The organism is [Clostridium] citroniae WAL-17108 (assembly GCF_000233455.1).
In the GTDB taxonomy this organism is placed as follows: domain Bacteria; phylum Bacillota; class Clostridia; order Lachnospirales; family Lachnospiraceae; genus Enterocloster; species Enterocloster citroniae.
In genome coordinates this window covers 94,116-324,801 of record NZ_JH376420.1, presented here as the reverse complement: position 1 = coordinate 324,801, position 230,686 = coordinate 94,116, and the positions used below count along the sequence as shown (strand labels likewise).

Sequence of the window (230,686 nt, the reverse complement as noted above, 5' to 3'; positions counted from 1 at the left end):
GGGGACCAATTCCATGGAAAGCCTTGCAACTTTGATGAACGCCTTGGCTCCTTATAAAATCACAACCTTTTTCAGTTTCCGTACCGGTGAAGAGACTACGTTCAATTATATTGCAACAGAAGGAATCGGTATCTTTAAGGACAAGTGTGCGCCGCTGATGAAGCAGGAATACAGCGAGTTTGTCGTGCCCTGTATTCCAAACGCAACCATCATTCCGAAAGACAAATCCGGTTTGATTCTGGATAAACGCATGGTCATGGATGAGGACGGAAATGTTGCCTTGTCTGAGGAAAAAGAAGATATCATGAAGATGTGGCTGGAAGGCATCTATGTTAACGCGGCCTACGAGGCGGCCGGTATTGTAGCGGCATGGCAGTGCCCAGAGTATCTAAAAGAGCGGTTTAACAACACCAGCAAGGAATATCCGGGAGTACGGTTTGATGTGGAGGCAGATGACAATGCCCTCCTGGCAGCAACCAGCATGACAAAAGAAATCTCAGGATTTACCAATGCTATTAAGAATTCCATTAACCATACGGGCTTCGGGTTTGTTTTTTCTTCAGACAATGCGCAGTATAAAGGTCGGGAGATTAAGAATATTACCGTCTATAAGGCAAGAAACCTGCTGAGTAATGGCAATGAGTTTGAACCGATTTATAAGACGTTGGTTGTGACTTATATCGAACGGATGCTTCGTTTCTACAGCGGTGATTTCAAACAGGATAAAATCCTTAAATTCTTCAGCAGCAATCCAAATAGCCAGAAGAGCCGGTGGGACGCGGATCGTCAGCATGTAAATTCGATTCTGCAGGACGGAGATGAGCTGGACTTTGCAATTGATGAAAAGAATGGAATCTGCAACGTTCAGGTGACCTTTGCAAATGTGACGAAGAACTTGAAAGTACAGCTTACCAGGAAAGCGGGCGAGAAGTAAAGACGATGTATGAATTGGTGGAAACAATAACAACAGTCGCGCTATTCGTGGTAGCCGGATATGTCATATTTACAAGAGTAAAGAAGATAAAGGAACATAAGGACAAAAAAGAACAATAGGGAGGTAAAAAGAATGGGATTACGTTTAAAAATCGAAGGAAATGAGTCAATCAATCTGTTGGAAACCAGTATCATATCTGTGAAGTTTGGTGCGGATATTCCGCACGATTCTAATGCGAGATCCACAGATTTAGGCTCTACTGTGCTGATTAAAGGAAAAATATTGGCGGCAGTAGACGGTGAAACTGCGGATGATACCAGTAAGATTGCGAGATGGTCTCTTGTTCCGGCAGAGAACTCAGACTGTTACCGGAGAGTACAGATTGACGTTGTCAATGCGTCTCAGATCGTAAGACAGATTTCGATTCCGAATGCGTTCGTAATTGACTACGAAGAAGATTTTACGGATGATACTGGCGCTGGCGTCTTTACACTTTTGCTCAAACAGAAGAAAGATAAGATGGCTAATCTGAAATTTGAGGGCGGCTTCAGCGGAGAATAATGTGGGAAAGAAATACCAAATTTCGATAGAATCAGATAGATCCGCTAACCGGTGATGAAAAGAAAGGAAGGAGTATATTATGGGATTTAAGTTAAAAGTAGAAGGACCGTCAACCATTGATTTGGGAACCACAATTGTTACAGGAGTGAAGTTCAGAACAGATATTCCCCATGACAGCAACGCCCGTTCCACTGACATGGGAAGCACTGTAGAGATTACAGGGAAAATTTTAACAGCGGTGGATGGAGATCCATTTGACAGCACAAGACAGCTGGGTGTTTGGGCGCTTGTCCCGGCAGAGAAGTCTGACTGTTACCGCAAGGTCAGCATTGAAGTCATTGCGGCGTCTCAGGTGGTACGTAAGTATACATATCCAAATGCTTTCGTGGTTGACTACAAAGAAGATTATGGAGACACGGAAGGTGTGGGAACCTTTACGCTGATTATTAAACAGAAAAAGGACAAGATGGCGCAGGTTACTGTAGAAGGCGGGTACAGCGCATAAATATTGCAGGAGTTGTGCAAGCAGCTTTCGCGGACCGTTATCAAAGGGCTGCCTATTATTGAGGGCAGCCCTTTTCTTATAAGATGAACGTTCAAACGGGACAGACAGAGGGCTATGATGAAAGATTATTACAGGATACTCGGGGTATCAGAGCAGGCTGCGGAAAAGGAAATAAAAGCTGCATATCGGAAACTGGCAAAACAGTATCATCCGGATGTAGTACAGGATGACGCAGAAAAAACACAGCGCATGTATGAAATCCAGGAGGCATATGAGTGCCTTGGAGACGAGAAAAGCCGAAAGGAATATGACAAGGCCCGGATGCGGAACTGTTCTGGCTATCAAGCGGGAAAACAACGTTCAGAGAATACGAATGAGCGTGAAGAGAAGAACGGGCAGCCGGCGCCTGACATGAGCCAGTTTGAACGATTCTTCGGGTTTCAGCCGGGAAAAGGGATGGAAACATATCAGGGTAAAAAAGGTGAAGCCAGAAAACCGGATGGACCAATCAAGCCGGAGGAAATGTTTGCAGCCTTTTTTGGCAGACAAAACCATAAAGGGGACAGGCGTTAGAAGATGAAAACAAGTAAAACGGTAAAAATAGCGGCAGATATTCTCATCTTATTATGCAGCGGCATCCTGCTGCTTAGCATGTATATCGGAAATGTGGATAGAAGGTGGTTCTGGACTCTTATGTGCATCCTGCTGTTCATCATGATCGGAGCAGCAGCAGATTTAACGGCTCAGATTCGGAAGCGGGCAGGAACTAAGCACAGTTTGCCAGCGGATGATATGACCATACGGCAGCTGGTTCTTTTAGATGAGCAAAATAAACCAATTAAATCCTGGGAGTTGTCAGGAAAAATAGCGGTTATCATAGGGAAAAAGAACGAAGAGGAAGAGGTGGATGTGGATTTAGAGGATTGTGAATACAGTACATTTATTAATCCGCAGCACGCAGCACTGAACTTCTGCCAGAATTTTTGGTATGTTGAAGATTTAAACTCGCAAAATGGCGTACAGGTAAAGAAAGTGGAAGATGGTATATGTTATAAGGTGCTTAACCGTCCCTGCAGAGTTATGCCGGGAGACATCATTTATATTGCGAATACAAGGCTTCTGCTGACTTAAAATACAATTTTAGATCATCAAAGAGGGGAGATAAGAGCAGGATGAGTTTGACAAGATGCCCGATTGGACATGTATATAATGCAAGACGTTATGGGAAAATATGCCCCTATTGCAACATGAAGGTTCAGGATGAGAGCGCGGCAACCAAGCCAATGGGATTTGAACCGCCGGTGGAACTTCTTCAGGAGGAGATACGGCCGGTATGCGGGTGGATTATCTGCATTGAGGGAGCAAGGGTAGGTATGGATTATAAAATCCATGATGGAAAAAATTTTGTGGGACGTGGGGATGAGATGGATATTCAAATCCTTGGTGACAACGCAATTAATCGGAAAAACCATACAATTATAGTTTACGATTCTAAAAAAATGAATACGGTTATTCTTCCTGGTGACGCGGCCGGACTGGCCTACTTAAATGATGAGGCGGTTTATGTTCCTACGGAATTAAAACCATATGACACCATTAGTTTGGGAAACAGCAGATTTTTATTTGTGCCTTTATGTGGAACAAGTTTTAGTTGGGATGATGTGAAATGATGGGAACCGTAATGATTCAGACCGTTACTGCTGTGATTTTGGTTATTGCGATTGCAGTGCGGGTTATTCTCTGCCGGCAACAGGAAAATCAGGAAGAAACGTCCGGAGCGGGAATCAGCCAGACAAATGGACGGAAAGAAATACAGGCGGACGTTGTTCTGGCATTTACTAATGACGCGGGAACCATGGCTGTTCTGGCAGACGGGATAGGGAACCAAAATACGGGAAAGCTGTGCGCGCAGTTGGCAGCGGATACTATAATGGACCGTTATGAACCCTATCGTGTTTTAAATAACCCGGATTATTTCTTTAAAAGCACCTTTGCCGAAGCGAACCGGCGGATTCAAATGACCATAGGGGAGCGCCGGGGCGGGGCAAGCCTGGCGGCGGTTTTTATAGACAAACACCATTTATATTATGCGATTGCAGGAAATGTGCGTATTGCCTTAAAACGTGGTGAGGAATTGATTCCTTTGAGCCGTGGGCAGACAATTGACGTGCTGGCTGCAGAGGCTTATGAGAATGGTGCCATATCCAGACAAGAGGCTATCTGGAGCATGGATGAAAAGCGGGTATGGAATTACCTGGGCATGGATGGTTTCCGGGAAATTGAACGATGTGAACAGCCTATACAGCTAAAACCGGGCGATGTGATATTAATTGCCAGCAAAGGTATATTTGAAGAGCTATCCTGGGGCGAGATGGAAGATATCCTGTTAAATGGGACATCTGTACAGGAACAGGCGGATACAATGGTCCGGAAGGCAGAATCAAAATTAAACCCGGAGATGGATAACGGAAGCGTACTGCTTCTGAATGTACAAACGGAGGCAGCAGATGAGAAGGATAAACTCGGAATTTAAGACCGCCAATCTATCAGAGGAGGGGCAGGAACTTTCCAACAGGGATTATTTCGGATATGTGGAGATGGATGACTTCGCCTGTTATGTCCTGGCAGACAGCCTGGATGAAGAACCATCTGTCAATAGCGCGCAGCTGGTTGTAGAGAGTTTGATCCGAAACTTTACGGAACGGCCCGCTATGGGAAAAGGCCGACTGAAAAGCTATCTGGAGCAGGCGCATAAAGAACTGTTGAAGCAGCATGGGGGAATTCACCTCAAAGCATCCGTGGTTATAGCCGTAACGGACTATAAAAAAATACGGTACTGCTATGTGGGAAACAGCCGGTTTTATCTGATTCGGAATACAAGAATTTTAGAACGGTCGGTTGATCAGTCTTTGACCCAGAACTTGCTGGAGGAAGAAAAAATCCCGCTTGACCAGGCGGCAGCCCATGAAGCCAGGAATAATCTGTACTCATTCTTAGGAGAACGAGGAACCCCTAAAATTCAGGTTTCCAGGAAGATAAAGCTGGAGAATGGTGATATCTTTGCAGTCCTGTCGCGGGGCGTGTGGGAACGATGCAGTGACCAGGAGCTTCTTGATTTTACAAATGAAGCCAAGGAACCCCAGGAAATATTGGACCAGACAGAGGACCTGATATTAAAGGTTCAGGAAGAAACGCATATTGATAACTATACACTGGCAGTCACCTTTGTAAACAAGACCTATCAGTCACCAAGAAAGCGATGGACCGTTAAAAAAGTCCTCTTGATTGCGCTCCCGGTGCTTCTAATTGTGGGAGGAATCAGCCTTGGCCTGTATCTGCGCCACCGCAGTATACGGATTAAAAAGGAGAACCTGGCCCAGTATATGGACAGCGGGGAAACGTACTTAAGATATGACAATTATCAGAAGGCGGCCGAAGAGTACGGGGAGGCATTGAAGTTAGCAAAGAACCTGAAACGGCAGGAAGATACAGAGGAAGCTGACCAGTATAAAAAATTGGCGGAGCAGATAATCCTTTCAGATGAAGCGATGGCTGCCGGTGAATACCAGAAAGCACAGAGTCTGTACCTGACGGCCAGGGATATGTCTGTAGAGGCAGGGAATGTAGGAAAGAGCTATATTGACAGCCAGCTCAAGCTTACAAAAGATTATATTGACGTTTTTGACTTGATCGAGCTGGGAGAGCAGAAGGAAGCCAACGGTAATATGGAAGGGGCAGTTGAAACTTACAAAGAAGCCAGAGATAAAGCGGCGTCCCTTTATTACTCAGCCGGAAAAGAAGAGGCTCTTGAAAAGCAGGCGGCAGCAGAGGAAAAGTTAGATAAAGCAGAGCAGCAGGAAAAGGCTGCGAAAAAAGAAAACGAAGAATCCGCAGCGGCTGAGGCTGCAAAACAGCAGCAGGAGGAAGAGGCAAAGAAGGAACTGGAAAACCAGCAAAAAGCCAATGACCAGCAGAACGCCATTGAGCTTGAAAATAAGGGAAATGAACTGTTGGCGGAAGGCAAGTATGAGAATGCCATTACGTTTTATCAGACGGCCCAGGCAATCTATGTGCGTCTGGAACTGGCGGAGCTGGCAGATGGTATTAACGGAAAGATTGCCGCGGCAAGAGCTGGCATAGAGGCGGTAAAACAGGCAGAGGAAGAAGCGCGGAAACTGGCCCAGGAACAGGAGAATGCAAAGGCAGAAACTAAGGAGTATGGACCAGGGACAGCCGTGCAATAAAAGGTAAAGCGAGGGAGTAACATGAGCCGATATACATATACCCTGAATCAGAATCAGAAAACAGAAGAACATACAACATATAAGCGTAAAGACCTGGAGAAGATGACTTTATTCCACTTAAGAGAAATCTGCAGAAAAGAGCGGGTAGTGGTGCCGTCCGCCCAATCTGCTGACAGAGAAGGTCTGATCCGTTTGATTATGCGGTTCAGGGGACAGAAAGAGTATCGGCATATCAATACAGCTCAGGAAGGCGGCCTGGAGCGTTTACAGGAATTTGTACAGAATAATAAGGTTCATATAACGGATAAACAGCAGATTCGGATACCTGGAACAATTACATTGTATCAGGAGACCGGAATGAATGAATTAGACGGTTACAAGGTGCAGTCAGATAACAAACTTTATGAAGGAAACTTAATCCTGATTGATGAACTGTTTCAGATTTACACCTGTTTTTATATACAGGAAATAAATGGAATCCATTATCTTTTCAAAGGTAAGGGAGTGCCTGTACGACCATTGGAAAAACATCAGTATTTTATCCTTTACCTGCCAAACGAACGGGATTCTGAATTTCTCTATGATTGTTACTATGGAAATCGTGTATCGGTTCCAGGTTATGTGGAGGGAATCCGGATTCCATTGTTGGATATACAGGAAAAGGAGATTGTAAAGGCAGACCTTCCGCTTGTAATAGATTTTGGAAGTTCCAATACTACGATGGGGATTTGTCTTCCGGATGGAACTACAAAAATTGCATTAGATAAAGGTCAGACAATTATTCCCAGCATGATTGGTGTAAAAGGAGTATTAGAAGACAAAACAGAATTCGTATTTGGATATGAAGCGCTGGCTCTGACCGGAGAAAATTATCAGGATGAAGACGTTACTGTGTTTTACGATATCAAACGATGGATCAGTGACGCGGATAGAAAACAGAGTGTCACCCTGAAAAACGGATATAAATACCAGATCGACAGAAAAGAAATGCTGAGGGCGTACCTTGACTATTTGATTGACCTGGCCCGTCAGCAATTCAAATGCACATTTACATGCATCCAGCTCCTAGCACCAATACGCCAAAAGAAAAAGTTTGAAGAACTATTTACTCAAATTCTTCCGGAGTACAGTGTCAATTGCGAACTGGATGAGGGAATGGCCGTATTATTTAATAGTATCAACAGAATGATTAACCAAAACCAGTATGAGAAAGACCGGTGGTATCACGCATTGATTATTGATTGTGGTGGAGGAACTACGGATTTAACTTCCGGACTGTTCCGCATCAACAATAACCGGGTATCATATATCGTTGATTTGGAAACAAAGTATGAAAATGGTGATACTAATTTTGGAGGAAATAACCTGACATATCGGATTATGCAGCTGCTGAAAATCAGGATTGTGTTTGAACTGGGATTTATGAAAAAGGAAAATTTTATGGGTTCAGAGAATGCATTTTCATATGAAAAGCTGGAACAACTCTACCAGCAGGCCGAACACTATATTCCAACCCTTTTTAGGGATTACCGGGAACGCAGCAGAGAACAGTATTTCTTTGTGAAAAACAACTATTACTATTTATTTGAAATGGCGGAAACAATTAAAAAACAATTTTTTCAGTCTAAATTTCGATACGAGTTATATGTAAGTACTGATAAAAACAATGAGGAAGGGGCTGTTTTTCTTGATAGATGGAAACTCTCAATTATTGCAGATGGCCTCTTTGATCATATTCATGAGTCAGTAGAATTCCCACTATATTTGAATGAGATCGAAGAATTGTTAAGACCGGATATCTACCAGCTAATGGAGCATTTTCTGGATGAAAAATTCGAGCAGGGAGAGTTGCAGGATTACGAGATGATTAAGCTCACAGGACAGTCCTGTAAGTCCAGGCTGTTTACAGAGGCTCTCAAACAATATGTTCCCGGGAAACGGATTCAGAATACAAAGCATGAGAGTGATGGGACAGAACTGAAAATGTGCTGTTTAGAAGGTGCATTAGCGTATTTCTTAAACTGTAAGCGCGGATATATGAAGGTCAATCAGAGATATCAAGTGGGAACCCTGCCTTATGAAATAATGGCGCTCACTCATGAGAATAAAGAGAAAATTTTGATTAAGAGCTTAGACCGTGAGAATCATATCGGGTATATATCCCGTTTTATGATAGGAAATCAGCTTGATTTGTATTTGAATAATGAGCAGGGGGAACGGCTAAAGACCTATTACTTTAAATATGATACATCAAAATTTGAAAAAACCACCCAGGAGGAGATCGACCGCTGCTATCAGAATACAGTCATCCAGGAGGAAACAGACATCATTCTGGAGGGAGAAATGAAGTTCTTTGTATGGGTATCAAGAGAACGGTGGGGATTTGTGGTACTTCCTATTTTGAGGGAGGGAGAGCTGTTGTATAGAGGACGAGAAACATTTTTTGATTTTGAGGATGATACTTGGGAACTTAATTTCTTTGACGGGAGGAAGTAAAAATGGATCATGCCAATGATATGAGAGAAATGATTCGAACAGAAATTCGCTCTATAAATAGCCTTGAGGAACGAGTTGCTTTTAAAGAACTAATGGAAAGTGTTTTCTTGGCACTATATGAAACAAACGAAAAAATGTATCAAGATTTAGAGCATCGAATTATGGACGATTTGGCATATGATATTAATCGTTACTGCATACAGACTGGATTGGTGGAAAGAAAGTTTTTTGATAGTTCCCATCACATAATGTCTGCTATGCAAGAAGATGATTTAGTTCAGACGGCTTATGCTGTAGCAGATATAAAAGAAAAATTAGAGAAAAATGGTACTTATCGATTAACTACAGTGTTTTTAAAGTGTGATTACCTTATTTATAACGAAATATTAAAAAGATCATATGATTTTCAAGCTGTTATTGTAGCGGACAAGGAGTATCCAGTCCAAATACACTTAAAAAGTAGTAAACGCTATTTAAATCAAATTGAACATTTATATCATCTTTTTATGGCAAATGGGATTCCGTGGCAAACGGTAAATGCGCCATATTTATTTAAAATGGCTGATGTATGTATTAATGAGCTTCCTAATGAAATAGGGGATGATGCAATCATAACAGATTTGCGAATAAACTGTGGCGAATATAATAAACTTGTTTGTTATGATATGGTGCCGATTTGGAATCTCCTCCATGTTAAACTTGGTAGTATTGGTTTTCCTATTGCTTGTGGGGATCACAGAAATTATGAACATATAGTTTCGATAAGCCAATATGGAGGTGAAAATGCTTACCTTGTATCTGAAAAGTCAGGAATTCAAAATATACGTCAGACGAAAGATAAATTATTGATTACAGGTGAAATAAATACTGTGAAAAAATGGGATATTTATATCATTCGTAATGGTGAAGAATACAAAATTGACAAGTACACTTATCCGGTAATGCGAAATTTAAAAAAAGATAATTTTTCAGAACGGTTTCAACGAAAAAATCAAAGAAAAGTGAAAACAAAAGCTGAATTGGAGCGTATTATTATAAGTTTTGGTTTACAAGACTTTATTGAATATCAGGATTGCTATTTAACAAATGATTTGGTTTCGCAAGAGACGTATTCTATGAATTTCTTTATGGAAGATGAGATACGCGATGGAACTGCTGAAAAGAAGCTTGTATTTACTTTTAAGTCAAAAAAGATGGAAGAATGGCTTTTACGAGATCTCATCAGTTTTATTGTATCTGAAATTCAAGAAATATATCCGGAATATCATTGCTGTGGAATCTTAAAATAAAAGGTAATGTACTTGAAAGGAGATAGAATGAATTACTTATGGGAATGTATGCTTCAAATCATGCAACAGGAAATCCCAGAAGAAAAAATACAGTTTCAAATTGCGAAAGAATATAGTCCATATATGGAATTGTCTTTGCCATATTTAAATCAAGGTAATATCAAGGATAGAATTGTTATTGAAGTTAATCCATACTACCGTTTTTACGATATTTTTAAAAATTTATATGAACCGAATCTAACCGATTTTAAACAGCTAAGAAAGAGTTTAACGAATCTTATATTTCATAGCTTGTCACAAAGTGATTCATTGTCTGGAATGACGAGGATGGAGTACCTAAAGAAACTATTGTACCAGGATATTAAAATATCTGTGTATGGAGATTTTTATAAAAGCTCTATTTCTTATTTTACTCGTAATGAAAGAGAATTAATTCTAAGTGGAATTATTAGGCAGCAACAAATAGGAAGTTCTCTGGATATTTTTAAAAATATTGCTACAGCATTAATTAGTAATATTATTATTTATCATAATAATGATAATGCACATGAAATCCTTATCTTTATAGGACAGAAAAAAAACAATGAACTTGAGGTGAAAATGACGTTTTTAATCCGTATGTTTTTAGAAATTCAATATAAAGTGGAGCTTTATTATGAATACCATTTTGGCATAATTGGCGTAGAGGAAACGATGGTAATTGACGAAATGTCATTATGTTAGCATGCCATCGATTATTTTAAGGAGGATTTCAAATGTTTCAATATATATATCCACAGTTTCAGAGCAAACGCTTGCTAAGGGCTGAAATGTTAGAACAGCTCCGCGATTATCCCAGAACTATAGTGGAGCTGGCTTTTAACGATTTTTCAGACGGGGTTATTTCAGGGTGTGAAATCAGATGGGAAAATGAAGAGTTAATTGTAGAACGAGGCATGATTTTATATAAAAAGAAACTGTATTTTCTATCCGAACCATATGCACTGTCTTGTAAAGCCCAAGATAGAATGAGATTTTTGAAAGTAAGATTTACAGAAGAATATCAGGAAACTACAAAAATATTTGGAGTGGGTGAGATTGTTTTAGAAAATAAAGAGATCGATTTGTCCTGTGAATTGGAGCTATGCCGTTTCTATCTGCAAGAAGGTGCAAAACTTCGTACACGGTACGAAAATTTCGAGGATTATTCTACGAGATACGATACAGTGAATCTCATTAATACACCATATGCGGCTAAGGTTGAGTGTACATTATCTCCTGCGCTCTTAATACAGTATGCAACGGAATTAGTCGATACCGTAACTTCAAATAATATAGATATTAGTTTTGCTATGAACATATTGGCTCAGGGAGGAGTTGTACCAATTAGATATATTCGACTTTATCTCAAAATGCGATGTAAAAAAGAGTTTTCTAATATGAATCAGTATGAAATATATCAGGAATTATTGTCTGTTTTAAAAGAATTAAGACAGGAAAATCACGAGATAAAAAGACAGAACAAGAGAAGCAGAGAGATTCTGTTAGTATAGTGGCGAGGGAGGAGATTGTATGGAAGCACTGGATGAAAAAATTGCAATGCTGGAACGAGGGCAACGTCTTGAAAAAAGAAAATCTGAACAAGTGATTATTGAAGCTGTGGAAGAAGAGCAGTTATCAATTGATGACATAAGAGCTGGGATACAAAAAGGACATGTCGTATTTCCAGAAGATCGTGAATTGACATTTAAAACGAATTTTTTATTCTCGGAAAAAATTCCTTTGATTTATATAGATGATTTTTATACAGATTATCAGGAAACTGAGGAAATGGTTATTTATGTAAACAATAAGAGGGACATGGGGCAGACACTGGTGCATTTACCTAAGGAAATGGAGAAAATAAGTGTAGAATCCTGGGCTGAGCAGATAAAAACTGGGATGAAAGAACAGGGGCTGTATACAGATATTGTAAAGAAGAAAAAATTGGAAAATTTAGATTATATTATATACCGGACACCCTCCAAGAGGGGGTGGATTTATAATATAATCTTTCGAATTCATAAAGAAAAATGGAATATTGTGGGAGCATATAATTGCAAGGAAGATGATAAGGACACTTACGGATTACTTATGGAAGCTATGGTACTGGAAATGCAGATGCAGATAAAATAAAAGGGAGGCTCCTATGGCGAATGCAATTACATATAAAGATATTTTCTTATCATTACCTGGCGTACTACATCTTAAAAAATTAGTAATACAAGAGAACGTGGGAAATCACATTGTTATGTCTTTACAAGCAATTATGAACGCAGAATTGGATGATTATGCATTCTATGATTTGCCGGAGACCATATCCTTAAATTATTTTCAAAATAATCAAGAGAAAATTTTGTTTAAAGGAGTAATTTCCAGCGCTGTTTTAAAAAAAGATGGTGGAAACCGTATTATTGAAATAGTAGCTAGTGATGCAACGTATTGGATGGATATAGATCGAAAGACACGTTGTTTTCAGAATATAGAAAAAACAGTTTCAGAAGTGATTGCAGAAATTATGAAAGGATATGGAGAAAGTGATAGTTTATGTAACATTCCAGATAGACCGATTGGTGAATTGATTTTTCAATATGAGGAAACCGACTGGGAATTCTTAAAACGATTTTTATCTAAATATAATGAGAGTCTGTATCCAGCAGCAACTTTTGAAACGATACATTTCCAGGCCGGTATAGCAACCCAGAATGAAGATGTAAATTGGGACTACTATCCTTATCAGAAAAACAAGGACTTTAGTCGTTTGGCATATCTATCAAAGAATGGTTTTACTGAATTACTCCCAGCACAGTTTACATTTTATCGTTTAGAAAATCATGATGTTGTTGCGCTGGGAAGTCAAATCCGTTATAAAGGAAATTTGCTATATGTGTCCAGAATAAAGCGTGAACTTAATAATGGTCTTTTAGTTAATACTTATGAATTAAAGCAAAAAGAGGCGATGTTAATAGAACGGTTTTATAATTCACGGTTAACTGGAATATCACAATATGCAACTGTAGTAAACACTCAAAGAGACCGTGTACAGGTTGTAATGCAAAAAGACTTAATAGCAGAAAGCTGTTATTGGTATCCTTTTTCTTCCGTATCATCATCTTCTGATGGAAGTGGATGGTATTGTATGCCTGAAAAGGGTGAGAGTGTTAGGGTCTATTTTCCTACAGAAAATGAGAGTGAAGCGTATGTAATAACTTGTGTCAAGGGACATGTACCAGCGGGAGAGCAGGATCCAATGGGAAACCCTTCTGTTAGAAGTATATCAACGGATGCAGGGAACTTGGTTCAGTTCAATGATGATGGAATCTTAATTGAAGCAAAAACAGGGGATGCATCAATTAGTTTAAAAAATAGTGGAGAGATTATAGTATCAGGACCGCTAAAAATTGATTTATCTCCAACAACTTCCTGTAGTCTTTCAGCAAAAACGATTAATTGTGAAACGAGTGGATTAGTCAAGGTTATTGATGATTCCGGGGTAAACATTACAGCGGGAACAGCTGGTGTGTTTTTAAATGCAAAGGAAATCCATGAGAACTAGGGAGGGTTATATCATATGGCATACGATTTGTCTCAGCTTAAACTGGAAGGAATAGAGATAAAAAATATTATCAATTGTCAGATAAGTCAGATACCAGGAGAACATGGTGAATTATCTCTAACAGGATATGTTGAAAATGATAAATTTGAAGAAGCACAGAGTTTGCAGCCATTACGACTTTATTCGCTGGAAGAATCAGAAGAAAATATATTTTGTGGTGTATTAACAGCGATTAGTCAAGAGGCAAGAGGGCAGCTACTAATGTTACACATTGAGGCAAAAGGATATACCTATTTGCTTGATCTTCAAAAAAAATACAGGACTTTCCAAGACATTTCTAAAACGTATTCAGAAATACTTCATCAAATTCTGGACGAATACGAGGGTGCTGATTGTATTGTTGCTCAGGAGACTGGTGCCATTGGAAATCTTGAAATACAGTATCAGGAAACCGATTGGAATTTTTTAAAAAGGATATATTCTAAGCTATATATACCATTAGCTGGAGAAATTCGCATACCCGCCATACGTATTTATGCGGGAGTTCCTGCTCTAAATATGAACCAGCAAGACTACGAACTTACAGAAATGTCATTAGATTTTAAACTTTGTTCGTCTTTGAAAGAAATTGGATATGAACTGTCTGAATCCGATGTGCTGGACTGCCTAATAAAAACAGATAAGACATGTGGGATATTTACATCTTTTTATTTTTGTGAGCTTTTTATGGTAGTAGCAGGTGTTAAAGCCTATATGCACCAAGGTGTAATGCAGATAGAACTTAATCTGAGAAAAAAAGAAGGAATTGTTGCTGTGCCTCAATTTCCTATGGCTTTAGTAGGCCTTGCATTGGAAGGTAGTGTTTTGGAAGTAAAAGGAGAATCGGTTCGTATGCATTTCTTTATTGATGATGGATATCCAGTAGCAGATGTATATTGGTTTACTTATTCCACCCCATCGGCTTCTCCTGATGGAAGTGGTTGGTATTACATGCCAGAAATAGGAGATCGTCTCAGAGTATATTTCCCTACTAAGTATTTAAAAGATGCATTGGCAATAAGTGCGGTTAGTTCTTATAAAGGGACTGGAGAACCGGATCGGATGGCAGATCCAAGTTCTAAATATTTACGGAGTGCTTCTGGACAGGAAATGAATATGGGCGGAAATGGAATTTATCTTGCCAGTGCTGGAAAAGCTGCCAGTTTGATGATTGGAACTGATGGAGGAATTCAGGTGAAAGGTAATGTGGTTGAGATTACTGCAGATGAAAGTATTGATATAAACGCAGAAACAAATATAGAATTTCACAGTTCTACAGGAGCAATATATCGATGCGAGCAAGGGGGATGCATGGAATTGGATATCTCAGGGAATTTGAAGATTAGCGGTTCCAAGTTAAACATTGACTAAAGGAGATATGAGATGACACGGGAAGAAGCATTAAGAGTGTTTCAGCAGGAACATAGTCAGTTATTAGAACAGTGCCAACAACGTTTTATTGATGATTTTCCAAATAAAGTACAAACCTTAATGGAACGGATTAATCATGCATTTGCATCCATTCGTAAACAAGTTGAGGAGCAGGAAAAAGAAAAGGTTGTCTTTTTTCATTTTTCGTTGCTTAGGTGTGATTTGCTTGTCAGAAAATTTACAATTCTATTACAAGTTCAAGATATCAGATGGTTTCTTGACCCTATGCCGTTGGAAACCTTATTTTCCGTTGATTTTCTTTATGAAAATTTAGTACAAACGTGGGATTGGCTACTGGATGAACGCAAAAAGTATATTGGAAAAGTAAGTACCTATGATGTCGATTTTATGATGTCAGATTTAATTTTTACATGTAATCGAATAGTGGGTAATGCATTGCGTTATTTTTTTCGAGATATAGAGGATAGTACGGAATTTATGGCAATTCCCAAAGAATTTACTTGGGATATTTATTGGGGAGAATATCGTAATGAGGCTATTTTGACAGCACGAGTTGCGCGAATACCTAAAACACAAAAAGAGTGGCAGACAGCATTGCAATTAGATACTGAGGGGACAAGATTGAGTGAAAGTTACTGGTATCAGGCATCTCTTGAAACTGGGAATTGTTCTGGAAAATTACTTTGTTTTATGACCTTTGAAGACTGTCAATTAAAAAATATAAATTTCAAGACAGCTGATTTAACGGGGGCCAGATTTTGTAATTGTTTGATTGAAAACTGTGATTTTGAATCAGCAATTCTCACCACAACCTTATTCGAGAATTGCCGTTGGTTGAATACGAGTCTGTTAAACGCAGAGTTAAGACAAGCAGTTTTTACAGAAGATAGTATACCTGAAGAGGGTCTTGATGACAGACAGCTTAGTGAACTTCTGCTGAAGGGGGGGATTGAGTCATGAAACGTTTTTTTATTATGAGGCAGGACCGAAATCTTCCTGATTCTATTAGATTACGTGATTTTGATATTTGTGGAGCGCGGCATATTTTTCATAAAAGTGATGCGGAGCGATTAAATCAGACTACAGTATTGTATCAGGCAGAAAATACAGGTGAATTAGCAGGTGATTTTATTCAGAGTCCAGTTTATATGGTTTCAGGCATGGTGAAAAAGATACTGGATATGTATGAAGATGATTTGGTATTTAAAAAAGTATCTTTGATTAACAAAGAAAAAGGAACAGAGATTTTATACTATCAGGTGCTGATGGATGAAATAGAGGCATTGTCGGAATCTGTCGAACGTTATCCGGATCAGACAGAAAAGAAAATTATACTTTCCCCTAATAAAATAGGAGAACATAAAGTGTTTATGCTTGCAGACAGCAGAATGAAAGATCCTATAGTCAATCTGGACATTATTGAAAGTCTATTGAAACGTAATCCAATTGGAATTAGGTTTCAAGAAATAGAGGTGGAGAAGAATGGCTGATAAAAAAGATACTTATGTTGTTCATAATGCAGATATATGCTGCAATATGGGGCTTAGGATGAGTAAAGTAGTGCTTCGCCAGAGTCATGGGGTATTTTTGAAAAAACAAGCACAAATTACAGCAAAAGACTGTGTTGGAAAAACAAATATCATTGATTTTTGTGGCTGTATAAGTGCGGATAATCCACTGACCAAGCAAAAGGCACACGAGATATCTAAGAATGTAATGAATAATACAGGTGAAGATTTTGACAGTGAGGTTGAAGATATTTTTTGTAATGGTGAAATTGGTTCTGTAAAAACAATGAGTTGTGCAGGAGAGTGTATTCCTGATATTGTTTCCTCAGGTTGGGATGAAGTAAAAGATAATGTATTTACGGATGGACAGAAACCGGTGAGAGGCATTGCAATTTTAAAGTGTCGATGGGGAGGAGTTATCACAATCGAATTGACAGGACAGCCTGAAGGGTAAGGAGGCGACAAGATGAGGGTACCATATCATAGTATGGAAGTTAATGTCCCGTTTGATGAAATTCAGGGCATTGAATATTTTGAACTAAAAGAATCTTTAAATAATCATAGTATCGTCCGCATTAAATTTTTAATGGATGAAGATAAGATTAGAGATATTTTGATGCAAATGGATGGAACATCTGAAATTCTTATTACAGAAGAAAATGAAGTAGGTGAGGATAAAACAATTTTTTGCGGTAAGGCAGTTCGGTTCTTCTCAAAAAAAGAAAAGGGGTTATGCTATCTGTGGACAGAGTTTTCATCACATACATTGGAATGGGATTTAACATCTAAAAGTCAGAGTTTCTGTCGATTAGCCCAACCTTATAGTGAGGTTATGAATGATGTATTGGCAGAATATTCTCAAAAGGATATAAAAGATGAGATATCGAATGGCTCAGTAATTCAGGATATGTTACTCCAATACGAGGAAACCGACTGGGAATTTTTGATACGCATGGCAAGTCATTTTCATTCATTTATGGTTGTGGATAGTTCAGTTCCATATGGAAGGGCCTATTTTGGAATCCCAGACCTGAACTATGGAGTAATGTTACACTATGGTGAATACCAGATATCACGAAGTCAAAGTGAATACGATAGGATTTCGTTAAATTCAGAGGAGTATGCTGAAGCGGAAATATTACCGCAGGAACTGTCAAAGTGGAGGATTCAGTGTCGTAAGCAACTACATATTGCAGAGAGTTTATCTTTTAATGGTATTGAAGTTGTCGTAACGGACTTGAACATACATACTGAAAAGGGAGAATTAGTACGGGAGTATGAATTAAAACGTAAAAGTGGAATTCTATGTAATAAGAAGAAAAATCCAAAAATATATGGCATGAGTATTCCGGCAACTGTTAAAGAACGTAGTGGTAACCGGATTCGAGTTCAAATGGATATTAACCAAAACTATGAATCAGGAGATGATCAAAAATATTTTACCTACGCAATTGAAAGTAGTAGTATTTACTGTATGCCGGAAGAGAACAGCCGGGTTCACATTTATTTTCCAAGTCATGATGAAGCTGATGCAATAGCGGTTCATGCAATTAGTACAGGTGGGGGAGGAGGTAGAAATCCATCTGATAAGTCATTTACAACCCCAGCTGGAATGAAAATGAATATGAAACAAGACGAGTATTGTTTCGATACAGGTGCTTCCTCTCTGTCTATTGGGATTGACGGGGCTTTTAAACTTATCGGAAAATCGATACAGTTTGTTACACCTACAAAATTTTCAGTTGGAGAAGAAAATGTACCAGTTAATATAGCTGTCGAGGCAGAAACTGAATGTAATTTTTCCATAGGCGATACCAATATAAATATGACAGATGAGGCACATATTGTAGCTGCCTTTATTGCTCATGTGGCGGAAATTAAAGCAGAACCAACACCATCTGCGGCAGCTATTGAGGACGCTGTAAAAGCAAATGATAGTGCCATTATGGATGAAGTAAATGGAAATGCTGAAGCGTATTTGACTGCGTTAGGAGCAAAACGCAGTCAAGCGAAAGCACAGGTTCGTCATGGTATTTTCGATTTGATAGGAACGGCACTTGTAATAGGAGTGGTCGTCGCTACTGGTGGAATTGCTGCGGCTCCAATAGCTGCAATAGTTGCTGTTACAGCAACAAACCGTGTTATGGCGGATGTATCTGAAATTAAACAAGGTGCGACTGATTGGGAAAAAGCAAATAGAGGAGATTTATCTAGGACGGAAAATATGTTTCAGTCTGCACTCGGATTAAGTGATGAACAATACAAAACCTTTATGGCAGTAAATAACATGGTTTTTGATGTGGTAACCATGTCAGCGGCCTCAGTTAATATCTCAAATATGGCCTTTAAAGGAATTTCAAATTGTACAGTGAAAGCGCTTGCTAAGGGTGCGTCTATGATGACTGTTAACGTAGGAAAGAGCGCTATAGACCAATTTGCACAAACAGGGAAAGTGGATCCCAAAACATTGGCTATAAATGCTGGCATAGGATTTGTAGCTGGTGGGTTAGGAGGTTTGGCTGGGAATGGTTCTGTATCGCTTGCAAGATATTTTGGATTGAAAGTATCATCTGGAGGCGCCATAGCTCTTCGGGCAATTGGAAGTGGAGTTGTAGGTGGTTCAACAGACAGTATTATGCGTAGCGCCCTATTAGGGGAAGAACTCACTTGGGAATCGGTTATGCAATCAGTTGGTCTATATGGAGCAGGGTCGGCATTATCTGATGTTACAACAGATGTACTAAACAAACGTGAACCGATTAATGTTGCCTTAGGTGCTTTCCTTGTAAATGAGATAGATTTAGCAATTCCGGATATTCGAGAGCCCGTGTTGTGGGAACGTAGCTATTCTTCGGCTAACTTGTCTTCAGGAATACTTGGAAGGGGATGGAGTGTTCCATTCGAGGGAAGGCTTTATCAAGAAGAAAGTGGACGGTTACATGTAAAAATACCAAACGGTGCATTAGTTTTTTTTGAATGGAAAGGGGATGGATATCAGGAAATAGGTAAGATTAAGGGCAGATATGGGCTAAAATGTGATCCTGTAAAAATGGTATGGAGTTTAATCGATTATCATACACATCAGATAATGCAATATGATGAAAAAGGGCGGTTCTCAGCACTTTGTGATAGAAATAATCAGCAAACAATGCTATTTTATCAAAATGGACAGCTGGACCACATAACCACTTCTTTAGGACATCAGCTTCATTTTGAATTCTCAGGCAATAAGCTGATAAAAGTTTCAGACGAGACCGGCAGAACAGTCAAGTATCGTTACGATGGCGATATGCTTACAGAGGTAATTAATACAGCTGGCGGAAGGTTCTTATATGAGTATTCAGAGGCTGGAAAGCTGACAAAAGCAACAGATCCAACCGGGCTTACTTATCTAAATAATCAATATGACGACAATGGACGAGTATGCAGCCAGGTACTTTGGGATGGAGATGCATGTAGATTAGAGTATGGGGATAGCGGTGATGAAACCGCAATATATACAAAAGAAGGAACCACAATATATCAATATACGAAAGAAAAAATGCCTTTACGTATTATCTACCCAGATAACACAGATATCTGCATCCGATATAATGAAAACAATTGCTGCATCTATAGAAAAGACCGGTTGGGGAATGAACAGTATTGGGACTATGACAGTTACACACGAATTATCTTCGAGAAGAAGCCTAGTGGTCTGGAAGTGCATTACGAATACAATCCAGATGGTGATTTGGTAAAGGTATGGGATAACAGTGGAACTGAAACCGTTTATCTGTATGACGCGTGCCATCAAATGATTGAAAAACGGGAATTGCGGGATAAAGAGAAACAGCAGTGGGATGTTTGCACTTACGCATATGACAGCATGGGAAGACTTATAAAGAAGACATCACCTTCAGGAAAAAGTGTATCTTATAGCTACGAGTCTGGCTACGGGAAACCTTCCTATACCGTTTATGAAGATGGAGAATCCGTACGCCGTGAATACGATTTGATGGAACGGATGATGGTGAAGGAAGATTCCTGCGGTTCTACAGAATATGGCTACAATACCCGGGACGACATCTCTCTTATTCGCGATGGTGACGGGAATGAAACCATGCGCTTATATGACAGCGTGGGGAGATTGTTATATCTATACCCTCCTAAGGCAGACCGTCAGACTGGAGAAGGCGCGACCCGTTACCGTTATAATTTTATGCGGCATTTGGAAGATATTATCTATTCAGATGGAAGCCATGAGAAAACAGTAGTTGATTGGGAAGGAACCGTTTTAAAACGGATTCACCCAAATGCATACGATTCAGAGAAGGATGATGGAGCTGGTGAGGTTTATGATTATAACAGTGACAAAAAATTAATCCGAATTCATTATCCCGATGGCGGGACAGAGCGCTTTTTCCGCGATGCTGCCGGCAATTGCATCAAGCATGTTCTTCCGGAAGACTACGATCTTGAAAAAGATGACGGGAGAGGATACTGCTATACATATGATGCTGAGAACAGACTGACTCAGGTAACAAACCCGGATGGAATCATCGAGTTGGTGTATCATTATGATCTTCGGGGAAATGTAATATCCGAGCAATCAGCGGATGGAAGCACTGCGTATTACTGGTATGACTTACTTAACCAGATGATTCAAAAGGCTGAGGCAATCTCAGATAAACAAGGTGAAGTGTTCTATCGTCGCACCTGCTATGTTTATGACAAGGATGGAAATCGTATAAAGGAATACCGTTATGGCGGAAGCTGGCGTCTGGTTTCGGGAGAACCGGAAAATTCACTTGAGTTAGAGCAGGATGGTCAGGATTTATGTCTGGTCTATACTTATGATGCCAGAAACCGCTTAATTTGTGTAAAAGATGGCTATGGAGCGTGTATTCGCTATAGCTACGATGTACGCGGAAACCGCATTAGCGAAGAACAGAAGATAAATGAAGAGGTATCAAAGAAAATCACCTATGTCTATAACTGTGGGGACCGTTTGGTGGAAAAACGTGAGGTGATTGACAGCGGATTTGCAGATACTTCAAAGAACGGCAAAGCTACCTCCATTACCCGGTTTAAGCGTGATCCCAATGGAAATATAACAGAGATCCAGACACCGGAAGGATATCAGATACTGCGGGAATATGATGTACGGGACCGCTTAATTTGCGAACGGGTAATAGATGAAAGGAATAGCATTCATCGAAGCACATCTATTGTTTATGACAGAGCAGGAAATGTTGTATCAATCCGGCGGAAAGGGGCAGATACAGAAAACTATGAGATAGCATATGACTATGATTTAAAGGACCGTTTAATCCGTGCAAAAGATGTAGAGGGGGCGGTATTTGAGTATCTATACGATAAAAACAATCGTCTGATAAAGGAATACAGACCGTCTGCACAGGCCGGAAATAGCCTGTTACAATATACCTATGACAGTCAGGGTCGGCTTATAGAAAAGAAAAATGCATACGGTCATACAGTGGAGAAGAATTCCTATGACTCTATGGGGCGTCAGGTAATGCAAAGACTTGCAGATGGGGAAGAACTGAGCTTTCGTTACGGAATCGACGGACAAGTTGAAAACATCACAAGTGAGACAAGCCGGTGCCGGAAAAAATCTTTGCAGGAATACCGGTATAACAGCCGTGGACAAATCATTGGCCTAGTGGACGGAAATGGCTATGAAACGGGGTATGAGTTAGATGCCTGGGGAAATATCCGTAATATTAAGGCGGCAGATGGTGGCAATGAATGCTATACCTATGATTATGCCGGGAATATCACATCAACTACAGATGCCAATGGCGGAACGATCATCTACCGTTATAATAGCCAGGGAAAAGTATGCGAAGTTATCGACCAGGAAGGACATAACGAGCGGTTCCACTATGACAGAGAAGGACGGATGACGCTCTCCATAGACAGGCTTGGCAACCATGTGGAAATCGAGTATAATGTAGATGGAAATCCTGTCCGTGAGATAAGCTATGATTGTGATGGCAAACACCGTGAAGTGCGGACCTGGGAATATGACACCATAGGTCATCTGAAAAAATCAGTTGGCGGTGGATTTTGTTACCAGTATGAGTACCGCCCGGATGGAAAACTGCTGCGGAAGCTGTCTGGCGGCCGGCCGATTCTCACCTGTACCTATTATCCAGACGGCAGTCTAAAAACCATGACGGATGTTACAGGGAAGCCGTTGCTTTATCACTATGATCTGGAGGGGAACCTGTCTTCGATAGCAGATGAGTCTGGACAGGAAATCGTGTCCTACCAGCATACAGCTGGCGGGAAGCTAAAGACAATTCTACATCAGAGTGGGATTCGGACGGATTATGGATATGATATAGCAGGAAACCTGACTCACCTTAAGACCAGGACAGCAGCCGGTGGAATCCTGTGTGACCTGGAATACGAATATGACCTAAATGGAAACAGAACTGCCAAAATAGGAACCATGGCGCTGCCAGATGGTTCGGGTCAGATCAAATCCCAGCTGCGCAGTATCCGATATACCTATGACAGCATGAGCCGTTTGCTCTCCGAAACAGAGGGAGGGCGGGAAGACCGTTATAGCTATGATTTGTGCGGAAACCGCCTGGAGAAAGTAAGCGGAGGTGAAAGGGAAAGCTACGTCTATAACAGTAACAACCAACTTACCGAGCGGAGGAACGGAACCGGAAGCTGGCGTTATGTATTCGATCCACAGGGCAATCTTGTGCAGGAATTAGGGCCGAAGGAAACCCTGCGGTATGAGTACAATCCGAGGAGCCAGCAGTCAAAGGTATATTCGGGGAGTCGTTGTATTCAGGAAAATCTATACGATGGGGAGAATCTGCGTGCCGGTATAACTGAGCATGGAAAGCGGAGTACTTTCCTGTTCATGAACCGCGAGATTATAGGAGAACTGAATGCGTCGGACACACTGAAGTCCCGTTTCATCAGAGGGTATGGAGCGGCGGCATTGGAATACGCCGGGAAGCAGTATGGGATTCATCATGATGAGCAGCTAAGTACCGGTTGGATTACAGATGCCGATGGGACTGCAGAAAATGCCTATGAATATGATGCATTTGGGAACCTGCTGCGGAGCCAGGGGAATGTGCTGAACCGTCTGCTCTATGGCGGCCAGCAGTACGACCCGGAAGTGGGGCAGTATTATCTTAGAGCAAGATACTACAATCCGGTAGTGGGCCGATTCACGCAGGAAGATCCTTATCGAGGAGACGGACTGAACCTGTATGCCTACTGCGCGAATAATCCAGTCACCTATTATGACCCAAGCGGTTATGTTTGCAATTTTAATGCTCAGGCAGAAGAAAATGCGGTACGGGAAAATGCTACAGTACAAGAAACAAAAAAAGGTGGTCTACCGGATTGGTTAAAGAAATTATTTGACAAGGGAAATCAATTCAATAAAGAAAACAGAAAAAATTATCCCTACAATGAGGTGGAATTACAGGGTGATAAGAAAAATTTTGTTGTTGATTCTTATATACCGGGAAAAGAAATAGTATCAAGAAAATACACCCAATTTTCGGAAATTCAGGAAAGTACTGGGATCGGTTATGTTAATGAACTAGCGTACAAATATGCACCTGGTTCAGTGATAAGTGATAGTCCTTTCAATCCTAAGGTATTAAGAGGTTCGACTTTAACAGGGGATATGATACTAGAAGTACCAGTTCAGAATAATCCAATACCTCAAAATGTTTTAAATTCGGCGACGAGTAAAGGAATTACCATACGTGATGTACTTGGAAAGGAATATAATTAATGGAACTCTTTTATTGTAGTAGATGGTGGATTAAGAAAAAGAAAGCAGTAGATATTTTAACGGAGGAGGAGGCGAAAAGCCGGCATGATACCGGAAAGGTGTATACAGCTGTAATTACAAGTGATGATAAAATAGCTTATGTGATTGATATCTTGAAAGATTATATAATTCTCAGATATATGGATGAGAATATAAATCCCTACTTGATATATGAATTTCATAAGGTGTGCAAAAATGATATTTTTTTAAAAGGGATAACTTATTTTGGATATGAGGGAGAAGGGGAAGAATTTTATATATTTAATTTTAGTACTGATGGAACTGTATCAATGGAGAGAAAAGACAATATTAGTAATACCATGGAAGAAAGAGAAACTACATGTGATGTCTCTGAACAGTATGGAACATTTCCCAAATTCGGGCAGTATGAAGACTTATTAAAAATCAAACCAATTAATCCAATTACTGTAATAAATTAGTTATTGGAATTGAAAAGCTAACATTTGCCAAAGTATAAATTACTAATAGTGAAAAATGGCTTATATTAGATTATCTTCCCATAGCTAATATATTTTAGACATGTATTTGTTTTATTTAAAAAGAAGCCGTTGTCTTTGCTACAGCGGCTTTTTTTAAAGAGCCGCTTAATTTAATGTAAAATCGAGAGGAAAATGGTATGGTGGTTTTAACAGTAATAATAGGAATAATATTAGTAGGTACACTGATTCAAGCGCTTTTATGCTGTTTTGAGCGAAATAAGTTGAAAAACAATACATATGGACAGCTTGTACCCGTGGATGGAAAGCATATAAATGTCGAGGTTAAAGGGGATGGAAAACAGGTTATAGTCCTGCTTCCCGGCAGGGGAATTGTGAACCCCATATTAGAATTCAGGAGCCTGGCCAATATGCTGGCTCAGCACTTCACGGTAGTTACTGTTGAACCATTGGGATATGGACTAAGTGATGAGACTGGAGAAGAACGAACTATTGAAAATATTGTAAAAGAATTGCATGAATGTATAAAAAAATTGGGTTACAGCCGGTATTTCTTAATGGGGCACTCTATTTCGGGAGTTTATGCATTATATTATGCTAATTGCTATAGGGATGAGTTGGAAGGATTTATAGGAATTGACACATCGGTTCCGGGTATGGAGCAGAACATACCGGAGGTAATGCAGAAAGCAGAAGACATGCTGCCCTATATTACCCGGTTTAAGCAAAAGACAGGGATGCTTCGACTATCTCTTTGGCTAAATCAGAGAAAACAAACGAGCAATGGTACGGAAAACCAATTGACGGACTGCGAAAAAAAGATACAGAAATGGTGTATGACGTGCAGATGGTTGAATAAAACGATGATGAATGAGGTGAAAAACACATCCTATAATATGGAAAAAACCAGTGGAATGAAATTTCCTGATTGTATTCCAGTTCTGTTTTTGCTGGCAAAGAGGAATACAGAGCTAATTCCTGACTGGGAGGGGCTGCATAGGGACATTATTACAGAACAGGTTTTCAATCATATCGAAGTTTTGGATGGAGATCATTATCTTTATCACGGCAAAGGAAAAGAGATAGCAGCGACTGTCGGGGATTGGGCAGGAAGAATAAGGAGGTAAAAGAGGAAGCATGATAATACGGCATCAGGGACGTACGCTGATTGGAGATGAGCTTATTAGTGGGTATGCAGTTTGTGAAGCGGACAAATTGTATATGTACCTGGACGATGGTAAAAAGATACAGGTAAAAAGAAGTTCGGTTGTTCCTGTTTTGGCTGACCTGGAAAACTGTAAGGTGGAGCAACCACGGGAGTCATATGGACATCCGCTTTGCAGTTTAGAGGTAAGTGAATACATCCAGACCAGTTTGAGATTTAAGGGGGTGATGTGCCTTGAAGATTTAGCAAAGTGGACATATGAAGATTTTAAGCGTATAAGAGGACTGGGACCATTAAAAATAGGAAAAATATTAGAAAAATTGAAACAATATGGCATAGAAACACAGGTGGAGTCAATCTGATTCAATAGAAATACAATTATTTAGAGTTATTTAAAAATACAACTAGAGTAATAGCACACTCTTTTTAATGTTAAAATATAAGAAGAGGGTGCCTATATGGATAACAATTTAGAAAAACTGCGGAAATCCGCACATTTGACACAACATAAATTAGGAAAACAACTGGGACTGTCCCAACAGGTTATCAGCCGCATTGAGCGGGATATAAGTACGATAACTTTAGAACATCTTCTCCTTCTGGCAGATTTTTATCAGGTATCAATTGACTATCTTCTTGACCGTACAAAGGCAAAAAGAAGTTGGGAAGAACAGCAGGTTATCAGTGAGGTTCTGGAAGAACACTATGAACTGGTTCGGGCGCTGGAGATGCTTGATGAACGTGATACTGGTCTCGTATGGGCGTTAATAGAAAAGATGCTGGAAGATAATAAGGAGTGATATGATGTTGGACATTGCTATCTGCGATGATGATAACAGTTTTGCAGGCGGATTGGAAGAGACGTTATGCCGCATGGAAAAGACCTATGGACTAAAGTTTGAAATTGATGTATATCAGGATGGCTGCAGTCTGGTAAAAGAGGTTATGAGTGGGAAACGTTATGATATCATCTGCATGGATATCCAGATGAAGGAGATGGACGGGGTGGAAGCAGCCCGTCAGATTCGCAAGCTGGACCGAGTCGTGGAATTGATTTATGTAACGTCATATGACAGCTATATGAAAGAGGTGTTTGAGGTAACCCCCAGTGGGTTTATTGTGAAGCCTTTGGACCAGAAAGAATTTGAAACGACCTTTTGCCGTGTCATGCGGACAGTAATAGGGCAGGATGCGTACTATCGGTTCCGATATAAAAAAGAAGAGTATAAACTACTGATACGTAATATCCTTTACTTTACGAGTGATTTGAGAAAAACATATATTGTAGAGGAAGGCGGGCGTTACATGGAATACAGAAAATTAAATGATATCAGCAAGAACCTGGGGCAGGAAAACGGGAGGTTTGTAAGGATTCATAAGTCCTATTTGGTGAATTACCGCCATATTGTTCGATTTTCGTATGATACTGTTAAACTGAGTAATGGGGAAGTGCTTCCGGTAAGCAGTCATCGAAAGCAAGAAGTGGATGAACAACTTGCAAAGTTGATGTCATTGCTGCCAAAATAGGTATGTGTTATTTTAGCTTAATGATTCTATATATGGCAATGTCCATCTTTAGCACCTTAGTATTGAAATTATACTTAGATACATTCCTAAACAGAGTGACAGGTATCATGAGCATGGTTGGGTGGCTGCCCTTTTTTATATGGCAGTTCCTTACTGAAACAGGATATTTTCCGGAAAACATCACATTGTCTTTTACATTTTTAACTATTGTTTTAGTGGGGTTAATCGAATATATTGGTCCTCTTTGGAAACGGTGCGTGTTTCCGGTTGTTTATCTTGCAATATGGATGCTTTTAGAAGGCACAGTGGATTTTAGTGTTCGGTACTTAAGCGGCAGCGTGGAAACAGAGTTTTTGATGATTTCCGTCATTTCTAAGATACTTTTGTTTCTGCTAATTTTGGGAATTAGACAGTTCGCAAAAAAGACGGGAATCGGAAAAGAGCCATATGGTGGTGGAATGGTGTTTATGATACTGCCTATCATTGGTATGATACTGTACCATACGCTTTACCAGTTGCTGCAGGCTTTATATGTGAACCAGGCAGAGATTGGGGTATGGATGCTGTTGGCTGCAGTTGCATTAATTTGTCTAAATCTGTCTTTCTATCCTGTTTACATGCAATTGGTTAATGACTTTCATATTAAGAGGAACACACATTTTTACATAAAGCAGATGGAGCTTTTCCGACAGGAGAAAGCCATGGAAGAAGCTGCGGCTATGGAAATACGGGAATTGCGCCACGATATGAGACAGCATCTGATTTTCTTGGGTGAGCTACTTGAAAATGGAGATTTAGAGGTAGCACAGGATACTTTGACTGAACTAATTGGAGAGACAGGAAAGCGTGGTAGACTGGAATCAAGAACGGGTAATAAGGTGGTGGATTCTATGATTAACCACGTATGGAAGACCGCAGTAGAGTTGGAGATTAAATTTCATGCAGATATAGCGCCGTTACCAGAACTATCCATACAAGATGCAGATTTGTGCGTCTTGCTGGGAAATGCTTTTGATAACGCACTGGAAGCATCAAAACTTGTAGAGAATGGTAGAAAAGAGATATGGATTGCCATTCGTTATACAAAGGGGCTCCTGTTTATCCAGATTAAGAATACCTATGCAGGAGAAGTGAAATTATCAGCAGACAAGAAAATCTTAAGCTGTAAGGCGGAAAGCGGGCATGGATTTGGTCTGTTTTCTATGAAGAGGATAACAGAGAAATATCATGGCAGGCTAGACATAAAGCCGGATGATGAAATATTTATAGTGGAAATATTAATACATTGCTGAGGTCAGATAAGGCGGCCGCAAATTGGATCAATTCAGATTCAATTTGCGGCTTTTTTTGTTATTTTTTTTACATAAGAAAACCTGTTGTTTTAAAATTACATAAAAGCCGGTATTTATGACACAATACATGCTTGCGCTATGACTTGCTGTATTCTATAGCCGAACCTATCAACATATGACCGTGTGTGGGATCTAACTGGGTCGCGGATACAGTAAGGTGGGTGACGGCTTATGCAGCAGTGTATGAAAGTTTGCATATATCATTGCCGTAATCCCCCCTTCCTTATTTTCGGATGGATAAATAGTCGAAAATGAGGAGGACAATATGAACACAAATGATGAAGAGATCAAGGGCTTCTTTACTGCGTATTTAGATGTTGCATTAAAACGTGAGCGAGAAGATTACATAAACGGTAAGTCTAAGGAAGAGATTCCGATAGATATAGAGACGGTCGATGCGGAAAAACAGGTGGAATTTGAGCAGAATTATGAGGCAATGATTTTGGAGAAATTAAAGGAATTCTCTGGCACTAGGAAAGAACGTGGGAAAAATCTGTTGGATGGATATGGAGAGGAGCTTGAAAAAGCCGTGTCGTATCTGGAAGAATCAGAAAAAATGGTTATATTACTTAAGGTGTATTTAGAATTAACCTATAAGGAAATCGGAACCATCATGGGAATGAGTGACCGGAAAGCTGCTTCTATTTACCATTATGCCCGAAAAAAATTACAAAGGAGGCTGGAGAAAGAATATGGGATTTGAGGAGCTATTAATGGAAGCAAAAGCTGGGAGCAAAGCGGCGAAAGAGGAGCTATACAATATGTACCGCCCCGGGTTGATTCACAAAGCAGTGATTAATGGGAAATTTGATGAAGACTTATTTCAGGAGTTATGTAAAAAGCTGTTAATCTGCATTGAAAAATTTGATATTGACCGGGTTAAGAGTTATTTGGACAAAAAAGAGACTGATTTGAATGTTCCAATGAATTGACTTGCGATTTTACATCTTTTATAATGGTAACATCAGATTTCTGAAGAATCTGGTCAGAAGAAGAGCAGTTCGGTTTTTTGCCGGCTGCTTTTTTTCATGCCTAAATAAGGTTAGTAATTAAAATCAGGAGGTGAAATGCACATGAAAAAAGAAAATCAGAGCCAACCGGCAGAGGAGGTGCAGGAAAAAGATAACCGTAGGAGTAACCGCTCTATGGGAATCCTGACTGTGGATGCCTCCGGCGTTTTAGCGGAGCGGGATACGGGAGATACTGCCTGGCATGAGCTGGTGAATGCTTACCGGACTAAAAAAATTTTGTCCGGGGATTTAGGCGGAATTGAACGGCTGGAGGGCGGCTGGGTGGTGGCAGTTGTGTATTACAAAGGCTGTCGTATTCTGATTCCCATGGAGGAGATGATGATTAATCTGGAGGGGGATGGAAGAGAAAATTCAGACCCACTCAACCGTCAGACCCGCCTTGCCAACAATATGCTTGGAGCGCAGTTGGACTTTATGATCCGGGATATGGACGAAAAAACTCAGAGTGTGGTTGCGTCCAGAAAGGAAGCCATGCTCAGAAAAAGACAGCAGTTTTATCTGCCTCAGCAGGATTCGCCGCCCATGATTGTTCCGGGACGGACAGTGGAAGCCAGAGTGATAGCGGTGGCTCAAAAGGCGGTGCGCTTGGAGGTCTTTGGCGTGGAGTGTTCCTTGAAAGCACGGGACATGACCTGGGAGTGGCTGTCAGATGCCAATGAGAAATTTGCAACCGGTGATGTGGTGAGTGTGGTTGTGAAGAGTGTGTCTGGAGATTCTGTCGAGACCATTAAGGTTGAGGTCAGTGCGAAAGAAGCGAAAACAAATGTGAATAAGGAAAACCTTATGCGGCTGCGTCGCCAGGGGAAATATGTGGGAAAGGTAACAGATGTGTATAAGGGAACCTATTTCCTCTGTCTGAACTGTAAGGTTAATGCGGTGGCTCATTCCTGCAACACAGCAAGCCTCCCGGGGCAAGGGGACGAGGTTGGTTTTTTGGTAACCAGGATCAATGAGGAGCGGGAAGTTGCAGAGGGAATCATCACAAGAATTATTAAAAGAAGTTAAATAAAAAGGAGAGAAAACAGATGGAAATGAACGGAACAGTAAAGTGGTTTGATGTGAGAAAAGGTTTTGGATTTATCAGTGATGAAGATGGAATGGACTATTTTGTGCATTTCTCAGAGATTCGGGGCGACGGGTTTAAACGTCTGAGGGACGGTCAGTCCGTCACCTTTGAATCTGGAGAGGACGATCAGGGCAGACTGGTGGCCCGGTTGGTAGAAGTTGTGGAGGGCGTATGAACACGGTTGTCCGGATTAAAAAGCGGCACGCTCTTGTGGGATTGATGGTTGGTTGTTCCGTTGCTGGCTTCTTGTTTGGATTTACTGCTCATGCAGAAACTGTGAATGGTGACACTGCTTACCAAGTGGGGGAAAGTATCCAGGTAGAAACCGGACTGGAGGATGGATACTCCACAATGGATTTTACCTGCCTGGATACGAATTATAAGGGAGGATATCTTTTTGTGTCAGACGATGTGATTCCATATACGCTTTCCTCAAGATATGGAAGTTCAGATAACGATTATACAAATTCTGACGCTAGAATCTGGTTAAACCAGTATTTTGCCGATACGCTGTCAGTTGCCCAGGATATTCTGCCAGTTAAACTGGAGGAAACGGAGGATTCCATTTCAGATCGGGTATTCTGTCTTTCTATTGATGAGGTAAAGAAAAATTCTTATAAGGCGATTGCCCGTAAGACGTGGTCCCCCCAGCGTGGAATGCGGTATTATTGGACGCGCTCCAAACGGGAAAATACAGCGAATCAGGCGTATATGGTGCAATATAATGGGCATATCGCGTCCAGCCGAGTTTCTTTGAGTGAAGCGGGATTACGACCAGCTTTTGTTCTGGGGAGGCCTGACGAGGATGTAAGCCAAGGGAAAATCTGGTATGAGGGAGATACTCAGGAACGGGAAATTCACGGGAAAAACTATATGTTTCGCTGCATTGATCCAAATTACTGTGACGCAGGGGGAAATCGGGTAGGAGCGTTGTTTCTCTGTGATTCCATTATTGGCGGCAACGAGTGTGTTTTTGATGAGAACCATAATAATTGGGGGGCCTCTGATTTACGCAAATGGTTGAACGAGAAACTGGAAGACACGGAAGAAATCGCAGATACAGTGACAACTATAGGGTATACCTATGCAGGAAAAAGCAGTGATTATCTGGTGTCAGATCGGAAGTTTACCAAACGCAGGCAGACATCGGCTTCAGTGGAAGATAAGATGTTCTGTCTGTCTCTGGAGGAGGCATTACGGTATGCAAACCGACTCTGGAAGCTGAATGGATCAGAAAGTGATAATTTCAATCTGGCAGGAAGCCATACTATGGGATATTGGCTTCGGACGCCAGCGGCCCGAGACGGAAATTTGTGTTACGCAGTGACCTATGATGGTCGTGTGGCACCGGAGCAGGTAAACAATAACAAAATAGGAATCCGTCCGGTGTTTGTGGCAATTCAGGAGTGAAATATTTGAGAGACGATTATGAGAAATTTCACTCTGCAAGGCAATGCCAGGGGCAAGTTGGATTGCCCTTGGCGTATTGTCCGTGTGAAAATAGAAGAAAAAGGAGAATGGGATGAGAAAGATAGGAAAGAAGCAGGCAGTGGTAACAGCCTGGATGTTGATTGCAACACTTGGTATCAGTCCTATGGTTTCAGTAGCCGGAGTATCGACGGATGCAGAGAACGAGCATATGGTTTATACGGAGGTAAACAACCAGAAGAATGGGAAAATGGTACAGGAGTCCCTGGATATAGAGAACGCAAGCCCATCCGATGCAAAAGTAGGAGCGGATGAATCGGAAAACAGAGAAAACTCTTCCTTGGGGGATGACACAGAACATGAGGAGACCAGGGAGGACAAAAAAGATGGGATTGAGAATCCGGAATACGGTTTTCAAGCGGAGTCTGCGGCCAAGGCTACTCCTTCCGAGGCGATTCAGGAAGTACAGGAAGCTACTCCATCTAATGCTGTTATGATAGCGCAAAGCACTAACCTGTGGGGCGGTATGGAAATGAGTGACCATCTTGATGGGGAGGGAACAAAGGCGTCCCCGTATCAAATTAATTCCAGCAAAGATTTAAAGCTTCTTGCTTACAATGTATCCAATGAAGAGGTGGACGGCTATGCGGGCTGCTATTTCATTTTAACCAGGGATGTGTCCCTGAGTGATTCCGCTTCCTGGCTCCCTATTGGCTATTTTACCGAGGCTGATGATACGGAGCCGCATCCGTTTAAAGGAAACTTTGATGGGAACGGATACCGGATTTATAATCTGAAAATCAACGATACCACCCAAAGCTACGCTGGGCTGTTTGGCAGCGTCCATGGGGCTGTGATAGAGAATCTGACGGTGGACGGACAGGTAAACGCTGATAGTAAAGCGGCTGTTCTGGCAGGAGAAGCCAATGACAGCGAAATTAGAAATTGTTTTTCCAAAGGCCAGGTAAGAGGCGTGGGAGTCATTGGCGGTATTGTCGGCGAGGCTTATGACAGCGTAATCCTGGAATGCACCAATACGGCCGGCGTACTGGGCGGGACGGACGTGTCAGGGAACCAGGAAGCCTTTGCCGGAGGTATCTGCGGTTCTGCGCAAAGCTCCTTTATCAGTGACTGTACAAACGATACCACAGACAGTTACAGCGCTCTGTACTCCGAAGGATATGTGGGCGGAATTGCAGGAAATATTTATGAAACAGAAGTATACAACTCTTATGTAGAAGGAAAAGTGGGAAGTACATCCGCCGATTATATCGGAGGTCTGGTGGGCAGAATGCAGAGTGGCCAGGTGAAAAACGGGCGATTCGCGGGAACCATCGGCGCCTTCACCTCTGCCACGTTAAAGACGGCGGGGCTGTTTGTGGGATATATTGAGAGCGGCACGGTGGAACTGGGGGATGACCTGGCTTATCTGTATACGGACAGCGAGGATAAGTATTCTCTCAATCCATTCGGCAACAAACTGACACCGCAGATTCGTCTGGAGCACCATATCGGAGCATATTATTCCAACCAGAGAGACTACAGCCTGTACCAGCTTGGCGGCTTTACAAAACAGACCAACTGTTACTTTTATGAAGAGCTGGAGGAGGGCGTACTGGAAATCGGAAAAGAGAATGTCCATCACTATGCGCCCAGCAAGACAGGCGACCCGGTAAGAGGATATCTGGTGAACATTCCGGCCATTGACCATGGCACGCTTTCCGTACTGGAGTCTCAGAATAACTTTGCTAAAGAGATTGACTGGGCGAATCCCGGAGCGCTGGCTGCCGGAACCAAGGTGTTAGTCTATACCAGTCCGGTAAATGACACAGAGGCAGAACCACCGGTCTATTATGAGTTGGAACCGGATTCCCTGTTCTGGACTGCGGATGATTTCGCCTCCAAAGAACTGATTCAGTCAGGAGCCGGCGAAATGGCGTTTTCAATGCCGGATAAGAATATAACGCTGTCGGCTACTTACCGTGCCATGACAAATGGTGTAATTCTGGATCGGAATGAACTTACGTTTGATGTGGAGCAGATTCGCAGCGGTTCCCGTTGGAATTCGCAGATTGGGTGGAAAGTTACCGATCCGCAAAAACTGACTGCTACCATTATTCCGGATTCTGCTGCTAACAAAAATATTTACTGGAATGTGAAAGACACAGATGGTTCCAGTACAGATGTGATTCTCGTGGATGAAAATGGGGTTGTATCCGTGAATACTTCCGCAAAATGGATTCAGGACTTGATAAAGGCCGGGGTTACAAACCAGGAACTATATCCGTCCAAGAAAATTACTACAGAGGGAACTGGCTATGGAACGGTAACCGTTACTACAGAAGCAGGACAGAAACGAGCCAGCGCGTTTGTTACCGTGAATTTTAAGATAACCGATGATACTGTGGTTCCCGTATCCGGTGTAGAACTGGATCAGGCAGAGCTAGCCTTTGATGTGACGCGTACTTTAGAAGGTGATAGAAGAAATCCATCAGAAAGCTATTCCGTTACTCCCTCCAAACGTCTTTATGAGACGGTTTCACCAGAGTACGCAGATAATAAAGAAGTGACCTGGGCAGCAGGAGATATGGATATGCTCCGGGTTGATCAGGAAGGAATGGTAAGCGTCAGGGCGGATGCCAGATGGATTGCAGATTTAATCCGCACAGAGGAGGAAGCGAATAGGGAGAATCCCTATCATCAGAGAGAAGCGGGAGGCAGCCGGTCTTCCTATGTGACAGTTACCACGAAAGACGGAGACAAGCAGGCGGTCTGTGCAGTCAATGTATCCTTCCGAACTGTAGACAACACAGTGGTTCATGTGGAACATGTGTCGCTGAATCAGAGTGAAGTGAAATTTATGGTGGAAAAGCTGATGACCGGCAGCCGGACAAATCCGAAAGTGGAATACAAGGTATCACAGCCCCAGCAACTGGCGGCCACGGTTACGCCGGGGGAAGCGCAGAATAAAAAGGTAGGCTGGAGCGTGGCGGACAGCAGTATGGCTGCCATATCAGAGGAAGGTTTGGTCACGGTAAAAAGGGATGCAAAATGGATTCAGGATCTGGAGGCTGCGGACGCAGCCAATGTTGCGAAAAATCGCTATGCCCTGTCCACTGCATCGGGAACCAGAGACACCATTGTGACAGCCACAACGGAGGACGGGCAGAAGACAGCTTCCTGTAAAGTTGTGGTGGAGTTTAAGACAACCGACCAAACCACCAAACCCAGCAGTCCTTCTGGCGGCGGTGGGGGTGGATCTTCCAGTGGGGGAGGCTCATCCAGCCGCTCATCAGCAGGCAGTGCCAATGGACCGGGGAAAGAAAAGGGAGATTGGATTCAGGACACCGTGGGATGGTGGTATAAAAACCAGGACGGTACTTATCCAAAATCATGTTGGCAGCAGCTTTCTTATAATGGTATAACGGAGTGGTATCATTTTGATGAAAAAGGATATATGCAGACTGGCTGGTATACGGATACGGACGGAAAAGTTTATTTTCTCCACCCGATAGGAGACGGTACCAGAGGGCGGATGTATACGGGCTGGAATCTGATTGATGGAAAGTGGTATTACTTCAATACGATATCGGATGGTACACGAGGAGCGCTGTTTGTCAACTGTGAGACACCAGATGGCTATCGCGTTGACGCTTATGGCTGTTGGATTCCATAAAGACCAGAAAAACTGGTTGAAATTGTAAAAATGTCTGTGATTGATTTTCTTTTCAATAAAGGTTATAATGTTGATAGACAGAATAATCGGTGCTTATTTAAAGAAAGGTGAGAGCTATGGCAATCATAACACAGACAGCTGCAGAGCATACATCGGGCTATCAGGCTAAAGATGTAATGAAAGACTTACTTGGCAGACTGGATGAGGCCATTGACGATATGGAACAGGGAAGAGTTCGGACGATAGAGGAAGTATGGGTAGAGATTGACGCGATTTAGGGTGAACTATGAAGAAATATTATCGGATCCGGATTGCCGAAAAGCCTGGATACATTTCCCGATGGATATCAGCATACTGGTTTTATGGACTGGGGATATCAGATCTGCACAAAACCTCGTGATACATATCTTGTTTTTTATGTGTTGGATGAGTCAAAGCAGGTTGTGCCAGTACTTAGGATCATGCAGGACGGTATGAACTGGCAGTATATTATTGGACGCTGGATTCGTAAAAGTTAAATATAAATGAAAAGGGATGCCTCTGGGGGAATCCCTTTTCATTTAAGAAATTTCATAAATGCTCTCGACATAGAATCCGGAGATTTAGTATGCTATAGATAGAGGAGGTGCTGGAAATGAAAAAAAGAACAGGTTGGAAGCTGGCAACCGTATTCCTGGCAGTTACCCTAACCCCAATGTCGGCGTATGCGGGAACATGGGAGAATACTTCAGCCGGCTATCAATATCAGAAAGATGATGGGAACTATGCGAGGTCAGAGTGGATAACAGAGAACGGAACATCATACTATTTGAATCAAAATGGAGTCATGGCTGTAAACACCACCACACCTGACGGATACTTAGTGGCCGCGGATGGAAGCTGGGTGACAGAAACGCAGGTGTCAGGAGGTTATGTCAGGACGCCGTATGATAATCTCCCATATCGTTTCGATCCGGATTGGCAGATTTATGTTTTTGATGAAACCACTGATTATGCCTGGGTTACAGATACTATGGTACTGGCGGCTGTCAGAGGAATCATTCCGGTTTCAGATTTGTCGGAAAAGAATCAGGCTGTCTATGAGGAGGTCTGTAAATTTTTGACTGGATTTGATTATGGAGCCAGCGAATATGATAAGGCAGCCCGGGTGTACGATGAAATAACAAAAAGGGCAGTTTATAATTGGGGAGACTATACACAGGCGGATGACGAGGTTTACAGTATACTGATAAACGGAACCGGTAAATGCGTTGGATTCGCCAGAACCTATAAGCTGCTTGCAAATGCAGTAGGGCTGAAATGCGAATTCAGGGAAAATGGAGCGCATATGTGGAATGCAGTCTATGTCGATGGCGTAGCAAAAAGTATTGATACGTCAACCATTGAGGCTTCAGCGGAGTTTTATCTGAATGTGATGAAAGCACCATGCCCAGTATGCGGATATGAAAATCTATTCGGAAACAGGGAATTGGCAAGGCCATGTGGGAATTGTGGAGCACAGATCAATAATCCAAAATATAACTGAATACCATGGAATAGGGCGGATTTGTAATCGGAATCCGCTTTTTCCTTATGAAAAGAGGGGAAAATATGACACGAGCGAATCGCCTTTACCAGAGGCTGAAACGTGGGATTGCGTTTTTGTTGGCGCTAATCCTTGCGGTTCAGCCTTTTTTTAGTTTCGATATGGGACTATTCCCGACGTTTGCGGCGGAAACAGAAGGAAGAGGAAGCACATTTGCTTATTATAATTCCAGCAATCTGCTGAAACCGGGAGCCAATTTTCCATTTTACGGAAAAAATCACAACCGCGTGGGATTATGGCCTTATGGAATTACCAACGTGGAGGGCGGAAGAAGTGCTCCCGGGTATTGCCTGGAACCCAACAAATCCATGCAGAGTGGAACTGGGGGAACCATAGTTACATACGACCTTGACCAAGACGGAGATAATCTTCCGTTGGGAATCTCAAGGGAGGAGGCGGAGATCCTTTGGTATGCTCTGTCCTCATCCGGAAACTTTGAGGGCTACCAGACGGGCGTGGGGAAAGTCGGACAAGGTCATTATATACTGGGGCAGGCAGCTACCTGGGCGATTATGTCGGGAAACTGGAATGGGCTGGATGATTTCCGACAACAGATGGAAGTACTGATGGATAATTTAAACAGTCCGCAATTGGCGGCTCAGACCAGAGATGCCTTAGAACAATTTTTCAATCAGACCAATAGTGCGGTAGAAGAGACTGCGGTTCCGCCCTTTGCGTCTAAATTTAAAAACACAGCCCCTGTCCACCAAATGCAACAAGAAGGGGACGGGACTTATAGAATTACTTTGAATTATGGAGACGGTTTTGACTGGCGGCAGTCGGAGCTGGTATATGATTTGCCGGAAGGCTGGAACATGGTGAGGGAAACCAGCGGGGTGACGTTTATCTGTTCTAACGGGAATCCGGACATCGGTCTTATAAAAGGTTATTTTCCGGAAGGCTCTACGGCCGCTAAATACTGGATCAAGCCAAACACTTTTAAAGTATGGTATCCCGATGGCTGGACAGAGAGCAGCGCTGTGGAAGGCAAACAGGCAATGATTACTATGGCAGGAGAACAGGAGCCGTGGGAGGTTTGGCTTTCCTTTGGTAAAGGAACAACAGGGACAATAACCGGAAACAGTGGGGATTACGAGATCCCATATACCCAATATCTCCATGAAGAGACCTTTAAACGGGATTACAAAATTGAGCTGGAGAAACAGTGTGACGAGACGGGGAAGACCCTGGAAGGAAGTACCTTTGAAATTCTGGAGCAGTTTGATTTTTCTCAGCTTGATGGGACGAATTTAGAGGAGGAGCAGTTTCGGGAAAATCTTCCCACATCGGAGGGCGGATTTGAAAATTTAAGTGTATGTCAGAGTGAGATCACGACAGACATGAATGGTCATCTGGAACATTCAGACCATAAGACCTATGAGTATGAAAAGACATACTGCGGCGGTCATCCAGAGCCGATTATCCACTATGTAGAAGTAGGTGACGATGCCAGCGATGAAGAAAGCGACGCGGCCGACGAAGAAAATGAACGTTTGGAGCGGGAAGCTTGGGAGGCCTGGCAGGAATGTGTGGACTGGTGTGAAGAACACTGTGATTTTCATTCTATCGATGAAGGGGTTGCCAGAGATGAGATGGAAGCAGACCGAGATGAAGCATGGGAAAGCTTTATTCATCTGAAACGGATTTACACGGTCAGGGAGGTACAGGCTAGAGCCGGTTACATTCTCCATGATCTGCATGAGGATGATGAGCAGGTTGAGATTGTGGAGTTTTCCTCTTCCCAGATAGAAAGTGATGGTTTAGTGATTGGTTACTACGACGGAAACCGTAGAGAAAGGACCATAGGACAGACAGCGGTTGAACCGGAGGCGACCATCTCCGCAAGAAAGACAAATTTAGTGCAGGCAAAAGCAACGCCATCTAATGTAGAAGACGATGAAATAGCAGAGAACAAAGAAGAAAACGCTGAAACAGAAGAAAAGGTTCCGGAGAGCAGTGAAGCAGAGAGAGAACCGGAAAATGACTCTGTGCAGGTAGCAAGTAAATCGGAAGCAGAGGAAGAAATTGAGGAAGATATAGAACTGGCTACCCCGTCCAATGCCTCTAGCTATTCCCTGTATATCCCCTCTATATGTTCAGAAGATGATGGCGGAGCAGGCGGTCATTGGGAATGGGACGGGGTGCAGGAGGAAAGCGAGGTTGCCCATATCAACCAATCAAACTATCCGGCAGATTACACTGGATTCTCCTATCTGGTAAAAGACCATAGGACAGAGGGCGAGCTTCACATCAACAAGCGCGATCTGGAATTATTTGAGAAGGAGGGGGAAGACAGTTACGGAAAATCCCAGGCTGACGCCACGCTGGAAGGAGCGGTTTATGGCCTTTATGCGGCAGAGGACATCATTCATCCGGATGGGAAAACCGGCGTAGTCTTTTCTTCGGGAGAACTGATTGCCATTGCCGCCACAGATAAAAACGGGGACGCCTCGTTTCTGGTCATCACAGAGGAAACTGAGACATCAAAGAATGTTCCTAATTTGTATAAGGACAATATAGAAAGGAATGGAAACTGCTGGATTGGAAGACCCCTAATCCTGGGCAGCTATTATGTGGAGGAAATCTCACGCTCAGAGGGATATGAGCTTTCCAGAACAGGGAAAAACCATTCAGAGAGCAACCGCACTGGAATCCCGGTGGTGATCACGGAATCAGGGAGTGCCCATACGGGCGGATTTTTCCATGAAATCAATGAGTGGGATGGAAAGTCCTATGATTTTACGGTGGATTATTTTAAGACCAAAGGGTTTGACGTGGTCCTTTCCGGGCTCCCGGAGGATTCCAGGGTATATGAGGTCACCCGGACAGAGAAAACTACGAATCAGAAAGTCGTGACCGGAACAGCCCGGGTGGAGAAAAAAGACGCAGACGGAAACACGGTTTACCAGACTGCAGAAGGCAGTGAGTATAAACTGGATGCAGACGGCAACCGGATAGTAAAACTGGATGCGGATGGAAATCCGGTTGATTCCGACCAGCCCTCCAGTCAGACAGTTACCGCAGTGAACCGCTTAAATGTGTATATTCCTGCGATTGAGCGGGAAGAGCCATCCGACATGGATCTGGAAGAATCGGAAGAGATTGATGAGGACTATATTCTGTGGGAAACATCTTCTGCCCTGGCAATGTCCGGCTATAAGAACAGCCTGTCTGATGCGCCATGGAATCTTTTAAAACTGTCAGGGAATACCAATGGAGAGATAATAGACGAGATCTTGACAGCCTGTTCTTCGGACAGCTTCTGGGATGCCTATGACGTGGAGCAGATATTTGAAAAGGACGGAAGCTGGTATGCAAAAATCCGTTATGCTTACAAAGCACTGAAAAACCAGCCAGTTATTTATGAGAGAGGAAGCGGCCGCCTGGCAATCCGGAAGGAATACGAGGGCGGCTATTATTATGTCATCTATGAGGAAGGGGAGTACAAAAAGGACGGCTACCGCTTCACTGTAGAGAAGAAGGAACTGGATTTAGAGGTGTTTTCCCTTGGGGAAATTCGCTTAAAAACGGTTTATGCGCCGGTGTATGAGCGGTATGAGGCTGGGGAGCTGCTTCTTGATAACGAGGGAAATCCGATTCCGCAGATGGAGACGGTTCCGGTCTATACGAATGAGGCGGTAACAGAGTATCAGGAGACACTGACGTCTGTGACAGTAAACGTGAATCGTGACAGCGGCCGCCTTATATTTTCTGTAGATACCAGCGGAGAGGCGTTTGACAAGGATAAAGCGGAAACCAGGACGTACCGTGTGGTGACTGGACAGGACATCACTCAGTATCGGGAAGCTGCGGTCAGCGTCATTACGAAGAAACCGGAGATGGAGGACGGTTCCTATATCAAATACACTGCGTTGCTGTATCCCGGACAGTATGAGATTTATGAAGACGATGGGACAAGGGAAAAACCTCTGATTGTGCTGGAACGGGTAATCAAGCAGGCAATCAAGGTCACAAAGGATATTGCGCTGGATTCCTATGAGCACAATACTTACGAAATCCACCGTGACCCGTTTACCGTCCTGTTCGGGGGCTACAATGGTAAGCTGGAAACCAAAACCCTGCCGGGCTTTTTCTTTAAGCTGTACTTGCGTTCGAGTTTGGAGAAAACAGGGAATCTTTCCCGAAAGGAGGACGGGACTTACGATTATACAGCTTTCTTTCAGGAAAATCCGGAATACGCCGCATCTCTTGCCTTAGAGTGGGATATAGAAAAGTATGACGCAGATGGGGATATGACAACGGTACATGCCAACCGGGGCGGCGGAACCGATGATTACTGGGGACAGAGCCGTATGATGCCCTATGGTGTCTATGTACTGGTAGAGCAGCAGCCGGAGGGAATCCCGCAGAAGCATTATGCCATTGATTCTCCAAAGGAAGTGGAAATTCCATTTGTACCTCAAATAGAGGAAGACGGCACGGTACATGATAAGCTGCCTGATCCGGACTATCTTTATGATTCCCATATGACGCCGGAAACGTTGATGGAACGGTATCATATCCGGTTTAACGAGGAGACACACATCATCTATGCTCACAACAACGATGGCGATTTTGAGGTGTTTAAGTACGGGCTGGAGCCAGACAGCAGGAGGGATTGCCAGAATGATCTTGTGGCCGCCTATTATCACTATGGTTCTATCAGTGAGGACGCAGGGGTCATGGACGGCGTATATTATGAAACCTATTACGACCGGGACGGCCAGATAACGGACTATGGAGTGACCATGGATGGGGTGGATACCATGACAGGAATTTCCACCGCTGTAGACCGGAAATATGCCAAGGCGTTAGTCCCCTGGAGTGTCCTGGACCCCAGATACGGGGAAATCATCAATGACAACGGGGATATAGGAAACCGGGATTCCGGTCTGGAGGATGGCAGTTTTAACTTTGTCGCTTTTGCCAACAAAGACTTTGAAAATGAGTTCTACAGTTCCAGACTGCGGATTGAAAAACTGGATGCCGAAACCGGGGAGAATATCCTGCACGATGGAGCCTTGTTCAAGATTTATGCCGCAAAGCGCGATATTGCCGGAGACGGGGCAGCAGGAGTGACAGGCAGCGGAGATATCCTGTTTGATGAAAATGGAATCCCTCTGTATGATGAGAGCGAGCAGATTTTCATGCGGGACGATACCGGGGCGGAGGTCGGCATATTCAAAGCCTATACAACCGTCCGTGACGGCGAGGTGACGAAAGAGGACGGAAGCACACAAACGGAAAAACAGTGTGTGGGATATTTGGAGACGTATCAGCCTTTGGGAGCCGGGGCCTATGTCCTGGTGGAGGTAGAGGCTCCGGAAGGATACGTCAAATCGAAACCGATTGCCTTTACGGTTTATAGTGACAAGGTAGAGTATTATGAGGAGGGGGATGCAGGAAAAAAAGTACAGGCGGTGAAATACCAGTATATGCGGCCAGTAGGTTCTGACGGCAAGACTGTGACTGAGGACATGCACCAGATGGTTGTTAAGGATCAGCCTACTCGGATTGAAATCCATAAGGTGGAGAATCCGGAAAAAGAACTGAGCTACCGGGTGTATGGGGATGAAAAGCAGTTGAAAGCCCGTGGAGATGTGACGCTCCAGTATAAGCCAAACGGTGAGTTCGCTGGCTTTGGCTATGTGACCAAAACACTGAAACCAGGTGATGGGGAGCCGCTATATGTGGAGAATGCCACAATGACGCTGTATGAAGGGCTGGAGGTAAAACAGACCGGAGAACACGAATATGAAGGGGTTGAGGTGAAGCGCAACCTGTTTGATTCCGTGATTGGCATAATGGCTCACAATACAGGAGTGGATACAGATATCCGGGTAACGGGGACGGATTCCACTGGGAAACAAGAATGGGATATCACCCAGGAAGCCAAGCCCCCGATGGATTTGTGGTATTACGATCTGGAATATGACCCGACAGAGTTGGACACGGAAACGGGAATTTTGTATGGTCTGGATGATTGGGGAAATCGTGTCTGTATGCTGGATTCTGAAACCGGAATGGCTTATGTGACCGATGAGCATGGTGCAGTGATTGTCTGGCCTTTGGATGATAACGGCGATAAAATCATTTCACAGTCGGTTGAGGTTTACACGGATGAACATGGCAATCAGACCATTAACACGGATTTATCTCCTGTGACCGATGAAAACGGCCTGCCTATTTATTATAAAGATGGAGGTGTCACCTGGATTGAAAATGAATGGGTGACAGAGGAGAAACCTTATGAAATCGCCAGGGTCAGACAGGGAGCGTACATTCTGGAAGAAACGGCGGCTCCTCTGGCTGACGGGTATGTACAGTCTATAGCAATCGGGCTGATTGTCAGGGATACAGGCGAGGTTCAGCCTTTCTATATGGAGGACGATTACACGAAGCTGGAGGTGTCCAAGCTTGACATGACCTCCAGGGAGGAGATTGAAGGCGCTTCCCTGGCGCTTTATGAAGCATACCGCGTTTATGATGATTCAGACCGGGGCTGGCATCTGGAGATTCTCCGCGATATGGACGGCAGCCCTATCGTGGCGGAAAGCTGGGTGTCAGGCGGCGGAAAACCGCATTGGATCGACCACATCATGCCGGGAGATTACATTCTGCAGGAAACCAGGGTTCCAACGGAAGCGGGATATGTGACAGCTTCTGAAGCAGAGGTCATCATAAAGGAAACCGGCGAGGTTCAGGGTGTGGTGATGGAGGATGACCACACAGCCGTAGAATTCCTGAAAGTGGACGGTAAAACAGGAAAGCCCATGGCAAACAGCAGCAGGGCAACGCTGGCTTTGTACCATGCATTACTTAATGATGAGGGAGAGCCTCTTTATGATGAAAATGGGATCATCCGTTATGATAAAAACCAGAAGGTTTACCAGTGGCAGACCGATGACGGAAGTGAGGTGAGAAAAACCGCCCATCAGGTGCCGGTTCCGGGCGGGCACAGTTATACGGCATATGACTATGAGATAAAACCGGTGCCGGGTACCGTCCAGGCTATTTGCTATGTGACAGAAAAGGGCGCTATGCGTTTTGAATATCTGCCTGTTGGAAAGTATGTGCTGGTGGAGGAACAGGCTCCGGACGGCTATACAGTGGCTGACCCGGTTTATGTGCCGGTACTCGATGTTGGGTCAAAGGAGCGGATACAGGGATTCACAATGGTGGATGAACCCATCCAGGTGCTGCTCAGCAAAGTAAATACAGCTGGAGGCAAGGAACTGGCCGGCGCAACCGTAGCGGTTTACCGGGCAGCTTCGGACGGAAGCCTTATAAAATATCAGATGGCAGATGAGGACGGCAACTTGCTCTATGTGACGGATTTAGACGGGAACCTGCTGAAGGATGAGGCAGGCAACCTGATTCCAGCTATGGCATATGACGAGAATTACCTGGTTGAGCGATGGATTTCCGGCTCTGACGGGCGTTATACCAAAAAAGATGAGGCAGATGGGAAAATACCTGAAGGTTTTGCAGCAAGGGATTTAAAGCCCCATACTTTGAAAAATCCTCTGGCAGGCTCTTATTATTTTGTTGAGGAGCAGACACCCTTTGGATATGTCCGGGCGGTGGAACTCCCCTTTGAGATTACGGACAGCCGTGGCATACAGAGATTTGAACTGGTTGATGAACTGATTATGGGGCAGCTGGAACTGATAAAATCGGATGCCAGACAGCCAGACCGGAAGCTTGCGGGCGCCAGATTTAAGTTTACAAATCTGGATACGAATTCAGCCACAATTCTGATTACAGATGAGGACGGAAAAGCAGTCAGCAGTCCGGTTCCGATTGGTTCTGTGGGAGCGGATGGTTCTGTCAGCTTATATCATTTCAGCGTGCAGGAGGTGAAGGCTCCTGATGGGTATCTGCTTGATCCGGAGGCGGAGATGTTCCAGTTTAATGTAAGGACGGATCGGAATCCGAAGATTGTATTTACCTACGAGGCATCTAACCAGCCTACAGAAGTAATTGTCTCCAAGAAGAAGCTGACGAATAAGGAGGAGCTGCCGGGAGCCAGCCTGGAAGTACGCCCAGTGACGGTAACAATCGGGGAAGATGGAGAGATTGTCAGGACAGAAGGGGATGTTCTGGAAAGCTGGATTTCCACGGATACGCCTCACAAGATTAGAGGATTGAAGCCTGGTGAATATGTGCTGATTGAGACCAGGGCGCCGGAAGGTTATCTGGAGGCGAAAAAGGTATATTTCACCGTTCAGGGGAACATGACGGTTGGAGATACGGTATTTGTGGAAATGCTTGATGACGATACGAAAACGGAGATTATAAAGGTAGACAAGGAAACAAGAGAGCCTGTGGCCGGTGCTACCCTGCAGCTTGTGAAAGCAGATTCTATGGAACTTGTGCGGGAATGGATCACAGACGAAACCGGAAGCATTCAGATTCAGGGACTGCCGGCGGGAGAATACCTGGTGCGTGAAGTGAAAGCTCCGGATGGCTACCTGATATTAAAGGAACCTCTTAAAATAACGGTGGTTAAGGATTATAAGATCCAGACCTTTGTGGTGGAAAACCAGAAAATCCAGACGGTGATAGAAAAGACAGACACCGAGACAGGAGAACCGGTGGCAGGAGCTGTGCTGCGGCTTATAGATGAAACGGGAAATGAAGTGGCCTGGTGGGTTACAACGAAAGAGGCGCAAGTCTTGCCAGGATTAAAACCCGGATGGTATACCGTAGAAGAAGTTCAGGCACCGGGCGGTTATCTGCTGTTAAAAGAGCCGTTAAAAATCCAAATCACTAATGAGGAAGAACGCCAGGTATTTACGGTCAGAAACCAGAAATTGGAGGTGGATATTCTAAAGACCGACCAGGAAACCGGGGAGGCGCTTGCCGGAGCAATGCTGCGGCTGATACGAAATTCTGACCAGTCTGTGGTAGACGAGTGGAAGAGTACCGGGGTTGCAAAGATCATAAAAGGATTACTGCCGGGCAGTTATACCCTGGAGGAAGTATCCGCGCCGAATGGATATGCAGTAGGAAAGCCGGTTGTCTTTGAGGTGACCGGAGAGGAGGACACGTTGCAGATAACACTGGGGAACCAGAAGATACAAGCAGATTTTGAAAAGAAAGACAGTTTGAGTCAAAAGCTGGTCAGTGGCGCAGTCCTTCAGCTGATAAGGAATGCAGGAACCGGGCAGGAGGTCATTGTGAAGGAATGGATTTCCGATGAATCAATTTTCACACTTACCGGGATAGAAGCCGGATTATACATTGTGAGAGAAATTGCCGCACCGCCTGGGTATGCGCCAATGGAAGATATGGAGATTGAGATTCTTCCGGATCAGCCCCAGCAGACCTTTACCATCCTGAACCAGCCGATTCAGGTGGAAATTGAAAAGACCAGTGGGGATACAGGAAAACTTCTTGGCGGTGCAGTCCTTCAATTGGTGAGAAATAAAGACGGGGCGGTTATCCGGGAATGGACTTCCAAAGAAGGGGAAGCGGAACACTTCACAGGACTTCAGAAGGGAGCGTATACCATCCGTGAAGTGAAAGCACCATCCGGTTATAAAAAGATGGAACCGCAGGAGATTCAGATACTGGAAAAAGATGAATTGCAGGAGTTTGTAGTGAAGAACTATAAAATCGACCACTCTGGCGGCGGGGGAGGCGACACGCCGAAACCGAAAGGAGAGTACATGGAGCTGTATAAAACAGACGGTCTTACGGGAGAAAAACTGGCCGGGGCAAAGATTACGGTTTACAGACCGGACGGCAGTGTGTATTTTGAAGGCATTACAGACAAGGCGGGAAAAATACGGTTTAAGGTGCCGGAGAACGGAAACTATACCTTTAAAGAGGTATCCGCACCGGAGGGGTATTATCTCAACCCGGAGGTTTACCAGTTTACCGTGAAAGGCGGAACCATAGAAGGGGATACGGTGATTCCCGACTATAAGAAAGGAACGGTGGTGATATCCAAGGTAGATGTGACCACGGCGGAGGAACTGCCAGGGGCGCAGATTGAAATTACAGATAAAGACGGAAACCGGATTTACAGCGGGGTCAGTGATGAATATGGAAAGGTGTACTTTGAGGTGCCTGCTCCGGGAGAATACCGGTTCCGTGAAGTGGCGGCGCCCGAGGGGTATGAGCTGAATGAAACCATATTTTCCTTTACTGTGTTTGAGGATGGTTCTATTATCGGGGATTGCACCATTACGGATCAGAAGCACTATGGAACAATTACAGCTTTCTATGAGACGGATCGGAAAGGTGACGGGGGTTTGACAGTAGGAACTCTGCGCCATGCTCCGAAAACCGGAGATGAGAGCCATCTGTTTGAGAACTTTTTTATATGGCTTCTTTCAGTTGGAGGAATCTTACTGTTTGGATTCCGGCACTGGATGCGACGAAAAAAAAGAAACAATGGTATTCCACCAGCTAGACCAACGCAGAAAAGAGGCATGAAAATCAGTGCATTTTTCCTGGCCGTATGTTTGGCTGCCGGCTTCCCAGCTATGGAGGTGAAGGCTGCTGATGACGTATTGGAAAATATTTATGAGGAACACCAGTACAAAACGGAGAATCCGGATTCGGACGAAGCAGAGGGGCTGTTTGAAAAGGAACTGAAGCGGGACGGTATCACATACCGCCTTTCAGAAATCCGGACGGAGGTGATAGAAGAAAATTTGGCGGAGACAGCCGGGGATACAATCACAATCACCACGGCTCCGTTCCTGGAAGAGAAGACAGAAAGCTACCAGCCGGAGGGAACTATAGAGCGGGAAGGCATTTCCTATCAGCTAAAGGATTCCATTCTGGAAAAAGCAGATATACCGGCCCATGAGGTTCCAATTATTAAGGAGGTGGTCTATGAGGCGGTAGAGGGGAAAGATATGATTCCGTCCAGGATACCTGTTTCTGTAACCGATGATGCCACAGGGCAGCAGATGGAGGGAATTGCCGAAATTTCCGGACAGGAATTTGGTGAAGAACGCTGGGAGGAGAATTTCTCCTTCCCGGTGACCTTCCACGAATATGGTCTTGAGGGGTACTGGCTGGGAGAAACGGTCTTTAAACTGGAAGATGATAAGCCAGATTTTCATGGTTACGAGGCAGAACTTCTGGCTCTGATTGGCGTGAATAATGAGGAATATACGGTGGAGACTGTTACATGGGACGGGGAGGCATATGAAGATTCCGAGGGGATTTTGTGTCGGAATGCAGTGGCTTCCGGTAAAAAACTGGTAAGTGATTGTAAGGCCGTCTATCAGGGAACCGCTGTATTTAGGGAGGAGTCAGGTGTCCGCTACCGGCTTACCTACCTGAAAAAGGAGGCAGAGAGCAGTGGAAAGACGGTGTATACGATGAAGGCTACCGGGGTGTATGTTCCTAAAAAGAATCATGCAGCGGCAGTGGCCGCGGTGATCGGCCTGGGCAGTGCAGGAGCCGGGACGGCGGGATATGCTGTTTACCGGAAAAGAAAGCAGAGTAACATGGCATAGAACCATAAAGGGGAGGCGTTTGTAACGTCTCCCTAAAAATATTTTGAAATGCACTTGAAAAAATCAGAGCTGTTTTTCTACAATGATTATACAGACAGGAAAGAGGAGAGGAGACCGGAAGAATGAAGAACAGAAAAAAGATTGTGCGGATAAAAGACAGAAAAAACAATATACCGAAACCACCCATCTGCCCTTACTGCGGCAGACGTTCGGTGCTGCGCCCCGCAGAATATGTTTATGGGGACAATACCATATCAGCCGGAAGCTTTTTGTATGTATGCAGCGGTTATCCTGAATGTGGGACCTATGTGGGGGTTCATGAAGGAAGCCGGAAACCTAAAGGGACTCTGGCGGATTCAGAACTTAGGAATAAGAGAATCAGGGCGCACAGGGCTATGGATACCCTGGTCAGAGCCGGCTGTATGAGCCGGGACGGAGTGTATGTCTGGCTGTCCAGCCGTTTAAATCTGCCATACGAAGAAACCCATATTGGATATTTTTCTGATTATCTTTGTGAGCAGACAATTCTGGAGTGTGAACAGGTACTGGATAACTGGAAGGCGAACCATGAGAAACGAGCGGCATGAGGGAGGAGTGAGCGTAAATGCGATTGGAACCATCAGAGGAAGCCATGTACCGTAGGATGGATTTAAAAGATCATCTGTTGATAGTGATTCTTATTATGGGATTTATAGCTTCTTTGAGTTTTTTCTTACTGGCTAACCCAAATTCACAAGTAATAGGGCTAGGGGCAATTATATCTAGTTTAGCTGGTATGGGGGTCAGTGGAGGAGGTTTCCTTTGGTTGAAACAACGGATTATGCCGCTGACTGGCTGCTTTTTGGAGATACGAAGTGATAGTTTTGCAGCGGTTCAGCCATATAAAGACAACCAATATGAGTCCTGTCGGATTTATTATAAAGAAATAGAGCTATTAATTAAGGATAAGGCGGGAAGTGGATTTTATATCAGAATTCTACAGCCAGGAGAAAGTGTAATAAAGGGGAGTCAGGATAAAAGGAGAACGATGCATATCAGTCGGTTTGGGTATTCCGAGGAGGAGATTGAAACGATATATGAGGTACTTAAAGAACGTGTTTTACAGACTGCGACAGTATATGAGTATACAGAATAATCAGCCTGTCATTCCGGAGGTACTGAAAACGAGATTATGGACGGCCGCCAGCATGATTGCCTGTGTCATGGCGGTCGGCATTTTTATGGAGTACCAACTGGGAGACGGATTCCTAAAGCTGTCCTGCTTATGCAGCATATGTCTGGGGATTCGTTTTTTTGATTTGTTACTGATTATTTATGACAGGAAATACGAGGTGGTTGAGGGAGAAGTGGTCCGGATTCGGATTTGTGGAATACAAAAAAAGCATTGGGAGATTACGGTTAGAAACCAGCAGGGGGAAGAAAAAACTGTTTTTATTTCCGAGCAGAGTAATATACGGAAAGGGAGGCATTACAGGATATACTTTAAAAAAGAGGCGATTTTGGGGATAGAGGAGCAGGGGATTTAGAGGCATCATTTCGCAGGAAGTCTATGATTTTAGTTTGCGATATTGTGTCGAGAAGTTTGATTTGCTGCTTTGCAAACAATGAAAACGGGTTGTTGCCAACAAAACGGCGCTATGTCCTGGCGGGGGCATGGCGTCGTCTTGGGTTGGGGGGCGTTGCACACCCTCCTTCGCAAATTGGAATCTATCAAACAAACAGTCCAAAACACAAACGAGCCTAAGCATGCTTAAACAAAGAGAGTGTAAAATAAAGTGTGTAAGTTACCGGTAACCAAACTTACGCACTTTATTTATATTATAAAGTGCGGTACACTAAAGGAAAGGATGAAAGGATAAATGAGTACAGCACTTATGGCACCAAGGAAAAAGAACAAACGCAGCAATACCAGCATGGCGATTGCAAAAGCAATCATTGATGAATATCAGCCAAAAACTGCGGAGGAAATGCAGGATGCCTTGAAGGACATCTTCGGCCCTATGTTTGAAGCAATGCTTCAGGGCGAGATAGATACCCATCTGGGCTATGAGGCGCATAACCACGGCTATAAGGATACAGAGAACTGACGTAATGGCTACATCCACAAGAATGTAAAGACAACTTACGGGGATATTCCGGTGGACGTACCAAGAGACCGTGAATCCACCTTCGAACCACAGGCAATCCCTAAGCGCACACGTGATGTCAGTGGCATTGAGGATAAAGTGCTGGCCATGTACGCGAGAGGAATGAGCCAGCGGGATATTGCCGACACCATAGAGGATATCTATGGTTTTGAGATTTCCCATGAGGCGGTTTCAACCATCACAGACAGGGTAATAGAAACGGCGGACGAATGGCAGAACCGGCCGTTGAAGAAGTTCTACACGTTCGTTTTCGTGGATTGTCTGTACGTATCCATCCGTAAAGAGACAGAAACCAAGAGCTGTGCTGTTTATGTAGTCCTTGGATATGATGTCAATGGAATCAAGGACATCCTGGGCATCTGGATTGGAGAATCAGAAGGGAAGCATTACTGGATGCAGATTTTTGATGAAATCAAGGCGCGAGGGGTAGAGGACATCCTTTTCATCAGCATGGACGGGGTATCGGGTCTGGAAGAAGGCGCAAAATCCATCTTTAAAGATGTAGTCGTGCAACGGTGTATCGTCCATCTGATCCGCAATTCAATTAAATACATACCATCCAAGGAGTATAAGGCCTATACAGGCCAGATAAGAAAAGTATATGGTGCAGCCAGCCTGAAAGCGGCGCAGGCAGAGTTTGAGCGCTTCAGGCAGGCGTGGAGCCAATACCCAGGAGCAGTGGAAGTATGGGTCAGGAACTGGGATTACGTGGAACAGCTATTCAATTATGGAAGTGCAGTCCGCAAGGTGATGTACACGACAAATGCCATAGAGTCGGTCAATTCAAGTTTCCGTAAAGTAACGAAGAAAGGGTCCTTTCCGAACGAAAATAGCGTTATGAAAGCGTTGTATCTGCGCATCACAGAACTGTATAAAAAATGGAATGGCCGCCCTGTATCTAACTGGGCAATGGTGCGGAACCAGCTTTCCATGGATGACAAAGTCCAGGCCCGAATCATGAAATATGAGAATTACTGATTGTACACAGAAGAGAACTACCCTTTAATCAGCAAAATCGGCGGTCAAATTGACCGCCGATAAAAAACAAAAAAATTTACACACTTTACTTGACAAACCCTAAACAAATTATTTAAATCGTGGTTATATTTTATATTTCTTCTACTTTTTTCAGTTGATAATTGTGAAAAAAGATAATCCAACACCTCTTCTGTAAAAGATACCAAAATTTCAATATGATACATTTTAAAATTTGATGTGTCATTTACTAAATTTTTACCAAAATATTTCTTATCATTATGAGCATAATAAGAATCCCGTCTGCTCATGAGCGTTTTAATTGCATGTGAGATAAATACATCCTTAAGAATTCTAGTTTCATATTCATCCAATTTTGCTAAGGTATCATTTTTTGAAGGAAACAAGACAATGTTTTTTTTGCATTTCCTTATTAGGTTTTGAATTGTTTTAGCCTTTTGTGATTTGTCATATAGTTTCATAAGAACAAGCATATAACTATCTGATAATGCACATTCTACAATTAATGTGAAATTTGGAGAACATTGTAACTTTTTTGTAGAGTGATTTATATCTTCCTGTACACTAAGTAAATCTTTCAAATAAACTAATTGCATAAAATAATCATCAAGTTCTTCTAATAGATTTTTGGTCATTTCTTCTTTTTGGTTCATCATCAGCTCCATTATTTTTCAACGTTAAATCGAAATTTTCCAGGTATTTTTCTAAATTCAAAATTATCAAATTTTGCTCTTGGAGGTTTATCTTTATCAAAAAATTCTACGCTTACAGAATCGTCAAATAGTCCTTTCACAACTATTATAAAGAAATCTACTCCATCGCCGAATTTATTCAGATATTCGGCAATATCTTTAGTTATAGGTATATTATTAGAATCTAATCTGATAGTAGTATTATTTGTCGTACACATATAAGGAAACTTAAAATATTTTCTTATTTCAATTAAAAAACCAAGCTTATCTAAGTTTTTATCTTCCCTATATTCATATCTTCTAATGTAATGCTTAGTAAAAATTCTATCCCACTCTTTTATAAAGAAATTATAGTCAAACTTATTTTGAATATCTATGAGTTCATTGAAAATTTTTTCTAATTCTAAAGTAGCATCTTTTGCATCTTGTGACTCAAAGTTATTTTTTTCTGCTTTTACATGATATTTTTTATATAAAGTTTTCAAATCATTATAAGTATATCGAGCTAAACCAGTATGTTTCTTTTTATCTACATATAACATATCAATATGAAAATGTTCTATTCCTATAAAATTTTTTTTCTTTCTAATATAAAATCTGGTCTTTCTTGTAATTCATCTTCTATTAATTTGAATTTTTGGAGCCAAGGAACTTTGCTAATTGCATTATCCAAGCAAGATTTTTCCAATTCTTTTTTTTCACAAAAGATATCTACAGTTGATTGCTTTACATTTTCTTTATTCATAGGGTTTCTTACCTCTGCACAATTCCGATTTGCCAATGACTTCATTGTAACATAACAACTTTATAAAGTCCATAAAAGCGGAGGTATATGGAGGTGGGCAATTAGAGGGGAAACTCTGCATTTCAATGATTTGTAAATACAACATAAGTGATGGATTGTATTGCTTGAACCTAAAAATCCACTTTTATTTGCCGGTGTTATCTTTGGCTGCCTGTTCAATTTAGACATAATTATGGTTGTGGGTTATATCCCTGCTAGACTGTTACCTGTGTAGTCTCTTGAAAACAATAGTAAAGTAACAAACAAATCACAGACATTATTAAAATCACCATCAATACTATATATGGAATATAGAAATTGACAAACACTATATATGGTGTTAAAATATATGTGACATTGATTTATATGCGCCGTTACAGGCCATACCGCAGTGTTTGTTCCGGTCTTGACCGGGAGTTAAGTTTAAGGCTTTATGCCTATCATATGGGTAAATCAGGCGGTAACGCCTGTGTCAGTAAGACATTAGAAATTTTGAGAAATTTCTGGTGTCTTATTTTTTTGCCTGAAAATAAGAAAGGAGAGAGAAATGGACAAAGAAGCATGGGTAAGAAAGGTGGCGGAGGAATTGCACGAGCGTCTTGGATCAAGGTATCATCTGGAGCTAACAACCAGAGAAAAGGAAGATGTCATCGAAATTCAGAAAGAAGGGGATGTGACCGGTATTGTACTCAACTTAGCATGTTACGAAGAGGCGGAGTGGTCATACCGGGAAGATAACATTAAAAAAACGGCAGAAAGACTGGAGGCGGAGTACCGCCGCAGACGGGACGATCTTCAGGGTGCCCCTCTTCTAAGTGAGAGCTTTGACCAGGTAAAGCACATGGTAGTTTATGTGCTGGAGAAGCGTGCTGGAAATGAGGAGGCACTTTTGCATATCCCATATGAGGAGTTTTTTGATCTGGTTACTATTTATGAACTGCATCTTCACAAGGGATCGGAGAGCTACCGCCGCGTAATCAACAATGATGACATGAAGCAGTGGGGGATTGATAAGGAGGAGCTTTTGAAAGTAGCAAATGTGAATACGCCGCTTCTTTATCCTCCTGCTATCGGAGTGCTGGAGACAGACGGTCAGCTGGATACTGATATTTTGGAACAGGACAGGCTGAAAAAATTATTGTTTGGAATGTCGTTGTTTGGAAGGCGGCGGTTATTGGTATTGACCAGCTTAAGCAAACAGTACGGAGCTGGCTGTATATTCTATGATGGTATTCTGGAACAGATTGCCGAAGCCTGGCAGGATGATGTGGTGATTTTTGTCACCAGCTCTTTTGAAACACTGCTGTTTCCGTACCAGAATAACAGCTGGACGCTGAATGAATGGATGGAACTCAGTTCCAGCATGGAAAGTATGCGCGGGTTGGGAGATTGGACTTTTTTCAGCAGTGCCTACCGGTATAGCCGTGCGGACAAAGCGATTCAATTCATTAGAAAAGGGAAGAACCGGGTGGAGAACCTGACTTCATAAAATTTTAAATTTAAGAAAGGATGGAGACGAATGATGAGAGAAGAGAGATGGGAGAACACGGGCAGAGACAGGATTACCTTACAGGAACTAATGGAACTGAACGAAGATGGCTTTGAATTCACCTTGGCTGATGGTCATATCATATCAGTTGCTTTCAGAAACTAAACGGGAGGAAATCATGAAGTTTAGAGATGATTTTTCGGCAAGTTTTGTGAACCAAGAGACATTCATGCAATTTCTCGATCAGGTGGAAGTAAATGCACAGTGGCAGAATTACCCCACCAATACGCTTAAGGTTTTTTCCGCAGAGGAGAATCCGGAATTATGTGAGATGATTCCGGATCAGGATGACAAACTGGAAATTCTGAAGGACACGTATGCCAATGCGGACCTGCTTCTAAAAGTTGGAGAAATCTATTATCCGGTGGGTTCCACCACAATTAGGACACTGGAAAACAGGGCAAGAGTCTCCGGTAATGCGCTTCAGGATCTGGAACGGGCGAAATTTGCCAGGGTTATCAATGACTGTCTGCAGGTGACGAAAGGGCAGGCACTTATCCGGATACATGAAGGTAAGGTACGTGCGGTTCACGGAGGCGATAAGAGCGATTATGCGGTTCTTTCCATGCCGGAGCTGTTTGAGGTGGCGGCATTATATATGCGGGAGACATACGACAGAGTGCAGTTTTCTAAAGGCTATTTCAGCCATCTGCTGACCACCGCGTCCTGGGAAATCAGGGACAGGGAGCTGTTGGACTGTTATCGGGAACTGTTATTGCAGTATGGACAGCCGGTGCCGTCTGAAATCTCAGCGGTTATCCGGGTTGATTCCTCGGATGTTGCCGCCAGTGGGGCCAATATATTCTGTTCTCTGCTGGAGGGACCGGAGAAACGACCATTAGTACTGGGAAATGCCTTAAAGTTGGAACACAGCGGAGCGGCAACGATTGAAGCCTTTGCAGGAAATGTAGCCCAGATATTCGCAAGACATAGGGAGACTGTAGAAGGATTGGGAAAATTGTTCCGTGTGTATATCAATTATCCCGCGAATGTGATGGCAGGGCTTATGAACCGTGTTGGAATTGGCAAGCAGCTGACGGCCCAGACTGTGGAACAGTTTAAAGCGGGACATATGGGCGGAGGCTGCAGTGGTTATGAAGTATACTGTGGAATCTGCGAGTGTATCTTTTTAGCCCAGAGCCGAGGGATGAGCGTCAAAGGGCTGTTGGATTTGGAGGAAATGGTATCCAGAATCCTGGCTTACCGGATGCACGATTACGATATACCTGGAGTAGTCAGCTATTAACATAGTAGGAATGAAAAGTGGCGGAGGGAAGTTATAGGTTCCCTCTGCCGGAAAGGAGCAGGATTTGAGCCTGAATTTGAATTATGAGCCAGAAGTGGTCGTGGAGGACATAACGGAACTGACTGAAAAAGAATGGAGGCGATACCGCACTTTTGGCATTGGCGGAAGCGATGCTGCTGCGGTCTGTGGAATTTCCCCCTGGAAGACAGCCAGGGATTTGTATGAGGAAAAGTTAAATCATCTTTCTCCGCCGGAGGACGGCTGGGTTGCCAAGGAGATTGGAAAGCGTCTGGAGGAACTGGTGGTGCAGATATTCATGAAGCGGACAGGCTTGAAGCCGTATGCGGTGCGCAAAATGTTTCGCCACCCATTATATCCGTTTATGATGGCAAATGTAGATTTTTTTGTGGAAATAGAGGGTGGAATCTACATTATTGAGTGTAAAACCAGCTTTTCCTACCATATGGACCAGTGGGAGGATGGAAAAATTCCCCGCCATTACGAACTTCAGGGGCGTCATTATATGGCCGTGACCAATGTGCAGGGAGTGATTTTTCTATGTCTGCATGGGAACAGTGAGGACACGTTCATTGAGCGCAGACTGGATCGTGATTTGGATCAGGAAGAGGAGCTGATTGAGCAGGAAGCCTATTTCTGGAATCACTGTGTCCAGATGGGGAAGCCGCCGGCATACACGGAATCAGCCGATTTGGTGTTGAAAAGCATCCGGGAACGTTTGGAAATCCGTGAGAAGCAGCAGATTGAACTTCCTGAGCAGCTGTCCGAAAATGTAGCGGCTTTTCTGAAATTGAAGGAGAAAAAGTCTGAGCTGGATCAGCAGTCCAAACGGTTGGATGAACAGATAAAGCTGACTTATGCGCCGATTCAGGAAGCCTTAAAAGGCGCAGAGAGAGGGTTGCTTGTGGTAGATGGTACAACATACCAGGCCGGATATACAAAGAGGTCTGTCACGTCCATTAATAAGCAGGGAATGGAGGCGCTGCGTCTTCTGCATCCGGATATCTGCCAGGAGTATGCGAAAACGAATGTATCCTATAGTTTTTACATTAAACCAGCAAAGGCAGGGTGAGGAAGGAGCAAAGAGTGACAAAAGGTGAGCGGATTTTTATAGAACTGCAGCTAAAAGCTGCCTGGCGGAACTTAGGGAGGCAGAGGAGAAAAAAAGCAGCCTTAGAAAAAAGAAATCCGGTGCAGAGAGCAGTTAAGTCGCTATTAAAGGAAATTGAAGTTCTTGGAAATCAATACATCCGGGACCTCATCTGCTCTGGAATGGGAGCTTATGTCTTGGCTGCAGAAAAAGAAAAAATGTTTGATGAGATAGGTCTTGTCATGAACCGCCCGGAGATAAAAGAAAAATTCAGAGCTGCATTATACCAAAATGGAGATTTAGAGGAAATCAGAAAGCTGTCCATGGAAATCAGGGAACAGGTAAGGCAGCTGCTGAAAAAATATGAAGCACATGCAAAGTAGCAGGAAGGAGATACCATGACAATGGAAAAACGAGGAGAAACAAAGCAGTTATCCTTACAGCAGAAAGTGGTGCAAATCCGAAAGAGGATACCTGCGCTGGTGAAGAAGGCTTACAGCGAAGAGGTGAGTTATGATTTTGTCAAGATTGATGATGTGTACCGGCATTTGGCACCGGCCATGAATGACTATCAGGTGAATCTGGAGGTCATATCAGAATCGGCAACCAGGAAAGACGAACAGGGAAATCCGTTGTTTGTCCAGTATGTTCCTCAATGTCAGATGTGGATGTACGAGGCGGACTTGACGCTTCGATGGATTAATGCGGAGGAGGCGCAGGAGGCTGATACAGTAGTAATCCATGCAATCGGCTCCCATGAGTTTCCGGATAAAGCAAAGGGAAGTGCCTGGACTTATGCACTGAAATACTATCTGCTGAATAAATTCTGTATTGATCAAGGCGGGGAAGACCCGGATATGAGGGGATTAAAAACACCTGAAACGGAAGCGGAAAGAAATGGACGCCCTAATTTGGATACGCAGTTTTCGTCTGATGAGACAGAATCGTCAGATATTTCAGAATTAGAAGCACCGGAAGCAGACTCGACAGATATGTCGGAATTAGAACCGCCGGAGTCAAAGCTAATTGATAAACCAAGAGCGGAGAAGAAAGCAGCGGAAGATTCCACAAAGCCGTTCAGAAGCCAGGAACCGGAGGCATGTCCGCAGAAAAAAACAGAAGCGGCTGGAAAGCTTGGGGCAGCAGAGAAGAGGCAGTCGGCACAGGGGAGGGGCCAGAAAGAGGAGTCACTAAAACAGACGGCGGATTCACCTAAACAGCTGACCCCACCGGTTAGTTCTCATATCAAGCCGGAAAGCGGAACTATGGTACAGCTTCCGGAAAGCGCCAAAGAAGAGTTGGAAACCGGGAGCGGAATGACCATTGAGGAAGCAATGCAGATTAAATGTACTCCTGGGACATACAGTGAGCATACCCTGGGAAGCCTGGCACAGATGGGAGAGGAAGGAATCAACGCACTGATTTGGTATGCGGAAGGATACCGCGGGCGGAGGCAGGAGCTCCGGGAAGGAGCAAAACTGCTCTTAAATGCAGCAAAGGCAGCATAGCCTTGGGAGAAAGGAGCCGGCCATTTATACATACGAGCCAAAGTTTAATATATCGGATGTAGCTGATTTGCTTGGGATTCAAAAGCTGTCGGACGGTAACTCCTTTGGTGTTGTTTGTCCCTTTTGCGGAGATACACAGGGCAAAATGAATTTCCGTATCATGAAGGATAATGAGCCGTCGAATACTTACCACGGATATTGCTGCGGACAGCAGGGAAATATGCTGACACTGTACGCTGATTTGAAAGGAATCTATGGTCAGAACCGGTATAAAATCGCATATCGTGAAATCCTGGAAGCAGTAAACAGGGGAGAGGGAGAAAAGAACCAGCAGGGCTATTCCGGTAAAATAAACGGGAAAGAGGAGGAACCCGTCAGCCTCAGGCAGCGGGACAGCGTGTACCGTAGGCTCTTGGAACTGCTGGCGCTATCCGACCTCCACAGAAAGAAGCTGATGGAGCGGGGACTGACAAAGGAACAGATAGAAGTGTATCAGTTCTGCAGCACACCGGCCTACGGGACAGAGAACCTGGCAAGAAAACTGATTAAGGAGGGATATTCCCTTGCTGGTGTTCCAGGATTCTTTTTTAATGACAGGAGGAACTGGGATATTGCGTTTTACCGGGCGAACCGGGGGATTTTGTGCCCGGCTTATAGCCTGGGCGGAGAAATTGCCGGGTTTCAGATTCGTATGGACGAGCCACTGAATGACCGCAAGTATCTATGGCTTAGCAGCACCAACCGGAACCGTGGGACAGGAAGCAGGAGTCCAGTTACTTTTTTGGGAAATCCCTGGGACAAGACGATTCGGGTAACAGAGGGGATATTGAAAGCAACCATTGCCCACTCTCTGTCCGGATATAGTTTTCTTGGGACGCCGGGAGTGAGCCAGTATAAGGAACTAAGGAAAGCTTTGATGACTTTAAAGCAGAACGGTCTGGAAGAGGTTCAGGAATATTACGATATGGACAAATACTTGGATATCCGGTGCTTTGGAGATTATAAATCCTCTGTCTGTTCATGCTGCGCCCGGTATTCACCTGGCGGAGACGGTGCTGACTGTGAAAGAAAGCAGAACAAACGGGAGCAGATTAGAGACGGTTGCGGTCACCTGTACGAGATCTGTGATGAACTGGCGCTGCGCTGTGTCCGCAAAACATGGGACATGACTCCAGAGGGAATCTGGGCCGGAAAACAGAAAGGGATTGATGATTACTGGTGGGCCTGTAAAAAGAACATAAGTCTTGAACGGGGCTTGATTCGGAATGGATATGAATAAGAAGAGACGGGAGGAAGAAAGAATATGCAGAAATACGAGGACTATTTTAAGAAGCTGCAGTTTCGTCTGATAGGTGCAGACAGGAATAACGGCTGCTATCGTTTTGTCGTGGAGCCGGAGGGGCGTTTAAATGCAATGACATATGATGAACTGAAAGAACTGTGTACCTATATCCAAGGGATTTGTGTTGATGTAAGCATGGTAGGTCATGCGGCATACACCTGGTCTGCGTTTTATACCACAGTTTCCGGCAGTTAATAATAGAAAGTCGGAGGTAAAACAATAGAATGTATTTCACAGAAAATCTGCTGATAGAAGCGGTTTACCGACACGCAAGGGAAGTGATTTTGGCAGATCAAAGGAAAATGAATCCTCTAAAGCAGGCGTCTCTGCAGGCGCTTATAAGCGTAAGGCAGACTGTAACCGGATACGCAGAGGACTATTTCGCATTTTTTCTTGTTCTCTCAATCATGGAAAAGAAAAGCCGGATGATTATAACGGCGTCTACCAAAGCGGAACTGCAGGAAATTGTAAAGCCATCAGTACCCCATTGGAATTTTGGAGACTTCCGCACAGGACCGTATCATGTGCTGGAGGAAGAAGCAATTCTGTGGTCGGAGGCATCTTTAGAGGCACCCTTAAACGATGATGGGGGTAAGGCGCTATCAAGAAGTATTTTCAAAACTGTATCCTGAACAGGCAGCAGAAATTTGGAAATAGAGAAACTTAAAATTTTGTTTCAGTTTAACAACTGGAAGTACGAGCCACTCCACTAGGTTCGTGGAAGACCTCACCAAGTGGAGATGACATGTATCGCACGTAAGCGCCTATAAGACAGGCGTCAAGTGTTCATAACGAGGAGGAAAAGAATGGGACTGAATCAATGCACGTTTTTAGGAAGGCTGACAAGAGATCCGGAAATCAGGTATTCATCGGGAGCGGATCAGATACCGATAGCCCGGTTTACGCTGGCGGTTGATCGGTGGAAAAAGAAGGATGGGGAGTCGGAGGCGGATTTTTTTCCGTGTGTGGCCTTTGACAAGAAAGCAGAATTTGCAGAAAAATACCTGTATTGCGGAATCCGGGTTTTGGTAAGTGGAAGCATGAAAAATAATAACTACACGAATAAGGCCGGAGAAAAGGTATATGGTGTGGAGCTGCAGGCAAATCATATTGATTTTGCCGATGGCAAGAGAGACGAGGAGGATTTGCCAGAAGATGTTCAGGCACCTCCCACACAGAATGCGCAGGCATCAGGAAAAACGGGAGGAACAGCTTCTCCGTCAAAGACATCTGCCACAGGGAACAATGAGGGAAAGAGTTCTTCAGCCAGAGCGTCCGCGCCGAACCAGCAGGGGACTGCTCCAAGTAGGACAGCGGCGGGAAGAAGCTCAGCGGGTCGCACTTCCAGCACAAGAAGGACTGGTAACCGGTTTAGCAATATGCCGGAAAGCGTGGAGGATGCGAACAATCCATTTAACTAACCAACACAATGAATAACATGTTATGGAGGGCTGCCAGGATGAGATATGTTCCGGCAGCCCCTTCCTGATTGAGAGGAGAATGAAGATGGATATTAATAAAATAAAGAAGATTGCAGTCATATTTTTGGGCTGTACAGCCGGTAGCGTTCTGATACAGCTGGCGGCACCTATGATTCTGGCGGCGATTATCAGTGCCGCGTCCTTTGCGATTCCATTCCTGCTTTACCATCTGGTAGTGGAAAAGGGCTGGAGAATCCGCCTGGTGACCGCAAAGCAAGATAAGCAAAGGGAAGATACGGCTGCGGATGAGTATACGGGTGAGACAGGGAGTGGAGATGAGGCAGAGGACGAGTCTCCCGCACCAGAAGAAAGAGCTGATAACATACCAGCCGAACGGGAAGATGCCGTGGCTATTTGGTACAGCAGCAAAGGGAAAAACCAGCTGAATCGTATCATTGCCTCCCTGCATAGCAGAGGAATCTATGAATGTTGGATTCGGAAGGATGGAATCTGCAATTTCCGTTCAGACAGAGGTTACCGGCGCGCTGGTATCTTTCACGATTATCCGGGAACAAGTGCGGCTATGATTGCAAAACTGCTGAGAAACGAGGGACTGAACGCAGTGGATCAGGGAAAATATCTCTATATTGCCTGGGCAGAGGAATAAGCAGAAAGGGGCAGACAAAATGATATGTAAGTTTGAACACAGGCAGTATGTAAATCCATCAAATGGCTATACGGTTGCAACTTACCGGTCTGGAGAATTAAGCCAGGTTCCAGAGGCAGGGATAAAAATGGATTACGGGACAGAGGTTGTATTCACTGCGGTAGGAACGGAACTGCCTTGCCTGGAAGATGCGGAAATCCAGTTAGACGGCAGATGGGAGATATCGGCCAGGTATGGAATGCAGCTTCAGGTAGAGCAATTCCAAGTGATATTGCCAAAGAGCAAAGAGGGAATTATAGGTTATTTATCCTCTGGCTTAGTAAAAGGTATTGGACTGGTTACAGCGAGGGCAATTGTGGAGAAGTTTGGAGAAGATACGTTTCATGTGTTAGAGACGGAACCCGACAGGCTGCTGTCTATCAAGGGGATTACACAGCAGAAGCTGGAAACAATCCTGGAATCCTACAGAAACAGTGAGGAAATACGTCAGCTTATGGTAGTGCTGGCGCCGTTTAAGGTTACTCCAAAGAAAGCAGAAAAAATCTGGCAGTATTTTGGATACGAGGCAGTGGAGATTGTGAAAGAGTCTCCCTACCGTCTGTGTGAAATCAGCGGATTCGGGTTTCTCACCGTTGATCCTGTTGCCCGTGCCAGCCAGGGATTCTTACCAGATGACCCAATGCGTATTAAGGCCGCAATCCAATATGTCCTAAAGGAAGCGGAGGGAGACGGGCACCTTTATCTGGAAAGCAGGCAAATCATTGATAAAGCACATTTGCTTTTGACAAAAGGATTCCAGCCGGAAGCAGTCAGTCGCAATGACATTATCAGGGCAGGAAATGAACTGGTACTGAAGGACAAAATACTGGAAGCGGACGGCACCTCGGTTTTTCTGAAAATGAACAGGGAAGCGGAAAAAACGGCGGCCTATCACATCGTGAGGCTTTTAAAAACACAGGGCACGTGCCTTGATATTGAGAAAGAGTTGGAAGAGGCACAGGCAGAATCGGGAATTATACTTGCTCAAAAGCAAAAAGATGCGGCCAGAATGGTATTCCAGTCGCCAGTGTCCATTATTACAGGAGGACCAGGAAAGGGGAAAACGACAGTTCTGAAGGTGATACTTAATATATACGAGCGGTTGAGGCAGCAGGATTCCGTCCTGCTGTGCGCCCCTACAGGAAGAGCCAGAAAAAACCTTTCCGACAGTACAGGCGCGCCAGCGATGACGATTCACAAGGCACTGTATCTGACTGTGGACAGTGAAGATGATTTGTACGAGGATGAACTGTTGGAGGAAGACTTAATCATTGTGGATGAGTGCACCATGATGGATATGTGGCTGGCCAGTATTCTGTTTTCCCGCGTGAAAAGCGGTGCCAGATTGGTGCTGGTAGGGGATGTGGATCAGCTTCCTTCCGTAGGACCGGGAAATGTGTTTAAGGAACTGATTGATTCAGGAATTATCCCAGTGACTGTGTTGGATGTATTTTTCCGACAGGCAAAAGAGTCCAGGATTATCCTCAATGCGGAGCGGATAAATAAGAACCAGAAAAAACTATTATATGGAGATGATTTCCAGTTCCATATGGTCGGAAGCGATGAAGAGGCGGCAAAACGGATTGGAGAAATTTGCCAGGAAGAGTTGAAGCTTCATGAAGATAATCCGGATATGGTTCAGGTGTTGACACCACTGCGAGTCAACACGGAAGCGGGGGTGATTGCCTTAAATCGCCGGCTTCAAGAAATCATAAACCCGCCGGCACTTGACAAAGAGGAGTGGAAGGCGGTCGGTGCTGTTTTCCGAGTGGGAGACAAAGTCATGCAGACAAAGAACGTAGACGATATATCCAATGGCGATATAGGACGAGTCACGAAAATTATGAGAAATAGGAACGGAAGCAGAACAATGACGGTAGATTTTGGTGAAATATCAAAAGAATATGAGGAAGAGGAACTGTCAATCCTGGAGCACGCATATGCAATCAGCATTCATAAGAGCCAGGGAGGAGAATACCCGGTTGTGATTCTGCCGGTGCTTAGGTGCTTTTATCCTATGTTAAAGAGAAATGTGTATTATACGGGAATCACTAGGGCGAAAGCCAAAGTATATCTGGTGGGTTCCAAGGCAGATTTGGCGATTGCGATTGGTAATAATGATATTGGAAAGAGGAACACCATGCTGGCGGCGCGTCTGCGCAGTGAAGCACAGTTAAGAGGATATGAGCCAGGAAAATTGGCGGCATAGGAGGAGAAGAATGGGACACACAAAATTTTTTGAAACCTGGACGTTTAACCGTCCGCTCCCGGAGCCTTTTGCAAGTGAAGTGGCAAAAGCCGGTAAAAAAACCTCAATGGAGCCAGGGAGTATATCAAAGCATAACCATATGTCCAGGGGGAAACGTGCAACGCTGCATGCCCCTACCTTGCGTGCATTAATCGCAGTATCTGAAATTATAGACGGAGCTGTGACAGGAGCATTTGGTCTGCAGAGTGAAAATGGTAGGGTAAAGTGGTACTGCATGGAATGCGCGCGGACTGTGGGAACTATCAGAGAGACACGGATAATACTCTATGATCCTATCGATGGCAGGTGTAAAGGGATGATGAAGAACGGAACGGTACTCTCATCACTTCCTGTCATTAGTGATAAAGGAGGAAGTGGAAAAGAAATTCTGATGCTGTTTGCTTATGCGAGTCTAAAGCAGGGAATGTTGCATGACGTGGAATTTGCTGCGGCCTTTGAACGATTCAGTGAAGAACGAAAAAAAGGCTTTCCCAATCCGGAAAAGGTCATGACGCAGGCATTTCTTCTGTGTGACAACCTTTACCGGAGAATTGAAAACAGTGATAGTCTGGGAGTTGACGGAATTCCGTTTGACAACAGTTGTGTTTCTCTGGGAAATGTGCCGATTATTACTCAGGCCCGTTTGGGGAGCGGTTATTATGCGCCGACAGAGACCAGTTTTGGAATATTCCAGGTGCTGAAAAGCTCTGCCAGGAAGACAGGACGCACGATAGCGGATTTGAAAAATAAGTACAGGCGGAACTTCTTGCTGACGGAGGAGGAAAGGAATCTGGTCCCCAAGTTGCCGGAAAATTATGACGTTCCGGAGGAAGTTTCAGACATTCTGGAGGCTGTTTTAAACACCCCTATGCGGGTGTTTATGAGTGCCGGAGAATCAGGTACCGGTAAAACAACTAATGCCAGAATGGTGGCTCAAATGCTGGGGCTGCCTTATTATTCTTTTACGTGCGGCGAAGGTACGGACGAGGTAGACTTGGTATCTTCTATGATTCCCAATATTGGTGGAAACAAGGCGGAAGAAACGGCAGCGTTTCCTACCTATGAAGATATGATGATGGATCCGGCTTCCGCCCTGGAACGGGTAACTGGGATTTACGAGGAGGAGATCGACAAAGAGACGGCCTTCCAGGAGATTCTGTCCCGCATTTATCAGAAAGGTTATCAGAGCGGACAGGGGGGAAAGGATTATATCATGGTGGAGTCCAGTATTGTGACAGGCTGCCGTAGACCTTCCATTATAGAAATCCAGGAACCTTCCGTCATTACAAAGCCAGGAACGCTGGTACGGTTAAATGGTCTTTTAGATGATGGCGCGTCTATTACCCTTACCAGTGGGGAGGTTGTGAGGCGGAATCCGGAAACGGTCATTCTTTTGACAACCAACATGGGGTACCGGGGGTGTAAAGGATTCAATGAGTCGGTACTATCCAGAATGCGGATGATCTTATATTCCGATCCGCTGACTTCGGAGGAGATGGTTTACCGGATTCAGAAAAAGGTTACGGTACTGGAACCGGGAATGCTAAAGAAAATGGCCGATGCAGTCTGTGCGGTCCAGAAGCATTGCAGGACGGAAATGATTACCGGAGGCGTGTGCGGATACCGGGAGTATGAGGACTGGGTATGGGCTTATCTGGTGCAGAAGGATGTCCGGAAAGCTGCACTGCGCACAATTGTGGCAAAAGCCGCTCCAGAGGAAGAAGAGAGGGAGGAAATATACAAGACGCAGATACTCACACGTTTTACAGAAGAGCCGTCAGTGAAAGCGGCATAGATCAGGAGGGATAAACTTGACAGTAAAACAAATGTCAAAGAATGGTATGAGGAAACAGATTGCCAGAATACGGGACATGACCACGGATAAAGAGCTGTTTTTATCGGAATCTTACCGCACTGCTTTGTGGAAACTGGCAAAGGCGCTGGGACAGAAACGGGATGTGGAGCTCGTTATAGCGTATCAGGAAAACGAAACCAATCATGCCGCGCTTACAGATGGAAAATTCATCTATTTGAATGCTGCAAATCCGGTAACAGTTCGTTTTAACAGCCGTGAGGAAAGGGTAAGAAGCCATGAGGGGTTGATTGCTCATGAATGTGGTCATCTTAGATGTTCTGATTTCATGCGGAGAGAACGGTATGTGGGCGGATTCGTGAAAGGGCTTGTGTATCCTGTGCCGCCGGAAGTAGAAACAGCGGCAGATAAGCGGGCATGGACGGAAATGAAGGGATATTTATTGAAAGGCGATCCAATAGCCAGAGAGATTTTGAAGAAAACAGCAGCGTATTTGAATAATATACTGGAAGACGTATACATAGAAAACTTTATGTGTCTGGAATATCCGGGAAGCGTCCGTCTGGCGATTCAAAGAAATGCAGCAGCTATTATTTCAGGCATACCCTCGTTTACAGAACGGCAGGCAGCAGGTGATGGGGAACTGGCGGTCATGATGGATTTAATCTTTCGGTACGCCAGGGCAGGAAAGACAGAGGTAGAGGACGAATATTTAAAGAAATATTTAACCTGTCTGGGTTCCTGCAGAAAGATGATTGATGAGGCAGTGGACAGCTCTGACTTAGATATCCGTTTCCATGTCAGCAACCGGCTAATGATTAAGATATGGAAATATTTGAAGCAGGAAATACGGACAGCAAAGCGGGACTTAAAAGATGAGATGAAGAACTGTTCAAATGAAGAACTGAGGAAATTGATTCAGGACTATCTAAAAGAGAAGATTACCTGGATTACGATTTCAGGTGAAGCTTGTGGAGAAGAGACAGGAGCGAGCGAGAAAATTGACGGCTGGGACGGAGGTTTGGATGACGGGGCAGAGGAATTTGAGAATCAACAGGAGAATGATGTTCCGGAACCAGCGTCCCAGGAAGCGGAGGAAGAGACACTGGAAGAATTGCGCAGGGACTTGATTTTAGTGGCAGGAGCTGATGAGCAGAAGACAAAGGAAGAGACGAAAGCAGATGTCTGGGATATGGCGGGAAAGCTGTCAGATATTCTAAATGAGGCAGCCAGGGAACAGTATAGCAGACAGGAGGAAGAATGTCTGAAAGAATCCCTGAATAAAGAAGCGGACAACTTAAAACTGGAGGGGATTCATAAAAATGTACCGATAGAGATACACCGAAGCAGTGTTATTTCCGATCCACAGAGGTCTGCCTATAACAAACTTCTCCCCAAGATTAAAAAGGCGTCTTACCGGCTTCAGAAATCCGTGGAGGAGATTCTGACCCGTAAGGACGGGGGAACCTTGTCCGGCCTCTACATGGGAAAGCGCCTAAGCCGTGGGAATCTGTTCCGGCAGGATGGAAAAATATTTGAGAAAAAGGTACTGCCGGAGGAAGGATTTTCGGTTGCTATTGCAATCCTGGTGGACGAGTCAGGCTCCATGCACTGTGGAGACCGCATCGGATATGCCAGGGAAGCAGTTCAGGTGATCTATGATTTTTGCAGGAGCTTGTCTATCCCTGCGATGGTATATGGACACAGCACTCATAACAGACTGAATAAGAGCGGCAGTGGGTACGAGGAAGTAGTGGATATCTTCGCTTATGCGGATTTTGATTCCGCAGATGGAAACGATGCCATGCGTATGATGGATATGAGAGCCAGAGATACGAACCGTGACGGCGCAGCGCTCCTGTTTGCGGGAGAGCGCCTGTTAAAACGGGAGGAGGATAAAATTCTGATTCTCATTTCAGACGGAACCCCGAATGCTGAAGACTACCGAGGTGAAACCGCAAAGAAAGATTTACAGGAAATTAAGAGGAATCTGACAAAGCGGGGAGTGGCATTATTTGCCGCAGCCATTGGAGATGACAGGGAGCAGATTGAGGATATTTACCAGGACGGATTTTTAAATATTTCGGATCTGAATGCCATGCCGGCCAAATTGGCAAAGCTGCTTTTAAAGTACATCAGATAGGAGAAGCATATGGAGCAGAATGAGAAAAAAGACTGGTCGAAAGAAGAATCTTGGCAAATTGCCATTTACAAGACAGACAAGGCGTTGTTGGAGCTGTGTGATAATTTAAAACCAGCGTCCAACCTGTTCCCGGCGCATATCCATGCAGCCGGGGAGAAAGCGGAAGCAGGGAAGCGTTCCCTTATCCGGTTGAATATGCTGGATTACAGTAAAGGAAAAGGGGATAATACGGTAAGCGTATATGCCAATATTAACCCGGAGGAGGTGAAATATATCTATTCCGCCCTGTTTTCCCATTTAGTGGAGTTTGATTTTCCGCAGGAAAAGATTTTTGGAGAACCAGACAGTAACGGTTATAGTATTGTGCAGAAAATGCAGATTAACCGGTATGAAACAGACGCCCAGGGAAAAAAGCGTAACTACCCCTGGATTGTGGAGATACAGAACGGCAGAGGCATAGCCGTCAGAAACTCCAACGGTGGAAAATACTGCAAAAAGGACAGTTATATCTGTGAACGGAAAGTCCGTCTATTCCTCAATGACAAGGATATGTTCTCCTTGTTTGCCAAGGCGGAAGCTTATATCCGGGTTTTTGAACAGGAATTTACTTTCCGTAGGAACCGGATTGGGAACTTTAACAGCCTGTATCTGATGTTGAAAAAGGAAATTCAGGGTGTGGTAGACTTACTGTCACAGGGCGAGGATTCAAAAGCGGCATAAAAAATAAGGGTTCCCATTATGGCAGGTAATCTGCTATAATGGGAACATAAATAGCAGTGCAGGCGGCGGAAAATGCGTCGTTTAAACTGCTGTGAAAGTGAATCAGGAAATAATAGAGATAGAAAGAGAGGGCCAATCTATGTGTCAAATCGTTATAAAGATACCGGAAGCCGTACTATATGATACGCATATGAGTTCCGATGACGCCGCAGCATTTGCGAGAAGAACCGTTGCCATGGGCTATTATACGCAGAACAATGTTTCGATTGGCTATTGCGCAGAGATTGCGGGTATGACGGAAGAGGATTTCATCAAATTTCTGGGACAGAATAAAATCAGTATCTTCCGGTTTGATGACCAGAAAGAATTTATGGAGGAACTGAGCAATGCGTAGGGTAATTGTTAACTCTACACCGCTCATCGTCCTGTGTAATGTAGGCAGACTGGAGATACTGCGTACATTATATACGGAAATTACGATTCCGGAGGCTGTATTTGCCGAAGTGACAAAAAAAGAAGATTCCGCGTGCCAGATTGTAAAAAATTCGTTGGACTGGATACGGGTTGAGAGAATATTAAGTCCGTCTGATAAGAAAATGTACCAGGCCAAGCTGCATGACGGAGAAGTGGAAGTCATGATTCTCGCCCAGGAAGGAGTCCGGGCTGATTTGGTAATTCTGGACGATAATGCAGCGAAAAAGACTGCGAAGTATCTGGGACTTACCGTCACCGGAACGTTAGGGATTCTTCTGAAAGCAAAGAAAGCGGGCATTATCCCGGTAATCGCTCCTGTATTGGAAGAGATAAAGAAGAATGGTTTTTATATAAGCGGAACAGTAGAGCGGATAGTTTTAGATGAAGCGGGAGAATCGTAAAAGCATAATTGTATGCATACAGCGAATAACTCTGAACACCATATATAGAGCTTGCAATATTGACAAACTCTATATATGGTGTTAAAATAAAAAGCGAAAGTTGATTTATATAATCGAAAGATTATAACTGCTTTTTGTTCTGATGAAAATCAGGAGTGTGACTTTTAATCTGTATGCAGCAGATAAAGAAAAAGGTAAACAATTGCTTGTTAGAGACCCATTGTATTCAATAAAAGATTTGCGGCTGATTGCTGTGAATTGTGGAATGAGAGAGACATCAAAACATGAAATGTGTTCTGGTGTCTCTTTTTTGTTGTATGCAAAGGCTGATTGTGTAGCCCACAATCAATTGTCTGCCGAAAACTTTATCAAATTACGAAGGAAGGAGGTTTGTAAGAAAAAGGAGGTACGCCAGTGAAGCTTTATGATGAGGATGGCTGTTATTGTTTGCTGATTGCCATTTTGACAGGAGTGGATGCCAGCAGGGCTAGAAAGCTTTACCAATATGGTCCGAATCATCCAATCTGTAGGAAGTTCATGAAAAGGAGGCAAATGTCTGTAAAAAAGCACCTGGAAACTAGGTCAGAACGAATGAGAGCTATGAAAGAAATGAAAGAGAAAGGCTGCGGCATAGAGATGCTTGCAGCTGTTTTTGACTGTGATTGCTCTACAGTCAAACGAAATTTAAAAAAATTGGAGGTTAAAACAAATGATGGTATTTGAAGATTTTACGAAGGAACTTGTGAACAGGATGGAAACGCGGTTGGGAAAAGGGTATAGAATACAGGTTAAGGATACGCTTAAAAATAACTCGATTGTCGAGCATCAGCTTATGCTTCAAAAGAAAGGCAGCTCGGTTGCTCCAGCGGTTTATCTGCAGGAGCAGTATGAGTTGTATATGAAACAACCTGACGAGGAGCGACTGAACTGGATTATAGAGAATATTCTTGCTTCATATGAACAGCAGGAAAAGGAGATGGGGGAAGTATCTAAACTGTCGCACAAGCTGCTTCATTATGAGTACGTCAAGGACAATATTTTATTTAAGCTAATTAACACGGAAGATAATAAGGAACTACTGATGCAGGTTCCACATATTCCCTACCTGGATTTATCAATCGTGTTTTATGTTTCCATATCGGAAACGGAACAGGGAATTATGACTGCATTGGTTCGGAATCAGCACATGGAAGTCTGGAATGTCACAGCATATGACCTATATGAGGTGGCAAGAAAGAACACGCCTGAGAGAATGCCAGCCAGGTTCTGCAGCATGGAAGAAATGATTTTTGGACTAGAGGAGGATTTAGGAAAAAATCCGACAGATGAATGGGAAATGGATATGTTGCAGATAGAGCGGGAGGATAGTTTTCCATACCTTTATATTCTCTCTAATACACTGGGAATTAATGGCGCTGCAGCCATTCTGTATTCAGAGACTTTGAAAAAGTGTTCGGAAGCTCTGAAAAAAGATTTGTTTATTTTGCCGTCCAGCACCCATGAAGTCCTGTTGCTTCCCTATGAGGAAAAGATTGAAGCCGAAGAACTGGCCTGTATGATTAGGAATATAAACAGAGAGGACGTTCCAAGAGAGGACTGGCTTTCAGACCATGCCTACTTTTACCGCCGTGAGGACAATAAAGTAACGGCTGCATAAGAAGGAGGGCATATGCATATCCACAAGTTTGCTGATTTGGCAGTATTTGATGAGGTAGGCGTTGGAGGGACGTTCCCGGCAACGGCAGAGTACCGGGATTTTATCAAAAAACTTCATCCGGCGCAGATACTGACCGGAAGGCTGACCCCCCCCTTACTGGAAGTAACGTACTCCTATGTGACAAACAGGGGAAACTATAAGGTTGCAAAAAAATATCTTTTGCTGCGTTCCCTTCATGAGGATGTAGACATTGAAGTTGACATGGAGCTGCGTGACTGGGTGGATGCACAAAACAAAGCGTATCCATATCGGAGAATCTCCAACGTACAAATTCTGGAGATTAACCTGATTGCCTATGCAACCATATCACTTGTGGCATAAAATGTTCTATTCTCCCATTTCCCGGGGAAAACTCCGGGTTGCCGTAAGGGGTTAAGTAAATGCGTACCGAAGCCCCGAAAAAAGGAAACGGTAAGCGGCGTAAAAAGACACACCGATGAGAATGGCTTTTCCGTCAACAGCATAATACATGCGAAGGACGGGAGAGAATGGAACAATATATCCTATTTGATGAATTGGAGAAGAAAGAAGCCAGGGCAATGGCGCTGTTTCGCCTATTTGAAGACACAGCCATACGCTACCATCCGGATGGATATTATCTGGCATTTAGCGGAGGCAAGGACAGTGTTGTGATTTATGCATTGGCGAAGATGGCAGGCGTGCGGTTTAAGGCGCATTATCATATGACAACAGTAGATCCTCCGGAGCTGGTTCGGTTTATCCGCAGCAGTTTCCCGGAGGTCTCCACTGATTACCCGGAATATTCTATGTGGAACCTGATTGTGAAAAAGCAGATTCCGCCAGTCAGAACGGCCAGATACTGCTGTGAAGTGCTGAAAGAGCGGGGCGGAGAGGGATGCTTTACCGTCACCGGAGTCCGCTGGCAGGAAAGTGCAAAGCGAATGGAACGCAATTTCGTTGAGATTCTGGGGAAAAACGAAAAAAATAAAAAAATGATTTACCTAAATTGCGATAACGAGGAAGTACGACGTCAGGTAGAGGTATGCCAGCTAAAGGGAAAGCGGGTATTGAATCCCATCATTGACTGGACAGAAGATGAGGTATGGAATTTTATCCGCAAATATCATCTGCCTTACTGCTGTCTGTATGATCAAGGCTTCTGCCGGATTGGCTGTATCGGCTGTCCGCTGGCAAGTACAAAAAACCGGATTCGTGAGTTTCAGCGTTATCCCGGTTACCGCCAGGCGTATATTGCGACCTTTGACCGCATGGTGCAGGTCCGAACCGCCAGTGGAAAATCCAAGGGAAACTGGAAAGATGGAGAAAGCGTATTTAACTGGTGGCTCTATGGAGGACCTAAGTTGGAAAGACAGGTAGAGGGTCAAATGGATTTAAGTGAGTTTATTGATATGGCTGCTTAGAAAGGAAAGGGAAGCAGAATGGAAAAAGAATCGTGCAGGAACTGCCGGAATATTGATTTTAACAGGAAAGAGATATTGGAAGGCAGGCTGGCAGGAAAATACCGTTATGGGTGTAAGTTTTGTAAAAGCGGATATATCTGCGGCGTATTGTCTCATGACGAAAAGCTGGAGATGCTGGTTTGTCAGGGCTATAGTGGGAATCGCCAACAGGCAGATGATATGAAGTCGATTGCTCAAAGTTATGAGGAACGGCTCCAGGAGCTGTACGACCGCTGGAATTTGTGGAGGCAGACAGGCGCTTTGGAGGCGGAATTGTCTGACGGTATTTATTTAAACAATCTCCGTAAAGGAATTGAGGCATTTCTCAGACAGATTGAAAAAGCATTGCCGGAAGAACACTATCCGGAATGCTATTATTCTCCGCTCCCTCCGGTAATGGACGAGTCCTACATGGCAAACGAAGTCGAAATCAAGGAAGCGGCAGGAAAGGCCCTGAATGCATACAGAAAGAATCCTGATTATCAATGGCTGCAGGAACATTTCTGTGAACTGCAAAATGATGACAGGGAAACAGGGGAGGCTTACCGACTGTTTTACCATGAAGAAGTGCTGGAACAGGCAATCAGGGACGGGGATTTATTAAAAATGAAGAGAGAGAGCTGTCAGGAAGGATTGGCTGTGGCGCTGGCTTTGTGCAGAAAACGAATGGAAAAGAAGCTTCGCTCCGGTAAACGGAAACGGGGAAAGAGCGGAGAAAAGGCGCAGATTACCGGTCAGCTGGATATTGCGGAATTAAAAGTATCTTAGCGGATGATAAGGAGGATGAAAATGTATTATCAGACACTGGTGAAGAACCTGTTTAACGACATGCATCATTTCCTGAATGGGGTTCAGGCAATCAGCCTGGAGGACTTAAAGGACAACTATCAGGAAGAACCGCTGTTCCTGGCTTTCATAGGGAATCTGGATCAGGCTGCAGCTGTTGATTATAATGCGGCGATGAATGAGAGTTATGCTTTTTACAAGAAATTTTGCGGAAAGGGGCTTGCGGAAGAAGATTGGGACCTTGTTATTCTTGAAGTCCAGGAATTTAATAAGAATTGGGAGAACATCTGGTGCAAAGGATTGATTCTTGCGCTTCTGGATATTCTGGACCGGGAGGACAGAGAACTGAGAGGAGAAGGACAGGAATCGGGAGAGAGTTCAACACAGGCGGAAGCAGATGGTGACATGGAGCAGGAAGGAACAGAACTGACAGAGGATGACGGGCAGCAGGAGATGGAAGCAGCCTAAAACGGAAAGGCCGGGGAAACGATTTCTCCGGCTGTTTTTATGGAGGAGGACGCAATGGTAGAAAAGATGATTAAAAAGATGGAAAGTGTTCAGGCAGTCAATCAACTTGCGGCAAAACTAAAGCAGATGGGACTTAAGAAAGACCTGGAAGCACTTGCGGAAAAAAACAAGATAAAAAAATCTGATCTTGAGGCATTCTTGTCCGGAAAGCATTATTTTCTGGTAGACGGCGGAAACACGGTGAAAACTTATGCCAGTGCCAGAGCGAAACTTCTGGATGAAATGCTGTATTTAAAAGACCCCCATTTTGCAGATGTCATTGGAAATGCTCTGTTGAAACAGTGTAGCAATCCGGAAATGGAGTTTCAGATTCTTCAGAGCCATAAGACATTGCAGCGGTGTGTAGACTACTTAATGCAAAAAGCATGGGAACTGGTGGATGAGGAATCGAGGAATCAGCGGATTCGTGTGGGATTTGCTGTGACAAGCGATACGGTGTTTAGCTGGGTCCAGGATTATTATGCCCTTGATGACAAGGAACAGATGGAGCAGAAGGAAAAAGAAGCAGAAGAGAATTTTTTGGAAAAATTATCCACTTCCATCGAGGGTAAAAAGCCAGCAGGCAAGCAGAAAGGCAAAGGGCAGACAAAAAAAGCAAAAACAGAAGAAAAGAAAAAGCCGGATAATACGTCAGACAGGACAGAAAACAAATCGGAAGAGGAACAGATATCTTTGTTTGATGTAGGAATGACTGTGTAAGAGGAGGATATGATGGAAGCGTATTTGCAGCAAGAAAAAATAATGAATATGTTAAGACAGCCGATACCAGGAAAGCGGGTGGATTTAATTCGATTGCAGGTAGTAAGAGAAAGCACAGGTTTATATGGGATTAGCAGGTTTACAGAACCGCAGGAAGCGGCGGACATGGTGAGACCTATGATTTCTGCGGCAGACCGGGAATTATTCCTGGTGATGTCCGTCAATACACGAATGGAGCCTATGGCCGTGGAGATTGTATCGGTGGGGACACTCAACGCTTGCTTAGTCGAGATGCGGGAGGTATTTAAACATGCCATTCTGAATAATGCGGCAGGGATAGTATGTTTCCACAATCATCCGTCCGGAGACGCAGAGCCAAGCCGGGAAGACAGGCTCATGACAGAAAAGCTGGAAGCTGCGGGTGAACTGCTGGGGATTCCTCTGGTTGACCATATTATTGTGACAGAAGAGCAGTATTATAGTTTTAAGGAACAGAAAAGCGGTTCGAGGGATGAATTGGAAGAAGGGGGGCACCGGATTTATGATAATCGCTTATAAAGGGTTTGACAAGGATCTATCCTGTACAGCGTGTGGAAACCGTTTCCAGTATGAGCTGGGAACATGGAATGAGGAGACGGAAGCAAACTGCGCCAGAAACGGATTCCACTGTGCAGAAAATCCCCTAGACTGCCTATCATATTACCCGGATTGGGACAGCGCCCTGTACTATCTGGTTCTGGCAGACGGTGACATTGACGAAGACGCCAACGACAGCCGTATTTCCTGTACCAGGTTGAGGCTTGTAAAACAACTGGAATTACCGGAGTTTATCGCCCATAGCCTGCGATATATCTGTGAGTACCCATTTAGAAAAGATACAAATTTCAGAGTAGAGACAGAGCGGGGGGAAGCATATAGGGGATTTACTGTTGTACGTGGAAAAAGGCCGCTGGCAAAGGGCCGGATTGGCGATGTGCTGGGATTCTTAAAGGAGGAACCGGACAGCCAGAGAATCGCGGAAGCAGGTATCTATGTTGTGGACGGCGAAGAAATTATGCCGGATATCTGGTATGGCATTAAGGGAAGGCAGGAGGCTGCATAGAGAATGAAAAAAGAATATCTGAGAAAGACATATCAAACGGTCGCTACTGATGAAATGATGAAAATGGCGGAAAACGATCATCTGGTAAAAGAAAAGACGTGGTATGGAGCCGTTGTAGAAAATTATAAAACCGATATTTATATGCGCTGCCAGGTGATTGAAAGAATTTTGAAAGTTTCTTTTTTTCAGACACACGATATGCGTATGGGCAGCAATAAACCAGCATATGAGCTGTACATTGATAAGGATACCGGACGATTTTTTACATGGGATACTGCCCGCAGAAAGTGGAAGACAGCAATTCTTGATCATATGGATTGGATTTTTTATGACAGAATTTCTAGAAGTTATATGGCTCCGGAGGACAATCTTCTGATGAAGCAGTATCTGGATGTAGCAGAAGATGGCTATAACGGGATTTCTAATTATCAGAATGACGTGCGTGAAAGACAGCTGAAGGAACGCCACAGACGTGAAACGGAACCATGGGATTTTGTCATGTCAAGAGTACCGGCCCTGCCTAAAGACTGGGAACGCTGGGTGGACAAGCAGGCAATCCACTATAACTATATTTTCTATGATTACTCCAGAAAAAAAATACAGACTGGGTATTGTTCATGGTGTGAGAAGGAAGTTCCAATTAAAAAACCAAAACATAATAAGATGGGGAAATGCCCATGCTGTCGTCATACGATTCAGTATAAGGCCAAAGGAAGGACAGGGAGATTTGAAACGGCTGCGGAGACAGCATATCTTCTTCAGCCTTGTGGAGACGATGTAGTTCTCCGGCAATTTAAAGTTCTCCGGCATTATGCGAAAGGCGGGTATGAAACTCCAAAACTGTATATATTCGAGGAACGGCGGGTTATTTATAACAGCGCAATGGAATCATCAAGATTTTATTATGGTCTGTATAAAAATTCCTATTCCCGTTGGATAAAAGGGGAGCGGGTCAGCTACAATCCATATAGGATGTATTATTATGACAACAGAGATTATGAGGGCGCCGTATACCGTAGGAATCTGCTGTATCTCGCCCGCACAAAATTAAGCAGAACCGGTCTGAGTGAGCTGATTAGGCAATCAGACAGATTAGATCCGGAAGTTTATCTGGAAACACTGAGAGAAAAGCCTTATTTGGAGCAGTTGGCAAAAGCTGGACTGATAATGGTTGTAAAAGATATTCTTGGGGGAAAGAGGGAACTGGAGATAGACAGCTCCCATGACTTTGCAAAAGCGTTAGGGATTGATAAGAACCAGATGAGGCGTTTGAGGAAGGATAAAGGAGGCTTTCAATATCTCGCATGGCTGAAATATGAGAAACAGAATAAAAAGAATTACCCGGATCAAATGTTGAAACAGCTGGAGCAGTGGCAGGCAGAACCCTCAGATTTGGGATTTATCCTGAAAAAAATGAGTCTGGTAAGAATCTGCAATTATCTGAAAAAACAATCTGCTTTATCTGGTAGGCCGGTTAAGGAACTGATTTCAACTTGGCGGGATTACCTTTTTATGGCATCGAGGTTGAAAGCGGATACAGAGGCAGAGCTAGTTTTCAAACCAAAGGATCTGGTAGCGAAGCATGATGAGACAGTTAGCCTGTGCGGTGGAGAGGAGATAGTTAAACAGGCGGAAGAAATATTGGAACATTACCCGGATATTGACTCTATCTGTAGATCTATTCAAGAAAAATATGAATACGGGGATAAACAATACACAATCATTGTCCCCAAAACCGTCGAAGACATTCTCGTCGAAGGTGCAGTCCTCGGACACTGCCTGGATCGTACCGATATCTATTTCGGCCGAATCCAGCGGAGGGAGTCTTTCATTGTATTTTTAAGAAAGACAGAGGCTCTGGATTGCCCTTACTATACGCTGGAGATTGAGCCAGACGGAACCGCAAGGCAGAAACGAACCACGGGAGATAAGCAGAATGCAGATTTTAACAAGGCTAAGCGCTTTATTATGAAATGGCAGCGGGAAATACAGAAGCGTCTCACGGAGGAGGACTTTATTCTTGCTAAGGAGAGCATAAGGCTCAGGAAAAAGGAATTTAAGGAATTGAGAGAAACAAAGGCTAAAATCTGGCATGGTCATCTGGCTGGAAAACTCTTGGTGGATGTCCTGGAAGCGGATTTGATGGAGGCGGTATCCAGTATGGGAGAAGAATGGGAAGGTGAGAAAGCAGACCTTTCTGCCGCAGCCTGATACCACGGTCATGATTTGTGGAGAGTGAGTCAAAAAGAGAAACAAAAAGAGGCCGTGCAAAAGCATTGGCCTCTGTGTGATTACGCAGGAAGGAGGAGAACACATATGGGCAACGATCCCTGTAACAGGAAAGACTGCCCATTACACGGTGCGGCTGTTATGACGTATTTGATTTTTAAGGGAAAGGAGTAATAACAAATCCCGGTAAACCGGGTTTAACGTCAAAGGTGAGTAAGGACGTTAGAGAAAAGGCCAAATAGTTGCGTGAAAGTAAGCCCTGTATGGACATGAAAAGAGAAAACGGTTGAAAGCCCTTAGATGGACAGCAGGCGAAGTAGCAGGGGGAAGCCGATTGGCCTATCCACGATACGAAGTGATTTGTTCGTGGTGTTATGAAATATATCCTTAGCGCGGATACGCTGCGCTGCCGGCAGTCATTGCCTTTAGAGGTGAAAGTGGTAATGACAAGAAACCGGGTAAGAAGCTTTATCAACGAATATGGAACCGAAGGGGTTTACATCAGCTTTAGCGGGGGTAAAGACTCAACAATTCTCATGGATATCGTAAGAAGAGAAGACAGACGGATTCCTGCTGTTTTTGTAGATACCTGGATGGAATACCCGGGTATCCGGCAGTTTGTCAGGCGGCAGGAAAATATCACAGTGCTCAAACCTGTGATGCCGCTGAAAGAAATCATTATACGATACGGCTGGTGCTTTCCGAGTAAGGATGTGGCACAGACTATATGGTATGCAAGACAAGGAAAGCAGTGGGCGCTCAATAAGCTGAATGGTCTGGATTTGGAAGGAAAAAAATCACTCTATCGTCAGCAGTACATAAAATGGCTGCCGCTCTATGAATCAGATATTCTGATTTCGCCGTTTTGCTGTGATAAGCAGAAAGAGGAGCCTGTTGCCCTGTACGAAAAGCAGACCGGCAGGCATCCGATTCTGGCATTGATGGCGGAGGAATCTGCTAGAAGGAAAGAAGCGTATCTGAGGACGGGCTGCAACAGTTTTGAAAGCCGCCGTCCCATGAGCAGACCGATGGAATTTTGGCGGGAGCAGGATGTTCTTCAATATAAACTCCAAAATAGCATTGAATTGGCCGAACCCTATGGAGATGTTGTAGAGGCAGGACAAGTCCCAGGGCAAATGTGCTTTTTTCCATCTGGGGGAAAGCTGCAATGCACCGGGGAACAGCGAACTGGCTGTATGTTCTGCCCTGTGGGCTGCCATCTTACGGATTTTGGTAAATTCAAGAGGTTGAAAAAATTCAATCCCAGGCTGTACGATTACTGTATGGAGGAATTGGGAGAAAAGAGGCTGTTGGATTGGGTAGGAAAAAATTGTAGGAGAGAGCGAAAGTTTGCAGCTTAATGGTTCTTGATAATTAGAAAACTTCTTAGAAAACTGGAGGTACAAATTGAAAGAGAGAGTGGTTGCTTATGGGAGATTTGACTGCAAAAATGAAAAAGGGTATGCAGAACTACTGGCCGTGATTGAATATGAGAATGTCATGGGTAGTGATGCTAAAGGACAACTTATAAAAATCGGTGAGAGGGAGTATGGATGTTATGATGTCCTGAGTGAATCGGATTTTCAGAAAGGTCATTATTTCAGAAACCTGTCAGTACTGATTGATGATTCTATAACTTGTTATGGCAAATATTGTGGGTTCCGAATTTATGAGGTTCCCAGAGAAATCAGGAAGGATGGATAACAATATGAACTTTTATGAAACACAGATGGGAAAGAATTTTTTTGAGGTACAACTGCCCAGGCTGATTCAGGTTTTGGAAGATATTTCTGTATCCTTATCGCAAAAAACGGAATCAGTCACATTGCCGATAGCGATACCAGAAAATTTCCTTGAGGAATTCTATTATGGCAATTTGGAAATCGGAGCCTGTTCCGGAGAAACATGTTCAAATCATCATTTGAAAGAGATTATTTCTATACAAGATGAGTTGCAGGAACAGCTGACACCGGAGCAGTGGGCATTATTCCGAAAATGTATTACACTAATTGAAGATCAGAGCTTAGATGAGGCCAGCTATATGTTTCAGCATGGTTACCGTCTGGCCGTTAATTTAATTGTGGCTGGACTTAAGGAAACAAAGGAGAAAAATAAAGATGGAGAGACGATTTGAATTAAACAAGTACGGGAAAATTTATTCAATATCTTTGGAGGTAAATTCCTACATGGATGGAAATCTTGCCATCCAGATGTACAGTTGGGAAGACGGCTATCCGGAACCGTGGGATTTTCTTACGGTGAATCTGGAGGGGAAAAGAGAAAAAGACTGTGCATTTATTGATACCAATCATAATGGGCAGGAAATCCTTGTATGGATTATTCGTAATGGTCTTGCAGTCCCAGCTGGGAGATATGGGCGCAGCGGATATTGCAGTTATCCAGAATACCGATTTAAAGAAACTTTACTTCGGGAGATTGATCCGAAAGGGTATGAGGACTATATAGAATCGTCATCAGGAGCCGGAAAGTGAACTCAGGGAATGGAACTATGGGAAGCGGCAGAGATGCCGCTTCCTAAAATATTTTATATGACCTTGCATGCATTGAATCCGCATGTCCTATCTGATATAATAAAGATATTCTCTTAGAAGGGAGATTTGCTATGTATATTAAACGAAATGTCTATCAGCAGCTTATGGATTGGAAAAACGAATCCAGTAACAGCACTCTGGAAGTACGGGGAGCCAGACAGGTTGGTAAAACCTATATCATCAATAAGTTTGCAGACGAGAACTTCAAACATAAGATATATATTAACCTTTTTGAATTAAGTGGCAAACAGTTTTTGGAATGTTATAATCGGGCAACTGCATGGATGCCGGGAACACCCCGACCGGAGCACCCGCTTCATGATGCTTTCTGCCTTTACGATCAAAGCTTTGAAGATACTGATGATACCGTTATTATTATTGACGAAATACAGGAATCTGCTGACATATACAATCGGATAAGGGAGTTTACAAGGCAGTTTCAATGCCATTTTATTGTGACTGGCAGTTACCTTGGCCGGGTGTTGGAGCCGGAGTTCCGATTCTCCAGTGGCGATGTCACCAGCGTGACCATCTATACCCTGTCATTTGAAGAATATCTGGCAGCTGCAGACATCGAATTGTTTCGGATGTATCTTCTGATTGGCAATTCTGTGTTTGAAGATAAAAACTATTATGAGCAGTTGAAGCAGTTATACAATATTTATTGCCAGATTGGCGGTTATCCTGCCGTTGTGGAAAAATATCTTTCCAGCGGCTCGCTGGAAATTGCTACCAAAGAACTAAGGCGGATTATAGAAACTTTTTTAAATGAATCCATGCGTTATTTCACAGATATTTTGGATGTAAGTGTTTTTGCGGACATTTTTCTTAATATATGCCGGATACTTGCCAGAGAGAAAAAAGGGCTGGAACAAGATAGTATAGGGGAAGAATTACAGAAATTGGTTGTCAAAGACAGTACTAGCAATATATCCAAGGCAACAGTGGTCCGCGCCATTAATTGGTTGTATCATTCTGGCATAATCGGCTTCTGTGGTAAAATTGTAGAGCTTGATATTCTTGATTTTAAACCGGGAAGACGTTGCTATTTTATGGATTTAGGAATTGCGAATTTCTACATGACACAAGCTGGTCTTGACAAGGCTTCCATAAATGGGACGCTTAATGAAAATTATGTTTATATCAACCTGGTGAAAAGGCTGGATTTTCCACAACAGATTGCATTTGAGACACCAGCGTTTGCCACATATAAGAGTGGTGAAATCGACTTTTACGTACAAAGTCTGAAAGAGCGGACACGGTATGTTATTGAGGTAAAGTCTGGTAAGCAGACTGGAAATACAGCTAAAAAGGCGCTTTTTGACGGTAAGGCAGATTATCTTCTTTACCTGAAAGGCAATACCCATGGCGGTGTTGAGGGCAAAATAATTACCAGACCAATCTATACACTGGAACGATTTCATTTTTAACTGTAATAGGGTACATTAACACATCAATTAAATTACTTTACAAATGAACGGGTCGCCTTGAACATGCGGCCCGTTTGATATTATAGTGAACAAAACATGCGAGATGGGCAGAAGTGTATGGGACATATTAGAAAAGAAAGATTTGTGACTGACTTATCCAATGAAAACGAGGTGCTGGACTTTTGGACTCAATAAAATACTTCTTTAAAAAAATAGTTAATTATGTTAATATAGATGACAGTCCCTATTAAACAAGGACATATTTTTTGGAATTATACTACTCAAAAATGAAGCATTATACTTTTTAGAATACAATCTGATATAATACCTCAATTCTGTTTATGATAGTAATATAATATTACAGAATTGAGGTGTAGTCTACTTGCTAGATGAAAACTATGTTATAAATCGGATTGAAGAATTGTGCGAGAAACGTCAAATGACAAGATATAGGTTAGCGCAGGTATCGGGAATTGAGCAATCCACATTATCCAATCTTCTGAACAGAAAAAGTCTTCCTAACATTATTACATTATCAAAGATTTGTGATGGTTTTGGCATTACACTGTCTCAATTCTTTATGGAAGAGGATAAGATTGTAAATTTGTCAGAAGAACAGCGGCATGTGCTGGACACATGGCTTTCTTTAGCTGATGAGGAGAGGGTTCTTGTGAAAACTTATATACAGGGAATCAGACGGAAGTGAGAGGTACGGTCTAAAAAATATGGACCGACTCTCATTTTTATTGTCCTGGAGCCACTATGAAAAAGAAAATATGTTTTTTAGCCTATTTGTTAGTCTGTTGTCTGTTGTATGGCTGTCAAACAAAGGCCAGTTTATCTATAATTTCTGATGGAGAGGAATCTGCAAATGTTTCAAATGACTGTGCCTTGTGTGGAAAACGAGGGGACAGCCTTATGGGTTATTACCGACGATTTGATTCTATAGGTATAATTTGTCTCAATAAATGGGGTATCAGTGACAGCCAGGTGAGATGTTATGATGAAGATTCTGGAAAAGAAATTTTTGAACAGTCCGGCAACTCTACAATATTTACTTCTTATGGAGAAGGCGAATGTACGTTTATAATCCGAGGAATGCATGAGCGAGGGATTGCTGAAATTGATGTTAATTATGGAGAGAAAAGTGTAATTGACTGGGAGAGACTTTCAGAGCGTCTATGTTCCGAATGCCTAGAGAAGTTTGAAAATATGACAGGCAAAGAAGCTGATTTGGCAGATGGTCAATTCAAGGATGTATGTTTGGTGGACTTTAAAACTGGTGAAGTTTATTCTCTTGAAGATTGGCATACATGGTATATGATTCGGGATTACTATGTAATGATTGATTATGGGGATGATAACGCTCATATTACGATTTTTTATGCACCAGTGAGGAAAGAATAATTTTGGGTATGGTTAGAGGACATATATGTTTTATAGACACGACAAATGCTCGTATAATTAGTCTAATAGGATGAAGTATAATATTAAAAATCAGGTGCATGAATCTAGTGACGAAACGCTCTTCTTTTTGCGTGTAGCATATAGAGGTGTAGCTTATAGAGGTGTAGCTTATAGACTACAATAAGTGGTTACATTTCTTCTGAATATATGTTATAATTTGTCAAAATTGAGTCTTTGGAGAAGCGGTATGAATGAATATTTATTTAAAGATTTAACAACCGAAGAGAAGTTCAGCGTTCGTTTGAAAATTGCAACAAGAAAATACGATGTTTTTGATGGCTATATTATTGTAAGTATAAATCTGGGGGAACAAAAAGATGTGCATATTTTTGAAAAGGATATGTCAGAATTTTGTGGTGGAGAGTTTTCTGCTTGGGAACCAATTTATAAAAATATAGAGATACAGTTGCAGAGCGCTAATGATGGGCATTTCATTGAAACGTTAAAGCAATATAAGCATAATGGAGGTCAATCAGGTTCGCAATTAAAAAATAAATTATTTATTAAATATTATCACTTAGAGAAACCTGCTAATGTAGAGCGGGATGAAGTTGGAAGAAAATGGATAGATTATAATGCTCAATTAACATTAAATAATTATATTTATGATACGAGTGAGAATGGATGTGGGATTTGGGTAACAAATTCGGATTTTTTGTATAAGTCGATGGCGGCGGTTGACAGATATGGCAATAATATTATGATATTGTCTACAATAAAAGATTTAGAATATATTGTTACAGATAATGAAATTGTGGGTGATGGATTTGAAGTGAAATTTTATGGTTCACTAAATAGTGAGGATACATGGCATAATCTTTGGAAGCTGCTAGGAGATAAAATAGTTGAAGATATGCCACTAGATATTATACGTAAATTCAATGGAGCAGAAGTAATTCATGATGAATATATAACAAATAAGGAAAACATATGGATGGAAGAACGTAATAGAAACAATATGAAAAAATCAATACGTGATATCATCAAATCGCGTTTTAAATAGATTTAGTAAGGTATCTTTCGCTTTGTTGGGGAGTGGATATGAAACGATAAATTTTATTGAGCTTCCTGTAAAACGCAAGCTTAAGAAATTATAGGAAAGATGGTATATTAATGAAAAAAAGGTTTTGCAATCTTAGTTGTTATTCAAAGGTGATAATTATTCTTACCATTATATTAACAGTGGTTAATATAGTTCTTATCGTTAAAGGGAAGAGTATTGAGGCATCTTTGCAAGGGAGCACCGGCGTGGTTTTTGATCAAGCCAGTCAAACTGTTAGTGATTTTACAGACGAATATCCAACGCAAAGTAGTAGTGAGATGAAATCACTTATACCTTCGTTGAAAGATACTGCGTTTAAAATTATAACAATAGTGGTAACATTGATTCTCTTTGTAGTCGGAGGTTTAATTTGCAGATTTTTTATAGATCCAATAAAAAAGCTTGCTGTTGGTTTGTGGGAAATGGCATCAGCCGATGGCTGGGTTCCAATTCTAGCCACTATCTATGATGGCATAAGTTTATGCTTTTTAGCTAAGACTATCACGGATATATTATCAGTAATACATTAAAGAACATTCTATAGTTATCTAATTGCTCCCCGTCCAGGCTAACGTCTATAGCTTGAATGAGGGGCAATTGCAATTCTGTGATAGTTTTTAATCACGGCTGTTGCGGTTTCATATTTCATCTATTTAGTCCTATTTTTATTTCATACAATTCTAAATTCTTCCAAAATAATCCTATTTATTTAATGAAAGGCTTAAACGCCAACCGCACATTGACAACCAAATAATCAGTTGTCCTATAACGCAGGCAGGTTTTGAGCATACGAGAGATACGCCCAAACAGAAATGTTGCGAAAACTATCAAATCAAAATAGGTTCCGGCAGGAACCTGATGACTCATGGCGGCCCCATGAATCGTGCGATGATAAGACCTGTTGGAGACTTGTGGGGACTGCCGCTCACCGAATGAGGGGAGACGAGGCCGGCACGAAATATCCGGCTTGGTTTAAGCTGCTTTGCGGGCAGGTAGGGCAACTCCAGGTGCCGGGGGAGGAGAAAATACGGCACAATAAGATTTGCTTTGGAGAAAGTGATTACATTATAAATTCTAAAGAGGTGAAACTGTTGGAACAGGCGAGGAAAGACAGAAAAAAGTTTGTAAGATATCCGGAAGGAGCAGAAATATACTCCATGGGTATTCAATCCTTTATGAAAATAGCAAAAGAAGCCCATGCAGTATATAAGATTCGGAATATTGCATTAGTTAATACGGAGATTCTGGATGCTTATCTGGAAGCCTTTAGAGAATAGGGATGAAAAACGGTTATTGATGGTGATTTATAAATAATATTTAGTATAAATGCACTTGAACAATGAAGACACGAAAGACTATAATATAAGCATAGATTGTTAATCCTGATTGAGGAGGTGAGGAAAAGAAGAATATCGTAAGAAGACAGGAGATACAATCGAAAGTATGCTGAATAAAATGGAATTTTTGTCTCGTCATATGATAGTGAATAAATTGCCAGAAGTAACCTTGATTTTCCGAAAGAGGGGTATAAGCTAATGGCGAATTCGAGAAAAGATTCCAAGGGGCGCGTTTTACGTCCAGGTGAAAGTGAACGGAAAGATGGATATTATATCTATCAGTATAAAGATGTAAACAATATACGGAGGGTGATTTATAACCGTGATTTGGTAAAACTCCGTAAGCAGGAAGATAGCCTTACCAGAGATTTGCTCAATGGGATTGACATATATACAGGTGAGACTACCACGTTGAATGAGGCATTTGACCGCTATATTGCTGGAAAAAGCAATTTGAAGCAGTCTACCAGGACAAATTACAAATATATGTATGACAATTATGTAAGACCTACATTTGGAAACAGAAGGCTGGCGGATATCAAATACTCTGATGTAAAGACATTTTATCAGTATTTGATTGATAAAAAGAAATTTAAGCCTAACAGTATGGAGATAATCAATACGATTCTTCATCCTGTGTTTACAATGGCCCATAGGGATGGTATAATCAGAATCAATCCTTCAGACGGCATTATGAGTGAAATTAAAAAAAGTAATATCTGGGAAAAACCAAAAAGACATGCACTGACTTACGAGCAGCAGAAAGCGTTCATGAAGTATACAACGGAGAGTCCGATTTATAATCATTGGCTGCCACTGTTTGTCACGTTGTTGGGAACCGGCTGCCGTATTGGAGAGGTGATAGGGCTCCGGTGGGAGGATGTGGATTTTGAGGAACGTATTATTTCCATTAATCACAACCTTATCTACCGGATTCAGGATTCCGGGAAATGTGAGTTTCATATAACAACTCCGAAAACAAAGTCTGGTATTCGTACAATTCCAATGTTTGATGAAGTATATGAGGCTCTGCAGCAGGAAGAAGAGCAGCAAAAAGAAACCGGTTTTAATGAGGATGTGATTGACGGATATTCAGGCTTCATATTTACCAATCGCGAGCACCGTGTTCACAATCCCATGACAATTAACCGGGCAATCCGAAGGATTTATGAGGCTTACAATGCAGAGGAAAAGGAGCAGGCTAAAAAGGAAAAGCGGAAACCGATTCTAATTCCGCATTTTTCGTGTCACCATATGCGTCATACATTTTGCACCAGGTTCTGTGAAAATGAAACAAACATCAAAGTTATACAGGACATAATGGGGCACGCAGATGTTACTACAACGATGGACATCTACGCAGAAGCAACAGAAGTAAAAAAGCGTCAGAGTTTTAAAAATTTACAAGGTAAAGTATTAATTTCATAGGGAACAAAATGTCCATAGGATATCCTTTCAGGACATTATGATATACATCATTTCTACATCAAATTTTGCGTTTTACATCAAAATCACATCAAATTCTTGAAATGATATGTAATGGGGTGTAACGCAGAAACCTTGATTTTACAAGGAAAATCGAGCAATATGTAAGAGTGTGTAACGATGTGTAAAGGCTCAAAGTCTAATCCCCACCATGAAGACCATCGGCAACGGGGAGTCTTCCAAGAAGGCTGAAAAAACCGATGCCATTGCAGAACTGTCTGCAAAGACAGGGGAAACAGCTGCGCCCATTGATTTTTCCAAGGTTAAAATTGAGCCTCTGTTTGAGGAGATGGTGGATTTTGAAACCTTTGCAAAGTCCGATTACCGCGCTGTAAAGATCAAAGACTGTGTTGCAGTGCCTAAGAGCAAAAAGCTTCTTCAGTTTACATTGGATGACGGAAGCGGAACAGACCGCACGATCTTAAGCGGCATCCGTGAGTACTATGAGCCGGAACAGCTGATCGGAAAGACAGCCATCGCCATTGTAAATCTTCCTCCCAGGAAGATGATGGGAATTGATTCCTGCGGTATGCTCATTTCCGCAGTGCATGAGGAAGACGGACATGAGGGTCTGAATCTGCTGATGGTGGATGACCGGATACCCGCAGGCGCAAAGCTGTACTAGAGCGTGTTTGAAAATTCATTCCCGCCATCTGCCCTAAGGAATCCCCCAGGCTCTGCCCGGTACCCCTTAGGACAAAGCACGCCCCGCTTCGCGGCATACTTGGCCCCAATTCAGTCAGCGTAGCCTACTACGCCTCCTTCATCGGGGCCAAATCTCCCACAAAGTATAACGTACAGCTGTCAGACAGCAATTTTCAAACACACGCTAGTGCTCCATGGTTTCCGGTCTGATGAAGCACTAGACGTAAGAATATAGAAAACAGGTATCTGATGAAGGAGGACGGACGGTCCATCAGATGCCTGTTTTTGCGTATGCTAAAATAAAAAAAATCATCTTATTATTTACAAAATCATAAAAATTCATTTAAGGTGTCGCAAAACAGAAGAACTTGTGGTATACTAAATTGATATGTTATGAGATTCATAAGGAGTGCCTGTATGCTGAATGAAGAGAAGGTCAGATATATGACGCAGCTGGCCATATTTGAAAAAAGGGTGGGCAAAAAGATATTTCCCATTAACCGCTATTTTAAAAAGGATTATGTAGGCGGACAGATGTTCCGCTCATTTTTTGGGTATACCTTCTGTTATCTTTTGTTTCTTCTGATGTGGGTCCTCTACAAACTGGACGAGCTGCTCAATGAGATGAGCATTGATGAGATACTGGATGCCGCAAAAAAGTGGGGCGTTATCTATGCGGCGGGCCTTGTGCTTTACCTGATCGTCACCTGGATCGTGTACTCCAAGCGGTATGATTACGCGGCCCGGTCGCAGACCATGTACACCTCCAAGTTAAAGCACCTGATGAGGCGTTACGAGAAAGAAAGGCCCGAGAGAAAGAGGGATAACAGAGGAGGAAGAGCTCGATGACAAGTCTTCTGCTGTGGAAAGAGCATTTAAAAAGTTTTTACAACAGGTACAGTTACGCCGTACAGCCGGTGATCCGCTTCCTGTTCGCACTGTGTACGTTCTTAAGTCTGAATGCCAACATAGGCTATATGAATAAACTTAAGAATCCTCTGGTGGTGATCCTGGTGTGCCTGGTAAGCGCCCTGCTGCCATACGGAGCCATTGTGTTCCTGGCCGGCTGCCTGCTGGTGGCCCATGTATACGCGGTATCCCTGGAGATGGCCCTGATCACACTGGTCCTGATCCTGACGGTTGCCATTCTCTATTACGGCTTTAAGCCCGGGGACAGTTACCTGATCGTGCTTACACCCCTGGCATTTCTGTTTAAGATCCCCTATGCGGTTCCGCTGCTGGTGGGCTTGGGGGGAAGCCTGGCATCCGTCATCCCGGTTGGATGCGGCGTGTTCCTGTATTACCTTATCATGTATGTGAAACAGAACGCAGGCGTCCTGACCAATGACGCCGCGGTGGACATTGTACAAAAGTACAGTCAGATTTTAAAATCAGTGATTTTTAACCAGACCATGATGGTGATGATCGCTACCTGTGCGGTGGGCATTATCATTGTGTACCTGATCCGCAGGCTTTCCATGGACTATTCATGGATCGTGGCCATAGCAGCCGGTTCCGTTGCGGAGTTTCTGGTGATCTTTGTGGGAGATTTCGTCTTTGGGGTCACCGTTGCTGTGGGACAGCTGATTCTGGGCATACTATTGTCAGCCGTCATTGCGGCAGTATATAATTTCTTCATTTTTACAGTGGATTATACCAGGACGGAACATGTCCAGTTTGAGGACGATGATTATTATTATTATGTAAAAGCAGTGCCCAAGATGAATGTGAGCACACCTGATGTAAAGGTACAGAAAATAAGTACCAGAAAACGCAGCACAAGGGAGAGAAACGTGTATTAATGAAAAAGATTGAATGTAAGGAGGTGGGAACATGGCGGAAATGCTAGGACAGATGTCATCATGGCTGTCTTTGCTGCCAAGGATATCACTGGGAAATATACTGGAGATCGGGATTATTTCTTTTCTGGTTTACGAAATCCTGTTTTGGATTAAGAATACCAGGGCCTGGAACCTGTTAAAGGGTCTTGTGGTCATTCTGATATTTGTGGTATTTGCCGCCGTGCTGCACCTGACAACCATATTATGGATCATGGAAAATGCTGCAACCATTGCAGTCACCGCCCTGTTGGTCATCTTCCAGCCTGAGCTTAGGAAAGCCCTTGAGCAGCTGGGAAGCCACAATATTTTATCCAATATCCTGTCCTTTGATGAGGGCAAGGAAAGCCAGAACTTTAACGATAAGACCATCAACGAACTGGTAAGGGCAACCTTTGAGATGGCCAAGGTTAAGACCGGCGCCCTGATGGTGATCGAGAGAGGGTCCTCCTTAAAGGAGATCGAGAGGACGGGGATCGAGATCAACGGTCTGGTTACAAGCCAGCTTCTGATCAATATCTTCGAGCATAATACCCCGCTTCATGACGGGGCTGTTGTGATCCGCGGAAACCGTATCACTGCGGCAACCTGTTACCTGCCGCTCTCCGACAATATGACCATCAGCAAGGACCTGGGTACACGCCACAGGGCGGCGGTGGGCGTCAGCGAGGTGACGGACAGTGTGACAATCGTTGTCTCAGAGGAGACAGGAAGGGTGTCCGTGGCGGCGGAAGGTTACCTGACCAGGATCTCTGACGCGGAAGGTTTAAAAAATGTTCTTTCTTCCATCAAGGAGGAAAGTGTATCATTGAACCGTTTTAAATTATGGAAGGGAAGACTGAAGAATGGAAAAAAAGCTGTCTAATAACCTGGGGCTTAAGATACTTTCCGTTTTCCTGGCATTCTTTGTATGGCTGGCGGTGGTGAATATATCCAATCCGGAAAAACCCGGGTCTCAGGAAGTGACATTGGAAATCCTCAATGATGATGTTCTCGAAGCTAGCGGTAAGACATATGAATTGATGGGGGACAGAAGTACGGTTACCATCAGCTATAAAGTCAGGACACTGGACAGTGCCAATATAAAACCCACCGATTTCCGGGCCTACATTGACCTGGCTGATATGTATGAACCCACAGGCGCCGTACCGGTAAAAGTGGAAGTAAAGAACAATAAGGTGCAGTCGGTGGTTGCCAAGCCCAGTGTGATCAGGGTGGATACGGAGGATCTGCAGAGAAAGCCGTTTGATCTGGAGGTCAAGGTAGAGGGTGAGCCTGAAAGCGGTTATGACATCGGCATACCTACCATTTCCCCCACCTATGTGTATGTGAGCGGTCCTGTATCCGTGGTGGGCCGTATCAGTACAGTGGGAATCAGGATCAAGGCGGAAGGAGCCAACAGCGACCTTTCCGGCACGGAACAGGTGCGCTGCTTTGACGCAAACGACAATGAGCTTACCCAGTTGGACGACAGGGTCACCTTCAGCCGTTCCGAGATTGACTATACCCTGCCCATCCTTAAGAAAAAGAACCTGACCCTGATCTTTGAGACAGAGGGAAAGGTAGCCGAGGGCTATCGGTATACCGGAATTGAGAGCAGCAGTAATTCCGTGGAGGTAAATGGCCTTAAATCTGATCTGGCGGGAGCGAATTCTGTCACCATACCAAAGACAGAGCTTAATATGGACGGAGCCACAGGCGACAAGGAAGTTACGATCGACCTGAATAAGTATCTTCCGGAGGGGGTTACGCTGGCTGATCCGGACAGCAATGAGATCAAGGTTGTGATCAAGGTGGAGGCGCTGGAAAACAGAACCTATGAACTTCCTGTGAGCCAGATCCAACAGGTGGGGGCGTCCGGCCAGTATGAATATGAGTATGACAGGGATTCGGTCAATGTCATCATCCGGGGCCTGAAGGAGGACCTGGACCAGCTGACGCCTGCCGATATACAGGCAGAGATGGATGTGAGCGGCATGGAACCCGGTATCCACACAGGCGTTGTTTCCTTTGTATTGGGAGACGCCTATGAACTCATGAGCAGCAACAACATCCAGGTAACGGTCACGGAAAAGGGGCCTTCCGGGACAGGGGAAACCACCCAGGGGGAAAGCCAGCCGGAAACAGAAGATGAGGACTCCCCAAAGGAGACAACAGGGGCTTAAGACATGGGGGAAACATAGTAAGCCCATGGGCAGTATCAGAATAAAGCGGCGCTGCACAAAGAGGTGCGGCGTACAAGGAGAGAGGTAACATGGTAAGTGCATCAACAGTTATAAAGAATCCGTCCGGTCTGCATCTGAGACCGGCAGGTATCCTCTGCAAGGAGGCGCTGCTCTATAAATCAAAGATATCTTTTAAGATACGCACCACCACGGCCAATGCCAAAAGCGTCCTCAGTGTGCTTGGCGCCTGTGTGAAGTCTGGAGACGAGATCACATTCGTCTGCGAGGGACCAGATGAGAAGGAAGCATTGGCAGCCATGGTGAAGATTGTGGAGGACGGATTAGGAGAGTAAGGCGCAGCCTGAGGAAAACGACCGCTATCTGATCTTCCGAAGGCTGTGAGTATAAATGAATGTTAATAAGGAGGTACAAGAGTATGTACAAGGGAACAAGCGCTTCTGCAGGAATTGGTATTGGAAAAGCTGTAATTGTGGAAGAAGCTGAGCTGGTGATCACCAGACAGCCGGTGAGTGATGGAGAAGCTGAGGTAGAGCGTTTTAAGGGAGCGCTGGAGCAGACCATTCAGGATACGGAGCGTCTGGCTGAAGATCTGGCCACCAGAGTGGGGGAGAAGGAAGCTGAGATCATGCAGGGGCATATGATGCTGCTGGCAGATCCCATGCTTACAGGTGAGATTGAGAATTCCATTAAGAACGATGGGGTAAACAGTGAATTTGCCATTGAGAACGTGTGCAATATGTATGCGGACATGTTCGCTTCCATGGGAGATGAGCTGATGCAGCAGAGGGCAACGGACATGCGCGACATCAAGACACGTATGCAGAGGACCCTGATGGGGATCCAGTCCGTGGATATCTCCAAACTGGCAGAGGGGAGCATCATTGTTGCAAAGGATCTGACTCCCTCCATGACAGCAGGCATTAATCCGGCCAATGTGACCGGTATCGTCACAGAACTGGGGGGCAGGACCTCCCACAGCGCCATTCTTGCAAGGGCGCTGGAGATACCCGCAGTGGTAGCCGTAACAGGCTTTATGGACAGTGTTAAGGACGGGGATGCCATTGTTCTGGACGGCAGCACCGGCGAGGTACATGTAAACCCGGAAGACTCTGTTAAGAGTGAATATGAGGTTAAGCGGGAAGCGTTCCTAAAGGAGAAAAAAGAGCTGGAGCAGTATATCGGAAAGGCTTCCGTGACAAAGGACAACGTGCAGGTGGAGATCGTGGCCAATATCGGCAAGCCTGAGGATACGGACAAGGTTCTCCAGTATGACGGAGAGGGGATCGGTCTGTTCCGCACCGAGTTCCTGTTCATGGACCGGACTGCCATGCCCACAGAGGAAGAACAGTTTGAGGCATATAAACAGGTTGCTTCCGCCATGAAGGGCAAGCCGGTGATTATCCGTACCCTGGATATCGGAGGAGACAAGGAAATCCCTTACATGGGCCTGGAAAAGGACGAGAACCCATTCCTGGGCTACAGGGCGATCCGTTTCTGCCTGGACCGCAGGGAGGACATCTACAAGCCGCAGCTGCGTGCACTGCTGCGCGCCAGCGCGTTCGGCAACATCAGGATCATGGTTCCCCTGGTAACCTGCATCGAGGAGCTGCGTGAGGCAAAGGCCCTGGTGGAAGAGGTTAAGAAGGAACTGGACGGCCGGAACATTGCGTATAATAAGGACATTCAGGTAGGTATCATGGTGGAGACCGCGGCTGCATCCCTGATTGCAGATATCTTTGCAAAGGAAGCGGATTTCTTCAGCATCGGCACCAATGACCTGACCCAGTATACCATGTCTGTGGACCGGGGCAATAAGAAGGTGTCCTACCTGTATTCCACATTTAATCCGGCTGTGTTAAGAAGCATCCGCCATATCATTGCCTCCGGGCGTGAGGCCGGCATCATGGTAGGCATGTGCGGCGAGGCTGCCAGCGACCCAATGATGATTCCGCTGCTTCTGGCATTTGGATTAAATGAATTCAGTATGAGCGCATCCGCTATGCTGAAGGCCAGAAAGATGGTTACAGAATACGACACCCGGGAGCTGAAGGCAGTGGCGGACAAGGCCATGAGCTTTGACACAGCGGCTGAGGTGGAGCAGTACATGAGAGAATTTGTGGAGAATGGAACAGTATAATGCTAGTTTATTTTGTTTGTTATGTTATAAGTTTCATATTGGCCCGGCAGCATTTTTACATGCTGTCTGGGCTGGTTTTAATTACAGCAGCCCTTTGGCTGTACTACAGGGATTACGCGGCCAGCAGGAATGTCATTCATCTGCGGGGCTTGTTCTGCCTGTTTTTTGTGGGAGGACAGGGGATTTCCTGCTTTAAGCTGAGCCGCCTTCAGGGGGATTGGAGCATAGAGACCTGGATCTGTCTGGGACTGGCGGTGGCCGCGTTCTGGGCGGTGTTTGAGGTGCTTACCAGGCTGTTTGACGGCTGGAGTGCAGATGACATGGAATCCGTGTACCGCTTTTACGCCTCCGCCGAATCGCCTTTCCAGGCCAAACGGCTTTTACATTCCATGGCCGGGCTGGTAGCCGTGTCCTATGCCGCCTTTTTCTTTGAAGCCTGGAAGCTGGGATTTGTGCCCTTGTTTTCCTATGGGGTCCCCCATGCATATTCCTATTTTCATGTGAGCGGGGTCCATTACTTTACAGTGTCATGCGTGCTGGTCCCCAGCCTGTTTGTGGTGTACAGCCTTATGGTTTCCAGAAGGGGGAGAGGGCTGTCCAGGGACAGGGGCTTCTGGCTGGGAGCGGTCTGCGTGGTTCTGGCTCTGGCAGTGCCTGTGCTGTGTGTGTCCAGGTTCCAGCTGATCCTGGCAGTGGGCATGGCTGCATTTACCTATATATCCATGGCCGGAAACATCAGGCCCGGATATGTGGTGATCTTGTTTGGGTGCATGGTGCCGGCCTATCTGGCGCTCACCGTGATGCGCAGCCACAGCGTGGAATACCTCAATGGCATTTTTGAGATGAAGAACAGCCATATGCCCATCTTTGTCACCCAGCCCTATATGTATATTGCCAATAACTATGATAATTTCAACTGTCTGGTGGAGCAGCTGCCCTCCCATACCCTGGGACTGCGTATGCTGTTTCCGGTGTGGGCATTGACAGGGCTTAAATTCCTTGTGCCTTCACTGGTTAATTTTCCTTTGTTTGTAACAAAAAAGGAGTTGACCACCCTCACACTGTTTTACGATGCCTATTATGATTTCGGCGTGATTGGAATGATGCTTCTGGGAGCCCTTTTGGGAGCGGCATGTTATTACCTGGTGAAGGCCAGGAGGAACCTGCGGTGTCCGGCAGGCCATGTGTTTTATGCCCAGATCGCCATGTACATGATGCTGTCCTTTTTTACCACATGGTTTTCCAATCCGGCCACATGGTTTTATCTGGTGGTCACAGGCATTATTTACATTTATGTAAGGTCATAAAAATAACCGGACTATAAGAAGTATAAAAAATATATAAAATATTATTGACTTTTATCTTAAGATTTGTTATTATGCTGTTAGTGAAGTAAATCTTTGGAAGTCAATTGAATAATTAATAAGGATTGTTACTGTTCGGCAGGCAAAACCAGGTTTGTTAAGGGGATGATTGATATACGCATTTTTGCGGATATCTCTTTAGCAAAGTTGGTTTTTTTGTTTTAATCAGGAGCAATTATGAAAATATCGAAGATAATCAATAATAATGTTGTGAGTACCTGGGACGATGAAGGCAGGGAAATCATCGTCATGGGGAGAGGCGTTGGTTTTAAGGCCAGGGAAGGCAGTTCCATTGATGATGAAAAGGTGGAGAAGGTATTCCGCCTGGACAGCCAGAATACCATGGATAAGTTTAAGGAACTGCTCGTAAACCTGCCCATGGAACATGTACAGATATCGGCTGAGATCATCAGCTATGCAAAAGGGGTGCTGAACCGCCCCATTAATCCAAATGTGTATATCACCCTTACGGATCATATAAATTTTGCACTGGAGCGTTTTAAACAGAAGATGATGTTTACCAACCCGCTGATCAGGGAGGTGCGCAGCTTTTACCATGAGGAATACCTCATAGGCGAGTATGCCATTGCCATGATCGACCGGGATCTGGGGATTAAGCTGCCGGTGGATGAGGCGGCTTCCATTGCCCTCCACATTGTCAATGCGGAATATGATGCGCCCATGGGTGATACAATAAAGATCACCAACCTGATCCAGCAGGTATCAGAGGTGGTGGAGGAGTATTTTAATATAAAGCTGGATGAACAGTCTTTAAGTTATGAGCGGTTCATTACACACCTGCGTTTTCTGGCACAGCGGGTATTTACAGGGGAGCATATGGATCTGGATAATCTGGAGTTCCAGAAAGTGATCGACAGGTTATATCCGGAAGAATATGTCTGCAGCCAGAAGGTACGGGAGCTGATCAAGAGGCAGTATGGGCATCAGGTCACAGAGGAAGAAGTAGCGTACCTGGCCCTGCACATCAAGCGTATCAGAACAAAGTAACAGTCGGGTCCCGCCAAGCGGGGCATAAGAAAGGAGTAATAAGGATGTTTGGTTCACTTAAAAAACTGTTTGGGGGAGAAGAACAGGCGGAAAAGATCATTGCAGCGCCGGTGAGCGGAAAAGCCGTTCCCATGAGCGAGGTAAGCGATCCCACCTTCAGCCAGGAGATCCTGGGAAAAGGGGCGGCGATCATCCCTTCCGAGGGGAAAATCGTGGCGCCGGCCGATGGCCTGGTTACCATGGTATTTGATACAAAGCATGCCCTGAGCGTGCAGACGGAGAGCGGCGCTGAGCTGATCATCCATATCGGTCTGGACACGGTCCAGTTAAAGGGACAGTACTTTGAGGCACATGTAAAGGCCGGGGACAAGGTAAAAAAGGGAGACCTGCTTCTGGAATTTGACATGGATAAGATCAAAGAAGCGGGATATGATGTAATTACGCCTGTTATCGTATGCAATACTCCTGAGTTCCCAAAGATGGAATGTCTCAGCGGTATGGATGTAAAAGCAGGTGAGACCACGATCATTAAGCTGTAATTAAAGGTGGGGATGAGTTGATAGAGCGCAGCTTTATCTTAAAGGATGAGATGGGGCTTCATGCAAGGCCGGCCGCAATACTCATGATGAAAATGCTTCAGGTCCAGTCCACCGTGGAACTTTTGTGCAACGGAAACAGGGCGGACGGCAAGGACGTCATGAGTATCATGGCCATGAACACGGTGGCGGGAGATGAAGTGGTTTTCCGCATAGACGGACCGGATGAGGCCGAGGCCATGAAGGCGGTGGAATCTGTCCTGGCCGGATAAGAGCCGGGATAGGGAGAAAAATGATTTAAACCTGATTCCAGGTTTAGATAAAACAGTCATGAACAAGTAAATCAGAGTTTTCCTATAGAAATTATATGATAGGAGAGCTCAAAATAAGAAAGGGGATTTATGTTATGATGAAATGGCTACAGAAACTAGGTAAATCTTTAATGCTTCCAGTTGCCGTATTACCGGTTGCAGGCATTCTGTCCGGTATTGGTTACTGGCTCTGCCCGGCTGTTATGCAGGGCGGTGAGATTACAGGCGCAATCCCGATGATTGGATATTTTCTGACGCAGGCAGCGCTGGCTTTGATTGATGGCGCAATTATCGCGCTTTTGTTTGCAGTAGGCGTAGCGGTCGGCATGTCGGATGACCATGACGGTACAGCGGGTCTGGCCGGTCTTGTATCCTGGCTGATGATTACCCACCTGCTCTCACCGGGAGTTGTTCAGACATTGGCCGGTATTGCACCGGACAGCATTCAGGGTATGGCTTTCGCTAAGATCCAGAACGCCTTGATTGGTATCATTGCCGGTGTGATCGGCGCTACCTGCTACAATAAGTTTAAGAATACAAGGCTGCCGGACTGGCTGGCGTTCTTTTCAGGCAAGCGTTGCGTTGCAATTGTTACGGCTCTGTTTTCCGTCATCGCAGCTGCAATTTTGTTGTTTGTATGGCCAATCGTTTTCGGCGGGCTTACCACTTTGGGACAGTCAATCGCAAAAATGGGAGCAGTAGGCGCGGGTATCTATGCATTCTTAAACCGTTTGCTGATTCCGTTCGGCTTACATCACGCCTTAAACAATGTATTCTGGTTTGATACCATTGGCCTTGGCGATTTGTCCCATTTCTGGGCTGGGGATACGTCTGCTAACGTAAGCTGGAGCCTGGGCATGTATATGTCAGGATTCTTCCCATGTATGATGTTCGGTGTTCCAGGCGCCGCATTGGCGATTGTTCACTGTGCAAAAGATAATAAAAAGAAAATCGCTATCGGCCTTGTGGCTTCCGCAGCTCTCTGTGCATTTATCTGCGGCGTAACAGAACCATTTGAATTTGGATTTATGTTCCTTGCACCTGTATTGTATGTGGTATATGCTGTACTGTACGGCATTTTCACCTACATCACCGTGCTGCTTGGCTTCCGTGCCGGCTTTTCATTTTCAGCAGGCGCAACCGATCTTCTGTTCTCAGCATCGCTTCCGGCTGCTGCGAAAACCTGGTTGATCATTCCGTTAGGAATTGCTGCTTTTATCGTATTCTATGTGGTATTCCGCTTTATGATTACGAAGTTTAACTTAAAGACCCCGGGCCGTGAGGAGGATGACGATCTGGATGAGACAGTTGTAAAGCTTGCCAATAATGACTACACACAGGTGGCCAAAATTGTTCTGGAAGGTCTTGGCGGCAAAGAAAATGTTACAAGTGTGGATAACTGTATTACCAGGCTGAGGCTGGAGATCAAGGATTACACACAGGTGGATGAGAAAAAGATCAAATCCGCCGGTATTGCCGGAGTTATCCGCCCAAGCAAGACCAGCGTACAGGTGATCGTGGGTACGCAGGTACAGTTTGTGGCAGATGAGTTTAAGAAGCTGATGAAGTAACAGAGAAACGTTATCATAAAAAGTTTCCGGACAGGGGGACGGCTGAGGCCGTCCTCTTTTCTGTGTGACGGGTATACGTTCCTTATATGGCGGATTTGAATAAACTGGGATAGTGTTTTTTCGTGTGACGGAGAAATGCAAATTTCTTGTCCCCCTCCTAAAAATGTGTTATTCTATGATACAGAGCACATAAAGTGTACCCTCGGAGACTCCCGGAGTACACGAAACAATTGGGGAGGGCAGACAGCAGTGAAGCAAATGATCCGGAAACGTCTGTGTATTGTAATACTGACCGCCATGCTTATATCATTGTTTGTAAATTATTTCCAGCTGATCCATAATGCCCAGAGCGGTATGTACCGCAATTCCCAGAATAAATTCTGGCAGATCGGGCAGATTTTGAACCAGAATGAGAAGGAGACACAGAAGGCGAAAGAGAGTCTGATGGAACAGTGCTTCATGAGCGCGGAAGCCATCTCATATATGATACAGGGAAAACCGGATATTGTGGGGAATCAGCAGGAAATACAGCGGATTGCAGGCATGCTCCAGGTGGATGAGGTCCATCTGTTTGACACGGAGGGGAATCTGTATGCCGGTTCCGAACCCAGGTATTACGGGCTGAATTTTAATTCAGGGGAGCAGATGCGGTTTTTCCTGCCCATGCTTAAGGATTATGATCTTCGGCTGTGCCAGGAGATAACACCTAATACGGCGGAGCAGAAGCTGATGCAGTATGCCGCTGTGTGGAGCCGGGACCACAAAGGGATCGTCCAGGTGGGGCTGGAGCCCACCACGGTCCTGGAAGCCATGAAAAAGACGGAGCTATCCTATATCTTTTCCCTGGTCACCTCAGAAAAGGATGAGACCATCTATGCCATTGATCCTGACAGCGGCCTGATCCTTGGATCCACGGATGACGGCCTTGTAAACAGACAGATCCAGGACATTGGAATCGAGCCGGGGCATCTGGGTGTGAGGGGACGGGGGATCAGGCTGATGATCAACCAGGAAGACAGCTACGGCGTTTTTGAAACCAGCGGTTCCGTGATCCTGGGCATTACAAAGTCAACGGCAGCCCTGTATGGTGAACTGAACAGGAGCACGCTGCTGCTTGCGTTTTATCTGACCTGCATTTCGCTGATCATGATCATCTGTATCTCTGCTTACATAGACAGGTATATTGTGGACGGGATTTCCTCCATCCATGAAAAACTGGAAAGGATCACCCGGGGAAACCTGGATACAAGGGTGGAGGTGGACAGTACGCCGGAGTTTGGTGAACTCAGTTTCCAGATCAACCAGATGGTGGAAAGCCTTCTGGATACCACCAACAAGATATCCCAGATCCTGGAGATGAGTAAGGCGCCTCTGGGAGTGTATGAATATAACTGCGACATGAGAAGGGTCATGGCAACCAACCGGCTGGCGGAAATCCTCATGATCGGCAGGTCGGAGGCAGAAACCCTGTTTTCTGATTATACTCTGTTTGAGGCAGCCCTGGAACAGGTGAAAAAGCATCCGGTGGAAGGTGAAAACGGAGTTTACCGCATGGAAGGGGAGGAGGTCCGTTATATCAGGCTGGAGACATTTGCGAGAGGGCACAGTACCCTGGGGATGATCATGGATGTAACGGATGATATCCGGGAGAAAAAACGGATTGAACAGGAACGTGACGTGGATCTGCTCACAGGGCTTTACAGCAGGCGGGCGTTCTACCGGCAGACGGAGGCTCTTTTGTCCGGCAGTGAACCTTTGGGACATGGGCTTATGCTGATGGCGGATGCAGATAATCTGAAACAGGTCAATGACCAGTACGGCCACCAGAACGGAGACCGGTATCTGGCTGCTATTGGCAGGATCCTCATATCCTGCGCCTGGGAAAAGTGTGTAACTGCCCGGCTCAGCGGGGATGAGTTTGCCATGTTCCTCTATGGGGCCGGATCCAGGGAAGAACTGATGGTTCCTGTTAGGAAGATGATGAGGGATATGGAGGAGGCCGGAGTGGAGCTTGGCACCAAGGAGAGAATCCCGGTCCATTTCTCTGCCGGATATGTGTTCTACCCCGAAGACGGCTGTGATACGGCTGTTCTGCTGAAACAAGCGGATGAGGCCATGTATGATGCAAAGAAGACATTTAAGGCAGCATCGGCCCATGGAGGCGGAGAACCAGTTATTTACAGTTGACACATAAACCATGATTTGGTAGAATACATTTAGACGTTTAGATATATGTCTAAATGTATTTTTTATTTGGTGTCACAGATCCCGGAATAAGTTAACATCATTTCCTCAAAATTGAAAGGAGGATCAGATCATGCCCTTTGGCGATACCTTTAAGGCTTTGTCAGACCCCACGCGCCGGGAGATTTTGTCCCTGCTGAGACAGGGCAGCATGACGGCCGGCCAGATCGTGGAACATTTTGACACCACAGGGGCCACGATTTCCCATCACCTGAACATTCTCAGACAGGCTGGTTTGATTGAGGACCGCAAATCAGGAAAATATATTTACTACGAGCTGAACACCACCGTATTCCAGGAAGTGCTTTCCTGGCTTCAGACATTAATGGAGGAACAACATCATGAGAAAGATCAATAGAAAGCTGACGTTTTGGGATTTTCTTTATTGGGGGCTGACCCTGGTACCTTTTGTGATATCCCTTGTATTCTACAGCCGCCTTCCTGAGCAGGTGCCCACCCACTGGGGGGCGGATAATCAGATCAACGGTTATTCCAGCCGCAACATGGCAGCATTCGGCATACCGGCATTTATGCTGCTGATGACCATATTTATCAATGTCATGTATGTCATTGACCCCAAGAGGGAGAATATCAGGCATTCCAGGGAACTGGGACAGGTGATGCGCTGGTTTATCGTACTCCTCGCAGTGGCGATGCAGCTGGTCATCATATTGTCCGGTGTGGGCATGTCCATGAATGTGGGGACCGTGGTGAGCGTTCCCATCGCCGCCCTGTTTGTGGTAATGGGCAATTACCTCCCCAAGTGCAGGCAAAACTATACCATGGGAATCAAACTTCCCTGGACCCTGGCGGATGAGGATAACTGGACACGGACACACAGGCTGGCGGGATATATATGGACCGCGGGAGGGATCCTGATGATCGTTATGGGGTTTTTTAATCTTGCATCCCTGTATTTTGTGGTGTTTATGGCAATGGTACTGATACCCAGTGTGTATTCCTATTGGATCTACCGGAAGAAAATGAAACAATCCTGAGTCCTGGCCCTGAACTCTGTTCTGCCTTGCCCTTGAATATATGGAAGCTATGAAGTATAATAATCCAATAACGATTCCAAAGGAGGATATCATGGCAGTTTCAAATGTCTATTACACAAATATGAGAACCACATTACAGGAAAATCTCCTGCAGAAGCTGGAGAGGCTGGTTAAGAAGGCCGGTATGATGGATATTGATTTCAGCAATAAGTATACGGCCATAAAGATCCATTTCGGCGAACCGGGAAACCTGGCTTACCTTCGCCCCAATTATTCAAAAGTGCTGGTGGATTTGATCCGTTCGGCTAACGGCAGGGTATTTCTTACAGACTGCAACACATTGTATGTGGGGCGCAGGAAGAATGCCCTGGACCATCTGGACGCTGCTTATGAGAACGGATATAATCCCTTTACCACAGGATGTCATGTGATCATTGCCGATGGACTGAAGGGCACGGATGAGGCCCTGGTTCCCATAGACGGCGACTATGTAAAGGAGGCCAAAATAGGCCGTGCCATCATGGATGCTGATATTGTGATCTCCTTGACCCATTTTAAGGGCCATGAGGCGACCGGGTTCGGCGGTGCCTTAAAGAATCTGGGCATGGGCTGCGGTTCCAGGGCCGGCAAGATGGAGATGCACAATGCAGGAAAGCCATATGTACATACAATAACATGTATTGGCTGCGGCTCATGTAAGAAGAACTGTGCCCATGGGGCTATCTCCATTGAAAACCGCAAGGCGTCCATTGACACGGGCAAATGTGTGGGCTGCGGCCGCTGTATCGGCGCATGTCCGGTGGATGCCGTGTGCACTATGGGCGATGAGGCCAATGACATCCTGAACATGAAGATTGCCGAGTATTCCCTGGCTGTATTAAAGGACCGTCCCAATTTCCATGTGAGCCTGGTGGTGGATGTATCCCCGTTCTGCGACTGCCATGGGGAAAATGACACGCCCATTGTACCCAATGTGGGTATGTTTGCGTCCTTTGACCCGGTGGCCCTGGATGTGGCCTGTGCGGATGCGGTAAACCGTCAGCCGGTGCTTGCCGGGAGTTACCTGGCGGAGAAGGAACATACCCATCACGACCATTTCACAGACACCCATCCGGACACCAACTGGGAGACCTGCATTGACCACGCGGTCAAGCTGGGGCTTGGAAACAGGGAATATAATCTGATCACGATCTGATCCATTGTTCCTGGTCAATCCTATTACAAATCCGAATCCTGTCCGTATCGGCCGGTTAGCTCAAAGAAGCGCGGCATTGATACAGATATGGTTCGGATATTTTTATGTAGAATTAAGGTTTATGTAAAGTCTGTAAGTGGATTATCTGATAAAATAAAGTCAGAGTCTGCCTGAGGCTGTTTGAAAATTCAATCCCGTTATCTGCACGTCTGCCGGAAAGCATTTTTCAAACACACTCTGGTATGGGGAGACCAACCTGTAAACGGAGGATAAAACCTATGAGTGATGAACAAAAGATGGTAAGGGAACAAAGGTCCATTGGAAAAAGGAGCATGCTTAGAACGTGGTTTCTGTGCGTGTGGGCGTTCGTCCTGGCGGCTTTCCTGGTTTCCTGCGGGTCCCATAGCGGCAGCAGGTCCCCCATGGAAAGAGTGTCCCCGGACAGGGGATCGGAGGGGACTGATGCCGGTTTCTTGGATGGAACGGAAGGCAGCGATCCGGACGGGGAAGAGGGAGGCGTCCCGGACGGGAGGGAGGAGGGTTCTTCATCCGGACCGGTCCAGGGCGTCCAGTTTGCGGAAGGGTTTGGAATCTGCGCTCCCGGACAGCCGCCCGTTTACACCATGGAGTCCCCGCCCCCGCCTATAGAGACAGAGGGAGCCAAGGCATGGCTTCAGTCAGTGGCATACCAGAACGGGATATGGATCTACCGGGTAAAGGTGGAGGATCATTCCATTACCGTCATACCGGAGGACGAGGTTGAGGAACTCCTGAAAAAAGAAGAGGAAAACATGAAGCTTCAGGAGGAAGGGAAATATCCTCAATGGGATAACAGCTACTTTGAACTGGACCATGAGAAGGGGATCTACGGGCGGAGCTCCTTTGAGGAGAGAACGGGATTCAGGAAAACAAAGAACGGGCTGCCGGGCGAGCATTTTATAGATTCCATCCAGGGGCCGGGGGTTCCTGGGGGATCCATTTCAGCAAGAAGGCACCAGCGAAACTCCAGATATGAAGAGTATCTAACCAAGGGATATGCCGCCACCTACTGGGACTATTATGTGGATCAGATGGAGCTTACCATTCCGGAGCCGGATGGAATCTATGAACTCCACATTCCCGGCTTTTCAGAAGGATTCTTATTTTCCTTTGTAAAAGCCCATGAATATCCCAGTGCGGAGGAGATACCGGGCATGGTGTTTCACCAGGGCATGGGGATCTATGCAACGGGAAAATGGACGGAGGACGGTTTCCAGGCCGCCTATTACACCTATCCCAAGGAAGGATACGTCATGCAGCCTGTTATTGCGGAGCTGAGCTTCTGCAAGGGGGACCAAAAGGGAACCGGCCATCTTAGGGAAACGGAATTCGATCATTCACTAAATGCCCAGATGGGGTTACAGGGCATACCTGACGGAAAGCAGGGCCAGATCATAACATATGAGTTGGACCCGGAGGCCGGAGGCGGGGAGATATGGCTGAAATTTGACCGTGTGAATATGGCATATCAAAAGGAGATCCAATGGCTGACCATTCCCATTCCCGAGGAGAAAACAGAGGTGGATCAGACATTCAGCCTGGATGAGTGTACTGTGAAGGTGGTCAGCGCCCGCAGGACAGATTCGCCAGTTTATTACGGAAATATAAACGGGGTGGATGAGACAAGGCCTGCTGTATACGTGGAAACTGAGATTGAGATGAATGATGATGGAAAGGAGTTTAGCGGACTGTACGCCCTGATGGAAGAGGATATCCGCGCTCCCTATCCGGTGCTTGCAAAACCTGTGTATAAGGATGAGGAGAGGATAGAAAACCATGAAAAACCCTTGGGATATAACCTGTGCTACAGCAAAGGGGATACCCAGGTCCAGCTGGGGTTAAAAGGAGTGTATTATAATTGGCATCAGGAATTTATGGTGCCGGTACAGGTGGCCGCTGAATAAAGCGGCCCCATTTATGAAAGCGGCCCGTGAAATTATTTTGATATAATGCTTGACAAATATAACTGTATCATGTATAGTTACAGTAAGAACTGTAACAAACTCGATTACAAATAAAAAAGGAGAAGCAGCATGAAGGAGAATCTTAAAAAGTATGATGCAGTTATAATCGGTTTTGGCAAGGGCGGCAAGACCATGGCCGGGGCCCTGGGGGCGGCCGGCAAAACCGTTGCCCTGATTGAGCGTTCTTCTATGATGTATGGGGGGACCTGTATTAATGTGGGTTGTATTCCTACCAAATCACTAGTCTATCGCGCCGGACTGGCCGCAGCAGCCGGGAAAACATTTGAAGAAAGGTCCGCCGCGTACAGGGAGGCCATGGAGCAGAAGGAGGATCTGACCGGAAGACTGAGAGGGAAAAACTACCAGAAGCTGGACAGCAACCCTAATATTACGGTTATTGACGGGAATGCAAGGTTTGTATCCCCGCATATTGTGGAGGTGGCGCACAATGAGGATGTGTTCCAGGTGGAAGGGGAAATGATATTCATTAATACGGGATCCCAGGCATTTATCCCTCCCGTTGAAGGCCTGAAGGATAACCCTTATGTTTATACCAGCGAGGGGCTGCTAAGCCGCAGGGAGCTGCCTGAAAAACTGGTGATCATTGGCGGCGGATATATTGGCGTAGAATTTTCTTCCATTTATGCAAATTTTGGCTCAAAAGTGACCATACTTCAGGATGGAGATGTTTTTCTCCCAAGGGAGGATGAGGAGATCGCTGCAGCGGTAAAAGCTTCCCTTGAGAACAGGGGGATCCGTGTCCTGGCCGGAGTAAAGGTAAAGGCAGCGGAGCAGGAGGAAGACGGGGCCGTTGTGGTCATAGACACCAGGGAAGGTGAACGCAGGCTTCAGGCAGATGCGGTCCTGGTTGCCACAGGACGCAGACCCAACACGAAGGGTCTTAACCTGGAAGCGGCCGGTGTAAAGACGGATGCCAGGGGAGGCATCATTACAGATGACACCCTTGCCACCACAGCGCCCCATATCTATGCAATGGGGGATGTGCGGGGAGGACTCCAGTTTACATACATTTCACTGGATGATTTCAGGATCGTAAGATCCGCTGTCCTGGGAGATGGAAGCTATGATCTGAAAAAACGGGGGGCTGTCCCTTACAGCGTGTTCCTGGATCCGCCGTTTTCAAGGGTGGGACTCAGTGAGAAGGAGGCCGTAAAGGCCGGGTATAGGGTAAAGACAGCCAGGCTTGCGGCGGCAGCCATTCCAAAGGCCCAGGTGCTGGAGCAGCCGGCAGGACTGTTAAAAGCAGTGATCGATGAGGAGACGGGGTTGATCCTGGGAGCCCATCTGTTCTGTGAAGAGTCCTACGAGATGATAAACATGATAAAACTGGCCATGGATGCAAAGGTAAGCTACACCGTTCTCCGGGATGCGATCTATACCCATCCCACCATGAGCGAGGCTTTTAATGACCTGTTTGCAGTCTGATCATATATAATAAGCAATGAATAAGGAGAGTACTATATGGGATTTTCATTAGATGTAAGCGTACCTGTTATGACCGTTTTTCTTCAAGGGCTGGTCAGCTTTTTCTCGCCCTGCGTGCTGCCCCTGCTGCCCCTTTACATAGGGTATTTGTCAGGAGGAACCGGAAAACGGGGAGAGGACGGACGGATTCACTATGAGCGGGGAAAGGTTATGCTTCATACCATCTGCTTTGTGGTTGGGGTAAGCTTTGCGTTTTTCCTGCTGGGGTTCGGATTCTCGGCAATGGGAAACTTTTTTAAGACAAACCAGACCATGTTTGCCAGGATCGGTGGGATCCTCGTGGTGCTCTTTGGGTTTTATCAGCTGGGATTTTTCGGCACCTCCCAGGTGCTTGGCAAGGAGCGCAGGCTTCCCTTTAAGCTGGATACCCTGGCCATGTCCCCGGTAACCGCGCTGATCATGGGATTTACGTTCAGCTTTGCCTGGACGCCCTGCGTAGGTCCTGCCCTGGCAAGCGTCCTGCTCATGGCCGCATCGGCCAGCACCAAGGCAATGGCCTTTGGACTGATCGGCGTCTATACATTGGGCTTCGTGCTGCCGTTCCTGGCAGTGGGGCTGTTTACCACGTCCCTTTTGGAATTTTTTAAGACTCATGTGAATGTGGTGAAATACACGGTAAAGATCGGCGGGATCCTGATGGTATTTATGGGTGTTCTCATGTTTACCGGAAGAATGAATGCAGTGACCGGTTATCTTTCCCAGTTCCAGGCGCCCTTTGGCACTGAGGCTGGTCAGACTGCCGGGGAGAACGGCAATGAAAGCAGCCCGTCAGGGCAGGGAAATGAACCGGGCGAAGACCCCGCGGCTCCTGCAGCGGATGCCGGCCAGCCTTCAGAGGAGTCCGGGGACACGGATGGCGGTGACAAAACCCAGTCAGGCGGCCCGTCTGCGCAGACGGAAGGCCAGGCGGACGCAGTTGGACAGGAAAGTGAAAGCCCAGGGGATACAGCCAATCCTCCGGCAGTGGATTTTACCCTTACGGACCAGTATGGCAACACACATACATTGTCGGATTATAAGGGGAAGACCGTGTTCCTGAATTTCTGGGCCACATGGTGTCCTCCCTGCAGGGCCGAGATGCCTGATATCCAGAAACTGTACGAGACATATGATACGGAAGGCGATGACGCCCTTATTATCCTGGGCGTGGCCAGTCCTAATATAGGCGGCGAGAAATCAGAAGAAGGAATCAAGGAATTCCTGGATGAGAACGGATATACCTATCCTGTGCTTATGGATACCACAGGTGATGTGTTCATGTCCTACGGCGTGTTTTCCTACCCCACCACGTTCATGATCGACAGGGATGGAAATGTATTCGGATATGCCAGCGGGCAGCTGAATGAAGATATGATGGAAAATATCATTAAACAGACAATGGAAGGAAAGCGGAGATAGAACAATGAGAAAAGGCAGGGCCAGAAGGAGATACCATTACAGAAAAAATGGATATATGTGGGGCAGGATATGGTTATTGTCAGCTCTGGCAGCTGCCGCCGTGATATACGGCGTGATGGAACTCAGGTCGGTCAGGGGGCATGAGGCAGAGGGCGTCCAGGTAAGCCTGGAAACCTCCGGCTCCAGTCCTGATGCAGAAAGCCCTGATACGGCCGGTCCGGCCCCGCAGTCCAAAAAGGAAGGCCGTGAGGACCAGGAACAAACGAAAAGGGAATCCCGGAGCATTCAGGTAGTGGATGTAAAGGACGTGGTGGAAATAGAAGTCCCCGCCCAATGGGCAGAGGATCCGGATACCCATGCCATAAAGGCTGAGCTTACAAAAAAGGCAGCTGAGATTGCAGAAAAATGGGACCGTCAGCCGGTGGATTCACAGATGGAATCATTTGACAAGACAACGGGTTCCTACGGGTATTCGGAAGAATCAAACGGCCGTGCCCTGGACCAGGACCAGCTGGTCAGGGACCTGATGAAAGCCGTGGAGGGACCCCTTTTGCAGACCCAGGTCCAGGCGGTCTTTCAGACAGTTGCCCCAAAAAGGACACGGGCGCAGGCCAAGGAGCAGTACAAGGTGATCGGCACATTTGCCACAACCACCACAAACAATAAGAACAGGAACCAGAATATACGCCTGGCGGCCGAGGCCATTGACGGGATGATACTGAAACCCGGACAGGAGTTTTCATTTAACATGACCACCGGCAACCGGACCAGTGACAAGGGGTACCAGCCCGCAGGCGCGTACAGGAACGGCGTGCTGATCGAGGAACCGGGCGGAGGCGTCTGCCAGGTTTCCACCACACTGTACCATGCCATCATTAATTCGGGATTTAAGACAACGGAACGGAATTTTCACAGTTTTGCCCCCAGCTATATTGAAAAGGGGCAGGATGCCATGGTCAGTTTTGACGGCTATGCGGGACCGGATCTGCGGTTTGTGAACACAGGGGATGCCTCTGTGGGACTCAGGGCCTCCTTTAGCGGCAACCAGCTGAAGCTTTCCATTGTGGGACTTCCGGTGCTGGAGAACGGAAAGGATGTCTCACTCCGGTCCGAAAAGGTCAGGGACGTAGAGCCGCCGGAACCAATCTATGAGGAGAATCCTGAGCTGGCATATGGAGAAGAAAAGGTCATTGAACAGGCCCAGCCGGGTTCTGTCTGGAAGACCTACCGCCAGTTAAAGGAAAACGGAAAGGTTGTGGAGGAGACAGCACTGCATACCAGCACCTATAAGGCCAAACCGGCCAGGATCCAGCGAAACTCGGCTGCCCAGCCGGGCGCGAACCAGGAACAGACAGGTATGGATCAGGAACAGACAGGTACGGGTCAGGAACAGACAGGTACGGGTCAGGAACATTCAGACGCGGGCCAGGAACATTCAGACGGGAATACACCGGAGTCCGTCCAGGGGAGTGTGAGCCAGGACCAGGGGACCAGGGGGCAGGAAAGCCAGGATCAGGGAACCGCAGGCCAGAAAGTTCACAACCTGCAGGATGGCGCAGGGCAGGCGGAGCATGGGTCCGGCGGAAATGGACCAGGCACAGACGGACCGGCCGAAGGCGGGCCGGCTGCAGAAACGCCGGGAGGGAAAAACCAGGGCTCTTTTGCTCCGGAATTGGCAGCGCCGGGGCAGTAGGCCCATGAATTTAAAAAAACGCGGACAAAACCAGTGCATTTTCTGAGAAAAAATGGTATGATTTTACAGAGAATAACTCTGGCACGGGCCAGAGCGAAAGGGGAGTAATGATACAGTGACAAGCGAATTTACAATTGCAGTACATGCACTGGTCTTTCTGAATCATAAGGCAACCGTGTATTCCAGTGAAGGGCTGGCAGAGAATGTCTGTACGAATCCGGCCAGAATCCGCAAAGTCATGGCCAAGCTGAAAAAGGCCGACTTAGTAAAAACAAAGGAAGGGGTGGACGGGGGGTATCTGTTTCACCGGGACAGCAGGGAGATCAATCTGACCATGGTGGCGGATGCCCTGGAAACCCCCTTTGTGACCGTTTCATGGAAAAGCGGGAATCCACATATGAGCTGCCTGATCTCTTCCGGTATGGCAGGAGTGATGGATGGGCTCTATGATGATCTGGACCAGTGCTGCCGGGAACGGCTGACACATGTTACCATAGCTGATCTGGATAAGAAGATATTCGGGAAGGCTGCTGCAAATTGATTGGATGTTTCCAGTCAGGCCGCAGCGCCTTTTTTCGTGTTGCAATTAAAAACAAGGCATGAGATAATAGGAAAATCAAAAATCAAAAGAGGAGCATGCAAAATGAAAAAACTGCGCGGATTGTTCAGGATTATTTTTGGCAGGACTGCATTTGTGATCCTGTTTATGGCCATACAGCTGGGAATCCTGTTTGGGGTATTCCGGTGGCTGGAGGACTATGTGCACATCATATATGCTGTGTCCATCCTGCTCAGTGCTGTTGTGATCATCTATATATTTAACGAGCCCATTAATTCCAGCTTTAAGATGGCATGGATCGTGCCCGTTCTTGTAATCCCCGTGTTTGGGGTATTGCTCTATATCTTTGTACAGATGCAGTTCCAGACAAAGCTGCTGGCCAGGCGCCTTCGCACCACCATCAAGGCAACGGCCCCCTATTTGAAGCAGGATCCGTCAGTGCAGGAGAAGATCAGGAGATCCAGCCTGCGAAGCAGCCATTTGATCGACTATATGAAGGACTGCGCAGGTTATCCTGTGTATGAGAATACCTCAGTGGAATATTTTTCCCTGGGAGAGGACAAGTTTGAGGCGCTGAAACGGGAACTGAGGCAGGCGGAGCGCTTTATTTTTATGGAATATTTTATTGTTGAGCGCGGCTACATGTGGGACAGCATTCTGGAAATACTGGAGGAAAAGGTGAAGGAAGGGGTGGAAGTCCGCGTCATGTATGACGGGATGTGCTGCCTGATGCTGCTTCCCTATCATTATCCCAAAGTGCTGGAGGCCAAGGGAATCCGCTGTAAGATGTTTTCACCCATAAAGCCCACCCTGTCCACTTACCAGAATAACCGGGACCACCGCAAGATCGTTGTGATCGATGGACACACTGCCTTTACCGGAGGCGTGAACCTGGCGGATGAGTATATCAACCGCAAGGTACGGTTCGGCCACTGGAAGGACACGGCCATTATGCTGAAGGGTGATGCGGTTTTAAGTTTTACCATGATGTTCCTTCAGATGTGGAATGTGACTGAACGGCAGCAGGATGATTTCAGCCGTTATGTGCTTCCCAGGGGGACTGAAGTGGCAGGAGCAGGGGACCGGGGAGGATTTGTTCTTCCTTACGGCGACAGTCCCATGGACAGGGAGCAGGTGGGAGAGCGCGTCTACCTGGATATACTGAACCAGGCCAAGAACTATGTCCATATCATGACCCCCTACCTGATCCTGGATGATGAGATGGAGAATGCCCTGTGTTATGCTGCCAAGAGAGGCATTGACGTGACCATTATCATGCCCCATATCCCGGATAAGAAGTATGCCTACCTATTGGCCAGGACCTATTATCCGGAGCTGATCGAGGCAGGAGTCAAGATCTATGAATATACGCCGGGGTTTGTCCATGCCAAGGTATTTGTCAGCGATGACGAGAAGGCGGTGGTGGGTACCATTAACCTGGATTTCAGAAGCCTGTACCTGCATTTTGAATGCGCTTCTTATATTTACAGGAACCCGGTGGTCCTGGCTGTGGAGCAGGACTATCAGGATACCCTTAAAACATGCGCCCTTATCACTATGGAAAACTGTAAGAATTACAGCTGGGGAGGAAAGAAGCTGGGACGCCTCATGCGTCTGGTGGCGCCTCTTATGTAGGGAAAAGAGGCAGCATATATGACCAAAAGATCCTTAAAGGGCATATCATAGAGGTATGTCCTTTTTGATTTGTGGATTTTAGAAAAATCAGACAATGAACCTAAAAATATCCATTATATATCACAAAATGAACACATTATGATGGTAGAGTATGAGAGTATTAATTATGCTATTTTTCCAACCATTGATTTGAGAGGAGCAAGAGATATGAACAGACGATGCGCAGCCTGCCGGTATTTAAGCGGTTCTCTGGCAATCATCACTGGGATCACCGGGGCAGCACCTGTTACAGTGATGGCGAATACTTCATCTGCCAATTTTGATATGAGAAAACAGGTGGTAAATCTGACAGGAATTTTAAATGTGACAAACTATACGGAACAGGTTACAAGAGGGGATTTTGCAAGGATGCTGGTCAATGCCTCCAGCTACCGTGAGAATCTGCCCGCTGTCAGCGTTTCGGTTTTTGCCGATGTGCCCAGCACCAACCCCAATGCGGTATATATCAGGATCGCGGCGTCCCAGGGATGGATGAGCGGATTTCTGGGCGGCCTTTTTAAACCGGATGAGTACATAACATACAAGGATGCCGTAAAAGCATTTCTGACCATGCTGGGCTATACGGATGAGGACTTTACCGGTGATCTGGCATCCTCAAGGATCTCCAAGTTTAATTACCTGGAACTAAACGAGGAGGTAAACCGGCAGGGGGATGAGGTGCTGAACCAGACGGATTGTATGAACATGTTTTATAACCTTCTGAAAACCACTCCCAAGGACAGCAGCAGTATCTACGGCGCTGTTCTGGACTGCGAATTAAACAGCGATGGGGAAATCAACCCCATCAGTATCCTGGAGGACGAGCGCAAGGGCCCCATCCTTGTAAGAAAAGGCTTCAGCGTGGCCCAGTCTGTTCCCTTTGATACGGAGAATGCCAATGTATTCCTTAATGGGGTGGCCAGTACCCTGGAGTCTGTTAAACTGTCCCAGAAGGATGCGGGATTTGCTGTTATCTATTACAATGTAAAATCCAAGACCATCTGGGCCTATACAACCAGTGCCTGGGACCAGGACGACTCATCAGGCAACAACTCCTATGTGCTGTTAAAAGGCGAGATCAAGAATATTTACTATAAGTCCACAGATGTTATGACTCCCACTTCTGTCCGGATTGAGATTGATGAGGACAATTCAGATGATGACTTTGACACGGATGATTCCCTGGACAGTGACGGTTACCTGACAGTGGAGCTGAATTCTTCCGAACTGCAGTATCTGTTCTCCATCTACGGACAATTGGAAGTGGGTGATGAGGTGGTTCTTGTCTGCAATGAGAGCAACGGCTCTTACACGGCAGTGGATGCCATCGAATACTAATGGGACGAGGTGACTTATGGAAAAGACCAGCATAAAGGCATTATTAAAACGAAAAGAAAAACAGGCAGGGGAAACGGATAAGCCGAAGAAAAAGGGTAAAAAGAAAAACAGGCTGAAGATCATCATTGCGATGCTGGTCCTTGCCGCCGTGGTCATAGTGGTGGTGCTGCAGCGCAGGCAGGCTGCCCGAACCGCGGCTGCAGAGGCAAATGCCGTGAATACGGCTACGGTGGAGACAAGGGATATTGTTTCAGAACTGTCCTCATCAGGGACCCTGTCGGCCAAGGATTCCTACAGCATAACGGCCCTGGCGGAGGGGGAGGTCATAAGCGCTGATTTTGAGGAGGGGGACCAGGTTGAAAAAGGGCAGGTCCTCTACGAGATTGACAGGACCAGCGTGGAGTCACAGCTGAGCAATGCCAAGAATTCCCTGGAACGGTCCCAGAAGGATTATGAAAAGGCGGTACAGGAATACAATGAGGCCCTCAGCGATTACAGCGGCAATACATACAAGGCCACTGAAACAGGTTATATCAGTGAGCTGAACATCAGCGCGGGCAGCAAGGTGAGCAATAACACTACCATTGCCAAGCTTTACAGCGATGATGTGATGAAAATACGGATTCCCTTCTTATCCGGGGAGGCAGCCCTGATTGCGCCGGGAATGGGGGCGGTTCTTACACTGGTGGATACAGGGGAGCAGGTGGCGGGTACGGTGACAGCAGTAGCCAACCAGGAAGTGGCCCTTACAGGAGGACGTATGGTGCGTAATGTAACCATCCAGGCGGCAAATCCGGGCGGTCTTACCACATCCACAAGGGCAACGGCACAGATCGGTGAATTCGTGGGAAGCGAGGACAGCACTTTTATGGCCACCATAGACACCACCATGAACGCAGAGCTGTCGGCCACCGTGGAGGTGGCATCCCTTCTGGTGGATGAGGGAGATTACGTGACTGTGGGAACTCCTGTTTTCCTGATGACCACAAAGACAGCAGAGGATCTGATCGAAACCTATTCAGATGCAATGGAAAATGCGGAGGAAAAGGTGGAGAGCGCCCAGAGCAGCCTGGACAACACCCAGGACACCTATGATGACTACACCATAACCGCTCCCATATCCGGTCAGGTGATCACTAAAAGCTATAAGGTGGGCGATAATATATCAAGGAATACCAGCAGCACTACCACGGTTGCCACCATTTACGATCTTTCGGGACTTACCTTTGAAATGTCCATTGACGAACTGGATATCTTAAGCGTAAAGGTGGGACAGAAGGTGACGGTGACAGCGGATGCCCTTGAGGGGGAGACTTATACGGGCACGGTGACCAATGTAAGCCTGGAAAGCACCTACTCCAACGGAGTGACCACCTATCCGGTTACGGTGACCATGGATGAGATGGGAGATCTTCTTCCGGGAATGAATGTGGACGGAGTGATCACGTTGGATGAGGCAACAGGAGTTCTGGCAATTCCGTCAGATGCCCTGATGCGGGGTAACCAGGTCTATGTAAAGGATGACACGGTGACCCAGCAGGCAGGTCCTGTTCCGGCCGGATTCCGGGCAGTGGAAGTAGAAACCGGCCTGGTCAGCGATTCCTATGTGGAGATCAAGAGCGGACTGTCAGAGGGAGATGTGGTATATGTGGCGGAAACCAGTACATCCAACACCAGCGTCTTTATGATGGACATGGGAGGCGGTCCCGGCGGTGGCGGCGGCCAGGGCAGCAGAGGCGGCCAGGGCGGCCCAGGCGGCGGTGGCGGCCAGGGCGGCGGTCCAAGGTAATTTCGGCAATTCGGATCAGCGGCCCCTTTAGATGAAGTGAGAAAGGAAACCATATGTATGGAGATGACACAGGAGTCGGCCTCCTTGGGAGAACCGTTAATCGAACTGAATCATATCTATAAGATTTATTATCTGGGCGGTGAAGAGATACGGGCCAGCGATGATGTAAACCTTACGATCCGCCGTGGAGAGTTTGTGGCCATTGTAGGAAAGTCGGGAAGCGGTAAATCCACGCTGATGAACATTATAGGCGCTTTGGATGTGCCCACAAAAGGGGATTATTATCTGGGCGGCGAGGATGTCAGCGATATGACGGATAAGCAGCTGGCCGGAGTCAGAAACCGTATGATCGGATTTATTTTCCAGCAGTACAACCTGCTGCCCAAGCTGAATATATTGGAAAATGTGGAACTTCCCCTGTTGTATGCGGGGGCGGGGACAGCGGAGCGTAAGGAACGGGCCATGGCTTCACTGGAGCGGGTTGGCCTTGAGGACAAATGGAGGAACTTTCCCAACCAGCTGTCCGGCGGCCAGCAGCAGAGGGTATCCATAGCCAGGGCACTGGCCGGAAATCCGTCCCTGATATTGGCGGACGAACCCACCGGAGCCTTGGACTCCAGGACCAGCAGGGATGTGCTGAACTTTTTAAAGAAGCTAAACAACGAGGGCAACACCATTGTGATGATCACCCATGACAATTCCATTGCTATGGAAGCAAAACGGGTGGTGCGGATCGCAGATGGGAAGATCAATTTTGACGGAGATGTAAAAGACTATGCTTCAATCATTCAAGCTGGCTCTAAAGAGCATATGGGGCAATAAAATGCGTTCATTCCTGACCATGTTGGGAATTATCATCGGCGTTGCGGCAGTCATTATTCTGGTAAGCCTTGTAAACGGCTACATGGGCAGTGTGGTGGAGAGCTTTGCAAGTATGGGCGTAAATCAGATCAATGTAAGCGTGACCAACCTGACCTCGCGTTCCCTGGATGTAGATGAAATGTATGCGTTCTATGAGGATAATACGGATCTGTTTGCCCAACTCAGCCCCAATGTAAGCTTATCAACCACGGTAAAGCACGGTACGGATGAGATGGATTCCACCAGTGTGGGCGGCTACAGCGAACAGTATCTGGATTTAAAGGAATACACAATGGAAGCCGGACGGAATATCTCCTATGCGGATATCATGTCCAGGCAGAAGGTCTGCGTCATAGGAGCATTTGTGGCCCAAGAGCTTTACGGCAGCGCCCAAAGCGCCCTGGACCAGACCATTAAAATCGGGGGATATTCATTTAAGATCGTGGGTGTGGTGGCTCAGGAGGAGGACGACATGGATGACGGGGGCACAGATGATTTTGTCTGGCTGCCCTACAGCGTGGCTGTTAAAATGTCCAGGAACGCGGTCATAAGCAGCTATACCTTTACATCGGTGGATACTGACCTGTCAGATGACTGTGTTACGGCGATCGAAGATTTCCTCTATGAGACATTTAAGGATGATGATCTGTACCGGGTCACTGCCATGAGCGAGATGCTGGATTCCCTGAATGAACAGATTGCCATGATGAGCGCCATGTTAGGCGGGATCGCAGGCATCTCCCTGCTGGTAGCAGGTGTGGGGGTTATGAACATCATGCTGGTATCTGTCACAGAGCGCACCAGGGAGATCGGGATCAGGAAATCCCTGGGAGCCGACAAAGGGACCATCATGCGCCAGTTTGTCATAGAAGCAGCGGTAACCAGTTCCCTGGGAGGGGTTGTGGGGATCCTCATTGGCTGTATCTCCACCACACTGGTGGGAACAGCTGTTGGGATAACGGCAACGCCTACTCCTGCTGCGATCGCCATATCCTTCAGCGTGTCGGTGGGCATCGGCCTTTTGTTCGGATATATGCCGGCCAACAGGGCTGCTAATTTAAACCCCATCGATGCGCTCAGAAGTGAGTAGAGGGATGTGGGCATGCAAAATAAAACAGGCGGGGAAGCTGGATTATCCCGGTCACAGACAAGGGATTTCAGGAAAGCCACCGGTACAGACCGATCAGCACAAAGAAGGCTGCCACATAGATCAGGGCAAATACGGCGGCAGATACCTGGTCATTCCTTGACAGGGGAAGACGCCCAAGCCAAGCCATGGTCCTGGCCCTCAGAGGGAAACACAGCATCAGGAAGACGAACAGCAGCAGGAGCCCTATGCCTGCCAGGACAAAGGAACGGCTGGTCAAAAGCATGAGGATGACCGCTGCGGAAAATGCCATGGGGAACAGGATGCAGGTGAGGCAATTCAGGGTCTGCATCCTGCCTTTTGGCAGGGGAAGCCCTTCACGCAGGGCTTTTTTTATTTCCATATGGCGTTTTAGACGGCTGAAAAATACGAGGGCATCGGCACCCAGCAGGGCGGCCACATAGAGCAGGTGAGGGTAAAACGGTGTGCCGGCATCCATTCCCTCCTTTGCAATGGACACGCTTGAGGGAATAAAAAATGCAAACAGGGCGATGTTAAGCAGGAACAGGACAAAAAGCTGCCTTTCTTCCGTGCGCAGAGTGGTATCCCGCAGCAGTTCATATGCCAGCGCCCGGTCGGTCTGAAGTTCCATGGGCCGCTGGCCGGCCTCAGAGCAGAAGATCACCAGATTCTTATAATAGGTCTTCGGCGTCCATCCGCTGGTCCTGCAGGCGTCCAGGTACTCGTTAAATTCATCTGATGCCAACAGCTTTGCCGTAATCTTCTTAGGGTAGATGTCCACGCAGAAGTGGTATCTGCCGGGCGTCAGATAGCTGAAATATCCATTCTGGAAAAAGGGGGTAAATCCCTCGATCATATAGCCCTCCATGGCCTTTTCTTCTAAAAAACGTTCCAGCTTTTTGTATTCGGTCATATGGAACGGAATCTCCCACTGTGCGTCATATTGTTCATTTCCAAGACCTCTCATCGTAAAACCTCCCATCATTTGAGATGCTCGTCATCCCATATCGGTTTCAGCCGGCTGCGGCCGTCCTCCACCATGGATACCAGACGTTTATATTCGGTCATAAGAATGTGGTGACCGTGGCCGGTAAGACAATAAATCTTTTTCCGGTCCGCCACTGCGGTCTGCCGTATCATCCCCTCATCTTCAAAGCGTGCCAGAAGCGCATACAGGGTGCCGGCTCCAATCTGTACACGGTTCTGGGTAAGGGCTGCAGCCTCCTGCATGATTTCATACCCGTAATGCGGTTCCTGGAGGATCAGCAGTATATAGTACATGGGTTCCGTCAGGGTCTGAAACTGTATCCGCGGCATGTTGTCACCTGCTTTCTTAGTTGCTGGTATGATACACTATAACGATATTCGATATAATAATTATAATATCGATATTCGATATAGTCAAGTATGTTTTGTATTAGATGAGAAACATGAAAAAAAGCTCTTGATATGACCCTTGGTTACCATTTATAGTAAAGCTGTTTATAGAATTTTTATAATTATACAAAAGGGTAGGAGAAGAGTATGAAAGATTTAACCCCGCAGCTGTTTCTGTCCATGAAACAGTATTCCAAAGAACAGTTTGTCAATGACGTGGTATCGGGCATTATTGTGGCGATCATAGCCCTCCCGCTGTCCATCGCCCTGGCCCTTGCTTCGGGTGTGACGCCGGAACAGGGCCTTTACACTGCCATTGTGGCCGGCTTTGTGATCTCCTTTTTAGGGGGAAGCAAGGTGCAGATCGCAGGGCCCACCGCTGCATTTGCCACCATTGTTGCCGGTATCGTGATCAAAAATGGGACGGAGGGACTGGCGGTGGCCACGATCCTGGCCGGCATTCTGCTGATCATTATGGGCGTGCTGCGCCTGGGAAGCCTGATCCGGTTCATTCCATATACTATCACCACTGGTTTTACCACCGGTATTGCTGTCACCATATTCATTGGGCAGATCAAGGACTTTATGGGACTGACATTTGAAACATCCCCTGTGGAGACCATGGAAAAGCTTCATGAAGTCATTGCCTGTGCAGGCACCTTTAACCCCATGGCGGTAGCGGTGGGGGCGCTGTCCCTGGGAATCCTTATTATATGGCCCAGATTTTTTAAGAAGATACCCCCCTCGCTTGTGGCGGTGATCGTTTCCGCCGTGCTGGTAAAAGGCCTGGATCTGAGAGTAAATACCATTGGGGATCTGTACACCATATCCTCCAGCCTGCCCGCTTTTCACCTGCCCCAGATCTCCTTTGAACTGGTCCGCAGGGTCATGCCTGATGCTCTGACCATTGCGGTCCTGGCAGCCATTGAATCCCTTTTATCCTGTGTGGTTGCAGATGGCATGGTGGGAGGAAAGCATAATTCCAACATGGAACTGATCGCCCAGGGAGCGGGCAATGCGGCTTCCGCCCTGTTTGGCGGGATCCCGGCCACGGGAGCCATTGCCAGGACTGCGGCCAACATTAAGAACGGGGGGCGCACACCGGTGGCCGGTATGGTCCACGCCGCCGTCCTTTTGTTAGTCCTTATTTTCCTTATGCCCTATGCGGCTCTGATCCCCATGCCGGCCATTGCCGCCATCCTTTTTATGGTGGCGTATAATATGAGCGAGTGGAGGGAATTTCTGGATGTGGTAAAGACCTCTCCCAAAAGCGATACCGCAGTACTGCTGATCACATTTTTCCTCACCGTGGTGTTTGATCTGGTGATGGCCATCGGAGTGGGGCTGGTCCTGGCCTCCCTGCTGTTTATGAAACGGATGTCTGATGTTTCCGATATATATGGATGGAAGTATGAGGAGGATGACAGGGAAGGGGATGACAGGGAACGAATTGACTTAAAGCCGGTGCCAAAGCATGTGATGGTGTTTGAGGTGGACGGCCCCATGTTTTTTGGCGCAGCGGACAAGATTGCCCAGATTCCCCTTGACACAAAGAAACAGGTCCTGATCCTGCGCATGAGAAGTGTTCCAGCCATGGATGCAACTGCGTTAAACAGCCTGAAAAAGCTTCATGCCCGGTGCCGCAAAGCACACATCACAATGATCCTGTCCCATGTCAATGAGCAGCCCATGTCAGTGATGGAAAAGTCCGGTTTTGACCTGGAGATCGGCAGGGATAATATAGCTGTCTCTATTGACGCGGCCTTAAGCCGCGCTGCCATGATTGACAGAACAGCTGAATCAGTATAGACTGTGAGTGACTGAATAATTTGACGCGGTCCCGAATAGATTGAGAGTACAAAAACGGCTCCATGACAGGGAATGAGGAAGACATGCAGGGAGGGCCGGGAAAAGAGGAACAGGTATGAAGGTTGTTGATATGCATTGTGACACCATCTCAGAAATATATAAGGATCACAGGGCGGGCGGAAACGCATCGATCCTGGAGAATTCCATGATGATCGACCTTAAGAAAATGCAGGCAGGTGATTACGGGCTCCAAAACTTTGCCCTATATACCAATCTGGACCGGGCGGAGGGGAAGCCCTTTGAATACTGTATGCAGCTTCTGGATACATTCTATAATGAGATGGAAGCCCACAGGGATATGATCGGTATTGTAAAATCCTACAAAGATATTGAGGAGAACTGGAAGCAGGGAAAGATGTCGGCCCTTCTGACCATTGAGGAGGGAGGCGTTTGCCAGGGGGAACTGGGGTTTTTACGCAATTTCTACCGGCTGGGTGTCAGGATGATGACCCTGACCTGGAACTATCCAAATGAACTGGCATTTCCAAACAAAAGGGAAATGCAGGAAAATGGCCGTTCCCGTCTGGTGGCGGACACGGAAAACGGCCTGACAGAAACAGGGGTCCGGTTTGTCCGGGAAATGGAGCGCCTGGGAATGATCATCGACATTTCCCATTTAAACGATGCGGGGATCTGGGATGTGTTCCGCCATACAAAAAAACCGTTTGTGGCCAGCCATTCCAATGCAAGGGCAGTTGCCTCCCATGCCAGGAACCTTACTGATGAGATGATACGCGCCCTGGCGGAGCGGGGAGGAGTGGTGGGGATTAATTACTACTCCTGCTTTTTACACGATTTTGCAGAGGGAGAATCTGAGATCAGCCGCATTTCCCATATGGTGGATCACATGAAGCATATCCGCAACATAGGCGGAATCGGCTGTCTGGGACTGGGATCTGATTTTGACGGGATCGAATGTGAACTGGAGATGAAGGACGCATCCCAGCTGTCCCTTTTGGCAGATGCCATGAGCAGGGAAGGCTTTTCCCAGTCGGACATAGAGGCTGTTTTTTATAAAAATGTCCTGGGATTATACAGGGAAATCCTCTGATCGTAAAAAATTTACGCAGATTTTACAATTCCATGGGGCGGATTTTACTTGCATTTGGTATGCTGTTTACATATCTTCCATGCACGGCCGTGTGTATACGGATGGCAGCCTTGTACACGGATGGCAGTCTTATACGTGGAAGCTACATACTCAGAAAGGCGGAGAAGCAGAGATGGAACGGATTTATATCATAGAGGATGATGAGAATATCAGGAACCTGTTAAAGATTGCCCTGGAGGGCTTTGGCTATGATCCGGAAGGGTTTGAGACAGCCGAGGAGGGCCTGGCAAGGATGAAGGAAGAAAAGCCGGACCTTGCCATCTTTGACTGGATGCTTCCGGGGATGGACGGAATTGAGGCGATCAAGCAGGTCAGGCTTTCAGAAGGACTTAAGGATATTCCCATCATGCTTCTGACCGCCAAGGAAAAGGAACTGGACAAAGTGGTTGGACTGGACTGCGGGGCGGACGATTACATGGTTAAGCCTTTTGGGGTCCTGGAATTGTCAGCCCGTATCCGAAGCCTGCTGCGCAGGACCAGGAGGGAGGAGGAACGGGACGTACTGTCTTACCAGGGGATTTCCGTAAACCGAAAGACCAGGGAGGTTATGAGCAGCGGCCGGGTGTCGGAGCTGACCCTGAAGGAGTTTGAACTTCTGGTATATCTTTTGGAAAACCAGTCCCGGGTGGTAACAAGGGATGAACTGCTAAACCGGATATGGGGTTATGAGTATGACGGGGAGACAAGGACCTTGGATATGCATATACGTACCCTGCGCCAGAAACTGGGCGGAGAGGGGGGATCCTGTATCAAGACGGTCAGGGGAGTGGGCTACCGCATGATCAAGGCGGAAGCATAGCTCGCTGAGTATGTTGGAGTTACCTTAGGAGGAGATCATGCGTAAAGCCATATTGGAACGCTTTATTCTTGTATTGTTAGCGGCGCTGTGTATTAACAGCGTCATCTTTTATATTGCCAGCAGCAATATGATCCTGACCACGTCCAGCCGGGACATGAAATACACCATCAGGGCCATTGACAGCATACTGGATTATGACGGGGACCTGATGAGCCAGATGCACAAGCTGGAGGCATTTACAGACCAGGATTCCAGCCGGGTCACCCTGATCAGGACAGATGGAACCGTTATCACGGATTCGGATGCGGATGCGGAGTATCTGGACAATCATCTGGGCAGGGAAGAGATACGGATGGCGGTGGAAAAGGGGGAAGGGCATGCCAGAAGGTATTCCAGCACCCTGGGGAAGACCATGCTTTACGTGGCCTGCCGGTCGGACCACGCCGACATGGTCCTGCGGCTGGCCGTACCCTATTCGGGCATCAGCGAATACCTTCCCATGCTGCTGCCTGCCGCCATTGTAAGCTTTGGGGCGGCTATGCTGTGCTCCCTGATCACCACCCAGCGGTTTGTGTCCTCGGTCACCAGGCCCATGAGGGATATTTCCAGGAAAATGCTGCAGGTAAAGGGGGATTACACGGAGCTGCATTTTGACAGGTACCAGTATCCGGAGATCAATGTCATTGCCGAGACCATCACTAATATGTCCCAGAATGTGAAGGAGTATCTGAGCCAGATCGACAGGGAAAAACAGATACGCCAGGAATTTTTCAGCAATGCATCCCATGAGCTGAAGACCCCCATTACCTCGATCCAGGGATATGCGGAACTGCTGGAGAGCGGGATGATCCAGGATGAGTCCATGAAAATGGATTTTGCCAGGAGGATTAAGAAGGAGGCGGCCAATATGACAGGCCTTATCAATGATATCCTGATGATTTCCCGGCTGGAGGCAAAGGATGCGGAGGTGGTGATGACCGATGTGCGCATCAGCGTGCTGCTGGAGGAGATCATGGACAGCTTAAAGCCCCAGGCGGCATCCAGCCAGGTGTTCATGCATGTGGACTGCCAGCCCCTGTGCATAAAGGCCAATGTCCAGCAGATCAAAGAGCTTCTCACCAATCTTTTAAGCAATGCGGTAAAATATAATCACCCAGGAGGACAGGTTTGGATCAATATCCGGGAGCAGGACGACAACATGGTCATCCGGGTGCGGGACAACGGAATGGGGATCCCTGAGGAGAGCTTAGATCGCATTTTTGAGCGGTTTTACCGCGTGGATAAGGGGCGCAGCCGCAAACAGGGAGGCACGGGCCTGGGACTTTCCATTGTGAAGCATATTGTGAATTTTTATCATGGAACCATCCATGTGACCTCCAGGCTGGAACAGGGCACGGAATTTGTAGTCTCTCTCCCCTTAAACCGCTGTGAAAAATAGATTGTACGCAAAAAAATACACTTTATCGCTTTAAATTCGCAGGAATTTAAAGTAATAAAATTGACGGCGGAATTTTTTTGTAGTATGATAGAAAACATCCCTGAACGGGAGCAATCTATGGGATGAAAAGAGGAGAGAGCATTATGAAAAAAACATCAAAGATCATGTCTCTGGTGCTTGCGGGTGCCATGGTTCTGTCCATGAGCGCATGCGGCGGCAGCACGGCAGGGACAGCAGCAGACACCACGGCGGCAGATACCGCAGCGGCAACCGCTGCAGAGGCGGCTGAGACATCCAAGGAAGATGCCGGGGAAGCCAAGGAGACATCTGCACAGGCAGCGGACGGCACGGTTTATAAGATCGGCGTCCTTCAGCTGGTCCAGCACACGGCTCTGGATGCGGCAAACCAAGGTTTTATCGCAGCCCTGGATGATGCGGGAATCGCATATGAGGTGGATCAGCAGAACGCATCCGGCGACCAGTCCGCCTGCCAGACCGTTGCATCCAAATTTGCTAATGACAAAAAGGATCTGATCCTGGCCATTGCGACCCCGGCAGCACAGGCCGTGGCAGGCGCTGTTTCAGATGCACCCGTGCTTGTGACAGCAGTGACCGACCCTGCTGAGTCAGGCCTTGTGGATACCAATGAAAAGCCAGGGGGCAATGTAACAGGAACCTCTGACCTGACCCCTGTAAAGGAGCAGGTGGAGCTGCTTCAGAAGATCCTTCCCGATGCAAAAAAAGTGGGGATCCTGTACTGCTCAGCAGAGTCCAATTCCGAGATCCAGGCACAGATGGCAAAAGAAGCCATTGAGGCGGCGGGAATGACCAGCCAGGATTTCACCGTATCCAGCTCCAATGAGATCCAGACCGTTGTGCAGTCCATGGTGGGCAAGGTGGATGCCATCTACGCGCCAACGGATAACACCATTGCGGCCGGTATGACCACGGTGGGCATGGTTGCAGGGGACAACAAACTTCCTGTTATCTGCGGAGAGTCCGGAATGGTGGAGAACGGCGGTCTTGCAACTTACGGGATCGACTACTACCAGCTGGGCTACATGACCGGCCAGCAGGCAGTGAGGATCCTTACTGAGGGAGCTTCACCGGCCGATATGCCAATCGAGTACCTTCCGGCTGAAAAGTGTGAGCTGACAGTCAATGAGGAGACAGCTTCCACACTTGGAATCGATGTATCTAATCTGAAGTAATATTTTTATCAGGATGTTTCCCAAAGGCGGTGCTGCGGGGTTCCGGCGGACATGAAGATCCGCCGGAACCTGCGGCACCCCATTTTAGCGTTCAGGAGCAATCTTTTTTTGGTTAAAACTGGTTATGTGATAGATGGTTTGCTCAAGCCGGAGCGCGCTGCCATGGGAGGTTTGGGCAAGCTATTTATAGAATGATCAAAATAGCAGTACGAAAATGCACTACAAATGGAGGTTTAAAATGAATATACTAAATGCGCTGCAGGGCATGGGCCCCGCGCTGTTGGATGCAGTGGGGCAGGGTGTGCTCTGGGGGATCATGGTATTGGGCGTGTACATAACATATAAGCTGCTTGATATCGCGGATTTGACCGTGGACGGCAGCTTTGCCCTGGGCGGCTGCGTGTGCGCCATGCTGATCGTAAACAGGGGCATGGACCCGGTGGCGGCCTTGGCTCTTGCCACCCTTGCGGGCATGGCGGCAGGCTTTGTCACAGGTATCCTGCACACCGTGTTTGAAATCCCATCCATTCTGGCAGGGATCCTGACCCAGATTTCTTTGTGGTCCATCAATCTGTGGATCATGGGCAATAAGAGCAACCTTCCTCTTCTGAAGGTGGATTCCATGGTGACCCAGCTTTCAGGGGCCACGGGGCTGAACCAGGCCCAGTCCTCCCAGGTGATCGGCATTATCGCGGCGGTGATCGTTGTGGCGGTCCTGTACTGGTTCTTTGGCACGGAAATAGGAAGCGCCCTCAGGGCAACGGGCAATAATGAGGATATGATACGGGCATTGGGGGTCAATACCAGTGTTACCAAACTCCTGGCCCTGATGATCAGCAATGGTCTGGTGGGCATGTCGGGAGCACTGGTGTGCCAGAGCCAGAAATACGCAGACATACAGATGGGCACCGGAGCCATTGTGATCGGACTGGCGGCCATCGTGATCGGAGAAGTGATCTTTGGATGGTTCCGCAACTTTGCCTGCAAACTGGCGGCAGCGGTCATTGGTTCCGTTATCTATTTTGTGATCCGTGCCGTTGTGCTGCAGCTGGGGCTGAATCCAAACTATATGAAGCTGCTTTCCGCCATCATTGTGGCCCTGGCCCTGTGTATCCCGGTGGCGGCCGCAAAATGGAAAGCCTATAGGGCATATTCAGAAGGAGGGGAAAGCTGATGCTGGTACTGACTAATGTGAGAAAGACATTCAACAAGGGAACCATCAACGAAAAGAGGGCTTTAAACGGTATCGACCTTTCCCTGAAGGACGGTGATTTCGTCACTGTCATAGGAGGCAACGGCGCCGGTAAATCCACCATGCTCAACATGATAGCAGGGGTGTATCCCATTGATTCGGGAAAGATAGAGATAGACGGGATCAATATTTCCAGACAGCCGGAGCACAAGCGGGCCAAATACATCGGACGCGTGTTCCAGGATCCCATGAAGGGCACGGCCGCGGGTATGGAGATCCAGGAAAACATGGCGCTGGCTTTTAGAAGAGGGCAGAGGCGCGGTCTGGGCTGGGGGATCCGCGCCAATGAAAAAGACTATTACAGGGATATGCTCACCCGCCTGGGCCTTGGGCTTCAGACCAGGATGACCAGCAAGGTGGGACTTTTGTCCGGCGGACAGCGTCAGGCCCTGACACTTCTGATGGCAACCCTTCAGAAGCCCAGGCTCCTGCTTCTGGATGAACACACGGCCGCCCTGGATCCCCAGACTGCAAAAAAGGTTCTGGACCTGACCAATGAAATGGTAACGGAACAAAAGCTTACAGCACTTATGGTAACCCATAACATGAAGGACGCCATCCAGATCGGCAACCGTCTCATTATGATGAATGACGGCCGTATCATTTACGATATTTCCGGCGAGGCCAAGAAAAATCTTACCGTGGATGATCTTCTTAAAAAGTTCTCCGAAGCCAGCGGAGGCGAGTTTGCCAATGACAGAATGATGCTCTCCAAATAATTCCTTACGAAATTTAAGAAATATTTCACTTTTTCCCATACAATTTTGTGATATACTTTACGCTGTATGAGTTTACATGCCGAAAAACTAATTTGGAGACGAACGGAATCATGCTTGAACATAAGGATTATTTATCAAGCCTTAACAAGGCCAGAAGAAAACGTAATCAGAACATAGACCCCAGATATCTCCTGCTTTTGCTGGCAGCAGTGATCCTGGTGGGCTTAATTGTTGTGGGAATCAAGACCGTAAAGAAGCCGGCCTCCGGGCGGGTGGCGGGAAGTACGCCTTCACAGGAAGGCCAGATCGCTACCCCGGCTCAGGCACAGGCGGAAGGTTCACTGTCACCGGAGGAGGAGGCCGCCAGGAAGGAAGAGGAGGAGATTGATAAAACCATCAGCTCCTACACCAACCTGGGTATTGTGCAGGTGTCCGGATATCTGAATATCAGGGAGACACCCAGCACGGACGGTAAGATCATCGGTAAGCTGTCCGGAGACGGCGCCTGCGAGATACTGGGCACAGAGGGAGACTGGTCCCACATCACCTCAGGCGGTGTGGACGGATATATCAGCAACCAGTACCTGCTCACCGGGGAGGAAGCAAGGGCCAAGGCAAAAGAACTGGTTAAGCTGAGGGCCACGGTTACAGCGGACAACCTTAACATCCGCCAGGCACCGGAACTGGATCCCAGCAATGTGGTGGGACAGGCCTTAAAGGGCGAACGGTATGTGGTCCTGGGGCAGCAGGACGGATGGATCCAGATCGAAGAAGGCTATATATCAGCGGATTATGCGGATGTTTCCTATTCCCTGAATGAAGGACGCAAACTGGATATGAAGGCCATGGCCATCAACCAGTACGACAATCTGGTGATATCCAAGGTGAATAATTACCTGAACGTGCGGGCCGAACCCAAGCAGGACGGAAAGATCATTGGCAAGATGACAAGTAAGGCGGCAGGTGAGATCCTGGAGACCCTGGATGGATGGTACAAGATCAAATCAGGCCCCATTATCGGTTATGTATCCGCGGACCCGCAGTTTACGGCCACCGGCCAGGAGGCCAAGGATATTGCCATGCAGACAGCTGCGTTGAAGGCTGTTATCAACACGGATGTGCTCAACGTGCGCACGGAGCCCAGCACGGATTCCAAGATCTGGACCCAGATCGTAAAGGATGAGAGATATCCGGTAGTGGCCCAGCTGGACGGATGGGTAGAGATCGAGCTGGATTCTGTGGATGAGGAAGATGGAAGCACCAAGGATAAGGCGTACATTTCCACAAGGGATAACAATGTGGAGGTGCGTTATGCCCTGAATGAAGCCATCAAATTCTCGCCTCAGGAGGTTGCGGCTAATAACGCGGCATCCCGCCGTTCCCAGATTGTCAACTACGCACTGCAGTTTGTGGGAAATCCCTATGTTTGGGGCGGTACCAGCCTTACAAAGGGAGCGGACTGCTCCGGATTTACCATGAAGGTAATGGAACACTTTGGTGTTTCCCTTCCCCATTATTCCGGCTCCCAGGCCAAGATGGGCAAGGCGGTTACCTCCGGCAACATGAGGCCGGGTGATCTGATCTTCTATGCGGGCAGCGGCGGAAAGATCAACCATGTATCCATGTATATCGGCAACGGACAGGTGGTCCATGCAGCCAGCCGAAAGAGCGGCATCAAGATCTCCACCTGGAACTACAGGTCTCCGGTGGCGATCAGGAACGTACTGGGCGATTGATGAGCCGCCCTGAACTGTTGCAAAATTTCATAGATAAGTAAATGCAGCAGCCGGTCAGCGTATATTTTTGCTGGCCGGCTGTTTTTGTAACCTGGAAGCATTGTGATCCTCATATGCATATTTTGTCCCTGTTGGTGCAGACTATCCATAGACTGCGGATAGTAACGTAATACTTCATGAAAGGGAGGTCCGGTCATGGGACAGGGAAAAAATAACAAGAAAAACAGGAATGAAAACCAGGAACCTGAAAAAAAGGATGACGAAGCCAAAAAGCTGGAAAAAGAAATAGAGGAAAAAGAGGATAACCGCCTGGAGGAGTATGGCCAGGTCATTCTGGAGGACAACCGTAAACAGAGGAAGATCCACCTGATCACCATTATCGGCGAGGTGGAGGGACATGAGAATTCTTCAGGGAGCAGCAAGACCACCAAGTATGACCATATTCTTCCAAAACTGGCTGAGATCGAGGATGACGACAGCGTGGACGGACTTCTGGTCCTTCTCAACACCTCAGGCGGGGATGTGGATGCGGGGCTGGCGATCGCTGAGATGATCGCTTCGCTCAGCCTGCCTACCGTATCCCTGGTACTGGGAGGCAGCCACTCCATCGGCGTGCCCCTGGCAGTGTCCACCAACTATTCCTTTATCGTGCCCTCAGGAACAATGATGATCCATCCGGTACGCATGACAGGCATGGTGATCGGAACAGCCCAGACCTACGAGTATTTTGAAATGATACAGGACAGGATCCTCACCTTTGTGGCAAACCATGCGGATATCGCCTACGACCAGCTCAGGGATCTGATGCACAACACAAAGATGCTGACCCGGGACCTGGGCACCGTGCTGGTGGGAGAACAGGCTGTGGACGCAGGACTGATCAACCGGGTGGGCGGAATCAAGGAAGCCCTCGGAAAGCTGTATGAAATGATAGATGAGAGGGAGCGCCGCAGATGATCGCCAGGTGATGGATCCAAAAATCCGGATCCGGTTGCGCCGGAGCAAAAGCACGGGGGAGAGACTGGCTCCATGATAAGATGTATGCAGGGAAGCATCATAAAAAGTCTCCCCCTCCCGGCTTCAATTCACTTGAATTTTCATGATAAATAAGGCATAATAGGTACTATACAAAAGAATTGCCATAAAATACCATGGAATAAAGTGGAGGAACTCCAAGTATGGAAAAGACAGGCAGGGAGATTACCCAGGAACTGTTAAGCGGGTTTTGTATCCATTTAGAGGAATCAGGATATGCGAAAGCGACTGTGAACAAATATAAAGCGGACCTGATGCAGTACATATTATTTTTGGAAGGCGCGCCGGTGTGTGAAGAGGGACTGAGCCGTTACAGGGAATACCTGGAGCAGCAGTACCGGACAAGCAGCGCCAATTCCAAGATTGCGGCGGTCAATGCCTTTTTTAAGTCCGTTGGCTGGGAGTACCTGATTCCGGCCCTGGAGCCGGGAGAGAGCCTTCCGGTGATGGGGGAGGAGCTGACCCTGTCCGAGTACAGGCAGCTGTTAAAGGAGGCAAAGCAGCAGGGGAACCTGCGCCTCTATTATCTGATCCAGATCCTGTCTTCCACAAAGATCAATATAAGCGAGCACCGGTATGTGACCGTGGAGGCTGTATCCCGAGGATATATGGTGATCCCCCGTGGAAAGAGATCACGGGTGATATTTATACCGGACCGTTTAAGGCGTCAGATCCTGACGTATTGCAAGAAGCAGGAGATCCAGAGCGGACCTGTGTTTGTGAACTGGAAAGGGACGCCCCTGGACCGGAGCAATGTCCATAAGTACCTAAAGCGCCTGAGCCAGAATGCAGGAGTGGATCCTGAAAAGGTCAATCCCAGAAGCCTGACCCGTGTGGTGGAATTCAGTTCGGCCGTATACATGCTGGATGAAAAGATGGCAGGTGAGGTACAGGACCCGTAAACAGACGGGAAATCATAGCGAAAAGCCAAAAAACTTCGGACCTCTGCCAGGGGGTCCGTTTTTTAAGCGTTGCATTTCTCCGGATTTTTTTGTATACTAGCTATAACTGGGCCTAAATGGAAGAACACAGTGTTTGGATACCCAGGAAATAACATCAGACTTGTAAGTGAATGACAGGGGGCTATATTTGTGGCTGATTCAAGCAAACGACAGCAGAGTGGAAACAGAAAACCGGGCAGGCCAAAGGGCAGCACATCAGGAAAGGGCAGCTCGTCCTCAAAAGGCCGCAAAACCTCAGGAAAAAAGGGCTATACGGAAGAAAATACAGAGTTTATGAGAGCAGAAGTGGTCATCATCTGCTCTTTTGCTGTTGCCATCCTTTTGTTTTTAAGTAATTTCAGGCTGTGCGGCGTGGTGGGTGATGTACTCAGAGGCGTACAGCTGGGGATCTTTGGTATGGTGGGATATCTGGTGCCTGTACTTATTTTTGTGGGCACCTGTTTTCATCTGTCCAATCAGGGAAACCTTCATGCGGCCATGAAACTGGCGGCAGTGGTGGCGGCAGTGGTCACGATCTGCGGGCTGCTCCAGCTCTTTTTCGGGACCGCTCCCGCAGGGGCGCCATGGGGGGACTATTATAAGCAGTCCTACCTGACCGGCGTTGGAGGCGGATGGATCGGCGGTGTTTTGACCTCTTTTCTTATTATCGGACTGGGAAAACCGGGAACCTTTCTGATCCTGGCCGTGCTGTTTATCATCTGCATGGTGTGCATCACGGAACGCTCCTTTGTAAACGTTGTAAAAAAGGGCGGGGACAAGGCTTACCAGTACGCCAGGGAAGATATGGACAGGCGCAGGGAAGTGCATGCCCAGAGGGCGGAGGAGAGAAAGCGCCTCAGGGAGGAACAGAAGGTCCGGGGCGTCAACCTGGATGCCACGCGGCTTACTGCTTATGACGATTATGATGAGGAAGAGTATGATGAGGAAGAGTTTGACAGGGAGTTCGGCGCTGATCTGGATGAGATCCCGGATGAGTACCAGGACAGCCCTGCCATGGACAGCGTGGCGGCATCCGGCGCTCCGGTCATGGTGAATGAGTTCAGGGGCAAATTTGATCCGCCCTTAAATCACGGGCAGGAGGATACGGATGGGCTTGACCTGGATGATGTGGGAGCATTGGCCAGGTCTATTGAAGGGCACAGCAGACGGGAGTCCGATGCCCCTGTGGTGACGGGGATTTCGGTGGAGGAAGACGGATTTGGGTATGATGACCAGGATACCATCCGTGTACATAAGGATAACCGGACCCTGGAGGAGATGGATATGGCGGACTCCCTGAAGGGGGAGCCGTCAGGGTACAGTGAAGTGCCCTGGGACAGCCGGGAGGAAGGGATACCAGGGGAGAGCGGGGACTTTTCCGGTATGGATACATACAGCCGGGACACCTCGGAGCAGGGCCTTAATTATGACAGTGTATTTGTTCCCGAGGAGCCCAAGCGTGTGGTGACCGCATCGGGAAAAGTTATTGAGACCGAGACCGAACTGCTTCAGAAAAAAATAGAAAAGAAACATGAGGAGACAGCGGCCAAGGATGAAACTGATCTGACCGTTGCCGAGGAGATCAAAAAAAAGGAAGAGGTGGTAAAAAAGGAATATATATTCCCTCCCACCAGGCTTCTGAAAAAGGGCAATAAAAATCCAGGAGCTTTTTCCGGCGATGAGTATAAGGCCACGGCCATCAAGCTGCAGCAGACCCTGCACAATTTTGGCGTGGGCGTGACCGTGACCAATATAAGCTGCGGGCCGGCCGTTACACGGTATGAACTTTTGCCTGAACAGGGTGTGAAGGTGAGCAAGATCGTGGGCCTTACCGATGACATCAAACTGAGTCTGGCAGCTGCGGACATCAGGATCGAGGCGCCCATTCCGGGTAAGTCTGCGGTGGGGATCGAGGTGCCCAATAAAGAGAACAACATGGTATATCTCAGGGACCTGCTGGAGGCGGACGGGTTCACAGGCCATAAATCCCGGCTGGCCTTTGCAGTGGGAAAGGATATCGGCGGCCAGGTGGTGGTGACCGACATTGCCAAGATGCCCCATCTGCTCATTGCAGGCGCCACTGGTTCGGGCAAATCCGTGTGTATCAACACCCTGATCATGAGTATTATATTTAAGTCCAGTCCGGATGATGTAAAGCTGATCATGGTGGATCCCAAGGTGGTGGAGCTTAGTGTGTATAACGGGATCCCCCATCTTCTGATCCCCGTGGTGACAGACCCTAAAAAGGCATCCGGCGCTCTGAACTGGGCGGTGGCTGAGATGACGGACCGGTACAAGAAGTTTGCAGACTGCAATGTCAGGGATCTGAAGGGATATAATGAGAGGGTCGAGAAGATAAAGGATATAGAGGATGAGAATAAGCCTGAGAAACTGCCTCAGATTGTGATCATCATCGATGAGCTGGCAGATCTTATGATGGTGGCCCCGGGAGAGGTGGAGGATTCCATCTGCCGCCTGGCCCAGCTGGCCAGGGCAGCTGGCATCCATCTGGTGATCGCAACCCAGAGGCCCTCTGTGAATGTCATCACAGGCCTGATCAAGGCCAATGTGCCGTCCAGGATCGCATTTGCCGTATCCTCGGGTGTGGACTCCAGGACCATCATTGACATGAACGGGGCTGAGAAGCTGCTGGGCAAGGGCGATATGCTCTTTTATCCGGCCGGTTTCCCCAAACCCCAGCGCGTCCAGGGAGCCTTTGTATCGGATGAGGAAGTGGGCCGTGTGGTGGACTTCCTTACGGAGCAGGGCATGGTGGCGGAGTACAATCCGGAAGTTGAGAGCCGGGTGTCCTCGCCCAGCGCCGATACAGGGGGAGCACAGAGCGACAGGGATGAATATTTTGTCCAGGCAGGCAAATTCATTATAGAAAAAGAAAAGGCATCCATCGGTATGCTTCAGAGGATGTTTAAAATAGGTTTTAACCGTGCGGCCCGCATTATGGACCAGCTGGCAGATGCCGGTGTGGTGGGCGAGGAAGAGGGGACAAAACCCAGGAAAGTGCTCATGACCATAGAGGAATTTGAGGAAATACTGAAATAAGGAAAATAAATTATTTTAAGGAGGATGTATCCATGAAATCAGACATTGAGATTGCTCAGGAAGCGGTAATGCAGCCCATTAAGGAGATTGCTGCCTCTTACGGGATTTCGGAGGATGACCTGGAGCTTTACGGCAAATATAAAGCCAAGCTCACAGATGAACTGTGGGAAAAGGTAAAAGACAAACAGGACGGAAAGCTGGTGCTGGTGACAGCCATCAACCCCACGCCTGCCGGTGAGGGCAAAACCACCACCACCGTGGGGCTGGGGGAGGCCTTTGGCAGGATGGGGAAAAACGCCATCATAGCCCTGAGAGAGCCGTCCCTGGGCCCCTGCTTCGGTATCAAGGGCGGGGCTGCCGGAGGCGGATATGCCCAGGTGGTTCCCATGGAAGACCTGAACCTGCATTTTACCGGAGACTTTCATGCCATTACCTCAGCCAATAATCTGCTGGCCGCTCTCCTGGACAACCACATCCAGCAGGGAAATGCCCTGGGCATCGACCCGAGGCAGGTGTTGTGGAAACGGTGTGAGGACATGAACGACAGGGCCCTGCGCAATATTGTCATTGGACTGGGGGCAAAGGCTGACGGCATGGTGAGGGAAGACCATTTTGTGATCACGGTTGCCTCAGAGATCATGGCCATTCTCTGCCTGGCAGACAATATGGAAGATTTGAAGGAGCGTCTGGGACGCATTATTGTGGGCTACAGCTTTGCAGGACAGCCTGTGACGGCATCGGACCTGCATGCGGTGGGAGCCATGGCGGCTCTTTTAAAGGATGCCTTAAAGCCCAACATGATCCAGACCCTGGAGCATACAGGCGTGCTGGTGCACGGGGGACCGTTTGCAAATATCGCCCATGGCTGCAACAGCGTAAGGGCAACCAAGACAGCCCTTAAGCTGGCGGATATCGTGGTCACGGAGGCGGGCTTTGGCGCTGATCTGGGAGCCGAGAAGTTTCTTGACATCAAGTGCCGGAAAGCGGGGTTAAAGCCGGATGCAGTTGTGCTGGTTGCAACGGTGCGGGCGCTTAAATACAACGGCGGGGTTCCCAAGGACCAGCTTGGACCGGAGAACCTGGAGGCATTAAAGCGGGGGATCGTAAACCTGGAAAAACACATAGAGAACATCCAGAAGTATGATGTCCCTGTGGTTGTGACCCTGAATTCCTTCACAACAGATACAGAGGCGGAATATGCTTATATTAAGAAATTCTGTGAGGATATGGGATGTCAGTTTGCATTGTCCGAAGTTTGGGCAAAGGGGGGCGAGGGCGGGATTGCCCTGGCTGAAAAGGTGCTGGAAACCCTGGAGCACAGGCCCGGAAACTTCCATGTGCTGTATCCGGATGAGATGGGGTTAAAGGATAAGATCCATACCATTGCCACTGAGATTTACGGCGCGGACGGTGTTTCCTATACTCCGGCCGCATCTAAGGCCCTGAAGAACATTGAGGACATGGGATTTGGAAATCTTCCTGTCTGTATGGCAAAGACCCAGTACTCCCTGTCTGATGACCAGACAAAGCTGGGACGTCCCACTGCATTTACCATCAATGTAAGGGATGCATACGTATCCGCGGGGGCCGGTTTTGTGGTTGCCCTTACAGGTTCCATCATGACCATGCCGGGTCTTCCAAAGAAACCGGCTGCGGAGAATATTGATGTGGATAAGAACGGAAAGATCACAGGACTTTTCTAATATAACGGACTGCCGTGACAGAATGGATAGAGAGGACAACATATGGTATTAAGAGATTGGCTAGAGGGGCTTGGGTATGAACTGGTACAGGGAAGCCTGGACCGGGAAGTGACAGAGGTGGTGTATGATTCCAGGAAAGTGGTTTCCGGGGCTGTGTTTGTCTGCATGGCGGGAACCAGGGTGGATTCCCACGGGTTTGTGCCCCAGGTATTAAAAGCCGGTGCCAGGGTGCTTGTGACAGAGCGGGGGATTGAAGGGGAGATGGCCTGGTCGGGACTGTCCCCGGAGGAACTGGCGGATGTGACCGTACTCAGGACAGAGGACGGCCGCCGTGCCCTGGCTCTTTTATCCGCGGCCCGGTTTGGTTATCCTGCTAAAAAGATGATCACCATCGGGGTCACCGGAACAAAGGGAAAGACCACCACGACCCATATGATCAAAGCCATATTGGAAGCGGCAGGCAAAAAGGTGGGAATGATCGGAACCACGGGAATCGTCATAGGCGACACCGTTACCCCCACCATGAACACCACGCCGGAGTCCTGGCAGCTGCACCAGGCATTTTCCCAGATGGCAAAGAGCGGATGCCAGTATATGATTATGGAGGTATCCTCTCAGGGGATCAAGATGCACAGGGTGGATGGGATCACCTTTGATTACGGTATCTTTACCAACATTTCCCCTGACCACATCGGTCCGGATGAGCACGCGGATTTTGAGGAGTATCTGTATTACAAGTCCAGGATCCTGAACATGTGTAAGGTGGGCCTTGTGAATGCCAATGACAGCCATTTTAAGGCCGTTGTGAGGAACGCGTCCTGCGCCATCCACACCTACAGTGTTCTGGAGGAGGGGGAGGGTGTGCCGGATGCTGATTTTACCGCATCCAACATCCGCTATGTGTCCCGTCCGGATTTTGTGGGCACTGAGTTTGATGTAAAGGGCAGATATGAGATGGATGTGCGCCTTGGGATCCCGGGGCTGTTTAATGTGGACAATGCGCTGGCGGCAGTGAGCATTTGCAGCTTCCTGGATCTTTCAAAGGAGAGGATCAGCCATGCCCTGGAGCATGTCCGGGTCAATGGACGGATGGAGATCGTACACACCTCCGCCCGCTGCACCGTGCTTGTGGATTATGCCCACAATGCAGTGAGCATGGAAAGCCTGCTGTCCACACTGCGCCAGTATCATCCAAAGCGCCTGGTGGTGGTGTTTGGATGCGGCGGAAACCGCTCTAAGGAGCGCAGGTATTCCATGGGTGAGATCGGCGGAAGGCTGGCTGATTTAAGTATTGTGACCGCGGACAATTCCCGCTTTGAAAAGGTGGAGGATATTATTGCGGACATAAGGGGAAGCATTGAGAAGACCGGAGGCGTGTTTATAGAGATACCCGACCGGCGGAAGGCCATCGAATACAGCATTACCCATGCCCGGCCCGGGGATATGGTTGCGGTGATTGGAAAGGGCCATGAGGACTACCAGGAAATTAACGGTGTGCGCTATCATTTCCTGGACAGGGAAGTCATTGAAGAAGTAGTAAACAGGCTGGGAGATGAGGCATAAAGATGAAAGAGATAACAGCAGCGGAACTGACACAGGCCGTGGGAGGCAGACTTTTATGGGGAGAGGGTGAGATACTCATCGGGCATATCAGCCTTGATTCCAGGAAAATGGAGGGCGGCGACCTTTTTGTGCCCATCATAGGGGAAAATGTGGACGCCCATGATTTCATATGCCAGGCCCTTGGAAATGGGGCATCAGCCGTATTTACCAGCCGCCATCACTCCCCGGAGGATGTGCAGGAGACTGTTAAGGCTCAGTCGGGGGATGACTCTGCCAGACGGGAACGCGCCCTAGCGGCCGCCTGGATCCAGGTGGAGGATACCAGAAAAGCCCTTCAGGATTTTGGGGCGTACTGCAGGGCAGGCAGGACCCTTCCCCTGGTGGGGATCACAGGAAGCGTGGGGAAGACCACGACCAGGGAGATGATCGCTGTTGCCCTCAGTGCTGGATTTTGCGTGTATAAGACACCGGGCAACAGTAACAGCCAGGTGGGTGTACCCATTACCATTGCCGAGATTCCGCAGGAGGCCCAGATCGGAGTCATTGAACTGGGCATGAGTGAGCCGGGAGAGATGACAAGGATTGCCAGAGTGGCTCAGGTGAACTGCGCTGTGATGACCAACATAGGTGTGACCCACATTGAACAGCTGGGATCCCAGCAGAATATCCTGGAAGAAAAACTCCACATCCAGGACAATATGGCAGCTGACGGCCTGCTTGTGCTTAACGGGGATGACGGGCTGCTTAGGGATGTGGTTCCTGAGAACGGCAGAAGGAAGATCCTTTACGGATTGTCTGAGGGCTGCCATTACAGGGGGGAGGACCTTCACCTGGAACAGGGGTATCCTGTGTTTACGGCAGTCCATGGCAATGAGCGCGTTGCAGTCCGCCTGCGCGTCATGGGCAGCCATATGGTCAGCAACGCCCTGGCAGCCCTGGCCGTTGCCGGAACATACGGTGTTCCCATGAAAGCGGCGGCTGAAAAGCTGGAGGAGTTTGAAGGATATAAGGGAAGACAGCAGATCTTCACGCTGGACCGTGTGACGGTGATCGATGACAGCTATAATGCAAGCCCTGTATCCATGAAGGCGGGCCTGGAAGTGCTCTGCTCCGTGGCGGGAGAGGGAAGGAAGATCGCTGTACTGGCGGATATGAAGGAACTGGGAGCGGATGCCCCCAGGTTCCACCGAGAGATCGGCGCATATATCGCCGTTCATCCCGTGGATCAGGTGGTTCTGCTGGGGGAACTGGCTGCTGAGATAGGAGATGAGCTGGCTGCTCTGGCGCCCGGAATTCCCCAAGTATCTTTAAGGGAGCTGGGAGAAGTGGAGCATTGGCTGGATGAACACCTGAAGCCGGAGGACTGTGTGCTGTTCAAGGGGTCCAACAGCATGAAGCTGTCCCTGGCAGTGAAACACTTAAAGGAACAGGCCGCCCTAAATAAAATATAAGGTAACAGTTTCGGGACGGAACAGTTACAATATAAGAAAGACAGTACAGAAAACCATGCAGGAATGGATGACAGGATCCTTATGCCATGGTTTTCGTACTGCTTTTTTTATATCTGTTGTTTATCGGAACGTTTGGCCTGCCCAGAACTGCCGTCCTGCCCAGAACGGTTGGTCTGTCCAGAACTGCCGGACTGTCCTGAGCTGCCGGATTTCCCCGAATCCTCCTTTTTTTCTGAGTCACAGGGCTGGCATAACGCCTGGTGGGCGGCGATCGTATTGAGCGTATCACCCAGCTGCGAGTAAATGGAACTGATAAGGGCAATTTCCTCAGGCGATCTTCCTTCGGCGATACAGCAGGCAAGGGCTGATATGGACATTACTAATTCACATGATTGCATCTGATTCACCTCATATCATCATATGAGGTGGGGAGAGTATTTAGAATATTGGATAATAACAGCGCTAATTGCGGGGAGAGAGAATAAAAAGTGCATGTCTTTTTGCTGTTCGGGGAAGAATATTTCTCCATGAAGATAAATTCCTGGAAAAACAGGTACAGATAAGGAGAAAGACAAAAATGAAGCAGCATAAGGATGACAGAAAGATACTATGGCATACCCTTGCTTTTATGGCATTTTCCACAGTGTGGGGATTTGGAAATGTGATCAACGGATTTTCAGAGTATGGCGGGCTGAAGGCGATCGTGTCCTGGATCCTGATATTTGCGATCTACTTTGTGCCCTATGCCCTGATGGTGGGAGAGCTGGGATCCACCTTCAAACATGCGGGAGGCGGTGTCAGCTCCTGGATCCATGAGACCATCGGTCCTAGGATGGCCTATTATGCGGGATGGACCTATTGGGTAGTGCATATGCCCTATATCTCACAAAAGCCTAATTCCACGGTGATCGCGGCCAGCTGGGCCTTGTTCCAGGACAAGAGGGCCAGCGGCATGAATACCACGGTGATGCAGCTGATCTGTCTGGTGATCTTCCTGTTTGCAATGTATCTGTCCAGCAAGGGAATGAGCGTGCTCAAGCGTTTGTCCACTCTGGCCGGATCAGCCATGTTCATTATGTCCATGCTGTTTATTGTAATGATGGTGGCGGCGCCGGCCCTGACCACCGGCGCCTTTGTGCCCATTGAATGGTCGGTGCGGACCTTTATGCCTACCTTTGATATGAGTTTCTTTATGGGGCTCTCGATTTTGGTATTTGCAGTGGGCGGCTGTGAGAAGATATCTCCCTATGTAAATAAGATGAAGGACCCTGCCAGGGACTTTTCCAAGGGAATGGTTGCCCTGGCTCTTATGGTGGCTGTGACCGCCATCCTGGGAACCATTGCCCTGGGCATGATGTTTGACTCCAACCATATTCCTGGTGATCTGATGACCAACGGAGCTTATTATGCGTTCCAGAAATTGGGAGAATACTATCATATGGGCAATTTCTTTGTGGTAGTATATGCCCTGACCAATCTCATCGGTCAGTTCTCCGTCATGGTATTGTCCGTGGACGCGCCGCTGCGCATGCTTTTGGACAGCGCTGACTCCCGGTTCATACCAAGCAGGATGTTTGAGAAAAATGAACACGGCACCTATGTAAACGGCCACAGGCTGGTTCTGCTCATTGTGTGTGTACTGATCGTTGTGCCTGCCTTTGGGATCAAGAATGTGGACGTGCTGGTGCGCTGGCTGGTGAAGGTCAATTCCGTCTGCATGCCCCTTCGCTATCTCTGGGTGTTTGTAGCATATATCGCGTTAAAAAAGGCAGGGGACAAGTTTCAGGCCGAGTATCGCTTCCTGAAGGGGAGGATTCCGGGAATCCTGGTGGGAACCTGGTGTTTTGTTTTTACCGCATTTGCATGTATCACAGGTATTTATTCCGAAGATCCCTTCCAGCTGGTACTCAACATCATCACGCCCTTTGTGCTGGTGGGATTGGGCTTTATCCTGCCGTGGATGGCTGAGAGGGAGAAAAAAGCCTGATCGCCCGTTATCTGGCCTATTGCCTGAGCGCGGGCTTTGTGGTACAGTATTTAGGTATGAAACCAAAAGGAATCAAAGGAGAATAAGACATGACATTAGATAGAAACGACTGCAGGAAGACAGCGGAGGGACTGATCCGTTTCCTGGAAGACAGCCCCACCAGTTTTCATGCAGTGGAGAATATAGGCAGACTGCTCTGTGAAGCCGGGTTTACCCAGCTCCATGAAGGGGAGGCATGGGAACTTCGCCGGGGCGGTTCCTATTTTGTAACAAGGAACCAGTCCTCCATTCTGTCATTTAAGATACCTTTGGGAGCATTTAACGGATTTCATCTGATCGCAAGCCACAGTGACTCACCTTCCTTTAAGATCAAGGAGAATCCCGAGATGGAGGCAGGAGGGCACTATATCAAACTGAACGTGGAAAAATACGGCGGAATGCTGTGCGCGCCCTGGATGGACAGGCCCCTTTCCGTGGCGGGCCGCCTGGTTGTCAGGGAGGGAAAACGCCTGGTGACAAAGCTGGTGAAGGTGGACCGGGACCTGCTGATGATCCCCAATCTGGCCATCCATTTTAACAGGGAGGTCAATGACGGCTATAAATACAACCCCCAGGTGGATATGCTGCCTCTGTACGGAGATGCCTCTGCCAAGGGGACTTTTATGAAAACCGTGGCTGAGAGCGCCGGGGTCAGGGAGGAGGATGTCCTGGGCCATGACCTGTTCCTTTACAGCAGAACACCGGGGACGATTTGGGGAGCTGACGGCGAGTTTATCTCCTGCGGCCGCCTGGACGACCTGCAGTGTGCGTTTGCATCCCTAAAGGGCTTTTTGGAAGGGGAAAATTCTGAAAATGTGTCTGTCCACGCCGTGTTTGACAATGAGGAAGTGGGAAGCGGCACAAAACAGGGAGCGGATTCCACTTTCCTGGAGGATACGTTAAAGCGGATCAACAGAAATCTTGGGAGAAGTGAGGAGGAATACCTCATGTCCCTGGCATCCAGCTTCATGATATCGGCGGACAATGCCCACGCGGTCCATCCCAACCTTGACCTTAAGGCAGACCCCACCAACCGGCCCTATATGAATGAGGGAATCGTCATCAAGTACAATGCCAACCAGAAATACACCACGGATGCTGTTTCGGCAGCCATGTTTAAGGTACTCTGCCAGGAGGCGGACGTGCCCTTCCAGACCTTTGCCAACCGTTCCGACATGCCCGGGGGCTCCACTTTGGGCAACATCAGCAATGCCCATGTAGCGCTTAACACCGTGGATATCGGTCTTCCCCAGCTGGCCATGCACTCACCCTATGAGACGGCGGGGATAAAGGATACCTGCTATCTGGTCCAGGTGGCTAAGCATTTTTATTCCGCCGGTATCAGGGCGGGTGAGTCGGGAAGTTATGAGATAATATAAGGATGGTATGATATGTTTTCCAGAAAACAACTGATAAAGCTGCTGGCGCCGCTGATCGTGGAACAGATCATGGCAGTGCTGGTGGGAATGGTGGATGTGGTCATGGTGGCTGCCGTTGGCGAGGCCGCCGTATCCGGGGTTTCACTGGTGGACTCCATCAGCGTGCTGATCATACAGATCATGGGAGCCCTGGCAACCGGGGGCGCGGTGATCTCGGCGCAGTATTTGGGCAAGGTGCAGCCAAGGGATGCCCGCAAGGCGGCCGGGCAGCTGGTCACCGTGACCCTGGCCCTTTCCATGGTGGTGACAGGGATCGCGATCCTTGGGAACAGGCATCTCTTGGGCGCTATTTTTGGAAGGGTGGAGACTTCGGTCATGGACAATGCCCAGACATATTTCTGGATCACGGCCCTTTCCTACCCCTTCATCGGGCTGTATAACGCCTGTGCGGCCCTGTTCCGCTCCATGGGTAATTCCAAGGTATCCATGATGACCTCCCTTGTGATGAATGTGATCAACATTGCGGGCAATGCCGTCTGCGTGTTCGGCCTTGGGATGGGGGTGGCCGGAGTGGCTTATCCCACCCTGTTAAGCCGTATCATAGCAGCGGCCATGATGCTGGTGCTGATCCAGAACCGTCATAATTCCATCCGCCTTAACAGCCTGAAGCTCCTTGTGCCGGATGTGAGGATGATAAAGAACATACTCTCCATCGGCATACCGGGCGGGTTGGAAAGCGGTATGTTCCAATTTGGGAAAATCTTCCTCCAAAGTCTTGTGTCCTCCCTGGGCACGGCTGCCATTGCCAGCTATGCGGTTGCCAGCAATCTGGTGACCATCCTGTACCTGCCCGGAACTGCCATCGGGCTGGGGCTGATCACCATTGTGGGCCAGTGCGTGGGTGCCGGAAGGCTGGCGGAGGCAAAGCATTATGCAAAGACCCTGATGGGGGTGAATTACGGGATTCTGGCAGTGCTCAGTACCGCCATGGTGGTGTTCTCAGGCCAGCTGGTGGGGATCTACCATCTCTCGGAACAGGCGTCCCGGCTGTCCAGGGAACTGATTACAGCTCACAGCATAGCCATGATCTTGTGGCCCCTGGCCTTTATCATTCCCCATACCCTGAGAGCGTCCCTGGATGTGAAATTCACCATGGCGGTAGCCGTGTTTTCCATGTGGGCGTTCCGCATCGGGTTTGCATACTTGTTTGTGAATATATGTAAGCTTGGGGTGATGGGAGTGTGGTACGGTATGTTCATTGACTGGATCTTCCGCGCCTTTGTATTCTCGTGGCGTTTCAAAGGGTTTGAAAAACGGGCCGTGGCTGTGAAGTGATGTGTGCCATTGTCCACTGAGGGAAAATACTGTAGGATAAGTGATACTGGAGCGCTGTGAACGGCAAGATCAACACGCCGGCCGGCAAAAGGGGGATGTACATATGCAGGACCATTTTATGGATATAAAAAATACGCAGGAGCTTCTGAGCATGGCCCGCACAGGCCTGTGGGTGATCGAGATGGACCAGGACAGAGCGCCTCGGATGTACAGCGACAAGGCCATGCTGGAACTGCTGGGATTAAAAGAGATGCCGTCCCCGGAGGAATGTTATGAACTGTGGTATGGACGGATCGATCCGGCATACTGCCCCATGATACAGTCCGGTGTGGAAAAGATGATCAGGAATGAGCGGGCTGAGGTGCAGTATCCCTGGGAGCATCCCGTTCTGGGCCGTATCTATGTGCGGTGCGGAGGAGTCCGGGACCTGAGTTACCAGGGGGGAGTGTGCCTTCGCGGGTATCATCAGAACATCACGGACACGGTCATGTTAAAGGACAAGGCCCGGCTTCGTGACAATGTGCTGTCCAATCTGTGCCAGTGCTATTATTCCATCTATCTTTTTGACCTGGACCACGATACGGAGGAAGCAATCTGGCAGGAGACATGGATAGAAAAATCCAGGGAGTTTCCCAAGGGGAGTCTGAAGCTATATTATGAAAAGTTTATACAGGGCCATGTTTGCCATGAGGACCAGGAGAAGATGCGCAGGGCCGGAAGCCCTGAGTTCCTGCGAATGACCTTATCCAGAGATCATCCCGTATATGACATTGACTTCAGAAGGCAGTATCCGGAGGGGGTCCAGTGGGTCAGATCACGTTTCAGCGTTGCTGAGATGGAGGGAAGCCGGGTCGCCAAGGTGATTTTTGCAAACATGAACATCCACGACCAAAAGATGATGGAGATGAAACAGGAGGAGGAGAAACGGAATGCCCTGATGGCCGCATATGAGGCGGCCCAGTATGCAAATGAGGCAAAAAGCAATTTCCTGGCCCAGATGTCCCACGATATCCGCACCCCCATGAATGCCATTGTGGGTATGACCTCCATCGCCCTGGCCCAGGTGAATGATCCGGGGCGTGTAAAGGACTGCCTGAAGAAGATATCCATGTCCAGCAGCCATCTTTTAAACCTGATCGATGAGGTGTTGGATATGTCTAAGATCGAGAAAGGAAAGATGGAACTGTCCAGGACCCCTTTCTGTCTGCGCCGCCTTCTGTGTGAGGTGGAAACCATTATTTGTCCAGAGGCGGAAAAGAAAAAGCAAAGCCTGACAGTGGACGGGGGACAGCTCATGCACGACCGGCTCATAGGGGACAGCGGACGGCTGCGCCAGGTACTGTTAAACCTGCTGTCCAATGCAGTCAAATATACCCCGGAAGGCGGAAGGGTGGAGCTTACGGCAAAGGAGGTGACGGAACGCTCGCCGGGATCCGGGACCTTTGTGTTTATAGTGGAGGATAACGGGATCGGAATGTCCGAGGATTTCCGGGATTACGTGTTTGTCCCTTTTATGCGGGAAAATGACGATAGTGCCGCCGCTGTCCAGGGAACGGGTCTGGGCATGTCCATTGCCCAGGGGATCGTAAATGCAATGAACGGCAGTATCCAGGTGGAGACCCAGAAAAACAGAGGGAGCCGTTTTACGGTCACCCTTTCCATGGAACTGGATGGGGAGGAACACATGGCGGGAGATCCGGGGCATGGTGCAGTCTCAGGGCTTCTGCGCAAGGTATCCCAAAAGACCGTCCGCCTGCTGGTGGCCGAGGACAATGAACTGAACATGGAGATCGTGCATACCATTTTGTCCGAAGCCGGATTCCTTGTGGAGGAGGCCTGCAACGGGCAGGAGGCGCTGGACCTGTTTGAGTCGTCTGCCGAGGGCTATTACCAGGCTGTCCTGATGGACCTGCAGATGCCTGTGATGGACGGCTATACGGCGGCCAGACGGATACGAAACAGTTCCCATCCCCAGTCGGAGGAGATTCCCATCATTGCCCTGACCGCCAATGCGTTTGCCGAGGACATGGCGAAGGCCCTGTCCGCAGGCATGAATGACCATGTTTCAAAGCCCATTGATTATGACCGTCTGTTTGCTGCCCTGAACCAATATATTCCCTGATTTGCATTTTTCCCTATTCTCATGTATAATAGGCTGGAGTACGGGAACGTACATATCAGATTTAAAGATTGACAGGTGAAGTGTGTGGGGCAGAAGTATGCCAATATTATCATAGATATTTCCCACGAAAGTGTGGACAGGACCTTCCAGTACAGGATTCCGCAGGAACTGGAGGACCGCATTCAGGTGGGGCATCAGGTATATATTCCCTTTGGGCAGGGCAACCGGCAGCGCAAGGGGTATGTGGTGGGCCTGACGGACCAGGCGGAGTTTGATGAGAATAAGCTGAAGGATGTGGCTGGGATTGTGCAGGGAAGCGTGACTGCGGAATCCCAGCTTATTTGGCTGGCATGGTGGATGAAGGAACGGTATGGTTCCACCATGAACCAGGCATTAAGGACCGTGCTTCCGGTGAAGCAGAAGGTAAAGGAGGCGCCCCGGCGCAGGATACGCTGCCTTTTGGATCCCCAGGGGCTGGAACAGGCAGCTGCACAGGCCAGGCAGAAGAACCATAAGGCCAGGCTCAGGCTTTTAGAAGCCCTTAAGGATTCAAGCATCATACCATATGAGGAGGCCGCAGGGCGCTTAAACCTTACTGCGGCTGTCATAAAACCCCTGGAGGAGGCCGGTGTCATTGCGGTGGAGGTGGTGGAGCGTTACAGGAACCCGCTGCTGGAAATGCAGAGACTGGCCGGAGCGGATTCTCCTGTATTTGCAGACCAGGCCCCGCCCTTAAACCAGGTCCAGCGTCAGATTGCGGATTCCATTATCCAGGATTACCGGGAGGGGATAAGAAAGACCTATCTGATCCACGGTATTACGGGAAGCGGCAAGACCGAGGTCTATATGGAACTGATCAGCCATGTGCTTTCGGCAGGGCGTCAGGTCATTGTGCTCATACCTGAGATATCCCTTACATGGCAGACCGTAATGCGGTTTTACAATCGGTTCGGCAACCGCGTGTCGGTGATGAACTCACGCATGTCGGCCGGGGAGCGGTATGATCAGTATGAAAGGGCCAGAACAGGGGATATTGATATTATGATCGGTCCCCGTTCCGCCCTGTTTGCCCCTTTTTCCGATCTGGGTCTGATCATCATTGACGAGGAACATGAGAATGCGTACAGAAGTGAATTGTCCCCCCGCTATGATGCCAGAGAGGCAGCCTCCGTGCGTGCGGAAGCCAACGGAGCATCCCTTGTGCTGGGATCGGCCACACCGTCCCTGGAATCCTACACAAAGGCTTTGAGAGGGGAATACACCCTGTTTACCATGAAGGAGCGGGCCAAGACAAAGGCAAGGCTTTCCCAGGTGGAGATCGTGGACCTGAGAGAGGAGCTGAGGGCCGGGAACCGTTCCATATTCAGCCGCCGCCTTCAGGAACTGATCCAGGAGCGGCTGTCAAACAGGGAGCAGATCATGCTGTTTATCAACCGCAGGGGGTATGCCAACTTTGTGTCCTGCCGCGCCTGCGGTGAAGCGCTTAAGTGCCCTCACTGTGATGTGACCCTGACCCTGCACAGGGACGGACGCATGATGTGCCATTACTGCGGCTACACCATACAGCAGCCTGGGGAGTGCCCTGCCTGCGGTTCCCGGTATATTGCGCCCTTTGGTACCGGAACCCAGAAGATCGAGACCATGGCCGGGGAACTGTTTCCCGGCGCCAGGATCCTGCGCATGGACACGGACACCACATCCAAAAAGGGAGGTCATCAGGAGATCCTCTCCGCCTTTGTCAGGGGAGATGCAGACATCCTCATCGGTACACAGATGATCGTAAAGGGCCATGACTTTCCCAAGGTGACCCTGGTGGGAGCGCTGGCAGCGGATCTGTCCCTGTATGCATCGGATTACAGGTGCGGGGAACAGACCTTTGAACTCCTGACCCAGGCAGCCGGGAGGGCCGGGAGGGGAAACCTTCCGGGCAATGTTATCATACAGACCTATCAGCCGGACCATTATTGTATCGTGACCGCTGCCAGCCAGGATTACGAGGCATTTTACGGTCAGGAGATGGCATACAGAAGGCTTCTTGGGTATCCGCCGGCCGTGGCCCTGCTCACCATCCAGATGGCCTGTCCCAGGGAGGATGTGCTGGAGCGGACCGCCTCAGAGACCGCCCGCTGGGTGGAGGAGAGGGCAGGGAGCGCCATGGAGGGCTTTAAGCTCATCGGCCCGGTGAATGCGCCTGTATACAAAGTTAATGATATTTATAGAAAAATTTTATATATAAAGCACGAAAATTATGATATACTGATACAGATTAGGAAAATGGCGGAACTGCGCCTTAAGGAGGCGGAGGGCCGTTTTGGACTGACAGTACAATATGATTTAACGTGACAGAACATAATAAAGGAGATTGAGACCACGATGGCAGTTCGACAGATAAGGGTTATGGGAGACGAGATTTTAACAAAGAAGTGCAAACCTGTGAAGGAGATGACCGGGCGTACCATGGATTTGATTGAGGATATGTTCGAGACCATGTATGAGGCCAATGGCTGCGGCCTGGCCGCACCTCAGGTGGGCGTGCTGAAGCGGATCTTTGTGGTGGACGTGGATGACGGCAACCAGTATGTGATGATCAACCCTGAGATCATCGCCCAGGAGGGGGAACAGACCGGTTATGAGGGCTGCCTGAGCCTGCCGGGCAAGTCAGGTATCGTGACACGCCCAAACTATGTAAAGATGCGGGCGCTGAATGAGAATATGGAGCCGGTGGAAGTGGAGGGAGAAGGTCTTCTGGCCAGAGCCCTCTGCCATGAATATGCCCATCTGGAAGGCCAGATGTATGTGGAGCTGGTGGAAGGGGAACTGGTGGACACCAACCCGGAGACCGGCGAGGAGATCATTGAGGAATAGGAGTGGGAAGATGCGCATTGTTTTTATGGGAACACCTGACTTTTCCGTGCCCACCTTAAAGGCACTGGTAGAGGCAGGCCATGATGTGGCTGCAGTGGTGACCCAGCCTGACAAACCAAAGGGCAGGGGAAAAGAGATGCAGATGACGCCGGTGAAGATCCAGGCGCTGGAATATAAGATACCGGTGTACCAGCCGGTGAAGGTAAGGGATGAGTCCTTTGTAAAGGTTTTGCGGGAGATGGAGGCGGATGTCTTTGTGGTCATAGCCTTTGGCCAGATTCTTCCCAAATCCGTCCTGGACCTGCCGAGGCTTGGATGTGTGAATATCCATGCCTCCCTGCTTCCCAAGTACCGGGGAGCGGCGCCGATCCAGTGGTGTGTGATCGATGGGGAGAAGGAAACCGGCATAACCACCATGATGATGGATGTGGGGCTGGATACCGGCGATATGCTGGAGAAGGTGGTGATCCCCATTGACAGGGATGAGACAGGGGGAAGCCTCCATGATAAGCTGAGCCTGGCTGGCGGGGAACTGATCCTGTCCACCCTTAAGAAGATGGAGGAGGGAACCATAGTCCGCACCCCCCAGACGGAGGAGGGAACCTGTTACGCCAAAATGCTTACCAAATCCCTGGGAGATATTGACTGGGAGAAGAGCGCGGTGTCCATAGAGCGTCTGATCCGCGGACTGAATCCATGGCCCAGCGCATATACCATGTGGAATGGAAAAACCATTAAGATATGGTCCGCAGATGTACTTGGGAAAGACGAGGAAGAGGGGATTGCCCACAGCGTTCCATCCCTTGACAGTGCTCCCCGCGGTACGGTGGTATGTTCCGGCAAGCGGTCCCTGGTGGTTAAGACCGGCGAAGGCCTGCTGTCCATAAAGGAACTTCAGATGGAGGGAAAGAAGCGCATGGATGTGGATGCGTTCCTGCGGGGGTATCCTGTCCCTGAAGGGGATATACTGACAAGGAAAACTGAGTAGCATGGAAGCATACTTGAATGCACAATTGAAAGAGAGTGATGAATAACTATGTATTATCCATTTTTTTATGATTCAACCTATATTCTGGTTCTGATCGGCGTAGTCATATCCATGATAGCCTCCGCCAAGCTGAACTCCACCTATCAGAGGTATTCCTCCGTGCGCAGCATGTGTGGTCTTACAGGCGCCGAGGTGGCCCAGAAGCTTTTGAACAACCAGGGTATCTATGATGTGACCGTGCGCCGTGTGGCGGGCAATCTTACGGACCACTACGACCCCAGGACAAAGACTGTGAACCTGTCGGATTCCGTATACGGTTCCACCTCCATTGCAGCAATCGGCGTGGCGGCCCATGAGTGCGGCCATGCCATGCAGGATGCCAGCGACTATTCGCCCTTAAGGATCAGGGCAGCCCTGGTGCCTGCCGCCAATCTGGGCTCCAGCCTGGCCTGGCCCCTGATTCTCATCGGCCTGCTGCTTGGGGGAGGCGGTTCCACCCTTGCCGGCATCGGTATCCTGTTGTTTTCACTGGCAGTGCTGTTCCAGCTGGTCACTCTGCCGGTGGAATATAATGCTTCACACAGGGCAGTGACCCTGCTGGATTCCACCGGGATCCTGTCCGGACAGGAAGTGGGGCAGACCAGGAGCGTGCTGAGCGCGGCGGCCCTTACCTATGTGGCGGCAGCTGCGGCATCCATTCTTCAGCTCCTGAGGCTTCTTATGATTTTTGGCAATCGAAGAAATGACTAATACCTGGAGAGGACATAAGAGGAATGGCTAAGATATCGGACCGCGGACTTGAAAACAGGGAGATCGTACTGGATATACTGACAGAGGTACTGGAAAGGGGGAGTTTTGTCCACCTTGTACTGAACCAGGCTTTGCAGAAGTACCAGTACCTGGACAAGCCGGACCGTGCCTTTATCACACGGGTCACCGAGGGCACGCTGGAATATCTTCTGCAGATCGACCATATCATTAACAGGTATTCAAAGACCAAGACAGAAAAGATGAAACCGCTGATCCGCAATCTTTTAAGGATGAGCGTGTACCAGATCCTGTATATGGACAGGGTGCCGGATTCCGCCGCCTGCAATGAGGCGGTGAAGCTGGCGGTAAAGCGGCATTTTTCAGGCCTGAAAGGCTTTGTCAACGGCGTGCTCCGGACTGTTTCCAGGGAAAAGGATTCCCTGGTGTTTGATACGCCGTCCCTGGCCTACAGCATCCCTCAGTGGATGTATGACATGTGGGAAAAGGAATATGGAAGGGAAAAGGCGGGGGCAATTGCCGCCTCTTTTCTTAGGGACGGACCCACCTGGGTGCGCTGCAATCTCAGCAGGGCGTCCAGGAAGGAGATCCTGGAATCCCTGGCATCCCAGGGGGTGGCTGTGACAGGACTTTCCTGGCTGGAATCCATGATATCCATATCAGGTTATGATTATCTGGAAAGCCTGGAAAGCTTTCGGAACGGATGGATCCAGGTTCAGGATGTGACCTCTGCCCTGGTAAGCGAACTTGCTGATCCGAAGGAGGGGGATTACATCATTGATGTGTGTGCTGCTCCGGGAGGAAAAAGCCTTCACCTGGCTGACAAGCTAAAGGGTACGGGCATGGTGGAGGCCAGGGATCTGAGCGAGCAGAAGGTGGCCATGATAGAGGAAAATATGGCCCGCTTTGGCGCCTCCAACATAAAGGCGGTGGTTTGGGATGCCCTGGTGACGGATGAAGATGCCAGGGAAAAGGCGGATATCGTTATCGCGGACCTTCCCTGCTCAGGCCTTGGGATCATTGGGAAAAAGCCTGACATCAAATACAACATGACCATGGAAAAGATGGCTGAACTGGCCTCCCTTCAGAGGGAGATCCTTGCCGCTTCATGGGAGTATGTGAAGCCGGGCGGAACCCTTGTGTACAGCACCTGCACCATTGACACAAAGGAGAACGAGGAGAATGCCAGATGGCTTTTAAGCCGCTTCCCGCTGGAGCCGGTGGATCTGACAAACCGGGTGGGGAATGCCTTTGACGAGCCATCGCTGAAGGAAGGAATGATCCAGTTTCTTCCGGGGATCCATCCCTTTGATGGATTTTTCATCAGCGTGTTCAGGCGAAAATAGAGAATCAGGAGTATGTTATGCTGGATTTAACGGATTTTAAAGGCCGGAAAGATATAAAGTCCATGACACTGGAAGAGGTGTCAGAGGAGATGGCAGCCCTGGGAGAGAAATCTTTCAGGGCAAAACAGATTTATGACTGGATCCATGTGAAGCTGGTGGAATCCTTTGAGGATATGAGCAGCTTATCCAAGGAACTGCGGCAGAAGCTGAAGGAGCATTACAGTCTGACAAACCTGCGTATTGTGGAAGAACGGGTATCACAGATCGATGGAACCAGGAAATATTTATTCGGTCTGGAGGACGGCAATATCATAGAGAGCGTCTGGATGCAGTACCATCACGGCAATTCCGTTTGCATTTCCTCCCAGGTGGGGTGCAGGATGGGATGCCGTTTCTGCGCCTCCACCCTGGATGGCCTGGAACGGAACCTGCGGGCATCGGAGATGCTTGACCAGATCTACAGGATACAGTCGGTCACGGGGCAGAGGGTTTCCAACGTGGTGGTGATGGGTTCCGGAGAACCCTTTGACAACTATGACAATGTGATCCGTTTTCTGTACCTGATCTCCCATGAAAAGGGCCTGAATATCAGCCAGAGGAACCTGACGTTGTCCACCTGCGGCATTGTACCGGGAATCAGGCGGTTTGCCGAGGAAGGACTGGGGGTCACACTGGCCCTGTCCCTTCACGCGCCCAATGATGAGGTCCGCCGGACGCTGATGCCCATTGCCAACAGCTACCAATTGAAGGATGTGCTGGAAGCATGCCGTTATTACCATGAGAAGACAGGGCGAAGGCTTACCTTTGAGTACAGCCTGGTCCGGGGGGTCAATGACAACCTGGATGAAGCCAGGGCATTGGCAAGGCTGATCAGGGATCAGCACGGCCATGTGAACCTGATCCCCGTAAACCCCATCAAGGAGAGGGACTATGTCCAGTCAGGGCAGAAGGCCATTGCCGAGTTTAAAAATCTCCTTGAAAAAAGCGGGATAAATGTTACTATTAGAAGAGAAATGGGCCGGGATATAGGCGGAGCCTGCGGCCAGCTGCGAAAGAGCTATATGGAAGGAGAGGAGTAACCATGGAAGCATATGCATTAACGGACATAGGCCAGGTAAGATCCATGAATCAGGATTATATCTATTCCTCACCGGAGATGGTGGGCTCACTGCCTAATCTGTTTTTGGTGGCGGACGGAATGGGCGGTCATAAGGCCGGAGATTACGCTTCACGGTTTGCGGTGGAGAATCTGGTCATCTATATCAACAGGGCAGGGAAAGGCTCTCCCGTCATGCAGTTAAAGATGGGAATTGAGGAAGTGAACGAAAGGCTGTACGAGGAATCCCTGAAACGGGAAGAATTAAAGGGCATGGGCTGTACCCTGGTGGCCGGCGTGGTGGAGGACGGAACTCTTTACGTGGCCAATGTGGGGGACAGCCGCCTGTACCTGATCCAGGCAGGCGCCATACGGCAGGTGACCAGGGACCATTCTTATGTGGAAGAGATGGTGGCCATGGGCCAGATGCGCAGGGGCAGTGTGGATTACAACAGCCGCAAGAATATCATAACAAGAGCCATGGGAATCGGCAGGAGTGTGGAACCTGATTTCTTTGAGGTGGATCTGGAGGAAGGGGATTATATCCTTCTCTGTTCCGATGGTCTGAGCAATATGGTGGATGACGATACCATCTGCAGTATTGTTACCGGTCCGGGAAGCCTGAAGGAAAAGGCTTCACGCCTGATCAGGGAAGCAAACCGGCAGGGAGGAATTGACAATATCGCAGTGGTGCTTGTGAATCCCCTGGGAAGGGAGGCGGGCACATGTTAAATCCTGGTACATATCTTCAGAACCGTTATGAGATCCTGGAACGGATTGGTTCCGGCGGAATGTCTGTGGTGTATAAAGCCCAGTGCCATACTCTGAACCGTCCGGTGGCCATCAAGGTATTAAAAGAAGAATTTGCCTTTGACGATAATTTTGTCAGCAAGTTCAAGATGGAAGCACAGGCGGCCGCCCGACTGTCACACCCCAACATTGTCAGTGTCTATGATGTAGTGGATGAGGATGTGCTTCACTATATTGTTATGGAGCTGATCGAGGGGATCACCCTTAAGAATTATATAGAGAAAAAGGGGCACCTGGAGAGCAAGGAAGCGATTGGGATCGCCATCCAGGTAGGACAGGGGATCGCGGCAGCCCATGAACAGCATATCATCCACCGGGATATCAAACCCCAGAACATGATCATATCCAGGGACGGCAAGGTAAAAGTGGCTGATTTTGGAATTGCCAGGGCTGTTTCTACACAAACTATGAATGCCACGGCCGTGGGGTCTGTCCACTATATTTCACCGGAACAGGCCAGGGGAGGTTACTGCGATGAGCGCAGCGATATCTATTCCTTTGGCATTACCATGTATGAGATGGTTACAGGCAAGGTTCCCTTTGAGGGGGATAATACGGTTACAGTTGCACTGGCCCACCTGGAGGAGCCTGTAAGACGTCCCAGTGAGCTGGTACCTGATCTGTCCCATGCCCTGGAGCAGATCATTCTCAAGTGTACCCAGAAGCGCCCGGACCGCCGCTACTCTAATGTGCTGGATGTGATCGGGGACCTGAGAAAGGCGCTGATGAACCCGGACTGCGATATCTATGACCTGGAAGAGGGAGATGAGCTTGGAAAAACCAGATCCATTTCCAGGGAAGAACTGATCAACATGCAGGAGAGCCGGAAGGCGGGGCGGGAGAATGAACGGTCCGAGGAGGAGTTAAAGGATGATGTACCCAAACCTGTTTCCCGCGAAAAGGGCAAGCGCCGCGGGAACGGCCATCTGTCATCCAGAAAGAATCCTGAGAAGGATGTGAGCACTCAGTTTGAGCGCATTATCACGGGGATCGGCATAGTGGCCGCCATTCTGATCGTAGCAGTGGTGCTGTTTGTGTTCTCCCGGCTGACAGGCTTGTTCCGGGCAGGCACCAGTGAAAAGCCCACGGTGACCGTGAGCACGGAGGCGGCCACCGAAAGCGTGGAAGTGAATATAACCAACAATCAGACCTACGTCCCCTCTGTTCTGAAAATGACAGAGGAAAAGGCAAGGGAGGAACTGGAAAAAGCCGGTCTGAAGATGGAAGTGACGGGAACGGACTTTTCCGACAATGTTGCAGAGGGCCTTGTGATGTCCCAGGTGTTCGATAAAGACGTTGTCCTGGAAAAGGGAAGCGTGGTGGGCGTAACCCTGAGCAAGGGCAGTGACAAAGTGGATCTGGGCGAACTGAACCTTACGGTGCTGACCGCTGATAATGCCGCAAAGCTTCTGGAGGAAAAGGGGCTTACGGTGGAGATCAAGGAAGAGTTCAGCAACACGGCTGCAGCGGGTGCTGTTTTACGGTTCAGCCCGGAAACCGCGAAGGTGGGGGAGAGCGTGACCCTGTTTGTCAGCAAGGGAATACAGGTTGTACAGGGAATGGTTCCTGAATTAAGGGGACAGAACCAGACAGCCGCGGATGCCATGCTGGCAGCGGCAGGACTCCTTCCGGGGGATGTGACCCAGGAACACAGCGATACGGTGGCCGAGGGACTGATCATCAGCCAGGCAGTGGATGCCGGAACCATGCTGGAGCCGGGGGCTGCTGTGGACTATGTGGTAAGCGGTGAGCCGGATCTGTCACAGGCGGAATCGGACCAGTACTATGTGGCGTCCATTGACCAGACCTGCTCCCTGAGTAATTATATCGGTCCGGCGTCCCAGACCAGCAGTGTCAGGGTCATGGTCCGGTTAAAACAGACCATGCCCAACGGGGAGGAGATCTATACACCCCTGATCAAAGAACGGCTGGTGGTAGGCGCCCAGACCATACCTGTGGTGATCCCAAGGATCAGAGGTGCTTACGGCGTGGACAGCGGTATTGTGGAAGTGGTAGATGCAGGAAGTGCGAATTTAACAGTAATAGCGTCCTATCCGGTTACATTTTTCCCGGTGGGATAAGAGGAGTGTATGACAGGTAAGATCATTAAGGGAATTGCCGGTTTTTACTATGTACACAATGGTAAGGACCGGATTTATGAGTGTAAGGCCAAGGGCGTGTTCCGCAATAGGAAGATCAAGCCCCTGGTAGGAGATAATGTGGAATTTTCCGTGCTGGACCAGGAGGCGGGGGAGGGCAATATTGACGTGATCCTTCCCCGGTCCAATGCGCTGGTGCGCCCGGCTGCGGCCAATGTGGACCAGGCGCTGGTGGTATTTGCCCTGACCCATCCCGCCCCCAACCTGAACCTGCTGGACCGGTTTTTGGTGATGATGGGGATCCAGGAAGTACCTGTGATCATATGTTTTAACAAGGTGGATCTGGGGGATGAGGACCTGGTGGAGACTTACAGGAAGATCTATGAAACGGCCGGATACCGGGTGGCTTTTATCAGCACCTATGAGGAGACCGGCCTGGAACAGGTGAGAAAAATCCTCAGAGGAAAAACCACGGTGCTGGCCGGACCTTCTGGCGTGGGAAAATCCTCACTGACCAATTGTATCCAGCCGTGTGCGGCTATGGAGACAGGTGATATCAGCCAGAAGATCGAGAGGGGAAAGCATACCACCCGCCACTGCGAATTGTTTTATGTGGAGGAGGATACGTACATGATGGATACCCCTGGATTCAGCTCCATGTTCACGCCTGATCTGGAGGCCGGGGATCTGAAGGATTATTTCCCTGAGTTTTCAGGCTATGAGGATGGCTGTAAGTTTCTTGGCTGTGTCCATGTGGGCGAAAGGGTGTGCGGCGTAAAGGAAGCGCTGAAAGCAGGCGGCCTCAGCCAAAGCAGGTATGACAATTATCTCTTAATGTATGAAGAACTGAAGAATAAGAGGAGGTACTGATCATGTACTATAAATTAGCGCCATCGATTCTGGCGGCGGATTTTTGCAATCTTGGCCTGGAGGTGTCCACAGTGGCTCAGGCAGGAGCGGAATACATCCATCTGGATGTGATGGACGGGGCCTTTGTGCCCAGCATATCCTTTGGAATGCCTGTGCTCAAAAGCCTGCGCCCCTGTACAGAGGCGGTGTTTGACGTGCATATGATGGTGGAAGACCCGGGCAGATACGTGGCGGACATGAAGGCCTGCGGCGCGGACATTATCACGGTCCATGCAGAAGCCTGCACCCATCTTGACCGGGTGGTGAACCAGATCAGGGAGCAGGGGTGCAGGGCGGGAGTTGCCCTGAACCCGGCAACGCCCATCCATGTGCTGGACTGTGTCCTGGATCAGCTGGATATGGTGCTGATCATGACCGTGAACCCGGGATTCGGCGGGCAGAAATTCATTCCCTACACGCTGGACAAGGTGCGTTCCCTTCGGGAAAGAATTAACCGTTTGGGGCTGAAGACCGACATCCAGGTGGACGGAGGAGTCAGCGCAGCCAATGTGCGGGGGATCATGGAAGCGGGAGCCAACGTATTCGTGGCAGGTTCCGCTGTGTTTGGCGGGGACGCTGCTGCAAAGACAAAAGAATTTATAGAGATATTTAAAGGATATGAGTCATGAAGCGATGTCTGATTGTCACCGGCGGCAAGCTGGATCTGTCTTTTGCCGGTTGTTTTTTAGAACAGGAAGTTTTTGATAAGGTCATAGCTGTGGATGCCGGGCTGGAGGCGGTGAAGGCGCTGGGCCTGGAACCGGATATGATCGTGGGGGATTTTGACACGGTAAAGCCTGAGATCCTGGAATACTACAGAAGCCGGGAGCATATCATCTGGGATACCCACCAGCCTGAGAAGGATGAGACCGATACGGAACTGGCCCTTCTCAAAGCCCAGGCCATTGGCTGTACCCAGATCGTGATCCTGGGAGCCACAGGCGGGCGTATGGATCACATGCTGGGGAACCTCCACCTTTTATACCCCTGCCTGCAAAAGGGAATCGAGGCATATATCCTGGACCGGCAGAACAGGATGTACCTCATTGACGGGGAACATACCTTCCGGAGCAGTGAACTGTGGGGGAAGTATATTTCCTTCCTGCCTTTGACGGAACAAGTAAACGGGATTACCCTTACCGGATTTAAGTATCCGCTTTATTTAAAGGATATTGAGATCGGGACCAGCCTGTGTATCAGCAATGAGCTGGAGGGGGAGGAAGGCGGCATCACATTTACAGACGGCGTTCTGATTGTGGTGGAATCCCACGACTGACCGGCTGGCGGCCTTCTGCGGTTCCGTCTGGTGACTGGCCTGGTTAAATTCAATAAAACTGGATATTTTAAACACTCCACTTCGGTGATAAGATAGGGCAGGATCATGAAATAACCCCTTTGGGGTACAAGGAGTGAGAGAGTATGAAGACAAATCAGGTTACAACTGCCGGCTATGCGGGAGAGGAATCAAATCATTTATACAAAGTGGCCCTTACCGGGTTGTTTGCCGCATTATCCTATGTGGTGTTTACCTTTTTGCAGATCAAGATCACCCTTCCGGGAGGAGATGCCACATCCATCCACCTGGGAAACGCGGTCTGCGTATTGGGCGCCTTGATTATGGGCGGACTGTACGGCGGCCTGGGAGGCGCGATCGGGATGACCATTGGGGATCTGTTTGATCCGGTGTATGTGGTGTATGCGCCTAAGACATTTATCCTGAAGCTGTGTATCGGCCTGATCACCGGCCTGGTGGCGCACTGGATCGGAAAGATCAACGAGACCGGTGATAAGAAGCGGATCTTCCGTTTTGTTGTGGCAGCCTCTGTGTGCGGACTGTTGTTTAATGTGATATTTGACCCGCTGGTGGGGTATTATTATAAGCTGCTGATCTTGGGTAAGCCTGCGGCACAGCTCACACTGGCCTGGAACGTCACCGCATCCTCCATCAATGCGGTGACCTCCACCATTGCGGCGGCAGCCATATACATGCCACTGCGCAGCGCCCTCAAGTGGGCAGGCCTGTTTGAACGGCTCCGGTAGGACCTTTGTGCCTGCCAACGGACAGGAATGAAGCAGCTTCCATAAGACAGGAGAATAACATGAGTGAATACCGTCAAAAAAAAATAGCTATGATCAATGATTTATCGGGATATGGCCGCTGTTCACTGACAGTGGCTATTCCCATTATATCTGCCATGAAAGTGCAGTGCTGTCCCGTTCCCACCTCCATCCTTTCCAATCACACAGGGTTTCCTGTGTATTTTTTCGATGATTACACGGAGAAAATGCCATCCTATATAGAAAAATGGAAAGAACTGGATCTGTCCTTTGACGGGATCGTCAGCGGATTTCTGGGATCCGAAGCCCAGATCGCCATTGTAATGGATATGATCCGGAAGTTTGGAGGGGAGGAGACCAGGGTGATCATAGACCCCATCATGGGGGATCACGGTCAGACCTATGCCACCTTTACCCCATCCATGTGCAGACGGATGAAGGACCTTGTTTCCATGGGCGATATTGTAACCCCCAACCTGACCGAGGCATGTATCCTCACCGGAAGACCCTTTAGAAAAAAGGGATGGACCAGGGAGGAACTTAAGACCATGGCGGCGGACATCCAGGCCATGGGGCCGGAGTCCGTGGTCATAACCGGCGTGAACCAGGGCGGGTATCTTGTGAACGTGGTGGCGGAGGGAAGGCGTGAAGTCACATTTCCTAAAACCATCCGCGTAGGGCAGGAGCGCCCCGGCACAGGGGATGTGTTCTCCTCTGTGGTGGCCGCTGCCGCTGTCAGGGGATGGGATCTGGAAGAGGGGGTCCGCCTGGCCGCATCCTTTGTAAAAAAATGTATCAGGCGTTCCGAGGAACTGGACATCCCTGCGGCAAACGGCGTGTGTTTTGAGGAACTGCTGGATGTGCTGGTCCGGGCGGTCCACCAGGGATAAAGAAATAGAAGAGAGGCGCCGCGTGAAAACAGTATGCCCAAGGCAGTAAACTGTGGTACCGGCCGGAAAAACAGAAAAATAGGGCTTTTATTTCCTGGTAAAATGTTATATACTCTTTAACAGTACAGGAATACCTGTCCGGTGCGCATCCAAGTACCCTGTGGGACAGGTGATTACATCAAGGAAATCCAGGAGGAATACCATGTTAGATTTAAGGTTTGTAAGAGAAAACCCGGACATTGTCAGACAGAACATTAAGAATAAATTCCAGGACAGCAAGCTGCCTCTGGTGGACGAAGTGATCGCTCTGGATGCAGAGTTCCGCAGTGCCCAGAAGGAGGCGGATGACCTTCGCGCCAGCCGCAACAAGCTTTCCAAGGAGATCGGTAAACTTATGGGCCAGGGAAAGAAGGAGGAGGCCGAGGCTGTCAAGGCACAGGTAAGCGCCAACTCTGAGCGGCTGGCCGAATTGGAGACAAAAGAGGGGGAACTGTCTGAGCAGATTTTAAAGATCATGATGACGATCCCCAATATCATAGATCCCAGCGTTCCCATTGGCAAGGATGACAGTGAGAACGTGGAGGTGGAGCGTTTTGGCGAGCCTGTGGTTCCGGATTTTGAGATCCCTTACCATACGGAGATCATGGAGCGCTTTAACGGAATCGATCTGGACGCTGCAAGAAGGGTGGCCGGTAATGGGTTCTATTATCTCATGGGTGACATTGCAAGGCTGCACTCCTCTGTGATCTCCTATGCCAGGGATTTCATGATCAACCGCGGCTTTACCTACTGTGTGCCTCCTTTCATGATCCGCAGCAATGTTGTCACAGGCGTGATGAGTTTTGCGGAGATGGATGCCATGATGTACAAGATAGAGGGAGAGGACCTGTATCTGATCGGCACCAGTGAACATTCCATGATCGGTAAATTTATTGACACCATCACCCCCGAGGAGCAGCTGCCTCAGACACTGACCAGCTATTCCCCGTGTTTCCGCAAGGAGAAGGGCGCCCACGGCATTGAGGAGAGGGGTGTTTACAGGATCCACCAATTTGAGAAGCAGGAGATGATCGTTGTGTGCAAGCCTGAGGAAAGCCCCATGTGGTATGACAGGCTGTGGCAGAATACTGTGGATCTGTTCCGCTCCCTGGATATTCCGGTGCGTACATTGGAATGCTGCTCCGGTGACCTGGCCGACCTGAAGGTCAAGTCCGTGGATGTGGAGGCATGGTCCCCAAGACAGAAGAAGTACTTTGAGGTGGGAAGCTGTTCTAATCTGGGAGATGCTCAGGCCCGCCGCTTAAAGATCCGTGTCCAGGGCGAGGATGGAAGCAAATATCTGGCCCACACCCTGAATAATACCGTGGTTGCCCCTCCGCGTATGCTCATTGCTTTTTTGGAGAACAACCTGCAGGCTGACGGCAGCGTGAAGATTCCGGAAGTACTTCGTCCATATATGGGCGGAATGGAAGTCATGGTTCCTGTGAAGTAAGGTCTTGAAACCTGCATCAATTTTAAAAAGACTGGTTTGCATGTTGTTATGCAGGCCAGTTCCTTTTATAATAGATCTATAATAAAAGAGAAGGAGAGTGCGGTATGATTACATTTAACCATTTTAACTTTAATGTTCTGGATCTGGAAAAAAGCCTTGCATTTTACAAAGAGGCCCTGGGACTTGAGCCGGTGAGGGAAAAGAATGCGGATGATGGTTCCTTTAAACTGGTGTATCTGGGGGATGGGGTAACGGGATTTAACCTGGAGCTGACCTGGTTAAGGGATAGGAAAGAGCCTTATAACCTGGGAGAATGCGAGTTCCATCTGGCGTTTCACGTAGACGAATTTGATGAGATCCACAAGCATCATGAAGAGATGGGCTGTATCTGCTATGAGAACCCGGGCATGGGCATTTATTTTATCGCGGATCCGGATGGCTACTGGGTGGAGATCGTCCCTGCAAAGAGATAATATGGTACATGAAGACGTGTTGGATCCCGTGTCCCAAACACGCTCCCGGAGGAAATTCAAATGGAAGAATTGGCAATGCTGCTTTTGAGCCTGAAGATGGTTAAGTATGCCGTGGCCACGGTCGTGGTTTTACTCTGTATCCTTGCGTACTGGATGATATTTAAAAAGGCAGGGGAAGCCGGCTGGAAGGCATTGATCCCTGTTTACAGCACCTATATAGAATATAAGCTGACATGGAGCGGGAAGATGTTCGGCCTGCTGGCGGTATTTGCCATCATAGCAGTGGCTTTTCAGCATGTAGGAGGACTGGGGATCATAGTCTTTTTGGCTACAAGCGTAGGCATGGTCGTCATGCGGGTCATTGCCTGTATCAAACTGTCGGTTTCCTTTGGGCACGGCGCCTGGTTTGGTGTGGGGCTGGTATTCCTTAACTTCATCTTTCTCCTTGTGCTTGCCTTTGACGGTTCAGAGTATATCGGACCAGAGGGAAGAAGAACGGTGATTTAGCTGCTTCAGACAATAGAAGAGGGAGGCTTTTGCCCCCCTCTTTTTTGCCCGGTATGTCAGGGCAAAAATTAATTCCCGCTGTATTTCTCCTCGCAGTACTGGCACCGGTATGTCTCTGTCTTTTCATCGGCCAGATAGAAGATATGGGGAAGTTCCTGCTCAATGGATGTGATGCATCTTGGATTCTTGCACTGGACCACATTGGTGATCTTGTGGGGAAGCCTTAATGCTCTTTTCTCCACGATCTTATCATTCTTGATAATGTTCACTGTGATCGTGTGGTCGATATAGCCCAGCACCTTTAAGTCCACGGTGTCCAGTCCGCCTTCGATCTTGATGATGTCCTTGCGGCCCATCTTGTTGCTGCGGGCATTCTTGATGATCGCCACCTGACACTCCAGCTTGTCCAGCCCCAGGTGATAGTAGATGTCCAGGCTCTTTCCGGCCTCAATGTGGTCCAGGACAATGCCTTCTTTTAATCCGCTGATATTTAACATGGCTTTTCCACCTCCAGTAATCTCATGATCAGGGCCATACGCACATATACGCCGTACCGGGCCTGCTTAAAGTAAGCAGCTCTTGGGTCGTCATCCACTTCCACGGAAATTTCATTTACCCTGGGAAGGGGATGGAGTACATACATGTCTTCCTTGGCCAGCTTCATTTTCTTCTTGTCCAGGATATAGCAGTCCTTTAATCTTATATAATCCTCCTCGTTGAAGAAACGCTCCTTCTGAACACGCGTCATGTAAAGGATGTCCAGGCAGCCGATGGCCTCGTCCAGATTGCCCACTTCCTCAAACTCCACATTGTTTGCAATCAGAACATCTTCGCGGATGTTGTCAGGAACCCGGAGTTCAGGAGGGGATATCAATATGAATTTGATGTTGGGGTAACGGACCATGGCATGGATGAGAGAGTGTACCGTACGGCCGAACTTTAAATCGCCGCAAAGGCCAATGGTCAGGTTGTCAAGGCGTCCCTTCATGGAACGGATGGTCATAAGATCTGTTAAGGTCTGTGTGGGATGCTGATGCCCGCCGTCACCCGCATTGATGACCGGAATCTCGGCCTTCTGGGCTGCAACGAATGCGGAACCTTCTTTGGGATGGCGCATCGCACAGATATCAGCGTAACATGAAATCATGCGGATGGTATCGGCAACACTTTCACCCTTGGCAGCAGAACTGGAATCAGCAGATGAAAAACCTAATACATTACCGCCAAGTGAAAGCATAGCGGCTTCAAAACTTAAACGCGTTCTTGTACTTGGCTCATAGAAAAGAGTTGCCAGCTTTTTTCCATCGCATACGTGGGCGTACTGGGGAAGATTCTGCTCAATGTCCCTTGCAAGAGCCAGAAGGTCATCGATTTCTTCCACAGAGAAGTCTAAGGGATTCAATAAATGTCTCATGGGATTCTCCTTTGCCTTTATGAATTTATGAATAAAATTGGTTTTGGGAAATACTTCGCACTCTACCAGTGCGATAGCCGGAACCTGCCAGATATGGCACTGATTTGTGCCTCGTCATATTCTTACATAGAATACGATATAAGTCAAGCGAAAATTTATGGCTTTTTAAAAATTTTATAGTATAGTCCCTATTCCGTGATTTATCTGTTTGCCCTGCCGCAGACCCGGTCAATGTAGGAGCTGGGCGTCATTCCTGTCTTTTTCTTAAACAGCTGGGAGAAATACTGGGGATTGTTGCCCAGCCCCACCTCCTCTGCGACTGTCTGGATCTTATCCAGACCCCTGGATGCCAGAAGCTGTTTGGCTTTTTTGATTCGGATGTCAGCCAGATAGTTGGAGAATCTGACTCCTGTTTCCTTCAGGAATTTTTTGCTCACATAGTCCACATTCATAAAGAGATAATTTTCTGAAATATATTTTAACGTCAGGTTGTCATCCTGAAGATTTTGGCTGACATAGTCAAAGATCTGCCGGGTCATGGCGCTGACCGTCTGACCGGTGTCGGGTTCGCACAGGATCTCCCTCACCTTATCAATGACCAGATTTTTAAGATCTGTAAGGCTTTGACTGTTTTCAATCAGCATCAGCCATTCCGTGAGCTCAATGGAGGAGCGCTTAGGGTTGTTCAGGGTCAGCTTCATAAACAGGTTGCTGGCGATCTGCTTTAAAAAGGTGATATCGTTTATATCCTTGATCAGTTCGGTCAGCTTTCCAAGGGCCCCCTCCTGTCGGCCGAGGATGGACTGGCATAATAGCTCCAGCTCATTGATATGGGTATTGTAATTGCAGGTGTAGAGCAGGTGGAAGTCGTTGATGTAATAGATCATTCCAAAGCGGCGGATCTTTTTTAAGACAACCACCAGAAGCTGTTTCAGGCTGGAGTAGAGGACGGATTCTGTTTCCAGGGTCACTGCCTGGTCCGGATAGTGCCTCTGGCGGATGAAACGCTCCAAATCCTGATAATTAGCGGCAAAATCCCGGAAAAACAGCAGCAGGGTATTGTTGACATAGATGCCGTGGATGATGACAGAGGAAATGTTCTCACAACAAAACAGCCTCAGGTCGTCCAGGAACTCCTCCAGGTGTTTAAAGGGCAGGAAATATACGTAGTACAGCCGGTATACCGTAAACCGGAAGTCGATGTAGGATTCATAGGCTCTTATGATCTCGGGAAAACTGCGGTTCTGGCAGATGCTGTCGTTGATGATGCTGAATATCACATTGTGGTTCATGCGGTTGACTGCGGTGAACCGCTCAGACACGATCCGCTCCATGATCTTTTGCTGGTAACAGTCCTGCTTGCACTGCTCGATGCATTCTATGATCTGGGCTTCGTTACATGGCTTTAAGAGGTAATACTTTACCCCGTTTTTCATGGCCTCCTTGGCATATTCAAATTCACCGTAGCCTGAGAGAATGATGAACTGTACATTCAGGTCTGTGCGTGAAACCCTGTTGATCAGTTCCAATCCGTCCATGCCCGGCATTTTGATGTCAGTGAGCACAATGTCCGGGCTTTCGTCCATGATCATGTCATAGGTTTCCATACCGTTTTTGCACAGCCCCACAACTTCGATATCATAGTTTTCCCAGTGGATGATGGTGGAAATAGTCTCCCGGATAATGCGCTCATCATCCGCAATAATTAATTTCAGCATAGTCTTTTTCCTCTGTTCTGTATGGTATGGTGATGACTGCAACCGCTGTTTCATCCCGGTTCTTAAAGGACAGGCCGTATCCCTCCCCAAACAGCATCTGGATACGCTGATGGATGTTTACCAGGCCGATGCCAAAGCCGTGGGCATTCCTGGTACCGTCCAGGAGTTTTTCAAGCAGGCCCTCTTCAAATACAGACCCCTCGTTGGATACCTCCACGATCAGCACATATTCCCCGCTTTCAGGAATCTCTTTCCTGCGGGCGCTGATTGAGATCTCACAGGTTTCCATCATTTCCTCCATGCCGTAGCGGATCGCATTCTCAAGAAGGGGCTGGATGGTAAGGGGAAGGATGAGGGCGCCGCCCAGTTCCCGGCCGCAGTCGGTCTGGAACACAAGGCGTTCCTCAAAACGTATTTTCTGGATGGTCATGTAACTGCGGGCCAGGCTGATCTCATAGTCTAAGGTGACCAGGGGATTTTTGCTGCTTAAGGTGGCGCGCAACAGTGTCCCGAGGGATTCCACCATGGAAGATATCTGCTGATCCTTAAGAGCCTTGGCGCGCCAGTTGATGGTCTCCAGCGTATTGTAAAGAAAATGTGGGTTTATCTGGGCCTCCAGCGCTTTCAGCTTTGCATCCCTGCTGAGAATCTGGTTGACATAATTGTTGTGGACCAGGTATTGGATCCGCCCGGCCATGGTGTCAAAATGCTGGTGGAGCCGGCTGATCTCATCGGTCCGCTGACTGTAATCCACCTGTACTTTGGGCATTTCCAACTCTGTGCTGCTGAAGAATTCCATTTTCTGGATCAACAGGTCAAAATCTTTTAGTATATAGCGGGTCAGCCGCCTGGAATACGCGATGGCGATCAAAAGCCCGATGATAAGCATTCCAAGGATCAGGCGGTAGGCCATGGTGGTGGAGCTGGCGATCTGGTCATAGGGGACAAGGTTTATATAGGTCCAGCCGTAATAGGGAATGGTATTCTTTACCGCAAAGTAGCTGTGTCCGTGGCTGCGCACAATGCTGTAGGGCTGACCGGTCTGTTCCTTCAGCAGACAGGCGGTTTCCCGGTCAATTCCTGAGGAGGCATAGATCAGCTGATCCCGGTCAAACAGGATGTAGCTGGTATCGTCATAGGTGGTGACCGCCCGGTTGGCTTCACTGACGATCCGGTCCATGTCAACAAATACCAGCAGGTCGCCCAGATGGTTCAGCTCCAGGTTGTTGGCCTTTCGCACGCTCCGGCCAAGTATGTACAGGTTATGTTCATGATCAATGGTCCAGGTAATGGCGCCTTCCCGCTCCCTTGCCTTTTTTAGGGCTCCATTCACAAGGTCCTGGTCCGCATTGTTGGCCACCACAAAATTTGTGGCATTTTTAAACCGCCTGTTGTACAGTGCGATGGCCAAAACCCCGTCTTTTTTATAAGCCTGCTGGTAATTGTTGATGACCTGGCTGATTTCCCGGTTGGCGTTGGACCACACAATGGTATCGTCAATGCTGTCGATCCGGTTCAGGGCATCCTGGATAACGGAGGCCGAGATGGTGACGGAGGAGAGTGTCTCGATGCTGTTCAGATTGCTGGCTATGGTCTGGGAAGAAAAGGATAGGTTTCCGGAAATGGCCTTGTACAGCTGCTCGTTGTAGGCATGGGAGGAAATCTTAAGTCCTATCAGGGCAATGAGGAGGATCAGCAGCACATTGGAGCAGATCATTGCCAGAAGTTTATTCTTCAGGGAAAGGTCTTCAAATTTTCCTTTGATCCGTTTCAGATAGTTCATGTGCGCCTCCTGTGGTGCAGATTCTTGTCATAAATAAATATATACCATATTTTGGCACGGGACAAGGGGAACTTGTATTCGTCTAAAGTGCACAAAAAGTCGGAATTTTAACCATGGATATCGGTTTTTTTGATTGGTTTGCCTGAGAAAAAAAGTTATAATCAGTTCATCAAAGCAACAGAGAAAGAGGGAGGTATTACATCATGAAAAAGAAAATCGCAATCCTGCTCACGTTGACCCTGGCAGCAGCCGGCCTGTCTGCATGCAGCGGTTCCTCAGGAACTTCCGGCACCCAGGCCGCAGGCAGCAAGGCGGAAGGAGCTTCCACAGAAGCCCAGGCGCCGTCTTCGGAGGGCGGTGAGCTGGTTATGGCCTGGTGGGGAAATCAGGTAAGGAATGAGCGCACCCAGGCGATCCTGGATCTGTATTCCGAGCAGAATCCTGGGGTGACCTTTGACGGACAGTTTTCCGAGTGGGCGGATTACTGGAATAAGTTAGCCACCGCGGCTGCCGGACATTCCATGCCGGATATTGTACAGATGGATTATAAATACATTTCCCAGTATGTGAACAATGACCTGTTGGTGGATCTGGCCCCCTATATTGAAAACGGCACCATTGACGTGTCAAACTGCAATGAGGATGTACTGAATTCAGGCAAGGTGGGAGATGGGCTGTATGCGATCTGCAACGGCATCAATGCCCCGGCCCTGCTCTATAACAAGACAGTCCTGGATGAAGCGGGGATCACGGTAAAGGATAATATGACCATGGATGAATTCATCACCCTGTGCAGGGAGATCCGGGAAAAGACTGGTTATAAGACAAATATCGCCTACAACAACGGTGAGAACTTTATCGAATACTTCCTTCGGGCCAATGATGTGGTGATGTTCGGGGAAGGGAAGCTGGGCGGAACAGCGGAGGATTACATATCCTACTTCAAACTTTACGAGGAAGGGATCAGGGACGGCTGGGTAGTGGATCCCTCCATCTTTGCTGAAAGGACCATCGGTTCCGTGGAACAGGACCCCATGGTTTACGGCTCAAGCCCGGAGACCATGTCCTGGTGTGCCTTCAATTATACCAACCAGCTTACCGCGGTCAGAAGCGCTGCACCTGAAGGCGTTGAAATCGGTATGACCACATGGCCTTCGCCGGATCCGGTAAGATCCGATTACTTAAAGCCAAGCCAGTTCTTTGCCATTACAAAGGACAGTGCAAACCCGGATGAGGCGGCTAAGGTCCTTGATTTTATCACCAATTCCGTTGAGTGCAACAACATCCTGCTGGGAGAGAGGGGAATCCCGCTGTCAGCTTCCGTGGCCGATGCCATTTCCCCCAATATGGATGAGACCAGCCAGGAAGTGATCAAGTTCATCAACGAAGTGGTGTCTGAGAATTCCTCACAGATCAATCCGCCTTCCGCTGACGGTTCCAGCGAGGTAAATGATCTTCTCAACAAACTGGAGGAATCAGTGTGCTACGGCCAGATGACCGCTGAGGACGCCGGACAGCAGCTGTTTACAGAGGGTTCAAAGATCATGGAGTCCAAGAAAAATTAAGGATCTGCAAATAAGTATATGCAAATAAGTATCTGCAAATAAGTATCTGCAATTGAAAAGAGCGGCTGTAACCGGTCGCTCTTTTTATACCCGGCAAGCGCCCAAGGTACGGACGCTAAGTGCCCATAACGAGAGGAGTAGCTATGAAAGCTTTAAAACAGCAGCTCAGCAGGGAAAGCGTGGCCGGTGTACTGTTTACACTGCCTTTTACCATCGGATTCCTGCTGTTTATGATCGTTCCCATGGGAATCTCATTGTACTATTCGTTCTGTGACTACAATATCCTGTCACCGCCTGTTTTTACAGGCATGAAGAATTTTATCTCCATGTTCCGGGACGAAACGTTTTTTAAAACGCTGAAAGTGACGTTTTTCTTTGCCTTTGTCTCCGTGCCGCTCAAGCTTTTGTTTGCTTTGATCGTTGCAATGCTTTTGCTGGAGAACTCAAAAATGTCCGGATTCTACAGGGCGGCCTATTACCTTCCCTCCATTATCGGCGGCTCTGTGGCTGTTTCCATTCTTTGGAAGAGGATGTTTGCCATGGATGGGGTTGTGAACAAGCTGTTGGGACTGGTGGGAATAGAGACTAATTTTTCCTGGCTGGGCGATACAAGGACGGCCATATGGGTCCTGATCCTGCTGGTGGTATGGCAGTTTGGCTCCTCCATGCTGATCTTCCTGTCCTCCCTGAAACAGGTTCCCCAGTCACTGTATGAGGCGGCTGACGTGGACGGGGCCAGCGGTCCGGCGAAATTCTTCAAGATCACCCTCCCCCTGCTGACACCCACCATATTCTTTAATCTGGTGATGCAGATGATCAACGGATTTCTGGCATTTACCCAGTGCTACATCATCACCCAGGGAAAACCCATGAACTCCACCCTGCTATACACGGTGTATATGTATAAGCAGTCCTTTGAATTCTACAATACGGGATACGGTGCAGCGCTTGCATGGGTGATGCTGGCGGTGATCGGGCTGATCACCCTGTTCCTGTTTGCCACCAAACGTTTCTGGGTATATGAAGGAGGGCTCTGATTGTGAAAGAGAAGAGAGTTGCCAGGAAAATAGTATACCATGTCATCGTATTCCTGATCGGCATTATCATGATCTACCCTTTGATTTGGATGATCATGAGCTCCTTCAAGGAAAACAGCACGATTTTCTCCACGGCCGGAAGCCTGATCCCGGAAAACTTCATACTAAAGAATTATTCCACGGGCTGGAAAGGGTTTGGAAAGATTTCCTTTGCTGTATTTTTTAAGAACTCCCTTTTTATCTCCATTGTGGCAACAGCGGGTACGGTGGCAAGCTCCGCCCTGGTTGCCTATGGGTTTGCAAGGTTTAAGTTCCGGGGCAGGGGTATCCTGTTTGCAGCCATGCTGCTGTCCATGATGCTCCCGGCCCAGGTGCTCATGATTCCCCAGTACCTGTGGTATCAGAAGCTTGGATGGGTCGGTTCCTATCTGCCTCTGACCATTCCCTACTTTTTTGCGATCCAGGGCTTTTTTGTATACCTGATCTCCAACTTTATCAGCGGGATCCCCACAGAACTGGATGAGGCGGCCAAAATCGACGGATGTTCCTATGCAGGCATCTTTGGGCGCATCATGCTGCCGCTGATCAAGCCGGCCCTGGTCACAGCCTGTATTTTCTCCTTTATGTGGAGGTGGGACGATTTCCTTTCCGCCCTTTTATATGTAAGCAAGTCCGGCATGTATCCGGTCAGTCTGGCGCTGAAGCTTTTCTGTGATCCGGGTTCCTCATCGGATTATGGAGCAATGTTTGCGATGGCGACCCTGTCCATCCTGCCGTCCATCCTCATCTTCCTGTTCTTTCAAAAGTACCTGGTGGAGGGCATCAGTACCTCCGGATTAAAGGGGTGATGATATGAAGATAATTGACGCACACGTACATCTGGTACAGTATATCGCAGGCACGGGAGCCGGGGGTGAACTCAGGTACTCGGGAAACGGCATGGCGGAATATGCTTCGGGGGAGCGGTTTCAGATGCTGCCTGAGGAATTTTCACAGGGGGTGGTGACGCCCGAGGACATTTTGGGGAAAATGGATGAGAACGGAGTGGAGAAGGCGGTACTGCTCCAGGGCAACTACTTTGGATTCCAGAACCTTTATTCCCTGCAGGCCGCGGCGCGGTATCCAAAGCGTTTTAGGGCCGCCGCTTCCTATGACCCGTTCTGCCGGAACAAGGAACAGATACGAGAACACCTGTTTGAGAAGCTGGGGTGCAATATCGTGAAGTTTGAGGTGAGCACCGGCTCAGGGCTTATGAGCAACCATTTTACCCTTCCTCTGGATGGGGAGGTCATGAGAGCGGAGTATGATTATGCGGATGAGCACGATCTGGTGTTTGTCATTGACATAGGCAAATGTCAAAGTGAGAGCTGGCAGGTGGACCGGCTGAGGAATGCCATCACGGGGCACCCGGGCATGAAGTTTGTGGTCTGCCATCTGCTGGCCGTATCCATGAAAGATGAGGATAAGCTGCTGGAGGGGCTTAGGAAGCTGGCCCTGCCCAACGTATGGTTTGACCTTGCGGCCCTTCCCCACAACTGCGGGCCGGATGCTTATCCATACCCCAATGCGCTGCGGTACCTGAGACATGGGATTGAGATCGCAGGCGCCCACAAGCTCATATTTGGTTCAGATATCCCTTCTGTGCTGAAGGAGGACAGTTATTCCAACTTGATCCGCTATATTACAGACAGCCATGGACTGACCAGGGAGGAGAAAGAAATGATCATGTACCGGAATGCAGAGCATGTGTATTTCCGGCAGACAGGAGGAGAATATGAAATATAGAGATAATAAGGTAACGGATATCCAGATCGCATATATTGGCGGAGGTTCCAGAGGATGGGCATGGACGTTTATGACAGACCTTGCCCTGGAGGAACAGATCAGCGGCACCATCCGGCTGTATGATATTGATGAGACGGCGGCCGGGAACAATGAGGTGATCGGAAACCGTCTGATGCAGAGGGAGGATGCAAGGGGGGACTGGAGGTTTGAGACCAGGACGTCCCTTCAGGACGCGCTCACAGGCTGCGATTTTGTTGTTATATCCATATTGCCGGGGACATTTGACGAGATGGAATCAGATGTGCATCTTCCTGAACGACTTGGCATCTACCAGTCCGTGGGGGATACGGCAGGCCCCGGGGGAATGATTCGTGCCCTGCGCACCATTCCCATGTTTGTGGAGATCGCAGAGGCGGTCAAAGCGTATGCGCCCGGGGCATGGGTCATCAATTATACCAACCCCATGTCTTTATGTGTGAAGACCCTTTATCATGTATTTCCGCAGATCAAGGCGTTTGGATGCTGCCATGAGGTGTTCGGTACCCAGAAGGTGTTAAAAGGCATCTGCGAGGAGTACTGTGGGGAAAGGGGGATCGACTGGCATGATATATTTGTCAATGTGCTGGGAATCAACCATTTTACATGGTTTTCCAGCGCCTCCTATAAGGGCATTGACCTGTTCCCGGTTTACAGGGATTATATCAGCGCTCACTTTGAAGAGGGTTACCAGGTGGAAGGTGAGAACTGGATGAATTCCTCGTTTAAATGCGCCAATCGGGTCAAGATGGATCTGTTTAACCGCTATGGGCTGATCGCGGCAGCAGGTGACAGGCATCTGGCTGAATTCATGCCCGGGGATGAATACCTGAAGGATCCTGAAACCGCAGCCTCATGGAAATTCGGCCTTACCACCGTGGAGTGGAGAAAAAAGGACCTTCAGGAACGGCTGGATAAGGGACGCAGGCTGGCAGCCGGAGAGGAAGAGGTCAAGCTGGAGCCCACAGGTGAGGAAGGGATCCTTTTGATCAAGGCATTATGCGGTCTCACAAGGGTGGTCAGCAATGTGAACATCCCCAACACAGCATGCCAGATTACCAATCTTCCAGCCAGTGCGCTGGTTGAGACAAACGCCGTGTTTGAAAAGGACCATATATACCCCCTGGTGGCGGGAGAGGTGCCGGATCCTGTCAGGGCGCTGATCATGCCTCATTTAAAAAACCATGAGCTGATTATGGAAGCGGCTTTGAAGCCTGACCGGGAAAAGGTAGTGCAGGCATTTATGAACGATCCTCTGGTAAAGGGGAAAGGGTGCAATGAGGAGGATGTGGGGAATCTGGTGGATGAAATGATAAAAAATACCCGTAAATACCTTCCCGGGGATTGGAATTAAACAGATAAGAGGCATGCTTTGGAGCTGTTGCACGTATAAAAAGTGTACAGCTCCCTTTTTGGTGTTTATTTTTATTTGCAATTCCAGGCATATCAGTTTACAATACCTAAAGTAAGGAATTATTAAGGAACTTTAAGGAAAAACCAAAAGAACAGGAACTTGGGCCTGTGATATACTTTACAAAACAGAACGTAAGAGCGTGTTTGAACACTCATTCGCGCTTAAGGACAGGGAAAGGAGCATTGCTTTGGCAGATCAGGCAGAACAGATTGTCGCGGCGGATCAGGCAGAACAGATTGTCGCAGCGGATCAGGCAGAACAGATTGCTTTGGCAGATCAGGCATGTGAGGCGCCTCCCGGCCGGAAACCCGCCATATGCGTGAGGAACCTGTACAAGATATACCGTGTGGGAGAGACAAAGGTCCGGGCGCTGGACGGCGTGGACTTTGAGATATATAAAGGGGAGTTTGTAGCAATCGTGGGCACCTCGGGTTCTGGCAAATCCACACTCTTAAACATGCTGGCCGGCCTTGAGAAGCCCACCAAGGGTGAGATAGAGATCGGCAGGGTACATATAGAAAAGATGACGGAAAAACAGCTGGTTACATTCCGCCGTGAGCGGGTGGGATTTATTTTCCAGGCTTACAACCTGCTGAATACAATGAATGCGGTTGAGAATGTGGCCCTTCCGCTCTCCTTCCGCGGCATGTCCAAAAGGGAGAGACTTAAGAGGGCCAAGAAGTTCATGGACCTGGTGGGCGTGGGGGACCAGGCAAAACATATGCCCAACCAGATGTCGGGAGGACAGCAGCAGAGGGTGGGCATAGCCAGGGCGCTGGTGGTCAGCCCGGAGATCATATTCGCGGACGAGCCCACCGGTAATCTGGATTCCAGGACCACCATGGAGGTTCTGCGCCTGATGCAGACCATTGTGAGGGAGCAGGGACAGACCCTGGTCATGGTCACCCATGATAATAATCTGGCTTCCTATGCGGACAGAAGGATCAGGATCGTGGATGGAAAGATCGTGGCCATAGAGACCGGCGGCAGGCCGGCAGAGGAGAACCATATAGAAAAGGGAGTATGTGACAATGAGACCGATGAAAATGCGTAAAGGCTTGATAATCCTGTGGATGACAGCCCTGATGGCGGCAGCCCTGCCGGCCAATGCAATGGCCAGCAGCTACCAGCTGGGATATAACACCAATGCCAGCGACAATGACTATATTTCCACTACCAAGGCGCCCAGGGGAAGGATTGGAAAATCCATGTCCATTTCCTTCCGCATAAGGGCCACGGATGAGGATATGAATAACCTGAAGGTAAGCCTTCAGCAGACCAATGATTTCCAGCAGATTGAGGAGCGGGGCAACGGCGATTACACGGTGGACTATTACCCGTTTGAGATAATGGAAACCACGTTCCTGGCAAAGAGTGTGGGAAATATCAAGAAGGGCAATATTAAAAGCGTATCCCTTTCAGCCAATGTCCGCCGGGATGCCCAGCAGGGATATTACAGCATTCCCATCTATCTGGAGTGGGACGGCGGTTCGGATACGGACTATATCAATGTCTGGATCTCAACGGACACATCCTCGGGCGCAGATGACGAGGAGGATACAAAAGAGGGCAATTACTTTGTGATCGGGGAAAACCAGTCCACTCCCCGGGGCATCTACCCCAATGTAATGGACTATACGGTAAATTTCCGCAACAAGCGCAACACCACGGCCCAGGATGTGACTGTCAGCATGCAGCTGTCCGAGGATGATACCAAGTTCCCCTTTGAGATCAATGACGGAAACTATGACAGAACCTTTGAGCGGGTACAGTCAGGTGAGACCGTGTCGGCCTCATACAGCATGGCCATACGCAAGGATTCCTACAGCGGGTATTATCCCATCAAATATACCATTACCTTCCGCCTCAGTTCCGAGGGGGACCTGCACAAGGAGGAAGGAACATTTTATGTACATATCATATCCAAGGACAAGGAGGATGACCTGAGGGATTTTGACGCCAATGACAGGACCAAGGCAAGGCTTATTGTGGACAGCTATTATACGGTTCCGGAGCAGATCTTTGCAGGGGATGAGTTTGAACTGGTGCTGAACATGAAGAACGCATCCACCTCAGTGCCGGCCAGCAATATCCTTTTTAACCTGGAATCAGAGAAGGTATCGGACAGCGCGGTGTTCACAACGGAATCCGGTTCCTCATCCATGGTGGTCAATGACCTGGGCGCGGGGCAGAGTACAGAAGTACGTGCCAAATTCACGGCCAGGGCAGGGGTGGACCAGCGTTCCTACGCAATCACCATCAAGGAAAAGTACGACAGCCCTGAATTTAAGAACGCGGAAGAGAGCATTGTGGTGGACATACCTGTGAAGCAGTACGCAAAGCTCAGCACCAGCACCATTGACGTGATGCCGGACAGCATGACCGTTGGCTCCGAGTCCAATGTCATGTTTGGGATCAACAACACGGGCAAGGTGATCCTCTATAATGTGACGGCCACCTTTGAAAGTGATTCCATCAAAACCACGGACGCATATGTGGGCAACATAAAGCCGGGTGAGACAGGGAACGTGGACGTGATGCTTACAGGCATCAATCCCACCATGGATGACGGCACGGTGAAGATCTCCATTTCCTATGAAGATGAAAACGGTGTGGCTGCGGACCCTGTGGTAAAGGAGCTGACCCTGTTCATCACAGAGGAAGTGGATGAATCCTTTGACATGAATATGGACATGGAGGCAGGAGCCATGGACGCGCAGGCCAGTCCGTCCTTCTGGAGTAAGTATAAGGTGCTGATCATTGCAGGCGCAGTGGCGGCGGCAGGTGCAGGTGTGACCGCGGTTGTGGTTATCAGAAAGAAACGCAGGGCAGCTAAGGAAGAGGATGTAGACGATGAGATTTCCTGATCTTCTGATCATGAGCATTAACAATTTAAGACGCAGGAAGCTTAGGACCGTCCTCACAGTGCTGGGGGTCATCATTGGTACGGCTTCCATTGTGGTCATGGTATCCCTGGGAATCGGTCTTGACCAGATGTTTATGGAACAGCTTTCCTCCTGGGGCAGCCTGACCACCGTAGATGTGTACGGCGGTTCCGGGAGCAGCTATTACGGAGGCGCTGTCATGGTGGGCGGCGGCGGAAGCAAATCCTCCGATCCAACCTATATTACGGACGAGGTGATCGACAAATTCCAGCGCATCGGCCATGTGACCGGAGTGTCCCCCATATTGGATATGAATGTGGTGATCCGCCAGGGGGCCTACGAGGCACAGTACATGACCCTGCGGGGAGTGGGACAGAAGTTTCTGGAGCAGATTCCCTTGGGCGAAGGGCGCATGCCTGAACCCGGGGAAATGGGGCTGGTGTTTGGCAATACGGTACAGCAGGATTTTTACAATTCCAAGACAGGAAGAGGATACTGGGATACAGGGGAACTGCCGGATGTGGATTTTCTTAACAAACCTCTGTTTGTCATATTTGATATGGATGCCTACTTCCAGTCAAAGAATACCTCCAGCAGTTTTGGGAGTTCTTCCGATGACAGCCAGCCGCAGGTAAAACCTCCCAAGAAATATATGATGAACGGCATTGGAAAGGTGGAAGGCGGGCCGGAGGATTGGAATTCCTATTCCTACGGCGTGTACACGGATATAGATGGCTTAAAGGCACAGCTGAAAAAAGCATTCAAAAAAGGCACCGCTATCCCGGGACAGCCTACCAACAAAAAGGGAAAACCCCTGAATTATCTGGTGTACAGCAGGGCGCAGATCTATGTGGACGACATGGAGAATGTAAAGGAGGTCCAGTCCAAAGTGGCTGATATGGGCTTTCAGGTAAACAGCCAGATGGATTGGATGGAGAGTTCCAAGCAGCAGTCCCAGATGATACAGGCAGTGCTGGGAGGAATCGGCGCAGTATCCCTGTTTGTGGCCGCCATCGGCATTGCCAATACCATGATGATGTCTATCTATGAGAGGACCAAGGAAATCGGCGTCATGAAGGTGCTGGGATGTGATATGGGGAATATACGGAACATGTTCCTGATTGAATCCGGCTTTATCGGTTTTATGGGAGGAGTGATCGGCATTGGCCTGAGCTATGGAATATCGGGCGTGATCAACCGCTTTGTGAATATGGAGGAGATGAACGGCCTCACCGGCAACCTTTCCAGAATACCGCCCTGGCTGTCTCTTGCAGCAGTGGGATTTGCCATTTTCGTGGGCATGGCGGCAGGGTTTATGCCGGCCATGAGGGCCATGAAGCTGAGTCCCCTGGCAGCCATCAGGAATGATTAGTAAAACTTCTAAAAAACTATTGCAATATTAGCAAAAAAGATATATAGTAATAATATGGCGTGTGACTGGCGGATAAGTGGATGAACCACAGGGAGCACGCAGTATGGATTTTGTTGGATTGAGCCGACCGCCTGGGCACGTGTGTATTTTGCGTGCTCAGGGTTTCGGCTCTTATTTAATTGTACAAGAAAGAATGACAGTGTACCGGGAAATTCCGAGAGTACACCCACAAGCAAACGGAGGAATTACTATGAAACAGATGTCGCTGGAACAGGAACTGAGAAGCAATGCTTACCCGGGCCGGGGAATCGTCATCGGACGTTCTGAGGACGGAAGCAAGGCCGTAACCGCCTACTTTATCATGGGAAGGAGCGCCAACAGCCGTAACCGTGTGTTCACAGAGGATGGGGAAGGGATCAGGACCCAGGCCTTTGATCCGGCCAGGCTGGAGGATCCCAGCCTGATCATTTATGCCCCGGTCAGGGTTCTGGGCAACAAGACCATTGTGACCAACGGTGACCAGACAGACACCATTTATGAGGGAATGGACCATCAGATGACATTTGAACAGTCCCTGCGCTCCAGGGAGTTTGAGCCCGATGCCCCCAACTATACCCCAAGGATTTCCGGTATCATGCACATTGAAAATGGCGGCTACAATTATGCCATGTCCATTTTAAAGAGCAATAACGGCAATCCTGATTCCTGCCTGCGTTTTACCTATGCCTATGAGGCTCCGGCGGCAGGAGAGGGACGTTTTATCCACACCTACATGCATGACGGAGATCCTCTGCCAAGCTTTGAGGGAGAGCCCAAGGCAGTGGGGATCAGCGGGAACATTGACCAGTTTACGGACATGATCTGGAACAGCCTGGACCAGGACAATAAGGTTTCCCTCTTTGTCCGCTTCATTGATATCGCATCAGGCGCCTATGAGACAAGGATCGTGAATAAAAACAAATAAATAGGAGAGAGGTACTGTTATGAAAGAACTGGAACTGAAGTATGGCTGCAATCCTAATCAGAAACCATCCAGAATATTCATGGAGGGGGACAGGGAGCTTCCCATTACTGTTCTAAGCGGCAGACCGGGGTACATCAATTTCATGGATGCCCTCAATGGCTGGCAGCTTGTAAAGGAGCTAAAAAAAGCCACCGGGCTTGCGGCCGCCGCTTCCTTTAAGCATGTGTCGCCTGCAGGTGCCGCAGTGGGCCTGCCTCTGGATGATACACTGAAAAAGATATACTGGGTGGATGACATGGGTGACCTGTCACCGCTGGCCAGCGCTTATGCAAGGGCCAGGGGCGCGGACAGGATGTCCTCCTTCGGCGATTTCATTTCCCTGTCAGATGTGTGTGATGTGGACACGGCCAGGATGATCAAGAGGGAAGTGTCGGACGGCGTCATTGCTCCGGGATATGAACCTGAGGCGCTGGAGATACTGAAGTCCAAAAAGAACGGAAACTACAATGTGATCCAGATCGATCCGGATTATGAGCCGGCAGCCATTGAGCGCAAGCAGATTTACGGCGTCACCTTTGAACAGGGCCATAATAACCTGGAGATCAACAACGACATGCTTCGGGATATTGTGACAAAGAACAGGGAACTTCCGGAATCAGCCAAAATGGATCTTTTGATCTCCCTGATCACCTTAAAATATACACAGTCCAATTCCGTCTGCTATGTAAAGGGAGGACAGGCCATTGGTATCGGGGCAGGGCAGCAGTCCAGGGTCCACTGTACACGCCTGGCAGGCAGCAAGGCTGACAACTGGTATCTGCGCCAGGCTCCCCAGGTATTAAACCTGCCCTTTGTGGACAGCATCAAGCGGGCTGACAGGGATAATGCCATTGACGTGTATATGGGCGAGGATTATATGGACGTACTGGCTGACGGCAGATGGGAGAAAACATTTAAAGTCAAACCGCCTGTGTTTACAAAGGAGGAGAAAAGGGCCTGGCTGGATACCATGACAGACGTGGCCCTTGGATCAGATGCCTTTTTCCCATTTGGAGACAACATTGACCGGGCCTATAAGAGCGGAGTCAAGTATGTGGCGCAGCCGGGAGGATCGGTGCGGGATGATCAGGTGATCGAAACCTGCAACCAGTATCATATGGTTATGGCATTTACAGGAATCAGACTGTTTCATCATTAATAGTATACAGGAAAGGGACCGGGGCGGCGGCTTCGGTTCTTTTTCTGTATGGCGCCGGCTCTGTATCGGCCCATAATATATTTTCACAGTTGATAGAACGGAAGTGTCGGAGTATAATGGAGCGAGCAATTAAATGAGGGGAGTTTAAGTATGATAACGGATCTGACAGCGGAGCATCCTAAAAAGACATTGTGGAGGTTTGCCCTGCCCATGTTTATGAGTGTCATGTTCCAGCAGATGTATAATATTGCGGACAGCGCTATTGCAGGCAGGTTTGCGGGGGAGGATGCCCTGGCTGCCGTGGGGGCCTCTTATCCCATTACGGTGATATTCATGGCCTTTGCGGTGGGGAGCAACCTGGGGGCCTCCGTAGTGATCTCCAGGCTCTTTGGAGCAAAGGACCTGGGGAGAATGAAATCCGCGGTCTACACGGCCTTTATTGCCTGCGGCGCCATGAGCCTGGTGCTGACCGGGCTGGGATATGTGTTCTGCGGTGCCATGATGGAAGCCATCCACACCCCGGCCAATATCTTTGGGGACGGTGAGCTTTATCTGAAGATTTACGTGCTGGGCCTCACCTTCCTGTTCCTCTACAATGTGTGCACAGGGATTTTTACCGCTCTTGGGGATTCAAGAACACCGCTGTATTTCCTGATCGGTTCTTCGGTGGGCAATGTTGTGCTGGATTACTGGTTTGTGGCCGGTCTGGGCATGGGGGTGGCGGGCGTGGCCTGGGCAACCTTTATCGCCCAGGGCGTGTCGGCCGTGCTGGCCCTTGCCGCCCTGGCCCTGCGTCTGCGGGGAATCAGGACAGATAAGAGGGTGGTGCTCTTTGACATTATCCTTCTGTCCCAGATCGCGGCCATAGCAGTGCCCAGCATTATGCAGCAGAGCGTTCTCTCCGTTGGAAACATGTTTGTGCAGGAGATCGTGAACCGGTACGGATCAGCGGTGATCGCCGGATATTCAGGAGCCATCAAGCTGAATACATTTGCCATCAACGCCTTTATGTCCCTGGGAGGCTGCCTGTCCAGCTATACGGCCCAGAACCTGGGGGCCGGGAAGATGGAGCGGATCCCTCTGGGATTCAGGACAGGCATCAGGCTGTCCCTGTGCGCGGCTATCCCTTTTTTTGCGCTGTATTTCGGATTCAGCCGCCAGATGATGGGCCTGTTCCTCAATGGGGACAGCGGGGAGGCCATCGCCTCGGGCATGGAATTCCTGCGCATTGTCAGCCCCATGTATTTTATGATATCCATTAAGCTGACCACGGACGGGATCATACGCGGTTCCGGGGCCATGGGTTATTTTGTGCTGGCAACCGTGCCGGATCTGATCCTGCGCATCATTGTGGCCAATCTCCTTGCCGGCCGTTTTGGAAGTACGGGAATCTGGATGGCATGGCCTTTCGGGTGGGTCGCAGCCACGGTCCTGACCATTATCTTTTACCGCCGGATCGTCACCGGAAAGTACCGGATCCGCTTGTAATCGGAAATTGTGAACCTTTTGTGAAATCAGGCGGATGGAAGCATTTGGACCTTGTACGGAAAATATGTTTGTGCTATAGTGTGTTTGAAAAATGCTCTCTAACTCGTGATTGAAAATGTTTCAGAAGGACGGAATCAGTGACAAAGGAAAACAGGGATAAATACTTAAAACAACGATGGAACGTGAGCAAGGCTGTATGTAAGATCGTATGCCTTTTGCTGGTGCCTTGTATCTCGTATCTGCTTTTTGAATATGTGACCGGCAACCTGGCAACGGTTTCCGTGAGTATGGCTGTTCTCAATATAGCCTGGATGTATGTGCTGTACCTCATGCTGTTTGCGGTGAGCGGAACCACCCGCGCGGCAGTGCCTGTGGTGTCTGTTTTCCTGCTGGTGCTGTCCCTGGCAGAGGCGTTTGTGGTGGCCTTCAGGGACCGTCCCATCCTGCTGTGGGATGCCATGGCATTTAAGACAGCCATGACCGTTTCGGGAAATTATACATTTGTCATTACCCAGGAGATGAAGATCGCCTGTGTATGTGTGATTTTGATGAATATTGCCCTTTGGTTTATGCCGTTTCGCATCAGGGGGTGGAAGCTCCGCCTGGCTGCCGGGGCAGGCACCGCAGTAGCCATCGGAGGGTTTGCAGCCTGGTTTTTTACCTCCCTGGTGCCCGGCTGGGGGCTGGGGATCAATATGTGGGCTGTCAATGACACGTATAAGGAATACGGGTATGTGCTTTCCACTGCAGTGTCCCTTCAGTACATGGTAAAAAAACCGCCTCAGGGCTACAGTACGGCAAAGCTGAAGGAGATACATGACAGGCTGGAAGAGGAGGAGCAGGTACGGCTGGCATCCCTGGGAAGCGTGTCCCTGGAGGATGACAGTATCACTCCGGTGAATCTGATCTGCATTATGAACGAAAGCCTGTCGGATCTCAGGACTGCAGGGGATTTTACAACCAATACGGAGTATTTTCCGTTTATCAGCAGCCTTGAGGAGAACACGGTCAAGGGAAGCCTTTGCGTCCCCGTGTTCGGTTCCCTTACCAGCAATTCGGAATTTGAGTTTCTCACAGGGGATTCCATGGCCCTGCTGCCCTCCAATTCCATTGCCTACCAGTTTAATGTAAAGCCGGATACATATTCCATGGTTAGTACGCTGAAGGACCAGGGGTATGATGCCGTGGCCATGCATCCGTATCCCGGTGAAAACTGGAACCGGGTGGAGTGTTACAATAATATGGGCTTTGACGCGTTTCTGGACGAGGAATTTTATGAAGACAGTGAACAGCTTCGCAATTATGTGAGCGATGCGGCTGATTACGACAAGCTGATCAGTGTGGTGGAGAGCAAGAGGGCGCCTGAGGATAAGCTTTTTATTTTCAATGTGACCATGCAGAACCATGGGGGATATGAGGAGGAGTATGACAATTTTGAGCAGGAAGTATGGCTGACAGGGGAATATGAAGGCCTGTATCCCAAGACGGACCAATACCTTTCCCTGATGAAAAAGTCAGACGAGGCGTTTCAGTACCTGCTGGAGTATTTTTCCAAGGTGGATGAACCCACCATGATCGTGATGTTTGGGGATCACCAGCCCAGCGTGGAGGACGAATTTTTTGACGCCATAGCCGGCATGCCAAGCAGTGAGGTACCGGTACAGGATCATCTTATGTGGTATGAGACACCCTTTATTATTTGGACCAACTATGACATGCCTTCCCGGGACATGGGAAAGCTGGGAGCGGTCTACCTCTCATCAGAGGTCCTGAGAATGGCCAATCTGGAACTGACACCCTATAACCGTTTCCTTCTCCAGATGGAGGAAGTGCTGCCCGTGGTCCATTTCCTGGGCTGTTATGACAGGGAGGGCAATTACTATTACTGGGCCAAGGCCGAGTCGGAGCGCTGTCCCTATCAGGACATGGTCCTGGACTATGAGGCCCTGGTTTACAACCACAGTCTGGACAGGAAAAAGTACAAGGACATGTTTGTTATAAAATAGTATAAGCTTAGAAAAAATTGTAAAAGCACTTGGCAAGCTGCCCCCGCATAGAATAAGATTAAGAATATGCAGGGTGGCTTTCTTTGAAGACTTTTCCGAAACCATTAACAGCAGGAGAGGAAAAAGAGTATCTGGAACGCTGCAAAGAGGGCGACCAGTCAGCCAGGGATATGCTGATTGAGCATAATATGCGTCTGGTGGCCCATGTGGTAAAAAAGTACCAGGGCTCTGATTACGATATGGAGGACCTGCTATCCGTTGGGACTATCGGCCTGATCAAGGCTGTGAATACATTTAATGCAGATAAAGGCTCACGACTGGCCACCTATGCAGCCAGATGCGTGGAAAATGAAATACTGATGCTCCTTCGTGCCAGCAAGAAATTTTCCAAAGAAGTGTCTCTTTTTGAACCTATAGGGGTAGACAAGGACGGGGAAACAGTAAGCTTGGTAGACGTCATCGAGATGGACAATAAAGAAACATTGGATACCATGATATTGAAACAGGACGTAAAGGAACTGTACGAGGCATTTGAATCCTGTCTGACGGAAACTGAAAAGACGGTATTGGGAATGCGTTATGGACTGTACAGGGGCAAAGAACATACCCAGCGTGAGATTGCGGGGAACCTCGGGATCTCACGTTCTTATGTGAGCCGCATTGAGAAAAAGGCGATTGAGAAGATACGGGCGGAGTTTTCTAAACACGGCGGCTGAAAATAAAGTCAGTGAAACACGGCGCCTTGGCGGATAAATTAAGAAATGAATCTGAACAGACACCGGAACTTGAGGGGGAAACTCAAGGTTCCGGTGTTTTGTTTTAGGGGGAGATATGATATAATCGAAAAAGCAATATTATTTATCAAAAGAACCTTTGCAGTTATAGAAATGATGGAAGATTTGCCCGGATTGGAGATGCCTATGAATATCTGATGTCCATGTGCGCTCCCAACGCTGAAAAACCGAAGACACGGGTGAGATGTTCCCAATAAGGATGAAAGTTAAAACGTATGCACAGAATATAGATAAGAGTACAGGGGATATTTAAACGGATCACTGCTTTTACAGGAATTTGAATATAACTGACGGAAACATGATAGACAGAAGGAGAGACAAGGTTGATCAAAAAAGGACAATCAAGAAAAAAGCGTGAGCCAAAGGCATGGTCAAAATATATGATAGGCGGGACCGTGGTCCTGACAGCCGGAATTGTGTGTGTCTGCCTTATTGGTCTGGTGCGGAGCAGGGGAAAGGAGCATCTTTCCTCGGAACGGCTTTGGAGCAGGGAACGGGGAAACGATTCCGAGAACGGGCTTCAGGGCGGGAAGGATACGAATGGGGCAGAGGGGCAGGAGAGCCGTGACCGGATGGCAGAGGAGCAGGATGCGGGCAGACAGACGGAGTGGGCCCGTGAGATCCTGGACCAGATGACCATGGAGGAAAAGGCAGCCCAGCTGTTCATTATCACTCCGGAGCAGCTGACAGGCGGTTCCCAGGTCACTGTGGCGGATGAAACCATTAGGGAAGCGCTAAAGCAATACCCGGTGGGCGGACTTATCTATTTTTCCGGAAACCTGGTGGACCCAGCCCAGCTAAAGGAGATGACTTCACATACCCAGGCATATGCCATGGAACACAGCGGGATCCCTCTGTTTCTTTCCATTGACGAGGAGGGAGGGGATATTGCCAGGATCGGTACTCATGAGGGATTTCAGGTGGAGCAGGTGTCTGCAATGGCTGAGATCGGAGCATCCGGTGACTGGGCAATGGCTTACGATGCGGGTAATACCATTGGGACATATCTGAGAGAGTACGGCATCAATGTGGATATTGCCCCGGATGCGGATGTGCTCACCAATCCGGATAATACGGTGGTAAAGACGCGTTCCTTTGGGACGGACCCGGAATTGGTGACAAAAATGTCATTGGCCTATCTGGACGGGCTTACAGGTCAGGGAGTCTATGGAGTACCAAAGCATTTCCCGGGCCATGGGGCCACAAAAGGGGACAGCCACCAGGGATATGCCTATGCGGATAAGACATGGGAAGAACTTGAGAAAACGGATCTGGTGCCTTTTTATGCCATGGCAGAGCGGCAGGTGCCCTTTATCATGGCAGGACACATATCCCTGCCAAGGATTACGGGGGAAGATGTTCCCTGTTCCCTTTCAGGGGAGGCGCTGCAGGGGTATTTGCGGGAGAAAATGGGATATGAGGGGATCATCATTACGGATGCGCTGAATATGGGGGCTATACAGGAGCATTACCCGTCAGGGCAAGCGGCAGTGATGGCCTTTAAGGCCGGTGCGGATATGCTGCTGATGCCCGCGGATTTCCATGCGGCCTATGAGGAGGTGGTCCGGGCAGTCCGGGACGGGGAGATTTCCGTGGAGCGTCTGGATGGATCCGTACTGCGCATTTTGAAGGTGAAAGCCGGGCTGTCAGGATCATTTTCATAAAAATTCAAAAAATATTATAAAAAGATAAAAGAATTGTGCATTGTCTTATGATGTGTTTGCCTTTATACTAGTCATAGCAGGCGGGACCGGTGAATTTGGAACCTGTTCCGTCTTTTTGCGGCAACCAAGTGTTCATAAGGAGGAAAAGCAATGGCGATTTTAGTGACTGGAGGCGCCGGTTATATCGGAAGCCACACCTGCGTGGAACTTTTAAATGCAGGTTATGATGTAGTAGTAGTAGACAACCTTTACAATTCCAGTGAGAAGGCGCTTCAGAGAGTGGAGCAGATTACCGGCAGGAAGGTTACATTCTATGAGGTGGACTTGCTTGACCAGCCCGCACTAAAGAACGTATTTGATAAGGAGAACATTGAGTCTGTCATCCATTTTGCAGGCCTGAAGGCAGTGGGTGAGTCTGTTCACAAGCCTCTTGAATACTATCACAATAATATAACAGGAACCCTGATCCTCTGTGATGAGATGAGGAACCATGGGGTTAAGAATATTGTATTCAGTTCATCTGCAACCGTGTACGGGGATCCTGCCGAGATTCCCATTACCGAGAACTGCCCTAAGGGGGAGATCACCAATCCTTACGGACGCACCAAGGGAATGCTGGAGCAGATCCTCACTGACCTGCATACCGCGGATGATCAGTGGAATGTAGTCCTTCTGCGCTACTTTAATCCCATCGGAGCCCATGAGAGCGGCCTGATCGGCGAGGATCCAAAGGGGATCCCCAACAACCTGGTTCCTTATATTGCCCAGGTGGCAGTGGGCAAGCTGGAACATCTCAATGTATTTGGCAATGATTATGACACGCCTGATGGGACCGGAGTGCGCGACTACATCCATGTGGTGGACCTGGCAAAAGGCCATGTGAAGGCTGTTAAAAAGCTGGAAGACAGGGAGGGAGTCAGCATCTACAACCTGGGTACGGGCGTTGGTTACAGTGTGCTGGATGTGCTCCATGCCTATGAAAAGGCCTGCGGCCAGACATTAAAGTATGAGATCCGGCCCCGTAGGGACGGAGATGTGGCAGTGTGCTATTCCGACTCCGCAAAAGCCGGCAGGGAATTGGGCTGGAGGGCTGAAAAGGGAATTGAGGAAATGTGCGCTGATTCATGGAAATGGCAGTCCATGAACCCAAATGGCTACAGGGATTAAATAAAATACAGGCTTTTGCAGGCCCGGAGCTGGAAGTATCTGTCTGGCTCCGGGCTTTTTTAATATACGGTTTTAAATATAAAAGAACAAATGTTTGCATCAGGGGTTGATTTTACCGCGGCCTTATGGTAAACTGTTAAAACAAACATATGTTCGAGGATGGGCGATGCCATGCTGATTCAGGAGAATTTAACCATACAGGAAAAACTTAAGATATTGACAGATGCGGCAAAGTATGATGTGGCCTGTACATCCAGCGGTGTGAAGCGCAGGGGTAAGGCCGGAAGTATTGGGAATACATCGGAGGCGGGAATCTGTCACAGCTTTGCGGCGGACGGGCGGTGCATATCCCTGCTTAAGATCCTGTTCACCAACCAGTGCATTTACGACTGTAAGTACTGTGTGAACCGGTGTACCAATGATGTGGTGAGGACTGCTTTTACACCGGACGAGGTCTGTAAACTGACCATTGAATTCTATCGGAGGAATTATATTGAAGGTCTTTTCCTGAGCTCCGGCATTCTGTATAATGCCACATACACCATGGAGCAGATATACGAGACCATGTACAAGCTCAGGAACCAGTGGAATTTTAACGGCTATATCCACGTGAAGGCTATACCGGGCGCTGATCCTGAGCTGGTGGAGCGCGTAGGGTTCCTGGCCGACAGGATGAGCGTTAATCTGGAACTGCCCACAGCAGAGGGGCTTAAGAACCTGGCGCCTGGAAAGACCCGGGATAAGATCCTAAGCCCCATGCGCCAGATCCAGCAGGGGATCTCTGTATCCAGCCATCTGCTGGGGTATGACAGGGAGTATAAGAAGCCCTACAGCACAAAGCATGCAGGCTTTGCCGGGGGCGCGGCCCTGATCGATCCGAAGCTGGCCCAGGCACCCTTGGGGGTGCTGGAGGAAAGAGATGATTCAGACCGGTCCGTGGGAAGAGTACCGGATCTTCAACCATCCGATCCATCAACCGGTATAACAACCGGTATAGCAGCCGGCACCACAGCCGGCACCACAGCCGGCGCTGCATCCTGGGATGCCCATAAGAGTCATCTGGTTCTTCCCGCCTCCAGGTATAAGAAGTCAGCCTTTGTGCCCGCGGGGCAGAGTACCCAGATGATCGTGGGGGCAACTCCGGAGAATGATTATCAGATGATGTCCGTGACCCAGGCCCTTTACCGGAACTTTGGGTTGAAGCGGGTATTTTATTCCGCATATATTCCGGTGAATGAGGACAGCAGCCTTCCCAGCCTGCCCGGGGGGCCGCCCCTGCTCAGGGAGCACAGGCTGTATCAGGCGGACTGGCTGCTGCGGTTCTATGGCTTTAAGGCAGAGGAACTGCTGTCAGAGGATAAGCCGAATTTTAACGTGTTTCTGGATCCCAAGTGTGACTGGGCCCTTCGCCATCTGGAGGGATTTCCCGTGGAGGTGAACAGGGCTTCTTATGATGAACTGCTTCGTGTCCCGGGAATGGGGGTGAAGTCCGCCGTGAGGATCGTGTCTGCCAGAAGTGCAGGAAAGCTGGGCTTTGAGGACCTGAAGAAGCTGGGAGTGGTGCTGAAGCGGGCTAGATATTTTATCACCTGTTCAGGCCGCATGATGGAAGGGGCAAGATTGGACCAGGACTATATCACCAACTGTCTCATAGGGGATGAGAGAAGGGCTGCCTGGGATATAGAACACAAGGACTGTTTCAGGCAGCTGTCGCTGTTTGATGATATGCATATGGAGATGCCGGTTACAGATGAGGACCAATATACAGCCGTGCTGGGGAATCTTTAGGAGGTAAGGGATCATGACCATTTATCTGTGTAATCCGGATTTTGAGGGGATCCTGTGCGGCATCTATGATGCCTGGATGGGGCTTAAAGGGCATGATAACGTGCGCCTGGAACTTAAGGGAACCTATCAGGAGATGGAGCTTTTCAGTGAATATGTGGATGTGGGGACGTCACCTGAAAAGGTGGGAAAGGTAACACGGTCCGTGTGTAAAAAGCTGTCACAAAGTGTTTATGAGAAGATTTATGTGGCATCCCTGAGCCAGGACGGTGACAGGGCGGATAAGATCTACCGCTTTTTGGTACGGGCCTTTGCCATGGGGCCGGAGATATTGGATCAGCTCCAGATTCCGGAGAGCTATGAACTCTTTCAGATGTGCCGTAATGTATATAATGAAAACCATCTGCTGGTGGAGTTCCTTCGTTTTTCCCAGGCTCCGGGAGGCATGTTGGTATCCAGGATCGGGCCAAAGAACGATGTGATGACGCTCCTGGCACCCCATTTTGCCGACAGGCTTCCTGAGGAAAACTGGGTGATTTATGATGAGAACAGGGAGAAGGCAGCGGTCCACCCAAGGGGAAGGGACTGGATGATCGTCAATCATCCCATGGAGCAGTCAGGGAATGGTGGAATTTGGCAGCTGTGCCTTGAACAGGACACAGATGAACAGGAGTATGAGGACCTGTGGATTGCCTTTTTTAATACCATTGCCATTAAGGAAAGGAAGAATCCTGTCTGCCAGAGAAACCATTTACCTTTGCGTTTCAGGCCCTACATGACGGAATTCCGCAAGTGAGCCCGTGCTGCTCCAGGCTGCCTTGAGATACATCACAGAATGTAATTATAAGATACTCTTGTTTTTTTTACAGTATTTTAGTATAGTAATACTATCTTAATTCAGAGGAGCAGGTATCTTCCTGCTCTGTCTTGCTACGATCAGGCACGGTTTGTGCTATATCCCAATTTTATAACACACGATACCCTCATTTGACAGGGGTACTATGAATCAAACACACAAAAGAAAGGAAATATGAATGTTTACAAAAATCAACAGCGGAGGTATACGGGCTGTGGACGGCTTTCTTGTGTCAGTGGAGGCAGATGTATCAGGGGGGCTGCCTGCTTTTTCTATTTCCGGCCATCTGGCTTCCGAGGTCAGGGAATCTCAGGAGCGGGTACGCACGGCTCTTAGAAACTCCGGATTCAGGCTGCCGGCCCGGAAGATCACGGTGAATTTATCCCCGGCAGGGATACGAAAAGGGGGAACCGCTTACGACCTGGCCATAGCTGTGGCTGTATTGGGGGCATTTGAGCAGGTGGATCTATGCGCGCTACAGGACTGTTTTGTCATTGGAGAGTTGGGGCTGGATGGGAGGGTAAAGCCTGTGAACGGTGTGCTTTCCATGGTGGATGCTGCCAGGGAACACGGATTAAGGCGATGCTTTCTGCCGGTGGAAAATGCCAGGGAAGGGTTGGTGATCCGAAATATAGATATAGTGGGGGTAGAGTCCCTGGAACAAATGGTCCGCATGCTGAGAACGCCTGGATCCATAGAAGTGCTGAAGCCGGGCAGCCTGAAGGAAAATGCCGGGGGTGAGACAGGGAAAGGGTATGATGTGGATTTTCGGGATGTAAACGGGCAGCTGGTCCTGAGACGGGCTGCTGAGATCGCGGCTTCCGGAATGCACGGCCTTCTCATGAGCGGCAGTGCCGGAACCGGAAAAACCATGGTGGCCAAACGGATTCCCACCATTATGCCGGTTTTATCCAGGGAGGAGGACATCGAGATATCAAAGATATACAGCATCTGCGGTATGCTGCCCCAGGGGCAGCCTCTTTTGTCGCACCGTCCATTCAGAAATCCCCACCACACCGTCACGCCTCTTGCCCTGACGGGAGGTGGTGGAATGGCAAAGCCGGGCGAACTATCCCTAGCATCAGGGGGGATACTTTTTCTGGATGAGCTGCCCCACTTTGGACGAAAAGCCATAGACATACTGAGACAGCCACTTGAAGAGCGCCGGGTTACGGTTACCAGGGTACATGGAAACTATGAGTTCCCGGCCGATTTTCTCATCGTAGCAGCCATTAACCCGTGCCCATGCGGATTTTATCCGGACAGGACCAGGTGTAACTGCTCCGAGACACAGATCCAAAGATATCTGGAACACATATCACGGCCTGTACTAAACCGGTTCGATCTCTGCGCAGAGGCCAGCATGATCTCATTTGAGGAGTTAAGCGGCAAAAACCAGGACAATGAGGATTCCGCATCCATCCGGGAACGGGTGGAGGCTGCCGTACAGATTCAGAGAAATCGTTATGAGGGAACCGGGATACGGTTCAACAGCCATATGGGGCCCAGGGAGGTAGCCCAGTACTGCGTACTAGGACAAAAGGAAAAGCGCCTGATAAAATCAGCATATGAAACACGAGGACTCAGCGCCAGGCGGTATCACAAAGCATTAAAAGTAGCGCGGACCATAGCCGACCTTGCGGGATGCGGCTCCATCAGACGGGAGCACCTGGCGGAAGCGTTGGGCTATGGAATGCTGGAGGATAAATTATGGGGATGATAAAGGACAGGTTAGGACAGTTGGAGCAGGAAGGCCCGGTCCTTAAATTAAACAGGGAAAAGGAGTTCATCTATTGGCTCACCAGGTGTCCGGGTGTTGGCGCCGTGACTGTTAAAAAGGCCGGTGAGCGGGCAGGAGGATTCGAGAATGTATATTATATAGAAGGAACAGAATTGCGCCGAATGGGAATCCTGCGCAGCGAAAAACAATGCCTTCAATTTGACAGATGGAAGAAGGAACTGGAACCCATGCGCCAGGAGTACCACAGCCTGCCGGAAAAGGGAATCCGTTTTGTAACACCCCTTGATCCGGAATATCCAAAACGTCTGGGGCATATTTATGACTATCCCATGGGACTCTATGTAAAAGGGGAACTTCCAAAGGAGGAGATTCCCACAGCAGCGGTGATCGGGGCCAGAAACTGTACATTCTATGGAAAACAGTCTGCGGAGTATATAAGCAGGGAACTGGCCGGACAAGGGGTACAGGTTATCAGCGGCCTTGCCTTGGGAATCGATGGGGCCGGCCACGCGGGAGCTGTAAAAGGCGGAGGAAGGACTTTCGCAGTGCTGGGCTGTGGGGTAAATATCTGTTATCCCAAAACAAATTACAGACTGTTTGAACAGATTCTTGAAAAGGGCGGTATCATATCTGAGTATGCGCCCCAGGAAGAGCCCTGCGCCCGGAATTTTCCTGTGCGCAACCGGATCATAAGCGGATTATCTGACGCGATCCTGGTGATTGAGGCCAGGCAAAAGAGCGGTTCCCTGATCACGGCGCAGCTGGGACTGGAACAGGGAAAGGATATATATGCCCTTCCCGGCAGGATTACAGATCCCCTAAGCCAGGGGTGCAATTATCTGATCAGAGCCGGAGCAGGGATCCTGACATCCCCTTTGGATGTCCTGGAAGATATGGGCATTTTTTACGAAAAACAAAGGATTTCTAACAAAAAAGACAATAAGGGACTTGCCAAGATTGAAAAAATGGTGTATAGTTGCCTGGATTCCGAACCCAGAAACCCGGAACAGATCGCAGTGCTTACAGGACTTTCTGTGAGCCTTTGTATGAGCGCTCTGCTGGAACTGGAACTGGGAGGATATGCAGTGCGGGCGAGAGGCCAGTACTATGTACAAGGAATGACAAACGAATAGTAATTTATGTGTATTTATCAATATAAGAACAGGGAATAAGGAGTTTTACAATGGCAAATTATCTGGTAATTGTGGAGTCACCAGCAAAAGTAAAAACCATCAAGAAGTTTCTGGGAAACAACTATGAGGTGGATGCCTCAGGGGGCCACGTGAGAGACCTTCCCAAAAGCCAGCTGGGTTTTGATGCGGAGCATGACTATGAACCAAAGTACATTACGATCAGAGGAAAAGGCGATGTGCTGGCAAAGCTTCGCAAGGAAGTGAAAAAAGCGGATAAGATCTATCTGGCAACAGACCCTGACCGTGAAGGGGAGGCCATATCCTGGCATCTGATGAAGGCGTTAAAGCTGGATGAGCAAAAGGGCAAGGATGTATACCGGATCAGCTTTAATGAGATTACCAAGAATGCTGTAAAAGCTTCCTTTAAATCTCCCAGGGACTTGGACATGAACCTGGTGAACGCACAGCAGACAAGAAGGATGCTGGACCGTATGGTTGGTTACCGCATCAGCCCCCTTCTCTGGGCAAAGGTCAAGAGGGGCTTAAGTGCAGGACGTGTGCAGTCGGTTGCCCTGAGGATGATCTGCGACAGGGAGGACGAGATCAACGCTTTTATTCCGGAGGAATACTGGAATCTGGATGCCGACCTTTTGATGAAGGGAAGTAAAAAGGCGTTAATGGGCAAGTACTACGGTACCAGGGATTCTAAAGGCGGCAAGTCCACGATTCGCAACAAGGAAGAACTGGATCAGATCTTAAAGGAACTGGAAGGCTGCAGCTATGAGGTGGAGGAAGTGAAGAAGGGGGAGCGTGTCAAGAAGGCACCCATTCCGTTTACCACCAGTACCCTTCAGCAGGAAGCTTCCAAGGCGCTGAATTTCTCCACACAAAAAACCATGCGTCTGGCTCAGCAGCTGTATGAAGGCGTAGAGGTTAAGGGCCATGGAACCCTGGGCCTTATCACCTACCTGCGTACGGATTCCACACGTATCGCAGACGAGGCGGACGCAGCAGCAAGAGAGTTTGTAAAAGAACATTACGGCGCGGACTATGTGACCCAGGGCACCCAGACTAAAAAAGAGAACGGGAAGATCCAGGATGCCCATGAGGCCATCCGTCCCACTGATATTACATTGACTCCTACCATTGTAAAAGAATCCCTTCAAAGGGATCTGTTCCGCCTGTACCAGCTGATCTGGAAGCGCTTTACAGCCAGCCGTATGGCTTCCGCTGTTTATGAGACCACTTCCGTGAGGATCGGGGCAGGCAGCCATATTTTCACCACATCCGCTTCAAGGCTGACCTTTGAGGGCTTTATGTCCGTCTATGTGGAGTCAGATGACGAGGAGGAAAAGAACCAGGTGCTGGGCAACCTGGAAAAGGGAACAAAATTAAAGCTGGACCATCTGGATCCAAGCCAGCATTTCACCCAGCCGCCGGCACATTACACGGAAGCTTCCCTTGTAAAAGCGCTGGAAGAGCAGGGCATTGGCCGTCCAAGTACTTATGCGCCCACTATTACCACCATTATTGCCAGAAGGTATGTGGTAAAGGAGAGCAAGAACCTTTATGTGACGGAACTGGGAGATGTGGTAAACCGCATTATGAAAAACTCATTCCCCAGCATTGTGGATCCCAACTTTACGGCCAACATGGAATCATTGCTGGATAAGGTGGCGGACGGAACCGTTGCGTGGAAGACTGTTGTGAGCAATTTCTATCCGGATCTGGACGAGGCTGTTCAGATCGCTGAGCAGGAGTTGGAATCAGTGAAGATCGCTGATGAGGTTTCTGATGAGGTCTGTGACCTCTGCGGCCGTCAGATGGTGATCAAGTACGGCCCTCACGGAAAATTCCTTGCATGCCCCGGTTTCCCGGACTGCAAGAATACAAAGCCGTATTTTGAGAAGATCGGTGTGCCCTGTCCTAAGTGCGGAAAGGAAGTGGTCCGCAAGAAGACAAAGAAGGGCCGGCTGTACTACGGGTGCGAGGCCAATCCGGATTGTGATTTCATGTCATGGCAGAAACCTTCCAACCAGAAGTGCCCTAACTGTGGTTCTTACATGGTGGAAAAGGGCAACAAGCTTCTCTGCTCCAATGAAACCTGCGGATACCGCATGGACATAAAGGAAAAATAGAAAAAAATGTAAATGTAAATAAGGAAATATATATAAATCTTAAAATAATCGAAAACTTCAAAAAACTCTTGTTATTGCTTAAAAATTGTGCTAAAATTCAATTATTAGTAGGGCATTTTGGGGCGTTATACAAATTGGATAAGGAGGTTTTCGATTATGAGCGTTCAATTGTTGGACAAAACGAGGAAAATTAACAAGCTATTGCATAACAACAATTCGCATAAAGTGGTATTCAATGACATCTGCAAGGTATTGAGCGAGATATTGTTATCTAATATTCTTGTGATCAGCAAGAAGGGAAAAGTGCTTGGTGTAAGTATTTGTCCCGGAGTGGATGAGATTGAGGAGCTGATTGAGGACCAGGTAGGCGGTTACATCGATAAGATGCTGAATGAGCGTCTCCTCAGCGTTTTGTCTACCAAGGAGAATGTGAACCTGGCAACCTTGGGATTTGCAGAGGAAAATGTAAGAAAGTACCAGGCCATCATTACTCCCATTGACATTGCGGGGGAGCGGCTGGGAACACTGTTTATTTATAAGTCTGACGACCATTTTGATATTGATGATATCATATTGAGCGAGTACGGCACCACCGTGGTGGGACTTGAGATGATGCGCTCCGTGAATGAGGAGAATGCAGAGGAGACAAGAAAGGTGCAGATTGTCAAATCAGCCATCAGCACCCTTTCATTTTCAGAACTGGAGGCCATCATCCATATTTTTGAGGAACTGGATGGGAATGAGGGAATCCTGGTGGCAAGCAAGATCGCAGACCGTGTGGGAATCACCCGTTCCGTGATCGTCAATGCCCTGCGCAAGTTTGAGAGCGCCGGCGTGATCGAGTCCCGTTCTTCCGGAATGAAGGGAACCTACATCAAGGTGCTCAATGATGTGGTGTTTGATGAATTGAAAGCGATTAAGGCATCCAACTCAAACCTGAAGTAGATGACAAAGATGACAGACAGTTTGCAAAAACACGTAAAAGTGCTTGCAAGCTGTCTGTTTTTATGTTATATTTGTAAGGCTGACAAAAAACACGTCTGTGGATTCTACGGGACGGTGCCTGGATGTATATTGGAAACCAACATTTAACTGGAAACTAATATTCGGACAGGTCTTCCGGGAAACATGAGAAGCAGACGGAAGTGCCTGAACCTACGTGAAGCGTAGCAGGCTAAAACCACATGGAGGTAAAGAACATGAGCGTTATTTCAATGAAGCAGTTACTGGAAGCTGGCGTACACTTTGGTCACCAGACAAGAAGATGGAACCCTAAGATGGCTCCATACATCTATACCGAGAGAAACGGTATCTACATCATCGACTTACAGAAGTCTGTAGGCAAGGTTGATGAGGCTTACAAGGCAGTATCCGATATTGCTGCTGAGGGAGGCACCATCCTGTTTGTAGGTACAAAGAAGCAGGCACAGGAAGCAATCAAGGCTGAAGCTGAGCGCTGCGGTATGTACTTTGTTAATGAGAGATGGCTGGGCGGTATGCTGACCAACTTCAAGACCATCCAGAGCCGTATTGCAAGGCTGAAACAGATTGAGACCATGTCCACAGACGGAACATTTGATGTTCTTCCTAAGAAGGAAGTTATTGAGTTAAAGAAGGAATGGGATAAGTTAGAGAAGAACCTGGGCGGAATCAAGGATATGAAGAAGCTTCCGGATGCAATCTTTATCGTAGATCCTAAGAAAGAGCATATCTGTGTACAGGAAGCTCACACACTGGGTATTCCGTTAATTGGTATTGTTGATACCAACTGTGATCCTGAGGAACTTGATTACGTTATCCCTGGCAACGATGACGCTATCAGAGCTGTTAAGCTGATCGTTTCCAAGATGGCTGATGCAGTGATCGAAGCTAAGCAGGGTGAAGTTTTAGAAGGTGCAATGGAGCTGGAGATTCCTGCCCAGACATTTGAGGCAGCAGAGGCTTAATTAAACTTTAAAACTTTTAAATTGGAGGAAAATGAAATGGCAGCAGTAACCGCAGCAATGGTAAAAGAGTTAAGAGAAGTAACCGGTGCCGGAATGATGGACTGCAAGAAAGCTCTTGCAGCAACTGATGGCGATATGGATAAGGCCGTTGAATTCCTGAGGGAAAAAGGACTTGCCGGAGCAGCTAAGAAGGCCGGCCGTATCGCGGCTGAAGGTATCGTGGCTACCGCATTAACCGATGATCATAAGAAGGCAGTTGTAGTTGAAGTAAACGCAGAGACTGACTTCGTTGCTAAGAATGAGAAGTTCCAGACTTATGTTGCTGATGTGGCAGCACAGGCTCTGAACACAAGCGCTAAGGATTTAGACGCATTCCTGGAAGAGAAGTGGGCCAAGGATGAGTCCCTGACCGTGAAGGAAGCACTGGCTTCCCAGATTGCCATTATTGGCGAGAACATGAACATCCGCCGTTTTGAGCAGGTAGAAGAGGCCAATGGTTTTGTTGCTTCCTATATCCATGCAGGCGGTAAGATCGGCGTTCTGATTGATGTTGAGACAGATGTTGTAAACGATGCTATTACTGAGATGGCGAAGAACGTGGCAATGCAGGCAGCTGCATTAAAGCCAATGTTCACCAGCAGGGATGAAGTAAGCGCTGAATATATTGCCAAAGAAACTGAGATCCTCACAGCAGCTGCTAAGAATGAGAAGCCGGATGCCAACGATAAGATTATCGAGGGTATGGTAAAGGGCCGTGTAAACAAGGAGCTGAAGGAAACCTGTCTGTTGGATCAGGTTTACGTTAAGGCTGAGGACGGCAAGCAGAGCGTATCCCAGTATGTTGCAGCCGTAGCTAAGGAAAACGGCGCCAACATCAAGATCAAGAAGTTTGTTCGTTTTGAGACTGGCGAAGGTCTTGAGAAGAAGAACGAGGATTTTGCAGCTGAGGTAGCTAAGCAGATGGGGATGTAATTTCCTGTTAATGTCCAAACTGATAATCATGTCCAAACGGATAAAAATAAAAAAGGTTCCAAGATACGATTTAACGTGTCTTGGAACCTTTTTATGATATCATAGGAAATTTCTCTGGAATTCCCTCGTATAGTTAGTACAGAATCACCCAAGGATCATACCCGGTAAGCCTCAAACAACTCCACCGATTGCAGTGCGCTGGTATTGGGAAGATACACATAATAGAAATCCCTGGATATGTTCCACCCATCCACCTGGAACGGGGAGATGGGGAAATGACTGTTTTCAAACGCCTGGTAGGCAAAGGTAATGCCGCACCCGGAGGCCACAAGGTGCTGCAGCAGCCTGAAGTTTCCTATGTGGGTGACACGGGAAAAGTCAGACAGGGTATGGTTGTTTTCTTCCAGCATCCTTTTTAATATGCTCCTGGTACCGGATCCTTTTTCACGAACAATGATATTTTCCTGAAACAGCCGTTCCATGGGGATGATCTCTCCGGCAAAGGGATGTCCCAAACTGCAGAATCCCACAAAGGGTTCCCTCAGATACTGCCTGCATTGGTATTTGGAACGGCTGAAAAAGCCTTCCACCAGTGCAAAATCAATTTCCCCGTGATCCAGATATTCCAGGATCCGCTTAGTGTTGTCCGTTTCCACGCTGATGCGGTTGTTTTCTTCCTTCAGAAAACCTTCCACCTGGGCTGTGATCACATATTCCCCAATGGTTTTTGTGACACCGATCTTCAATTCATGACCCTTTGGTGTTTTTAAGGTGCGCAGTAAGTGTTTTTCCTGATAATTCATGGAATTCAGATGCCGGCGTATGAGTTCAGCTTCCGGGGTCATGGACAGATGACGTTTGTCGTAGGAGAACAGGCGGCACCCGTAGTAATCCTCCAGACAGTGGATCTGCTGGGTTACAGCCGGCTGCGTAATATGCAGCATCTGGGCAGTGGCGCGGTAATTCAGGGTTTGGCATAAGGTCAGAAATGTTTCCATTCGATAATCAAGCATAAAGACTCCTCCTGTTTGTGATAAGATTAATTTATCGAAGATAAAAAAATGATAATTAGACATTATCGAAAAGGGCTGTTATAGTAATGAGGACAAAAAAAGAAAGGTAGTGTATAGTATGGACTGTTTGAAAAAAATATATGAGATCGGACCCGGGTTTTTACTCTCCCTGACCATTGCCGCAGCAGCAGTGGTTCTGGAGTCCCTTTTGCCTGTCCATCTCATTGGCGCATCGGTCATTGCTTTATTTCTGGGAATGCTTCTGAATTATTTCTGGAGGCCGGTACCTGCCGCACAAGCGGGAGTCAGATTTACATCGAAAAAGATCCTGAAGCTTGCCATCATACTGCTGGGAGCATCCCTGAGCATACAGACCATCCTGCATGTGGGCCGGTATTCTCTGGTTGTGATGTGTTTTACGCTGCTCACCTGCTTTGGAGGCGGTTACTTTGTGGGAAAGGCATTGGGATTAAACTGGAAGTTATCAAATCTGATCTCGGCCGGAACAGGTATCTGCGGAGGTTCGGCCATAGCCGCCATTGCACCGGCGGTAAATGCCAGGGACAGGGACATTGCCTATGCCATGTCTGCCACCTTCCTGTTTGATATGGCAATGATTCTGTTGTTTCCCATTATGGGCAGGGCAATGGGACTGAGCGATATGGCCTATGGATTGTGGTCGGGAACAGCAGTCAATGACACCTCCAGTGTTGTGGCGGCAGGATATGCTTTTTCTGAGGCGGCAGGTGATTTTGCCACCATGGTAAAGCTGACGCGCACATTGTCCATCATACCCACGGTGATCATCTTTGCATTGATTGAGGTTCGCCTCAAGCGCAAAGAAGCGGCGGCAACAGGTTTAAATGGGGATATAAGGGCAAATATAAAATTCTCATCCCTGTTTCCATGGTTTATCTTAGGATTTCTGGCCCTGGCGTTTATAAACAGCCTGGGATTCATTTCACCGTCCTTGTCTTTGGCCCTAAAGGAGATGAGTAAATTCCTGATGGTGGCATCCCTTGGTGCCATTGGCCTGAATACGAGTTTTAAGGAAATGTACCAGTCAGGCGCAGCACCCATGCTCCATGGATTTATTATCTCGGCTCTGGTGGTGATTGTGGCCATTGGTGTGGAGTATTTTATGGGCATTATCTGATGCGGTATGATCCGGATCAATGTCTGGAAAAATAGGATTATTTTTAGTATAATATAAGTACAGCGAGTAGCCTGACGGTGTAAGTCCAGTTGTCAGGCTGCTCCTTTTTATTATAAAAGCTTCTGTAACATAAATTTGAAACAGAGAATGGAGGAAACACATGACAAGAGAAGATGCATTGGAGTTAGTTGAGCGAATGCCGTATATCAGGACCATTCAGGTGGCCGCCGATAAGGTCCGGTCTGAATTTTACCAGGAGGCGCTGCATTCTGATGATCCGGTTGAGTGGGTTAAGGTTATAAAGACACATTATATAAGGCGAAACGACAAGTCGGCCAGAAGACACCCCTCACCTGAGGAAGATGCCATGGCCGGGGAAGCCAGGGGCAAACTTTACGGCATGTTGTCAGAAGCGCTGCAGGTTCCGGAATATGAGATGGACTCATTTATTGAGGATCATATCCGCCGGACTATGTAAGATTAGCTAAGGCCATCTAAGGCCATGTAGGATTATGTAGGGTTCTGCGGGGCCATGTAGGATCATCTAAGAGCATGGGATTTTCAGTAAGCAATATTTGCAAAATCGCAAAGAAAAATTAATACACCGCCATACCGGAGAGGTGTATACTTGAGATAAGGGTCACAAATTGTTTTTCTTGCGGGAGGAAGATGGGAGTATGAGAAAAAAACAGGGAACTATGGCACTATATGCGGCTGTATTTAGTCTGGCACTGTGTTCCTGTCAGTCCGGCGCTGGCAATGAAAGATTGGCACAGGAGCGTCTGGAACAGGAGAACCGGGAACAGGGGAGCTGGGAAAAAGAGACCGCGGCACAGGAAAGCGGTGATGTATCCGATGCAGAGGAAAGGGGGAAAAGCCAGGAGGAAGTTGCCCGGAATCCCCTGAAACAAGGGGAAGAAAGGGATCAAGGAGATGGCGGTTTTCACATCAAGGCGGTACAGAACCTGGAAACCGGAAATGAACTGTTGTCCGCTGCCTTTTTAAAAGCAGGGGATATCCGTTACCAGGTATCCTTTGACCTGACACGGGAGGGGATGGAATCAGACCGTTTACAGTGCGCCTTTTCCATGCGCAATGCAGATCATTCCTCTTATTATGACAGTATTGCATCGGTTGAGATCTCCACGGAAAAGGGCAGGCGTTCCTATGAGATAGAGCCTGTATTTCCGGATGGGAGCAGTTACATGCAGGCAGAATCCGGTGAGATCCGCTTTTGCCTGGATGATCCTGCAGGCCCGTATATCTCTGTGAAAGGGTTGCGCGAACTGGATGGGGATTATTACCCCTCAAGTGTTTTCCAGGGCTCCGGTCTGATGTTCCGGTACTTGACCAAGGCGGATCTCTGCATGTATCCCACAGAGGATCTGTGGCTGCTCAGAAATGAGATCTATGCCCTTCATGGGCGGATATTCCAGAACGAGGTGCTGCGGCAATATTTTGAAACATACTCCTGGTACAGGGGAACCACGGAGCCGGGAGCATTTTCAGAGGATATCCTGTCAGATGTGGAAAAAAAGAACGTTGCCCTTATCAAGGAGATGGAAGATGATCCAAACCGGGCCATGCTGGATGGCAGCAACCATTATGGAATAGAGGACCTGCCCTTTGCCCCCTACCTTTCTTATTTGGGTGAATATGATGAAACCGGCTTAAGCGCGGCCCTGACACAGGCAAAAGATATGGGCGGATATTATGTGGTCCAGGGAAGTATTTCCGTTCCTGCATCTATTACACCGGAACAGCTGGAAGGGGTGAAGGCTGGAAAAGAGGTGGAAGTGGTACTGGATGAGCTGACAGGTGAGGCCGGGATCCTGACTCTGGATCCCGGCGGAAACGCGGCCGCTCCAGTCTATGGATATATTCTTAGGGAGTATGCTGAAGACCAAGGATGTGAGACCGGCTTATGGGCGGATTATAAAAGCGGGACGTATCAGTTGTGGCAGACCAGCGGGGACACGGTGATGAAAACCGTTTACCGTGGAGATATTTACCTGCTGAAAGGAGCGGTCACAGGGGGAGATGTAAGCCTGGAGGGCGCCTCAGAGAACCAGCGTCTCATCTTTGCGTCCAAAGGGGCCGGAGAGAGAAGCGGGGGGGAAACGGATGTTTTTGGCAATCACCTGTATTATAACAGCAGGGGACATTTTACAGCTGTTTATTATCTGGGGGATTGAGAATCAGATTGGCCTGACGGCGTGGAACTGGCCGCCAGGTTTTCTTTTTTTGTGGGGAGATTTGTAGACTTTGGTAGGTTTAAAAAGTTTGAAGATTGATAAGAAGCTGGCGAATTGACTAAAAAATATGTGTATAATTGGGAATTAACACGATATTGTACAAATCATATTGACATGGTTTTAGCGTGTGCTATAATAAAAATAACTTAATAAATAAAGTATATAAAGTTTATTGAAGAAGAATGGGTCTTATAAGTGAAAGAAAAATGAGGTGTATAAAGAATGGATACATATGTTGGCAAACCCCAGACAATCAAGAAGGTGAATGAGAATATTGTTTTGAATGCAATTGCATCAAGCCCTGGAGTGTCACAGGTGCAGATTGCAGATTCCACAGGACTGAGTCTGCAGACCGTGAATAAAGTGGTGCGAAGTCTGGAAGAGAAAGGGTCGGTAATATGTACCGGCATCAGCACATACACAGGAGGACGCAGAGCACGAGTCTATGAAGTGAATGAAAACAAGGGATATATTGTATGCATCTATATCCAGGGAGACCAATTTCACTGTAAAATTACCAATATTATGGAAAAGGAGATCATTTCGCAGATTTACCATAGAAATCAGGACTTGGACTGGTCCGGGAATCTGCTTAAGGTGCTGGAAACCATGACCCGTAAAATCGATGCGGAACGGATTGAGATAATTGGAATCGCGGTTCCCGGTACTGTTACCAACAACAGGATCTATAATATTCCGGCCATTCCTGAATGGGAAGGGATGGATTTAAAGGATCTGATATCCAGGAAATATCCATGCAGGGTATGGATTGAAAATGACATTAAATCAGCCACCATGGGGGCATGCAGCCAGTTTTTACATGAGAACAACCAGAATATGGCGTATATAAGTATTCTGGATCATATCGGCTCAGCCATTATCATTAACAGAAAGCTTTATAACAGCTGTAACAGTTTTGCAGGTGAGCTGGCTTATATGGCATTGGGAGAGTATAACCGAAAGCCTAATCAATGCGGGTGTGCGGATGCGATCCTTGCGCAGGCTCTTGAGACGGGAAATAAAGATGGTATCATAACTCTGGTTGCGCGTCTTCTTGTTAACATCTGCTGTGTCATGGATCCGGACCTGATGGTAGTGGCAACTCCTCATCTGTCAAAGGATGACATACCTAAGATACAGTCCGAAATCTCCAACTATATCCACAGCGATTATGTCCCGGCAATCATCATTGATGATGTGATCGCGGAAAAGAATCTGGATGGTATTATATCGCTTTGCAGAAACAAAATTGAAGCAGCTGTGCAGATAATTAAAGCATAATTATATGAAAGGAGATACATTATGGAACATGTAAAAAGGAAATTTGCAGCCGAAATAGGGGGCACCTTTACAGACATTATCTATTTCCAGGAAAAAGACGGAAGGTCTGTACTGGAGACATTAAAGGTTGCATCCACCCCGGCACAGCCGGAGCAGGCAGTGATTGAAGGTGCGGATAAACTGATACCGGAATGGAGTGACATGGGAGAGATGCTTCACGGTTCAACGGTTGCCACCAATGCAGTCCTGGAACGAAAGGGTGTAAAATCAGCATTGCTGGTGACGGAAGGGTTTGCAGATGTCCTTGAAATACAGCGGGGAGATAAGGAAAATGTTTACGATCTGTTTTACCAGAGGCGTAAGCCGATCATACCGCGCAATATGGTGTATCCTGTAACAGAGCGGGTTACTGCAGATGGTGATGTATTGAAGGCCTTGGAGGAAGATCAGATACGGTCCATTGCCCAGGAGTTAAAAAGGGAGGATGTCAAGTCTGTGGGAATATGTTATCTCCACAGTTATGCGTTTGCAGATCATGAGGCCAGGACAAAGGAGATACTTGAAAAAGAGCTTCCCAATGCCATCATAACTGCATCCTATGAAATACTTCCCCAGTTCCGGGAATATGAACGATCCAGCACTGTGGCAATCACCTCTTATATAGCGCCTGTTATGGTGAATTATATTGAGAAATTATACGAGGATTTAAAGCATAGGAATTTTAAGGGAGAGATTTTCATCACTCAATCCAATGGAGGTATCATCCCCATGGGAGCACTGCGGAAGGAAGTTGCCAGGACTCTGTTATCCGGCCCTGCTGCGGGTGTGACGGGAGCGGCGTTTATGGCGCGTCAGCTGGGGATTCATAATATTATTACCCTGGATATAGGGGGAACGAGTGCGGACGTGTGCCTAGTTAATAATGGGGAGCCTCTGGTATCAACGGAGAATAAGATTGACGGTTCTGCAATTGCTGTTCCAATGCTGGATATTGTGACAGTAGGAGCAGGCGGGGGAAGTATTGCATGGTTGGATAATGGAGGTATGCTCCAGGTTGGCCCCAGAAGTGCCGGGGCAATTCCGGGACCGGCCTGCTATGACCGGGGTGGCGATCAGCCTACGGTGAGTGATGCGCTGGCATACAGGGGATTCATACGTCCGGAGCATTTTGCAGGAGGCAATTATCCTCTGAACGTGGAGAATGCCAGGCATGTCATGGCTGAGCTGGCAGATCAGGTACATGCGTCACCGGACGAGGTAGCAGAGGCTGTGATCCGGATCATGGAGGCAAATACCATGCAGGCGGTGAGGTTGGTTTCGACAGAACGGGGGTATGATGCCCGCCAGTATACAATGGTTGCTTTTGGCGGCGGCGGAGGCCTTCATGCAGCCAATATCGCCCAAGAGCTGGGAATCACAAATGTGCTTGTGCCCTGTTATGCAGGCATTCTTTCGTCCTTTGGCCTGTTGGTGGCGGATGTGATCAGGGATTATGTACAGACACATGTTACACGATGCACTGATACAACGCCGGAAATGCTCAGGGAACAGTTTTCACAAATACAAGAACATGCGGCAGACAATATGGTTTCTTACGGATTCGACAGGGAAAAGATTATTTTTAAATATGCGGTGGACGCAAGATATCTGGGACAAGCATTTGAACTTCAGCTGGATTTCGATGAAATTCCTGAAAGTGCTGGAAAGTTAGCAGAGGTGTTTCATGAAAAGCATCTTGCAAGATACGGCTGCAATTCACCGGACAATGATGTGGAGATAGTCAACTATCGTCTAAAAACTGTGATACCCCAGGATAATCAACTGTTGGAAAGCATGAAATATAATGCAAAGACAGACCGCTACGATACAACATGTTCTAAAGTATTGGTTGATGGGGAATGGATCGACTGTGATTTCTATACCTGGTCAAATTTGCCACAGGACGCCAGGATACAGGGGCCGGCTGTGGTTGAGGATGATACGACTACCTGCTTTATCCCGAAGAACTGGATTGGATTACTGCAGGATAACGGGAGCTTGTTGCTGAAAAGGGAGGAGAATTAATTATGGCAAAAGATATTGCGTTATTTAATATTCTTACGAACAACCTGCTTGCAGTTGCCAGAGAAATGAGTGCAGATATGCTTAGAAGTGCATATTCCACTGTTATACGCGAAGCAGCAGATGCCTCTACCTTTCTGGCGGACGCGAAAGGAAGGGTACTGGCACAGTCCCAGAATATCCCTCTTCATATGAATTCCGTCAGTTCAGCGCTGACAGGGGCATTGAGTAAGGTAGACACGTCCGCCTTGACAGAGGATGATGTGATCATTCTCAACGACCCATATAACGGAGGGCAGCATCAATCAGACGTCTATATGTTTTCCCCCGTTGTACATGAGGGTAAACTGGTTGCCTTCTCGGGCAGTGCCGGCCACCACGCTGATCTTGGTCATTCGGCGGGATTCAATCTGTATGCCAGAGATATATTTGAGGAGAGGTTTCGTTTTACCCCTATGAAATTTTCGCTTTCCCGGGATTGGAACGGAGGGATTTTAGAGCAGATCCTGCGGGCGAATCTTCGGCTTCCCAAAGATACCATCGGTGATTTTAATGCACAACTGGTAGCGAACGAGACCGGAAGGAGAAGGATACATGGATTTGTGGACCGGTACGGATATGATGAATTCATGGAAGTTTCCGAACAGCTGCTGGATTATGCGGAGCGGGCCATGCGAATAGCCATTGAACAGATTCCGGACGGGGATTATTATGGGGAGTGTATGGCAGATGATGACGGGATCCATGATGATCCGATTATTATCAAGGTAAAGGTAACGGTTCAGGGGGATTCTATGATGGTTGATTATAAAGGCACATCCGACCAGGTAGTGACTGCAATCAATTGTCCCATTGCATCTACGGTGTCAGCCACTTATTCAGCTTTAAAGATGATCCTGACCGATCCCACTGTGCCCATTAATGATGGGGCTTACCGACCTATTCATGTTACTGCACCCAAGGGTTGCATCCTGAATCCCAGGGAATATGCTCCTGTGGAGGGAAGAAATATTATAATCATGAGGGTATTCCAGTCGATTTTAAAGGCATTTGAGGATGTGCTTCCGGAACGTGTGCCTGCGCAAGGATATGACCAGCGTACAGAGATCAATCTTCAGTGGCAGGGGGATACGTTTGTGGCCATCAGCGATGAACTGGGAGGCGGCTATGGGGCCGGAATGTATAATGACGGGGCGGATCTGATTGATGATCCCCTGGGTAACTGCAAGAACTCCCCTGTCGAATCCCTGGAAATTGCCCAGAAATTTTTCAGGATCCTTCGGTATGATCTGCGTCCCGATTCAGGAGGAGCGGGAAAGATGAGAGGAGGTCTGGGAGCAATCAGGGAATATGAGTTCCTTAAAGACCATGTGGACATGACATTTTATTCCGACCGTTTCAAATATCCGGCACGCGGTGCAAAAGGAGGGCAGGATGGAGCGACAGCATATTTGAAGATACAGCGTGCAGATGGTTTAGTAGAACATATGCGAGCAAAAGGCCATGCGGTGTTGAAGGCAGGAGATCGGGTAGAGATGGCTCTTGGCGGTGGGGCAGGCTATGGAAATCCTCTGGAGCGGGATAGGAAGAAGTTGGAACAGGATATCGCCTGTAAGAAAGTAACCCGGGAAAAGGCACAGGAATTATACGGATATGAGGGGTAAATATAGATATGGCAGATTTAACAAATGACATTCTGGGCCAGCCGAAACTGTTTGCCCTCCACAGATCAAGAATATTATCCATTCCCGGAAAAGTCCGGTCTGAGGTTCGGGATAACTCCGTTCTCATGACAGGGATCGCCACCTCCTTGTCTGCTTTAAAAAGTGCGTATTACCTCCTTAACATGCAGAAAAAGAGTCATGTACAGCTAATCAATACATGCGACCTTCTGGATTACTGGTATCCTCAAAAGATGGATGACCGTCCGCTGGTGGTTGTAAGCAGGTCAGGAGAGTCGGCGGAAACAAGGCGTCTTCTGGAAAACATTAATGACCAACGAACGGTAATTGGGGTGACGGAGGATAGGGAGAGTATGCTTGCAAGGAGAGCCTCCTGCCTTTTGGAATTTGAAGCCCGGGAGAAAGCATTTTCTAACACTGCTTCCTTTACCATATCACAACTCTATACCTTGGCAATCTCGGTGGGATTGGGCTATGAGCCAAGTGTCTCGTTGGATGGATTGTTAGAACAGGTTTGTCATTTGGCATTAGCTGTGATTGAGCTGGAAGGACAGGCGGATAAGATAGGTATGATTATCGCGAAATCCAGCGGAATTATGATCGAGGGCCAGGGGTATCTATCGGGAATTGTTGAACAATATGCCCAGGACTTTCACGAGACACAGACAGTGGGGATTCCGGTGGTTGGAGGAGTCATGCGCCATGGTGCTATTGAACTTACACAAAATAAAGGAATTATAACACTTTTTCTGATTCCGGACGATCACACACTGGAACGAAAATCCGTATTGGCGGAGGAACTGTGGCAGAGCGGGAAACAGGTGGCGGTTTTAACAAATAGTAAGCACAGGTTTGTGAGCGGCATACCGGTGATGAGACTGCCTGGAAGCCCCATTGAGATATCCAGTGTTTTGTTTACACTTGGAATGCAGCTGATATTTGCCGGATTTGCAAAGGCACGGGGGATGGATGACCTGCAGCCTTCCCTAGTGGGAAAGGTGACACGAAGGGAGTGACTATATGGCACGGACAATTGGTGCGATCGGTGATTTGACAGTCGATATTATTATACCAGGTTTATCCCGCATACCGGAATGGGGTCAGGAAGTGGAAATTGGAAAACCCATATTACGTCTCGGAGGAAATATCGGCAATATGGCTGTGGGGGCAAGCGCTCTGAACAGTGATTTCAGGATTTTTTCCATTGTTGGAAAAGATGAAGATGGAAGTTTTATTCTGAACCGAATCCAGGAACTCAATCTGGACGCCGGGAATATTGAAATTACGGATCAGGAAAGTACATGCAAGACGTACGCATGCCTGAGAAATGACGGAGAACGTTTTATGCTTACCTATAAGGGAACTCTGGAATGTATTGAGAGTACTATGATAAAGAGCAATGTCGGAACAGATATCGTCTTCTTAGGCGGCTGGTGCCTTCCGCCCCGTGTTGAGGAAGAACGATTGATAAAGTGCATTGAATATTGGAAGGGAGAAAAGAAGATTGTTTCTACCGACCTGATCTGGTCGGATGATACCTGGAGTCATAAAAATCAGCTTACAAACTTTTTAAACAAAATTGATATTCTTTTTATGAATGAATCGGAGCTGCATGCCCTCACAGGAGAAACCGGTTTTGACAAGGCCGTGATACAGGTAAAGAAAATGATGGGAATTCATGGTTCGGGTGATGGACGGCTGTGTATCATAAAACTGGGAGCGGAGGGGGCTGCGCTGATCGATGGCGATAAGCTGTTCCGGGCAGGAGCATATCCGGTGACACCTGTGGACACAGTAGGAGCCGGTGATCTGTTTAATATAGGTTTTCTCCATGCTATGTTCCAGATCGGGATGGATTCCAGGAACGCATTGGAATTTGCATCAACCTTTGCCTCTGTATTTATTTCCAAGTATTACGGGAATCCGCCTACACAAAACGAAATCATGGATTTGATGAAGCAATTGGCATAGGGGAGCAGGAGGTGAGCAAATGGAAGATCATATACTTGAGATGAAGCATATCTCCAAGGATTATGGGGGGATACACGCACTGCTGGATGTGAACTTTAACCTGAAAAAGGGAGAAGTCCTATGTCTTTGCGGAGAGAATGGTGCAGGAAAGTCCACCCTGATGAAAATTCTCACAGGGGTGGAAAAACCATCGAAAGGTGAAATTTATCTTCATGGAAGGCTTGCCCATATAAATAGGCCGATCGATGCGTACCGCCAGGGAATCAGTATTGTCCACCAGGAACTGGTGCAGATTCCGGATATGACAATTGCAGAAAATATATTTGTGGGCCGATATGATAAAAAGGGGTGTTTCATTGACTATAAAGCATTGACGGAAAAGACAAACCGGTTGATGGAACGCCTTGGCATCCATTATAATCCGGATGCCAGGATCCGTCAATATTCCGTGGCTCAAAGACAGTTAATCGAAATCATGAAGGCATTGTCCTATGATTCATCAATTATTGTATTGGATGAGCCAACGGCTGCACTAACACTGGATGAAACTAAGATGCTCTATGACATCATCAGAAAACTGAAGCAGGAAGGGGTTTCCATTATATTTATTTCCCACAGGATGGAGGATATCTATGCGGTAGGGGACCGGATATATGTACTGAAAGATGGACGCTATTCCGGAGAAGCAATGGTCAAGGATGTGGCGGTGGAGGACATTATAAAAATGATGATCGGAAGGGATATCGGGCAGCAGTTTGTACAGAAAACCAACAAGCCGGGAGAGGTTGTCCTTGAAGTAAGAAATTTGACCAGCCAGCGGGTAAAAGATGTGTCCTTCCAGGTCCGGTCCGGGGAAGTGGTTGGATTCGGCGGTTTGATCGGAGCCGGCCGCACAGAATTATTGCAGGCCATATATGGTGTGGACAACTATGAAGGAGAAATCTACTACAAAGGCAAGCTGATCAAAAACACGTCTCCCAGGGCGGCGATTGACAGAGGGTTTTCCATGGTTCCCGAAGACCGGAAAGATAAAGGGCTTATACTTTCCCATTCCGTCCAGAACAATATCCAGATGACCATATTGGACCGGATTTCAAAAATGGGGCTGTTGAGCGGCAAAAAGGGAAAACAGACAGTCGGCACATTTATCGAAAATTTGAATATAAAGACATCCGGGGCACAGCAAAAAGTAGGAATGCTCAGCGGAGGTAATCAGCAAAAGGTTGTTCTGGCCAAATGCATGGCGCCGGATCCCAGTGTCATTTTGCTGGATGAGCCCACCCGTGGAGTGGATGTGGGGGCAAAAACTGAAATATACAAGATCATAAATGACCTGGCCAGCAAAGGGTTTGCAATTATCATGGTTTCATCCGAACTGCCGGAATTGATTGCTGTAAGCGACCGGATTATCGTTATGCGGGAGGGCCGGATATCCGGGGAAATTAATACGGAAGTCGTTACTGAGGAACAAGTCATGACATTGGCTATTTAGGAATGAAAGAAGGTACAACTGATGAAAAAAGATAGAAAATCCAACTTTCCTGCAAACCTGTGGGATACGTTCAGGTCTTCCAGCTATGTGGAGTTATTAGGTATTATATGCCTGATCGTCACATACTGTCTGATCGTGCAGTCACAGAACAGCACCTTCCTGTCCGTGGCTAATATAAAGAATGTTTCAAAACAGATTGTTGTGTACGGTATTTTATCATGTGCTCTGGCGTTTCCTATGATCGGAGGGACCTTTGACCTGTCCAATGGAGCCATGGCCGGCTTGGGCGGCGTGATATGTGCCAGATTGATTACAGACGGTTTTTTTGGACTTCAGCTGTCCCTTATGCCAGCAGTATTGTTTACAGTAGCGGTCTGCTGTGTTTTTGGAGCGGTCAATGGATTTATTGTCTCAAAGACAAGAATTCCCTCTTTTATTGTGACATTGGGAGCTGATATATACCTACGGGGAATTTTATATATTTTTGCTAATAATACATCGGTGACAGGACTTCCGAAGACATTTACTGATATCAGTAACAAAGAGGTTGGAGGAATACCCCTGTCAACATTGGTAATGATCTTTATATTTGCAGTTTCCTTTTTAGTCCTGACCAGAACATCCTTCGGAAGAAAGATATACGCCACAGGAGGAAATTACCAGGCGGCCTATCTGTCGGGGATCAATGTAAAAGCAGTGAGGCTTATTGTATACATAATATGTGCGGGTTTGTCTGCAATAGCTGGAATCCTGATGACATCGCGTGTTGGTGCCGCAACTCCAAGTGCCGGAGATGGCTATTCCACTATTGCCATTGCTGCGTGCGCCATGGGAGGAGTTTCCCTGGATGGAGGTTCAGGGACAATTATAGGGGTGCTTCTGGGCGCAGTCATGATGGGCATGATCACCAATGGAATGAATCTGCTTCATATCGGCTCTAATTGGCAGATGATCACAAGAGGGATCCTGATGATTGTTGCGGTATTCTATTCCATGTGGATATCTCAACTGGCAACCAGGACTAAAAAGAACAAATAATTAATAGGGAAAGCAGTTGCGATGCTGCTTTCACAAGCAAAAGAGGAGGGGTACTTTATATGAAGAGAGGTATTGCATTATGTTTAGCAGCAGTCATGACATTTTCTTTAACCGCATGTCAGGGAAAGGATACTGCGGGGAACACACAAGGGATATCGGGAGAAACCGCGGCCCAGGGCGAGCAGGAGAAGGATACGTCAAAGACGGACGCAGCGCAACAGAAGGCAGAGACGGAATCAGAGCAGCAGTTGTCCCAGGAGGCTGTAAATCTGGAAGGTTTTGATGAAGACTGGACTTATACGGATGTGGGAAAAAAGAAGATAGGAATTGTTCCATGGTCCATGGCTCAAGAGTTTAATTCCACCTGTGCAGAAACTAGCAAGAGGCTATGCGAACAGCTGGGCTGGGAGGCTACCGTCTATGACCCGGATGGGGACTGGACCAAAATGCAGCAGAATATTGAAGACCTGATCATTCAGGGAGTGGATGGGATCATATTTACAGCAATTGATACCGTTGCAGCGTCTTCCCTGGTAGACAGGGTACATGAGGCCGGAATCCTGATTGTGGACTATGACTGCTGTGCATCTGAGGGAAATGCGGACATGGATGTTGTTTATAATGATTATCTGGGAGGACAGATGGCTGCAGAAGAAGCCATGAAAGCTTTGGAGGGAGTGGAAAAACCGACCATTGTCATGTTTGAGGCAGAACCTTCCATTATGACCAGCGGATTGCGAAACAATGGCTTTATCGATTACATCAAGGAAAACCATCCTGAGGTAGAACTGGTCCAGAACCGCACCACTGACCGTACCAATGATGGATGCTACCAGTGGGCGCTGGATATGTATGCAGCGTATTCTGATGTGGATCTGTTCTTTTGTAATTGGGGAGACTGTGCCACCTCCGTGTGGTATGCCCTTCAGTCGGCAAGCGCAACAGACGTATATGTGATCGGCTATGATGCAACCAGTTCCCATCTGGAAATTATGAGGAACGAGGGACCTGACTGTACCTTCTACGCCAGTATTGCCATGTTCCCAGAGGTTTATGCCCGCACTTGTGTTCAGAAACTCAATGAGATCTGGGCAGGAACATACCAGAGAAAGGATGCTGCAGATCAGGTGGTCATTATGCCGGAGGTATTAAGAGCATCCGAAGCTGCTGATTGGAAACACTGACAGACATATAAATCTATATACTAAAACATCAAAATAAACATCAAAATCACACCAGCCGCAGCGTGTTCCCGGGATGATCAATGTGAGACCGGACACCTGCGATACGGGAAAAACCGCACTCCTCCCGGAACTGGTGTGATTTTTTTATTGTACCACCATAAACGGTAAAACGCAATATTGGATAAAATACCCCTATAAATAGGGAGGAGCCGGCAGGGATTTCTCCCTCCGGCTGTATTATGAAAAAAAGTCTTATAAGCAATGTTCTTTACAAAATATAGTATATCCATAAAATGTGAGCAGAATATAGATGAAATATGAACAGATTGTAAGAAGTTTGTAAATGAAATATGTTATTGCAGGAAGGGAAAATGTGGTATAATTTCCAGTGGGGAGGTGTGAAAAATGGATCCTATTATAAATCACAGAAAGATAAAAGGAATGATAAAACTTGTAAAAAAAGCTGCCATGGCCTTTGCAGCGGGCAATGTACTGGTGCTGACCGGGCTGGTATCCGGAATTGTATCCCAGGCAGGGCAGTGGGAGCAGGATCACCTGGGGATCTGGAGCTACAGGTACTCGGACGGAGATCTGCTGAAAGACGGCTGGTATTGGATCGATGGGGATATGGACGGGACGGCGGAGTGCTATTGTTTTGATTCCCAGGGGAATATGTACCAGAATACCACAACTCCAGATGGGTACCAGGTGGATCCATGGGGAGCGTGGATGACAGAAGAAGGGACACAGACAAAAACCATGGACCGGGAACTGACCGGAATCCCTTTTGGGATGGCTCTGCTCAGCGACAGCACATTGGTGAATAAATGGTCCGATTACCGACTTCTGATCCCACCGGACAGTGATATCAGCATTGTAAGTGAGTACAGGGATGAGGAAGCCAGGGGGCAGAATTATTATGACATTGGAACAGCGGCCACCGCAGAATACGGCGGATATTCCCTGTTTATCTGGTATCATAAGGACAATGACCCTCAGATCCCAGCAGGGGACCAGATGAGAAAGCATAATTATGACCTGATCCATGAATACCGCTATCCGGGACCGTTTGTGGAGACTGAGCGCGTGATCGGCGGGCATGGATTCAGCGGTTTCAAATATAAGGCATGGGGGTACGGGCACCAGAACTTCACACGAAAGATCGATGATATGGTGATGGAAATGGCATTTTCTTATCCGGACAACCCTGAATGTGAGGAAATGACAGAACGTTTTATTGACAGTATACAGGGAGGAAGGAACTAGTACACAAGCTGTACCAGTATACAAATATGTTATATCAGATTACGGATGGAACTGTTTCAGCGGGAGGGAAGGTGATCCTGTCCCATATAAATTTTCAGATACACGGAACTGAGAAGATCGCGGTGGTTGGCAAGAACGGCGCGGGTAAGACCACCCTTTTGAAGCTGATCGCAGGCGAGCTTTCCCTGGACCGGGATGACCGGCGCCAGGGGCCCGGGATCACCTGTTCCAGGCAGGTGACGATAGGCATGCTGTCTCAGCAGGTCTTTTCAGACATGGACAGGACCGTGCAGGAGGAGCTTCTCAGCTCCTGCCCCTGCAAGGACAGTTTTGACAGGGAACGGTTTGAATACGAGCGGGAATATGATATCCTGTTCACCGGTCTGGGATTCTCAAAGGAGGACAAGAAAAAGCCTATTTCCCATTTTTCCGGGGGAGAACAGACAAAGATCGCACTGATCCGGCTTCTTCTTGGAAGGCCGGATATCCTGCTGTTAGATGAGCCCACCAACCATTTGGACATGGAGACATGTGAATGGCTGGAACGGTATATGGAGCGATATGAGAAGGCAGTGGTGATGGTATCCCATGACCGCTTTTTTCTGGACCGCACGGCAGAGGTGGTCTACGAGCTGTCTCACGGCAGTCTGACCAGATACCCGGGCAATTACACCCACTACAAAGAGGAAAAGGGAAAGCGGATCCGTCTTCAGAAAAAGGCATACGAGAAACAGCAGGAGGAACTGGAGCGTCTGGGCGGCCTGGTAGAGCGCTTTAAGCATAAACCCAATAAAGCGGCGTTTGCAAGGGCAAAACGCAAAGCCATGGACCGGATGGAGCGGGTAGAACAGCCCTTGGAGGAGGATACCCATATATTTACCGGTGAGATCACACCGGAGATTCCCGGCAGCAAATGGATATTTACTTCGGAACATTTAAAGATCGGCTACGGGAAAGCTTTGCTGGAGGTCACTATGCGGATCCGGCGGGGACAAAAGATTGCCATACTTGGCTCAAATGGCGTGGGTAAGACTACATTTTTAAAAACCATTGCAGGTTTTATTCCTCCTGTGGAGGGAGAGTTTTCACTGGGAAATAATACTACTATTGGGTATTTCGACCAGCAGGCAGGAGCAATACAGGCAGACTGCTCTGTATTTGAACATTTTACAGGGATATTTCCCTCCCTTACCCAGAAAGAGGCCAGAAGTATTCTGGGCTCATATCTCTTTGGCGGGCGGGAGGCCGAGAAGCGGGTCGCCTCCCTTTCAGGAGGTGAGAAATCACGTCTTGTTTTGGCCGAACTGCTTCAGAGCCGTCCCAATTTCCTGATCCTGGACGAACCTACCAACCATATGGATATACAGGCAAAAGAAAACCTGGAATCAGCCTTCCGGGCATACACAGGGACCATTCTGTTTGTATCCCATGACCGGTATTTTATCCGCCAGGTGGCTGACGCGGTGCTGATATTTGAAAACCAGTCCGTGATGTACTACCCATTTGGCTATGAACATTACCTGGAGCGCAAGAACAGGATGCGGGATGGCGCGCCCATAGCGGCCCAGATCAAAGCGGAGGAGCAGGCTCTGATCGCGGGGATGCGGGCAGTCCCAAAGGCGGAGCGCCATCAGCTGAAAGAATTTTCCACAGATGCGGCGTACAGAGACTGGAAAATGGGACCGGTCCTGGACCGTCTCTATGCGGCAGGGGAAGAGATGGCAGCCATAGCCGCTTCCATGGAAGGAATGCATGATGCATGGACAGATTCCAAAGTATTCTGGGACGGCGGGAAATGGCCGGAGAAAGGGGAGTATGAAAACCTGTGCCGCCGGTATAAAGAGAGTTGGGAAAGGTGGCATGGATCGTGTATGGAGTGGCTGGAGGCAGCAGAAGAGACAGGCGTGTATGAGGGATGGATGACTCAGCCATAAAGAATTGCAAACAGGCAAAAAGGATTGCAAAAAAGACCGGGATTGTCAATCACCGGTCTTTATGTTAGACTGATAGAGCGGCAATGATAAAAGAAAGGATGTTGAAATGGAACTATTGCTCATTAAAATAGCGGTCATAGCTGTTCTATGGAGTGCAGGAATGTTTGCCCTCAATAAAATATTCAGTATGATCCTAAAGCGTAAGGAACAGATTCATATCAAATTCCTGCGCAGTATATCAAAGGTACTCTTGTCCATCATGGCATGTATCTGCATCAGCGGCCTTTTTACCACCACAAAGGCGTTAAGCGCCACCCTGCTCACCAGTTCCTCCCTGTTGGTGGCGATCGTGGGTTTTGCGGCCCAGCAGGTATTGGCAGATGTGATCAGCGGCGTTATGCTCAGCTGGTCCAGACCCTTTAACCTTGGGGAAAAGGTTAATATCAGCAGCCTGGGGATATCAGGCATTGTGGAGGACCTGACGGTCCGGCACACGGTGATCCGTACTTATCACAACAGCCGTATGATTATTCCAAACAGTGTGATCAACAAGGCAATCGTGGAAAACAGTAATTATAACAATGACTATATCGGCAATTACATGGAGATAGCAGTCAGCTATGAAAGCGACCTGGACCATGCCATTGAGGTGATGCGGGACACCATTGCATCCCATCCTCTGGTGGCGGATATCCGTGAGGATAGGACCGTGGGGAATAAGGTGAATGTGGCTGTAAAGGAGCTTGCCCAGGACGGGATCATTTTAAAGGCAACGGTGTGGACTGAGAATATTGACGATAATTTTACCGCGTGCAGCGAAATACGAAGGCTGATCAAAATGAATTTTGACGCGGAAGGGATTTCAATCCCATACAGGCATGTACATGTTGTAACAAGTACCAGTGGTGAATTATAAAAAGAGGAGTGGGGAGCTAGTGCTGCTCCTCTTTTTTTTGCCCTATTTTTCAGTGATTTCCGAATTTTACGGCAAAAAGTATAATTATTTACCTTTCATCAGGAAAAGAATTAAATTAAATTAAAACTTTACCAAAATAGCGGAAAAACATTCATCTTTTTTGTAAAGTTTACTTATGGTAGAATTTTATTAAGGATTAGAACACGATAAAAGATATATTCTGTGGTTGACTGCAGCAAACACGGATCTGATCCTGGAAAATATGTTAACGAAAGTATAAGAAGGGGAGTTGAATATATGATCGTTACTTCAAAAGAATTATTCAAGGCTGCGAGAAAGCATAACTTTGCATTCCCGGCCCCAAACTATGTGGATCAGATTTCCGCATCAGCACACATTGCGGCGGCGGAAAAGCTGGGGCTTCCGGTGATACTGGCTTTTGCGGAAGCGCATCAGACCTATCTGCCTTTTGACGAGGCTGCGGCCATTGGCAGGTTTTATGCTGAAAAGGCCAAGGTGCCGGTGGTCCTCCATCTGGACCATGGACAGACAAAGGAGACGATTTTTAGAGCCATTGACCAGGGATTCCGTTCCGTTATGATCGATGCATCCTCACAGCCTTTTGAGGAGAATGTGAGACAGACCAGGGAGATTGTTGCCTATGCCCATTTAAGGGGAGCGGTGGTGGAGGCGGAGATCGGCCATGTGGGCGGAGGGGATGAGTACAAGGATGCCGCAAACTGCGACAACATCTACACCACTGTGGAGGAAGCAAAACGATTTGCAGACCTGACAGAGGTGGATTCCCTGGCAATCTCCATTGGAACGGCCCACGGGGCATACAAGGGGACGCCGGTGATCGATTTTGAGCGTCTGGCAGAGATCAGGAACGCGGTCCGCACCCCCCTGGTGCTTCACGGCGGTTCCTCCTCCGGCGATGAGAACCTGAGGCGGTGCGCAGAGGGCGGGATCAGCAAAATCAATATCTATACGGATCTGATCGTGGCCGCATTTAACCGTGCAAAAGAATGCCATGCAAACGGATATTATGATCTCAGGGATGCACAGCGCCAGGGAATGATGGAATGCCTGGAGCATTATTACAACGTGTTCGGCACTGAGCGTTACCTGGAAGCACTGAAATGAAAAGAAAAGTGGAGTGAAAAGAAAAGGAGAGCATGATGACACAGGTGAACAGTCCATTTTTAATTGTTAATGTCAAATCATATCTGTATGATGAGGAACTGCTGAAATTGGCCAGGGCGGCCGATGAGGTGGCAGAGGATACGGGGCTTCCCATCTACTTTACCTGCTCATACGCAGATCTCCGCCTTTTAAAGGAACATACAAGGAATCTGATCATCACGGCACAGTCCATGGATTCCCTGTATCCCGGAAGAGGGATGGGGCATGTGCTGCCCGATGCATTGAGAGCAGCGGGGGCCTCGGCCGTATTCCTGAATCATGCGGAAAATCCGAAAACAGTAAGCGGCCTATATGCTGCCATCAAACGGGCCAAAGAGCTGGGGATGACGACCATTGTGTGTGCGGATTCCACGGTAGAGGCAAAGGCACTGGCCTGTATGGATCCGGATATCCTTCTGGCGGAACCCACGGACCTGATCGGTACAGGGACCGCGGCTGATGACTCCTATGTGGTGGAAACCGTAAAGGGCATCAAAGAAGTGAATCCCCATGTCCTGGTGATGATCGGTTCCGGTATCAGCACGGCGGATGACTGCTATAATGTCATCAGGCTGGGAGCGGATGGAACCGGCGCCACCTCCGGCATTCTGAAAGCGCCCTCACCGGAGCTTCGGGTCAGGGAGATGGCAGAGGCGATCGTGAGAGCGCAGCAAGAAAAAAAGGAACAGTAAAAGGAGGAAGAAAATGGCAGTATACAGGGAAACGATCGGGCTGATGTCACACGGCCGTACCCCCTCTTATATCAATATAACACCTCAGGTCAAGGAAGCTGTTGCCAAAAGCGGGATCAAGGAAGGGATCGTAACCGTTATATCACCCCATACCACCTGCTCGGTTTTCTTTGAGGAATTTGTCCATGATGTGACGGAGGATGGAACAGAATATCTCCAGGCAGACCTGGACCATGTCCTCCAGAAGATCATTCCAAACCAGACCAAGCTTCCGCCTGAAGGGGAATACATGTATCCGGGCCAGGCACATTTTGACGCAGTGGCCCAGTGGCCGGATGTGGAATTCTATCTTCCGGGAGGGGATAAGACACAGCTTTTAAACGGGGACGCCCATCTGAAGGCCACCATATTGGGATCCAGCCAGGTATTCCCGGTGGAGGAAGGTAAGCTGGGAGTAGGGGTTACAGGTTACATATACTTTGTGGATTTTGACAGAATGAGGGCCAGGTCCAGGAAGTGCAAGATTGTTGTGATGGGTGAATAACCCATGATACAGATAGAGAGAAGATAAAGTGAACAGGAGAAGTGTTGACATTTTACAGAGCCTGATGGGCAATCGGATTCTTATCAATGAGCTGGCTGAAAAGTATGGGGTTTCTGTGAGGACCATACGAAACGATATCAATACCATCAATCTGTTTTTGGAAAAGAACAGCTTTGCCATCATTGATATGGACCGTTATGGATTCTGCAGCTGCAGCGTGGAGCTTTCCAAAATGAAGGATCTGTTAAAGCAGAACGACTTTTATAATTACAAACTGTCTAAGGAAGAGCGCAGGTCCATGATCTCCATGATCCTGGTGCTTGCACCCAGCTTTGTGACTCTGGGGGCTGTTGCGGACAAATTATGCGTCAGCAGGGCTACGGTTGTAAATGATATGGAGGACGTAAAACGCCATCTGGAGAAATATAAAATAACCGTTATTTCCCACCCCAACAAAGGATTCCAGGTAAAAGGCCCTGAAAGCGCAAAACGGCTGCTGCTGTGGCAGGAGTATAACCAGAACCAGGAGTTTATGCACGAGGAGATTGTGGTCAGTGCCGCCTATACAAACCCGGAGCAGGAGACCAATGTGATCCGCAAGATCATACAGGAACAGGAACATTCCCATGATTTGTACCTGACGGATGATTCCTATGAGTCCCTTCTGAGTTACCTGTGGATCATGATGAAACGGGTGCATGACGGCAATTTTATTGAAGAATGCGCGGACTCAGGCACGGTGTATGACAGCATGGCCAGGGATATCCTAAAATATATTTCCCAGTATTGCCGGCTCGTCTTTACGGATCATGAAAAGCTTTATCTGGGAACGGTGTTAAAGAGCCTGCGCTACATGAAGCGGAGGAAAATGGATAAAAAGATCCTGAGCATCCAGATCGTTACAAGGCAGTTTATAGAGGCCGTATCCAGGGAACTGAACAGCAATCTGAATAAGGACTATTATCTGTTTGAAAACCTGTCCAGCCATCTGGCCACAAGCCTGGATGCGGATTCCAATATGTTCTCCACCAATTCCATGTTTTTTGAGATCACCAGGAAGAATCCGGATGTGTACCAGACTGTGTGCAACAACCAGAATATACTGGAGGAATATATCGGCAGAAAGCTGACCGACATCGAGAGCGTCTATATTACCATCCACATCTGCGCTGCGCTGGAGAGAAAACAGAATCACGTCAGGCCCATCCGGGTCGTGCTGGCATGCAATGGGGGCGTGGGAACATCCCAGCTCCTGGCCGCGAAGCTGGAGAATCTGTTTCATTTTCAGATCGTCAAGGTCATATCATCACATGAAGCCAGGTATCTGAGGCAGTCTGAGGCAGACATGGTCGTATCCACGGTGCCCCTGGAGGATCTGCCTGTGCCGGTGGTGGAGGTCTCAGCCATGCTGGGAGCGGAAGATTGTGAGATCATAAAACAGGCAGAGGATAAGCTTCGGGCCCAGGGGAATTTTACGGTTGAATTCAAAAAGTCACCTGCCTTTCCCAAAGAAGCTCTGGCAGAGTGTGTGGAACATGTGCTGGAGCGGTATGGGGTCCGCCAGTCCGGGGATTTGCAGGAGGCAATCTGCAATGAGGTCATATCCTTTCTGGACAAAGAAGATGGGATCAGGGAACAGAAGACTGCCTTAAAACTCAGAGACCTGCTGACAGCTGAGTTCATCGAGCTGGATGTGGAGTGCAGGAACTGGAGGGAAGCAGTTGTTAAGTCGGCCGGAAAGCTGCTGGAGCTTGGATACATCGAGGAGCGTTATGTGGACGCGATGATCCATAATATTGAACTGCATGGCGCGTACATTGTTATAAGCCCGGGATTTGCCATGCCCCATGCCGGGCTGGATGAAGGGACTAAAAAGGCGGGGATGAGCCTGATCCGCCTAAAGGAGCCTGTGGAGTTCGGTTCCGTGCAGCCGGTAAGGTTTTTCTGCTGTCTCAGCGCAGTGGACAATGAGACACATCTCCAGGCATTTATCAATCTGGTAAATCTGTTGGAAAATGATGAGTTTAAGAAAACGCTGACACGTGCGTCAACAGCTGCGCAGGCTGCCAGGATCATTGGAGAATTTGAGTATGCGTTATAAAAATATAGGATATGGGAAGGAATAGGTGGTATGGCTGACATTGCGGTAAATGTTTTAGATGATATAGTGGTTTCCCCTGAATTGGTGATTATGGGGCTGGAAGCGGAGACGGACCAGGAGGCGATCGGTATCATGGCCAGGATGCTCTATGATCAGGGATATGTGAAAGAAAGCTATATACAGGCGGTAAAGGAACGTGAAAAGGAATTTTTTACCGGTCTTGGATTTGAGGAAATGGGGGTAGCCATGCCCCATACGGATGCGGTCCATGTGAACCGTCAGGCCATAGGGATCGGAATCCTGAAAAAGCCCGTGAGGTTCCGCACCATGGGCGAACTGGATGGAGCTTTGGATGTGCAGCTTATGTTCATGCTGGCCATCAACAAACCGGATAAACAGCTTGACTTCCTGAGCCATATGATCGACTCCTGCCAAAAGGAGGGAAATCTTTCCGGTATTTATCATGCGGCTGACCCTACAGAGGCGGCCGAACGGTTTAAGAAATTTTTTTGATAACAATCAATAAAAAGGAGATAGGTGAAATGAAGAGAATATTACTGGTATGCGGTTCCGGGATCTGTACATCCACAGCAGTGAATCAGAAGGTAAGCAAGGCATTGGATGAAAGGGGATTAAAAGGGCAGTACAAGATCACCCAGGGAAAGGCATCGGAGGTGGCGGGCCAGTCATCCAATTATGACCTGTGCATATCCACCACGGTCCTGGGCGGGGAATGCCACTGCCCGCTGATCATCGGAACCCAGTTCCTTTTGGGGCGGAATACGGAAAAACTGGTGGATGAAATCGTAGAAATACTGTCACGATAAATACTGTCACGATAAATACTGGCTTACAACGAGGAGGGAGAAGTATGGATTTTATATTGGGTATCTTTAATTATATTAAGGATTTAGGCGCAACCACCATGATGCCGATCATCATCTGTATTATGGGTCTTGCACTGGGGGCAGGATTCGGCAAATCCATCCGGGCAGGGCTTACGGTGGGGATTGGTTTCATTGGTCTGAATCTGGTCACCGGATTGATGGGAAGCAGCCTGGGAGCAGCGGTGCAGGAGATGGTCAGCAGGTTCGGTCTGGAACTTTCCGTGATCGATGTGGGCTGGCCGTCCGCGGCCGCCATTGCATTTGCATCCACTGTGGGAATGGTGATCATTCCTGTGTGCCTGGTGGTGAACATAGTGATGCTGCTCACCAATACAACGCAGACCGTGGATGTGGACATCTGGGATTACTGGCATTTTGCTTTTACAGGGGCGCTTGTGGCAGTGCTGACAGGCAATCAGATTTACGGAGTGATCGCTGCGATCCTCAACATGGTGATCGTTATGGTGCTGGGTGACTGGACTGCCAAGGGTGTGGAGGAGACTCTGGGACTTCCGGGCGTATCTCTTCCCCACGGCTTTACTGCAGCCTATGCCCCTATTGCCATGGCACTGAACAAGATCATTGACATGATTCCGGGGATTAATAAGATTAATTTTGACCTGGAAAAAATGCAGAAAAAGTTTGGCGTGTTCGGCGAACCCATCCTGGTAGGTACGGTGCTGGGTCTTGTGATCGGTGTTCTGGCAGGATACGGGATCGCTCCCACGGCAGCCAGCGAAGTCTATGCGGGTGATATGGGTATTCTGGGGCTGGGCGTGAACCTGGGCGCTGTTCTGGTGCTGATCCCTAAGATGGCAGCCCTTCTCATGGAGGGACTTCTTCCCATCTCAGACGCTGCATCGGAATTTATTGAGAAGAAGTTTTCCAACCGCGGCAAAATCTATATTGGTCTTGACTCCGCCGTTGGTGTAGGCCATCCCCTGACCCTGTCAGTGGCCCTGATCCTGGTTCCCCTGGCAGTATTTTTGGCAGTGGTGCTTCCCGGAAACAAGGTAATGCCCTTTGCGGACCTGGCAGTGTTCCCATGGATGTTTGTGCTGATCACACCCGTTGTTAAGGGAAATGGATTCCGCGCCCTGGTCATTGGCTTTGCAACTGTTACATCCGGACTGTATATTGCAACCAACCTGGCCCCCCTTATCACACAGGCAGCCGTGCTGGCAAACTACGATATGGGTACTGCCACTGCAATTTCCAGTATCTGTGATGGAGCCAATCCGCTGACATGGCTGATTGTCCGCCTTCATGGGGTTTCACCCATTGTGGGCATTGCATCTGTGGGCGCGGTGGCGCTGGCCATGGCTTTGGTCAACAGGAAAAAGATCAAGAAAGAAGCAGCTACCCTGCGTTCGGCAGAATAAATGTACAATATAAAGGGAGATGACTCAGGTTTGCGTACGTATACATATGATTCGGCAATTTACGCCAGAAAGATTACGTTGATCGGGATATTCTGCACAGCGGTGCTTATTTATGCAGGAGTCCGGATCCTGGCAGGAGGCAGCCTGCCTGTGTGGACAGGTGTGGGGGTTGTGGCCGCCTATACAGTATGGGAGACATTCATATCCCTGAGCAACCCCAGGCAGGTGAGAATGGATGAACATGAAATTATATTCAGTGCTTATGGAAGGGAACACAGGTACGGCTGGAATGAGATCAGTCAATTCCGGGTCAAGGAATTGACGGGCGCCAGGAAACTGTTCATCCGCATAAACCAGGCAGGATTCTTTCGAGGAAGGTACTGGCTGCACTGTTATTACTTCAATGACACGGACGAACTATACAACGCCATTGTGGACAGGGAGTGCCTGATCCATCCGGATTCCATAAAGGCCTGGGCCAGAGGCAAAAGCAAACCCGTCTCCTGACAACGGAAAAAAAGGAAAAGAGAGCTGGATATGTTTGAAGAAGAAAAAAAGAAACTGATTAATGCAGGGATCAAACTGGACCGCTATGGGCTGGTTGCCCTGTCCGGGGGAAACGTGACCCTGCGCATGACTGACGGGACCGTTCTGGTCACCCCATCCGGCATGGTGTATGAGGACATGGTTCCCGGGGATATCCTGGTCATGGATCTGGAGGGAAATGTGCTTGAGGGGGAACGGAAACCATCAGTGGATGTGAGAGCCCTGCTTTACATATTAACCCATAAGCCTGAGGTGAACGCCGTCATCCACACCCATCAGCCCTATGCCACGGCCGTGGGGCTGGTGACAGATGAACTTCCCTGTAATCTCACGACCCTGGCAAACGCTACCCGGGGCGCTGTGAAGGTATGCCCTTATTCCTCTGCTGCAAGCATGCAGATGGGGATTGAAGTTGTGGAAAATATCGGCGACAGGCTGGCTGTCATTCTGAAACACCATGGGGTGATCAGCGTGGGCGACAGTCTGAAGCAGGCCCTGTATGCCTGTGTTTACCTGGAGGAGGCAGCAAAAACCTACAGTATTGCGTACGGAATGAACCACCATGTTCCCCTGCTCACTAAAGAGCAGGTGGACAGGGCAGTAGAGATATTCCGGTATTACGGACAGGGGACTTCCGATCTGCCGGAGAGCCTTTGGTGACAAGGGGTGACCTTGTTAAGAAAAGAAGTGTTGGATGTCAGAAAGAAGTGTTGGACAAGAAGCCAACACTTTTTTTGTTGGAAAAAGTCCGGATCAGGCGGAAATTATACGGAAAAAGAGGGGATCCGGTCCTGCATGGAGAAATTAAAAATTGGCACAAAGATTGCTTATTAATATTGACAGAATAAAGTGTAAAGGAGGCATTAACATGCAATTAAAAGAGCAGCTTATTAACTCCATGTTTGCAGCGGATGGGAAGGCGGTATATGTACCTGTTGACCATGGAATCGGAGGGATCAAAAAGGGCCTTGAGGATCCTGTGCAGGTTATTTCACTGCTTTTAAAAGCCGGAATCGATGGCACCCTGATGCAGCTTGGAATGGCGAAGCAGACCAAGAAATTGTTTGACGCTCTTGCAAACCCGCCGGCCATGATTATAGCAATGGACTACCGGCATTATTGGAAGATACCGGGTCACAATGAAGGCGTTCTGGACAGCTTTCAGAGCGTGAGTGTGGAACAGGCCATGGATGTGGGCTGTACCGCGGTCAAGGTCATGATTCCCTATGGGGATGATGAGAAGGTGACCATAAGCCATGTGAAGATTCTGACCCAGGTGGTAAGGGAGGCGGATCATTTCCATATACCGGTAATGGTGGAACCCTTTCCCTCGGGAAAATGCCCGGAAGAATATGCCAAAAGCCATGATGTTGTGGCAAACGCCTGCAGGATCGCCATTGAACTGGGAGCGGATGTGCTGAAAATCCCTTATACGGATGACAAGGAAAGGTTTGCCGAATTGGTCCGCGTTTCCAGAATCCCGGTCACTGTGCTGGGTGGAAGTCCAAAGGATATAAGGACAGTTCTGTCCGTCACAAAGGAGATCATGGATTGCGGGGCAAAGGCAGTGGTATTTGGACGGAATGTATGGGGACATCCAGATATGGAAAAGGTTGTATCGGCATTAAGATCCATTGTTCATCAAGGGTGGGAAGTGGACCAGGCAACCGCGCATTATCAACTGAGCGGCAGCGCGGTTACGGATCAAAGCTATACGATATAGAGGGAGGTGGCGTATGGCCAGAACGATTATATTGGCAACACATGGACATCTGGGCGAGGCTGTAAGGGAGGCCTGTGAGCTGGTGATGGGAAAGCAGGAGGATGTGGATGTCATGTCAATTGTGGCAGGTGTCGGAGCAGATGATATTTACCATTTCTTTTGCGACAAAATACGGGAAGCCATGGAAAAAAGCAATGCCCTACCCCTGGTACTAGTGGACATCCTGGGCGGAAGCGCGTATGGACAGGCGGTACGGATGCTGAAGGATTATGATATCTCAGTTATTACAGGGTTAAATCTGCCTATGTTGATCGAGGTTTTGATGATGAGGGGAGAACTATCATACAGTGAGTTAAGTGATCTGGCCTGTGAAGTTGGGAAGACCGGGGTTACGAGAATGGACCGGGCCCTGCTGGCGGCAGAATAAAGGAGAGGGTGATATTGTGGCAAAACTAACATTATCCAGGATCGATGACCGGTTGATTCATGGGCAGATTATTGTAAAGTGGTCAAAGTCCGTACCTGTGGACCGGATCCTGATCGTAGATGACCAATTTGCAGAGGATCCGTTTATGATTGCGATCTACAAATCTACGGTTCCCAGGAACCTGAAATTTTCACTGTTATCCCAAGAGGATGCAGTGAAAAAGTGGGAGGAAGGATTTTTTAAGGAAGAGGATATCCTGATGCTTACAAGAACAGTTAATACAATGAAATATCTGATCGAGCATGGGATGCCTGTTGGAGAAGTTAATGTGGGCGGTATTGCGGCAAAGGCCGCCAGTGTGGTGGTGGCAGGTTCCATCAGCATCACAAAAGAGGATGCGGATCACCTGAAGGAAATCGCAGCGAAAGGGGTGAGAGTATACTTTCAATTGATTCCGGAGGAGAATGGATGGGAATTGGATTGGATCATTCGTAAATATTTTAAATAAAGGGGGAAATACATATGACATTATTTGCAGCTTTCATACTGGCAATGTGGGTTTGGCTGTACCGATCCGGGCTGTTTTACTCTGCATTTGGCCTGGACCGCCAACCCTTAGTGGTAGGACTGGTGGTTGGCATTGTGCTGGGAGATGTGCCGGCGGCCATGATAGCGGCTGTCCCGCTTCAGCTTATCTATATGGGAATGCAGAATACAGGAGGCGCAATTCCTACGGATACCTGTATTGGCAGTATTATTGGGATCAGCATTGCTCTTTTAACTGATACAACGCCGGAAGCAGCTGTTTCCATCGCTGTTCCGGTGGGGATTGTGGGAAATCAGCTGATGAATCTTCTGTATATTGCAAATGGAACATGGATCCATCGGGCTGAGAATGCTGTGGAGCATATGAACATCGGTGAAGTAAAACGATGCGCCACCATATATCCCATGCTCACCGCCTTTGCTATATACGTACCTGTTTTAACATTTGTTTTCTTTGTGGGACCGGATATGGCCAGCCGGATCCTGGAGATCATCCCCCAGGCTGTCATCAATGGACTTGCCGCAGTGGGAATGGTACTTCCGGCACTTGGGTTTGCCCTGATCGTCAAGACGATTGGAAATAAGAAACTTCTTCCGTTTTTTGTGGGAGCCTATTTTTTCGCCGTAGCCATGAGTAAGCTTGGCGGCATTAATATTGCATTATATGCGATCATCGGGGCAGTGATATGCTATGTGTACGTTCTTCTTAAAAATAATGCAATGACCGGAGAGGGGGAATAGACAATGACCAAGACAACCGCATGTGTGGAAAAACATATTACGAACAAAGATCTAAAACATGCATGGTGGAGATGGTGGGTTTTTGCAGAGGCATCCCATTCATTTGAGCGGTTAATGGGGCTTGCATTCTGTTACGCCATGATACCTGTTCTGCAAAAACTTTACACTGAAAAGCAGGAACTTCAGGATGCTTTGAGACGTCATTTACAGTTTTTTAATACACAGGCGATCTGGGGCGGCGGCTTTATATTGGGCGCCACCATTGCCTTGGAGGAGGAAAATGCATCTCTGCCGGCGGAAGAGCGCAATCCGGAGATCATTACCACCACAAAGATTGGACTGATGGGGCCTCTGGCCGGAATCGGGGATTCCATTGACTGGGGAACGATCCGGGCAATGCTTCTTGCACTAGCCATACCCTGGGCAGGACAGGGATCATGGATCGGCGGATTTATGCCCATCACTGTATTTATTGTTATTTCTGTGATCTATGGGCAATATTTCATGCACAAGTCATACAACCTGGGTCGGGGCGCAGCTGCAAAGTTTCTTCAGAGCTCTTCAACCGCTAACCTGATTGAAGGCGCCTCTGTCCTTGGAATGCTGATGATGGGAGTTTTAGCTGCAAATTATGTAAAGATCGTACCCGCGCTCAAATGGTCCATTAACGGAAAAGAGTGGGAGTTGGCCGGCATACTGGATCAGATCCTTCCGGGCATCCTTCCTTTTACGGTGATAGGCCTGATCTACCTGTATTTTGACAGAAAAGGTCTGCGGGTACAGCGTGTACTGCTTTATATTATTATAATCGCATTTCTGATGGGACTGCTTGGCGTTATCTGATGGGAAAAGGAGTGAAGAAAATGGAAAAAAACCGTGTAAGTGTAATTGAGGGACCTGGAAAGGCATGTGTGGAGGATGCGCCTATGCCTGAAATAAGGCCGTCAGAAGTTTTACTGCAGAATAAGGTATGCGCCCTCTGTACCTCGGATTACCAGCTGTGGATGGGGAAAAGAGATAATGTACCCTATCATGTGGCATTCGGACATGAAAATGCCGGTATTGTGGCCAAGGTTGGGTCTGAAGTAAAACATATAAAAGAAGGGGACCGTGTGGCGGTGGGGGTACTGGGATGCGGCGTGTGTGAGGACTGTAAAAAGGGGCTGAACCTGAAACGGTGTACCCATGTGGTATCATCCCACATTGCAGGCAATGCAGACGGATACCATGGTCCTCATGGCGCGTCTCTGTATAAGGCGGTAGAAGAGAGAAAACTGTTTAAAGTGAGGGATGACGTTCCCCTTTGCCATGCGGCTTTTCTGGAACCTGTGGCTACGGTTGTGGAGGGGATTGAGCGCCTGCGTCTCAGTCCGGGAGAGAATGTGCTGGTAATCGGTGCAGGTACTATGGGGAATCTCAATGCCCAGGTTGCGGCGCGTTACGGCGCGTCCGTGATCATCAGCGAAGTAAGCGATAAAAAACTTGAGACACTGAAACAAATGGGATTTCGCAGTCTGATCAATCCTTCCAGGGAAAATATGAAGGAACGTTTGGAAGAAATCTTAAAGGGTGATGCACTGGATGCCATTATCGTAAGCGTGGGTGCTGCCAATGTCTATAAACAGGTATTTGAGATAGCCCCCAAATGCTGCCGTATCCTTCTTTTTGCAGCTAATTACCCGGAGCCTGACTGGGGAATTTCCATTACCCCTAATATGGTTCATTATAATCTGTGGGAGCTCATCGGTACATACACAGCATCTCTGCCCACCTTCCAAAAGGCAATGGATTTTATCAATAAGAAGGAACTTCAGCTGGAATTGCTCATTGAGGAGGAGTATTCCATGGAGCAGGTACAGGAAGCGTTTGAGGCAGCCAGCAGGCCGGATCAGTACAGGGTGATGCTGAACCTGTAGTAGGAGGGTGCAATGGAAGAACATGTAAAGCAGTTTTTTATGCCCAGAGAGAGTCTGTTTGGAAGGGGATGCTCCCGGAAGATCGGGCAATACCTTTCCCAAAGAAATCTATGCAGTGCGCTTGTGGTTACAGACACCCATCTGGTGGAGTGCGGGGTGGTGAACCGGGTGACGGTTCCTTTGGAAGAATATGGAATTTCCTTTGAACTATTTGACCAGGTGTCACCTAACCCAACTCTTACCAATGTGAGAGAGGGCGCGGAGTACTATCAAAAAAAAGGCTGTGACTGTATCATAGCAGTAGGAGGGGGATCTCCTATTGACTGTGGGAAAGCCATGGGGGTATGGCTGGGAGGAAAGGGCGAGTTAAGGGATTACATTGGCCTGGAACGATGCGCCAAGGATTCCGTACCTCTGATCGCAGTCAACACAACAGCAGGAACGGCCAGCGAAATATCCAGGGCATGCCTGATCATTGATGAATCCCAGGGACGAAAGATTGCAATCAAGGATAAGCATGCTATTCCTCTGCTGGCCGTCAATGACAGTGAACTGATGGTTTCACTTCCACCAGGACTGACAGCGTCCACTGGTATGGATGCGCTGACTCATGCTGTGGAAAGCTATACATCCACGGAGGCATATCCGGTTACACGTGCCTCTGCCCTGGAGGCAGTGCGTCTGATATTGGAGCATCTGGAAAAGGCATGCAGTAGTCCGGATTCCTATGAACATCGGGACAATCTCATATATGCTGAATTTTTGGCTGGAATTTCCTTTTGTAATTCCGGACTTGGCCTGGTACATGCCATGTCCCACCAGCTGAGTGCCACATACGGACTGGCTCATGGGTTATGTAACGCAATACTGCTTCCCTATGTCATGGAATTTAACAGGAATATCTGCCCTGGGCTTTACGACAACCTTTGGCACCGGGTGTCGGAAAAAGCACCTGAAAATTGCAGTGAGGGTATGGCCTCAGATAAGATGATCTCCCATATCAGAGGGATGTCAGAACGCATTGGGACAGCCAGGAAGCTGAGAGAATTGGGCGTGGCCCAAAAGGAGTTTTCCAATATGGCCCAAAAGGCATTGATTGACGGGTGTTACCGGACAACACCGGTGAAAGCGGACAGGGAGATGATCACAACAATTTATGAAAGAGCATTTTGATATGTAAACGGACAGGGAGCCTATGAATTATAGTATGGCTCTCTTTCCGTCATGTAAATTTGACAGTAAACAGAAAATAATGGTATAATATTGGAAAA

The 230,686-nt window shown here is 47.7% G+C and carries 199 protein-coding genes, 3 pseudogenes and 1 riboswitch (1 of these 203 running past the window's edge); of the genes and pseudogenes, 191 read left to right on the top strand and 11 right to left on the bottom strand.

The annotated features are described in order from the left end of the window. From HMPREF9469_RS01425 to HMPREF9469_RS01240, 38 genes and pseudogenes are all read left to right on the top strand, one after another. Positions 1 to 934, top strand: the final stretch of a protein-coding gene (locus HMPREF9469_RS01425; protein WP_007858408.1) for a hypothetical protein. 1,235 nt of this gene lie to the left of the window's left edge; 934 of the gene's 2,169 nt are visible here — the last part of the coding sequence; its start codon lies beyond the left edge, outside the window; it ends in the stop codon at positions 932 to 934. Positions 935 to 1,066: 132 nt separating this feature from the next. After that, the gene (locus HMPREF9469_RS01420) at positions 1,067 to 1,495 is read left to right on the top strand and encodes a hypothetical protein (RefSeq protein ID WP_007858407.1); all 429 of its coding nucleotides are present in this window, start codon (positions 1,067 to 1,069) and stop codon (positions 1,493 to 1,495) included. Between the two features lie 79 nt (positions 1,496 to 1,574). Further along, positions 1,575 to 2,000: a hypothetical protein gene (locus HMPREF9469_RS01415; protein WP_007858405.1), complete on the top strand. Its 426-nt coding sequence runs from the start codon at positions 1,575 to 1,577 to the stop codon at positions 1,998 to 2,000. Between the two features lie 114 nt (positions 2,001 to 2,114). Then, positions 2,115 to 2,573: a DnaJ domain-containing protein gene (locus HMPREF9469_RS01410; protein WP_227883932.1), complete on the top strand. Its 459-nt coding sequence runs from the start codon at positions 2,115 to 2,117 to the stop codon at positions 2,571 to 2,573. Between the two features lie 120 nt (positions 2,574 to 2,693). Beyond that, entirely contained in the window at positions 2,694 to 3,131 is a 438-nt protein-coding gene (locus HMPREF9469_RS30470; protein ID WP_227883930.1) for an FHA domain-containing protein, read from the top strand. Positions 3,132 to 3,172: 41 nt separating this feature from the next. Continuing rightward, complete coding sequence (locus tag HMPREF9469_RS01400) at positions 3,173 to 3,670, top strand: FHA domain-containing protein (RefSeq protein WP_007858399.1); 498 nt, start codon at positions 3,173 to 3,175, stop codon at positions 3,668 to 3,670. After that, positions 3,667 to 4,533, top strand: a complete 867-nt coding sequence (locus HMPREF9469_RS01395; protein ID WP_007858397.1) for a PP2C family protein-serine/threonine phosphatase — start codon at positions 3,667 to 3,669, stop codon at positions 4,531 to 4,533. Before HMPREF9469_RS01400 ends, HMPREF9469_RS01395 begins: the two co-directional genes overlap by 4 nt. Then, positions 4,508 to 6,244: a PP2C family protein-serine/threonine phosphatase gene (locus HMPREF9469_RS01390; RefSeq protein WP_007858396.1), complete on the top strand. Its 1,737-nt coding sequence runs from the start codon at positions 4,508 to 4,510 to the stop codon at positions 6,242 to 6,244. Before HMPREF9469_RS01395 ends, HMPREF9469_RS01390 begins: the two co-directional genes overlap by 26 nt. A 357-nt stretch (positions 6,245 to 6,601) precedes the next feature. After that, the gene (locus HMPREF9469_RS01385) at positions 6,602 to 8,740 is read left to right on the top strand and encodes an Hsp70 family protein (RefSeq protein WP_227883928.1); all 2,139 of its coding nucleotides are present in this window, start codon (positions 6,602 to 6,604) and stop codon (positions 8,738 to 8,740) included. A gap of 2 nt (positions 8,741 to 8,742) precedes the next feature. Then, on the top strand, positions 8,743 to 10,029 hold the full coding sequence (locus HMPREF9469_RS01380; RefSeq protein ID WP_007858394.1) for a hypothetical protein: 1,287 nt from the start codon (positions 8,743 to 8,745) through the stop codon (positions 10,027 to 10,029). A gap of 27 nt (positions 10,030 to 10,056) precedes the next feature. Beyond that, a complete protein-coding gene (locus tag HMPREF9469_RS01375) occupies positions 10,057 to 10,752 on the top strand; it encodes a hypothetical protein (RefSeq protein WP_007858393.1) in 696 nt (231 codons plus the stop codon). 32 nt (positions 10,753 to 10,784) lie between these two features. Continuing rightward, a complete protein-coding gene (locus HMPREF9469_RS01370; RefSeq protein WP_007858392.1) occupies positions 10,785 to 11,561 on the top strand; it encodes a hypothetical protein in 777 nt (258 codons plus the stop codon). Between the two features lie 19 nt (positions 11,562 to 11,580). Beyond that, positions 11,581 to 12,183, top strand: a complete 603-nt coding sequence (locus HMPREF9469_RS01365) for a hypothetical protein (protein ID WP_007858391.1) — start codon at positions 11,581 to 11,583, stop codon at positions 12,181 to 12,183. A gap of 13 nt (positions 12,184 to 12,196) precedes the next feature. Then, on the top strand, positions 12,197 to 13,603 hold the full coding sequence (locus HMPREF9469_RS01360; RefSeq protein WP_007858390.1) for a contractile injection system protein, VgrG/Pvc8 family: 1,407 nt from the start codon (positions 12,197 to 12,199) through the stop codon (positions 13,601 to 13,603). A 15-nt stretch (positions 13,604 to 13,618) separates the two neighbouring features. Beyond that, complete coding sequence (locus HMPREF9469_RS01355; RefSeq protein WP_007858389.1) at positions 13,619 to 15,013, top strand: contractile injection system protein, VgrG/Pvc8 family; 1,395 nt, start codon at positions 13,619 to 13,621, stop codon at positions 15,011 to 15,013. A gap of 12 nt (positions 15,014 to 15,025) precedes the next feature. Next, positions 15,026 to 15,994 carry a pentapeptide repeat-containing protein gene (locus tag HMPREF9469_RS01350; protein ID WP_007858388.1) on the top strand — a complete coding sequence of 323 codons (969 nt, stop codon included), beginning with the start codon at positions 15,026 to 15,028 and terminating at the stop codon, positions 15,992 to 15,994. Beyond that, positions 15,991 to 16,524: a hypothetical protein gene (locus tag HMPREF9469_RS01345; RefSeq protein ID WP_007858387.1), complete on the top strand. Its 534-nt coding sequence runs from the start codon at positions 15,991 to 15,993 to the stop codon at positions 16,522 to 16,524. The genes HMPREF9469_RS01350 and HMPREF9469_RS01345 overlap by 4 nt, the downstream gene beginning before the upstream one ends. Beyond that, positions 16,517 to 16,996 carry a PAAR-like protein gene (locus HMPREF9469_RS01340; RefSeq protein ID WP_007858386.1) on the top strand — a complete coding sequence of 160 codons (480 nt, stop codon included), beginning with the start codon at positions 16,517 to 16,519 and terminating at the stop codon, positions 16,994 to 16,996. Before HMPREF9469_RS01345 ends, HMPREF9469_RS01340 begins: the two co-directional genes overlap by 8 nt. Positions 16,997 to 17,008: 12 nt before the next feature. Beyond that, positions 17,009 to 24,322: an RHS repeat-associated core domain-containing protein gene (locus HMPREF9469_RS01335; RefSeq protein ID WP_007858384.1), complete on the top strand. Its 7,314-nt coding sequence runs from the start codon at positions 17,009 to 17,011 to the stop codon at positions 24,320 to 24,322. Beyond that, positions 24,322 to 24,801, top strand: coding sequence for a hypothetical protein (locus HMPREF9469_RS01330; RefSeq protein WP_007858381.1), 480 nt, complete (start codon positions 24,322 to 24,324; stop codon positions 24,799 to 24,801). Before HMPREF9469_RS01335 ends, HMPREF9469_RS01330 begins: the two co-directional genes overlap by 1 nt. A 197-nt stretch (positions 24,802 to 24,998) precedes the next feature. Then, a complete protein-coding gene (locus HMPREF9469_RS01325; protein WP_007858379.1) occupies positions 24,999 to 25,946 on the top strand; it encodes an alpha/beta fold hydrolase in 948 nt (315 codons plus the stop codon). Positions 25,947 to 25,956: 10 nt separating this feature from the next. Continuing rightward, positions 25,957 to 26,346 carry a hypothetical protein gene (locus tag HMPREF9469_RS01320; protein WP_007858371.1) on the top strand — a complete coding sequence of 130 codons (390 nt, stop codon included), beginning with the start codon at positions 25,957 to 25,959 and terminating at the stop codon, positions 26,344 to 26,346. Between the two features lie 96 nt (positions 26,347 to 26,442). Next, the gene (locus HMPREF9469_RS30465; protein WP_007858370.1) at positions 26,443 to 26,784 is read left to right on the top strand and encodes a helix-turn-helix domain-containing protein; all 342 of its coding nucleotides are present in this window, start codon (positions 26,443 to 26,445) and stop codon (positions 26,782 to 26,784) included. 4 nt (positions 26,785 to 26,788) lie between these two features. Then, positions 26,789 to 27,511 (top strand): LytR/AlgR family response regulator transcription factor, encoded by a 723-nt coding sequence (locus HMPREF9469_RS01310; RefSeq protein ID WP_007858369.1) that lies wholly within the window; start codon positions 26,789 to 26,791, stop codon positions 27,509 to 27,511. A 107-nt stretch (positions 27,512 to 27,618) separates the two neighbouring features. Continuing rightward, complete coding sequence (locus tag HMPREF9469_RS01305) at positions 27,619 to 28,803, top strand: sensor histidine kinase (RefSeq protein WP_040414848.1); 1,185 nt, start codon at positions 27,619 to 27,621, stop codon at positions 28,801 to 28,803. A gap of 325 nt (positions 28,804 to 29,128) precedes the next feature. After that, positions 29,129 to 29,566 carry a sigma-70 family RNA polymerase sigma factor gene (locus HMPREF9469_RS01300; protein ID WP_007858367.1) on the top strand — a complete coding sequence of 146 codons (438 nt, stop codon included), beginning with the start codon at positions 29,129 to 29,131 and terminating at the stop codon, positions 29,564 to 29,566. Next, positions 29,556 to 29,795, top strand: a complete 240-nt coding sequence (locus HMPREF9469_RS01295; protein WP_007858366.1) for a helix-turn-helix domain-containing protein — start codon at positions 29,556 to 29,558, stop codon at positions 29,793 to 29,795. Before HMPREF9469_RS01300 ends, HMPREF9469_RS01295 begins: the two co-directional genes overlap by 11 nt. Before the next feature lie 141 nt (positions 29,796 to 29,936). Then, entirely contained in the window at positions 29,937 to 30,899 is a 963-nt protein-coding gene (locus HMPREF9469_RS01290) for a hypothetical protein (protein WP_007858365.1), read from the top strand. Positions 30,900 to 30,919: 20 nt separating this feature from the next. Continuing rightward, positions 30,920 to 31,135, top strand: coding sequence for a cold-shock protein (locus HMPREF9469_RS01285; RefSeq protein WP_007858363.1), 216 nt, complete (start codon positions 30,920 to 30,922; stop codon positions 31,133 to 31,135). Next, positions 31,132 to 32,370: a DUF6273 domain-containing protein gene (locus HMPREF9469_RS01280; protein ID WP_007858362.1), complete on the top strand. Its 1,239-nt coding sequence runs from the start codon at positions 31,132 to 31,134 to the stop codon at positions 32,368 to 32,370. Before HMPREF9469_RS01285 ends, HMPREF9469_RS01280 begins: the two co-directional genes overlap by 4 nt. Before the next feature lie 112 nt (positions 32,371 to 32,482). Next, positions 32,483 to 36,064, top strand: a complete 3,582-nt coding sequence (locus HMPREF9469_RS01275) for an Ig-like domain-containing protein (protein WP_007858359.1) — start codon at positions 32,483 to 32,485, stop codon at positions 36,062 to 36,064. A 116-nt stretch (positions 36,065 to 36,180) separates the two neighbouring features. Continuing rightward, positions 36,181 to 36,342 (top strand): hypothetical protein, encoded by a 162-nt coding sequence (locus tag HMPREF9469_RS31865; protein ID WP_007858358.1) that lies wholly within the window; start codon positions 36,181 to 36,183, stop codon positions 36,340 to 36,342. A gap of 356 nt (positions 36,343 to 36,698) precedes the next feature. Further along, the gene (locus HMPREF9469_RS01270) at positions 36,699 to 37,589 is read left to right on the top strand and encodes a transglutaminase-like domain-containing protein (protein WP_007858356.1); all 891 of its coding nucleotides are present in this window, start codon (positions 36,699 to 36,701) and stop codon (positions 37,587 to 37,589) included. Positions 37,590 to 37,654: 65 nt separating this feature from the next. Then, positions 37,655 to 49,132, top strand: coding sequence for a SpaA isopeptide-forming pilin-related protein (locus HMPREF9469_RS01265; RefSeq protein WP_007858354.1), 11,478 nt, complete (start codon positions 37,655 to 37,657; stop codon positions 49,130 to 49,132). 122 nt (positions 49,133 to 49,254) lie between these two features. Beyond that, positions 49,255 to 49,719, top strand: a complete 465-nt coding sequence (locus HMPREF9469_RS01260; RefSeq protein WP_007858352.1) for a zinc-finger-containing protein — start codon at positions 49,255 to 49,257, stop codon at positions 49,717 to 49,719. Between the two features lie 17 nt (positions 49,720 to 49,736). Beyond that, positions 49,737 to 50,267: a hypothetical protein gene (locus HMPREF9469_RS01255; RefSeq protein WP_007858351.1), complete on the top strand. Its 531-nt coding sequence runs from the start codon at positions 49,737 to 49,739 to the stop codon at positions 50,265 to 50,267. After that, complete coding sequence (locus HMPREF9469_RS01250; RefSeq protein ID WP_117634928.1) at positions 50,251 to 50,658, top strand: YxeA family protein; 408 nt, start codon at positions 50,251 to 50,253, stop codon at positions 50,656 to 50,658. Before HMPREF9469_RS01255 ends, HMPREF9469_RS01250 begins: the two co-directional genes overlap by 17 nt. 348 nt (positions 50,659 to 51,006) lie before the next feature. Then, positions 51,007 to 52,257 (top strand): annotated as a pseudogene (locus tag HMPREF9469_RS01240) (IS256 family transposase). Between the two features lie 44 nt (positions 52,258 to 52,301). Here HMPREF9469_RS01240 and HMPREF9469_RS01235 read toward each other — a convergent pair. Genes HMPREF9469_RS01235 through HMPREF9469_RS01225 form a run of 3 tightly spaced genes read right to left on the bottom strand, consistent with a single transcriptional unit; the run spans position 52,302 to position 53,712 of the window. After that, positions 52,302 to 52,928, bottom strand: a complete 627-nt coding sequence (locus tag HMPREF9469_RS01235; protein WP_007858343.1) for an AbiU2 domain-containing protein — start codon at positions 52,926 to 52,928, stop codon at positions 52,302 to 52,304. A gap of 11 nt (positions 52,929 to 52,939) precedes the next feature. Then, a complete protein-coding gene (locus tag HMPREF9469_RS01230; protein ID WP_007858341.1) occupies positions 52,940 to 53,509 on the bottom strand; it encodes a hypothetical protein in 570 nt (189 codons plus the stop codon). Positions 53,510 to 53,532: 23 nt separating this feature from the next. Continuing rightward, positions 53,533 to 53,712 carry a hypothetical protein gene (locus HMPREF9469_RS01225; protein ID WP_040414842.1) on the bottom strand — a complete coding sequence of 60 codons (180 nt, stop codon included), beginning with the start codon at positions 53,710 to 53,712 and terminating at the stop codon, positions 53,533 to 53,535. A 586-nt stretch (positions 53,713 to 54,298) separates the two neighbouring features. Between HMPREF9469_RS01225 and HMPREF9469_RS01220 the strand changes: the two genes are divergently transcribed. The 65 genes and pseudogenes from HMPREF9469_RS01220 (at position 54,299) to HMPREF9469_RS00905 (ending at position 118,169) form a co-directional block, all read left to right on the top strand. Beyond that, complete coding sequence (locus HMPREF9469_RS01220; protein WP_007858339.1) at positions 54,299 to 55,240, top strand: DUF5688 family protein; 942 nt, start codon at positions 54,299 to 54,301, stop codon at positions 55,238 to 55,240. A gap of 30 nt (positions 55,241 to 55,270) precedes the next feature. After that, on the top strand, positions 55,271 to 55,405 hold the full coding sequence (locus tag HMPREF9469_RS33285) for a hypothetical protein (protein ID WP_265583583.1): 135 nt from the start codon (positions 55,271 to 55,273) through the stop codon (positions 55,403 to 55,405). Between the two features lie 13 nt (positions 55,406 to 55,418). Beyond that, on the top strand, positions 55,419 to 56,546 hold the full coding sequence (locus HMPREF9469_RS01215; protein WP_007858334.1) for a hypothetical protein: 1,128 nt from the start codon (positions 55,419 to 55,421) through the stop codon (positions 56,544 to 56,546). Positions 56,547 to 56,610: 64 nt separating this feature from the next. Then, on the top strand, positions 56,611 to 57,636 hold the full coding sequence (locus HMPREF9469_RS01210; RefSeq protein WP_007858332.1) for a YqaJ viral recombinase family nuclease: 1,026 nt from the start codon (positions 56,611 to 56,613) through the stop codon (positions 57,634 to 57,636). A 14-nt stretch (positions 57,637 to 57,650) separates the two neighbouring features. Continuing rightward, positions 57,651 to 58,037 (top strand): hypothetical protein, encoded by a 387-nt coding sequence (locus tag HMPREF9469_RS01205; protein ID WP_007858331.1) that lies wholly within the window; start codon positions 57,651 to 57,653, stop codon positions 58,035 to 58,037. A gap of 21 nt (positions 58,038 to 58,058) precedes the next feature. Then, positions 58,059 to 59,162: an ERF family protein gene (locus HMPREF9469_RS30460; RefSeq protein ID WP_050814425.1), complete on the top strand. Its 1,104-nt coding sequence runs from the start codon at positions 58,059 to 58,061 to the stop codon at positions 59,160 to 59,162. Then, on the top strand, positions 59,143 to 60,441 hold the full coding sequence (locus tag HMPREF9469_RS01195) for a hypothetical protein (protein WP_007858329.1): 1,299 nt from the start codon (positions 59,143 to 59,145) through the stop codon (positions 60,439 to 60,441). Before HMPREF9469_RS30460 ends, HMPREF9469_RS01195 begins: the two co-directional genes overlap by 20 nt. Positions 60,442 to 60,465: 24 nt before the next feature. Beyond that, complete coding sequence (locus HMPREF9469_RS01190; protein WP_007858328.1) at positions 60,466 to 60,699, top strand: hypothetical protein; 234 nt, start codon at positions 60,466 to 60,468, stop codon at positions 60,697 to 60,699. Positions 60,700 to 60,728: 29 nt separating this feature from the next. Beyond that, positions 60,729 to 61,136, top strand: a complete 408-nt coding sequence (locus tag HMPREF9469_RS01185; protein ID WP_007858327.1) for a hypothetical protein — start codon at positions 60,729 to 60,731, stop codon at positions 61,134 to 61,136. Positions 61,137 to 61,310: 174 nt separating this feature from the next. Then, positions 61,311 to 61,925, top strand: a complete 615-nt coding sequence (locus HMPREF9469_RS01180) for a single-stranded DNA-binding protein (protein ID WP_007858326.1) — start codon at positions 61,311 to 61,313, stop codon at positions 61,923 to 61,925. Positions 61,926 to 62,010: 85 nt separating this feature from the next. Then, the gene (locus HMPREF9469_RS01175) at positions 62,011 to 62,592 is read left to right on the top strand and encodes a hypothetical protein (RefSeq protein WP_007858325.1); all 582 of its coding nucleotides are present in this window, start codon (positions 62,011 to 62,013) and stop codon (positions 62,590 to 62,592) included. A 19-nt stretch (positions 62,593 to 62,611) separates the two neighbouring features. Next, positions 62,612 to 64,840, top strand: a complete 2,229-nt coding sequence (gene recD2 / locus HMPREF9469_RS01170) for an SF1B family DNA helicase RecD2 (protein ID WP_007858324.1) — start codon at positions 62,612 to 62,614, stop codon at positions 64,838 to 64,840. A 10-nt stretch (positions 64,841 to 64,850) separates the two neighbouring features. Further along, complete coding sequence (locus HMPREF9469_RS01165; protein ID WP_007858323.1) at positions 64,851 to 66,674, top strand: hypothetical protein; 1,824 nt, start codon at positions 64,851 to 64,853, stop codon at positions 66,672 to 66,674. Between the two features lie 16 nt (positions 66,675 to 66,690). Next, positions 66,691 to 68,835 carry a VWA domain-containing protein gene (locus tag HMPREF9469_RS01160; RefSeq protein WP_007858322.1) on the top strand — a complete coding sequence of 715 codons (2,145 nt, stop codon included), beginning with the start codon at positions 66,691 to 66,693 and terminating at the stop codon, positions 68,833 to 68,835. Positions 68,836 to 68,844: 9 nt separating this feature from the next. After that, entirely contained in the window at positions 68,845 to 69,555 is a 711-nt protein-coding gene (locus HMPREF9469_RS01155; RefSeq protein WP_007858321.1) for a hypothetical protein, read from the top strand. Positions 69,556 to 69,694: 139 nt separating this feature from the next. After that, positions 69,695 to 69,949 carry a UPF0175 family protein gene (locus tag HMPREF9469_RS01150; protein ID WP_007858320.1) on the top strand — a complete coding sequence of 85 codons (255 nt, stop codon included), beginning with the start codon at positions 69,695 to 69,697 and terminating at the stop codon, positions 69,947 to 69,949. Then, a complete protein-coding gene (locus tag HMPREF9469_RS01145) occupies positions 69,942 to 70,430 on the top strand; it encodes a PIN domain-containing protein (protein ID WP_007858319.1) in 489 nt (162 codons plus the stop codon). Before HMPREF9469_RS01150 ends, HMPREF9469_RS01145 begins: the two co-directional genes overlap by 8 nt. 414 nt (positions 70,431 to 70,844) lie before the next feature. Next, positions 70,845 to 71,153 (top strand): hypothetical protein, encoded by a 309-nt coding sequence (locus tag HMPREF9469_RS01135; protein WP_007858317.1) that lies wholly within the window; start codon positions 70,845 to 70,847, stop codon positions 71,151 to 71,153. Continuing rightward, positions 71,140 to 72,087, top strand: coding sequence for a DUF5688 family protein (locus HMPREF9469_RS01130; protein ID WP_007858315.1), 948 nt, complete (start codon positions 71,140 to 71,142; stop codon positions 72,085 to 72,087). Before HMPREF9469_RS01135 ends, HMPREF9469_RS01130 begins: the two co-directional genes overlap by 14 nt. Before the next feature lie 12 nt (positions 72,088 to 72,099). Continuing rightward, the gene (locus HMPREF9469_RS01125) at positions 72,100 to 72,468 is read left to right on the top strand and encodes a hypothetical protein (protein WP_007858313.1); all 369 of its coding nucleotides are present in this window, start codon (positions 72,100 to 72,102) and stop codon (positions 72,466 to 72,468) included. Positions 72,469 to 72,635: 167 nt separating this feature from the next. Then, a complete protein-coding gene (locus HMPREF9469_RS01120) occupies positions 72,636 to 73,529 on the top strand; it encodes a phosphoadenosine phosphosulfate reductase family protein (protein ID WP_007858310.1) in 894 nt (297 codons plus the stop codon). Between the two features lie 18 nt (positions 73,530 to 73,547). Continuing rightward, positions 73,548 to 74,336, top strand: a complete 789-nt coding sequence (locus HMPREF9469_RS01115; RefSeq protein WP_007858309.1) for a hypothetical protein — start codon at positions 73,548 to 73,550, stop codon at positions 74,334 to 74,336. A gap of 21 nt (positions 74,337 to 74,357) precedes the next feature. Continuing rightward, positions 74,358 to 74,822, top strand: a complete 465-nt coding sequence (locus HMPREF9469_RS01110; RefSeq protein ID WP_007858308.1) for a hypothetical protein — start codon at positions 74,358 to 74,360, stop codon at positions 74,820 to 74,822. Between the two features lie 54 nt (positions 74,823 to 74,876). After that, positions 74,877 to 75,581, top strand: coding sequence for a Cas9 inhibitor AcrIIA9 family protein (locus HMPREF9469_RS01105; RefSeq protein WP_007858307.1), 705 nt, complete (start codon positions 74,877 to 74,879; stop codon positions 75,579 to 75,581). A 9-nt stretch (positions 75,582 to 75,590) separates the two neighbouring features. Continuing rightward, positions 75,591 to 76,139, top strand: coding sequence for a JAB domain-containing protein (locus tag HMPREF9469_RS01100; RefSeq protein WP_227883921.1), 549 nt, complete (start codon positions 75,591 to 75,593; stop codon positions 76,137 to 76,139). After that, positions 76,123 to 76,683 (top strand): DUF7666 domain-containing protein, encoded by a 561-nt coding sequence (locus HMPREF9469_RS01095; protein ID WP_007858305.1) that lies wholly within the window; start codon positions 76,123 to 76,125, stop codon positions 76,681 to 76,683. Before HMPREF9469_RS01100 ends, HMPREF9469_RS01095 begins: the two co-directional genes overlap by 17 nt. A gap of 3 nt (positions 76,684 to 76,686) precedes the next feature. Beyond that, entirely contained in the window at positions 76,687 to 78,894 is a 2,208-nt protein-coding gene (locus HMPREF9469_RS01090) for a PcfJ domain-containing protein (protein ID WP_007858304.1), read from the top strand. A 461-nt stretch (positions 78,895 to 79,355) separates the two neighbouring features. Continuing rightward, a complete protein-coding gene (locus HMPREF9469_RS01085) occupies positions 79,356 to 80,273 on the top strand; it encodes a phosphoadenosine phosphosulfate reductase domain-containing protein (RefSeq protein ID WP_117632740.1) in 918 nt (305 codons plus the stop codon). A gap of 46 nt (positions 80,274 to 80,319) precedes the next feature. Continuing rightward, the gene (locus tag HMPREF9469_RS01080) at positions 80,320 to 80,616 is read left to right on the top strand and encodes a hypothetical protein (protein WP_007858302.1); all 297 of its coding nucleotides are present in this window, start codon (positions 80,320 to 80,322) and stop codon (positions 80,614 to 80,616) included. A 4-nt stretch (positions 80,617 to 80,620) separates the two neighbouring features. Next, positions 80,621 to 81,046, top strand: a complete 426-nt coding sequence (locus HMPREF9469_RS01075; RefSeq protein WP_007858301.1) for a DUF6809 family protein — start codon at positions 80,621 to 80,623, stop codon at positions 81,044 to 81,046. Further along, complete coding sequence (locus HMPREF9469_RS01070; RefSeq protein WP_007858299.1) at positions 81,030 to 81,404, top strand: DUF4313 domain-containing protein; 375 nt, start codon at positions 81,030 to 81,032, stop codon at positions 81,402 to 81,404. Before HMPREF9469_RS01075 ends, HMPREF9469_RS01070 begins: the two co-directional genes overlap by 17 nt. A 131-nt stretch (positions 81,405 to 81,535) precedes the next feature. Further along, positions 81,536 to 82,894, top strand: coding sequence for an ATP-binding protein (locus HMPREF9469_RS01065; RefSeq protein ID WP_007858298.1), 1,359 nt, complete (start codon positions 81,536 to 81,538; stop codon positions 82,892 to 82,894). A 382-nt stretch (positions 82,895 to 83,276) separates the two neighbouring features. Then, positions 83,277 to 83,600: a helix-turn-helix domain-containing protein gene (locus HMPREF9469_RS01060; protein WP_007858297.1), complete on the top strand. Its 324-nt coding sequence runs from the start codon at positions 83,277 to 83,279 to the stop codon at positions 83,598 to 83,600. Positions 83,601 to 83,656: 56 nt separating this feature from the next. Further along, complete coding sequence (locus HMPREF9469_RS01055) at positions 83,657 to 84,301, top strand: hypothetical protein (protein WP_007858296.1); 645 nt, start codon at positions 83,657 to 83,659, stop codon at positions 84,299 to 84,301. Between the two features lie 247 nt (positions 84,302 to 84,548). Further along, positions 84,549 to 85,364: a hypothetical protein gene (locus tag HMPREF9469_RS01050; RefSeq protein ID WP_007858295.1), complete on the top strand. Its 816-nt coding sequence runs from the start codon at positions 84,549 to 84,551 to the stop codon at positions 85,362 to 85,364. Between the two features lie 110 nt (positions 85,365 to 85,474). After that, positions 85,475 to 85,933, top strand: coding sequence for a hypothetical protein (locus HMPREF9469_RS01045; RefSeq protein WP_007858294.1), 459 nt, complete (start codon positions 85,475 to 85,477; stop codon positions 85,931 to 85,933). 402 nt (positions 85,934 to 86,335) lie between these two features. Further along, positions 86,336 to 86,680, top strand: a complete 345-nt coding sequence (locus tag HMPREF9469_RS34005; protein ID WP_007858293.1) for a DUF6462 family protein — start codon at positions 86,336 to 86,338, stop codon at positions 86,678 to 86,680. 258 nt (positions 86,681 to 86,938) lie between these two features. After that, complete coding sequence (locus tag HMPREF9469_RS01035; RefSeq protein ID WP_007858292.1) at positions 86,939 to 88,168, top strand: tyrosine-type recombinase/integrase; 1,230 nt, start codon at positions 86,939 to 86,941, stop codon at positions 88,166 to 88,168. Between the two features lie 196 nt (positions 88,169 to 88,364). Beyond that, positions 88,365 to 88,850: pseudogene (locus HMPREF9469_RS01030) on the top strand (lysine--tRNA ligase); the annotation flags it as partial. A 17-nt stretch (positions 88,851 to 88,867) separates the two neighbouring features. Continuing rightward, positions 88,868 to 89,080: a DUF6783 domain-containing protein gene (locus HMPREF9469_RS33675; RefSeq protein ID WP_322746747.1), complete on the top strand. Its 213-nt coding sequence runs from the start codon at positions 88,868 to 88,870 to the stop codon at positions 89,078 to 89,080. 207 nt (positions 89,081 to 89,287) lie between these two features. Continuing rightward, positions 89,288 to 89,719 carry a hypothetical protein gene (locus HMPREF9469_RS01025; protein WP_007858290.1) on the top strand — a complete coding sequence of 144 codons (432 nt, stop codon included), beginning with the start codon at positions 89,288 to 89,290 and terminating at the stop codon, positions 89,717 to 89,719. Next, entirely contained in the window at positions 89,716 to 90,672 is a 957-nt protein-coding gene (locus HMPREF9469_RS01020) for a hypothetical protein (protein WP_007858289.1), read from the top strand. Before HMPREF9469_RS01025 ends, HMPREF9469_RS01020 begins: the two co-directional genes overlap by 4 nt. A 31-nt stretch (positions 90,673 to 90,703) precedes the next feature. Beyond that, the gene (gene cdaA, locus HMPREF9469_RS01015; protein WP_007858288.1) at positions 90,704 to 91,573 is read left to right on the top strand and encodes a diadenylate cyclase CdaA; all 870 of its coding nucleotides are present in this window, start codon (positions 90,704 to 90,706) and stop codon (positions 91,571 to 91,573) included. Further along, on the top strand, positions 91,554 to 92,873 hold the full coding sequence (locus tag HMPREF9469_RS01010; RefSeq protein ID WP_007858287.1) for a CdaR family protein: 1,320 nt from the start codon (positions 91,554 to 91,556) through the stop codon (positions 92,871 to 92,873). Before cdaA ends, HMPREF9469_RS01010 begins: the two co-directional genes overlap by 20 nt. Before the next feature lie 89 nt (positions 92,874 to 92,962). Further along, on the top strand, positions 92,963 to 93,226 hold the full coding sequence (locus HMPREF9469_RS01005; RefSeq protein WP_007858286.1) for an HPr family phosphocarrier protein: 264 nt from the start codon (positions 92,963 to 92,965) through the stop codon (positions 93,224 to 93,226). An 83-nt stretch (positions 93,227 to 93,309) separates the two neighbouring features. Beyond that, a complete protein-coding gene (gene ptsP / locus HMPREF9469_RS01000; RefSeq protein WP_007858270.1) occupies positions 93,310 to 95,031 on the top strand; it encodes a phosphoenolpyruvate--protein phosphotransferase in 1,722 nt (573 codons plus the stop codon). Then, a complete protein-coding gene (locus tag HMPREF9469_RS00995; RefSeq protein WP_007858268.1) occupies positions 95,031 to 96,338 on the top strand; it encodes an O-antigen polymerase in 1,308 nt (435 codons plus the stop codon). The genes ptsP and HMPREF9469_RS00995 overlap by 1 nt, the downstream gene beginning before the upstream one ends. Positions 96,339 to 96,572: 234 nt before the next feature. Then, positions 96,573 to 97,403 carry a BglG family transcription antiterminator LicT gene (gene licT / locus HMPREF9469_RS00990; RefSeq protein WP_007858261.1) on the top strand — a complete coding sequence of 277 codons (831 nt, stop codon included), beginning with the start codon at positions 96,573 to 96,575 and terminating at the stop codon, positions 97,401 to 97,403. A 44-nt stretch (positions 97,404 to 97,447) separates the two neighbouring features. Next, complete coding sequence (locus tag HMPREF9469_RS00985; RefSeq protein WP_007858260.1) at positions 97,448 to 97,942, top strand: PTS sugar transporter subunit IIA; 495 nt, start codon at positions 97,448 to 97,450, stop codon at positions 97,940 to 97,942. Between the two features lie 17 nt (positions 97,943 to 97,959). Further along, the gene (locus HMPREF9469_RS00980; protein WP_007858259.1) at positions 97,960 to 98,211 is read left to right on the top strand and encodes an HPr family phosphocarrier protein; all 252 of its coding nucleotides are present in this window, start codon (positions 97,960 to 97,962) and stop codon (positions 98,209 to 98,211) included. A 134-nt stretch (positions 98,212 to 98,345) separates the two neighbouring features. After that, entirely contained in the window at positions 98,346 to 99,821 is a 1,476-nt protein-coding gene (locus tag HMPREF9469_RS00975; RefSeq protein WP_007858258.1) for a PTS transporter subunit EIIC, read from the top strand. Positions 99,822 to 100,079: 258 nt separating this feature from the next. Next, a complete protein-coding gene (locus HMPREF9469_RS00970; RefSeq protein ID WP_227883918.1) occupies positions 100,080 to 102,008 on the top strand; it encodes a sensor domain-containing diguanylate cyclase in 1,929 nt (642 codons plus the stop codon). A gap of 130 nt (positions 102,009 to 102,138) precedes the next feature. Then, on the top strand, positions 102,139 to 102,423 hold the full coding sequence (locus tag HMPREF9469_RS00965) for an autorepressor SdpR family transcription factor (RefSeq protein WP_007858256.1): 285 nt from the start codon (positions 102,139 to 102,141) through the stop codon (positions 102,421 to 102,423). Further along, positions 102,407 to 103,063, top strand: a complete 657-nt coding sequence (locus HMPREF9469_RS00960) for an SdpI family protein (RefSeq protein ID WP_007858254.1) — start codon at positions 102,407 to 102,409, stop codon at positions 103,061 to 103,063. The genes HMPREF9469_RS00965 and HMPREF9469_RS00960 overlap by 17 nt, the downstream gene beginning before the upstream one ends. Before the next feature lie 91 nt (positions 103,064 to 103,154). Next, positions 103,155 to 104,258 carry a DUF362 domain-containing protein gene (locus tag HMPREF9469_RS00955; RefSeq protein ID WP_007858253.1) on the top strand — a complete coding sequence of 368 codons (1,104 nt, stop codon included), beginning with the start codon at positions 103,155 to 103,157 and terminating at the stop codon, positions 104,256 to 104,258. Between the two features lie 278 nt (positions 104,259 to 104,536). Beyond that, positions 104,537 to 106,201: a hypothetical protein gene (locus HMPREF9469_RS00950; RefSeq protein ID WP_007858252.1), complete on the top strand. Its 1,665-nt coding sequence runs from the start codon at positions 104,537 to 104,539 to the stop codon at positions 106,199 to 106,201. Positions 106,202 to 106,330: 129 nt separating this feature from the next. Next, positions 106,331 to 107,707, top strand: coding sequence for an FAD-dependent oxidoreductase (locus HMPREF9469_RS00945; RefSeq protein WP_007858251.1), 1,377 nt, complete (start codon positions 106,331 to 106,333; stop codon positions 107,705 to 107,707). Positions 107,708 to 107,743: 36 nt separating this feature from the next. After that, positions 107,744 to 109,165 (top strand): redoxin family protein, encoded by a 1,422-nt coding sequence (locus HMPREF9469_RS00940; RefSeq protein ID WP_007858250.1) that lies wholly within the window; start codon positions 107,744 to 107,746, stop codon positions 109,163 to 109,165. 4 nt (positions 109,166 to 109,169) lie between these two features. After that, positions 109,170 to 110,858: a VanW family protein gene (locus tag HMPREF9469_RS00935; RefSeq protein WP_007858248.1), complete on the top strand. Its 1,689-nt coding sequence runs from the start codon at positions 109,170 to 109,172 to the stop codon at positions 110,856 to 110,858. A 115-nt stretch (positions 110,859 to 110,973) separates the two neighbouring features. Further along, complete coding sequence (locus tag HMPREF9469_RS00930; RefSeq protein ID WP_007858246.1) at positions 110,974 to 111,399, top strand: RrF2 family transcriptional regulator; 426 nt, start codon at positions 110,974 to 110,976, stop codon at positions 111,397 to 111,399. Positions 111,400 to 111,501: 102 nt separating this feature from the next. Continuing rightward, positions 111,502 to 113,052 carry a cardiolipin synthase gene (cls, locus tag HMPREF9469_RS00925; RefSeq protein WP_007858244.1) on the top strand — a complete coding sequence of 517 codons (1,551 nt, stop codon included), beginning with the start codon at positions 111,502 to 111,504 and terminating at the stop codon, positions 113,050 to 113,052. A gap of 207 nt (positions 113,053 to 113,259) precedes the next feature. Continuing rightward, positions 113,260 to 114,429, top strand: coding sequence for an S-layer homology domain-containing protein (locus HMPREF9469_RS00920; protein WP_007858242.1), 1,170 nt, complete (start codon positions 113,260 to 113,262; stop codon positions 114,427 to 114,429). Between the two features lie 16 nt (positions 114,430 to 114,445). Beyond that, positions 114,446 to 116,218, top strand: a complete 1,773-nt coding sequence (locus HMPREF9469_RS00915) for an efflux RND transporter periplasmic adaptor subunit (RefSeq protein ID WP_007858241.1) — start codon at positions 114,446 to 114,448, stop codon at positions 116,216 to 116,218. Positions 116,219 to 116,281: 63 nt separating this feature from the next. Then, positions 116,282 to 117,040 (top strand): ABC transporter ATP-binding protein, encoded by a 759-nt coding sequence (locus tag HMPREF9469_RS00910; protein WP_040415295.1) that lies wholly within the window; start codon positions 116,282 to 116,284, stop codon positions 117,038 to 117,040. Next, positions 116,994 to 118,169 (top strand): ABC transporter permease, encoded by a 1,176-nt coding sequence (locus HMPREF9469_RS00905; protein ID WP_007858239.1) that lies wholly within the window; start codon positions 116,994 to 116,996, stop codon positions 118,167 to 118,169. The genes HMPREF9469_RS00910 and HMPREF9469_RS00905 overlap by 47 nt, the downstream gene beginning before the upstream one ends. A gap of 67 nt (positions 118,170 to 118,236) precedes the next feature. On the opposite strand, the gene HMPREF9469_RS00900 is transcribed toward HMPREF9469_RS00905, so the two are convergent. Continuing rightward, positions 118,237 to 119,154: a DUF2812 domain-containing protein gene (locus HMPREF9469_RS00900; protein WP_007858238.1), complete on the bottom strand. Its 918-nt coding sequence runs from the start codon at positions 119,152 to 119,154 to the stop codon at positions 118,237 to 118,239. Between the two features lie 14 nt (positions 119,155 to 119,168). Further along, the gene (locus HMPREF9469_RS00895) at positions 119,169 to 119,504 is read right to left on the bottom strand and encodes a PadR family transcriptional regulator (protein WP_007858231.1); all 336 of its coding nucleotides are present in this window, start codon (positions 119,502 to 119,504) and stop codon (positions 119,169 to 119,171) included. A 207-nt stretch (positions 119,505 to 119,711) separates the two neighbouring features. Here HMPREF9469_RS00895 and HMPREF9469_RS00890 point away from each other — a divergent pair, with 207 nt between their 5' ends. From HMPREF9469_RS00890 to HMPREF9469_RS00825, 14 genes are all read left to right on the top strand, one after another. Further along, on the top strand, positions 119,712 to 121,373 hold the full coding sequence (locus HMPREF9469_RS00890; RefSeq protein ID WP_007858230.1) for a SulP family inorganic anion transporter: 1,662 nt from the start codon (positions 119,712 to 119,714) through the stop codon (positions 121,371 to 121,373). Positions 121,374 to 121,488: 115 nt separating this feature from the next. Further along, complete coding sequence (locus tag HMPREF9469_RS00885; protein WP_007858228.1) at positions 121,489 to 122,484, top strand: dipeptidase; 996 nt, start codon at positions 121,489 to 121,491, stop codon at positions 122,482 to 122,484. Between the two features lie 172 nt (positions 122,485 to 122,656). Beyond that, on the top strand, positions 122,657 to 123,343 hold the full coding sequence (locus HMPREF9469_RS00880) for a response regulator transcription factor (protein ID WP_007858226.1): 687 nt from the start codon (positions 122,657 to 122,659) through the stop codon (positions 123,341 to 123,343). A 37-nt stretch (positions 123,344 to 123,380) separates the two neighbouring features. Then, the gene (locus tag HMPREF9469_RS00875; RefSeq protein WP_007858223.1) at positions 123,381 to 124,781 is read left to right on the top strand and encodes a sensor histidine kinase; all 1,401 of its coding nucleotides are present in this window, start codon (positions 123,381 to 123,383) and stop codon (positions 124,779 to 124,781) included. A 143-nt stretch (positions 124,782 to 124,924) separates the two neighbouring features. Continuing rightward, complete coding sequence (locus HMPREF9469_RS00870) at positions 124,925 to 125,992, top strand: ABC transporter substrate-binding protein (RefSeq protein WP_007858214.1); 1,068 nt, start codon at positions 124,925 to 124,927, stop codon at positions 125,990 to 125,992. Positions 125,993 to 126,230: 238 nt separating this feature from the next. Continuing rightward, entirely contained in the window at positions 126,231 to 127,166 is a 936-nt protein-coding gene (locus tag HMPREF9469_RS00865; RefSeq protein ID WP_007858212.1) for an ABC transporter permease, read from the top strand. Beyond that, entirely contained in the window at positions 127,166 to 127,963 is a 798-nt protein-coding gene (locus HMPREF9469_RS00860) for an ABC transporter ATP-binding protein (protein ID WP_007858211.1), read from the top strand. Before HMPREF9469_RS00865 ends, HMPREF9469_RS00860 begins: the two co-directional genes overlap by 1 nt. A gap of 110 nt (positions 127,964 to 128,073) precedes the next feature. Then, entirely contained in the window at positions 128,074 to 129,699 is a 1,626-nt protein-coding gene (locus tag HMPREF9469_RS00855; RefSeq protein WP_007858210.1) for a C40 family peptidase, read from the top strand. A 195-nt stretch (positions 129,700 to 129,894) separates the two neighbouring features. Continuing rightward, complete coding sequence (locus tag HMPREF9469_RS00850; RefSeq protein WP_007858209.1) at positions 129,895 to 130,656, top strand: ClpP family protease; 762 nt, start codon at positions 129,895 to 129,897, stop codon at positions 130,654 to 130,656. A 221-nt stretch (positions 130,657 to 130,877) separates the two neighbouring features. Then, entirely contained in the window at positions 130,878 to 131,636 is a 759-nt protein-coding gene (locus HMPREF9469_RS00845; RefSeq protein WP_007858208.1) for a tyrosine-type recombinase/integrase, read from the top strand. 189 nt (positions 131,637 to 131,825) lie between these two features. Beyond that, positions 131,826 to 134,735 (top strand): DNA translocase FtsK, encoded by a 2,910-nt coding sequence (locus HMPREF9469_RS00840; RefSeq protein ID WP_007858198.1) that lies wholly within the window; start codon positions 131,826 to 131,828, stop codon positions 134,733 to 134,735. A gap of 32 nt (positions 134,736 to 134,767) precedes the next feature. Further along, positions 134,768 to 136,438, top strand: coding sequence for a formate--tetrahydrofolate ligase (locus tag HMPREF9469_RS00835; RefSeq protein WP_007858196.1), 1,671 nt, complete (start codon positions 134,768 to 134,770; stop codon positions 136,436 to 136,438). Between the two features lie 42 nt (positions 136,439 to 136,480). Further along, the gene (locus HMPREF9469_RS00830; RefSeq protein ID WP_007858182.1) at positions 136,481 to 138,001 is read left to right on the top strand and encodes a UDP-N-acetylmuramoyl-L-alanyl-D-glutamate--2,6-diaminopimelate ligase; all 1,521 of its coding nucleotides are present in this window, start codon (positions 136,481 to 136,483) and stop codon (positions 137,999 to 138,001) included. 2 nt (positions 138,002 to 138,003) lie between these two features. After that, positions 138,004 to 139,452 (top strand): UDP-N-acetylmuramoyl-tripeptide--D-alanyl-D-alanine ligase, encoded by a 1,449-nt coding sequence (locus tag HMPREF9469_RS00825; protein WP_007858173.1) that lies wholly within the window; start codon positions 138,004 to 138,006, stop codon positions 139,450 to 139,452. Between the two features lie 215 nt (positions 139,453 to 139,667). Here the strand turns inward: HMPREF9469_RS00825 and HMPREF9469_RS34000 are convergent. After that, a pseudogene (locus HMPREF9469_RS34000) lies at positions 139,668 to 139,850 on the bottom strand (DUF6774 domain-containing protein); the annotation flags it as partial. A gap of 179 nt (positions 139,851 to 140,029) precedes the next feature. On the opposite strand from HMPREF9469_RS34000, the gene HMPREF9469_RS00815 reads away from it, so the two are divergent. The 20 genes from HMPREF9469_RS00815 (at position 140,030) to HMPREF9469_RS00720 (ending at position 162,615) form a co-directional block, all read left to right on the top strand. Next, entirely contained in the window at positions 140,030 to 141,439 is a 1,410-nt protein-coding gene (locus HMPREF9469_RS00815; RefSeq protein ID WP_007858170.1) for an APC family permease, read from the top strand. An 89-nt stretch (positions 141,440 to 141,528) separates the two neighbouring features. Then, positions 141,529 to 142,857 (top strand): M18 family aminopeptidase, encoded by a 1,329-nt coding sequence (locus tag HMPREF9469_RS00810; protein WP_007858169.1) that lies wholly within the window; start codon positions 141,529 to 141,531, stop codon positions 142,855 to 142,857. 12 nt (positions 142,858 to 142,869) lie between these two features. Next, positions 142,870 to 144,192 carry an MATE family efflux transporter gene (locus tag HMPREF9469_RS00805; protein ID WP_007858168.1) on the top strand — a complete coding sequence of 441 codons (1,323 nt, stop codon included), beginning with the start codon at positions 142,870 to 142,872 and terminating at the stop codon, positions 144,190 to 144,192. A 103-nt stretch (positions 144,193 to 144,295) separates the two neighbouring features. Next, entirely contained in the window at positions 144,296 to 146,314 is a 2,019-nt protein-coding gene (locus tag HMPREF9469_RS00800) for an ATP-binding response regulator (RefSeq protein ID WP_007858167.1), read from the top strand. Between the two features lie 84 nt (positions 146,315 to 146,398). Further along, a complete protein-coding gene (gene priA, locus HMPREF9469_RS00795; protein WP_007858166.1) occupies positions 146,399 to 148,657 on the top strand; it encodes a replication restart helicase PriA in 2,259 nt (752 codons plus the stop codon). A gap of 30 nt (positions 148,658 to 148,687) precedes the next feature. Then, positions 148,688 to 149,179, top strand: a complete 492-nt coding sequence (gene def, locus HMPREF9469_RS00790; RefSeq protein ID WP_007858165.1) for a peptide deformylase — start codon at positions 148,688 to 148,690, stop codon at positions 149,177 to 149,179. A gap of 10 nt (positions 149,180 to 149,189) precedes the next feature. Continuing rightward, complete coding sequence (fmt, locus tag HMPREF9469_RS00785) at positions 149,190 to 150,167, top strand: methionyl-tRNA formyltransferase (RefSeq protein ID WP_007858164.1); 978 nt, start codon at positions 149,190 to 149,192, stop codon at positions 150,165 to 150,167. Between the two features lie 48 nt (positions 150,168 to 150,215). Beyond that, positions 150,216 to 150,917 carry a zinc metallopeptidase gene (locus HMPREF9469_RS00780; protein WP_007858163.1) on the top strand — a complete coding sequence of 234 codons (702 nt, stop codon included), beginning with the start codon at positions 150,216 to 150,218 and terminating at the stop codon, positions 150,915 to 150,917. A 23-nt stretch (positions 150,918 to 150,940) separates the two neighbouring features. Further along, positions 150,941 to 152,281, top strand: a complete 1,341-nt coding sequence (gene rsmB / locus HMPREF9469_RS00775) for a 16S rRNA (cytosine(967)-C(5))-methyltransferase RsmB (protein WP_007858162.1) — start codon at positions 150,941 to 150,943, stop codon at positions 152,279 to 152,281. A gap of 17 nt (positions 152,282 to 152,298) precedes the next feature. After that, the gene (rlmN, locus tag HMPREF9469_RS00770) at positions 152,299 to 153,360 is read left to right on the top strand and encodes a dual-specificity RNA methyltransferase RlmN (RefSeq protein ID WP_007858161.1); all 1,062 of its coding nucleotides are present in this window, start codon (positions 152,299 to 152,301) and stop codon (positions 153,358 to 153,360) included. A gap of 2 nt (positions 153,361 to 153,362) precedes the next feature. Continuing rightward, complete coding sequence (locus HMPREF9469_RS00765; RefSeq protein ID WP_007858160.1) at positions 153,363 to 154,109, top strand: Stp1/IreP family PP2C-type Ser/Thr phosphatase; 747 nt, start codon at positions 153,363 to 153,365, stop codon at positions 154,107 to 154,109. Continuing rightward, a complete protein-coding gene (gene pknB / locus HMPREF9469_RS00760) occupies positions 154,103 to 156,268 on the top strand; it encodes a Stk1 family PASTA domain-containing Ser/Thr kinase (protein WP_007858159.1) in 2,166 nt (721 codons plus the stop codon). Before HMPREF9469_RS00765 ends, pknB begins: the two co-directional genes overlap by 7 nt. Before the next feature lie 9 nt (positions 156,269 to 156,277). Continuing rightward, on the top strand, positions 156,278 to 157,156 hold the full coding sequence (rsgA, locus tag HMPREF9469_RS00755) for a ribosome small subunit-dependent GTPase A (RefSeq protein ID WP_007858158.1): 879 nt from the start codon (positions 156,278 to 156,280) through the stop codon (positions 157,154 to 157,156). A gap of 2 nt (positions 157,157 to 157,158) precedes the next feature. Next, entirely contained in the window at positions 157,159 to 157,824 is a 666-nt protein-coding gene (rpe, locus tag HMPREF9469_RS00750) for a ribulose-phosphate 3-epimerase (RefSeq protein WP_007858157.1), read from the top strand. Beyond that, positions 157,821 to 158,471, top strand: coding sequence for a thiamine diphosphokinase (locus HMPREF9469_RS00745; protein ID WP_007858156.1), 651 nt, complete (start codon positions 157,821 to 157,823; stop codon positions 158,469 to 158,471). Before rpe ends, HMPREF9469_RS00745 begins: the two co-directional genes overlap by 4 nt. Before the next feature lie 143 nt (positions 158,472 to 158,614). Next, the gene (locus HMPREF9469_RS00740; protein WP_007858155.1) at positions 158,615 to 159,235 is read left to right on the top strand and encodes an ECF transporter S component; all 621 of its coding nucleotides are present in this window, start codon (positions 158,615 to 158,617) and stop codon (positions 159,233 to 159,235) included. A gap of 59 nt (positions 159,236 to 159,294) precedes the next feature. Beyond that, positions 159,295 to 160,143, top strand: coding sequence for a pyridoxamine kinase (locus HMPREF9469_RS00735; RefSeq protein WP_007858154.1), 849 nt, complete (start codon positions 159,295 to 159,297; stop codon positions 160,141 to 160,143). Positions 160,144 to 160,345: 202 nt separating this feature from the next. After that, the gene (serS, locus tag HMPREF9469_RS00730) at positions 160,346 to 161,635 is read left to right on the top strand and encodes a serine--tRNA ligase (RefSeq protein WP_007858153.1); all 1,290 of its coding nucleotides are present in this window, start codon (positions 160,346 to 160,348) and stop codon (positions 161,633 to 161,635) included. Positions 161,636 to 161,739: 104 nt separating this feature from the next. Then, on the top strand, positions 161,740 to 162,108 hold the full coding sequence (locus HMPREF9469_RS00725) for a VOC family protein (RefSeq protein ID WP_007858152.1): 369 nt from the start codon (positions 161,740 to 161,742) through the stop codon (positions 162,106 to 162,108). A gap of 60 nt (positions 162,109 to 162,168) precedes the next feature. Then, a complete protein-coding gene (locus HMPREF9469_RS00720) occupies positions 162,169 to 162,615 on the top strand; it encodes a DUF5684 domain-containing protein (protein ID WP_007858150.1) in 447 nt (148 codons plus the stop codon). Between the two features lie 68 nt (positions 162,616 to 162,683). Here the strand turns inward: HMPREF9469_RS00720 and HMPREF9469_RS00715 are convergent, their stop codons facing one another. The 4 genes from HMPREF9469_RS00715 to HMPREF9469_RS00695 all read right to left on the bottom strand — a co-directional run bounded on the left by HMPREF9469_RS00715 (position 162,684) and on the right by HMPREF9469_RS00695 (position 167,530). After that, complete coding sequence (locus tag HMPREF9469_RS00715; RefSeq protein WP_007858148.1) at positions 162,684 to 163,112, bottom strand: aspartate carbamoyltransferase regulatory subunit; 429 nt, start codon at positions 163,110 to 163,112, stop codon at positions 162,684 to 162,686. Then, entirely contained in the window at positions 163,106 to 164,029 is a 924-nt protein-coding gene (gene pyrB, locus HMPREF9469_RS00710) for an aspartate carbamoyltransferase (RefSeq protein ID WP_007858146.1), read from the bottom strand. Before pyrB ends, HMPREF9469_RS00715 begins: the two co-directional genes overlap by 7 nt. A gap of 200 nt (positions 164,030 to 164,229) precedes the next feature. Beyond that, the gene (locus HMPREF9469_RS00700; protein WP_007858133.1) at positions 164,230 to 165,747 is read right to left on the bottom strand and encodes a response regulator transcription factor; all 1,518 of its coding nucleotides are present in this window, start codon (positions 165,745 to 165,747) and stop codon (positions 164,230 to 164,232) included. Further along, positions 165,722 to 167,530 (bottom strand): sensor histidine kinase, encoded by a 1,809-nt coding sequence (locus HMPREF9469_RS00695; protein ID WP_007858131.1) that lies wholly within the window; start codon positions 167,528 to 167,530, stop codon positions 165,722 to 165,724. The genes HMPREF9469_RS00700 and HMPREF9469_RS00695 overlap by 26 nt, the downstream gene beginning before the upstream one ends. 203 nt (positions 167,531 to 167,733) lie before the next feature. On the opposite strand from HMPREF9469_RS00695, the gene HMPREF9469_RS00690 reads away from it, so the two are divergent. The 24 genes from HMPREF9469_RS00690 (at position 167,734) to tsf (ending at position 197,476) form a co-directional block, all read left to right on the top strand. Then, on the top strand, positions 167,734 to 169,095 hold the full coding sequence (locus HMPREF9469_RS00690) for an ABC transporter substrate-binding protein (protein WP_007858129.1): 1,362 nt from the start codon (positions 167,734 to 167,736) through the stop codon (positions 169,093 to 169,095). Positions 169,096 to 169,238: 143 nt separating this feature from the next. Beyond that, on the top strand, positions 169,239 to 170,132 hold the full coding sequence (locus tag HMPREF9469_RS00685) for a carbohydrate ABC transporter permease (RefSeq protein WP_007858119.1): 894 nt from the start codon (positions 169,239 to 169,241) through the stop codon (positions 170,130 to 170,132). 2 nt (positions 170,133 to 170,134) lie between these two features. Further along, a complete protein-coding gene (locus HMPREF9469_RS00680) occupies positions 170,135 to 170,980 on the top strand; it encodes a carbohydrate ABC transporter permease (RefSeq protein ID WP_007858118.1) in 846 nt (281 codons plus the stop codon). 4 nt (positions 170,981 to 170,984) lie between these two features. After that, entirely contained in the window at positions 170,985 to 171,917 is a 933-nt protein-coding gene (locus HMPREF9469_RS00675) for an amidohydrolase family protein (protein ID WP_007858117.1), read from the top strand. After that, positions 171,907 to 173,307, top strand: coding sequence for a family 4 glycosyl hydrolase (locus HMPREF9469_RS00670; protein WP_007858116.1), 1,401 nt, complete (start codon positions 171,907 to 171,909; stop codon positions 173,305 to 173,307). Before HMPREF9469_RS00675 ends, HMPREF9469_RS00670 begins: the two co-directional genes overlap by 11 nt. 328 nt (positions 173,308 to 173,635) lie before the next feature. Then, the gene (locus tag HMPREF9469_RS00665; protein WP_117451034.1) at positions 173,636 to 174,421 is read left to right on the top strand and encodes an ABC transporter ATP-binding protein; all 786 of its coding nucleotides are present in this window, start codon (positions 173,636 to 173,638) and stop codon (positions 174,419 to 174,421) included. Then, a complete protein-coding gene (locus HMPREF9469_RS00660; protein ID WP_416387684.1) occupies positions 174,414 to 176,234 on the top strand; it encodes a COG1361 S-layer family protein in 1,821 nt (606 codons plus the stop codon). The genes HMPREF9469_RS00665 and HMPREF9469_RS00660 overlap by 8 nt, the downstream gene beginning before the upstream one ends. Next, positions 176,221 to 177,624 carry an ABC transporter permease gene (locus HMPREF9469_RS00655; RefSeq protein WP_007858111.1) on the top strand — a complete coding sequence of 468 codons (1,404 nt, stop codon included), beginning with the start codon at positions 176,221 to 176,223 and terminating at the stop codon, positions 177,622 to 177,624. Before HMPREF9469_RS00660 ends, HMPREF9469_RS00655 begins: the two co-directional genes overlap by 14 nt. 51 nt (positions 177,625 to 177,675) lie before the next feature. After that, positions 177,676 to 177,768: riboswitch (ZMP/ZTP riboswitch) on the top strand. A gap of 106 nt (positions 177,769 to 177,874) precedes the next feature. Next, positions 177,875 to 178,588 carry an IMP cyclohydrolase gene (locus tag HMPREF9469_RS00650; RefSeq protein WP_007858104.1) on the top strand — a complete coding sequence of 238 codons (714 nt, stop codon included), beginning with the start codon at positions 177,875 to 177,877 and terminating at the stop codon, positions 178,586 to 178,588. 19 nt (positions 178,589 to 178,607) lie between these two features. Further along, positions 178,608 to 179,786, top strand: a complete 1,179-nt coding sequence (locus HMPREF9469_RS00645; RefSeq protein ID WP_007858103.1) for a phosphoribosylaminoimidazolecarboxamide formyltransferase — start codon at positions 178,608 to 178,610, stop codon at positions 179,784 to 179,786. Positions 179,787 to 179,936: 150 nt separating this feature from the next. Beyond that, positions 179,937 to 181,274 (top strand): MATE family efflux transporter, encoded by a 1,338-nt coding sequence (locus HMPREF9469_RS00640; protein WP_007858101.1) that lies wholly within the window; start codon positions 179,937 to 179,939, stop codon positions 181,272 to 181,274. Between the two features lie 137 nt (positions 181,275 to 181,411). After that, the gene (locus HMPREF9469_RS00635) at positions 181,412 to 183,280 is read left to right on the top strand and encodes a sulfatase-like hydrolase/transferase (RefSeq protein WP_007858099.1); all 1,869 of its coding nucleotides are present in this window, start codon (positions 181,412 to 181,414) and stop codon (positions 183,278 to 183,280) included. An 83-nt stretch (positions 183,281 to 183,363) separates the two neighbouring features. Next, positions 183,364 to 183,996 (top strand): RNA polymerase sporulation sigma factor SigK, encoded by a 633-nt coding sequence (gene sigK / locus HMPREF9469_RS00630; RefSeq protein ID WP_007858098.1) that lies wholly within the window; start codon positions 183,364 to 183,366, stop codon positions 183,994 to 183,996. A gap of 45 nt (positions 183,997 to 184,041) precedes the next feature. Further along, positions 184,042 to 184,212, top strand: a complete 171-nt coding sequence (locus HMPREF9469_RS31860) for a hypothetical protein (protein ID WP_156200224.1) — start codon at positions 184,042 to 184,044, stop codon at positions 184,210 to 184,212. 185 nt (positions 184,213 to 184,397) lie between these two features. After that, positions 184,398 to 185,738, top strand: a complete 1,341-nt coding sequence (locus tag HMPREF9469_RS00625) for a glycoside hydrolase family 3 protein (RefSeq protein ID WP_007858096.1) — start codon at positions 184,398 to 184,400, stop codon at positions 185,736 to 185,738. Between the two features lie 150 nt (positions 185,739 to 185,888). Further along, the gene (galE, locus tag HMPREF9469_RS00620) at positions 185,889 to 186,905 is read left to right on the top strand and encodes a UDP-glucose 4-epimerase GalE (protein ID WP_007858095.1); all 1,017 of its coding nucleotides are present in this window, start codon (positions 185,889 to 185,891) and stop codon (positions 186,903 to 186,905) included. A gap of 171 nt (positions 186,906 to 187,076) precedes the next feature. Next, a complete protein-coding gene (locus HMPREF9469_RS00615) occupies positions 187,077 to 188,693 on the top strand; it encodes a putative DNA modification/repair radical SAM protein (protein WP_007858093.1) in 1,617 nt (538 codons plus the stop codon). 13 nt (positions 188,694 to 188,706) lie between these two features. Further along, positions 188,707 to 189,486 (top strand): TIGR03915 family putative DNA repair protein, encoded by a 780-nt coding sequence (locus tag HMPREF9469_RS00610; protein ID WP_007858091.1) that lies wholly within the window; start codon positions 188,707 to 188,709, stop codon positions 189,484 to 189,486. Between the two features lie 238 nt (positions 189,487 to 189,724). After that, on the top strand, positions 189,725 to 191,266 hold the full coding sequence (locus HMPREF9469_RS00605; protein ID WP_007858088.1) for a YifB family Mg chelatase-like AAA ATPase: 1,542 nt from the start codon (positions 189,725 to 189,727) through the stop codon (positions 191,264 to 191,266). Then, on the top strand, positions 191,263 to 192,420 hold the full coding sequence (gene dprA / locus HMPREF9469_RS00600; protein WP_045092668.1) for a DNA-processing protein DprA: 1,158 nt from the start codon (positions 191,263 to 191,265) through the stop codon (positions 192,418 to 192,420). Before HMPREF9469_RS00605 ends, dprA begins: the two co-directional genes overlap by 4 nt. A 50-nt stretch (positions 192,421 to 192,470) precedes the next feature. After that, on the top strand, positions 192,471 to 194,558 hold the full coding sequence (topA, locus tag HMPREF9469_RS00595) for a type I DNA topoisomerase (protein WP_007858081.1): 2,088 nt from the start codon (positions 192,471 to 192,473) through the stop codon (positions 194,556 to 194,558). 156 nt (positions 194,559 to 194,714) lie between these two features. Then, positions 194,715 to 195,503: a GTP-sensing pleiotropic transcriptional regulator CodY gene (codY, locus tag HMPREF9469_RS00590; protein WP_007858080.1), complete on the top strand. Its 789-nt coding sequence runs from the start codon at positions 194,715 to 194,717 to the stop codon at positions 195,501 to 195,503. Between the two features lie 254 nt (positions 195,504 to 195,757). Beyond that, on the top strand, positions 195,758 to 196,504 hold the full coding sequence (gene rpsB, locus HMPREF9469_RS00585) for a 30S ribosomal protein S2 (RefSeq protein WP_007858079.1): 747 nt from the start codon (positions 195,758 to 195,760) through the stop codon (positions 196,502 to 196,504). A 36-nt stretch (positions 196,505 to 196,540) separates the two neighbouring features. After that, positions 196,541 to 197,476, top strand: a complete 936-nt coding sequence (gene tsf / locus HMPREF9469_RS00580) for a translation elongation factor Ts (RefSeq protein ID WP_007858077.1) — start codon at positions 196,541 to 196,543, stop codon at positions 197,474 to 197,476. A gap of 155 nt (positions 197,477 to 197,631) precedes the next feature. Here the strand turns inward: tsf and HMPREF9469_RS00575 are convergent, their stop codons facing one another. Next, a complete protein-coding gene (locus HMPREF9469_RS00575) occupies positions 197,632 to 198,489 on the bottom strand; it encodes a LysR family transcriptional regulator (RefSeq protein ID WP_007858076.1) in 858 nt (285 codons plus the stop codon). 118 nt (positions 198,490 to 198,607) lie between these two features. On the opposite strand from HMPREF9469_RS00575, the gene HMPREF9469_RS00570 reads away from it, so the two are divergent. The 30 genes from HMPREF9469_RS00570 (at position 198,608) to HMPREF9469_RS00425 (ending at position 230,588) form a co-directional block, all read left to right on the top strand. Next, the gene (locus HMPREF9469_RS00570) at positions 198,608 to 199,645 is read left to right on the top strand and encodes a YeiH family protein (RefSeq protein ID WP_007858074.1); all 1,038 of its coding nucleotides are present in this window, start codon (positions 198,608 to 198,610) and stop codon (positions 199,643 to 199,645) included. A 160-nt stretch (positions 199,646 to 199,805) separates the two neighbouring features. After that, on the top strand, positions 199,806 to 200,123 hold the full coding sequence (locus tag HMPREF9469_RS00565) for a hypothetical protein (protein WP_007858067.1): 318 nt from the start codon (positions 199,806 to 199,808) through the stop codon (positions 200,121 to 200,123). A 199-nt stretch (positions 200,124 to 200,322) separates the two neighbouring features. Further along, positions 200,323 to 201,840 carry a DUF4454 domain-containing protein gene (locus HMPREF9469_RS00560; RefSeq protein WP_007858065.1) on the top strand — a complete coding sequence of 506 codons (1,518 nt, stop codon included), beginning with the start codon at positions 200,323 to 200,325 and terminating at the stop codon, positions 201,838 to 201,840. Positions 201,841 to 202,122: 282 nt separating this feature from the next. Further along, positions 202,123 to 203,181, top strand: coding sequence for an ROK family transcriptional regulator (locus HMPREF9469_RS00555; protein WP_007858063.1), 1,059 nt, complete (start codon positions 202,123 to 202,125; stop codon positions 203,179 to 203,181). Between the two features lie 21 nt (positions 203,182 to 203,202). Further along, positions 203,203 to 205,245 carry a hydantoinase/oxoprolinase family protein gene (locus tag HMPREF9469_RS00550; RefSeq protein ID WP_007858061.1) on the top strand — a complete coding sequence of 681 codons (2,043 nt, stop codon included), beginning with the start codon at positions 203,203 to 203,205 and terminating at the stop codon, positions 205,243 to 205,245. Positions 205,246 to 205,247: 2 nt separating this feature from the next. Next, a complete protein-coding gene (locus tag HMPREF9469_RS00545; protein ID WP_007858060.1) occupies positions 205,248 to 206,906 on the top strand; it encodes a hydantoinase B/oxoprolinase family protein in 1,659 nt (552 codons plus the stop codon). Between the two features lie 8 nt (positions 206,907 to 206,914). Next, the gene (locus HMPREF9469_RS00540; RefSeq protein ID WP_007858059.1) at positions 206,915 to 207,940 is read left to right on the top strand and encodes an SIS domain-containing protein; all 1,026 of its coding nucleotides are present in this window, start codon (positions 206,915 to 206,917) and stop codon (positions 207,938 to 207,940) included. Positions 207,941 to 207,944: 4 nt separating this feature from the next. Further along, a complete protein-coding gene (locus tag HMPREF9469_RS00535; RefSeq protein WP_007858058.1) occupies positions 207,945 to 208,895 on the top strand; it encodes a carbohydrate kinase family protein in 951 nt (316 codons plus the stop codon). A gap of 19 nt (positions 208,896 to 208,914) precedes the next feature. Next, positions 208,915 to 210,387: a sugar ABC transporter ATP-binding protein gene (locus HMPREF9469_RS00530; protein ID WP_007858057.1), complete on the top strand. Its 1,473-nt coding sequence runs from the start codon at positions 208,915 to 208,917 to the stop codon at positions 210,385 to 210,387. 21 nt (positions 210,388 to 210,408) lie between these two features. Further along, the gene (locus HMPREF9469_RS00525) at positions 210,409 to 211,425 is read left to right on the top strand and encodes an ABC transporter permease (RefSeq protein ID WP_007858054.1); all 1,017 of its coding nucleotides are present in this window, start codon (positions 210,409 to 210,411) and stop codon (positions 211,423 to 211,425) included. Between the two features lie 59 nt (positions 211,426 to 211,484). Then, a complete protein-coding gene (locus tag HMPREF9469_RS00520; protein ID WP_007858052.1) occupies positions 211,485 to 212,609 on the top strand; it encodes a sugar ABC transporter substrate-binding protein in 1,125 nt (374 codons plus the stop codon). A gap of 405 nt (positions 212,610 to 213,014) precedes the next feature. Further along, on the top strand, positions 213,015 to 213,875 hold the full coding sequence (locus tag HMPREF9469_RS00515) for a hypothetical protein (RefSeq protein ID WP_007858051.1): 861 nt from the start codon (positions 213,015 to 213,017) through the stop codon (positions 213,873 to 213,875). A gap of 26 nt (positions 213,876 to 213,901) precedes the next feature. Continuing rightward, complete coding sequence (locus HMPREF9469_RS00510; RefSeq protein ID WP_040414823.1) at positions 213,902 to 215,809, top strand: ABC-F family ATP-binding cassette domain-containing protein; 1,908 nt, start codon at positions 213,902 to 213,904, stop codon at positions 215,807 to 215,809. Between the two features lie 106 nt (positions 215,810 to 215,915). Next, the gene (locus HMPREF9469_RS00505; RefSeq protein ID WP_007858047.1) at positions 215,916 to 216,725 is read left to right on the top strand and encodes a mechanosensitive ion channel family protein; all 810 of its coding nucleotides are present in this window, start codon (positions 215,916 to 215,918) and stop codon (positions 216,723 to 216,725) included. A gap of 297 nt (positions 216,726 to 217,022) precedes the next feature. After that, positions 217,023 to 217,871, top strand: coding sequence for a class II fructose-bisphosphate aldolase (locus HMPREF9469_RS00500; RefSeq protein WP_007858033.1), 849 nt, complete (start codon positions 217,023 to 217,025; stop codon positions 217,869 to 217,871). 32 nt (positions 217,872 to 217,903) lie between these two features. Next, the gene (locus tag HMPREF9469_RS00495; protein WP_330363633.1) at positions 217,904 to 218,602 is read left to right on the top strand and encodes a triose-phosphate isomerase; all 699 of its coding nucleotides are present in this window, start codon (positions 217,904 to 217,906) and stop codon (positions 218,600 to 218,602) included. Positions 218,603 to 218,615: 13 nt separating this feature from the next. Continuing rightward, a complete protein-coding gene (locus HMPREF9469_RS00490) occupies positions 218,616 to 219,146 on the top strand; it encodes a YjbQ family protein (RefSeq protein WP_007858017.1) in 531 nt (176 codons plus the stop codon). 28 nt (positions 219,147 to 219,174) lie between these two features. Beyond that, complete coding sequence (locus tag HMPREF9469_RS00485; RefSeq protein WP_007858016.1) at positions 219,175 to 221,247, top strand: BglG family transcription antiterminator; 2,073 nt, start codon at positions 219,175 to 219,177, stop codon at positions 221,245 to 221,247. 30 nt (positions 221,248 to 221,277) lie between these two features. Continuing rightward, positions 221,278 to 221,760, top strand: coding sequence for a PTS sugar transporter subunit IIA (locus tag HMPREF9469_RS00480; protein ID WP_007858015.1), 483 nt, complete (start codon positions 221,278 to 221,280; stop codon positions 221,758 to 221,760). Positions 221,761 to 221,789: 29 nt separating this feature from the next. Then, complete coding sequence (locus HMPREF9469_RS00475; RefSeq protein ID WP_007858014.1) at positions 221,790 to 222,074, top strand: PTS sugar transporter subunit IIB; 285 nt, start codon at positions 221,790 to 221,792, stop codon at positions 222,072 to 222,074. Between the two features lie 44 nt (positions 222,075 to 222,118). Next, positions 222,119 to 223,516 (top strand): PTS galactitol transporter subunit IIC, encoded by a 1,398-nt coding sequence (locus HMPREF9469_RS00470; protein WP_007858013.1) that lies wholly within the window; start codon positions 222,119 to 222,121, stop codon positions 223,514 to 223,516. A 30-nt stretch (positions 223,517 to 223,546) separates the two neighbouring features. Then, positions 223,547 to 224,023, top strand: coding sequence for a hypothetical protein (locus tag HMPREF9469_RS00465; protein ID WP_007858012.1), 477 nt, complete (start codon positions 223,547 to 223,549; stop codon positions 224,021 to 224,023). 30 nt (positions 224,024 to 224,053) lie between these two features. Then, positions 224,054 to 224,722 carry a class II aldolase/adducin family protein gene (locus HMPREF9469_RS00460; RefSeq protein ID WP_007858011.1) on the top strand — a complete coding sequence of 223 codons (669 nt, stop codon included), beginning with the start codon at positions 224,054 to 224,056 and terminating at the stop codon, positions 224,720 to 224,722. Between the two features lie 208 nt (positions 224,723 to 224,930). Beyond that, positions 224,931 to 225,785 carry a class I fructose-bisphosphate aldolase gene (locus HMPREF9469_RS00455; RefSeq protein ID WP_007858010.1) on the top strand — a complete coding sequence of 285 codons (855 nt, stop codon included), beginning with the start codon at positions 224,931 to 224,933 and terminating at the stop codon, positions 225,783 to 225,785. A gap of 13 nt (positions 225,786 to 225,798) precedes the next feature. Further along, positions 225,799 to 226,212 carry a PTS sugar transporter subunit IIA gene (locus HMPREF9469_RS00450; RefSeq protein ID WP_007858008.1) on the top strand — a complete coding sequence of 138 codons (414 nt, stop codon included), beginning with the start codon at positions 225,799 to 225,801 and terminating at the stop codon, positions 226,210 to 226,212. A 16-nt stretch (positions 226,213 to 226,228) separates the two neighbouring features. Further along, the gene (locus tag HMPREF9469_RS00445; RefSeq protein WP_007858006.1) at positions 226,229 to 226,720 is read left to right on the top strand and encodes a PTS sugar transporter subunit IIB; all 492 of its coding nucleotides are present in this window, start codon (positions 226,229 to 226,231) and stop codon (positions 226,718 to 226,720) included. A 14-nt stretch (positions 226,721 to 226,734) separates the two neighbouring features. After that, complete coding sequence (locus tag HMPREF9469_RS00440; protein WP_007858003.1) at positions 226,735 to 227,499, top strand: PTS sugar transporter subunit IIC; 765 nt, start codon at positions 226,735 to 226,737, stop codon at positions 227,497 to 227,499. A gap of 3 nt (positions 227,500 to 227,502) precedes the next feature. Then, a complete protein-coding gene (locus HMPREF9469_RS00435; protein ID WP_007858002.1) occupies positions 227,503 to 228,342 on the top strand; it encodes a PTS system mannose/fructose/sorbose family transporter subunit IID in 840 nt (279 codons plus the stop codon). A 20-nt stretch (positions 228,343 to 228,362) separates the two neighbouring features. After that, complete coding sequence (locus HMPREF9469_RS00430) at positions 228,363 to 229,415, top strand: zinc-dependent alcohol dehydrogenase (protein ID WP_007857999.1); 1,053 nt, start codon at positions 228,363 to 228,365, stop codon at positions 229,413 to 229,415. 12 nt (positions 229,416 to 229,427) lie between these two features. Beyond that, positions 229,428 to 230,588 carry an iron-containing alcohol dehydrogenase gene (locus HMPREF9469_RS00425; RefSeq protein WP_007857997.1) on the top strand — a complete coding sequence of 387 codons (1,161 nt, stop codon included), beginning with the start codon at positions 229,428 to 229,430 and terminating at the stop codon, positions 230,586 to 230,588. Positions 230,589 to 230,686 lie beyond the last annotated feature (98 nt).

Coding starts and splice junctions, on each gene's coding strand:
- HMPREF9469_RS00550 (WP_007858061.1), top strand. CDS start 203,203: ATGGAACATGTAAAAAGGAAATTTGCAGCCGAAATAGGGGGCACCTTT.
- HMPREF9469_RS00950 (WP_007858252.1), top strand. CDS start 104,537: ATGAGTGATGAACAAAAGATGGTAAGGGAACAAAGGTCCATTGGAAAA.
- HMPREF9469_RS01275 (WP_007858359.1), top strand. CDS start 32,483: ATGAGAAAGATAGGAAAGAAGCAGGCAGTGGTAACAGCCTGGATGTTG.
- HMPREF9469_RS00655 (WP_007858111.1), top strand. CDS start 176,221: ATGAGATTTCCTGATCTTCTGATCATGAGCATTAACAATTTAAGACGC.
- HMPREF9469_RS00845 (WP_007858208.1), top strand. CDS start 130,878: ATGGAAAAGACAGGCAGGGAGATTACCCAGGAACTGTTAAGCGGGTTT.
- HMPREF9469_RS00800 (WP_007858167.1), top strand. CDS start 144,296: ATGCAGGACCATTTTATGGATATAAAAAATACGCAGGAGCTTCTGAGC.
- HMPREF9469_RS00780 (WP_007858163.1), top strand. CDS start 150,216: ATGTATTATCCATTTTTTTATGATTCAACCTATATTCTGGTTCTGATC.
- fmt (WP_007858164.1), top strand. CDS start 149,190: ATGCGCATTGTTTTTATGGGAACACCTGACTTTTCCGTGCCCACCTTA.
- HMPREF9469_RS01100 (WP_227883921.1), top strand. CDS start 75,591: ATGATGGAAGCGTATTTGCAGCAAGAAAAAATAATGAATATGTTAAGA.
- HMPREF9469_RS00505 (WP_007858047.1), top strand. CDS start 215,916: ATGGAACTATTGCTCATTAAAATAGCGGTCATAGCTGTTCTATGGAGT.
- HMPREF9469_RS00995 (WP_007858268.1), top strand. CDS start 95,031: ATGCTAGTTTATTTTGTTTGTTATGTTATAAGTTTCATATTGGCCCGG.
- HMPREF9469_RS31860 (WP_156200224.1), top strand. CDS start 184,042: ATGAATCTGAACAGACACCGGAACTTGAGGGGGAAACTCAAGGTTCCG.
- HMPREF9469_RS01085 (WP_117632740.1), top strand. CDS start 79,356: ATGACAAGAAACCGGGTAAGAAGCTTTATCAACGAATATGGAACCGAA.
- HMPREF9469_RS01190 (WP_007858328.1), top strand. CDS start 60,466: ATGCAGAAATACGAGGACTATTTTAAGAAGCTGCAGTTTCGTCTGATA.
- HMPREF9469_RS00720 (WP_007858150.1), top strand. CDS start 162,169: ATGGAAGAATTGGCAATGCTGCTTTTGAGCCTGAAGATGGTTAAGTAT.
- HMPREF9469_RS01255 (WP_007858351.1), top strand. CDS start 49,737: ATGCGATTGGAACCATCAGAGGAAGCCATGTACCGTAGGATGGATTTA.
- HMPREF9469_RS00455 (WP_007858010.1), top strand. CDS start 224,931: ATGCAATTAAAAGAGCAGCTTATTAACTCCATGTTTGCAGCGGATGGG.
- HMPREF9469_RS00555 (WP_007858063.1), top strand. CDS start 202,123: ATGGATACATATGTTGGCAAACCCCAGACAATCAAGAAGGTGAATGAG.
- HMPREF9469_RS01150 (WP_007858320.1), top strand. CDS start 69,695: ATGTGTCAAATCGTTATAAAGATACCGGAAGCCGTACTATATGATACG.
- HMPREF9469_RS01340 (WP_007858386.1), top strand. CDS start 16,517: ATGGCTGATAAAAAAGATACTTATGTTGTTCATAATGCAGATATATGC.
- HMPREF9469_RS01220 (WP_007858339.1), top strand. CDS start 54,299: ATGGACAAAGAAGCATGGGTAAGAAAGGTGGCGGAGGAATTGCACGAG.
- HMPREF9469_RS00670 (WP_007858116.1), top strand. CDS start 171,907: ATGAAATATAGAGATAATAAGGTAACGGATATCCAGATCGCATATATT.
- HMPREF9469_RS00805 (WP_007858168.1), top strand. CDS start 142,870: ATGTTTTCCAGAAAACAACTGATAAAGCTGCTGGCGCCGCTGATCGTG.
- cls (WP_007858244.1), top strand. CDS start 111,502: ATGAAAAAACTGCGCGGATTGTTCAGGATTATTTTTGGCAGGACTGCA.
- HMPREF9469_RS01050 (WP_007858295.1), top strand. CDS start 84,549: ATGAATGAATATTTATTTAAAGATTTAACAACCGAAGAGAAGTTCAGC.
- HMPREF9469_RS01130 (WP_007858315.1), top strand. CDS start 71,140: ATGATGGTATTTGAAGATTTTACGAAGGAACTTGTGAACAGGATGGAA.
- HMPREF9469_RS01325 (WP_007858379.1), top strand. CDS start 24,999: ATGGTGGTTTTAACAGTAATAATAGGAATAATATTAGTAGGTACACTG.
- HMPREF9469_RS01260 (WP_007858352.1), top strand. CDS start 49,255: ATGAAGAACAGAAAAAAGATTGTGCGGATAAAAGACAGAAAAAACAAT.
- HMPREF9469_RS01250 (WP_117634928.1), top strand. CDS start 50,251: ATGAGTATACAGAATAATCAGCCTGTCATTCCGGAGGTACTGAAAACG.
- licT (WP_007858261.1), top strand. CDS start 96,573: ATGAAAATATCGAAGATAATCAATAATAATGTTGTGAGTACCTGGGAC.
- HMPREF9469_RS00540 (WP_007858059.1), top strand. CDS start 206,915: ATGGCAGATTTAACAAATGACATTCTGGGCCAGCCGAAACTGTTTGCC.
- HMPREF9469_RS00765 (WP_007858160.1), top strand. CDS start 153,363: ATGGAAGCATATGCATTAACGGACATAGGCCAGGTAAGATCCATGAAT.
- HMPREF9469_RS01360 (WP_007858390.1), top strand. CDS start 12,197: ATGGCGAATGCAATTACATATAAAGATATTTTCTTATCATTACCTGGC.
- HMPREF9469_RS00660 (WP_416387684.1), top strand. CDS start 174,414: ATGCGTAAAGGCTTGATAATCCTGTGGATGACAGCCCTGATGGCGGCA.
- HMPREF9469_RS01155 (WP_007858321.1), top strand. CDS start 68,845: ATGGAGCAGAATGAGAAAAAAGACTGGTCGAAAGAAGAATCTTGGCAA.
- HMPREF9469_RS00460 (WP_007858011.1), top strand. CDS start 224,054: ATGTTTGAAGAAGAAAAAAAGAAACTGATTAATGCAGGGATCAAACTG.
- HMPREF9469_RS01265 (WP_007858354.1), top strand. CDS start 37,655: ATGACACGAGCGAATCGCCTTTACCAGAGGCTGAAACGTGGGATTGCG.
- HMPREF9469_RS01295 (WP_007858366.1), top strand. CDS start 29,556: ATGGGATTTGAGGAGCTATTAATGGAAGCAAAAGCTGGGAGCAAAGCG.
- HMPREF9469_RS00910 (WP_040415295.1), top strand. CDS start 116,282: ATGACACAGGAGTCGGCCTCCTTGGGAGAACCGTTAATCGAACTGAAT.
- HMPREF9469_RS00935 (WP_007858248.1), top strand. CDS start 109,170: ATGAGAAAAGGCAGGGCCAGAAGGAGATACCATTACAGAAAAAATGGA.
- HMPREF9469_RS00645 (WP_007858103.1), top strand. CDS start 178,608: ATGAAAGAACTGGAACTGAAGTATGGCTGCAATCCTAATCAGAAACCA.
- codY (WP_007858080.1), top strand. CDS start 194,715: ATGAGCGTTCAATTGTTGGACAAAACGAGGAAAATTAACAAGCTATTG.
- HMPREF9469_RS00855 (WP_007858210.1), top strand. CDS start 128,074: ATGCTTGAACATAAGGATTATTTATCAAGCCTTAACAAGGCCAGAAGA.
- HMPREF9469_RS00905 (WP_007858239.1), top strand. CDS start 116,994: ATGCTTCAATCATTCAAGCTGGCTCTAAAGAGCATATGGGGCAATAAA.
- HMPREF9469_RS01350 (WP_007858388.1), top strand. CDS start 15,026: ATGACACGGGAAGAAGCATTAAGAGTGTTTCAGCAGGAACATAGTCAG.
- HMPREF9469_RS00965 (WP_007858256.1), top strand. CDS start 102,139: ATGCCCTTTGGCGATACCTTTAAGGCTTTGTCAGACCCCACGCGCCGG.
- HMPREF9469_RS31865 (WP_007858358.1), top strand. CDS start 36,181: ATGGCAATCATAACACAGACAGCTGCAGAGCATACATCGGGCTATCAG.
- HMPREF9469_RS01105 (WP_007858307.1), top strand. CDS start 74,877: ATGGTAGAAAAGATGATTAAAAAGATGGAAAGTGTTCAGGCAGTCAAT.
- HMPREF9469_RS00500 (WP_007858033.1), top strand. CDS start 217,023: ATGATCGTTACTTCAAAAGAATTATTCAAGGCTGCGAGAAAGCATAAC.
- cdaA (WP_007858288.1), top strand. CDS start 90,704: ATGGCGGAAATGCTAGGACAGATGTCATCATGGCTGTCTTTGCTGCCA.
- HMPREF9469_RS00890 (WP_007858230.1), top strand. CDS start 119,712: ATGAAAGATTTAACCCCGCAGCTGTTTCTGTCCATGAAACAGTATTCC.
- HMPREF9469_RS01230 (WP_007858341.1), bottom strand. CDS start 53,509: ATGTTATATGTAGATAAAAAGAAACATACTGGTTTAGCTCGATATACT.
- galE (WP_007858095.1), top strand. CDS start 185,889: ATGGCGATTTTAGTGACTGGAGGCGCCGGTTATATCGGAAGCCACACC.
- HMPREF9469_RS01055 (WP_007858296.1), top strand. CDS start 83,657: ATGAAAAAGAAAATATGTTTTTTAGCCTATTTGTTAGTCTGTTGTCTG.
- HMPREF9469_RS01365 (WP_007858391.1), top strand. CDS start 11,581: ATGGAAGCACTGGATGAAAAAATTGCAATGCTGGAACGAGGGCAACGT.
- HMPREF9469_RS01070 (WP_007858299.1), top strand. CDS start 81,030: ATGGAGAGACGATTTGAATTAAACAAGTACGGGAAAATTTATTCAATA.
- HMPREF9469_RS01045 (WP_007858294.1), top strand. CDS start 85,475: ATGAAAAAAAGGTTTTGCAATCTTAGTTGTTATTCAAAGGTGATAATT.
- HMPREF9469_RS30470 (WP_227883930.1), top strand. CDS start 2,694: ATGTGCATCCTGCTGTTCATCATGATCGGAGCAGCAGCAGATTTAACG.
- HMPREF9469_RS00425 (WP_007857997.1), top strand. CDS start 229,428: ATGGAAGAACATGTAAAGCAGTTTTTTATGCCCAGAGAGAGTCTGTTT.
- HMPREF9469_RS00740 (WP_007858155.1), top strand. CDS start 158,615: ATGAAGACAAATCAGGTTACAACTGCCGGCTATGCGGGAGAGGAATCA.
- rlmN (WP_007858161.1), top strand. CDS start 152,299: ATGCTGGATTTAACGGATTTTAAAGGCCGGAAAGATATAAAGTCCATG.
- rpsB (WP_007858079.1), top strand. CDS start 195,758: ATGAGCGTTATTTCAATGAAGCAGTTACTGGAAGCTGGCGTACACTTT.
- HMPREF9469_RS01225 (WP_040414842.1), bottom strand. CDS start 53,712: ATGAATAAAGAAAATGTAAAGCAATCAACTGTAGATATCTTTTGTGAA.
- HMPREF9469_RS01280 (WP_007858362.1), top strand. CDS start 31,132: ATGAACACGGTTGTCCGGATTAAAAAGCGGCACGCTCTTGTGGGATTG.
- HMPREF9469_RS00985 (WP_007858260.1), top strand. CDS start 97,448: ATGTTTGGTTCACTTAAAAAACTGTTTGGGGGAGAAGAACAGGCGGAA.
- HMPREF9469_RS00535 (WP_007858058.1), top strand. CDS start 207,945: ATGGCACGGACAATTGGTGCGATCGGTGATTTGACAGTCGATATTATT.
- HMPREF9469_RS00605 (WP_007858088.1), top strand. CDS start 189,725: ATGTTTACAAAAATCAACAGCGGAGGTATACGGGCTGTGGACGGCTTT.
- HMPREF9469_RS01215 (WP_007858334.1), top strand. CDS start 55,419: ATGAAGTTTAGAGATGATTTTTCGGCAAGTTTTGTGAACCAAGAGACA.
- HMPREF9469_RS00725 (WP_007858152.1), top strand. CDS start 161,740: ATGATTACATTTAACCATTTTAACTTTAATGTTCTGGATCTGGAAAAA.
- HMPREF9469_RS01235 (WP_007858343.1), bottom strand. CDS start 52,928: ATGAACCAAAAAGAAGAAATGACCAAAAATCTATTAGAAGAACTTGAT.
- HMPREF9469_RS00700 (WP_007858133.1), bottom strand. CDS start 165,747: ATGCTGAAATTAATTATTGCGGATGATGAGCGCATTATCCGGGAGACT.
- HMPREF9469_RS00515 (WP_007858051.1), top strand. CDS start 213,015: ATGGATCCTATTATAAATCACAGAAAGATAAAAGGAATGATAAAACTT.
- HMPREF9469_RS01095 (WP_007858305.1), top strand. CDS start 76,123: ATGATAATCGCTTATAAAGGGTTTGACAAGGATCTATCCTGTACAGCG.
- HMPREF9469_RS33285 (WP_265583583.1), top strand. CDS start 55,271: ATGATGAGAGAAGAGAGATGGGAGAACACGGGCAGAGACAGGATTACC.
- HMPREF9469_RS00940 (WP_007858250.1), top strand. CDS start 107,744: ATGGGATTTTCATTAGATGTAAGCGTACCTGTTATGACCGTTTTTCTT.
- HMPREF9469_RS00575 (WP_007858076.1), bottom strand. CDS start 198,489: ATGCTTGATTATCGAATGGAAACATTTCTGACCTTATGCCAAACCCTG.
- HMPREF9469_RS00815 (WP_007858170.1), top strand. CDS start 140,030: ATGAAGCAGCATAAGGATGACAGAAAGATACTATGGCATACCCTTGCT.
- topA (WP_007858081.1), top strand. CDS start 192,471: ATGGCAAATTATCTGGTAATTGTGGAGTCACCAGCAAAAGTAAAAACC.
- HMPREF9469_RS01185 (WP_007858327.1), top strand. CDS start 60,729: ATGTATTTCACAGAAAATCTGCTGATAGAAGCGGTTTACCGACACGCA.
- def (WP_007858165.1), top strand. CDS start 148,688: ATGGCAGTTCGACAGATAAGGGTTATGGGAGACGAGATTTTAACAAAG.
- HMPREF9469_RS00825 (WP_007858173.1), top strand. CDS start 138,004: ATGAAAGAGATAACAGCAGCGGAACTGACACAGGCCGTGGGAGGCAGA.
- HMPREF9469_RS01180 (WP_007858326.1), top strand. CDS start 61,311: ATGGGACTGAATCAATGCACGTTTTTAGGAAGGCTGACAAGAGATCCG.
- HMPREF9469_RS00735 (WP_007858154.1), top strand. CDS start 159,295: ATGAGTGAATACCGTCAAAAAAAAATAGCTATGATCAATGATTTATCG.
- HMPREF9469_RS00945 (WP_007858251.1), top strand. CDS start 106,331: ATGAAGGAGAATCTTAAAAAGTATGATGCAGTTATAATCGGTTTTGGC.
- HMPREF9469_RS00475 (WP_007858014.1), top strand. CDS start 221,790: ATGAAGAGAATATTACTGGTATGCGGTTCCGGGATCTGTACATCCACA.
- HMPREF9469_RS00525 (WP_007858054.1), top strand. CDS start 210,409: ATGAAAAAAGATAGAAAATCCAACTTTCCTGCAAACCTGTGGGATACG.
- HMPREF9469_RS00685 (WP_007858119.1), top strand. CDS start 169,239: ATGAAAGCTTTAAAACAGCAGCTCAGCAGGGAAAGCGTGGCCGGTGTA.
- pyrB (WP_007858146.1), bottom strand. CDS start 164,029: ATGAGACATTTATTGAATCCCTTAGACTTCTCTGTGGAAGAAATCGAT.
- HMPREF9469_RS01285 (WP_007858363.1), top strand. CDS start 30,920: ATGGAAATGAACGGAACAGTAAAGTGGTTTGATGTGAGAAAAGGTTTT.
- HMPREF9469_RS00895 (WP_007858231.1), bottom strand. CDS start 119,504: ATGCCGCGGATACAGTTTCAGACCCTGACGGAACCCATGTACTATATA.
- HMPREF9469_RS00715 (WP_007858148.1), bottom strand. CDS start 163,112: ATGTTAAATATCAGCGGATTAAAAGAAGGCATTGTCCTGGACCACATT.
- HMPREF9469_RS01175 (WP_007858325.1), top strand. CDS start 62,011: ATGGATATTAATAAAATAAAGAAGATTGCAGTCATATTTTTGGGCTGT.
- HMPREF9469_RS01310 (WP_007858369.1), top strand. CDS start 26,789: ATGTTGGACATTGCTATCTGCGATGATGATAACAGTTTTGCAGGCGGA.
- HMPREF9469_RS01330 (WP_007858381.1), top strand. CDS start 24,322: ATGGAACTCTTTTATTGTAGTAGATGGTGGATTAAGAAAAAGAAAGCA.
- HMPREF9469_RS01335 (WP_007858384.1), top strand. CDS start 17,009: ATGAGGGTACCATATCATAGTATGGAAGTTAATGTCCCGTTTGATGAA.
- HMPREF9469_RS00970 (WP_227883918.1), top strand. CDS start 100,080: ATGATCCGGAAACGTCTGTGTATTGTAATACTGACCGCCATGCTTATA.
- HMPREF9469_RS00530 (WP_007858057.1), top strand. CDS start 208,915: ATGGAAGATCATATACTTGAGATGAAGCATATCTCCAAGGATTATGGG.
- HMPREF9469_RS01400 (WP_007858399.1), top strand. CDS start 3,173: ATGAGTTTGACAAGATGCCCGATTGGACATGTATATAATGCAAGACGT.
- HMPREF9469_RS00915 (WP_007858241.1), top strand. CDS start 114,446: ATGGAAAAGACCAGCATAAAGGCATTATTAAAACGAAAAGAAAAACAG.
- tsf (WP_007858077.1), top strand. CDS start 196,541: ATGGCAGCAGTAACCGCAGCAATGGTAAAAGAGTTAAGAGAAGTAACC.
- HMPREF9469_RS01120 (WP_007858310.1), top strand. CDS start 72,636: ATGGAACAATATATCCTATTTGATGAATTGGAGAAGAAAGAAGCCAGG.
- HMPREF9469_RS00495 (WP_330363633.1), top strand. CDS start 217,904: ATGATGACACAGGTGAACAGTCCATTTTTAATTGTTAATGTCAAATCA.
- HMPREF9469_RS01300 (WP_007858367.1), top strand. CDS start 29,129: ATGAACACAAATGATGAAGAGATCAAGGGCTTCTTTACTGCGTATTTA.
- HMPREF9469_RS01390 (WP_007858396.1), top strand. CDS start 4,508: ATGAGAAGGATAAACTCGGAATTTAAGACCGCCAATCTATCAGAGGAG.
- HMPREF9469_RS01380 (WP_007858394.1), top strand. CDS start 8,743: ATGGATCATGCCAATGATATGAGAGAAATGATTCGAACAGAAATTCGC.
- HMPREF9469_RS30460 (WP_050814425.1), top strand. CDS start 58,059: ATGGAAAAACGAGGAGAAACAAAGCAGTTATCCTTACAGCAGAAAGTG.
- HMPREF9469_RS00870 (WP_007858214.1), top strand. CDS start 124,925: ATGAAAAAAACATCAAAGATCATGTCTCTGGTGCTTGCGGGTGCCATG.
- HMPREF9469_RS00745 (WP_007858156.1), top strand. CDS start 157,821: ATGAAGCGATGTCTGATTGTCACCGGCGGCAAGCTGGATCTGTCTTTT.
- HMPREF9469_RS01395 (WP_007858397.1), top strand. CDS start 3,667: ATGATGGGAACCGTAATGATTCAGACCGTTACTGCTGTGATTTTGGTT.
- HMPREF9469_RS01090 (WP_007858304.1), top strand. CDS start 76,687: ATGAAAAAAGAATATCTGAGAAAGACATATCAAACGGTCGCTACTGAT.
- ptsP (WP_007858270.1), top strand. CDS start 93,310: ATGTACAAGGGAACAAGCGCTTCTGCAGGAATTGGTATTGGAAAAGCT.
- HMPREF9469_RS00545 (WP_007858060.1), top strand. CDS start 205,248: ATGGCAAAAGATATTGCGTTATTTAATATTCTTACGAACAACCTGCTT.
- HMPREF9469_RS00875 (WP_007858223.1), top strand. CDS start 123,381: ATGCGTAAAGCCATATTGGAACGCTTTATTCTTGTATTGTTAGCGGCG.
- HMPREF9469_RS00860 (WP_007858211.1), top strand. CDS start 127,166: ATGCTGGTACTGACTAATGTGAGAAAGACATTCAACAAGGGAACCATC.
- HMPREF9469_RS00975 (WP_007858258.1), top strand. CDS start 98,346: ATGATGAAATGGCTACAGAAACTAGGTAAATCTTTAATGCTTCCAGTT.
- dprA (WP_045092668.1), top strand. CDS start 191,263: ATGATAAAGGACAGGTTAGGACAGTTGGAGCAGGAAGGCCCGGTCCTT.
- HMPREF9469_RS01270 (WP_007858356.1), top strand. CDS start 36,699: ATGAAAAAAAGAACAGGTTGGAAGCTGGCAACCGTATTCCTGGCAGTT.
- HMPREF9469_RS01385 (WP_227883928.1), top strand. CDS start 6,602: ATGAATGAATTAGACGGTTACAAGGTGCAGTCAGATAACAAACTTTAT.
- HMPREF9469_RS00695 (WP_007858131.1), bottom strand. CDS start 167,530: ATGAACTATCTGAAACGGATCAAAGGAAAATTTGAAGACCTTTCCCTG.
- HMPREF9469_RS00955 (WP_007858253.1), top strand. CDS start 103,155: ATGGCAGTTTCAAATGTCTATTACACAAATATGAGAACCACATTACAG.
- HMPREF9469_RS30465 (WP_007858370.1), top strand. CDS start 26,443: ATGGATAACAATTTAGAAAAACTGCGGAAATCCGCACATTTGACACAA.
- HMPREF9469_RS00880 (WP_007858226.1), top strand. CDS start 122,657: ATGGAACGGATTTATATCATAGAGGATGATGAGAATATCAGGAACCTG.
- HMPREF9469_RS01145 (WP_007858319.1), top strand. CDS start 69,942: ATGCGTAGGGTAATTGTTAACTCTACACCGCTCATCGTCCTGTGTAAT.
- HMPREF9469_RS00490 (WP_007858017.1), top strand. CDS start 218,616: ATGGCAGTATACAGGGAAACGATCGGGCTGATGTCACACGGCCGTACC.
- HMPREF9469_RS00615 (WP_007858093.1), top strand. CDS start 187,077: ATGCTGATTCAGGAGAATTTAACCATACAGGAAAAACTTAAGATATTG.
- HMPREF9469_RS01290 (WP_007858365.1), top strand. CDS start 29,937: ATGAAAAAAGAAAATCAGAGCCAACCGGCAGAGGAGGTGCAGGAAAAA.
- HMPREF9469_RS00850 (WP_007858209.1), top strand. CDS start 129,895: ATGGGACAGGGAAAAAATAACAAGAAAAACAGGAATGAAAACCAGGAA.
- HMPREF9469_RS01375 (WP_007858393.1), top strand. CDS start 10,057: ATGAATTACTTATGGGAATGTATGCTTCAAATCATGCAACAGGAAATC.
- HMPREF9469_RS00570 (WP_007858074.1), top strand. CDS start 198,608: ATGGACTGTTTGAAAAAAATATATGAGATCGGACCCGGGTTTTTACTC.
- HMPREF9469_RS01125 (WP_007858313.1), top strand. CDS start 72,100: ATGCATATCCACAAGTTTGCTGATTTGGCAGTATTTGATGAGGTAGGC.
- HMPREF9469_RS01065 (WP_007858298.1), top strand. CDS start 81,536: ATGTATATTAAACGAAATGTCTATCAGCAGCTTATGGATTGGAAAAAC.
- HMPREF9469_RS01035 (WP_007858292.1), top strand. CDS start 86,939: ATGGCGAATTCGAGAAAAGATTCCAAGGGGCGCGTTTTACGTCCAGGT.
- HMPREF9469_RS01420 (WP_007858407.1), top strand. CDS start 1,067: ATGGGATTACGTTTAAAAATCGAAGGAAATGAGTCAATCAATCTGTTG.
- rsmB (WP_007858162.1), top strand. CDS start 150,941: ATGGCTAAGATATCGGACCGCGGACTTGAAAACAGGGAGATCGTACTG.
- HMPREF9469_RS01355 (WP_007858389.1), top strand. CDS start 13,619: ATGGCATACGATTTGTCTCAGCTTAAACTGGAAGGAATAGAGATAAAA.
- HMPREF9469_RS34005 (WP_007858293.1), top strand. CDS start 86,336: ATGAGGGGAGACGAGGCCGGCACGAAATATCCGGCTTGGTTTAAGCTG.
- HMPREF9469_RS00810 (WP_007858169.1), top strand. CDS start 141,529: ATGACATTAGATAGAAACGACTGCAGGAAGACAGCGGAGGGACTGATC.
- HMPREF9469_RS01415 (WP_007858405.1), top strand. CDS start 1,575: ATGGGATTTAAGTTAAAAGTAGAAGGACCGTCAACCATTGATTTGGGA.
- HMPREF9469_RS01010 (WP_007858287.1), top strand. CDS start 91,554: ATGGAAAAAAAGCTGTCTAATAACCTGGGGCTTAAGATACTTTCCGTT.
- recD2 (WP_007858324.1), top strand. CDS start 62,612: ATGATATGTAAGTTTGAACACAGGCAGTATGTAAATCCATCAAATGGC.
- HMPREF9469_RS00440 (WP_007858003.1), top strand. CDS start 226,735: ATGACATTATTTGCAGCTTTCATACTGGCAATGTGGGTTTGGCTGTAC.
- HMPREF9469_RS01195 (WP_007858329.1), top strand. CDS start 59,143: ATGCAGCAAAGGCAGCATAGCCTTGGGAGAAAGGAGCCGGCCATTTAT.
- HMPREF9469_RS01025 (WP_007858290.1), top strand. CDS start 89,288: ATGCTGAATGAAGAGAAGGTCAGATATATGACGCAGCTGGCCATATTT.
- HMPREF9469_RS01110 (WP_007858308.1), top strand. CDS start 74,358: ATGTATTATCAGACACTGGTGAAGAACCTGTTTAACGACATGCATCAT.
- HMPREF9469_RS00920 (WP_007858242.1), top strand. CDS start 113,260: ATGAACAGACGATGCGCAGCCTGCCGGTATTTAAGCGGTTCTCTGGCA.
- HMPREF9469_RS00830 (WP_007858182.1), top strand. CDS start 136,481: ATGGTATTAAGAGATTGGCTAGAGGGGCTTGGGTATGAACTGGTACAG.
- HMPREF9469_RS01165 (WP_007858323.1), top strand. CDS start 64,851: ATGGGACACACAAAATTTTTTGAAACCTGGACGTTTAACCGTCCGCTC.
- HMPREF9469_RS00835 (WP_007858196.1), top strand. CDS start 134,768: ATGAAATCAGACATTGAGATTGCTCAGGAAGCGGTAATGCAGCCCATT.
- HMPREF9469_RS00885 (WP_007858228.1), top strand. CDS start 121,489: ATGAAGGTTGTTGATATGCATTGTGACACCATCTCAGAAATATATAAG.
- HMPREF9469_RS01345 (WP_007858387.1), top strand. CDS start 15,991: ATGAAACGTTTTTTTATTATGAGGCAGGACCGAAATCTTCCTGATTCT.
- HMPREF9469_RS01115 (WP_007858309.1), top strand. CDS start 73,548: ATGGAAAAAGAATCGTGCAGGAACTGCCGGAATATTGATTTTAACAGG.
- HMPREF9469_RS00470 (WP_007858013.1), top strand. CDS start 222,119: ATGGATTTTATATTGGGTATCTTTAATTATATTAAGGATTTAGGCGCA.
- HMPREF9469_RS01370 (WP_007858392.1), top strand. CDS start 10,785: ATGTTTCAATATATATATCCACAGTTTCAGAGCAAACGCTTGCTAAGG.
- HMPREF9469_RS00450 (WP_007858008.1), top strand. CDS start 225,799: ATGGCCAGAACGATTATATTGGCAACACATGGACATCTGGGCGAGGCT.
- pknB (WP_007858159.1), top strand. CDS start 154,103: ATGTTAAATCCTGGTACATATCTTCAGAACCGTTATGAGATCCTGGAA.
- HMPREF9469_RS01305 (WP_040414848.1), top strand. CDS start 27,619: ATGAGCATGGTTGGGTGGCTGCCCTTTTTTATATGGCAGTTCCTTACT.
- HMPREF9469_RS01410 (WP_227883932.1), top strand. CDS start 2,115: ATGATGAAAGATTATTACAGGATACTCGGGGTATCAGAGCAGGCTGCG.
- HMPREF9469_RS01005 (WP_007858286.1), top strand. CDS start 92,963: ATGGTAAGTGCATCAACAGTTATAAAGAATCCGTCCGGTCTGCATCTG.
- HMPREF9469_RS00900 (WP_007858238.1), bottom strand. CDS start 119,154: ATGAGAGGTCTTGGAAATGAACAATATGACGCACAGTGGGAGATTCCG.
- HMPREF9469_RS00565 (WP_007858067.1), top strand. CDS start 199,806: ATGACAAGAGAAGATGCATTGGAGTTAGTTGAGCGAATGCCGTATATC.
- HMPREF9469_RS00650 (WP_007858104.1), top strand. CDS start 177,875: ATGAAACAGATGTCGCTGGAACAGGAACTGAGAAGCAATGCTTACCCG.
- HMPREF9469_RS01320 (WP_007858371.1), top strand. CDS start 25,957: ATGATAATACGGCATCAGGGACGTACGCTGATTGGAGATGAGCTTATT.
- HMPREF9469_RS00675 (WP_007858117.1), top strand. CDS start 170,985: ATGAAGATAATTGACGCACACGTACATCTGGTACAGTATATCGCAGGC.
- HMPREF9469_RS01075 (WP_007858301.1), top strand. CDS start 80,621: ATGAACTTTTATGAAACACAGATGGGAAAGAATTTTTTTGAGGTACAA.
- rpe (WP_007858157.1), top strand. CDS start 157,159: ATGTACTATAAATTAGCGCCATCGATTCTGGCGGCGGATTTTTGCAAT.
- HMPREF9469_RS00610 (WP_007858091.1), top strand. CDS start 188,707: ATGACCATTTATCTGTGTAATCCGGATTTTGAGGGGATCCTGTGCGGC.
- HMPREF9469_RS00510 (WP_040414823.1), top strand. CDS start 213,902: ATGTTATATCAGATTACGGATGGAACTGTTTCAGCGGGAGGGAAGGTG.
- HMPREF9469_RS00480 (WP_007858015.1), top strand. CDS start 221,278: ATGGCTGACATTGCGGTAAATGTTTTAGATGATATAGTGGTTTCCCCT.
- HMPREF9469_RS00690 (WP_007858129.1), top strand. CDS start 167,734: ATGAAAAAGAAAATCGCAATCCTGCTCACGTTGACCCTGGCAGCAGCC.
- HMPREF9469_RS00865 (WP_007858212.1), top strand. CDS start 126,231: ATGAATATACTAAATGCGCTGCAGGGCATGGGCCCCGCGCTGTTGGAT.
- HMPREF9469_RS00560 (WP_007858065.1), top strand. CDS start 200,323: ATGAGAAAAAAACAGGGAACTATGGCACTATATGCGGCTGTATTTAGT.
- HMPREF9469_RS01020 (WP_007858289.1), top strand. CDS start 89,716: ATGACAAGTCTTCTGCTGTGGAAAGAGCATTTAAAAAGTTTTTACAAC.
- rsgA (WP_007858158.1), top strand. CDS start 156,278: ATGACAGGTAAGATCATTAAGGGAATTGCCGGTTTTTACTATGTACAC.
- HMPREF9469_RS00640 (WP_007858101.1), top strand. CDS start 179,937: ATGATAACGGATCTGACAGCGGAGCATCCTAAAAAGACATTGTGGAGG.
- serS (WP_007858153.1), top strand. CDS start 160,346: ATGTTAGATTTAAGGTTTGTAAGAGAAAACCCGGACATTGTCAGACAG.
- HMPREF9469_RS00520 (WP_007858052.1), top strand. CDS start 211,485: ATGAAGAGAGGTATTGCATTATGTTTAGCAGCAGTCATGACATTTTCT.
- HMPREF9469_RS00435 (WP_007858002.1), top strand. CDS start 227,503: ATGACCAAGACAACCGCATGTGTGGAAAAACATATTACGAACAAAGAT.
- HMPREF9469_RS00430 (WP_007857999.1), top strand. CDS start 228,363: ATGGAAAAAAACCGTGTAAGTGTAATTGAGGGACCTGGAAAGGCATGT.
- HMPREF9469_RS00960 (WP_007858254.1), top strand. CDS start 102,407: ATGAGAAAGATCAATAGAAAGCTGACGTTTTGGGATTTTCTTTATTGG.